The following is a 230,686-nucleotide window of genomic DNA, read 5'->3' as shown; positions in this document are numbered from 1 at the left end:
CCTGGACGCGCTCGCCCAGCACCGTCACGCATCCGGCCTTGCCGCGACCTCGCTCGCGTGGGGCCTGTGGGCCTCGGCCGACGGCATGGCAGGCAGCCTCGACGAGGCCGACGTACAGCGGATGACCCGCAGTGGTGTGATCCCGATCGGGGCAACCGAGGGCCTGGCACTGTTTGACGCGGCGGGTTCCACGGGGCGTGCCGCCCTGGTGCCAATTCCGCTTGACCTGCCGGTGTTGCGTCGGCAGGCGCGTTCTCAGCCTGTGCCGCACCTCATGCGTGGCCTGGTGCGGGGCAGCGCGCGCAGGACCGTCGAGTCCGGCCTCGTTGTCGCCGGGTCGGCGTTGGCGCAGTCGCTGGCGGTGCTGCCCGTCGCGGAGCGGGAGAAGGTGCTGCTGGACCTCGTGCTCGGCCATGTGGCCGTGGTGCTCGGCCACAGCTCGGCGCACGCCGTCGTACCCGACCGTGCGTTCAAGGAGCTCGGCTTTGATTCGCTCAGCTCTGTCGAGCTGCGGAATCGGTTGAATGCGGCGACCGAGTTGGCGTTGCCGGCCACGCTGGTCTTCGATTACCCGACTCCTGCCGCGCTCGCGGCGCATCTGGGCGCCGAGTTGTTGGGTGGTGTGGTCGATGTGGTGACCAACGAGCCCGTTGCGATGGTGGCCGATGAGCCGATCGTGATCGTCGGCATGAGCTGCCGTTTCCCCGGCGGGGTCGAGTCGCCGGAGGACCTGTGGCATCTTGTCGAGTCGGGTTCCGACGCGGTGGCCGGATTCCCCGTCGACCGCGGCTGGGACATCGACTCGCTCTACGACCCCGACCCCGATCAGTCGGGCACCACGTACAGCCGCATGGGCGCCTTCCTGAACGATGTCGCGGACTTCGACCCAGCCTTCTTCGGCATCTCGCCGCGTGAAGCGCTGGCGATGGACCCGCAGCAGCGACTGCTCCTTGAGACGTCCTGGGAGGCCTTCGAGCGGGCCGGTATCGACCCGAACTCGCTCCGCGGAAGCCGCTCCGGCGTCTTCGTGGGCACCAACGGCCAGGACTACGGAACCCTGCTGATGGCCTCGCGGGAGAGCGTGGAGGGCTACGCGGGCACCGGCAATGCGGCAAGCGTCATCTCCGGCCGACTGTCCTACACGTTCGGTCTCGAAGGCCCGGCCGTCACCGTGGACACGGCGTGCTCGTCGTCCCTGGTCGCCCTGCACTGGGCGAGCCAGGCACTGCACAAGGGCGAGTGCGAACTGGCGCTGGTCGGTGGTGTGACGGTGATGTCGACGCCGGGTGCGTTCATCGAGTTCAGCCGTCAGCGCGGGCTGTCCGTGGACGGACGCTGCAAGGCGTTCGCCGATGCCGCCGATGGCACTGGCTGGGGTGAGGGTGTCGGCATGCTGCTCGTGGAGCGGCTTTCGGATGCCCAGCGCAACGGCCATCAGATTCTCGCGGTCGTGCGGGGATCGGCCGTCAATCAGGACGGTGCGTCGAACGGCCTGACCGCCCCGAACGGCCCGTCCCAGCAGCGCGTCATCCGCCAGGCACTCGCCAGCGCGGGTCTGGAGTCGGCCGACGTGGACGCCATGGAGGCGCACGGCACCGGCACCACCCTCGGTGACCCGATCGAGGCCCAGGCGCTCCTCGCGACGTACGGCCAGGACCGCACCGCCGACCGGCCGCTGTGGCTGGGTTCGGTGAAGTCGAACATCGGTCACACGCAGGCCGCCGCTGGCGTCGCGGGTGTGATCAAGATGGTCATGGCGATGCAGCACGGAGTACTTCCGCGCACCCTCCACGTGGACGAGCCGTCGTCACACGTGGACTGGTCCGCAGGCGCTGTCGAGCTGCTGACGGAGGCGCGTCCGTGGCCTGAGACGGGTCAGCCGTGGCGGGCGGGTGTGTCGTCGTTCGGTGTGAGTGGCACGAACGCGCATGTCATCGTCGAGCAGGCTCCGGTGGTCGAGCAGGAGGAGCAGGCGGAGTCGCCGGAGCCGGTGGGTGACGCGGGCTTGGTGCCGTGGTTGCTGTCGGCCAAGAGCCCCGAGGCGCTGCGGGAGCAGGCCGCACGGCTCAAGTCCTTCGCGGACGATGCGTCGGATCTGGCCGTGGCGGATGTGGGCCGTGCGCTGGTGTCCTCGCGTGCGGTGCTTGAGCACCGTGCCGTGGTGATTGGCGCCGATCGGGCGGAGTTCCTGGCTGCTTTGGCGGCCATGACCGAGGGCCAGCCGACCGGTGCCGTGGTCACGGGCGTGGCAGGCGAGCCCGGCCGGGTGGGTTTCTTGTTCTCGGGTCAGGGTTCGCAGCGACTCGGCATGGGCCGTGAACTGGCGGCCCGTTTCCCGGTGTTCGCCGATGCCCTGTACGCCGCGCTGTCGGAGTTCGACCCGCAGGTACGCGAAGTCCTCTTCGGTGAGGACGTCGACGCCCTGAACGAGACAGGCGTGACGCAGCCCGCACTGTTCGCGGTCGAAGTCGCCCTCTTCCGCCTCCTTGAGTCCTGGGGTGTCCGGCCCGACGTACTGGCGGGCCACTCGATCGGTGAGTTGGCCGCCGCGCATGTCTCCGGCATGTGGTCGCTCGCCGACGCCGCCGCGGTGGTGTCGGCGCGTGGTGCGCTGATGCAGGCTCTGCCTTCCGGTGGCGCGATGGTGGCGATCCAGGCGTCCGAGGCCGAGGTCACATCGAATCTGTCGGAGACCGTTGGTATCGCTGCCGTCAACGGCCCCAACTCCGTGGTCATTTCCGGTGCCGCCGCTGATGTCGACGCGGTTGCGGAGGAGTGGCGCGAGGCGGGCCGGAAGGTGACCGGCCTTCGCGTGAGTCACGCGTTCCACTCGCCGCTGATGGACCCGATGCTTGACGACTTCCGTCGAGTGCTTGAAGAGGTGTCGTACGAGGCACCGGCCATCCCCATCGTGTCGACGCTGACCGGCGCCCGCGCCTCCGCCGAGGAGTTGGCCTCGCCCGAATACTGGGTGCGGCATGTGCGCGAGTCGGTGCGATTCGCCGACGCCGTCGGCACGCTCGTGGACGAGGGCGTGGGTACGTTCGTCGAGGTCGGCCCGGGTGGCACGCTGTCGGCGCTGGGACGTGAGTCCGCGCCGGAGGCAATCTTCGTGCCGGTGCTGCGTGGCGAACGACCGGAGGCTGCGGCCGCCACGACCGCCGCGGCCCAGCTGCATGTGCGTGGCGTCCGAGTGGACTGGGATGTGTTCTTCGCCGGTCGCGGTGCGCGGCGGGTGGACCTGCCGACGTACGCCTTCCAGCGCGAGCGCTACTGGCCCGATGTGCTGCCCGCGATGGGCGACGTCTCGGCGGTCGGGCTCGGCGCGGCCGAGCACCCGTTGCTTGGCGCGACCGTCACCCTCGGCGGCACGGACGGCGTGCTGCTGACCGGCCGGTTGTCGCTCCAGACCCACCCGTGGCTGGCCGACTCCCTCGTCCAGGGTTCGGTGCTGCTGCCCGGTGCTGCGTTTGTCGAGCTGGCGGTGCGTGCGGGGGACCAGGTCGGGTGTGACCTGGTCGAGGAGCTGACGCTGGAGGCGCCGCTTGTTCTGCCGGAGCGCGGATCGGTGCGGATTCAGGTGTGGGTCGGGGCCGAGGACTCGTCGGGCCGGCGTGAGCTGAGTTTCCACTCCAGTGTGGGTGACACCGACGACGGTCGGGCGTGGACCCGGCACGCCACCGGCGTACTGCGCGAGGGTGGCCGCTCCGGTGGGGTTTCACTCGTCGAGTGGCCGCCTGCGGGCGCAGAGGCTGTCGACCTGGACGGCTACTACGACCGCATGGTCGCGGGCGGCTTCGGCTACGGGCCGGTGTTCCAGGGGCTGCGGTCGGCCTGGCGCAAGGGCGACGAGGTGTTCGCCGAGGTCGGGCTCCCGGAGGGTGTGGGAGTGGACGGCTTCGGTCTGCACCCCGCGTTGCTCGACGCGGCGCTGCATGCGATCGGCCTGGCAGGTGACAGCAACGGTGACTCCGGCGGCCTGCCGTTCTCGTGGTCGGGTGTGCGGCTGCACGCCTCGGGCGCGACGGCGCTGCGGGTGCGGCTGTCGCCCACCGGCGCGGACGGAGTGGCGCTGACGGTCGCTGACGGCTCCGGTGCACCGGTGGCCACGATCGACTCGCTCGTACTGCGACCCATGGCGGCGAAGCCGTCGCGGCAGAACGGGGAGTCGCTGTTCGGCGTCGACTGGGTGTCGGCTCCTTCGTCCGACGGTGACGTACCGACGATCGAGACGATGGAGTGGACCGACCTGCAGATGCTGGCGGAGGCAGTGGAGCTGCCCGACTACATCGTTCTGTCGTGCCCGGTGTCGTGCCCGGTCACCTCCACGTCCGACCCTGCGACTGGTGCGCGTGAGGCGGCGCACTGGGCACTGAACACAGTCCAATCCTGGCTGGCGGACGGGCGGTTCGACCCGTCGCGTCTGGTCATTGCGACCAACGGCGCGATCGCCGCCACGGCAGATGACGACGTACGAGATGTCGCTCAGGCGGCGGTGTGGGGCTTGGTGCGCTCCGCTCAGTCGGAGAACCCGGACCGGATCGTGCTGGTCGACCTCGATGACGAGGCGTCCTCGCTCGATGTGCTGCCCGCCGCGCTGGCCACCGGTGAGCCGCAGCTGACTGTCCGGTCCGGCGACGTTCGCGTGCCCCGCCTGGCGAGGGTGCGGCAGGCCGCAGCGGAAGACCCCGGCTTTGGCTCCGGTGCGGTGCTGATCACTGGCGCGACCGGCATGCTGGGTGGCCATGTCGCCCGGCATCTGGTCGCCGAGCGGGGCGTGCGCAACCTGCTCCTGGTGAGCAGGCGCGGCGCCGCTGCCGAGGGTGCCGAGGAACTGCGTGGTGAACTCACCGCGCAGGGCGCCGAAGTGACGTACGCGGCCTGCGATGTGGCCGACCGCGAAGCCCTCGCGGCGCTGCTCGCCGAGCACGAGATATCCGCGGTGATCCACACCGCAGGTGTGCCGGACACCGCCACGATCGGATCGATGACCCCGAAGCAGGTCGACGCCGTGTTCCGGCCGAAGGTCGACGGGGCCTGGCATCTGCACGAGCTGACCCGCGACCTGGACCTGTCCGCCTTCGTGCTGTTCTCCTCGGCGGCGGGCGCACTCGGCGACCCCGCCCAGGGCAACTACGCGGCGGCCGGCACCTTCCTGGACGCGCTCGCCCAGCACCGCCGCGCCGCCGGCCTGCCCGCCACATCGTTGGCATGGGGCCTCTGGGCGGATGCGGACGGCACGGCAGACAGCCCCGACGAGCCCGACGCACGGCGGATCACCGGCGGCGGCGCGACACCGATCGGCGTGGCCGAGGGCCTGGCGCTGTTCGACGCGGCGGGTTCCACGGACCGTGCCGCGATCGTGCCGATCCCCCTCGACCTGACCGTGCTGCAGCGGCAGGCGCGTTCCCACCCCGTGCCGCACCTCCTGCGCGGCCTGGTGCGGGGCACCGCACGCAGGACCGCCGATTCCGGGGCCGCCGCGTCCGCGTTGGCGCAGTCCCTCGCCGGGCTGACCGAGGCCGAGCGGGAGAAGGCACTGCTGGACCTCGTGCTCGGCCATGTGGCCGTGGTGCTCGGCCACAGCTCGGCGCACGCCGTCGTACCCGACCGCGCGTTCAAGGAGCTCGGGTTCGACTCGCTGACCGCCGTCGAATTCCGCGACCGGCTCAACGCGGCCACCGAACTGCGCCTGCCCGCCACGCTGGTCTTCGACTACCCGACCCCTGCAGCGCTCGTCGCGCACCTCGTCGCCGAACTGGCGGGCGCGCCCGTCGCTGCGGCACGTACCCGCACGACCGTCGCTGTCGCCGGGGCCGACGAGCCGATCGCGATCGTCGGCATGAGCTGCCGCTATCCGGGCGGGGTCAACTCGCCCGAGGACCTGTGGCGACTCGTCCTCGACGGCGCCGACGCCATCAGCGAGTTCCCCGGAAACCGCGGCTGGGACCTGGACGCGATCTACCACCCGGACCCCGACCACGCGGGCACCACGTACACCCGGCAGGGCGGCTTCCTGCACGACGCCGATCTGTTCGACCCGACGTTCTTCGGGATATCGCCGCGCGAAGCCCTTGCCATGGACCCGCAGCACCGGCTGCTGCTCGAGACCTCCTGGGAGGCGTTCGAGCGGTCCGGCATCGACCCGAACTCGGTACGGGGACGCGACATCGGCGTCTACGCAGGCACCAGCATCCAGGACTACGCGAACCTGCTGGCGGCGGGCGAGGAGAGCGTCGAGGGATACGTCGGTACGGGCAACGCGGCGAGCGTCACGTCCGGTCGGCTCTCCTACACCTTCGGCCTTGAGGGACCCGCGGTCACGGTCGACACGGCGTGCTCCTCGTCCCTCGTGGCCCTGCACCTGGCCGTGCAGGCGGTGCGGTCGGGCGAGTGCTCGATGGCGCTTGCCGGTGGCGTAGCGGTGATGACGACGCCGGGCGCGTTCATGGACTTCAGCCGACAGCGCGGGCTGTCCGTGGACGGCCGGTGCAGGCCGTTCTCGTCGGACGCCGAAGGCACCGGCTGGGGCGAGGGCGTCGGCATGCTCGTACTGGAGCGTCTTTCCGACGCCCGGCGCAACGGGCACCGCGTGCTCGCCGTCGTGCGGGGCACCGCGGTCAACCAGGACGGCGCGTCCAACGGCCTGACCGCCCCGAACGGTCCCTCGCAGCAGCGCGTCATCCGCCAGGCGCTCGCCAGCGCGGGTCTGGAGTCGGCCGACGTGGACGCCATGGAGGCGCACGGCACCGGCACGAAGCTGGGCGACCCGATCGAGGCGCAGGCGCTCCTTGCCACCTACGGCCAGGACCGGCCCGCCGAACAGCCGCTGTGGCTCGGGTCGCTGAAGTCCAACATCGGCCACACCCAGGGCGCGGCCGGAGTCGGCGGCGTCATCAAGATGGTCATGGCGATGCAGCACGGCGTGCTGCCGAAGACGCTGCACGTCGCCGAGCCGACTCCGCAGGTCGACTGGTCGGCAGGTGACATCGAGCTCCTCACCGAGGCCCGCCCCTGGCCGGAGACCGACCGGCCGCGCCGGTTCGGCGTGTCGTCGTTCGGGTTCAGCGGAACCAACGCGCACGCCATCATCGAGCAGGCGCCGGTCACCCAGGTCGCCGTACCGAAGGCCGCTCCGGACCCGTCCGTGCTGCCGCTGCTGGTATCGGCTCGGGGCGACGACGCGCTGCGGGCACAGGCCGGACGGCTGCGCGCCCACCTCGTGGCGCAGCCGGAGCTGAACCTGCTCGACGTCGCCACCACGCTCGCTCGGACACGAGCCGCCCTCGACCACCGGGCGGTCGTCGTCGGGCAGGACCGCGACGGGCTGCTCGCGGCCCTGGACGCGCTCGCCGAGGGGCGGACCGCGAACGGTCTCGTCTCCGGCGTCGCGGCGGGGCACCGGCCGGCGTTCCTCTTCTCCGGCCAGGGCGCACAGCGGCTCGGCATGGGACGCGAACTGTACGACCGCTTCCCGGTGTTCGCCGACGCGCTCGACGAGGTCTGCGCCCACATCGACGCCCACGTCGACGCCCGCACCGATGGCCGGTCCGGCTCCGCCGTACCGCTGCGGGACCTGCTGTTCGGCGATGACGCCGAAGCGCTCAACCAGACCGCGGTGACGCAGCCCGCGCTGTTCGCGGTCGAGGTCGCGCTGTTCCGCCTCGTGGAGTCCTGGGGCATCCGTCCCGAGGTGCTCGCCGGGCACTCCATCGGCGAGCTGGCAGCGGCCCACGTGGCCGGTGTCTGGTCGCTGGCCGACGCCGCCGCGGTGGTGTCGAGCCGGGGCCGCCTCATGCAGGCGCTGCCCGAGGGCGGCGCGATGTTCGCGATCCAGGCCACCGAGGCCGAGATCCTGCCGGACCTGACCGACACCGTGGGCATCGCAGCGGTGAACGGCCCGACCTCGGTGGTGCTCTCGGGCGTCGCCGCCGACGCCGAGGCCATCGCCGAGCGCTGGCGTGGGACCGGGCGGAAGGTGACGCGGCTCCGCGTCAGCCACGCGTTCCACTCACCGCTCATGGAGCCGATGCTCGACGACTTCCGCAGGGTCCTCGAAGAGGTGTCGTACGAGACTCCGGCCATCCCGATCGTGTCCACGCTGACCGGCGCGCGGGCGACCGTCGAAGAACTGACGTCGCCGGAGTACTGGGTGCGGCACGTGCGCGAAGCGGTGCGGTTCGCCGACGCCGTCGGCACGTTGCGGGACCAGGGCGTGGACGCGTTCCTGGAGATCGGCCCCGGCGGGGTGCTCACCGCCCTCGGCCAGGAGACCGCGCCCGACGCCGCGTTCGTGCCCGCGCTGCGCGGCGACCGGTCCGAGACGCTCGAACTGGCGACGGCCGTGGGCAGGCTGCACGTGCTCGGTGTCGCCGTCGACTGGACCGCTCTGACCGCCGGCGGCGCGCACATCGACCTGCCCACCTACGCCTTCCAGCGGCAGAGGTACTGGCCGACCCTGGCCGAGGCCCCGTCGGGCGACGTCTCCGGGGCCGTCGACGCGCGCTTCTGGGCGGCTGTCGCCGAAGGCGACCTCGGCGAGCTCGCGGACGAGCTGGCCGTGTCCCTCGACGACCCGATCAGTGCGGTGCTGCCCCGGCTCTCGTCGTGGCGGCAGGAACAGGCCGAGAACTCCGCGGTCGACGGCCTGCGCTACCGCGTGACCTGGCAGCCGGTGAGCGAGCCCACCGCGGCGCTCACGGGCACCTGGCTCGTGGTCAGCCGGGACGGCGCCGGTGAGGAAGCAGTCACCACCGCGCTGAGCAGGCACGGCGCGCAGGTCGTTCCCGTCCGGACCGGCGACGCGGTGGACCGCGAATCCCTTGCGGCCCGGATGGCGACCGAGGCGCGGACGGCGACCGGCGAGCCCGTCGCGGGCATGCTCTCGCTGCTCGCGCTCGACCCCGAACTGCCGTCCGGCGGCCTGCACGCGACCCTCGCCCTCGTCCAGGCCCTCAGCGACACCGGCATCGCCGCCCCGCTGTGGTGCGCGACGCGGGGCGGTGTCGCCATCGGCGGCTCCGACACACCCGCGGCACCCGACCAGGCGATGGTGTGGGGCTTCGGCCGGGTCGTCGCACTGGAACACCCCGAACGCTGGGGCGGCCTCGTCGACCTGCCCGGCACGCTGGACGAGCGCAGCGGCGCACGCCTCGCGGGCGTCCTGTCAGGAACGCAGGGCGAGGACCAGGTCGCGCTCCGCGCCAGCGGGGTGTACGGCCGACGGCTCCAGCCGGTGACCTCGGCCCGCCTCGGCGACTGGGACCCCACCGGCACGGTCCTCGTCACCGGCGGCACCGGCTCGCTCGGCGGGCACGTCGCCAGGTGGCTGGTGGCGAAGGGCGCCGAACATCTGCTCCTGACCAGCAGGCGCGGCCTGGAGGCCGACGGCGCGAAGGAACTGCACGCGGAACTGACCGCGCTTGGCGCCCGTGTCACGATCGCGGCCTGCGACGTCGCCGACCGGGACGCGCTCGCGGACCTGCTGGCATCCGTTCCCGCCGAGTTCCCGCTCACCGCGGTCGTCCACGCGGCGGGCACCCTGGACGACGGCGTACTGTCCTCGCTCACCCCGGAGCGGCTCGACGCCGTGCTGCGGCCGAAGGCCGGCGCCGCGGCCAACCTGGACGAGCTGACCCGCGACATGGACCTGTCGGCGTTCGTGATGTTCTCCTCGGTGTCGGGCACGTTCGGTGCGGCGGCCCAGGGCAACTACGCGCCCGCCAACGCCTTCCTCGACGCACTCGCGGAACAGCGGGTGGCCGCGGGCCTGCCCGCCACCGCGGTCGCATGGGGGCCCTGGGGCGGCGGCGGAATGGCCGACGGGCAGCTCGGCGAACAGCTGCGCCGCCGCGGCCTGGCCCCGCTGGAGCCCGAGCAGGCCGTCGCCGCACTGGACCGTGCCGTCCGGCAGGGCGATCCGACGGCCCTTGTGGCGGACGTCGACTGGGGTGTGTTCGCCCCGGCCTTCACGTCGGTGCGGCCCAGCCCGCTGCTCCAGGAACTGCCCGGCGTGCACCGCGCCCAGGGCGCCGCCGAGACGACAGCGCCGGTCGACATGGTGGCCAAGCTCACCGCGCTGTCCGGGGCGGAGCGCGAACGCGCCGTCCTCGACCTCGTGCGGGAGGCGGCGGCCGCCGTCCTCGGACACGAGGGAACCAAGCTGGTGGAACCCGGCCGGGCCTTCCAGGAGTTGGGCTTCGACTCGCTCACCGCGGTCGAGTTCCGCAACCTCCTCAACGCCACCACCGGCCTCAGCCTGCCCGCGACGCTCGTCTTCGACTTCCCCACGCCGTCCGCGCTCGCCGCGCACGTGCTCGACGGGTTGCCCGGAGGCGGGACGCCGACCATCGACACCGAACTGGACCGTCTGGAGTCCACGTTGTCCCTCCTCACACCGGACGACGAGCAGAGCGCGGCCGTCGGAGACCGCCTCCGCGCCCTGCTGTCCAAGTGGGACGCAACGCACAACCGCACAGAACCCGCCGAGTCCGGAACGGACGCGCGTACCGCGTCGGCGGATGAGCTGCTCGCGCTGCTCGACGATCAACTTGGCAAGTCCTGAGCACGAGCCGCTCCCGCTGCTCGACGAACAACTCGGTCGGTCCTGAGCCGATGAACTCACCTGAAGGGTCGCAACACATGTCCAACGAGGAGAAGTACCTCGACTACCTCCGCCGAGCCTCCGTGGACCTCCAGGAGGCACGCGGCAAGCTGCGGGAGGCCGAGGAGCGCGAGGCCGAGCCGATCGCGATCGTCGGCATGAGCTGCCGGTTCCCCGGTGGTGTGCGCTCGCCGGAGGACCTGTGGCGACTCCTGCAGGACGGCAAGGACGCCGTCTCCGAGTTCCCCACCAACCGTGGCTGGGACCTGGAGGCACTCTTCGACGACGACCCCGACCGGCAGGGGACCTGCTACACCCGTGAGGGCGCCTTCATCCACGACGTGCCGGACTTCGACCCGGCCTTCTTCGGGATCTCACCGCGCGAGGCCGCGGCGATGGACCCGCAGCAGCGCTTACTCCTCGAGACCTCCTGGGAGGCCTTCGAGCGGGCGGGCATCGACCCGCACACGCTGCGGGGCAGCAGGTCGGGCGTGTTCGTCGGCACCAACGGCCAGGACTACCTGGCCCGCCTGCTCACCGGCGCGCCGGAGGGTTACGAGGGCTACCTCGGCACCGGCAACGCGGCGAGCGTCATCTCCGGCCGGCTGTCCTACACCTTCGGTTTCGAGGGCCCCGCGCTGACCATCGACACCGCCTGCTCGTCGTCCCTGGTCGCGATGCACCTCGCGGTGCACGCGCTGCGGCACGGGGAGTGCCCGATCGCCCTCGCGGGCGGCGTCACCGTGATGTCGACGCCCGGGGTGTTCATCGACTTCAGCCGCCAGCGCGGCCTGGCCACGGACGGCCGTGTCAAGGCGTTCGCCGACGCCGCCGATGGCACCGGCTGGGGCGAGGGCGTGGGTCTGCTGGTCCTCGAGCGTCTCTCGGACGCGGAGCGCAACGGCCACGAGGTCCTCGGAGTGATCCGCGGCTCGGCGGTGAACCAGGACGGCGCGTCGAACGGCCTGACCGCCCCGAACGGCCCTTCCCAGCAGCGGGTCATCCGCCAGGCGCTGGCGAGCGCACAGCTCACCGCGGCGCAGGTGGACGCGGTGGAGGCGCACGGTACGGGTACGAAGCTGGGCGACCCGATCGAGGCGCAGGCACTGCTGACGGCCTACGGCCAGGACCGGCCCGCAGACCGGCCGCTGTGGCTGGGCTCGGTGAAGTCCAACATCGGTCACACGCAGGCGGCTGCGGGTGTGGCCGGTGTGATCAAGATGGTGATGGCGATGCGGCAGGGCGTACTGCCGAAGACGCTGCACGTGGATGAGCCGTCGTCGCATGTGGACTGGTCCGCGGGCGCTGTCGAGTTGTTGACGGAGGCGCGTCCGTGGCCTGAGACGGGTCAGCCGTGGCGGGCGGGTGTGTCGTCGTTCGGCGTGAGTGGCACGAACGCGCATGTCATCGTCGAGCAGGCTCCGGTGGTCGAGCAGGAGGAGCAGGAGCAAGCATCGGAGCCGGTAGGTGACGCGGGTCTGGTGCCGTGGCTGCTGTCGGCCAAGAGCCCCGAGGCGCTGCGGGAGCAGGCCGCACGGCTCAAGTCCTTCGTGGACGAGGCGTCGGATCTGGCCGTGGCGGATGTGGGCCGTGCGCTGGTGTCCTCGCGTGCGGTGCTTGAGCACCGTGCCGTGGTGGTCGCCGGTGAGCGGTCCGAATTCCTGGCGGCCCTGGCGGCCGTGGCCGAGGGGCATCCGACCGGTGCCGTGGTCACGGGCCTTGCCGACGCGCCCGGACGACTGGCCTTCTTGTTCTCGGGTCAGGGTTCGCAGCGGCTCGGTATGGGTCGCGAACTGGCGGCCCGTTTCCCGGCGTTCGCCGAGGCACTGGACGCCGTACTCGCGGAGTTCGGGCCTGAGGTCCGTGACGTCCTGTTCGGCGAGGACGCCGACGCGCTGAACGAGACCGGGGTGACGCAGCCCGCGCTGTTCGCGGTCGAGGTGGCGCTGTTCCGGCTCCTCGACTCCTGGGGCGTGCAGCCCGACGCCCTGGCGGGGCACTCCATCGGTGAGCTGGCCGCCGCCCATGTGGCGGGCGTGTGGTCGCTGTCCGACGCGGTCAAGGTGGTGTCGGCGCGTGGCGCGCTGATGCAGGCGCTGCCGTCCGGTGGCGCGATGGTGGCGATCCAGGCGTCCGAGGCCGAAGTCGCGTCCGGCCTGCCGGAGACCGTTGGTATCGCTGCCGTCAACGGCCCCAACTCCGTGGTCATTTCCGGTGCCGCCGCTGACGTTGAAGCGGTCGCGGAGCGTTGGCGCGAGGCGGGCCGGAAGGTGTCTCGCCTGAAGGTCAGCCACGCGTTCCACTCGCCGCTGATGGACCCGATGCTGGATGACTTCCGCCGGGTGCTTGAGGGCGTGTCGTACGAGGCGCCTTCGATTCCGATCGTGTCGACGCTGACCGGAGTCCGCGCGACCGCCGAGGAGTTGGCCTCGCCCGAATACTGGGTGCGCCACGTGCGCGAGTCGGTGCGGTTCGCCGCTGCCGTCGGCACGCTCGTGGACGACGAGGTGACCACGTTCGTCGAGGTCGGCCCGGGTGGCACGCTGTCGGCGCTGGGTCAGCAGTCCGCACCGGATGCGGCCTTCGTGCCGGTCCTGCGGAATGACCGCCCGGAGGCGGTTGCCGCGACGACGGCCGCGGGACAGCTGCATGTGCGTGGTGTCCGAGTGGACTGGGAGGTGTTCTTCGCCGGGCGCGGTGCGCGGCGGGTGGACCTGCCGACGTACGCGTTCCAGCGCGAGCGCTACTGGCTGGACGCCCCCTCCGCCGATATGGAGGTTGGGCTCCTGTCGCCGGTGGAGGCGCGGTTCTGGGGAGTCGTGGAGGACGGCGACATCGCCGACCTCGCCCGTACGTTGGATGTGTCGTCGGACGCTCCGCTGAGTGCGGTGCTGCCGAGGCTTTCCGCCTGGCGCAAGGAGCAGCAGGGGCGCTCCACCGTGGACGGTTGGCGGTATGGGGTCGAGTGGCGGTCGGTGGCTGCCGGGTCTGGGCGCCTGGATGGTGTCTGGCTGGTTGTCGCGCCGGTTGGTGAGGACCGTGCCGATTGGGTGCGTGAGTCGCTGAGCCGGAACGGTGCGGACGACGTGCACGTCCTGCACGTGGATGTGGACGCGGAAGCGGCCGACTGGGCGGAGCAGTTGACCGGTCTGTCGGCGTTGAATGGTGTGGTCTCGCTGCTGGGTCTCGCCGATGCGGGCGCATCGTCCGTGCCTGCGGGTGTCGCGGCCACGATTGGTCTGCTGCAGGCGCTGGGTGAGGCGGATGCGCCGCTGTGGTGCCTGACGTCGGGCGCGGTGTCGGCGGGTGCGGACGATGTGGTTGCCGGTTTCGAGCAGTCGATGCTGTGGGGTCTTGGCCGGGTGGCCGCTCTGGAGCAGCCCGGCCGCTGGGGCGGCCTGGTCGATCTGCCCGAAGCGCAGGACGAGACGACCGGCGACCTTCTCGCGTCCGTCCTCGCCGAACCGAACGGCGAGGACCAGATCGCCCTGCGTGGCGGCGGGATGCTCGGGCGCAGGCTGGTGCCGGCGCCGATGAGCACGAACACCCTCGGCACCGGCTGGACGCCGAGTGGGACGGTCCTTGTGACCGGTGGCCTCGGTGCCCTGGGCGGTCACGTGTCCCGCTGGTTGGCGGGGAACGGTGCCGAGCACGTCGTGCTGGTGAGCCGTCGCGGACGCGCAGCTGATGGTGCCGCGGAGCTGGAGGCCGAGCTCGTCGAGCTGGGCGCACGCGTCACGTTCGCCGCCTGCGACATGGCGGACAGGGAGTCCGTCGCCGAGCTGCTGGCGGGCATTCCGTCGCTCACTGCGGTAGTGCATGCGGCGGGTGTCGAGCGTTCAGGTGTTCTCGCCGGCCTTGATCCGGCTAATCTGGGTGAGTTCGCTGATGTGATGTCGGCGAAGGTGGACGGTGCGCGCAACCTCCACGAGCTGCTGGGTGACCGGCAGTTGGACGCGTTCGTGCTGTTCTCGTCCATTGCTGGTGTGTGGGGCAGTGGCGGGCAGGGAGCGTATGCGGCTGCCAACGCGTATCTGGATGCCCTTGCCGGGCACCGTCGGGCGGCGGGTTTGCCTGCGACGGCGGTTGCGTGGGGTCCTTGGGGTGGTGGCGGCATGGTCGCCGGTGCCGGTGGCGATGCGGCGGGGCATTTGCGGCGCAGGGGTCTGCCGACGATGTCTCCTGCGGTGGCGATCGCTGGTCTGGCCACGGCTCTGGAGCGCGGTGACGGTAATGTGATCGTTGCTGATGTGGACTGGGAGCGGTTCGCGGGCACGTTCATGGCGCAGCGGCCGAGTCCGTTGCTGGGTGAACTGCCCGAGGTGCGTGCGGCGTTCGAGGCCACTTCGGCGGCCGATGGTATGTCGGAGTTGGCGCTGCGTCTGTCGGGTCTGGACGAGGCTGAGCAGGAGCGGCAGCTCACGGAGTTGGTGCGGTATGAGGCTGCCGCGGTGCTCGGTCATGTGTCGGGTGATGCGTTCTCGGCGTCTCGTGCGTTCAGGGAGTTGGGGTTTGACTCGCTGACGGCGGTGGAGCTGCGCGCCCGGCTGAGTGAGGCCACGGGTGTCGCGCTGCCGGCGACGTTGGTCTACGACTACCCGAACGCGGCGGTCCTTGCCGCGTACCTGCGTACCGAACTGTCCGGCGTTGTCCCCACTGCATCCGCTTCCGTGACCGTGTCGAGCGCGTCCGACGAGCCGATCGCGATCGTGGCGATGTCGTGCCGGTTCCCGGGCGGTGTGTCGAGCCCGGAGGAACTGTGGGACGTGGTCCTCGCGGGTGGGGACGCGGTGTCGGAGTTCCCGACGGATCGTGGTTGGGACTTGGAAGCGCTGTACGACCCCGACCCGGACGGGGTGGGAACCTCGTATTCGCGTTCCGGTGCCTTCCTGTCCGACGTGGGCGCGTTCGACCCGGCGTTCTTCGGGATCTCGCCGCGCGAGGCCCTTGCCATGGACCCGCAGCAGCGACTGCTCCTTGAGACCTCCTGGGAGGCGTTCGAGCGGGCAGGCATCGACCCGGATTCGCTGCGCGGTGAGCGCGTAGGCGTGTTCGTAGGGTCGAACATGCAGGACTACGGATGGGTGCTGGGCGCGGCTGCCGACGACATGGGCGGTTACGTCGCGACCGGCAACGCGGCCAGCGTGGCCTCCGGCCGCCTGTCCTACACGTTCGGCCTTGAGGGCCCGGCCGTCACGGTGGACACGGCGTGCTCGTCGTCGCTGGTGGCCCTGCACCTGGCGGTGCAGGCGCTGCAAAGGGGCGAGTGCGAACTGGCGCTGGCCGGCGGTGTGACGGTGATGTCGACGCCGACCTCGTTCGTCGAGTTCAGCCGCCAGCGTGGTCTCGCCGTGGACGGGCGGTGCAAGGCGTTCGCCGCCGGTGCCGACGGCACGGGCTGGGGCGAGGGCGTCGGCATGCTGTTCGTCGAGCGGCTCTCGGACGCGCAGCGCAACGGCCACCAGGTGCTGGCCGTCGTACGGGGCTCGGCCGTCAATCAGGACGGTGCGTCGAACGGCCTGACCGCCCCGAACGGCCCGTCGCAGCAGCGCGTCATCCGCCAGGCACTGGCAAGCGCGGGCCTGGAGTCGGCCGACGTGGATGTGGTCGAGGCGCACGGTACGGGCACGAAGCTGGGCGACCCGATCGAGGCCCAGGCCGTCCTCGCCACCTACGGCCAGGACCGGCCCGCCGACCGGCCGTTGTGGCTGGGCTCGATCAAGTCGAACCTTGGTCACACGCAGGCCGCGGCCGGTGTGGCGGGCGTGATCAAGATGGTCATGTCGATGCGGCACGGCGTGCTCCCCAAGACCCTGCACGTGGACGAGCCGTCACCCCACGTGGACTGGTCCGCGGGTGCGGTGGAGTTGCTCACTGACGAACGTGAGTGGCCCGCTGTGGACCGGCCGTGGCGAGCAGGCGTGTCGTCGTTCGGGTTCAGCGGTACCAACGCGCACACCATCATCGAGCAGGCCCCCGCCGTCGAGCAGGAGGAGCAGGCCGAGGCACGGGAGCCGGATCGCGACGCAGGACTGGTGCCGTGGCTGCTGTCGGCCAAGAGCCCCGAGGCGTTGCGGGAGCAGGCCGCACGGCTCAAGTCCTTCGCGGACATGACTCCTGAGCTGAGTGTGGGGGACGTGGGCCGTGCGCTGGTTTCCTCACGTGCGGTGCTTGAGCACCGTGCCGTGGTGGTCGGTGCCGACCGGGCGGAACTGCTGGCCGCATTGGCGGCCGTGGCCGAGGGCCGGGCGACCGGTGCCGTGGTCACGGGTGTCGCCGATGAGCCCGGCCGACTGGGCTTTCTGTTCTCGGGGCAGGGTTCGCAGCGGCTCGGTATGGGGCGCGAACTGGCTTCCCGTTTCCCGGTGTTCGCCGAGGCGCTCGACGCCGCGCTGTCGGAGTTCGACCCGCAGGTACGTGAAGTCCTCTTCGGCGAGGACGCCGATGCGCTGAACGAGACGGGTGTCACGCAGCCCGCGCTGTTCGCGGTCGAGGTGGCCCTCTTCCGCCTCCTTGAGTCGTGGGGCGTCCGCCCCGACATGCTGGCGGGGCACTCGATCGGCGAGCTGGCAGCGGCCCACGTGGCCGGTGTGTGGTCGCTGGCTGACGCCGCCGCCGTGGTGTCGGCCCGTGCCGGGCTGATGCAGGCGCTGCCGACGGGCGGCGCGATGGTCGCGGTCCAGGCGTCCGAGGCCGAGGTCGCATCGGAACTCCCGGAGACCGTCGGGATCGCCGCGGTCAACGGCCCGAACTCGGTGGTGATTTCGGGTGTGGCCGCTGACGTTGAAGCAGTCGCGGAGCGTTGGCGCGAGGCGGGCCGGAAGGTGTCTCGCCTGAAGGTGAGCCACGCGTTCCATTCGCCGTTGATGGACCCGATGCTGGATGACTTCCGCCGGGTTCTGGAGGGAGTGTCGTACGAGGCTCCCGCGATCCCGATCGTGTCCACGCTGACCGGCGCCCGCGTCTCCGCCGATGAGTTGGCCTCGCCGGAGTACTGGGTGCGGCATGTGCGTGAGTCGGTGCGGTTCGCCGACGCCGTTCGCACGCTCGTGGACGAGGGCGTGGCGACGTTCGTCGAGGTGGGCCCCGGCGGGACGCTGTCCGCGCTGGGCCAGGAGTCCGCGCCGGACGCCGGGTTCGTCCCGGTGCTGCGGAACGACCGCCCGGAGGCGGTTGCCGCGACGACGGCCGCGGGACAGTTGCACGTACGTGGTGTCCGAGTGGACTGGAATGTGTTCTTCGCCGGTCGCAGTGCGCGGTGGGCTGACCTGCCGACGTACGCGTTCCAGCGTGAGCGCTACTGGCCTGACGTCCAGCCGGTGATCGGAAATGTCGCGGCAGCCGGGCTCGGTGCCGCCGAGCACCCGCTACTCGGCGCGACCGTGACCCTCGGCGGCACGGATGGTGTGCTGCTGACCGGCCGGTTGTCGGTCCAGACCCACCCGTGGCTGGCCGATCACGAGATCATGGGCTCGGTGCTGCTGCCCGGCACGGCGTTCGTCGAGCTGGCGGTGCGCGCCGGTGACCAGGTCGGGTGCGACCTGGTCGAGGAGCTGACCCTGGAAGCGCCCCTCGTTCTGCCCGAGCAGGGTTCGGTGCGGGTTCAGGTGTGGGTCGGTGCGGCGGACGAGTCGGGCCGGCGTGAGCTGAGCTTCCACTCCAGCGTGGGTGACACCGACGACGGCCGTTCATGGACCCGGCACGCCACCGGTGTGCTGGGAGCAGGCGGCCGCTCCGGCGGTGCTTCGCTGGTGGAGTGGCCGCCCGCAGGCGCGGAGACCGTGGACCTGGACGGCTACTACGACCGCATGGTCGCGGGCGGCTTCGGCTACGGCCCGGTGTTCCAGGGACTGCAGTCGGCCTGGCGCAGCGGGAACGAGATGTTCGCCGAGGTCGCGCTCCCGGACGGCGTGAAGGCTGAGGGATTCGGTCTGCACCCGGCGCTGTTGGACGCGACGCTGCAAGCCATCGGGCTGATGGGCGAGGCCGACGCTCCCGGCAAGCTGCCGTTCTCGTGGTCGGGTGTGCGGCTGCACGCCTCGGGTGCGACGGCGCTGCGGGTGCGGCTGTCGCCCACCGGCGCGGACGGAGTGGCGCTGACGGTCGCGGACGGCTCCGGCGCACCGGTGGCCACGATCGACTCGCTGGTGCTGCGCCCGGCCGCACTGGCCCAGGTCGCCGGTGACGACCGCGATGACGCGCTGTTCGGTGTCGACTGGGTGTCGGTGCCCGTGGCCGGGGACGATGTTCCGACGGTCGAGTGGACCGACCTGGAGGCGCTGGCTGGGGCGGCGGAGCTGCCTGAATTCGTCATTCTGTCGTGCCCGGTCACCTCCACGTCCTCCGACTCGGCCACCGGTGCGCATGAGGTGGCGCACTGGGCGCTGAATGCGGTCCAGTCCTGGCTGGCGGACGGGCGGTTCGACGCGTCGCGTCTGGTCATCGTGACCCGTGGCGCGATCGCCGCCACGGCCGATGACGACGTACGAGATGTCGCTCAGGCGGCGGTGTGGGGTCTGGTGCGCTCCGCTCAGTCGGAGAACCCGGACCGGATCGTGCTGGTCGACCTCGACGACGAGGCGTCCTCGCTCGACGTACTGCCGTCCGCGCTGGCCACCGGTGAGCCCCAGCTCGCGTTGCGCTCGGGCGCCGCCACTGCCCCGCGCCTGGCCAGGGCCCGGCAGTCCGTGGTCGAAGACCCCGGCTTCGGTACCGGCGCCGTGATGCTGACCGGTGCCACGGGCACGCTGGGCGGCCTTGTCGCCCGGCATCTGGTCGCCGAGCGGGGCGTGCGCAACCTGCTCCTGGTGAGCAGGCGCGGCTCTGCCGCCGAGGGTGCCGAGGAACTGCGCGATGAACTCAGCGCGCAGGGCGCCGAGGTGACGTACGCGGCCTGCGATGTGGCCGACCGCGAAGCCCTCGCGGCGCTGCTCGCCGAGCACGAGATATCCGCGGTGGTGCACACGGCGGGTGTGCTGGATGACGGCACGATCGGCTCGCTGACGGCGGAGCGGATCGACGCCGTGTTCCGGCCGAAGGTCGACGCGGCCTGGCACCTTCACGAGCTGACCCGCGACCTCGACCTGTCCGCCTTCGTGATGTTCTCGTCCGCCGCCGGTGTCTTCGGTGGCGCCGGCCAGGGCAACTACGCGGCTGCCAACGCGTTCCTGGACGCGCTCGCCCAGCACCGTCACGCATCCGGCCTTGCCGCGACCTCGCTCGCGTGGGGCCTGTGGGCCTCCGGCGGCGGCATGGCAGGCAGCCTCGACGAGGCCGACGTACGACGGATCACCAGCGGCGGCGCGATACCGATCGGCGCGGCCGAGGGCCTTGCGCTGTTCGACGCGGCGGGATCCACGGGCCGCGCGCTGCTGGCGCCCGTTCCCCTCGACCTGACCGTGCTGCAGCGGCAGGCGCGTTCCCACCCCGTGCCGCACCTCTTGCGCGGCCTGGTGCGGGGCACCGCACGCAGGACTGTCGACCCCGCCGCCGCCCGGACCGCACTGGCGCAGTCCCTCGCAGGCATGACCGAGGCCGAGCGGGAGAAGGCACTGCTGGACCTCGTCCGTACCCACGCCGCCGCGGTGCTCGGCCACAGCTCGGCACACGCCGTCGCACCCGACCGCGCCTTCCGCGAACTGGGCTTCGACTCGCTCAGCTCCGTCGAGCTGCGCAACCACCTCAACGCGGCCACCGAGCTGCGCCTGCCCGCCACGCTGGTCTTCGACTACCCGAGCCCCGCGGCACTCGCCGCCTTCATCGGCACGGAGTTCGCGGGCGCGCCCGTCGTCGCGGCGCCCACCCGCACGACCGTCGCCGTGAGCGACGAGCCCATCGCGATCGTCGGCATGAGCTGCCGCTACCCCGGCGGGGTCAACTCGCCCGAGGACCTGTGGCGACTCGTCCTTGACGGCGCCGACGCCATCAGTGAGTTCCCTGTCAACCGTGGCTGGGACCTGGACGCCCTGTACAACCCGGACCCCGAGCACATGGGTACCTCGTACACCCGCGAGGGCGGCTTCCTGCACGACGCCGATCTGTTCGACCCTGCGTTCTTCGGGATCTCGCCCCGCGAGGCCCTTGCCATGGACCCGCAGCAGCGACTGCTCCTTGAGACCTCCTGGGAGGCGTTCGAGCAGGCCGGTATCGCTCCGGAGTCCGCGCGGGGCAGTGCGACCGGGGTGTTCGCGGGCGTGATGTACCACGACTACGTGGCGCGGCTGCGTTCCGTCTCGGAGGACGTCGAGGGCTACCTCGGCACCGGCGGGGCCGGCAGCGTCGCCTCCGGCCGCGTCGCCTACGCCCTGGGCCTGGAGGGCCCCGCCGTCACCGTCGACACCGCGTGCTCCTCGTCCCTCGTGGCCCTGCACTGGGCGATCCAGGCGCTGCGCCAGGGGGAGTGCTCGATGGCGCTCGCCGGTGGTGTCGCCGTGATGGCGAGCCCGGCGACCTTCGTCGACTTCAGCCGTCAGCGCGGCCTGTCCGCCGACGGTCGGTGCAAGTCGTTCTCCGACGACGCCGACGGCACCGGCTGGGGCGAGGGCGTCGGCATGCTCCTCGTGGAGCGCCTCTCGGACGCCCGCCGCAACGGACACCCCGTCCTTGCCGTCATCCGTGGTTCGGCGGTGAACCAGGACGGCGCGTCCAACGGTCTCACCGCGCCGAACGGCCCCTCGCAGCAGCGCGTCATGCGACAGGCCCTCGCGAGCGCGGGCCTGACCCCGTCCGACGTGGACGCGGTCGAGGCGCACGGCACCGGCACGACCCTGGGCGACCCGATCGAGGCCCAGGCCCTCCTTGCCACTTACGGCCAGGACCGTGCCGGTGAGCCCCTGTGGCTCGGCTCGATCAAGTCGAACATCGGTCACACGCAGGCCGCCGCGGGCGTCGCGGGTGTGATCAAGATGGTCATGGCGATGCGCAACGGTGTGCTGCCGCAGTCCCTGCACGTCGGCGAGCCCTCGTCGAACGTGGACTGGACCGCGGGCGCCGTCGAGCTGTTGACCGAGGCACAGCCCTGGCCGGAGACCGGACGCCGGCGTCGCGCCGGTGTGTCGTCGTTCGGCGTGAGCGGCACGAACGCGCACACCATCATCGAGCACGTACCGGACGAGGATCACGCTCCGGCCCCCGTCGACGGCGTACTGCCGTGGGTGCTGTCCGCACGGAGCGCGGAGGCGCTCCGTGACCAGGCGATCCGGCTGCGGGAGCACGTCGCGGGTGAGCCGGAGGCCGGTGCGCCGGACCTCGCCTACTCGTTGGCGACGACGCGATCGGCCTTCGACCACAGGGCCGTTGTCGTGGGCGACGACCGGGCGGCGCTCCTTGACGGGCTCGACGCTCTCGCCGAGGGCCGGCCGTTCCCGGGCCTGGTCACCGGGTCCGTCGCCGTGGGCGGCGTGGGCTTCCTGTTCTCGGGTCAGGGTTCGCAGCGGCTGGGTATGGGGCGTGAACTGGCTTCCCGTTTCCCGGTGTTCGCCGAGGCGCTCGACGCCGTACTGGGTGAATTCGACCCGGCGGTTCGCGAGGTCCTGTTCGGTGAGGATGCCGATGCGCTGAACGAGACCGGGGTGACGCAGCCTGCGTTGTTCGCGGTCGAGGTGGCGCTGTTCCGGCTCCTTGAGTCGTGGGGTGTGCGACCCGACGTCCTTGCCGGGCACTCGATCGGCGAGCTGGCCGCCGCGCACGTGGCCGGTGTCTGGTCGCTGTCCGACGCCGTCAAGGTGGTGTCGGCGCGGAGCGCGCTCATGCAGGCGCTCCCCTCCGGTGGCGCGATGGTCGCGATCCGGGCCACCGAGGCCGAGGTCGCGTCGGACCTGTCGGAGACCGTCGGGATTGCCGCGGTCAACGGCCCGAACTCGGTGGTGATTTCGGGTGTTGCTGCTGACGTTGAAGCAGTCGCTGAGCGGTGGCGCGAGGCGGGCCGGAAGGTGTCTCGCCTGAAGGTCAGCCACGCGTTCCACTCACCGCTGATGGACCCGATGCTCGACGACTTCCGCCGGGTCCTTGAAGAGGTGTCGTACGAGGCACCGGGCATCCCCATCGTGTCGACGCTGACCGGTGTCCGCGCCTCCACCGAGGATCTGGCGTCCCCGGAGTACTGGGTGCGCCACGTGCGCAAGTCGGTGCGGTTCGCCGACGCCGTCGGCACGCTCGTGGCCGAGGGCGTGGCGACGTTCGTCGAGGTCGGTCCGGGCGGCACGCTGTCGGCGCTCGGCCAGGAGTCCGCGCCGGACGCCGGGTTCGTGCCGGTGCTGCGGAACGACCGCCCGGAGGAATCCGCGCTGATCTCCGCCGTGGCCCAGCTCTGCACGTGGGGCACGCGGGTGGACTGGGAAGCCTTCTTCGCCGGTCGTGGCGCACGCCGGGTCGGCCTGCCCACGTACGCGTTCCAGCACCAGAGCTACTGGCTGGACGCCGGTGTGTCGGCAGGCGACCTGGACGCTGCGGGGCTCGGCTCTGCCGGTCACCCGCTGCTCGGTGCGATCGTCGACACGGCCGACTCGGACGGGCAGCTCTTCACCGGCCGCTTGTCGGTGGCGACCCACCCGTGGCTGGCCGATCACGTCATCCAGGGCTCGATCCTGCTGCCCGGTACGGCGTTCCTCGAGCTGGCGGTGCGCGCCGGTGACCAGGTCGGATGCGATCTGGTCGAGGAGTTGACGCTGGAGGCGCCGCTGGTGGTGCCCGAGCGCGGTGGCGTACGGGTGCAGTTGCAGGTCGGTGAGGTGGACGAGTCCGGCCGGCGTTCGGTGACGGTGCACGCGCGGGACGACGACGCTGACCTGTGGGTGCGGCACGCGAGCGGTGTGCTCGTGGCCGGAGCCGAGGTGGCCCCGGCCGATGTCGGCGCCTGGCCGCCGGCCGGTGCGCAGGTCGTGGACCTGGACGGGCTCTACGACCGTATGGCCGACGGCGGATTCGGCTACGGGCCGCTCTTCCAGGGGCTGCGGGCCGCGTGGCGCAAGGGCGACGAGGTGTTCGCCGAGGTCGCGCTGCCGGACGGCGCGGGAGTGGACGGTTTTGGTCTGCACCCGGCGCTGCTCGACGCGGCGCTGCACGGCATCGGGCTGATGGGCGGTCCCGAAGGACCCGGCAAGCTGCCGTTCTCGTGGTCGGGTGTGCGGCTGCACGCCTCGGGCGCGACGGTGCTGCGGGTGCGGCTGTCGCCCGCGGGGTCGGACGGCGTGTCGTTGGCGGTCGCGGACGGCTCCGGTGCTCCGGTGGCCACGATCGAATCGCTGGTCCTCCGGCCGGTGACGGCGACGCTGTCGCGGCAGGGCTGGGAGTCGCTGTTCCGCCTGGACTGGGTGCCCGCGGCCGTGCCGGCCGGGAGCGCCGGTCCGGTGGCGGAGTTCGCGGACTGGGCCGCCGTACGGTCGGCCCTCGACGCGGGCGAGCCGCTGCCGGACCACGTCGTGGTGCGGTGCGCCAGGTCCCGGGACGTGGACGCCGTGCGCCGGGAGACGCTGAACGCCCTGGAACTCGTACAGGGCTGGCTGACCGATGACCGGTGCTCGGCGTCGCGGCTTGTCCTTGTGACGCGTGGCGCTGTCGCGGTGGGCGCCGAGGACGACGTCGCGGACCTCGCGTCGGCCGCGGTGTGGGGTCTGGTGCGGTCCGCACAGCTGGAGGACCCGGATCGCTTCGTCCTGGTGGACGTCGACGACGAGGACGGCTGGCGGCAGGCGCTGACGACCGGGGAATCCCAGGTCGTCGTGCGGGACGGACGGGTGTACGTGGCCCGCCTCGCGCGAGTGCGGCCGGAGACCGGCACCGACCCGGCGTTCGGTCCGGACAGCTCGGTCCTGGTGACCGGCGCGTCGGGTGCCCTGGGCAGTCTCGTCGCCCGGCACCTCGTCGGCGGGCACGGGGTCGGGCGCCTCGTCCTGGCCAGCAGGCGCGGGCAGGCGGCGGAAGGCGCCGAGGAGCTGCGTGCCGAACTGGTCGCGCAGGGCGCCGACGTGACGTTCGCGGTGTGTGACGTCGCGGACCGGGACGCGCTCGCCGCGCTCATCGCCGAGCACCCCGTGACCGCTGTCGTGCACACCGCCGGTGTGCTGGACGACGCCACGATGGGCTCGCTGACCTCGGATCAGGTCGACACCGTGTTCCGGCCGAAGGTCGACGCGGCCTGGAATCTGCACGAGCTGACGCGTGACCTGGACCTGTCCGCGTTCGTGCTGTTCTCCTCGGTGGCGGGCACCCTGGGCGCCACCGGCCAGGGCAACTACTCGGCCGCCAACGCGTTCCTCGACGGCCTGGCCCGGCGCAGGCGCGCCCAGGGCCTGCCCGCGACCTCGCTGGCCTGGGGCCTGTGGGCCGACGGCATGGGCGCCAAGGTGGCACAGTCCGCTGCTACCGGCCTGTCCGCGGAGGAGGGCGTCGCACTGTTCGACGCGGCGGTCTGTGGGACCGACCCGGTCGTCGTGCCGATGCGGCTCGACCTGCGGGCCGTACGGGAACTCCCCGTGATTCCACCGGTGTTCAGCGGTCTCGTGCGGACGACGGCCCGCAGGGCTGCGGAGACCGGGGTCGACCCCGCCGCCGCGCTCCGCGACCGCCTCGCGTCGCTGGCCGAGGACGAACGCGAGCGGGTGCTCCTCGACCTCGTCCGCACCCAGGCCTCCGCGGTGCTCGGCCACGCCGGTCCCGAGGCGGTCTCGCTCGGCCAGGCCTTCACCGAGCTGGGCTTCGACTCGCTGACGGCCGTCGACCTGCGCAACCGGCTCAACCTGGCCACGGGCCTTCGCCTGCCCGCCACGCTGGTCTTCGACTACCCGACCCCCGCGGCACTCGCCGAGTTCATCGGCACGGAGTTCGCGGGCGCGCCCGTCGTCGCGGCACCCACCGCCACGGTCGTGGCCGCGACCGACGAGCCGATCGCCATCGTCGGCATGAGCTGCCGTTACCCCGGCGGCGTACGCACGCCGGAGGACCTGTGGCGACTCGTCCTCGACGGCGCCGACGGCATCACGCCGTTCCCGACCGAGCGCGGCTGGGACGTGGAGGGGCTCTACGACCCGTCGGGCGAACGGGACGGCAGCTCCTACACCCGCGAGGGCGGCTTCCTGCACGACGCCGACCTGTTCGACCCGACGTTCTTCGGGATCTCGCCCCGTGAGGCGCTTGCGATGGACCCGCAGCAGCGACTGCTCCTGGAAACATCCTGGGAGGCATTCGAGCGGGCCGGCATCGACCCCAGGTCGCTGCGCGGCAGCGCGACCGGCGTGTTCGCGGGCGTCATGTATCACGACTACGCCTCCCAGCTGCACGGCGTGTCGAAGAGCAGCGAGGGATTCCTCGGTACGGGCAACGCGGGCAGCGTCGCGTCCGGCCGCGTCTCCTACACGTTCGGCCTCGAAGGCCCCGCGATGACCGTGGACACGGCGTGCTCGTCGTCGCTGGTCGCGCTGCACCTGGCGGCGCAGGCACTGCGGTCGGGGGAGTGCTCGCTCGCGCTCGCGGGTGGCGCCACCGTCATGGCGACGCCCGGCGCGTTCGTCGACTTCAGCCGCCAGCAGGGCCTGTCCGCCGACGGCCGGTGCAAGTCCTTCTCCGCCGACGCCGACGGCACCGGCTGGGGTGAGGGCGTCGGAATGCTCGTACTGGAACGTCTCTCGGACGCCCGCCGCAACGGACACCCCGTACTCGCGGTGGTCAGCGGCTCCGCGGTGAACCAGGACGGTGCGTCGAACGGCCTGACCGCTCCGAACGGCCCGTCGCAGCAGCGGGTCATCCGCCAGGCACTCGCCAGTGCGGGCCTGACCCCGTCCGACGTGGACGCGGTCGAGGCACACGGCACCGGCACCACCCTGGGCGACCCGATCGAGGCCCAGGCGCTGCTCGCCACCTACGGACGCGACCGCGCGGGTGAGCCGCTGTGGCTGGGCTCGTTGAAGTCCAACATCGGCCACACCCAGGCCGCCGCGGGTGTGGGTGGCGTCATCAAGACGGTGATGTCGCTGCGGCACGGCGTGCTGCCGAAGACGCTGCACGTCGGCGAGCCCTCGCCGCACATCGACTGGGCGGCGGGCGCCGTGGAGCTGCTGACCGAGGCACAGCCGTGGCCTCAGGCGGACCGGCCCCGACGGGCGGGAGTCTCGTCCTTCGGCTTCAGCGGCACCAACGCGCACGTCATCATCGAGTCGCCGGAGATCGAGTCCCCGGCGGACGTCGACGCGCCGAAGACCCCCGAGGCACTGGCCGGTCCGTGGCTGCTCTCCGGCCGCACCGACAGCGCGCTGCGCGACCAGGCGGCGCGGCTGCGCGACCACCTGACCGAGCGGCCCGACCTCGACCCCACTGACGTCGCCCGCGCACTCGCGACCTCGCGGGCCGGGTTCGAGCACCGGCTCGCCGTCGTCGGCAGGGACGTGGCCGACCTGACGGCCGGGCTCACCGACGCCGTCGAGGGACGGCCGGGCACCGGAGTCGTGCTGGGTGTCACCGATGAGCACCGGGTCGGCTTCCTGTTCTCGGGTCAGGGTTCGCAGCAGCTGGGGATGGGCCGTGAACTGGCGGACCTTTTCCCGGTGTTCGCCGAGGTGCTGGACGCTGTACTGGGCGAATTCGACCCAACGGTCCGCGAGGTGTTGTTCGGCGAGGACGCTGACGCGCTGAATGAGACGGGGGTGACGCAGCCTGCTCTGTTCGCGGTCGAGGTGGCGTTGTTCCGGCTTCTTGAGTCGTGGGGTGTGCGGCCCGACGTCCTGGCGGGGCATTCGATCGGTGAGTTGGCTGCCGCCCATGTGGCGGGTGTGTGGTCGCTGGCTGATGCCGTGAAGGTGGTGTCGGCGCGTGGCGCGCTGATGCAGGCGCTGCCCGAGGGCGGTGCGATGGTGGCGATCCAGGCGACCGAGGCCGAGGTCGCGTCGGATCTGCCGGACACCGTCGGTGTCGCCGCGGTCAACGGGCCGACGTCGGTGGTCATCTCCGGTGTCGACACCGACGTGGAAGCAGTCGCTGAGCGGTGGCGTGAGGCGGGCCGGAAGGTGTCTCGCCTGAAGGTCAGCCACGCGTTCCACTCGCCGCTGATGGACCCGATGCTTGACGACTTCCGCCGGGTTCTGGAGAGCGTGTCGTACGAGGCTCCCGCGATCCCGATCGTGTCCACGCTGACGGGCTGCCCGGCAACCGCCGAGGAACTCGCTTCCCCGGAGTACTGGGTGCGGCACGTACGCGAGTCCGTGCGGTTCGCCGACGCCGTGGCCGGTATCGACGCGGACGTCCTCGTCGAGATGGGACCCGGTGGCGTCCTGTCGGCCCTTGGCCAGGAGTCGCTGCCGGACGCGGCGTTCGTGCCGGTGCTGCGCGGCGACCGCGCGGAGGACGGTGCCGTCATGACGGCACTCGCCGAACTGCACGTGCGCGGCGTGCACGTCGACTGGGCCGCCTACTTCGAGGGCAGCGGCTACGGAGTCGACCTGCCGACGTACGCCTTCCAGTACCAGCGGTTCTGGCCCGACACGAGCGTGCGGCCCATCACCGACGCGACCGGGCTCGGGCTCGGCTCCGCCGACCACCCGCTGCTCGGCACCGCGGTCGCGCTCGCGGACGAGGACACCGTCCTGTTCACGGGCAGGCTGTCGCTGCGCACGCATCCGTGGCTCGCCGAGCACGAGATCATGGGATCGGTACTGCTGCCCGGAACGGCGTTCGTCGAGCTGGCGGTGCGCGCCGGTGACCAGGTCGGTTGCACCTCGGTGGAGGAGCTGACCCTTGAGACACCGCTGGTGCTTCCCGAGCACGGCGGTGTGCAGGTTCAGGTACGGGTCGGCGCGCCGGACGAGTCCGGCCGACGTCCCATCGCGGTCCACGCGCGGGACGAGAGCGGCGACCTGCCGTGGTCCCGGCACGCCAGCGGAGTCCTCGCCGATGACGGCGGCGCCCCCGCCGACCTCGGCGCGTGGCCGCCGGCGGGCGCGGAGGCCGTCGAACTGGACGGTTTCTACGACGGCATGGCCGACGGCGGGTTCGCCTACGGTCCGGTGTTCCAGGGCCTGCGGTCGGTGTGGCGCAGCGGGGACGAGGTGTTCGCCGAAGTCGCGCTGCCGGAGGAAACCGCCGTCGCCGGGTTCGGCGTACACCCGGCACTCCTCGACGCGGTGCTGCACACGGTGGCGTTCGGCGTACTGCCCCCGGTCGAGCACGGACGGCTGCCGTTCGCGTGGACGGGGGTCCGCCTGCACGCCGAGGGCGCGACGACGCTGCGGGTGCGGCTGACCGCGGTGGGACCTGACGCGGTGGCCCTGGCCGTCGCCGACGGCTCCGGTGCCCCGGTCGCGACCGTGGACTCGCTGGTCCTTCGCGCGGTGTCTCCCGGTTCGCTGGGGACGGCGCGCGGGCACGAGTCGCTGTTCCGCCTCGACTGGGTGGCCGCTTCGGCGGCGGCCGGAAGTGCCGGTTCGGTGGCGGAGTTCGCCGACTGGGCGGCGCTACGGTCGGCGCTCGACGCGGACGAGTCGCTGCCGGAGAACGTCGTGGTGCGGTGCGCACGGCCCGGTGACGTGGACGCGGACGCCGTGCACCGGCAGGTGCACACCGCTCTGGAACTGGTACAGGGCTGGCTGGCCGACGACCGCTGCGCTCAGTCGCGCCTGGTCCTTGTGACCAGTGGCGCGGTGGCGGTGGACGACGGCGACGACGTGGCGGACCTGGCGTCGGCCGCGGTGTGGGGTCTGCTGCGGACGGCACAGGCGGAGAACCCGGACCGCTTCGTCCTGGTGGACGTCGACGACGAGGACGGCTGGAAGCCTGCCGTCGTCAGCGCGGAACCCGAGCTGGCCGTCCGCGCCGGCGAGACGTTCGTGCCGAGGCTGGTGCGGGCCCGCCCCGAGATCGAGGACGGGCGGGACTTTGGTGCCGGTCCGGTTCTTGTGACCGGTGCGAGCGGGATGCTGGGCGGCCTTGTGGCCCGCCATCTGGTCGTACGGCACGGGGTGCGACGTCTGGTGCTTGCGAGCAGGCGCGGTCAAGTCGGCGCTCTGCACGACGAGTTGGTCGGCCTGGGGGCCGAGGTCGCGGCCGTCGCCTGTGATGTGGCGGACCGGGACGCGGTGGCGGCGCTCCTCGCCGAGCACCCCGTGACGGCCGTCGTGCACGTGGCGGGTGTCCTGGACGACGGTGTGATCGGGTCGCAGACGCCGGAGCGGATCGACACCGTGTTCCGGCCGAAGGTCGACGCGGCCTGGAATCTGCACGAGCTGACGCGTGACCTGGACCTGTCCGCATTCGTGCTGTTCTCGTCCGCGGCGGGCACGCTGGGCAACCCCGGCCAGGCCAACTACTCGGCGGCCAACGCGTTCCTGGACGCACTCGCCCGGCACCGGCACGTCCAGGGCCTGCCCGCGACATCGCTCGCGTGGGGCCTGTGGGCCGGAGAGGACGGCATGGGCGCCCGGATGGCGGAGAGCGGAGCCGCGGGCCTGTCCGCCGATGAGGGCATGGAGCTGTTCGACGCGGCGGCGCTCGGGACCGACCCGGTCGTCGTGCCGATGCGGCTCGACCTGCGGGCCGTACGGGAACTCCCCGTGGTTCCGCCGGTGTTCAGCACTCTCGTGCGGACGACGGCCCGCAGGGCGGCGGACACCGGGGTCGACCCCGCCGCCGCACTGCGGGACCGGCTCGCGGCGCTGCCGGCGACCGAGCGGACGTCCGCGCTGATGGACGTGGTGTGCACGCACGTCGCGGCCGTACTGGCGCTGCCCGGCGCCGGAGCGGTCGACGAGCGGCGCGCGTTCACCGAGCTGGGCTTCGACTCGCTGACCGCGGTCGAGCTGCGCAACCGGCTCGGCGCGGCCACGGGCCTGCGCCTGCCCGCCACCGCGATCTTCGACTACCCGACCCCGCTCGACCTGGTCGGTCACATCGAGGACGCGCTCGTCGTCGACGAACCCGACGGGGTGGCGCCGCTGCTCGCCGAGCTGAGCCGCATCGAGGCGGGCCTCGCCTCGGTCAAGCCCGGCGACGACGCGGACGACCGGGTCGGCGCCCGTCTGTCGGCGCTCCTCGCCGTGTGGCGCGACAGCCGTGCCGACGCCGCCGCGCAGGCGTCCGACGACCTCGACGCCGCCACGGACGACGAGGTGTTCGACCTGCTCGGCAAGGAGTTCGGCATCTCCTGACCCGCCCCGCCCTGGCCACTGCACTTGCACGAACGTTCCCTGGAGTTGAGAACGATGGACAACGAGGACAAGCTCCGCTATTTCCTGAAGCGGGTCACCGCGGACCTGCGTGACACCCGCAGGCGCCTGCGCGAGGTCGAGGAGGGCGAGCAGGAGCCGGTGGCGATCATCGGCATGAGCTGCCGCTACCCCGGCGACGTACGCTCCCCCGAGGACCTGTGGGAGCTGGTCGCGAACGGTCGCGACGGCGTGACGGCGTTTCCCGCCGACCGGGGCTGGGGCGAGGTCGAACTGTCCGACCCCGAGGACCCCGACCGCGCGTTCCGCACCGAAGGCGGATTCCTGCACGACGCGGCCGAGTTCGACCCCGGCGTGTTCGGGATATCGCCGCGCGAGGCGCTTGCGATGGACCCGCAGCAGCGGTTGCTCCTCGAGACCTCCTGGGAGGCGTTCGAGCGGGCCGGGATCGACGCGTCGTCGCTGCGCGGCAGCAGGACGGGCGTGTTCGCCGGAGTGATGTACCACGACTACACGTCGCGGCTGCGGTCGGTGCCGGAGGGAGTGGAGGGCTTCCTCGGCACCGGCAGCTTCGGCAGCGTCGCCTCCGGCCGTGTGTCGTACACGTTCGCCCTTGAGGGGCCCGCCGTCACGGTGGACACCGCCTGCTCGTCGTCCCTGGTCACGCTGCACCTGGCGGCCCAGGCGCTGCGGTCGGGTGAGTGCACGCTCGCCCTCGCGGGCGGTGTCACCGTGATGGCGACCCCGGACACGTTCATCGGCTTCAGCAAGCAGCGCGGCCTCGCCGCGGACGGCCGGTGCAAGTCCTTCTCCGAGGACGCCGACGGCACAGGCTGGGGTGAGGGCGCCGGCATGCTGCTCCTGGAGCGTCTCTCCGACGCCCGGCGCAACGGCCACACCGTCCTTGGGGTCGTGCGGGGCTCGGCGGTCAACCAGGACGGCGCTTCCAACGGCCTCACCGCGCCCAACGGTCCGTCGCAGCAGCGCGTGATCCGGCAGGCGCTCGACAGTGCCGGGCTGACCGCAGCCCAGGTCGACGCGGTCGAGGCGCACGGCACCGGCACCACGCTCGGTGACCCGATCGAGGCCCAGGCGCTCCTTGCGACATATGGCCAGGACCGCACTGCCGACCGGCCGTTGTGGCTCGGTTCGGTGAAGTCCAACATCGGGCACACCCAGGCCGCCGCAGGCGTCGCGGGCGTGATCAAGACGGTCATGGCGATGCGGCACGGCGTGCTGCCGCCGACCCTGCACGTCGGCGAGCGCTCCCGGCACGTCGACTGGTCGGCGGGCGCCGTGGAACTGCTGACCGAGGCGCGGCCGTGGCCTGAGACGGGGCAGCCGCGCAGGACAGCGGTGTCGTCCTTCGGCATCAGCGGAACCAACGCCCACGTCGTCCTCGAACAGGCCCCGGCCGAGGACGCCGACGACGAGCCGGGGGAGCCACTCGCCCCCGTCGACCCCGTCCTGGCCGACGCCGTGCCGTGGGTCCTCTCCGGCAACGACCCCGCCGCCCTGCGCGAGCGCGCCGCCGCCCTGGTGTCCCACCTGGACGGCCGGGACGAGACACCGGTGGACGTCGGCTACTCGCTCGCCCTGAGCAGGACCGCGCTCGAGCACCGCGCCGCCGTCGTCGGCGCGGACCGCGCGGAACTGCTGCGCGGCCTTGAGGCCCTGGCCGGAGGTGTCGAGGCACCGAACCTGGTGCGCGGCACGGTCGGTACGCGCGGCAAGCTCGCGTTCCTGTTCAGCGGACAGGGCAGCCAACGCCTCGGCATGGGGCGCGAGTTGTACGGGGAGTTCCCCGTGTTCGCGCAGGCCCTCGACGAGATCTGCGCGGGCCTGGACCCGCACCTGGACCGACCGCTCCGGGACGTGCTCTTCGCCGAGCCCGGCACCGGGACCGCCGCCCTGCTCGACCTGACGACCTACACGCAGCCCGCGCTGTTCGCGATCGAAGTGGCGCTGTTCCGCCTGGTCACCGCGTGGGGTCTCACCCCGCAGTTCCTCGCGGGCCACTCCATCGGCGAGCTGGCGGCCGCCCACGTGTCGGGCGTGTTCTCCCTCGCCGACGCGTGCACGCTCGTCGCCGCCCGCGGCAGGCTGATGGGCGCGCTGCCCGAGGGCGGGGCGATGCTGTCGCTGCGCGCGGACGAGGACACCGTCCGCCGCCTCGTCGCCGAGCACGGCGGCACGGTGGATGTCGCGGCGGTCAACGGCCCCGAGTCCACCGTGATCGCGGGTGACGCCGACGCCGTGGCCGCGATCGACGCCGCATGGCGGGAGCGCGGCGGCAAGACCCGGTACCTGAAGGTCAGTCACGCGTTCCACTCACCGCACGTGGACGCCGTACTCGACGACTTCCGCGCCGTCGCCCGGACCATCACGTACGGGACTCCGGCGATCCCGGTGGTGTCCACCCTGACCGGCGCCGTCCTGACCCCGGCACAGGCACGCGACCCGGAGCACTGGGTGCGCCACGTGCGCGAGGCGGTGCGGTTCCTCGACGGCGTGCGGTGCCTGGGCGAGCAGGGCGTCACCAACTTCCTGGAGCTGGGCCCCGACGCGGTCCTGACCGCGGCGGGCCGCGACTGCGCCGACGAGGGCGCGCTCCTCGTCGCAGGCGCACGCGCGAACCGGCCCGAGGGCGCCACGCTCACCTCCGCGGTCGCGGCACTGCACGTGCGGGGTGTCGCACTCGACTGGCAGGCGGTGTTCGCGGGCCGAGGCGCCCGGCGCACCGACCTGCCCACGTACCCCTTCCAGCGCACCAGGTACTGGCTGGACGTCGGCGCGCACGTGGGAGACATGACCTCGGTGGGCCTGCGGCCCGCCGACCACCCGCTCCTCGGCGCCGCGGTCACCCTCGCCGACGAGGAGGGCGCCCTGCTCACCGGCAGGCTCTCCCTGGCCACGCACCCGTGGCTGGCCGACCACACCGTCGGCGGCGTGGTCCTCGTACCCGGCGCCGCGCTGGTGGAGCTGGCGATCAGGGCCGGCGACCAGGTCGGGCTCGACCAGGTGGAGGAGCTGACGCTGGCGGCGCCGCTGGTCCTGCCCGCGGACGGCGCGGTACGGCTCCAGGTGTCCGTCGGGGCACCGGACGAGTCGGGCCGCCGCGCCCTGAGCGTCTACTCACGGGCCGACGACGCACCCGACGACGAGCCGTGGACGCGGCACGCCTTCGGCACGCTCGCGTCGGGAGCGGCGGCCCCGGCCGCCGACACCGGCGCCTGGCCGCCCGCCGGAGCCGAACGCATCGACATCGAGGGCCGCTACGACGACCTCGCCGCGTCCGGACTCGGCTACGGGCCCGCGTTCCGCGGCCTGCGCGCGGCGTGGCGGCATGGCGACGAGGTGTTCGTGGAGCTGGAGCTGCCCGACCAGGACAGTGCGGGCGCCTTCGGACTGCACCCCGCGCTGCTCGACTCCGCGCTGCACGCCATCGGCCTCGGCGACTTCGTCACCGACACGGAGCGGCTGCACCTGCCGTACTCCTGGCGCGGCGTGCGGCTGCACAGCAGCGGCGCGTCCGCGGTGCGGGGGCGGCTGTCCCCGGCGGGCGCATCGGGCGTCGCGATCGCGCTGACGGACGGCACGGGTGCCCCCGTCGCCTCGGTCGAGGAACTGTCGCTGCGGCCACTGTCGACGGACGGCCTCACCGGCGACCGCCTCGACTCGCTGTTCCGGGTCGACTGGACGCAGGTGAGGCCCGCCGAATCGGCCGCCTCCCGCTGGGCGGTCCTGGGCGACGCGGACCTGGCCGCGCTGGCGGAGGCCGAGGTGCCGGACCTCGTGTTCGCCCCCGTGCCTCCGGCCGCGAACCCCGCGGAGGCGACGCACCGGGCGCTGGCCCTGATACGTGCCTGGCTCGCCGACGACCGGTTCGGCTCGGCGCAACTGGTGTTCGTCACCGGCGGCGCGGTGGCGTCCGGCCACGACGAGGATGTCCTCGACCTGGCCAACGCCCCGGTGTGGGGCCTTGTGCGCGCGGCGCAGTCCGAGCACCCCGGCCGGTTCGTGCTCATCGACACCGACACCGACATCAACACCGACACCGACATCAACACCGACTGGTCGGCGGACGAGGCCCACGCCCTGTTGGGCGCCGTCGCGACAGGTGAGCCTCAACTGGCCCTGCACGCCGGTGAATTGCTGGCGCCGAGGCTCGTGCGGGCCCGTCCCGCAAATGAAGACGGGCCGGACTTCGGTGCCGGTCCGGTTCTTGTGACCGGTGCGAGCGGGACACTGGGCGGCCTTGTGGCCCGCCATCTGGTCGTACGACACGGGGTGCGCCGCCTGGTCCTTGCGAGCAGGCGCGGACAAGTCGGCGACCTGCACGACGAGTTGGTGGCTCTGGGCGCCGACGTCACCGCCGTCGCCTGCGACGTGGCGGATCGCGACGCGGTGGCGGCGCTCCTCGCCGAGCACCCCGTCACGGCCGTCGTTCACGCGGCGGGTGTCCTGGACGACGGCGTGATCGAATCGCTGACCCCGGAACGGATCGACACCGTGTTCCGGCCCAAGGTCGACGCCGCCCGGCACCTGCACGAGCTGACCCGCGACCTGGACCTGTCCGCGTTCGTGCTCTTCTCCTCCGCCGCCGGCACCTTCGGCAACGCGGGCCAGGCCAACTACTCGGCGGCCAACGCGTTCCTGGACGCACTCGCCCAGCACCGGCGAGCGCAGGGCCTGCCCGCGACGTCGATGGCATGGGGCCTGTGGGCGGACGCGAGCGGCATGACCGACGAGCTGGCCGAGACCGACCGCGGCCGCCTCGCACGGGCCGGTGTCGCCGGTCTCTCCGCGGATGAGGGGCTGCGCCTTTTCGACGCCGCCCTCGCGCTGCCGTCCGCCGTGGCCGTACCCATGCGCCTCGACCTGGCCCCGCTGCGGGCCCGCCCCGAGGCCGTACCCTCCCTGCTCCGCGCGCTCGTGCGCACGGCGCGCCCCGAGGCCGCCAAGGCCGACGGTGGCCTGGCGGCGCGGATCTCCGCCCTGCCGGTGGAGGAGCGCCTCCCGGCCGTGCTCGACCTCGTATGCACCTGTGTCGCCGCCGTGCTCGGCCACGCGTCCGCCGCCGCGGTGGAGGCGGAGCGGGCCTTCGACGAGCTCGGGTTCGACTCGCTGACCGCGGTCGAACTGCGCAACCGGCTCGACGCGGCCACCGGCCTGCGCCTGCCCGCCACGCTGGTCTTCGACTACCCGACGCCTCTGGCCCTCGCGAAGCACCTGCGCGCCACGCTGCTCGGCGACGACGAGACGCGGACGGCGACCGTCGCCGCGGCCGCCGCCGACGACGAGCCGATCGCCATCGTTGGAATGAGCTGCCGCTACCCCGGCGGAGTGCGCTCGTCGGAGGACCTGTGGCGGCTTGTCGCCGAGGGCCGCGACGCGGTGTCCGACTTCCCCGACAACCGGGGCTGGGACGTCGAGGCGCTCTACGACCCCGACCCCGAGAACACCGGCACCAGCACCGTCAGGTCGGGCGGCTTCCTGCACGACGCCGCCGAGTTCGACCCCGCGTTCTTCGGCATGTCGCCGCGCGAGGCGCTCGCGGTCGACCCGCAGCAGCGACTGCTCCTCGAGACCTCCTGGGAGGCGTTCGAGCGGGCCGGCATCGACCCCAAGTCGCTGCGGGGCAGCGCGACCGGCGTGTTCGCGGGCGTGATGTACAACGACTACGCCGCCCGGCTCGGCCGCTCTCCGGAAGGCTTCGAGGGCCAGCTCGGCGTCGGCAGCTCCGGCAGCGTGGCGTCCGGCCGCGTGTCCTACGTCTTCGGCCTCGAAGGGCCCGCGGTGACCGTGGACACGGCGTGCTCGTCGTCCCTTGTGGCGATGCACCTGGCGGCCCAGGCGCTGCGCTCCGGTGAGTGCACGCTGGCCCTCGCGGGCGGCGTGACGGTGATGGCGAGCCCGGCGACCTTCGTGGAGTTCAGCAGGCAGCGTGGCCTGGCTCCGGACGGGCGCTGCAAGGCGTTCTCCGAGAGCGCCGACGGCACCGGCTGGGGCGAGGGCATCGGCATGCTCGTACTGGAACGGCTCTCGGACGCCCGGCGCAACGGACACCGCGTCCTCGCGGTCGTGCGGGGCTCGGCGGTGAACCAGGACGGCGCGTCCAACGGTCTCACCGCGCCGAACGGCCCCTCGCAGCAGCGCGTCATCCGCCAGGCCCTGGCGAACGCGGGCCTGACCCCGTCCGACGTGGACGCGGTCGAGGCGCACGGCACCGGCACGACCCTGGGCGACCCGATCGAGGCCCAGGCCCTCCTTGCCACCTACGGCCAGGACCGTGCCGGAGAGCCCCTGTGGCTCGGGTCGCTGAAGTCGAACATCGGCCACACGCAGGCGGCTGCCGGTGTCGGTGGCGTCATCAAGATGGTGATGGCGCTGCGACACGCCGAACTGCCGAAGTCGCTGCACGTCGACGAACGCTCCTCGCACGTGGACTGGTCGGCGGGCGAGGTCGACGTACTGACGGAGACCCGTCCATGGCCGTCCGTCGGCCGACCGCGCAGGGCGGGTGTGTCGTCGTTCGGTGTGAGCGGGACGAACGCACACACCATTCTTGAACAGGCCCCGGAGTACGAGGAGTTGACGCCGGACGCGACGTCGCCCGACGAGACCCCGGCCGCTTCCGCTGCCGCCTCCGCGTCGGTGTCCGTGCCGGTTCCGCTGGTCTTCTCCGCGCGTTCGGAAGCTGCCTTGCGTGCCCATGCCGCCCAACTCGCCACTGCGGTGGAGGGGGCGGCGCTGGTGGATGTGGCGGATGCCTTGCTGTCGCGGTCGGTGTTCGATCACCGGGCTGTGGTGGTTTCGGGTGGTGCCGATGCGTTGGCGGCGGTGGCGGGTGGTGCTGAGTCGGCTCGTGTGGCGGTGGGTGTGGCGCGGGCTGCGGGCAAGGTGGCGTTTGTGTTCCCGGGTCAGGGTTCGCAGTGGCTGGGTATGGGTGCGGAGTTGGCGGAGTCCTCGCCGGTGTTCCGTGCCTCTCTCGATGCCTGTGCTGATGCGCTGGCTCCGTATGTGGACTGGTCGTTGCACGAGGCGCTGGCTGATGGCGCCGCGTTGGAGCGGGTGGATGTCGTGCAGCCCGCTTTGTGGGCGGTGATGGTGTCGCTGGCGGCGTTGTGGCGTTCGTACGGTGTGGAGCCGGACGCGGTGGTGGGCCACAGCCAGGGCGAGATCGCCGCCGCGCATGTGGCGGGGGCGCTGTCGCTGGAGGATGCGGCCAAGGTGGTCGCGCTGCGCAGCAAGGCGATCCTGGCGCTCTCGGGTCAGGGCGGCATGGTGTCCCTCGCGGTCACGGCCGACCAGGCGCGTGAGCGGATCGCGCGGTGGGACGGACGCATATCTGTCGCTGCTGTGAATGGCCCCGGTTCGGTGGTGGTGGCGGGTGATGCCGATGCCCTGGACGAGCTGATGGAGTCCTGTGCCGCCGACGAGGTGCGCGCCCGTCGCGTGCCCGTGGACTACGCGTCGCACTCTCCGCATGTGGAGCGTATCCAGGAGGCGTTGGCGGGCGTGCTGGTCGGGGTCGAGCCGATGGCCGCGAGCGTGCCGATGCTCTCCACGGTGACGGGGGAGTGGCTGACCGGGACCGAGGTCGGTGCCGAGTACTGGTATCAGAACCTGCGGAACACCGTGCGGTTCGAGGACGCGACCCGCGGTCTGCTCGACCACGGGGTCGGCGTGTTCGTCGAGTGCAGCCCGCACCCTGTCCTCACCATCGGCGTGTCCGAGACGGTGGAGGCCACCGGTGGCGATGCCGTCATGGTGGGCACGCTGCGCCGGGACGAGGGCGGCCTCGACCGCTTCCTGCTCTCCGCCGCCGAGGCGTACGTAGGGGGCCTGCCGTTCGACTGGCGTGCCGTGGTGCCCGCGGGGCGGCCCGTCGACCTGCCCACCTACCCCTTCCAGCGCAAGCACTACTGGCTCGACGTCCCCCGTGACCTGCGCTTCGTCGAAGCGGCCGGTGGTCTCGGCCTCGCGGACGCCGACCACCCGCTGCTCGGCGCCGCCGTGGAGCTGGCCGACGAGCAGGGCCTGGTGTGCACCGGCAGGCTGGGCACGGACACTCACCCGTGGCTCGCCGACCACGCCGTCGCACGGACGACGCTCCTGCCCGGCACCGCCTTCGCGGAGATCGCGCTCGCGGCGGGCGGCAGGCTCGGCCTCGACGAGGTGGAAGAGCTGGCCCTTTCCGCACCGCTGGTGCTGCCCGAACGCGGCGGAGTACGCCTGCGGGTGACGGTCGGCGGCGACGACGGCTCCGACCGGCGGGCGCTGAGCATCGACTCCTGCCCGGACGATCCCGCCGCCGGAGCCGACTGGACCCGGCACGCCACCGGCTTCCTCACGACGGGAGCCCCCGTCGAGCCGGCAGCGGTCACGCAGTGGCCGCCCGTCGGAGCCGAGCCCGTCGACATCGACGGCCTCTACGACAGCCTGGAAGGGGCCGGGTTCGCCTACGGGCCCGCCTTCCAGGGCCTCAGAGCGGCATGGCGCGGCGAGGGCGCCGTGTACGCCGAGATAGAGCTTGACGAGGACCAGCACCGGGACGCCGCGTCGTTCGGCCTCCACCCGGCGCTGCTCGACGCCGCGCTGCACGCCTGCATGCTCGGCGGCCTCGTCGAAGACGCCGGTCGTCCCCGGCTCCCGTTCTCCTGGAGCGGGATCCGATGGCACGCGACCGGTGCCACAGCGGCGCGGGTACGGCTCACAACGGCCGGACCCGATGCCGTCTCCCTGGAACTGACCGACGTTCAGGGGAACCCCCTGGCGACGGTCGCATCCCTGGTCCTGCGGCCGATCGCCGCGGACCAATGGGGTGCGCGCCACCGCGATTCACTGTTCCGGCTGGAGTGGGTGGCCGCACCGACCCGTGCGGCCACCCCTGCTCCCGCCCGCGGTTGCGCAGTCGTCGGTCCCGACGACCTGAAGGTCGGCGCGGGCCTCACCGCGGCCGGCATCGCCGTCGAGGAGCACGAAAGCCTCGCGGCCCTCGCCGAGGCCGGTGTGCCGGGCGTCGTCGTCGTCCCGTGCGCCGACGACGACGCGGACCCGGTCGCCGCGGCCCGTACCGCTGCCCTGCGCGCGCTGCGCCTTGCCCAGGAGTGGCTTGCCGACGACCGGTTCCTCGCATCGCGCCTCGTCTTCGTGACCCGCGGGGCCACCGCGACCGGACCCGACGAGGACGTGCCCGACATCGCCGACGCGGCGGTGTGGGGACTGATCCGGTCGGCGCAGTCCGAGAACCCCGACCGGTTCACGCTGGTCGACGTGGACGGGCACGACACCTCCTGGCCTGCGCTGCCCGCAGCTCTCGCCGCTGCCGAGCCGCAACTGGCTCTGCGCACAGGTGACGTGCTGGTGCCGCGGATCGCTCGCGTGAGGCCGTCCGACGCGGAGTCCGGAATCGAGTTCGCACCCGGTGGCACCGTCCTGGTGACCGGCGCCACCGGCATGATCGGCGGCCTCGTCACCCGGCATCTCGTGGCAGAGCACGGCGTCCGGCACCTCGTCCTCGCCAGCCGCAGCGGCGCCGCCGCACCCGGAGCGGAAGACCTCCGCGCCGAACTGACCGACCTCGGCGCGCACGTGACGCTCGCCGCCTGCGACGTCACCGATCCGGGCGCGCTGAAGGAACTCCTTGCCGCGGTGCCCGCGGACCACCCGCTGACCGGCGTGGTGCACTCGGCGGGCGTCCTGGACGACGGCACGATCACCTCGCTGACCCCGGATCAGGTCGACAGGGTGTTCCGGCCCAAGGTCGACGCGGCCTGGAATCTGCACGAGCTGACCCGTGACCTGGACCTGTCCGCGTTCGTGCTGTTCTCCTCGGCTGCGGGCATCCTCGGAGGCCCCGGGCAGGGCAACTACGCGGCGGCCAACGCGTTCGTCGACGCGCTCACCCACCACCGCAGGGCCGCCGGACTCCCTGCGATGTCACTGGCGTGGGGCCTGTGGGAGACGGCGAGCGCGATGACCGGCGACATGGCGGAGGCCGACCTGGCGCGCCTTTCGCGCTCCGGTGTCGGGGGACTGACCGAGGAGCAGGGCCTCGCGCTGTTCGACCTCGGATGCGCGGCGGACGACGCGGTCGTGGTGCCGATGCGGCTCGACCTCGGAGCGCTGCGCGGCGGGCCCGACGAGGTGCCTCCGCTGCTGCGCGGCCTCGTGCGCCCGCGGGCCACCAAGGCGGCCGCGGCGAGCGAGGAGCCGCTGGCGCAGCGGCTGGCCGGTCTCACGGAGGAGGAGCAGGGGAGGGAACTCCTGCTGCTCGTCCGGGACCAGACGGCGGCCGTGCTCGGCTACGCGCCGGAGGAGCTCGATGTCTCCGGCGCCCTGACCCAGCTCGGCCTTGACTCCTTGACCGCGCTCCAACTGCGCAACCGGCTCGCCGGCGCGACCGGGCTCCGGCTGCCCACCACCGTCGTGTTCGACCAGCCGACAGGACCGGCGCTCGCCGGTTACCTCCGGCGCGAACTCGCATCGGGAGCCGGGGCCGATGACGCCCCCGCCTCGACCGCTGCCCTGGCGGTGGAGGACACGCTCACCGGCCTGTACCGGCAGGCCTGCGACCTCGGCCTGTACGAGGAGGGGTGGCAGATGGTGAACGCCGCCGCGCGGGTGCGTCCGGTGTTCGAGACGCCGGACGAGGTGCCCGCACTGCCGCCGGTCACGCTGGCGACCGGGCCCGGAACCCCGCTGCTCTGCCTCCCGCCGACGATGGCGCCGTCCGGCCCGCACTACTTCGGCCGCTTCGCCCCCGTGTTCGCGGGCGAGCGGGACGTGACCGTGCTGCCCAACCCCGGCTTCGCGGCGGGGGAGGCGCTGCCCGCGACCAGGGAAGCGGTCGTGCGTTTCCAGGCCGAGGCCGTCAAGAGGCAGGCAGGCGACGGGCCGTTCGTGCTCGTCGGCTACTCGTCGGGCGGCTGGCTGGCCAACGCGGTCGCCGCGCTGCTCGAACAGGAGGGCATCTCACCGGCGGCGGTGGTGCTCGTCGACACCTATACGGCGACGAACTCGTTCGAGGGCCGGCTCGAGGAGGCGCTGCGGCAGCGCGCGGCCACCAGTGAGGCGTTCGAGCTCATGTCGGGCGCGCAACTGACAGGGCAGGGAGGTTACTTGCGCGTGTTCGGCGACTGGGAGCCCGAGCCGATCGACACCCCGACGCTGTACGTGCACGCCACCTTCCCGCCGGGGGAGTCGCAGGCGCTGGAGACCGAGGACGACTGGCGCCCCCAGTGGCCCCTGCCGCACGAGGACGCCGACGTCCCCGGCGACCACTTCACGATCATGGACGACCACTCGGAGTCGACGGCACTGGCCGTACGGGACTGGCTGGCCGACGACCGGGGCACCGACTCCCGCTGAGCGCAACCAAAGACCCACCCTTCACGGCAGCACGCTGCGTGCGACAAGCACAGCAGAGCCGCGTACGACAACCACAGCAGAACGGACGATCAACATGACTGTTACCGACGGCAGTGACCTCTGGCTCCGCCGGTTCCACCCCGCACCCGAGGCCCCGGTCCGGCTGGTGTGCTTCCCGCACGCGGGCGGATCGGCGACCTTCTACTTCCCCGTCTCGGCCGCGCTGCAGAGCGACTGCGACGTGGTGGCCCTGCAGTACCCCGGCCGTCAGGACCGGCGCTCCGAGCCGAACGTGGACGACATAGGCGTGCTCGCCGACCGGATCGCGCCCGTGCTCGAGCAGCTGTTCGACCGGCCCGTCGTGCTCTTCGGGCACAGCATGGGCGCGATCCTCGCGTTCGAGGTCGCGCGCAGGCTGGAGGAGAAGGGCCACAAGCCCGCGATGCTGTTCGCCTCCGGCAGGCGCGCACCGTCGACGCGACGCGTGGAGAACGTCCACCAGCGGGACGACGACGGCATCGTGGCCGAGATGAAGTCCATGAGCGGCACCGACGCCCAAGTACTCGGTGACGAGGAACTGCTGCGGATGGTGCTGCCCTCGATCCGCAGCGACTACCGCGCCATCGAGACGTACGGCTCCGTGCCCGTGACCGCGACCATCGAATGCCCGATCACCGCCCTGATAGGCGACGCGGACCCGAAGTCGACGGTCCTCGAAGCCGACGCGTGGCGCTCCCACACGAACGCCGCGTTCGCGATCCACACGTTCCGCGGGGGCCACTTCTTCCTCAGCTCGCGAGCGGCGGAAGTGATCTCGCTTACGCGCGAGGGGCTGCGCAGTGCCGTAGCAGTCGGACAGGCGTAAGAGAGGCGGGGGTTGGACGAGGAGTTGGTCCAGCCCCCGTCGCGGCTGTGAGCGGTCGTACGCGGTCGACGCGACCGTGTGCGTGCCTCACGTGCGGACCTCAGATGTAGCCCGCACGCACCGCGTAGGCCACCGCGTGGGTGCGGTTGCGCAGCTGGAGGCGGGAGGTGAGAGTCTGCAGGACGTTCTTCACCGTCCGTTCGGAATACGCGAGCTTCACCGCTATCTGACCGGTGTCAAGGCCCTCCGCCACCAACTGCAGGACTTCGACCTCACGCGGGGTCATGCCCATCGTGGGGAGTCCGGCCGGACCTGGTGTGCTGCTGTTGAGCTGTCCCATGCGAGTGAGGAAGGTGCCCAATAAATCGGCCGGTAAGTCACCCTCACCCCGGTGGGCGGCGAGCACGGCCCGCAGCAGCCGCGCCGGCGTGGCCTCGCGTCGCCACACGATCGAGGTGACGCCGCACCCGGCGACGTCCAACAGATCGGCCTCCCGCATCCGGTCCACCACCAGGACCGCCCGGACGCCCTTGACGCGGACGAGTGTGCGCAGGCTCAGCAGAGTCGTCTCGTCCACGGAGCAGGCGACGAGCAGGGCGACCTGGCCGCAGTCCTGCTGGGTGGTGTCCACCAACTCGATCTCCGCGTACTGACGGAGCTGGCTGCGCACTCCGGCCCGGGAAATGGGGTCCGATGTGTGAACGGACAACAGCACCCGCTCGGTCGTAGGGACAATCTCGACGGTCTGCTGCTGCACGGGCTAGAGCTCCTTCTGCGTCCATGAAGGCCCAGGGGGTTCGAGCGCGGCAGACATGAGCGTGCACCGCTACCCCCTCGTCGACCAGATAATCAGCTACTGCGTGTGTGCCCTAGGAGGCTCAACGTGTTCCTGATCACCAGGTTGGTGCCCGCCGCTCACGTTCTGCTGATGTTCCGCTGACGTTCTGTCCCGTCCCGGCCGCCGCCGCCCCCTCCCTCGTATCGCCCAAGGGTCACCAACTACTGTCGCGAGCATGGCCGAACACGATGCCCTCACCGCAACCCGCGATGCGTACGACGATGCAGCGGACACCTATGCGCACCTGTTCCGCGACTCACTGCGTGACAGCCCGCTGGACCGCGCGATCCTGGGTGCCTTCGCCGAGTCCGTGACGGCGAGCGGGCCCGGCGAGGTCGCGGACCTGGGCTGTGGCCCCGGTCATGTCACGGCCCATCTCGACGAGTTGGGGCTGGCGGCGTTCGGTGTCGATGCCTCTCCCGCGATGATCGAGCTGGCTCGAGGGGCCTATCCGGGCCTGCGGTTCGAGGTGGGCTCGATGGCCGCGTTGAACATCGCCGACGGCGCCCTTGGCGGCGTGCTCTCACGCTGGTCCATCATCCACACGCCGCCGCGGGAAGTCCCCGCCATCCTGGCGGAGTTCCACCGCGTGCTGGCCCCCGGCGGCCACCTTCTGGTCGGCTTCTCGGCGAGCGAGGATCCGACGCACCCGACGCAGGTCTTCGACCACGCGGTCGCACCGGCCTACAGGTGGTGGCCCGATCACCTCGCCGCGATGCTGCGCGAGTTGGGAATGGCGGAGGTGGCCAGGATGGTCCGCGAACCTCAGCCCACCGACCGGCGGCAGTTCAAGGCGATTCAGCTGTTGGCCCGTAAGGACCAGGCGGGGGCTGTCTGACCGAATAGCCGCGCCGACAGGTCAGGCTTCGCCGGGCATCTTCCCCGGCGCCGGTGCCGTTCCGTTGTTGTCGCCCATGCCGTCGCCGCCGCCCGGACGCTCACCCGGCATCAGGCCGGAGGAGCCGCCTTCGCCCGGCATCAGACCCGCACTGGAATCCTCGCCCGGCATCGGACTCGTGGCCGCCTGCACATCGTCCGGAGTAGCGGGCGGCGACGCGGTGCCGCCCTCCTCGGCCGCCTCCTGGATGAGCGAGGTCAGTGACTCGGGAGCATCATCCGGAACAGCGGCCACGGCCACTTTGCGCACACCGGGGTCGGAATCGGCCACCAGTTCGCTGAGAACGCCCGCGGCGGACTCCGACGGCAGGTTCGCCGCGGCGCCGGCCGCCGCCACCCGCAGCGTCGGCACCTCGCTCTGTGCCGCGGTCGCGACGACGTCCTTGCCGGTGTCCCCGTCCAGGAGGCTGGCTGCGTACGCCGCCTTCGCCGCGAGAAGCTCGTCGTCGCCGGTGACGAGCGCACGCAGGTGGGGCAGGCTCTCGGAGCCCAGGCGTGCGGCGGCCGCGTAGTTGGGCTCCTCGGGGTCGAGTGCCCTTCGCACATCGCGCATGGATACGCTCATCGCCGTCTCCTAGATGTCCTGAGTGAGCGGACTGTCGAGCATGGTCTTCACTTCGTCGGAGACCAGGTCGGGAGGCGGGTTGGTGATGTTGGACGTCCCGTTTCCCGTCATGAGCCGGTTGTTGTCGTTGACATGCCTGAGGCCCAGGACATGTCCGACCTCATGGCCCAGAGTCCATTGTGTCGCGCCTTGCGCCACGACGGCGCCGGGACGCCCGGCCGGATGGGCCGCGCACCCGTTGAAGGGCGGAACCGTAGACCGTACGAAGTAGACGACGACGTCGCTCGCGCCCGCGTTGTTGCGGTTGCCGAAGAGCTGGTTCTGCTCGGCTGTCGTCTGCCCCATGACGCACTGGCCCACGTCGACGTCGTTGAGTGCGGGCAGGTTCAGGCTCTCCGTGGACGCCAGCTGGACCGAGATGCCCGCGGTCGCGTAGACCTCCCGCATCCGCTGCACCGCGTCTGCGATGGATACGTTCGGACTGGTGAGGACCTTGGCGTGCAGCCGTACGGTGGGGACCTGTGTCCACCACCGGTGCCACATCGCGCTGTCGGTACCCGCGACGAACGTGTCGATCCGGTTCGGCCCCCAGGACACGGCCGTGGGTGCGCTGGTGAGGACGCCGCCGAGGCTCTCCCAGCCGGACCAGCCGTTCTGGAACCATTTGTGCCACAGGGCCGAGTCCGTGCCCCGCACGAAGACGTCGAGGCGTCCGTTGTTCCAACTGGCCACCGTGGGTGCGCTGGTGAGGACGCCGCCCAGGTTCTCCCAGCCGGACCAGCCGTTCTGGAACCACTTGTGCCACAGGGCGGCATTGGTGCCGGCGCCGAAGACGTCGATGCGGCCGTTGCCCCAGGACACGGCCGTGGGTGCGCTGGTGAGGACGCCGCCGAGGCTCTCCCAGCCGGACCAGCCGTTCTGGAACCACTTGTGCCACAGGGCCGAGTCCGTGCCCCGCACGAAGACGTCGAGGCGTCCGTTGTTCCAACTGGCCACCGTGGGTGCGCTGGTGAGGACGCCGCCCAGGTTCTCCCAGCCGGACCAGCCGTTCTGGAACCACTTGTGCCACAGAGCCGAGTCCGTACCTCGCACGAAGACGTCGATGCGACCATTGCCCCAGGACACGGCGGCCGGCTCCGAGGTGAGGACGCCGCCGAGGCTCTCCCAGCCGGACCAGCCGTTCTGGAACCACTTGTGCCACAGAGCCGAGTCCGTACCCCGCACGAACGTGTCCAGCCGTCCCGAGGTCCACGACGAGACGGCGGGCCCGCTCGTCAGAGTCCCTCCTAAGCTTTCCCACCCCAACCAGGTCACGGCAATCCCCCTTCCACCGCGGAGTACTCCGCGGGAGGAGCCACGACGTTACTCGCCCCATTTGCGACAGAAGCCCATGAAATCTAGCCAGAACCAGGGTGCCCTCAGGTGCCGGTTGTGGGGTGGCGGGGCCACTGCTGCCCGGAGCGGCGGAACGCTCATCGGACGGGCGGAGGTATCGGCGGCCCGACCACGATCTCCCGCTTGAGGATCTTCCCGGTCGCCCCTTTCGGGAGTGCGTCGACGCAGCGCACGATCCGCGGGTACTTGTAGGGGGCCACCCGCTGTCGTACGTAGTCACGCAGCTCGTCCGTCGTGACGCGGGCCCCGGTCCTGAGCACCACGACAGCGGCGACCTCCTCACCGCGCGCCGCGTCGGGCACCCCCACCACCGCGGCCTCGACGACGTCCGGGTGCCCGTACAGAACCTCCTCGATCTCGCGTGGATAGACGTTGTAGCCGCCGCGGATGACGAGGTCCTTCTTGCGGTCGACGACGTAGTAGTAGCCCTGCTCGTCGACCCGCGCGAGATCGCCGCTGTGGAACCAGCCGTCCCGGAAGGCGCCCGCGGTTGCGTCCGGCCGGTTCCAGTACCCCTTCATCACGTTCTCGCCGCGGATCGCCAGCTCGCCGACCTCACCGTGGCCGACCACGGAACCGTCGTCCGCGACGAGCCGCAGCTCGACCCCGCGGACGGGAAGCCCGATGGAACCGGGCCTGCGTGGCCGGTCCGGCGGATTGAAGCAGGCCACCGGCGACGTCTCCGAGAGTCCGTACCCCTCCAGGACGGTGACCCCAAGCTCCCGCTCCACGGCGTGCAGCAGTTCGACGTGCAGTGAGGCGCCGCCGGAGACGGCCAGTCGCAGTCGCGGCAGTTCCCGCTCGATTCCGTGGCGGAGCAGCGCGCCGTACATCGTGGGGACGCCCAGGAAGACGGTCACTTCGTCCTGGCGCAGTGTCGCCAGTGCCTCGGCGGCGTCGAAACGCGGCAGCAGGGACAGGCAGGCGCCCGCCGCGACGGAGGTGTTCAGGGCGCAGGTCTGGCCGAACGCGTGGAACAGGGGCAGACCACCGAAGAGGACGTCGTCCGGGCCCACGCGCAGCAGCGTCCGCGCCGTCGTCAGCGCATTGCTCACGAGGTTGCGGTGCGTCAGCTCCGCGCCCTTCGGTGTCCCCGTCGTGCCGGACGTGTAGAGGATCACCGCGGTGTCGTCGTCGGAGGCATCGGGTGTCCCGGCCAGCGGCGGGACCGTACGGAGCGACGCGGCGAACGTCGCCGGATCCGCGATCAGACACTGCGCTCCGGCCCGGACCGCCGCGGCTTCGGCCTCATCGGAGCAGGAGGGGGAGGTGACGATCAGGCGGGCACCGCAGTCGCGCAGGACGAACTCCATCTCGCCCGACCTCAGCAGGGGGTTCATCGGGACCACCACGCCACCGGCGCGCAGGACGCCGTAGTACACGACGGGAAACTGGGCGACATTGGGCAAGGCCACCGCGACCCGGTCGCCTGTGCGCAGGCCCTTGGAGCGCAGCAGCGTGGCGAACCGGCCGGTCAGGTCGTCCAGCTGGGCGTACGTGAGCCGGGTCGTGCCCTGCCGCACGGCCGTCCGGTCAGCATGGTGTCGGACGGATCGGGCCAGGAGTGCGGACAGGTCGGTCATGCGGATTCACTTCCATGGGCATTGTGGGAGTCGTCGGGGTTGCGGAAGTCGTTCGAACCCGCGGGTGTCGCGGGGGATTGCGGGGTGATCACATCGCGCGGCGCGACCCCGCCGCGAGTGCCGTCGGCGTAGTGTGCGTCGCCCCAGAAGTCCCAGGGCAGGGCGCGGGGTTGGTGCGGAGTGAGCCACAACCGAAGTGCCCGCGCGCCCTGTTCGGCCCCCGTGATGTCAGCGAACCCTGTGTGGGAATGCAGGACCGCGTGATTGTTGACGAGGAGCAGGTCTCCTGCGCAGAGGGCGACGTCCAGACGGAGTTCCGGGCTGGCCGCGGACGTGTCGATGAGGTCGAACAGCTCCACGTCGTCCGGGCTCAGGCGCGGCACTCCGGGCAGGCGCCGGGCCGATTCCAGGCGGCGACGGTCGTAGCGCAGGCTGAGCTTTCCCCCGCCGCGGTGCACGAGGGGCACCGCATGCCAGGGGAGCTGCCCGGGAGACTGTTCTCCGCGGCGGTCGAGGTAATGCGTGCGATAGAGGCCGTCGATCAACTCGGGCCTATGTGCAAGGAGCGTGTCGTGGACCGCCGCCGAACTGGCCAGTCGCAGGCGCCCCGCGGTACGGGACGTGCGCAGGCACAGCAGAGCGAGCGTGTCGGCATCGTCGGTGCGCAGGGGCTGGGCCGCCGAGGCCGTGGGCCCGTCCGTCAGGTGGCCGAGCATGTGCCCCGTCGCGTTCTGCGACACGGGGATGCCGAGGTGTCGGCCCAGACCCCAGAGGAGAACGGCGGCTGCCGCGGGGTCGTAGCGCTCGACCGGCAGCCGACGTACGAGGACGAAACCCCGGCCCGTCTCCAACTCGTCAGCGGCGCGGGCGAGATCGGCCGCCAGCGACGGCAGCGGGAAGCCGTCGGCCGTCACCTTCAACAACGGCGCGCCTCGTGCGCGCAGGGACTCGCCATCTGATCATGGAAAGCGCTCAAATCGGTCGGGTCAGGTCACCGAGATTTGCCACTTGCCGTGTTCGGAAAGGGTGACATATCCATGCTGCGGAAGGCGCAAGGTGCCCTTCTGGTTGGCAGCGGAGGTGAAGCGGATCAGCTGCTTCCCGCCGTCGGCCGGCGTGTAGATGATGGTGCCGGGGGAGTCGATGAAGTCGTAGTGCACAACCGGGGCGTATTCGAAGTACGGCTTGGGGCTGAAATAGCCGAAGGTCTGGGTTCCCTTTCCCCGGGTTGTTTTGGTCGGGAGCTGAGGCAGCGCGTCGCTGTCCACGATGCGCACCTTCCACCGGCCCAGGCCACTGGCGCCCTCGTTGCCCACCGTGATTCGCCAGATGGCGAGGGCATCGCAGTCGGCCGGAAGGACAATGTGCGACGGTCCACTCCGGCCGAGGGTGACGAGCGTGTCATGGGGCCGCTGATGATCGGGACCCTTGCGCACGGTCGACAGGTCGAATCTCGTGGTGAAGCCCGCGCGGAACTCCAAGAGGACCGGTCGTCCGTCCCCTGCGCCCGGTATCTCGACAATCCGGCTGCGCCAGCCGGACCATTTAACGGACGTGGTGCTGCCCACGTTCCCCCCCCTGTGTTGGTTGCGAAGCGCTCGGGAGTCATGGTGACACGCGGGCCCGGGCTCCGGCTCCGCTCCAGCCAGACGGCTGACAGCTGTCGCTCAGGAGAAGAACCTGGCACTGCCGACGCCCGGGCGGACTCCGCGTACGGAAGACCGGCTTCCGTACGCGGAGTCCGCCCGGGCGTGGCGGTGCTGGGTCAGTCTGTGGCTGTGCGTCCACACGGCGAGTGCGCACGTATGTCCGGCTATTAGAAGTAGTGCTTGCGTCCACCGATCGTGCGTCCGGTCGCGCCGAGGACCCACAGAAGCGCTCCGACCACGACGAGTATCCCTCCGACCGTCGTCAGCAACGAGACTCCGACCAGCAGCCCGAGGAGGAGCAGGATGACGCCAAGAATGATCATTACAATTCCGATCTATCAAGTATTTTCGTGCGTGCAGGCTTTTCTTCGTCCGACCTGCAGCACTCCGTCCGCTGCCAGACCTGGGCTGGGTGGAGTCCCGGCAGACCGCGTGTTCGGCGGTTGCTTGACCCTGTCTCGCTGCCACCTTGTGCCCAGCGCTCCACCGGGCATGCACGAGAAACTCATCGGACCTACCCAGATGTGATGACCTCCCTGGCCACTGCGAGCAGCAGCGCGGTGCGCTCGGAATCCATCGGGGCGACCTGCCCGAGTTCCACGAACCGGGCGGGTGCTCCGGTGCGGGCCTCGAAGAACCTTGTGCACTCGGCGAGTTCCACAGGCAATGCGCGCTCGGCCACCTGTTTTATGCGGCCTGTCACTGGATAGGGCTCCAGTGGTTCGAGCCCGGTATCCCAACGATGACCCCAGGCGACCCGACTTCAGGCTCTGGAAGAAGCCAAGCTTCTTGGGGCTGAACCAGGTAAGAATGTTCTTCGTCTGCTGGTGGTACACACCGGAACTCGCTCTTGACCTGCGGCAAAGAGCGGAATCACTTGCTGTGGAGCCGAGTTGGTCCGCGCCCGGCCCGGATCGTGGCGCGCGGCCCGTGCCGCCCGCGAGTGCCACATGCGCCGGACACGCATATGGCAGCCCCACGTGTGCCGGGTCAGTGCCCGGCCGACTCGCCTCTCGGCGTCACACCCTGGGCCTGAGCAGGGTGATCTTCGAAGCGCCCAGTTCCGTGACGTACAGGGTGCCCTTGGCCGTGTCCTCCGTGACGTCCAGCGGCTGCTGGAATCCGGTGAACCCGGTGATGCCCGTCGTGGGCGCCGACAGCTTCCCCTGCGCGTCGACGCCGAACACCTCGATGTCCTGGCCGCTGCTGTAACGGACCACGAGGAGCTTGCCCTTGAGCGTGCCGCCGAAGGCGTTGCCGCGGTACTCGACGACCCCATTGGCGGAGGCGTGCAGCCCGGCGTCGTACATGCCGGCCGCGTCCAGGTTGCGGTCTGGCTGGGTGCCCACGGGGTAGCCGGTGACCTCGAAGGGACTCGTGCCCGACGTGGGATTGCCCCCGGCCAGCACCCACTCGCAGCGCGCCGGGTTCGGGTGCCCGTAGTAGCGGTTCTTCTTCACGTCGAAGACATAGTCGGTCTCCGCCACGGGATTGGACGTGATTCCCGGCACGGTCGGACCCGTGTAGGCCCCGGCCGTCGCCGCGTCGATCCGGCGGGAGCAGGCGGCGGGCAGCGGTGTGGGCGTGGCGGGCGTGTTGCCCCCGGCCGCGGACCCGTTGGTGGGTGTGTAGAGGTGGCCGTTGGTGTGCCAAACCAAGTCGTAGGCGTTGCGTACGCCCGTCGCGTAGAGGGTCAGTGGTGCGTTGGCGGCGAACGGGTCGTATGTTCCCGGGCTCTCGGTCCGCACGTCGACGGCACCGGACGCCGGGAGCTTGGCCGGGTCGAGGCGCAGCACGGCGGCGTTGAGCAGGTGCTCGGGGCGGTTGCCCCACGTCGGGTCGGCGGCGCCCATGGCGTTGTTGGCGCCCTGCGTCACGTAGAGGGCGCCGTCAGGGCCGAAGGCCAGGGAGTTGGTCTCGTGGTCCTTCACGGACCGGGGCAGACGGCTGATCACCTCGGTGTACGTGCCGAGCCCTGGACCGCTCAGCCTGGCGATGCTGCTCGACCAGTCCGGCTCGTTCGGGGTGCCTCCGGCGTACATGGTGTTGGAGGTGATCCACAGGACCGGGGCGGCCGCCGTGGAGGAGGGGTCGAACGCCATCCCGATGACGGAGCGGTTGGGCGCTCCGGGCAGACCGCGGGCCGTCGCGTCCGTGCGCACGGTCGAGATCGTCTCCGCCCCGCTCAGGGTGCCGTCGGCGGCGATGGCGTACCGCACGATGTATCCGTCGAGCGTGGACGCGTACAGCTTGCCGTCCGGGCCCTTCACCACGGAGGCGAAACTTCTACCCGTCGCCGACGTGGCCACCTTGTCGAAGGCGATGGTGCCGGTGCCGGTGCCCGCCCCGGTGGTGAACACCGAGCTCCATGGTGTGAAGGTCCGCCCGTCCAGGTCCCGGGCGCCGCTGGTGACCGTGAAGCGGTAGCGGGTGTTCGCCTTGAGTCCCGTCGTCGGCGACAGGTTGATGACGTCGCCGCCGCCGCTGGTGATCACGTGGGCGGGCACGGTGGTCTCGGTCGCCGACTCCTTGAGGGTGACCGTGCTGGCGGTGAGGGTCGCGGCGTCGACGCCGGGGCCCACCAGGCGGAGGTCCGCCACAACGCTGCCGGTCGGTGCCGCGCCGGTCGCCGTGTTCGCCGGGTTCACCGTCCTGACCTCCGGGTGAACGGCGGAGTCGGCGAGCGGGGCGATGGTCACGTACGCGATCTTCGTGTTGCTGCCCCCGAGCGGACTGATCGTCAATCGGCCGTCCGCCACGGTCGGTTGAACCGTCCTGGTCTGGTACTTGGTGGTGGACGTGGGGACGAACCCGTCGACCGCGTTCTGGTTCTCGACCTGGAGTGCGTGGGAGCTGTCCACGCTCGTGGCGTCGCCCACGGCGACCGTCACCGTGTAGGTGCCGTTGGGCACGGCGATCTCCCACCGGCCCGGGGTCTTCACGCCGGCCGACGAGGCGGGCAGCTGCATGTGCACGAGGGTGGCGAGGAGCCGGTCGGGCTCGGCGGTGCCTCTGTCCCGGCCGTTGCCCGTCAGGTCGAGCGGGGTGGTGTTGGTCAGCCCCACCCAGCCGTAGGTGAGGCCGGTGCCCTGGTTGGCGCCGGAACGGGCGCCGAAAGCCTGCCCGTAGTCGAGTGCGTAGCTGCTCACCGGCACGGTGGTGGCGGTGCCGAAGTCGATCTTCGTTGAGAAGGTGGTGTCCGCCCGCGCCTGTGGGGGAGCCACCAGGACGACACCTATGAGGGACAGGGCCAGCAGGAAGCCTGCCGCGCGGGGCGATGGTCCGCCCCGTGAGTGACTGCGTCTTCGAAGGCGTAATACGGTCACGGTCTTCTCCCGTCGAGAGTCGAGCAGGGAACACGCCCCGTGACGTGGCGACCGGTGCCGGAACAACCGTTGGGTCGGCGCCGGCCGAGAATGCCCGTCACCGCGCTCGGGGCCTTGCCGTGCCCATGACTGCCCTGGTCATGGCGGTCCAAGCGGCGGCCGCGCCGGGCCCGCGATCGGCCTGCGACCCGCCGAGCCGCGTGGACGCCCGCGACCTGCTGGGTTCCGATGAACCTCTGCCTCCACAAGCGCATTTGGAGTGCTGTGGGCACGACACCTATGTGTGTGTCCCCTACTGATGAGGTATCAGTGCGCGTCAGCCTGTGCGCTTCCGTCAGCATGCGCGGCGCCTCGATGGACGGCGGCGCACGACGGTGAATGCGGCGAGGGGTGCACCCGCTCGCCGCGCGGCTGCGGAGATCAGCCGATTGGCGGGAGAACGCCCTTTACATCCCTGCACCCTATTGGCATGGTCATGCCCTCATCTGCGCACCTGTCGCGCATCCCGGGGGGACTTCATGCTGACCCGTCTGTTCACATCCTTTCCGCACGCCAGACTCAGATCCACCGGCCTCATAGCCTTCGCGCTCGCCGCCGTCGTTGCCGCGCTGCTTCCGTTGACCGGCATCAGCCCGGTCGTCGCGGCCGCCGCATCCGGCGCCGCCGGAGCTCCCGATCCCCGGCACCCGATGGCGGCCCCGCACGAGCCCGTGGTGCCGGCCGACGCCATGGAACCCACCGCCCCCGTCCTGCCCAGGGACAGCTGGACCGTGTCCGCGAGTGATGAGGAGACCGCGTCCGAGAACGGACGCGCCGTCAACGTGCTCGATGGCAGCACCGCCACCATCTGGCACAGCAAGTGGAGCGGCACCGCCGCGCCGCTGCCGCACACCCTCACCGTCGACATGCACCGGACGGCTGTCGTATCCGCACTCGTCTACCAGCCGCGCACCAACAGCGCCAACGGCCGGGTGGGTTCGTATGTCATCCACCTGAGCGCCAACGGTACGAGTTGGGGTTCCGCCGTCGCCTCCGGCACCCTCGGCGACGACACGACCGCCAAGACCCTGAGCTTCGCCGCGCAGGGCGCCCGCTACGTGCGACTCACCGCGACGAGCGAGGCCGGCAACCGCGGCCCCTGGTCGTCCGCGGCCGAGATCAACCTCCTCGGCGACCCCGGCTCACCCGCCTCCGTGGTCGACCTGCCGCGGACCGGGTGGACGGCGGCGGCGAGCGACGAGGAGGTGAGCGCCTCGGCGAACGCCGCTGCCAACGTCCTCGACGGCGATCCGGACACCCTCTGGCACAGCCGGTACTCCGGTACCGCCGTACCCCTGCCGCACAGCATCACCATCGACATGAAGAGCACCCGCGACGTCTCGGCTCTCACCTACCAGCCGCGCAGGTCCGGAGCCAACGGCCGGGTCGGCGCCTACACCGTCACGACCAGCACGGACGGCACCACGTTCGGGGCACCCGTCGCGAGCGGCACCTGGAAGGACGACGACACCGTCAAGGGGGCCTCCTTCTCCCGCATGGTCAGCGCGCGTTACGTACGCCTGACGGCCACCACGGAGGCGGGCGGGCGCGGGCCGTGGTCCTCGGCGGCGGAGCTCCGTCTCAGCACTCCGGCGAACCCGGCGACCGCCGGCTCCTGGGGCCGGGTCACCGGATTCCCGCTGGTTCCCGTGGCCACCGCCCTGCTGCCGAACAACAAGCTGCTCGCCTGGTCCGCGTACGGCGTCGACCGCTTCGGGGGAAGCAACGGCTACACCCAGACCGCGATCATGGATCTCGGCACCGGAGCCGTCACCCAACGACGGGTCGACAACACCCGGCACGACATGTTCTGCCCCGGCATCGCGGTCCTGAAGGACGGCCGGGTGCTGGTCACCGGCGGCAGCAACGCCGAACGGGCCAGTATCTACGACCCGGCCACCGACGCCTGGTCGGCGACCAGCGACATGAACATCGCCCGTGGCTACCAGGCCATGACCCTGCTCTCCAACGGCGACGCCTTCGTCCTCGGCGGCTCCTGGAGCGGCGGCCAGGGCGGCAAGAACGGCGAGGTCTGGTCGCCGTCCACCGGCAGCTGGCGGGGGCTGCCCGGCGTGCCGGTGACCAACACCATGACAGCCGACCCGGCGGGCCCCTACCGGGCCGACAACCACCAGTGGCTGCACGCGACTTCGGGCGGCCGGGTCCTCCAGCTGGGGCCGAGCAAGCAGATGAACTGGATCTCCACCCAGGGGGACGGCTCCGTCACCGCCGCCGGAACGCGGGCCGACAGCGCGGACGCGATGAACGGCAACGCCGTCGCGTACGACATCGGCAAACTCCTCACGCTCGGCGGTGCGACCACCTACGAGAACACGACGGCCACCCGACGCGCGTACACCGTCGACCTCAACGGGGGCGGAACCCCGGTGGCCGCGCGTACCGGCGACATGGACTTCGCCCGTTCCTTCAGCAACAGCGTGGTCATGCCGGACGGCAAGGTCGCCGTGTTCGGCGGGCAGTCCTACCCGGTGCCGTTCAGTGACGCGACCTCCTCGCTCACACCGGAGGTATGGGACCCGGCGACGGGGCAGTTCACCCGCATGGCGAGTATGGCCGTGCCGCGCAACTACCACAGCGTGGCCAACCTGCTGCCCGACGGGCGCATCTTCTCCGGGGGCGGCGGCCTGTGCGGCGACTGCGCCACCAACCACGCCGACGGGGCCGTCTTCACGCCGCCCTACCTGCTCAACGCCGACGGCACCGAGCGCACCCGGCCCGTCATCACCGGTACCGTGCCCGCCCACGTGGCCAACGGGGCGACCGTCCCCGTGACCACTGACTCGGCGGTCACCTCGTTCGCCCTGGTACGGGCGGGCGCCGCGACCCACTCCACGGACAACGACCAGCGGCGCGTACCCCTCACCTTCACCCGCAACAGCGCGACGTCGTACACCCTCAACGTCCCCTCCGACCCCGGGGTGGCGCTGCCCGGCAGCTATCTGCTGTTCGCGCTCAACTCGGCCGGGGTGCCGAGCAAGGCCCGGTTGGTCAGCGTGGGCTGACCGCGCGCACGACGAAGCCCCCCCCCCGCCGAGCAGACGGGGGGCTTCGTCGTGCGCGCTGTTCGGCAGCGGGCTGTCGCGTGGACGTCCTCCAAGTCGACCTGGAGGTCACCGACGGCACGGTCTATCCGCTGAAGCGGACCAGCAGTTCGGACCCCACGGTCAACGTCAAGGAGACCTGCACGGTCAACGCCTCGTCCGAGCCGCCAATGGCACCTGGAAGCTGAAGGTGCAGGACAGGACTGCGCAGGGCACGGGCTACATCAAGTGTTGACGGGTGGCTTGCCCCGTAATTCTCACCCCGCACAGAGGCTCCGCCTCACCGAGGTACATCACCGCCGCGGGTAATCAACTCTGCAGCGTGGCTGGCGCGTTGCCGATGCCGACCGCGTTCATGATCTGTTCGCATTGCGTATGTCGACCATCGTTCATCGGACTGTTTCTGGCCAACATCCAGCCAAAAGACTGACATGTACCTGGTTGAAGTGACACGCTCCCCCGCAACACGCTGCACGTACAGCAACACGCTGCACACCCGCATCGCGTCTTTTTCTGCTCCGGGCGGCCCTCCATGCCTCCCGGGCCCCCACAGATGGAGCCCGCGTGATCTCTGATATATCCCGTAAGCGTTCGACGCTCGCGATCGCCACCGCCGTGGCCGCCGGAGCGCTGCTCACCGCCGGACTGACCACCGGCGCCTCCGCCCAGCCGGACAAGGAGACCGGGCCGTCCGGCTCTCCCGTCGCCCTCTCGGTGTCGGCCCGCGCGGACCTCCTCCAGGACGCGAGCGTCGAGAGATCGGCGACCGCCGGGCGGATCGGCCTCGGTGCCAAGGAGAAGCTCGTCGTCCGTGACGTCATCAAGGACGCCGACGGCACCACGCACACCCGCTACGAGCGCACCTACGACGGCCTTCCCGTCCTCGGCGGCGACCTCGTCGTGCACACCGCCAAGAGCGGCGAACTGAAGGGCGTCACCAAGGCGACCGAGGCCACCGTGAAGGTCGCCTCCACCGACGCCGAGCTGGGCAGGTCCTCCGTCGCCAAGTCCGCCGAGTCGACCGCCGCGAAGGCGAAGACCGCCAAGGCCGACGCGCAGGCCCCGCGCAAGGTGATCTGGGCCGCCTCCGGCGAGCCCGTCCTCGCGTACGAGACCGTTGTCACCGGCGTGCAGAAGGACGGCACGCCCAGCAGGCTCCACGTCATCACGGACGCCGCGAGCGGGAAGAAGCTGTACCAGTACCAGGCCATCGAGAACGGCACCGGCAACAGCCAGTACAGCGGCAAGGTTACGGTCGGCTCCAAGAAGGGCACGAGCGGCTACGAGCTGACAGACAAGGCCCGAGGCGGCCACCGCACCTTCGACCTGAAGCACGCGGAGAGCGGCGGCGGCACGCTCTTCAAGGACGCCAACGACGTCTGGGGCAACGGCAAGCCTTCGAGCGCGCAGACCGCCGCCGTCGACGCGGCCTACGGCGCCCAGCTCACCTGGGACTACTACAAGTCCGTGCACGGCCGCAAGGGCATCAACGGCGACGGCAAGGGCGCGACCTCCCGCGTCCACTACGGCAACGGCTACGTGAACGCGTTCTGGGACGACAGCTGCTTCTGCATGACGTACGGCGACGGCGAGGGCGACAAGAAGCCCCTCACCTCGATCGACGTCGCGGCCCACGAGATGACGCACGGTGTCACCTCGGCGACCGGCAACATGGAGTACAGCGGCGAGTCCGGCGGCCTCAACGAGGCCACCTCCGACATCTTCGCCACTGCCGTGGAGTTCAAGGCCAAGAACCCCAAGGACGTCGGCGACTACCTCATCGGCGAGAAGATCGACATCAACGGCGATGGCTCCCCGCTGCGTTACATGGACAAGCCGAGCAAGGACGGCCAGTCCCTGGACAAGTGGAACGCCAACGCGGGCAATGTCGACGTCCACTACTCCTCCGGCATCGCCAACCACTTCTTCTACCTGCTGTCCGAGGGCAGCGGCAAGAAGCGGATCAATGGCGTCCAGTACAACTCGCCGACCGCCGACGGCTCCAAGGTGCTGGGCATCGGACGCGGCAAGGCCGAGAAGATCTGGTTCAAGGCCCTGACGACGTACTTCACGTCGACCACCGACTACAAGGCGGCCCGTAAGGGCACGTTGAGCGCTGCGAAGGACCTGTACGGCGCGAATTCCGCCGAGTACAAGCGCGTGGCCGCTGCCTGGACCGGCGTCAACGTCAAGTAGCCCCCGGTCAGTGACGTAACGGGCGGCGTCCGAAACGGACGCCGCCCGTTGGGCGTTCACCACATCAGTACCCCCGCCCGCTTTCTCGTGCCCTCGAATGCCACCGCCACCAGCCTCAACTCGACTCCGTCGACGAGGAGTCGGTGCGCCGGGAGGATCCGAATGTCGAGGACCGGCTCAACCTGCAGGTGGCGACCCGGGTGGGGAAGACCGTGCTGGGCGGATCCGGCTGATGCCCCGCGGGAACCTGTGCGCGACGGAGCGGCAGGAGTGTCCGATCAACGGCGGACCTGCCGATCCGAGGAGAGACGCCAGATGAGCGAGACGCTTGGGCGCGCGTCCGCCGGGGGAGCGGGCTGGCGGGGGAGCCGTCGGCTGCGTCGAACGCGCAGTTCGTCGCGATGCTGGAGGGCGAGATCGGGGAACCAACCACCGGCCGCACGACTACCGGGCGGCGGCGTCACCCGCCATGGCCTCCTTAAGACTGCGTCTTGTGCAGGGTGGCCGAGGGCGTCACGCCGTAGCGTTGACGGTAGGCGACGGCGAACCTGCTGCGGTGGGTGAAGCCCCAGCGGTAGGCGACATCGGTGATGGTCACCTGACCCGGTTCCTTTGAGCGCAGTTCCTTATGGGCACGGGTCAGCCGTATCCGGCGCAGGTAGTCCATGGGGGGCATCCCCACGTGCTGGCGGGACCCCTGCTGCAGTTGTCGGATGCCCACCCCTGAGATCTCGGCAAGGGCCGTGACGGTGAACGGATGCTCCGGGTGCGCCTCCATGGCGTCGATGGCGCGCTTGACCGGGGCAGGACGGCTGGGCGGGACTGGCCGCGCCAGTTGTTCACGGTAGGGATGATCAGCCGCCAGCAGCAGTCCGATCACCACTGCCTCGTGCAGCCGCTCGGCGACCAGCTCCTGACCGATGAGCCCCTGGGACGTCTGCGCATCTTCCGCCGCCATCCGGACCAGTTGGGCCCAGCTGCGCCCGGGGCCGTGAGAAATGTCCATGGCGGGTTTCAGTCGAAGAGGCAACCGGATCGGGGTGCCGAGGACTCGCTCCAACTGGAGCTCCAGTTCGGGGCGTTCGATCTTGACCGCGAGAAGTCGGCAGTCGCCGCTCCCCTGGTCCAGCACTGTGTTGCGGCCAGGCTGGAAGACGGCGGCTTCGTGCACGGTGGCCAGGATCGGATCGAGGCGTCCCTGGTGCCACGCCATGGACCCGGACAGCGGCAGGTCGACGTGGTAGGCCCCCAGTTCACCGAAGCGCATGCACAGGTCGGCACCGAACTGCAGGGTGCCGAGCGTCATGTGCTCGTGCGGCCCGCGGCCGCACAAGTCGGCCCGCCTCAGTCGGTGGCGGTCCACTGGGGTGCGGGTGTGCGACCGGGGCGGGCGGTGATCGGCTCGCCTTCGGCCCAGTCGCGATACTTCACCTGGAAGGACTCGTCGCCGCTTGCCGTGTCGGCCGCCGAAGGCACCCGGGTCTTCAGGCTCTTGGGCAGGTCGCGCGCGGTGACGACCAGGGTGAAGCGGACGGTGCTGCCGGGGCGGTCGGTCGCGTAGGGGAGGTAGAGGGCGCCGACGGCCGGGTCGGCGGCCAGGGCGCGCAGCGGGGTGCTGCCGGTGAGGGTGCGGGTGCCGCCTTCCTGTTCGGTGCGCACGCCGGTGGCGCCGTCGAGGAGCGCCTCGATGTGGGCGGGCTGGGCCAGCCAGCGGGTCTCCAGGGCGGCGTGGAGGGCGGCGTCGTCCTTGGCTGCCGCGGCCGCGTCGGGCTCGGTGCGGTATTCGCCGTCCGGGCCGGATCCGGGTCCGGCCATCGCCTCGTGGGGCGTGATGGTGGCGCGGTTGCCGATCAGCACCACCTCCGGCGGATACCAGGGGTGGCCCTCGCCCCCGTCGTAGGCGACATGGGTCGCTGCCTTCGCGGTGCCGGCGTCGACCAGGTCGAGGCGGGCCTGGCCGTGGAACGAGTCGGGGGCACCGAGCTCGCGGGCTTGGACGTCGACACCGACCCGCCGCTGGGCCAGCATCGCGGAGCGGACGGGCTCGGCCCGGGAACCGGCCGGTGCGGCGGTGGATGGCTCGGACTCGCCGTTCTCGCCGGGCCACCACAGGTGGGCGGCGAGGCCTCCCACGGCGCCGACCACCAGGCCGACGGCGACCGCCACCGCCATCGGGCGGCGGCGCGGCCGGGCTGACCGCTGCGGGGACTCTTCCTTGGACATGGCCCAGCCCCCTTTGGTACCGCCCCGGCACGAGAAGCGCCGCGTTCTGTACACGGTAGGGCCGCCGGGGTGCAGACCATGGCGCTTCGCCGGATTCTTTGCGGGCCGGGTGAACGGACGCGCCGCGGCGGCCCAGCGTCCCGCGGCTTCGCACCCGGAGCGGGGTGCCAGGAACCGAACTTCCTGGCACCCCCGCTCCGTCTGTCGGGCTGTCAGATCCGCAAAGTCGCTCGGCCGTCTCGCGGTAGTCGCGCAGGGCCAGGCGGAGCTGTTCGGTGTCGCCCCAGCTGGTATGGCCATACAACACCCCCCAGCCTGCTCACCCCTCACGACTAGATTCACTGTCGGAGAACCGAAACGGCTGGGTTCGCTGCCAACCGCCTCGAATGGATGACTGAGCGACTGGCTTCGCCGTCGAAGGGAAGATCCGCCCACGGCAGACGAGAAAGAACCCCAAAGGGCTGGAAGCCCCTCCGAGACCATGTCAACGTACAACGTCCCGGAAAACACCAGGTCAGTGAAGGGGTGTGGGCTTTGGGGCGACCGGCATGCAAGCCGGACGCCTTGGGGGCCCGTACTCCCGCCCTGCTCGGTCTCGCTGCCAAAACCCGTTCTAAGGAGGCCCGTCTGTCGAATCCCGCTCTCCGATGCGCTCGCTTCACTACTCCCATCCTCTCGGTGCTCGGTGCTCGGTGCTCGGTGCTCGGTGCTCGGTGCTCGGTGCTCGGCGTTCTGAAGCGTGGACTGCGGAGGAGACGCGCGACTATGGCGCGCTTTCCATGGCGCTGTGTCTCTGTGTCTGCGCGGTCCGACTGTTCGGGGAGGGACCTGCTGCAAACGGGGCTACCGTCGTGATCGAGCGTTGGCGCCCCGTTGAACGAAGTGCTCAACACCGCAGTGGAGAAAGGTTACTTCGCGGAAAAGCCCCTCAACGGGCTCAGGTGGAACGCTCCGGCGGTCAGCGAGGAGGTCGACCCGGCTGCCGTCCCCAATCCGGCCCAAGTCTCCCGGCTGCTTGCGGCGGTTACTCAGCAGCGCGGGCGCGGCCCTCACCTGAAGGCGTTCTTCGGCTGCATGTACTACGCGGCCATGCGGCCGGCGGAGGTCATTCACCTCCGGCTCGAACAGTGCCACCTGCCCCAGACCAGATGGGGGATGCTCAACCTGTCGGGCGGCGTCATCACCGCGGGCAAGGAGTGGACGGACGACGGCGCGGTGCACGAGGTGCACTCGCTCAAGCGCCGTGCGGCTACCGCGACCCGGCCGGTGCCTATCCCGCCGCAGTTCGTGCTCATCCTGCGCTCGCGTATCAGACGGTTCGGCGTGGCGCCGGACGGTCGGGTGTTCCGGAACCAGGCCGGCAACTACGTGGACGGGTCTGCGTATGGCATTACGTGGGCGCGTGCACGGAAGCATGTCCTGACCCGCACGGAGCTCGCCCCCGGGCTGGCCAAGTGGCCCTAAGATCTCCGACACGCCGGGATCTCGTTCTGGCTGTACTCCGGTGTGGACCCGGCCGAATGCGCTCGCCGCGCGGGCCAGAGCATCGAGGTCCTCTTCCGGCACTACGCCAAGTTCCTGGATGGCATCAGGGAGCAGGCCAACCGGCTGATTGAGCAGTCCATGCAGGAGTGGGACCGCGTCAGCCAGGGCTCGGCGCCTGCGGGGTGAGTCGGGACTTGGACCGGAAATAGACCGGAAGAGCTGGTCAGGAGTGGGATGGCGGTGGGAGAAAATGGGAGTTACGACGTAAATCGGGCCCTCCTCTGAGCGGGCCGAGCGGAAGGCGCCTGACCGGCAAAAGCGCAGGTCAGGCGCCTTTTTTCGCGCCTCTAGAAGAAGCCGAGCTTCTTCGGTGAGTACGACACCAGGAGGTTCTTGGTCTGCTGATAGTGCTCCAGCATCATCTTGTGCGTCTCGCGCCCGATCCCGGACTGCTTGTAGCCGCCGAACGCCGCGTGCGCGGGATACGCGTGGTAGCAGTTCGTCCAGACCCGGCCCGCCTGGATCGCACGGCCCGCCCGGTAGGCGGTGTTCATGTCGCGCGTCCACACTCCGGCGCCCAGGCCGTACAGCGTGTCGTTGGCGGTCTTGATGGCGTCGTCGAAGTCGCTGAACGACGCGACCGAGACGACCGGGCCGAAGATCTCCTCCTGGAAGATCCGCATGCGGTTGTCGCCCTCGAAGATCGTCGGCTGGACGTAGTAGCCACCGGCCATTTCGCCGTCGTACGTGATGCGCTGACCGCCCGTCAGAACCTTGGCGCCCTCCTGCTGGCCGATGTCCAGGTACGAGAGGATCTTCTCCAGCTGGTCGTTGGAGGCCTGGGCGCCGATCATCGTGTCGGTGTCCAGCGGGTGCCCCGCCACGATCTGCTCCGTGCGGGCGACCGCCGCTTCCATGAACTCGCTGTAGTGGCCCCGCTGGACGAGGGCACGCGACGGGCAGGTACAGACCTCGCCGTTGTTGAGGGCGAACATCGTGAAGCCCTCCAGCGCCTTGTCGCGGAAGTCGTCGTTGGCGGCCCACACGTCGTCGAAGAAGATGTTCGGCGACTTCCCGCCCAGCTCCAGCGTCACCGGCTTGATGTTCTCCGAGGCGTACTGCATGATCAGCCGCCCTGTCGTGGTCTCGCCGGTGAAGGCGACCTTCGCGACGCGCGGGCTGGAGGCGAGGGGCTTGCCCGCCTCTACGCCGAAGCCGTTGAGGATGTTGACGACACCCGGCGGCAGCAGGTCGGACACCAGACTCAACCAGTAGTGGATGGAGGCCGGGGTCTGTTCGGCGGGCTTGAGGACGACCGCGTTGCCCGCTGCGAGGGCCGGCGCGAGCTTCCATGTCGCCATCAGGATGGGGAAGTTCCACGGGATGATCTGCGCGACGACGCCCAGCGGCTCGTGGAAGTGGTACGCGATGGTGTCCTCGTCCACCTCGCTCAGCGACCCTTCCTGCGCTCGGATGACCCCCGCGAAGTAGCGGAAGTGGTCGATGGCGAGCGGGATGTCGGCGGCCAGCGTCTCGCGGACCGGCTTGCCGTTCTCCCAGCTCTCGGCCACCGCGAGGCTTTCGAGGTTCGCCTCCATACGGTCGGCGATCTTCCGTAGGACGTCTGCGCGTTCGGTCACGGATGTGCGGCCCCAGGCGGGCGCGGCGGCGTGCGCCGCATCCAGTGCGCGCTCCACGTCCTCGGCCGTGCCGCGGGCGATCTCGGTGAACGGCTGCCCGTCGATCGGGCTCGGGTTCTCGAAGTACTGGCCGCGGGCGGGCGGGACGTACTCGCCGCCGATGAAGTGGTCGTAGCGGGACTGGTAGGAGACAACTGCGCCGTCCGTGCCGGGCGCTGCATAACGGGTCATCTTGGTGGCCTCCCGGGGAAGGCTGCCCGCCGTTGGGCAGCTCTCGCCGGGAGACTAGGAGCGCGGACGTTGCAGGTACGTTGCGGGAGTCGGCCGGTGGCTGGTCGTCTACGTCAGGTCCGCTTCTGTGCGGCTGGTTCGGGCGCCGGTCAGCTCCGCGTCCAGCTCGCGCAGGCGGGCCAGCACCGGCGGGGCCGGGCGCACCTGGGCCAGCGCGCGCCACACCGGCAGATCGTCCTCGCCCCACGGGGCGTGCGCCCAGTCGGCCAGGAGATCGGGATCGCGGCGCGCGATGAGCGCCGCCCGCAGCTGATCGGCGAGCCTGCGCCGCAGCCGCGCCACGGCAGGTGCCTGAGAGGCGGGCAGGAGCGGACCCGCGTACGCGCCTACTGCCGCGGTGACCGCCCCGGAACCGAGCCGTCGCTCGACGGCGTCGACATCCGAATCGACCGGCACCGCGAGCCGATACGGGCGCGACCTCAGCAGCTCCGGACCCAGAAGCCGTCGCAGCCGCGCCAGTTCGGCCCGCAGCGTCACCGGCGTCACCGACTCGTCCTCGTACAGCGCGCACAGCAGCTCGTCGCCGGTCAGCCCCTCCGGGTGGCGGGCGAGCAGGACGATGATCTCGCTGTGCCTGCGGCTCAGCCGCACCTTGCGACCACCGGTCAGCAGCAGTGCCTCGTCGCGGCCGAGCGCGGTGAGAACCACCGTGTCCCCGCTCTCCACCGGCGGCGACAGCAGAGCCAGTTGGGACTCCGCCGCACGGGCGACCGCCTGCACGAAAGCCAGGCTGTGCGGATGCGCGAGACCGTCGCCCCCGGTGATGTCCACCGCCCCGAGCAGCCGCCCCGTCCGCGGATCGTGCACCGGAGCCGCCGCGCACGTCCAGGGCTGGACGCGCCGGATGAAGTGCTCGGCGGCGAACACCTGCACCGGCCGATCCAACGCCACCGCCGTGCCCGGAGCGTTCGTCCCCATCGCGGACTCCGCCCACCGGGCACCCGGCACGAAGTTCATCTGCCCCGCCTTCTGCCGGGTCGCGGAGTGCCCCTCGACCCAGAGCAGCCTGCCGTGCGCGTCGCACACCGCGAGAAGATGCTCACCGTCCATCGCGAACGTGCCCATCAGCTCACGGAACAGCGGCATCACCCCCGCCAGCGGATGCTCGGCCCGATACGCGCCGAGATCCCCGTCGGTGAGCTCCACCGTCGCGCCGGTGTCCTCGGGGCTGACCCTGGCTCGCGCCGAACGCCGCCACGAGTCGGCCACGACGGAACGCACCGGCCGCGTCACGGTCCCGGCCTCGGTGAACCTCTCATGGGCGCGCCGCAGCACCCGCACCCGCTCGGCAGGATCGGCGCCGGAATCCAGGGCCACCCATGGTTCGGTCAACTCGGCCTCCCGGGACGGCGATGCGGTGCTGCCATCGTCGCCCCGCGAGCGTGACCCGACAAGCGCCCCGGCAGGCGCCACAGCATCAGGTGGCTGATGTCAGGCGGAGTTGACCAGGCGGATGTAGCGCGTCCAGTCCCAGTGCGGCCCCGGATCGGTGTGGTCGGTCCCGGGCACTTCGACGTGCCCGATGATGTGTTTGCGGTCCTTGGGAATGCCGTACGTATCGCAGATGGCCGAGGTCAGCAGGGCGGACTGCTCGTACATCGCGTCGGTGAAATATTCGGGCTGATCCACCCATCCTTCGTGCTCGATGCCGATGCTGCGAGTGTTGTAGTTCCAGTTGCCCGCGTGCCAGCCGACGTTGCGTTCGCGGACGCACTGGGCGATGTGGCCGTCATCGGAGCGCACCACGTAGTGGGACGAGACCTTCTTCGCCGAGTTCTGGAAGATGGCCAGGGTGTCGGCGTAGGTCTCCTGGGTGACGTGGACGATCACGTAGTCGACGGGGTACGTGCTGGGGCGGTTGGCGGCGGTGTAGTTGGAGGTGCTTGCCGGAACCCACTCGGCGAGCGGGTAGTCGACCGCCCGAGTGTGAGCCGTGGCGCGGGTGGCGGGGAGGAGCGCGGCAGGGAGGGCGGCCAGAGCCGCTCCTTGCAACAGTCTGCGCCTGCTGGGATGCCGTCTTGCTCGATCCATGGCCGGCCTACCTCTCGGTGGGGGGAACAGCTGGGCTCTTTCAGTGGGGCAGCACCTTGGCCGTCGCGCGCAGCCGCGCGTGCAGCCCCCGGTGAGTTTCACGCGCGGGCAGCCACTCCTTGCGGATCTTTGCCACGCACGTGTAGTTGGTGTCGCAGACATTGGCGAGCGGCGACTCGACGGTCTGCGTCGCGAACTGGTAGGCGTCGAGCTCGCTGAAGCCGTAGTCGCGCACCAGCCATTGCACGAGGTCGAGTTGGGATATTCGGAAGGCGTCCTCAAGGGGGCGCGCCGAGCCGGTGGAGATGATGTGGGTGTCGGACTCCAGTCGCGGCCAGGGCGTGGGGATCCCCTTCAAAAGTTCGACGATCACGACTGTGTTCATGGCGCATTCGACGGCGACTCCGCAGGTCTCTCCCTCGCCCTGCCGTGCGTGTCCGTCGCCCAGACTGAGGAGTGCGCCCTCCACATTCACCCCGAGGTAGCAGGTGACCCCGGCCCGCATCTCGGGAGTGTCCATGTTGCCGCCGTGGGCGTCGGGCACGAGTGCCGAGCGCACCTCCAGATTGGCTGGTGCGACGCCGACCGTGCCGTGCATCGGATCCATCGGCAGCGCGATCTCGAAGTCACCGTCCCGCGCGCTGAATTGCGCGGTGCGCCGGTCCCGGTCGAGCTGCCATATCCACACCGTCTCGGGCAGCGGCGGCTGGAGCGATGCGGTGGTGTGGGTGGAGGTGAGCGCCCCGAAGAGGGGGACTGTGGTGGACGCCGCCCAGTCGCGGGCCGGTTCGATCGACACGAAGTGCACGGCGACGGTGTCGCCCGGCTCAGCGCCCTCGACATGGAAGGGCCCGGTCTGCGGATTCAGGAACGGGAATTGGCAGACCTCGGACACCAGGTCCTTCTCGGAGCGCACGTTCCCCGCGAAACAGTCCTCCGTGTACAGGTCGAGAACCGTGCCCGGAGCGATCCGCGCCACGGGCGGCGCGCCACCGAACGTCCACGCGTACTCGCCCGGTTCGGGCCGGACGGTCAGGATCCGAGGCTGGTTCATGGCAGGACTGCTCCGCTCTTTCGCTCTTACGATCCGTCGCTCTCTGGGGAACAGGGGGCGCCTTTGTGCGGCGCGATGCTTGTGCGGCCCGATGCCCTGCGACGCAGCCCAGGATGGCTTGCCCCCGACACCTGAATCCCCCGATCCACGTGGACACGAAACCGCCGTCAGGGCGATGGTGTCCCGCCTCAATTACGTTACGGCGCAGGCCGGTTGAGCCGGAAGGGGGCGACCTGAATCTGTGTACAGCACCGAGACTGTGGATAACGCGGCCACTCTTGAGGGGGACCGGGGGGTCGGAAGCGGGGCGGAGGGAACGAGGGGAGCGGAGACCGGAGAGGGGAGAGGGGAGAGTGAGCCCAGCGGTACTCAGCCGCCTAGAGCAGCGGCACCCACAGCGGCCTGCCCCTCGGCGCGGTCGCGCGCCGCCGCAGCTTCAGCAGCGTCTCCGAGTTGGTCGGCCAACCGGGCACGGGCCCGCCAGTTGTAGGGGCAGATGGGACGCAGATTGATGCGCTCACTGAGCAAGGTGCGCGCCAGGTCGTGCCGGCCGGAGCGGATGGCCGCCTCCACCAGCGTGCGCTGGATGGCGTCGCGCTGGGCGTGGCTGCCGCCGAAGGAATTGAGGTGGTAGCGGATCGGGGCCAGCAAGTCGACCACGCGGGCGTACTGCCGCTGCCGGTAGGCGATGAGAGCGCGGCACACCGGGATCCCGACCTCGCGCGTCATCGCGTGGTTCGACACCGCGGGGTCGGTCCGGGCGAGCCATTGCTCGCGGTCCTTCACCAGCCGCTCTGCATCGGAGAGGCGCCCGGCCCCCGTGTACGCCATCACGGCATGGACGTCGTTGAAGGCGTAATAGGCGCCGACCTCACGCCCGGCCCACGCCTCGGCGAGCGCCGCCCAACGGGGCTCGACGTCGATGTCGGCGAGGAGCAGCCGCCACAACAGGGCGGAGGCGTCCAAGAGCTCCATGGCGATCGCCTGCGACGCCTCGTTGTGGAGGGTGCCGTCGTAGACGCCGAGGACCCGCTCGATGCTCCCCGCCTCCAGCGCGTACAGGGCGTAGTGCCACGCGTTGTGCACGGAAAGGTAGTTGCCGACGACCCAGTCCTCGGTCCGCGCGTCCAGATAGCGGATCCCTTGGTCGAACAGCCCGCGCATCTCGTACGTGTGGACGACCGCATGGATGCCCCACACATCCCGCGGATGACGCTCGACGGCCCGCAGCCCGATCTCCTCGGCGTGGCCGTAGTGCCCGGCCTCTTCGAGCCCGAAGGCGTACATCCCCAGCAACGGGCCGAAGTGCGGGTCGTCACTGTCCCACGCGGAGAGCGCGCCGCCGACCCGGTCGCGCAGCCGCTGCGCGTCGCCCGTGAAGAAGTCGATCTGGTGACCGACGGCGAGAGCGAGGGCGTCGCGAGGGAACTCGGTGCTGATCTCGCCGAGGATGTCGCCTGCGCGCAGCATGTCCCCGTCCAGCCACGCCTCGGCCGCCGCCGCGTGCATCTTCTCGCGCGGTGAGAGCCCGTCAAGATCGACCGTGCCCCGGAAGGCGCTGAAGGACCGCCGGGCCTCGGCCGCGTCCTTCGCCTCGGTGCCGAGAAGCCCGAGATACGCGCCGAAGACGTGCGCCATCGCGGAATCGGGGGACGCGGCCACCATGGCCTGCGCCTCGTCGGCAACCTCTCCACGGAAGAACAACAACGCGTCCAGCGCCTGCTCGTAGTGGCGCGCGGCTTCGTCGCCGGTGTCACTCAGGACGTGGGCATGCCGGTCCCTCTCCATCGCTGTCCCCTTTCCCGTCTTTCCCGTCGGCTCTGTCCGGTCTGTCCAGTCTCGCGATTCTGCCCGCGCGACACGAGGGCGACGCTCGGTTCACGGGAACGACATTTTGATGCGACGCACTACGCATATTGATGCGGCGCGCTTAGATGGTCATCGGCACGCAGAGCCGTCGCGGTTCCACGCCCGCGTGCTCCAGCCGATCACCGCGGCGAGCAAGGCGACCGCCGGTACCAGCAGCAGAGCCGTCCTGCTCCCCGCGTCCGCCGCGATGGGTGCGAACACTGCCGCACCCATCGCACCGCCGACCATGTCGAGGCTGCTCAGCCACGACATCGTCTCCGTGACGCGCCCGTCAGGGGCTAGGTCGCCGCCGGTGGTGCGCAGCGTCGCGAAGGTGCAGCCGATCACCAGCCCGGCCAGCGGACAGAGCAGAAGGACCGCATGCGGCGACACTCCCGTGGCAGGCGTCAGCGCACCGGTCCCTGCCGCGAACACGCAGAGCAGCAGGGAGATCTTGGGTCCGCGGGACAGAAGATTCGGTACGGCGCCCAGGGCGAGGCTGCCCAGAACGCTGCCGACGGACAGAACCCCCAGGTAAAGGCCGGTCAAGTGGGCCGCGTGGTACTCCCGTGCGTAGATGGGCAGGATCACGTCCACCCCGGTCACCGCCATGACGAAGAGTGCGTCCGCGGCCAGCAGGCGCCGAAGGGGAGCGGATGCCAGCGGGCCGAGCCAGTGCCCGGACCGAGCGGAGCGCGGCGGCGGCCTCGGAGAGTCGACCAGCATGCCGACGGCGGCGGCCATGAGCAGCGCCACGACCACGAACGGCACGACCGGCGAGACCGAGAGGCTCAGCCAACTGGCGAGCACAGGGCCGGTGATCAGCGCGGCACCCATCATCGACGAGTCGAGAGCCATCGCGGTGGCCAGCGTTCCGTTGCCCGAGGGATTGTCGGTGGCATTCTTCGCCGAGCTGTCCGTGGTGCGGTGCCAGACCGAACGCATCATGACGGCGACCGGCGGGGTGCACGCGCCCATGGCCGTGGTGAGCGCCAGGATCGCGGCGACGGGCCCGCCCCCGCGCGCCACCAGAATCAGCGCCAGAGTGGCCGTCAGGTACGGGACAAGACAGCCCAGCAGGACCGGACGGGGCGCATGGCGGTCCATGAGGCGTCCGCGCAGGGGAGCGGTGACACCTTGGCCGACCGCCAAACCGCTCACCGCAAGGCCCGCGGTTCCGTACGAGTGATCCCGGCCGATCAGGAGCAGCACGCTGAGGCCGACCATGCTGGGCGGCAGTTTCGATGCCATGCCGATCGCAGCGAGCCGCCAGAAGCCGGGTACGTCCATCAGCTCCCGGTAGCTGGAGAGGAATCGCCACGGCGCGGCATCGGTCGGTTCGGTGAGGTCGGTGGCGAAGGGGGAGCTGGGCCGGCCCATGCTCGGTCGGCCCACTACCGAGGCATGCGGGCGCGCAGGGCCAGGACGGCCCAGTCGAGCACCGGCGCCAGACTCTCCGGCGCGGGCCAGCCGTTGATCACCGCGAGCAGCGTCAGATAGCGGTCCCTGCGGGGGTCGTCCATGGTCTCCAAGCGGTTCACCAGGCGCCGCCTGAGGTCGGTGTCGTCGGGGAGGCCGAGGATGTGCGCGTAGTGCGCCGCGAGCGCTGTGACGATGGGCCGCTAGAGCCGGTCTGACCTGTGTGTGGACGGCCTCGGCGAGGACGCGGGGCAGACCGGTGCTGTCGTCCGGGGCGCGGTCGGCCGCCAGATCTCTGGCCATCCCTTGCATCGTGGTGCGGAACCCCTGGTCCTGGAAGAGCTCGGCCAGCTCCACCCAGGCCTCGACCTGCTCGGCCTCGGGGTTGTCGGGCAGTTCGGGAGTGAGGGAGCGGGTGACCGCCGCGAAGGCAGGGTGGTCGTACAGGCCGTCGAAAACAGCACCGAGGAAGTCGTCGGTCAGACGCCGGCGTTCGTCCTCGGAAAGTTTGGCGAGCTTGTGCATGAGATCCAACTCCTCAGGGGTGGACCCGCGCTTGGCCACCGCTGTCAGGACCGCGCGTCTCAGGCGCAGCACACGGATCTGCACCTCGAGCGCATCCGCGTGCGCCGCGGCGACCTCGGGGAGCGAGATCTCCCGGTCCACCACCTTCCGGATCGTGGGAAGGTCGAGACCCAGGTCGCGCAGGGTGCGTACGAGATCGAGGCGTGCGACGGCATCGGTGCCGTACAGGCGGTAGCCGGCCGGGCTGCGGTCGGCGGGCGGCACGATCCCGGCGTCGGAGTAGAACCGGACGGTCTTGACCGTCAGCCCGGTCCGCCGCGCCAGATCACCGATCGAGTAGAGCGTGTCGCCGTTCATGTCCCCACCTTCACGTCTCCCCCTACTGGAGACTCAAGCCACGTCACCCACGAGGACGGAGCGCAGTACTTATTGCGCATCCGCGGGCCCCAGGGCGGTGAGCAGGTGCCGGATCGCGGGGGACAACGGCCCCGGCCGCACGGCGAGGCTGACTGCCGAGCGTGCGCCGTGCAGCGGCCGGAAGGCGATACGGCGGGCCGGGGGCAGTTCTCCCACGAGGTCGAAGACAGTCCAGGACTCCGCTCCGCCCGCGGAGTCCGTGGCGATCGCCGTCAGAGTCTCCTGCAAGGTGGTGAAGTGCGGGCCGGCCGGTACATCGGTGCCGGAGGCCCGCAGCAACCCCGTCACCAGGTCGTGAAACGCGGGATTGCGCTCTCGCGGCGCCAACCGCAGCGGCAGACCCGCGAGATCGGCCACATCGAGACGGGGCAGAGCCGCCAGTGGATGCGTCGCGGGCAACGCGACGATCAGCGGATCGTCCCAGACAGGCACCGCCGCCAGACCCGGCAGCGGTCGGTCGCCCCGGACGAGCACGGCATCCAACTGCCCGCTCCGTAGTGCGTCGATACGCCGCTCACGGGACTCCTGGACCAACCGGACCCGAAGCCCCGGGACTCGTTCCGCGAGTATGTCGAGGGCCGGGTGCACGCGCTCGGCGAACGCCCGGGTGGTGCCGAGCCGCAGCACACCCTCCCCACCGGAGACGATCTCCGCCGCCACACGACCCACGCTGGCAGCGGCCGCGAGCGCGGCCCGCGCCTCCGGCAGCAGCCGCTCCCCGGCCGCTGTCAGGCTCACGCGCCGGGTGGTCCGGTCGAAGAGACGTACGCCCAACTCTCGCTCGAGACGGGCGATCTGCTGGCTCACCGAAGCCTGCACGACGTGCAGTCGCACGGCTGCCCGGCCGAATCCGCCCTCGTCCGCGACCGCCACGAAGTAGTCGAGCTGCCGAAGCTCCATGGTCGTCTCCGCCCCTCCCGCATCCGGTCCGCGCCCCGCGCATTCATCAGTGCAAGTGATCACTGCCTTCGTGAACAGCTTCTTGGACGCGCTGTGTTCCCGCGATGGACTGGTCACACCGACCACCACGGCCGCCCTGATCTTCGTGACCATCACGATCTTCACCGCTACCACGGCCTTCACGATCACCACGGCTTTCATGGCATCCGAAGGAGTACGACATGCCTCGCAACCCGCACGCCCTGATCGTCCACGAAGGAGACGCGGAGAAAGTGCCCTTGCCCGGAGGAGGCCAATTCCAGTTGCTCGAGGACAGTCGAGCGACCGACGGGCTCCTGGGGGCCAACCGGCTGGAGCTGCCCGCCGGCGCCGACGGCACGCGCCCGCACCACCACCGGCTGTCCACGGAGCTCTTCTATGTGCTCGGCGGCACCATGGAGTTCCTGCTCGACGGTGCTCCGACCGCCGTCGGCGCGGGTGGTCTGGTCGTGGTGCCACCCGGCGTGGTGCACGCCTTCGGAGCGTCGTCCGACGGCCCGGCGGAGTTCTTCGCCGTTCTCACTCCGGGAATCGAGCGGTTCGGCTATTTCCGTCAGTTGGGGCGCATCGCGCGGGGCGAGGCCGCATGGGACAGCATGGATGAGCTGCACGACAAGTACGACGTGCACTTCGTCGGGGGACCGGAGTGGCGCTGACTCGAGGGACCGCAGGCGCTGACAGGGAGGTGCCGTCAGCGGTCGGTGTCGCGCGCGAGGCCGCCGGGTTGTGGGACGCGGTCAGCATCCCGGTCGGAGGCGAAATTCCCGGCGACGTGGACGGTCGTCCGGGATGGTGGTCGCCCATGGATGAGGTCAAGGTCGTCGTCGCCCATTCCGAGCGCGCGACTCTGCGCGTCGGCGACGTGTTCCTGAAGGTGGACGCCGATCAGGCACGCATCGACGTCGAGGTCGATGCGATGGTCCTGGCGCCGGTCCCGACTCCGGAGGTCCTGTGGCGCAAGCCGCCCGTGCTCGCGATCGCCGCGGTCCCGGGGACGACGCTCGGCCGCCTCGGCGAGCCGTCGACCGCGTCGCCGACGGCGTGGGCCGCGGCGGGCGCCGCCATCCGGAAATTGCACGACGCGCAGTTGCCGCCCAGGCCCGGCCGAGCCGGCCGGGACCTCGACGAGGTGGCGGCGGATCTCGACGGCGAGTGCGAATGGCTCGTGAAGAACGGCGTCCTGCCCGCAGACCTGGTCACCCGCAACCGCGAGGTCGCCGAGGCCGCGTTCCGGCCGTGGACTCCGGCGTTCACGCACGGCGACCTGCAGATCGCTCACGTGTTCGTCGATGACGACGAGGTCACCGGCATCATCGACTGGTCCGAGGCGGGCCAGGGTGACGCCCTGTACGACCTCGCCACCTTCACACTCGGACAGGAGGAGCACATCGGTGACGTCGTCGCCGGCTACGGCACCGACGTCGACCTCGATGTGATCCACGCGTGGTGGTCGTTGCGAAGCCTGCTGGGGGTTCGCTGGCTGGTCGAGCACGGCTTCGACCCGTTCGCGCCGGGTTGTGAGGTCGACGTGCTGAGATCCCGGATGTGAGGCTGCGCGGGACCGAACCGTTACGGGTGTGTTCTGATGCAGCGCCGGGCGATGTGCGGGGTGATCCGGAACCGCCGGACCATGCCCCACCGGACCGTGCCCCATAGGACCATGTACCGGCGAACCATGTCCCTCCCGGTGGAACTCGGCGCGGACGGCCCGAACCAGCGGGATCGGGGTTGGGTGACGTCTTTGCGGTTGCCGACGGCCGGGATCGCGGCGAGCGGGATGCCGTGCGCCTCGACGGTCAGGTGGAGCGTGCTGCCGCCCGTGTCCCGGCCCACCGTGGACGGACCGGTGGCCGGCCCGTCAGGAGCCGAGAGCGGCCGCACCCGCCGGGTCGTCGAGCACCGCCCGTACCGCCGAGTGCGCGGCCCCCAGCAAGGGGCCGTCGGAACCCAGCCCGGAGACAGCGACATCGCATGCCGTACCCGCAGTGCGGCGCCCCAACTCGGCCTCAAGGGACGGCAGCAGCCACGGAGCCAGCCGCGACAGGGCTCCGCCGAGCACCACCGAGCGCGGGTCCAGCAGGTTCACCGCACCGGTGAGCGCGATGCCCAGCGCAGCCCCGGCACCGTGCAGCGCCCTTCGTACGTCCTCGTCGCCCTGCGCGGCGCGCTCCGCGAGGAGCCCGACGCGGTCCGCCCCCGGGGAGAGGCCCGCCGCGCGCAACACCGCTTCCTCGCCCGCGTACTGCTCCAGGCAGCCACGGCCGCCGCAGGGGCAGGCCGGGCCGTCCGGCCACACCGGCACATGCCCCAACTCGCCTGCGAAGCCGCGTGTCCCGCGCAGCAGCCGCCCGTCGACGACCAGCGCGGCGCCGATGCCGATCTCCGCCGAGACGTGCAGGAAGTCCTGCGGCACCTCGTCGCCGAGCCACAGCTCGGCCAGTGCGCCGAAGTTGGCCTCGTTGTCCACTGTCAGCGGCAGCCCGTCGGGCAGCAGCGCGCCCAGGTCGACGTCGTGCCAGTCGAGGTTGGGGGCGCGGACCACCGTCGCCGTGCCGCGGGCGACGAGGCCCGGTACGGCGACGGCCAGTCCCGCCGGGCGCAGTCCGGCGAGGTGGGCTTCGTCGCTCACCTGCCGTACCAGGGAGATGAGTTCCTTCACGACGGGTTGGGGCGCGCGCCCCCGGTTGTCGCCCTGTCGCACGGCACGCGCGCGTACCTCTCCGCGCAGGTCCACCGCACAGACCGAGAGATGGTCGACGCCCACCTCGGCACCGATGCCGGCCGGTCCGCTCCTGCTGACCGCGAGTGCGGAGCCGGGGCGGCCCACCTTGCTGGGGCGCTCGGGGCCCAGCTCGTCCAGGAGCCCGGAGCGGATCAACTCGTCCACCAGGGTGGAGACGGCGGCCCGCGTCAGGCCGATCCGGGTGGCCACGGCGGCACGGGACAGTGGCCCGTGCGCCGCGACGGCGTGCATGACGCGGGAGAGGTTGCGGCGGCGCATCCCCTGCTGGGTGTCGGGCAGCGGGGCTCCGGACGTCCCCTGGCGCGCGTCGTGCGGTGGTGCGGTCATGCCCCCGTCAGTCCCTGTTCTTCCGTCCTCATGGCCGTGTGTCCTCATGGCCCGCGCTGCCGAGCAGCGGCGCCGCGTCGGAGACTACCCCGGCGATCCGGGCGAGCGCCGACTCGTCCCGCTCCACAGGGGGCAGCACGGGCCCCTCGGCCGTACCCCAGCGGCGCGCGACAGCCGCCGGGTCCTCGCCGGTCAGGATGCCGGCGGCCTGTGCGGCGGCGCCGAGCGCGACCAGTTCCCTGGCCTCGGGCACCTGAATGGCACGTCCCGACAGCCGCCGCACGGTGTCCTGCCAGGCCGTGCCACGCGCCCCGCCGCCGATGAGCAGGAGCGGAGCTGAACGGTCCGCATCCGCTTCCAGGACCAGATCAAGGGCGCCGAGCAGCGAGTGCACGGCCCCGTCGTAGGCCGCCTGCAACAGATGTCCGGGAGTCGTGTCGTGCCGCAGCCCGTGCAGCAGCCCCGAGGCGTGCGGCAGGTCAGGGGTGCGCTCGCCGTCCAGATAGGGCAGCAGGGTGACGGCGCCGCCGGCTTCCACGGCCTCACGGTCCAGGCTCAGCAGGGCGGCCACCCGGTCCACGGCCTGGGTGCAGTTGAGGGTGCAGGCCAGCGGCAGCCAGTCGCCGCGCGCGTCGGCGAAGCCGGCCACCGTTCCCGTCGGATCCGCGGGGCGCCGCCTGGAGACCGCGTAGACGGTGCCTGACGTGCCCAGGCTCAGGACCGGGGTGCCGGGGCGCAGGCCGAGTCCGAGTGCCGCTGCCGCGTTGTCGCCGGTCCCGGGGGCGACCAGCGTGCCCTTGGAGAAGGGCAGTTCGCCGCTTCCGCGGACGGTGCCCGCGACCTCGCCGGGCCTGACCACCCGTGGCAGCAGCTCGGGGTCCAGGCCCACGAGTCCCAGGATCTCTTCGTCGTACGCCTCTGTCCCGGATGCCCACCACCCCGTCCCGGAGGCGTCGCCCCGGTCGGTCGTGCCGGATCCCGTGAGTCGTTCGGTGAGGTAGTCGTGGGGGAGTCGCACGGCCGCGGTGGCACGGGCGGCCTCGGGCTCGTGCTCACTGAGCCAGGCCCACTTGGTCACGGTGAAGGAGGGCCCCGGCACGCTGCCGACGCGCTCGGCCCACGCCTTCGGGCCCCCCAGCCGGTCCACCAATGTGCGGGCCTGAGCCGCCGAGCGCACGTCGTTCCACAGCAGCGCGGGCCGCACCGGCCTGGACCGCGCGTCCAGCGTGACGAGCCCGTGCTGCTGGCCGCCGACCGCTACCGCCGCGGCCTCGCGCGCCGCGCTGCCGCACTGGTCGAGCGCCGCGCACAGAGCGTTCCACCACTCCTCGGGGTCGCTCTCGCGGGCGGCCCCCGAGCTGACGCTGTGCGGGGCCTGACCACTGGCCACCACCCTGCCCGTGGCGGCGTCGACGACCAGGACCTTGGTGGACTGCGTGGAGCTGTCCACGCCGACGACGAGGGGCCCGTCGGCTGCTGGCGCTGATGACATCGGGGGTCTCCGTTCCCGCGGCTCTTTCCGGGCTCGCCCGGACTTCTTTCCGTCCGACCTTCCCAGGGATGCCTCCGGATACTAATTTGTTAATCGCCATGACGAAATAGTCGCGGCAGCCGCACATGAGCGGGCATGCAGCCATGCCCGGGGCGGCCACGCAGTCGTGCACCAGTCATCCAGGGAGCCGCACATGACGTACCAGCCCACTCCTGAGGACAAGTTCACCTTCGGCCTGTGGACCGTCGGCTGGCAGGGAAGGGACCCGTTCGGGGACGCGACGAGGGCGGCCATCGACCCGGCCGACTCCGTGCGTCACCTGGCTGAACTGGGTGCCTACGGAGTGACCTTCCACGACGACGACCTGATCCCTTTCGGTGCCTCGGACACCGAGCGCGAGTCGCACATCAAGCGCTTCCGGCAGGCGCTCGACGCGACGGGCCTCGTGGTGCCGATGGCGACCACGAACCTCTTCACGCACCCCGTATTCAAGGACGGGGCGTTCACGGCCAACGACCGGGACGTGCGCCGTTACGCGCTGCGCAAGACGATCCGCAACATCGACCTCGCGGTGGAGCTGGGCGCCCGCACCTACGTCGCCTGGGGCGGCAGGGAAGGCGCGGAGTCCGGTGCGGCGAAGGACGTACGCGTCGCTCTCGACCGCATGAAGGAAGCCTTCGACCTGCTCGGTGACTACGTGACGGAGCAGGGATACGACCTGCGCTTCGCGATCGAGCCCAAGCCGAACGAGCCGCGCGGCGACATCCTGCTGCCCACCGTGGGACACGCCCTCGCCTTCATCGAGCGCCTGGAGCGTTCCGATCTGTTCGGCGTCAACCCCGAAGTGGGCCACGAGCAGATGGCCGGCCTCAACTTCCCGCACTCCATCGCCCAGGCCCTGTGGGCGGGCAAGCTCTTCCACATCGACCTCAACGGCCAGACCGGCATCAAGTACGACCAGGACCTGCGCTTCGGGGCAGGCGATCTGCGGAGCGCCTTCTGGCTGGTGGACCTCCTGGAGAGGGGCGGTTACGAAGGACCGCGGCACTTCGACTTCAAGCCCCCGCGTACGGAGGACTACGCGGGCGTGTGGGCGTCGGCGTCCGGCTGCATGCGCAACTACCTGATCCTCCGGGAGCGTTCGGCCGCCTTCCGCGCCGACCCGGAGGTCCAGGAAGCCCTGCGCGCCTCCCGTCTGGACGAACTGGCCCTGCCGACCGCCGAAGACGGTCTCTCCGGGCTGCTCGCCGACCGCGCCGCCTTCGAGGACTTCGACGTGACGGCCGCCGCGGACCGTGGCATGGCCTTCGAGCACCTCGACCAGCTGGCCATGGATCATCTCCTGGGGGCGCGGGGCTGACCAAAGGCTCAGCTCCGGGGTCATCAACTTCCGCACAGGGGTCGCATCTTGACCCTTTCGAGGCGACTCTTGACGGTATGGCCATGCCACCCGTACCGCCGCAGCCTCCCCCTCCGCCGGGTGACGCACCCCCTCCGGGTGATGGCGGCTTCGGTCCGCCCGGAGGGGGGTACGGTCCGCCTCCGGGCGACGGGTACGGACCGCCGCCGGGCGACGGGGGCTGGCCTCCCGCGGGTGGCGGAGTGCCCCCTGGAGGCAGTGGCGTGCCCCCTGGCGGAGGTGGGTGGCCGCCTCAGCCGCAGCCGGGAGGGCCGTCCGGGCGACGGGGCGGGCTGTTCGTCCTGCTCGCAGTGATCGTCGCGATCGGAGCCGTCGTCGCGGTGGTCCTGGTGGTCACCAGCGGTGACGGCTCCGGCGACAAGAAAGGCCCCTCCGAGACCAGCGAGAGCTCGGACGGCAAGCCCACTCCGTCGCTGAGCATCCCGTCGCAGATCCCCTCCGAGCTGCCGACGGAGGTGCCCTCGAACCTGCCGAGCGGCCTGCCATCAGATCTCCCCAGTGGCCTCCCCAGCGAACTGCCGAGCGACCTGGACCCCCTGGTCCCGTCACGCGCGGACAACGAAGTGCCCTACTACTTCCTGCAGGTGGGCGTCACCAAGCCGCTGCCCTGACCGGCGCGTCGGACGCGGGGACGGCGCGCTCAGAGGCCCTTCGGCAGCCGTACGTACGTCACCGTGGTCTCCACATCGCTGTCCACGAGCCGGCCGTCCTCGTCGAACGCCTCCGCCCCGTCCGTCATCCCGAAGTCGTTGTCGTTGATCAGGGCGAGGGCGTGGCTGTTCACGCGGGCCACGCCTTCGATCTTGTCGGGCACACCGTCGATGGCGCCCAGGTCGACCAGGAGGCGCTTCTTCAGGACAGGCACTCCGGAGCCCGCCGGATCGTCAAGCTCCTCCAAGGAGGGATTCGTGGCGGCGTCGTCCCACCGCTCGCCGAGGATGTCGGAGCGGCGGTCCAGCTTCACCGTCTGCAGCCGCGCGGCCTTGTCGGTGCGCTCCTCGACGAGGAGCCGGTCACGCCCGACGGCCACCACGGAGGAGATCTTCAGCTCGGACGTGTCATCCTCGCCCGGGTCGACGACATCAACCGCGTCGAACCGGTACGCATACTCGGCGGTGACCGCCTGCTTCTTCGGCGAGAAGCGCAGCAGCCGCGTCGTCCGCGAGGCGTCGCCCGCGTCCTCGTCCGGGAGGGAAAGCGGGCTCTGGACCGCCATCACCAGGTCCCCACCGGGGAGTTGAGCGAGCCCCTCGAAGCCGCGATTGCCCTTGCGGTGCAGCAGAACGCCCGGCAGCGCCTCCACGACCGGGTAGTCGGCGCCCGACAGCTTCAGACCCTTGGGGACATAGCGCTTGAGCACCTTGCCGCGCGCCGAGACATGGACGAGCGAGGGCCCGTACTCGTCGACCAGCCAGAAGCTGCCGTCATGCGCCCGCACGATGCCCTCGGTGTCAAGGCCGTTCGGGTCGTAGGCCAGTGAGGTCTTCGCGTCGTAGGTGTACGGCGCCTCATCGCGCCCCTTCTGGTTGGACAAGCCCGTGACGGGCTTCCCGGAGGAGGTCGTCAGCGGGAGCGCGTCGATGACCTTCACGGTGTCACCGGAAACGCGGATCTTCACGATCGCGGGGTCGAATCCGGGAACGGGGAAGGTGCGTCGCTTCTTGCCGTCCACCTTGATCTGGCCGTTGGGCCCCCGGTCGGTGACGGTCCAGAACTCGCCCTTGCGGCCCGCCGGATAGATGTCGCTGCCGATGCCGCCGAGATCCACACCGCGGTCGTCGCTCACCGTCCCGGGCAGCAGGGAGTTGCTGAACGTGCCCAGAGGGACATCGCCGAGCGTTGCCGTCGACGTGATCCGGGGCGCCTTCTCCTTGTGGCCGGTCGGGGCGCCCGTGGCGGTCCCGGTCACCGCGATCGCGGCGAGTGCGACGAAGGGCACACCCACGGCGACGGAACGGCGGACGCGACGCTTACGTGCGGCGTGCGGGGACATGGGTGCCTCCTGGGGCGCGAGTGTTCGGTGACAGCGATCAGACTTCGCCGTCGCCGCGAACACAGGGAGGCAGAGAGGTGAACGGGAGGGGGCGTGCTGACGGCGCCTCCCGCGAGGGGCAGGAGGCGCCGCCGTCACCCGCAGGTCGGTCAGCGGTAGTTGGGCACCTGGCCTTTGTCCTCCCCTTCGCCTGGATCACGCTGACGCACTCACTTCACTCCGGGGACCTGCGGGTCGGGGAGTGCCAGTCGCGGTCGGCACCCCCCTGAACCGGTGTGATCCACACTCGCGTATGACATGCCCGCGCTCAATCGCTGGGCAGGGGGAGTGCGCGCGCCCGTGTTCCCGGCGCGTGCGTGGACGGCGTGGATACGCCGGTGGCCGCCGTGTGCGTTCCGGACAGGAGGCGTGCTTCGGCGGCGTGAACGCGCCGGGTGGCCTGCCTCGGGCGTGAACGCTGCCGGGCGGACACGGAGTCGGATGCGGACAGGGAAGCGGACACGGAAGCGGAAGCGGTCGTGAGCGGGTCGCGCCTCTGGTCCGGTGCGGGCGCGTGGGGATGCCCGCGCCCGCACCAGACCTGGCCGCCCCTATTCGCCGCCGGTCACCACTGCCAGTGCCGTCGCGGGGTCGTGGGCCGCGGGGCCCGCCGGGGTCCAGCGGCCGCGCTCCTTGCGGTAGGGCCACCAGCGGCCGTCGGTCCCGTGCCGCAGCTGGGCGTCGCTGCCGACCACCGTCCAGCGATTGCGGGCGGCGCGCAGCCGTGGCCGTTCACCGTCGTCCCAGGCCGCGTCCAGCGCCGCACGCGCGCGTGCCAGTGCGTCCGCCTCAGGAGTCCACTCCTCCTCCAGGACGGAAAGCGCGGCCGGTCCTCCGTACTCCCAGGCCCGCACGGCCAGCGCCAGCCCGTCCCTGCCGCGGCCGGCCGCGGTCGCGAGGCGGGCGGCCACCGGTGCAGCGGGAGCCGCGGCGGCGAGACGTACGGCATCCTCCTCCAGCGTCAATTCCTGATCGGCCGAATGCCGTTCGTGCCCCGCGGACAGCGCCTCCGCCAGCATCCGGCGCGCCTCCACGGCTGCCTGAGCCGCCAGGAACTCGAGTGCCGCCACATCGAGACCGGGCGCGGGCTCCGCCTCCGTGTCGAGCGAAGGCGGCAGACCCGGCTCAGGCGGCAGCGGAGGGAGCTCGGGCAGCGGGGGCAGGATGGCTCCCTCCGCGTACGCCTCGTCGGCGTCCACGCCCTCCTGGGCCACTTCCTGCTCCTGCGCGGGGGCCTCCTCGGCCTCGGCCCGCGCCACGCTGCGTACTTGCAGCTCGTCAAGGAGTTCGCGCTCGGCTCGGCCACGCATCAGGAACAGGACGAACGGATCCTGGTCGAGCAGCCGGGCCACCTGGTAGCAGAGCGCGGCGGTGTGTCCGCAGTGGTCCCACGCGTCGCAGTCGCACTCCGGCTCCAGGTCGCCGATGCCGGGCAGGAGCTCGACACCCGCCGCCGCCGCGTCCTCCACCAGGTGCGGCGGCATCTCGCGGTCCAGGAGAGCCGCGATGTGTCCGGCCCGCTCGACGGCCATGCCCAGGAAGCGGTCCCACTCGTCCTCGCTGAGCCGCTGCAGCAGTACGTCGGAGCGGCGCGGGGTGCCGTCACGGTCCTTGACGACCGCGGTGATCCGGCCGGGTCGCACCGAGACGGCACCCACGGCTCCCGCGCGCGCCAGTCTGCGACCGGCCTTCAGCTGGGCGAGGTCCAGCGCCGTGTCCTCGAGCGCCTTCAGCCAGGCCTGGCCCCACCAGCTCTGCGCGAACCCCCGCCCGTGCGCGGCCGGCAGCGCGGCGAAGGTGCGCTCGTGCTCGTCCGCGCCCTCCCCGTGACGGCTGTTCTCGTGTGTGTCGCCGTTCGACTCGTCGTACGTGTCGCTCATCGCGTCCCCCCTCGCAGCTCCACCAGATCCGACAGCTCGGCGTCGGTGAGTTCCGTCAGTGCGGCCTCGCCCGAGCCGAGGACCGAATCCGCCAACTCCCGCTTGCGCAGCAGCATCTCGGCGATACGGTCCTCGATCGTCCCCTCCGCGATCAGCCGGTGCACCTGCACCGGCTGCGTCTGCCCGATGCGGTACGCCCGGTCGGTGGCCTGCGCCTCGACGGCGGGGTTCCACCAGCGGTCGTAGTGCACGACGTGCTCGGCCCGCGTCAGATTGAGGCCGGTGCCTGCGGCCTTCAACGACAGCAGGAAGACGGGTACTTCGCCGGCCTGGAAGCGCTCCACCATCGCTTCGCGCGCCGCGATGGGCGTACCGCCGTGCAGGAACTGGGACGGGGTGCCCCGGGCCGCCAGATGCTGCTCGATGAGGCGCGCCATCTGGACGTACTGCGTGAAGATGAGCACGCTCGCGTCTTCGGAGAGGATCGTGTCGAGCAGCTCGTCGAGGAGTTCCAGCTTTCCGGAACGGCCCTCGATCCGCGGCTTGTCCTCCTTGAGGTACTGCGCCGGGTGGTTGCAGATCTGCTTGAGGCCGGTGAGCAGCTTGACGATCAGACCGCGGCGGGCGAAGCCGTCGGCACCGGAGATCTCCGCGAGCGTCTCGCGTACGACTGCTTCGTAGAGGCCTGTCTGCTCCGTGGTGAGGGAGACGGCCCGGTCGGTCTCCGTCTTGGGCGGTAGCTCGGGTGCGATGCCCGGGTCGGACTTGCGCCTGCGCAGCAGGAAGGGGCGTACCAGTTGGCCGAGCCGCTCGGCGGCTGCCGGATCCGTGCCGCTCTCGACGGCCTGCGCGTAGCGGGTGCGAAAGGTGCCGAGCTTGCCGAGCAGGCCCGGTGTCGTCCAGTCGAGGATGGCCCACAGCTCGGAGAGATTGTTCTCCACGGGGGTGCCGGTGAGTGCCACGCGCGCGCGTGCCCCGATGGTGCGCAGCTGTTTGGCGGTGGCCGAGTAGGGGTTCTTGACGTGCTGGGCCTCGTCGGCGACGACCATCCCCCAAGGGGCGTGCGCGAGGCTGTCCGCGTCGAGGCGCATCGTGCCGTACGTGGTGAGGACGAACTCCCCGTCGGCGAGGTCCTCCAGGCTGCGCTGAGCGCCGTGGAAGCGGCGTACGGGGGTGCCGGGGGCGAACTTCTCGATTTCGCGCTGCCAGTTGCCCATGAGGGACGTGGGGCAGACGACGAGGGTGGGTCCTGCGGACTCTCCGTCCGACTGCCGGTGCAGATGCAGGGAGATGAGCGTGATCGTCTTGCCGAGGCCCATGTCGTCCGCGAGGCAGCCGCCCAGGCCCAGGGAGGTCATCCGGGCCAGCCAGTTCAGGCCGCGCAGCTGGTAGTCGCGCAGGTCCGCGGCGAGCGCTTCGGGCTGGCCGACGGGCTCCATGCCCTCGGGGTCCGCGAGGCGTTCGCGCAGCGTGGCGAGCCAGCCCGTCGGCTGGACGTCCACGCGGCGCCCCGCCACTTCGGTGGTGCCCGTCAGAACGGCGCTCAGGGCGTCGATCGGCGTGACCTTGTGGTCCTGGTGTGCGCGAGCGCGCCGCGCCTCTTCGGGGTCGATGAGGACCCACTGGTCGCGCAGGCGCACCACGGGGCGGTTGGCTTCGGCGAGACGGTCGAGCTCCTCGCGGGACAGCGGCTGGTCGCCCAGCGCGAACCGCCAGTTGAAGGTGAGCAGCGCGTCCGCGGAGAGGTAGGACGGCGCATCCGACGACGGCTTGTCCGGCTCCTTCGCCTCTTCGTCGGGCGGGCCGATGACCGCCCGGGCGGTCAGATTGCGTGCCAGCTCCCTGGGCCAGTGCACCTCGACACCCGCGGTGGCGAGCATGCGGGACCCCTCGCCCAGGAGCGAGGTGACCTCTTCGTCGGCGAGCTCGATCGCGTCGGGGACGGTGGCCGAGAGCAGCGGGGCGAGCGGCGGCCACGTGCGCGTGGCGCGACGCAGCGCGAGCAGGGCGTCCATCCGTGACCGCGGTCCGAAGGCCTGCCCCGAGGCGCCGGATCCGGCCCACACCTCGGCCGCGTCCGCGACGAGCGAGGGGTCGCTGACGCTGTGCATCTGCAGCACGGCGCGGAACGGCAGCCGGGTCCCCTCGGGTGTGTCCGACACCAGGCCGGGCACCTCGACGCGCAGCGAGATGCGTACGCCGGCATCGTGCCCGGCGGCGACATCGGTGGCCCACGGGCGCTGCTCAGGGATGTGCTGGGGCTGCGACGAGGCGAAGGCGGGGACGCCCGCGGCCAGCGTCGCGGCGGGGGAGCGCGGCAGCGTGTCGGCCACCGCGTCCAGGAACTGGCGCAGCAGCCGCTCGGGTTCGGGCAGCCGCAGCGGCTCGGAGCCGTCCAGCGGCAGGGCGTGCGCGGCAGGGGGCATCGCGGCGGCGAGGTCGCGCAGGCGGCGCAGGTCGTCGGCGCCCAGCGGGCCCGAGCGCCACGCGTCGTGATCGCTCATCGTCAGTCCGGGCAACAGCAGCCCGCGCGCGGCGAGTTGCAGCGCGAGCACTCCCGCCGCTCCCCAGAACGCGGCCGTCGGGTGAACCCCCGCCGTGGCACGCGCGCGTGTCAGGACCGGCAGTGCCGCGCGCACCGGGAGCACCACCGCCGGCACATTGCTGAGTTGCACTCCGCCGTCGCCGGGCACGGCGACGGTCAGCTCCTCGATGGCGCCGGCGGAGCAGGCGGGCAGTGCCTCACCCTCCGGGTTCCAGAAGGCGACCCGGCCCATGCGTGCCGGGTCGGCGGATACGAACAGCACGGAACAGCGGGACAGTTCAGAGATCTCGGAAGGTGACGCGGCAGGGGGCCTGGGCACGGCGATGGCACATTCCTCAAACTTGACTACTAGGGTCGGAGTCGCCGAGGGTACAGCACGTCTCACGCGAGGCGTGAGTGATCAAGGAGTGATCCCCGTCACGCACGCCCCGTGGTGTACTTAACCCCCCTTCCAGACGGTGTTGGCCCCCTTCCAAGACGGGTGAAGGCGCCATGGATGCCCCAGGTCACCGGCTCATACGTTGTGTCGTGTCAGCCCGATCCAGTCAGAGACCGGAGACCTCACCATGTCCCAGGCCGCCGCCGCAGTCGCGGAGCGTTCCCCAGGCACCACCACGAGGCAGCCCGCCGGGAGCGATTTCGCGCCTCTCCTGCGCACCGTCAAGGAGCAGGGACTTCTGGGCCGCCGCACCGGCTGGTACGCCCGCACCATCGTGGTCAACACCGTGGCACTGGCCGCCGTGGCGACGGGCATGTTCCTCATCGGAGGCTCCTGGTGGGTGCTGCTCCTCGCACCCGTCCTGGCCGCACTGTGTGCCCGTACGGCGTTCATAGGCCACGACGCGGGGCACTCCCAGATCACCGGCGACCGCGGCGTGAGCCGCGCCATCGGTCTCATCCACGGCAATCTCCTCCTCGGCATGAGCTCGGCCTGGTGGAACGACAAGCACAACCGTCACCACGCCAACCCCAACCACCTCGACAAAGACCCCGACGTCGCCGCGAACATCCTCGTCTGGACCAGCAAGCAGGCCAAGGTCCGCCGGGGCTTCCGGCGCTGGCTCACCCGCAACCAGGCCTGGCTGTTCTTCCCGCTGACCCTGCTCCAGGGCATCGCCATGAAGATCTACGGCTTCCAGGACCTGCGCCGCCAGGCCCCGCGCGAACGCGTACTGGAGGGCCTCCTCCTGGTCGCCCACCTCGTCGGATACGTGACGCTCCTGCTCGTCACCATGCCGGTGGGCCACGCCCTTGCCTTCGCCGCCATCCACCAGGCGCTCTTCGGACTGCACCTCGGACTGGCCTTCGCGCCGAACCACAAGGGCATGGAGATGCCCGACCCCGACGGGGAGCGCTGGGGCCACCTCAGCCGCCAGGTCCTCACCTCGCGCAACGTCCGCGGCAGCATGGTGACCGACTGGCTCCTGGGCGGACTCAACTACCAGATCGAGCACCACCTGTTCCCGAGCATGCCCCGCCCCAGCCTGCGACGCGCCCAGCCGCTGGTCCGCGCCCACTGCGCCGAGCTGGGCATGCCGTACACGGAGGCCGGATTCCTCGACTCCTACCGGCAGGTACTGCGCCACATGTACGAGGTCGGCGAGCCGCTGAGGATCGAGTAGCCGCGCGGACACGCGCCGCACCTCAGGGTTGTGTCAGGGTCGCTCCTCAGGGGTCTGTCAGGGGAGCAGACTGGAACCGTGGGCGGCCCGAGCCCGTTTCTCAAGACAGAGAGCGGCAACAGCCGCGAAGGAGGCGACGCACATGTCGAAGAACGCGAAGATCGCCGCAGGAGGTGTGGCGGCCGGCATCATCCTGTTGATCTGGCTGCCCTGGTGGGCCGCCCTCCTGATCGTGCTCGGGGTCCCGGCCGCGGCCTATCTGACCCTCGACCCCGGACAGCGACGCAGGCTGCGCCGGGTCTCACGCAAGGAGATCGGCCACTGACCCGGCACCCTGGAGGGGCACCGAACCTGTGAGCAGGCGCTCGACGCACAGGGGCTGACGGCTGCTCCGCTCGCGGTTCCGCCCAGGGCGGCTCCGCGAGCGGAAAACCCATTGCGCCTCAGCGCTTCGCCGGTGACCATGGCGCACATGACTTCCCGAAAGGAGGCCCAGCGATCCCTCGGTGATCGCTGATGGCCGCATACGAGGCGTCGCAGACGCCGTCCTCCCCGCCTCAGCCCACTCCCGCGCCGCTGACGTCGGCCTGGCTGAAGGCCCATTTCGACCCACTGCCCTTCCCGGCCCGTATGAGCGCCCTGGCCCGTTATGGCCGCGCGCTCACCACCGACGCGTACGGAACACTTCGCGACGCCCTCGCCGCCGGTACCACTGACGAGCGGCACACCGGCCTCTTCCTCGCCGTCACCCGGCGCGACCTCACCACCGTCGCCGAAGCCCTGGCCGACCCCCTCCTGCGCCGCCGCGCCCTCGCGGCCGCCATCCGGCTTCCCGTCCCTGAAGCAGCCCTGGAACAGCTCGCGTTGAGCGACGTCAGAACGGCACGGCACGAGACGTACCGCGTCCTGCGCCTGAGCCGCCGTCACACCCTGGCCGCACGCCTGCTGCCGGAGGTCTACGAACGCTTCGGCGCCCGGGACGCCGCCCAGCTCCTGCCCGCATGCCCCGCCGAGGCGGTTGACGCGTGGCTGCCCCGACTCGACCCACCCGCAGGCGCATTGAGTGCGCTGACCCGCACCGCACCGCTCGCCGTGGCCCACCTGCTGGTCACCCGCGCCGAGAGCCGCGCCAACCGCGACCGCCACCGCTTTTCGGGCCGCCATCGCGTGGTCGCCAGCGTGGCCGCTGAACGTGACCCGGAGGCCGGACTGCTGCTCCTGGCGCGGGCCCCCGATCTCCTGACGCCGCAAGCGGCACGCACACTGCTGCGCCATCCCGCCAGGGTCCTGGAGATCCTGCGCGCGGCCCGACCGGACCAGGACGGTTCTCCCCGTGAACTACGGCTCTCGGCAGGGGCACTGCCGCCCGCCACGCGGCGTGCCCTGCTCGAACTTGCGCCCGCGGACCTGGTGGACCTCGCCCGTCGCTGCCCGGTGACACAGCCGCGGCACCGCGGCCCGGGACGCCACGCCATCGAGCCCGACAGCCTGTTGATGATGCTCCCCGCCCCGGAACGCCTCCGCCTGGTGGAGGGACGCACCGCCCGCCGCCGCTCGGTGCGCAGCCTGCCCATAGCCACACTCACGGCCCTGGCCCCGGCCGACAGAGCGGCGCTCGTCATGCCCTGGGTGGAACGATGGTCACGTCAGGAGTGGACATCCAGCCGCCTGGCCGTCGCCCTCCCGCTCACCCTGGGAGAACCGGTACTGCGCGACATGGCCGGGCAGCACCGCATCCACCAGCGCCTGATGGCCTGGCCCGCTCTGCTCGCCTGCGCGGAAGTCGAAGGCGATCCGCACGAGTTCGCACGCATCGCCGGGGACTGCGAGCGGGCCTGGCACGACCAGGAGGAGGTACGCAGGGCCGCTCTCCAGCAGCTCGCGGGCGCGCCCCCGTATCTGCTCGCGGCGCTGCCCGACCGCGTCCTGCGTGACGCGGCGCTGACCACGGTCCAGTCCCGCGACTCGACCACCCACACGCTCGCCGCGGCGGAGCAGCTGCTCCGCCGCGCAGCCGAGAGCGCGGCGGCGACCGGCGGGATCGACCGTGCCGCCCATGCCACGGAACTGCTCTGCCAGCTGGTGTCCGACCCGCGCTCCCGCCGGCCCGTCGCATCGCTGCGCATCGGCGAGGAAGCGGCGCGTGCCATCTGGTCCGCTACATCGCCGAACACACCAGTGCGCCCCGATCTCCACATCGCCGTCGCGGAACTCCTGGCGCCGCACCTCTCCGCGCTGCCCGAACTCGACGCTCGGGTACGAGCCATGGCGTTGGAGTCCGGCGACCCGGACATCGCTGCCCGCGCGGCGGCCGCCTGGACGGGGCCGGCGGAGCTGCGGGAGCGACGCAGCGCCGAACTGATCGGCCACGACGCATCGTTCGCAGCGGTGCCGATCATCCTGCGCACCGTCGTCACCCGGCGTACGGACCTGCTGGACTCCGTGCTGCTCGCCGCCCAAGAAGGGCTCACGGGCCGCGTACGGCCCCGAGCCACGGCCTGGGCCACAGGACTGCGTCCAGGCGTCACCGGCCGCTGGCTGCCCGAACAGCGCCGCGCGTGGGACGAACACCACGCGCGCGTGGCCGCCGATGAGCTTGCTCCGCTGCGCACTCGTGCCGACGCGGCAGCACAGGTGCGTGAACCGGAGCTGCTCACGACACTCGCGCAGTCGGCGCCACAACCCATCGCCGCCGCGGCACTTGGCGCACTGGGCGACCTCCACGGCACGGCTCACTACGGCGCACCGGTGGCCACCGAGCCACTGCTGGACTTCCTGCTGCGGCACGCCGCGACGGGCGGTGTCCGGGGGCGGGCCGCCATGGCATCCGTGCGCCGGCTCCTGGAGGCGGTACCGGATCCGGAAGCAGTCGCCCTGCTCGCTCCCGTGGCCTGTGCGTCGGATGCCCCCGTCGGCTCGCGAAAGGAGGCTGTCCGAGCCCTTGGCGCGCTCACCGGTGACGCTGCGTTCGACGCGCTGGTGGCGGCCTGGGACGCACCGGGGCAACACCGTGACGTACGCGCCGTCGTGGCGCGCCACCTCCTCGCCGCGATCGCCCGCCCCGCCATCGCCGACCGTCTGGTCCGGGCGGCCGACGAACCCGCCGTACGCGAAGCGGTGGTCCACGCGCGCGTGGGGCCCGTGAGCGAATCCGCGGGGGAGCCCTACGCGAATTTCCTGGCCCGCCTGGTGAGGGAAGGCGACGAAGAGACCGTCGTCGCCGCGTGCCGCGCCCTGCCCGCCTGGTTCACACCGGAATCAGCCGACGCCCTGCGCGCCGTCGCCGAGGTCGCCACGGACCCGGTGCGACGCCGAAGGGAGTGGGACGCGGCCGCACAGCAACTGGCCTGGTTCCCCCTGGGGCCGGTCGGAGGGCCCATCCTGAGGGGCGTCATCCGAAGGCTCCAGGAGCTCGCGGGCACGCCGGATCCGCAGGCGCGAGCTGACGCGCTCCGTCGACTCTCGGGCATCGGAGAGGCCTTGCGCGTCCGGCGAGGCACTGCCCAGACGCTACTCATCGCCGACGCCCTGGCCCTGTCGATGCACGCCGTGGGCCTGTACGCCGACGCGGCGGCCCTGACATGGGACACGTCGCTGGCCGCCGTGCGCCACGGCGAACACCGCGCAGCGCGCTGGGAGCGGCTCCTGGAACTGGTCGAGGAACGCCCCGAACGGCTGCCCCTGGGAAGCGGGTTCCATGTCGAGACCCCTACTCCACGCGCGCGTGGGGCCTTGCTCGCTGCCGCCCGCTTGCTGCGCGAGCGCGGGACCCCGGTGGCCGGAGTGATGGCGCTCGAGCTGGTGCGCGCCGGCGGCCGGGCGACGTCATGGGACGAGACCTGGCGCGCCGAACTGATGGCCCTGCGCGATCATGCGGACCACGACACGGCGACGGCCGCCTTCCTTCTCGACCCCGAGCCGAACCACTGACGGGGCGCGGTGCCAGAAGGGGAGGAGGCACCAGAGAGGGGAGAGGTGCCACGGGGGGATCAGGCGGGGCGTACGGCCATCTTGTCGAGCGCGTCGAGGAGCCAGGGCAGATCGCGTCCGCGACCCACCGGCAACACCTCTCCGGGCTCTTCGTCGAGGAGCACGAACGCGATGTCGTCGGTCCTGGCGACCATGGACCAGCCAGGACCGTCGGCGCGCAGGATGCGGGCCTCCCCGGAAGCGAACGACGACCGTACGCGGCCCAGGGGCGGTGGCGTCTCCACGTACGCCCGTGCTTCCGTCAGGACGCGACGTACGCCGGTGAGCGGAGCCTGATCGGCTGCATCGGCATCGGCAGCAGTGTCGGTGTCGGCGTCGGGCTTGGGGGCGTCGCCGTCCCCCGGGCCGGTGTCCGTGCCCTCCTCGGCGCTGTCGGTCAAGAAGTCTGCGTCGTCGATCTGCTCGCGCCACGTCGCCCACTGGAGCGCGATCTCGTCGGCACCGAGCCGTCGCTGGGCCGGACCCCATGTGTCGGACTGCGGGGGCGAGAGGGGCCTCTGGTCCGCTTCCTCGGGCTCGGGGTCGTGGGGAGCGGGCACGTTGGGCGCCGCGACGGCGACGGCGAGCGGCCAGCCGGGCAGCGCGGCGACCACCGTGCGCTCGTCGGGCGACAGGTCGTACTCCATCCCGCAGTCCCAGGAGGCGATCGCGACGGCCACGAGTGATACGTCGTCGACGACGACGGTCCACCGGGCACCCGCACCGTCCTGACCGAGCACCAGGCCGTACCCGGCGGCGAGCGGTGAGAGCTCCAGAGCCGCGCACGCCTCCGGATAGTCGTCACCGAGCACACTTGGAAACTTCGCGGGTGTCAGCAGCACCGCGGTCAGCACGTACAGCGCGTCGTCCTCGGCGGCGACAGCGTCGTCCGTTCCGGCCATGCCAGCCTCCCCATCGCTTCATCCGTCGGCGCACCCTAACCACAGGTCCGCTTGATCGTCGAGGGGTGCGTGACCAGGAAACTCGCTCTTACGCACCGGAAACTCGCTCGTCGTCCTCCGCGCGGGACGCCTACGCTGCGTGTCATGCCCAGAGCCAGTTCGCACTTCGTCTGTCTGCCGTGCCGTGCTTCTTTCAAGAAGCCGGCCGACTACGGACGTGATCGCGCCGACATCTGCCCACGCTGCGGGGGCCAGATGCTCGACGCGGGCTCCGCGCTCGCCGTGCCGGGCCGTCGCGACACGGCGGCGTGGCGCGCCTTGAGCGCGGTCCTGCTGTCCGGACTCCGATTCCGGCAGGGCTGCTGCGGCGACGGCCCCGGCTACCGTCCACGCACCCCGCGAGAGGTCCGTGAGCGTCTCGCGCACGCGGCCGAGACAGGCGACTCTCTCCAGGAGGCACTGTCCTGTCCCGATCCCACGCACACGGACGTCAGGCGGCAGGCAGGCCGAGGAGCGTACGCGCCACGTCCGACGGCGACTCGTCGCGCTCCCGGGCGAGGGTGATGACCGCCCGGCAGGCGAGTTCGCTGACGCCGAAGGAGAGGGCCTCCGGTGACACCCACCCGGTGGCTTCGTCCTGTCGGTCCTGGTCGTCCTCGGCGCACGCCGCCACGTAGACGGCCGCCGCCTCGAAGAGGTTGTGGGGACGCTCTTCCTTGCTGCGGGCCGCTTCGTCCGTGTGCCACAGCTTGCGGAGCTTGTCGAACATGTGGGCCACCTTCCCCCGGTTGTGGTTGCCGCTGATGATCACTCATCTGTTGTACTCCAACGTAGAGTTGGAGCTCCGACGACAGAAGGGGGGCCGTGCGGTGAAGCGCTATGACCGGCTCAAGGAGATTCGGCGTCTCGACCCGGAGAAGGACGCCCTGGCGATCTACCGGCTCACCGCGACGTACGAGTTCCCCTGGGATTACACCCGAGCTCTTGAACTGGCGCTCTACCGCACGTACGCCGTTCCCAGCATCGGCCGGCTCCTGGCCGAGACGGCGGAACTGACGGACCGTACGCAGAAGCGGTACGACGACACGGCCCTGCTCCTCGACACCGTCGTCGAGCACGGCTTCGGCACGGACGAGGGCCGCACCGCGATCCGCCGCATCAACCAGATGCACCGCAGTTACGACATCAGCAACGAAGACATGCGCTATGTGCTGTGCACGTTCGTGGTGATGCCCAAGCGCTGGATCGACGCCTACGGGTGGCGCAGATTGTCACGCCACGAGACGACCGCGGCCGCCGTCTACTACCGCACCTTGGGGCGGCACATGGGGATCCAGGACATCCCGGACTCCTACGAAGCCTTCGAGAAGTGCCTCGATGCCTACGAAGAGGCGCGCTTCGCGTGGGACGAGGGCGCGCGCAAGGTCTCCGACGCGACCCTCGACCTCATGGCCTCCTGGTATCCGGCCCCTCTGGCGCCCTTGTTGCGTGCCTCGACCCTCGCCCTGCTCGACGAGCCCCTCCTGCGCGCCTTCCGCTACGAACCGCCGGGCCCTGTCGCCCGCACGCTGGTCAGGCGAGCGGTGCGGCTGCGGGGCCGCGCCGTGCGCCTGATGCCGCCCCGTGGCGTGCCGCACTACGCCCGGCAGAACTGGGAGATCAAGGGCTACTCGAAGGGGTATCGGGTCGGCGAGCTCGGCACGTTCCCGGTGCCCGGAGTCCGGGGCTGCCCGGTGGCGCACACCGGCGAGTCGGCTGCCGCCTCGGCGGAGTGAGGCCGGCCGCCTCAGCGGAGTGAGCTCAACGTCGTCCGCAGCCAGGCGAGTTCGGCGCGGCTTGTCGCGCGGGCGATGGTGAGGATGCCGCGCCGGAACGGGTCGTCCAGTTCCTCGGCGCGCAACGGACGCTCGCCGTCGTAGAAGAAGCTGGCGGGCTCCTCGAGAAAGGCCAGGCGGCGCTCGAGGACCGCCGCCTGGGCCGCCGTGTCGTCGACATGGCGCAGAAAGGCGAGGACCGTGAACCAGCGGTTCTCGTCCGTGATGTCCGCCTGCTGGGGTTCCGTCAGCCTGCGACGCAGCTCGCTCCTGCCTTCCGCGGTGAGGTTCAGGACGTGGCGCGGGGCTGCCACGGAGCCGGGCTGTGTCTCGCGGGCCAGCAGGCCGGCCTTCTCCAGCCGTTTGATCGCGGGGTACAGCGTGCTCTCCGCGACCGGTCGTACGTGCCCGGTCAGGGCGGTGATGCGCTTGCGCAGCTCGTAGCCGTGCAGAGGCGCGTCGTAGAGGAATCCGAGGATGGCCAGTTCGAGCATGCCGTGCATTCTGCCGCACCAGCGGTGTACATCTGATCGGGAATACATCGTAACCGATGTATTGTCTCGGAAGCACTGGCAGGCGAGTGAGGGAGCGACGATGCAACAGGCGCGGTTCGACGCACAGGGCAGCTGTGTCCGCTGGACGGAGAGCGAGGGATCCGACCCGGCCCGCGTGTATGTGCACGGGCTCGGCGCGGCGTCGACGGTCTATCACGCGCACATCGCGGCCAGGCCCGAGCTGGCCGGACGTCGATCGCTCTTCGTCGATCTGCCGGGCCACGGCATCAGCGACCGCCCGGCGGATTTCGGCTACTCCCTGGAGGAGCACGCGGACGCCCTGGCCGCGGCGCTGGATGATGCCCAGGTGACGGGGGCGGATATCGTCGCGCACAGCATGGGCGGCTCCGTCGCCATCGTGCTCGCGCACCGCCGCGCCGACCTTGTGTCACGGCTGGTCCTCACCGAGGCCAATCTCGACCCCAACCCGGCCGTGACGAAGGGCAGCAGCGGAATCGCGTCCTACGCAGAGGAGGACTTCGTGGCCGACGGCCACGCGCGCGTGCTCGAAACGGTCGGCCCCATGTGGGCGGCGACCATGCGGCTGGCCGACCCCCGCGCCCTGCACCGCAGTGCGACCGGGCTCGTGAGGGGGACGCTGCCCACGATGCGCGCGATGCTCATGGACCTGTCTGTGGAGCGCGTCTTCTTGCAGGGCGCGCGAAGCGGCGAACTCGCGGGCGCGGAGGAGCTGGTGGCGTCCGGCGTGCGGGTGGTGACCGTGCCGAAGGCGGGGCACAACGTCATGTTCGAGAACCCGGAGGCGTTCGCCGCGGTGGTCGCCGAGCGACAGCAGATCGGCGCGGTCAGGTAGGTGGCGTGATATCTCGGCTGAGCGTCGAACAGCGCGAGACCGGATCAGCGCGAGACTGGATCGGCGCGGAATGCGCTCGTCGTCCCACTGGAGCGCGAACTCGATCGCTTCCTCAGTCAGTCACCACCGGACGAATCCGGCGATGATGCACCACTGTTGACGACCGTCGGCGAGCCGACTGGAAAAGCATGGGCTCGCCGACATTTCGGACGCCTAGTCCTGTCGCACGGCCAGAGCGAGAAAGCGTGCGTCCTCGTCGACGTACGTGGTCAACTGCCAGCCCGAGTCGGCGAGCAGTGGGCGGAGGTTCTCCTCGGCCCGCAGATCGTCCGTGGTGATCTGACGGCCCTGCCGCGCCGCGAGCGCCGCACGGCCGATCGGGTGGAAGAGGGCGAGGGCCCCTCCGGGACGCACCACGCGCCTCAACTCCCGCAGGTTCTCCGCCGGGTCGGGCAGGTGGGAGATCAGGCCCGCCCCGAACACGGCGTCGAGCGACGCGCTCCGCAGCGGGAGCCGGGTCACGTCGGCGAGCAGGAGCCGCCCTTCACGGTTCCTGCCCGCGCGTGTGGCGGCCTCCAGCATGGCGGGAGTCAGATCGACCCCGAGGACGACTCCGGAGGGCCCCACGGCCTCTCTGAGTGCGGGCAGGGCGCGTCCGGTGCCGCACCCGGCGTCGAGGACGTGGCCGCCGGGGCGCAGGCCGAGCTCGGATGCGGCGGCGCGATAGGCGGGCCCGTCGTCGGGGAACCGGGTGTCCCAGTCGGCCGCCCGGGCGGAGAAGAAGTCACGGACACGCGTGTGGTCATCGCTCATGTGGTCATGATTACTCAACGACGCGCATGCGCGTTGGGGGCACACGTTCGAGCGTGATGCGATCGTTCAGGATCCTCTCTCTGTCAGATTCCAACACCTTTCGAACTGCGCCCCTGTTGTGCGCCCCTGTCCGGACTAGCGTCCCGGAGCCATGGGACACCTGGACCACGCCACCTTCGGCTGGCTGACCCCCGTGCTGTCGTACGCGATGGCCTGTATCGGCGCAGCTCTCGGGCTGCGCTGCACCGTCCGTGCGCTCGGCGCCACGGGCACTTCACGCCGCAACTGGCTCATCACCGCGGCTTCCGCCATCGGTACGGGTATCTGGACGATGCACTTCGTGGCCATGCTCGGCTTCGGTGTCACCGGCACCGAGATCCACTACAACGTGCCCCTGACGATCCTGAGCCTGATCGTTGCGATGGCCGTCGTCGGAGCCGGAGTCTTCGCCGTCGGCTACGGCCGTGACCGCGGGCGTGCGCTCGCGCTCGGCGGACTCACCACCGGGCTCGGCGTCGCGAGCATGCACTACCTGGGCATGGCCGCGCTGCGGCTGCACGGCAGCGTGCGCTACGACCCGGTGCTGGTCGGCCTCTCCGTGGTCATCGCCGTTGTCGCCGCGACCGCTGCCCTGTGGGCGGCACTGAACATCAAGTCGCCGCTCGCGGTCGCCGTCGCCTCGCTTGTCATGGGCGGGGCGGTGAGCAGCATGCACTACACCGGAATGCTGGCCGTGAGCGTGCGGGTCACCGAGTCGGGTGCGGCACTGCCCGGGGCCACGACCATGCAGTTCATCTTCCCCCTCGCGGTCGGCCTCGGCTCCTATCTCTTCCTGACCTCGGCGTTTGTCGCGCTCTCCCCGACCTCGGGGGAGCGCGAGGCCTCCGTGGCGGCCCAGCGGCCGGTGGAGCGCGCCGCCGGGTAGCGGCGCCCCGGGCCGGTCGCGGACGGCCGGGAACACGCCCCGAAATCTCTCCGAGCGAGGAGGCCATGCGTACACCCCGTAGGACCCCCGACCCGGCCGACGGCACGGTGCCGTCGAATCCCGGGGCCCCGGCACGTGGTCGCCGCGCACACGCGGGACCGCCCGCCGACGAACGGCCCGACGCGGAATCCCCCTTGGAGCCCGCGCCGCCCAAAACCCCCGCGCGCAAACGCTCATGGTGGCCGCGTCCTCGCACCGTACGAGCCAAGATCGTGTGCCTCCTGATGGTGCCGGTCGTCTCCCTGCTCGCACTGTGGGGGTACGCCACAGTCAGCACGGCTCAGGACGTGGCACACCTGCGGCAGTTGCAGCGCGTCGACGCCCAGGTGCGAGGCCCAGTCGACACAGCCATCGCGGCGCTGCAGGCCGAGCGCGCGGCGGCCGTGCGCTACGCGACCAAGCCGGAGCCCGACCGTGGCAGCGAACTCGAACGGCAAGCGGGACGCACGGACCGCGCGGTGGCGAAGCTGCGCCGTGGAGAGGGCCAGACCGTCGCCGATGGCGCCGGCCTGCCCACTGGTGTGGCGTCCAGGCTCGAAACGTTCGTTTCCGAGGCCGAAGGCCTGAGCACGGTGCGGTCCGATGTGCTCGACCGCCGCACGGCCTGGGACGCGACCTACGGCCAGTACACGAAGACCATTTCGGCAGCCTTCGGAGTCGGCGGCGCACTCAGCGGCATCCAGGAAGCCGAACTGGGCTCCTACGCGCGCGTGCTGCTCGAATTCTCCCGAGCAGCCGAGATGCTGGCGCGCGAGGACGTCGTCCTGTCCAGCGCCCGGCTCGACGGCTCTCTGGAAGGGGAGCGACTGCGTCAGTTCACCGGGGCCGTCGACACCCGGCGGACCCTGACCGACGCGGCGGTGCCGGATCTGCGCGGATCGGAACGAGCAGCCTGGCAGGACCTCGTGGAGGGGAGCGCGTACGCCGACGTGCGCGCCGTCGAGGACAAGGTGCTCGTCGCACCGCCGGGCCGGAAGGCCGCCGCCGCGGCGCCTGCCGCCGAGTGGGACAGCGCCCACGCCGCGGTGCGGGACGAACTCCGCGCGATCGACGTGGGCGCGAGCCGCGACGCCGCCGACCGGGCCGACCCGTTCACCCGCGGATTGCTCACACCGGCAGGCGCCGCCGTACTCCTCGGGCTCCTGGCCGTCGCCGCCTCACTGGTCATCTCCGTACGCATCGGGCGCGGGCTGGTCGTCGAGCTCGTGAGCCTGCGCAACGGCGCGCTGGAGATCGCCCGCCACAAACTCCCGCACGCCATGCGGAAGCTGCGCGCCGGCGAGGAGATCGACATTCACGCCGAAGCTCCACCCGGCCCACCCGTGGAGGACGAGACGGGGCAGGTCTACGAAGCGCTCGGCACGGTGCACCGGGCGGCCCTGCGCGCCGCCGTCGAGCGCGCCGAACTCGCCAGCGGCATCTCAGGCGTCTTCGTCAACCTCGCCCGCAGGAGCCAGGTCCTCGTCCACCGCCAGCTCAGCCTCCTCGACAGCATGGAGCGCAGGTCGGACGACCCGAACGAACTGAGCGATCTCTTCCGGCTCGACCACCTCACCACCAGGATGAGGCGGCACGCCGAGAGCCTGATCATCCTCTCCGGAGCTGCCCCGGGGCGTGCCTGGCGCATGCCCGTCTCCCTGACGAACGTCGTCCGAGCGGCCGTCTCCGAAGTCGAGGACTACGCGCGCGTGGAGGTACGGCAGCTCCCCGCCGCCGCGGTCGTCGGCACGGCCGTCGCCGACCTGACCCACCTCTTGGCCGAGCTGGTCGAGAACGCCGCCCAGTTCTCGCCGCCCCACACCAAGGTGCGGGTCAACGGCGAACCGGTCGGCAACGGCTACGCCCTGGAGATCGAGGACCGCGGCCTCGGCATGGGAGCGGAAACCCTGGCCGATGCCAACCACCGCATCGAGCAGTCCGAAACGCTCGACCTGTTCGACAGCGACCAACTGGGGCTCTTCGTCGTCAGCAGGCTCGCCGCGCGACACGGAGTCAAAGTGCATCTCCGCACGTCCCCGTACGGCGGTACCACCGCGGTCGTCCTCCTGCCCACCGCACTGCTGCAGAGCACCACACCGGAGAGCCCCGGAGCCCACACCATGGAACGTGACCGCACACAGGACGGGCACGTGCGCGTGCCCGATCCCGCACCGATGAACGGCAACTCCGTGCCTGCCCCGGCCGCCCGCCCCGCACTGGCCCCGTCCACGGAGACCCCGGCGACCACGCCCCCAGGTGTCACCGCACTGCGCCTGCACAAGCCGCCGGACACGGAACCCGACAGCGCCCCCGAGCCCTCGGACGACCTCCCGCGCCGCGTGCGCCAGGCCAGCCTGGCCCCCCAACTGCGCGAGCGGCCCCCTGAGGGCGACGGCGGATCCGTGAGCGTCCGCGAAGACACCGAACGCAGCCCCGAACAGGTACGGGACCGCATGGCCGCCTACCGCGACGGTTGGACCCGCGGCGGCGGCCGCCGTCCCGGGATCGTTGGCGCCGTCCCCGACATACCAGGGCCCGCACCGGCCAGTGACAGCACCGAAGGAGACCACGCATGATCCAGGATCAGAGCAGAACCGCCGGCAGGTCCGGCGAACTCGACTGGCTGCTGGATGACTTGGTACTGCGCGTCGGCGAGGTACGGCACGCCGTGGTGCTCTCGAACGACGGGCTCGCCGTCGGCGCCTCGACCGCTCTCAGCCGTGAGGACGCCGAGCACCTCGCCGCGGTCGCCTCCGGATTCCACAGCCTCGCCAAGGGCGCGGGTCGGCACTTCGGGGCCGGGGGAGTGCGCCAGACCATGGTCGAGATGGACGACGCGTTCCTGTTCGTGGCGGCGGCGGGCGACGGCTCCTGCCTCGCCGTACTCAGCTCCGTGACGGCCGACATCGGCCTGGTCGCCTACGAGATGGCACGCCTGGTCAAGCGAGTGGGCGAGCATCTCTACACGCCCCCGCGCTTCGCGGCGCAGCCGCCGGCCGTCGGATGAGACAGGGCGGTCGACGCAGATGACCACCGAGGACAGGAGCGGCGTCCCGCGCGACGCGGGCAGCCAGTGGTACGACCACGAGGCCGGACCACTGGTCCGTCCCTATGCGATGACGGGCGGACGCACCCAACCGGGCCCCGGCAAAGCGCGGTTCGATCTGATCGCACTCGTCACGCTGGATCAGAACGCACCGGGCCCCGGGGACGACACCGCGCTCGGACCGGAACACCGGTCGCTCATCGAACTGTGCCGCACCGAGACCCAGTCGGTCGCCGAACTGGCGGCCGACGCCGATCTGCCCGTGGGCGTGGTCAGGGTGCTGCTCGGCGACCTGCTGGAAATGGGCTGCGTGAAGGTGAGCCGACCCGTGCCACCCGCACAGCTGCCCGACGAGAAGATCCTGCGAGAGGTGATCGATGGGCTCCGAGCGCTCTGACGTCGGCGGCGACGACACGACCGCCATGGCGTTGAAGATTCTGGTCGCGGGCGGCTTCGGGGTGGGCAAGACCACCCTGGTCGGCGCGGTCAGCGAGATCCGCCCGCTACGCACCGAGGAACTGCTCAGTGAGGCGGGCCAGTCGGTGGACGACACCGGTGGTGTCGACCGCAAGACCACGACGACCGTCGCCATGGACTTCGGCCGCATCACCATCAGGTCTGGCCTGTCGCTGTACCTCTTCGGTACACCCGGGCAGGACCGTTTCTGGTTCCTGTGGGACGAGTTGTCCCAGGGCGCGCTCGGTGCCGTCGTCCTCGCGGATACCCGACGGCTCGAGGACTGCTTCCCCGCCGTCGACTACTTCGAGCATCGGCACATCCCGTTCGTGGTCGCGGTCAACTGCTTCGCGACCGCGCGTACGTACGGTGCGCACGAGGTGTCACGGGCCCTGGACCTCGACCGCGGCACCCCCGTGGTGCTGTGCGACGCACGGGACCGCGATTCGGGAAAGGAGGTGCTGATACGCCTGGTCGAGTACGCCGGGCGGATGCATACCGCCCGGCTGCTCGACACGGTGGGCTGAGACGCCGGAGCGTGAGGTCGGGCGTCAGTCGGCGACGCCGCCGCGTGCGACCACCTTGTCGATCTTGACGCGTACGAGGAGTTCACCGGGCACGCCGTTGCGCTCACCGAACTCCTCGGCGCGCCCTTCGCCCATGTAGCGGGCGCCGAGCCGGGCCGCCCAGTGCCGCACCTCGTCGAGATCGTCGATCAGCCGGGCCTGCCCTTGCAGCACCACGAACGCGAAGGGAGGCCTGTCGTCGTCCACACAGAGGGCGACGCGCCCGTCCCGCGCCAGATTCCGCCCCTTGACGGTCTCCGCCCCGGTGTTGAACACCAACTCGTCCCCGTCCAACAGGAACCAGATCGGTGCGATATGCGGGCTGCCGTCCGCCCGGACGGTCGACAGCTTGCCGGTACGGGTGCCCTGCGAGACGAAAGCCCGCCACTGGTCCTCGGTCATCTTCTGTGCCATGTCCCCATCATGCTTGCCGAGGCGACGATGGTGGGGAAGGCTGGCAGGTCAGTTCCTCCGGCCAGGGGGAACAGAAGGCGGGGAGACGGGAACATGGTGCAGAACACGGGGCTCGGTTGGCTGCTCGACGACTTGACCGAGCGCATGGAGCCCGTACGGCACGCGCTGGTGCTGTCCAACGACGGCCTGGTGACCGGAGCGAGCTCCGAACTGAAGCGGGAAGACGCGGAACATCTGGCCGCGGTCTCATCCGGTCTGCACAGCCTGGCCAAGGGCTCAGGGCGGCACTTCCGGGCCGGCAACGTGCGCCAGACGATGATCGAGTTCGACGACGCGGTGCTGTTCGTCACCGCGGCGGGCGACGGCAGTTGCCTGTGCGTCCTCAGCTCCGCAGAGGCGGACATCGGTCAGGTCGCGTACGAGATGACACTCCTCGTCAATCGTGTCGGCGAGCATCTCGGCGTGGGCGCCCGGCAGCCGGAGCGAACGCCCGTAGTAGACCTCTGACCAGCTGAAACGTCGACGCGGCGAGAGTTATCCACAGGCTCGGCGCGGGTCGCGGTGATCGCGCTACGGTTTTCCCGAGAGCAAAGACGCCTCACGGGGGAGAACCACCATGACAGGTCACACGATCGCGCAGGAAGCCGCTGACACGGCAGCGCAGACATCGGTCGCGCAGAGCCGCGCGGCACGGGAACTGGGGCTGAAACGAGGCGAGTTCGAGCTCGCCGTGATGCTGGGGCGCATCCGCACCGTCAGCGACACGGCCGGTGGACGGCGCCGCGTCACACGCGAGGAGATCGAGCGAGTCCGTGCCGGGGATGGCTTTCCCGAGGCATGGGTGGAGCGCATCAGAGCCGTGGGGACCACGGAGGGCGCGGCTCTGATGGACATCTCCACGGCCCGGTTCACTCGGCTCACTCGCGCGGGCTTCGTCACGCCGGTGAAGTTCTATCTCAACAGGTATCGAGCGGTGGTCTGGCTGTATCTGGCCGAGGAACTACGGCAGTTCGCCGAGGCCGAGGTCAACTCCGGCCTCCTCACCGGCCGAGCCCCTGGCACGATCCGCGCCCAACTGGAGGCAGGCGTCGACCTGCGGGCGCGGAACTGGCGGGGCCGCCACGCGGGAGCGCTGCTGAGGCAGTCCGACGATCCCTGGGAGCGCGCCGCGGCCGTGGCCTCGCTGCTCGACCCGGTCCAGATCGCGGAAATCATCAAGGATCCGTACGAACGCGCCTATGTACGCAGGCTCATGCCCGAGCCCTTCAGCGGCGAGGGCGCGCCCGATACACCGGCGGGACGGATCATGCAGAAGATCACGACCGCGGACGACCCGGACGAGATCCGATGGCTGCGGGCGAACCTGACCATCGGCCTCTCCCAGGCCCGAGGGGAGCGCCCTGCACCACGGCCCGAGTCAACGCCTGGTCCGGGGCCGGCACCGGACCAGGAGTCAGCTCCCGGCCCCGAGCCCGCCCCCGGCCTCCGGCCCCGGGCAGAGCTCGATGCTGAGCCGAGCCCTCACCCCGGGCCGGATCACGAGGCTCCATCCACCGCACCGCCCGAGCAGGAGACGAGAGGGCGGGTGCCGGAGCCGCGAGGCCTGCTCAAGTGGATGCGCCGCAGGGGAGCGTAGCCAGACGGGAGCGGGAGCGGGGGCGGTCCGTGGGCGGTGCCGCTACACGGTGGCGTCGAGATCCTTGGCGTAGTGCTCGATCGCGGGCCGGTAGCCGACGATGCCCGGGTCCTGGCTGGTGGCGGCGAGCACGGTCAGAAGGATCTCCATCGCGGCGTGCGCCCGGCCGGTGTTGTAGAGGGCCATGGCCAGGAAGGTCTTGAGGGCGGCGTCGTCGGGGAATTCGGACACCGCGTCACCCAAGGTCACGACGGCTTCGGGATACCGGCCAAGGACGCGGTACGTGCTGCCCAGGCCGAGCAGAGCCCCCCGGCGGTCATCGGGAGAAAGGCCCGGACCCTCGACCGCGCGCACGTAGTGCGGCACCGCCTCGGCCTCAAGACCGAGTGCGTCGTGCACCCACGCGGTCTGGTACGCCACGTCCGGGTCCTGGGGGAACTGCTCGCACAGGGCGAGCAGCCGCTGCCGTGCCTCCTCGCGGCGACCGTCCTCGCGCAGCCGAACGGCCTCGGCGAGCAGGCGGTCGCGGTCCCCCGTCATGTCCTTGTCCCTGGTCAATGCCCCATCCCTTCCTCTGTCTCACCCCGAGCGATCGGAGGCGCTGATGTCCTGTCCGCCCATCGCGTACGTTCCCTGCCGTTGCTGTCAGCAGGCTAATTCCTCTTCGGGACAGTACGGCGCGCGGGAACGTCACCCGTTTCCCCGCCCCTGGGTGCCGAAGGCGCCGCCGTTGCGTTGAATCCGAAGTGACCTATGCCCCCGGGAGCAAGCATGTCTGTGTCACATGGGCCTCGTGAGCGACGGCCGGACGACTCACCGCCACAGCGAGGCCGGCTGCGGCGCATCGGGCAGTGGTGCGCCCATCACTGCGTGATCGTCATCGTGGTGTGGCTGGCCGCTCTGGTCGGGCTGCAGGTTCTGAACCATGCCTACGGCGGTGAGTACTCCGACGACTTCTCCCTGCCCGGCACCCAGTCGCAGGCGGGCCTGGACGTCCTCAAGGCACATGAGCCCGCGGCCGGCGGCTACAGCGCCCAGGTCGTGCTGCACGACTCGGGCAAGCCCCTCAGCGACGAGAGTGACCAGGTCGGCTCGGCCGTCAGCAGCCTGCAGAAGCTTCCTCACGTGCTGTCCGCGCAGAGCCCACTGCCCGCGCAGCAGCAGCCGGCGGGCACACCGAACGTCGGGCCGCTGTCCTCCGACGGAAAGACGGGGTACATCACCGTCCGTTTCGACGTGCAGCCCTCCACCCTCGGCGACGACTATCTGGACGGCGTCGACAAGGCGGTGCAGCCGCTGCGTTCCGCCGGTGTGGAGGTGGAGTACGGAGGTCCGCTGGGCGAGCTGGCCCGGCCGGAGCCGGACGACCGGACGAGCGAGGCCATCGGATTCGGTGTGGCGATCGTGGTGCTCCTCATCGGATTCGGCAGCGTGCTCGCGGCACTGCTGCCTCTGGTGACGGCGCTGGTCAGCGTGCTGTGTGGCCTTGCCTGCCTGGGCCTGCTGGCGGCCGCATTCACCTTCGCCACGGTCTCGCCGACGCTGGCCACGATGATCGGGCTCGGCGTCGGGATCGACTACGCCCTCTTCCTGGTCACCCGCCACCGTCAGAATCTCCTGGGCCAGGATCCGATCACTGCGGCGGGGCATGCGACGGCGACCAGCGGCCGGGCGGTCCTGGTCTCCGGGTGCACAGTGATCATCGCTCTGTCCGGCCTGTGGGTCTCCGGGATCTCGTTCATCGGCAAGCTGGGCCTGGCCGCCGCGGTCACCGTCGTCACGGCGGTGCTCGGCGCGCTGACCCTGGTCCCGGCGCTCCTTGGCCTGATCGGGCGGCGGATCGACAAGCTCCGGGTGCGGGCCCCGATCGCCGAGACGAACACCGCGACAGGTGAGGCATCCCAGGGCAGCTGGCACCGCTACGCGCAGCGCGTGGAGCGACGACCCTGGTGGTTCCTCATCGGCGGCGCCGTCGTGCTCGCCGTCCTGTCGGTCCCCGTATTCTTCATCCAGCTCGGGCACATCGGCGACGGGGCGGACCCGAAGTCCTTCACCGACCGGCGCGCCTTCGACCTGATGTCCTCCGCCTTCGGACCGGGTTCGAACGGCCCGATGACCCTCGTCATCGACCAGACCGACGTGCCCCAGTCGGACAGATCGGCACTGGCGACCCAGGCGCAGAAGGCCCTCACCGGCGTACCCGACGCGGCCGTGATCACCCCGCTCAAGGCCACGTCGGACGGCGACGTCCTGATCTCCACGGCTTACTCCGTGGCCGCCCCGCAGGACGCGCGGACCACCGATCTGCACGAGCACCTGAGCGACGACGTGCTGCCGCAGGCGGTGTCCGGGACGAAGGCGAGTACGTACGTCACGGGGACGACCGCCGCGCAGGCCGATTTCCTGGAGATCGTCTCCAAGAAGCTGCCGCTGATCATCGCGGTGGTCGTGGCCCTGGCCTTCCTCATCATCCTTGTCGTGTTCCGAGGGCTGCTCGTCGCGGTCAAGGCCGCGGTGCTCAACGTCCTGTCGATCGCGGCCTCGTACGGGGTGGTGGTGGCCGTCTTCCAGTGGGGATGGGGCGGGCCGGCGCTCGGGGTCTCGGGGAAGGTCCCGATCGAGAGCTACGTGCCGATGATGATGTTCGCGATCGTCTTCGGACTGAGCATGGACTACGAGATCTTTCTCCTGTCCCGGGTCCACGAGGCGTGGATGCGCACCCGGGACGCGAAGGCGAGCGTCGCCCACGCCCTGGAAATCACTGCACGGGTCATCACCTGTGCCGCGTTGATCATGGTGAGTGTCTTCTCCGCGTTCATCATCAGCGACAACATCGTGGTGAAGATGCTGGGCCTCGGCCTCGCGGCAAGTGTGCTCATCGACGCCACCGTGGTCCGCCTGTTGCTGGTGCCCGCGGTCATGACGCTCCTGGGCAAATCCGCCTGGTGGGCGCCCCGTTGGATGGACCGGCTGCTCCCGCACATCGACGCCGAGGGCGAGAGCCAGACCATGGAAGCGGGCAAGAAGCCGGGCTGACGCGACCGCCTACGAACCCGTCGAGGGGCGGCCGTCCATGTGCCGCTCCCCGTAGGGCCGGAAGAGCCCTTCCTGTACGACCGAGACCAGCAGCCTGCCCTCGATGTCGTAGATACGGCCGCGCGCGAGACCGCGGCCACCCGACGCGATCGGGGACTCCTGGTCGTACAGGAACCACTCGTCCGCGCGGAAGGGGCGGTGGAACCACATGGCGTGGTCCAGCGAGGCCATGTCGAAGCCTCGCGGGCCCCACAGCGGTTCCACCGGGATGCGGACGGCGTCCAGGAGCGTCATGTCGCTCGCGTACGTCAGCGCGCAGGTATGGACGAGGGGATCGTCGCCGAGCGGGCCGACCGCGCGCATCCAGACCGCGCTGCGCGGCTCGGCGTCCTTGATCTCCTCGGGGGTCCAGCGCAGCCGGTCCACGTAGCGGATGTCGAAGGGTTGGCGTCGGGCCATGCGCTCCAGCTGCTCGGGGAGCTCGCCCAAATGCTCGGTGATCTCCTGGGCGACCGTCGGCAGCGACTCGGGGTCGGGAGCCGAGATGCGCGGCGGCAGCTGGTGCTCGAAAGCGCCCTCCTCGGGCTGATGGAAGGAAGCGGTGAGATTGAAGATGGTGCGTCCCTGCTGGACCGCGGTGACGCGGCGCGTGGTGAAGGAGCGCCCGTCCCGCACCCGCTCGACCTGGTACACGATCGGCACGCCCGGACGGCCCGGCCGCAGGAAGTACGCGTGCAGCGAGTGCACCGGGCGCTCGCCCTCGGTGGTGCGACCGGCGGCCACCAGGGCCTGCCCGGCGACCTGCCCGCCGAACACCCGCTGCAGGGACTCCTGCGGGCTGCGGCCACGGAAGATGTTGAGCTCGATCTGCTCCAGGTCCAGCAGATCGACAAGGCGGTCGGCGGGGTTGTTCATGACGGTTCCTCGACTCCTGTCCGGGGGAAGCTCGGTGCGGTCAGAGCTGGCCGACGTCGGTGACCCGGACGACGGCGCGGCCTTCCTCGTCGGAGGCCGCGAGATCGACCTCGGCGCTGATGCCCCAGTCATGGTCGGCGTTCGGGTCGGCGAACGTCTGCCGGACGCGCCACAGACCGTGCTCCGGGTCCTCCTCGATGAGCAACAGCTTGGGGCCGCGGGCGTCGGGACCGGTGCCGAGATCGTCGTACTCGTCCCAGTACTTGTCCATGGCCGCGCCCCAGGCGTCCGCGTCCCAGCCGGAATCGGCGTCCAGTTCGCCCAGCTCCTCGACGTGGTCGAGGGCGGCGAGCTCGACGCGGCGGAAGAGCGCGTTGCGGACCAGGACGCGGAAGGCGCGGGAGTTGGCGGTGACCGGCTTGACCTGGTCGGCGCGCTCCTGTGCCTCCTCGGCGGTCATGACCTCGGGGTTGGCGAGCTGCTCCCACTCGTCGAGGAGGCTGGAGTCGACCTGGCGGACCATCTCGCCGAGCCAGGCGATGAGGTCTTCGAGGTCCTCGGACTTCAGGTCGTCCGGGATGGTGTGCTCGAGAGCCTTGTAGGCGCTGGCGAGGTAGCGCAGCACGATGCCCTCGGTGCGGGCGAGTTCGTAGAAGGAGGTGAACTCCGTGAAGGACAGCGCCCGTTCGTACATGTCACGGATGACGGACTTGGGGGAGAGCGGGTGGTCGCCGACCCACGGGTGGCTCGTCTTGTACGTGTTGTACGCGTGGAAGAGGAGCTCCTCCATGGGCTTCGGGTACGTGATGTCCTGGAGCCGCTCCATGCGGTCCTCGTACTCGACGCCGTCCGCCTTCATCAGGGCCACGGCCTCGCCGCGCGCCTTGTTCTGCTGGGCGGCGAGGATCTGGCGCGGGTCGTCGAGGGTGGACTCGACGACGGACACCATGTCGAGGGCGTACGAAGGGGATTCCGGGTCGAGCAGTTCGAAGGCGGCGAGGGCGAACGTCGACAGCGGCTGGTTCAGCGCGAAGTCCTGCTGCAGGTCGACCGTCAGACGCACGATGCGGCCCGAGGCGTCCGGCTCGTCGAGCTTCTCCACCACGCCGCCGTCGAGCAGCGAACGGTAGATGGCGATGGCGCGGCGGATGTGCCGCAGCTGCTGCTTGCGCGGCTCGTGGTTGTCCTCAAGGAGGTGACGCATCGCTTCGAAGGCGTTGCCCGGACGGGCGATCACCGCGAGGAGCATGGTGTGCGTGACGCGGAAGCGGGAGGTCAGCGGCTCGGGCTCGGACGAGATGAGCTTTTCGAACCCGGACTCGGTCCACCCCACGAAGCCCTCGGGAGCCTTCTTGCGCACCACCTTACGGCGCTTCTTCGGGTCGTCGCCCGCCTTGTTGAGGGCCTTCTCGTTCTCGATGACGTGCTCGGGCGCCTGCGCCACGACGAGGCCCGCCGTGTCGAAGCCGGCCCGGCCCGCGCGGCCCGCGATCTGGTGGAACTCCCGGGCTCGCAGCGTCCGCACGCGCGTGCCGTCGTACTTGGTGAGGGCGGTGAACAGCACCGTACGGATCGGGACGTTGACGCCGACGCCGAGGGTATCGGTGCCGCAGATGACCTTCAGGAGACCGGCCTGCGCCAGCTTCTCGACCAGTCGCCGGTACTTGGGCAGCATGCCCGCGTGGTGTACGCCGATTCCGTGGCGTACGTACCGCGAGAGGTTGCGGCCGAACTTGGTGGTGAAGCGGAAACTGCCGATCAGGTCGGCGATCTTGTCCTTCTCCTCACGGGTGCACATGTTGATGCTCATCAGCGACTGCGCGCGCTCGACGGCCTGTGCCTGCGTGAAGTGGACGATGTAGACCGGAGCCTGCTTGGTCTCAAGGAGCTCGGTGAGGGTCTCCGTGATCGGTGTCAGGCGGTACTCGTAAGAGAGGGGGACCGGGCGTGTCGCGGAGCGGACCACGGAGGTGGGGCGTCCCGTGCGGCGCGTCAGGTCCTTCTCGAACATCGAGACGTCGCCGAGCGTCGCGGACATGAGGATGAACTGCGCCTGCGGCAGTTCGAGGATCGGGATCTGCCAGGCCCAGCCGCGGTCCCCCTCCGCGTAGAAGTGGAACTCGTCCATCACGACCTGGCCGATGTCGGCGTTCTTGCCGTCCCGCAGCGCGATCGACGCGAGGACCTCGGCCGTGCAGCAGATGACGGGGGCGTCGGAGTTCACGGACGCGTCACCGGTCAGCATGCCGACGTTCTCGGTGCCGAAGAGCTTGCACAGGTCGAAGAACTTCTCCGACACCAGCGCCTTGATCGGCGCGGTGTAGAAGGTGACCTTGTCCTGGGCCAGCGCCGTGAAGTGCGCACCCGCCGCGACCAGGCTCTTTCCGGAGCCGGTGGGCGTGGACAAGATCACGTTGGCTCCGGAGACCACCTCGATCAGCGCCTCCTCCTGAGCCGGATAGAGAGTGATCCCCTGGCCCTCGGCCCACGTGGAGAAGGCTTCGAAGAGAGCATCGGGGTCGGCATCCGGCGGCAGCTGATCAATAAGTGTCACACCCCCATCTTGCCTTCCTTCTCACCCGATCAGGGAACCGGCGGTTCGTACGAAGATCACGAACGCTACGCTGTGTCGCCAACGGGGCGTCAGTACAACGGAAATGAGGCGGGGAACAGCCATGATGGGTCCGGCACACTCACTGTCGGGGGCGGCGGCCTGGCTCGGCGTCGGAGCGGCCGCGGCTGCGGCGGGGCACACGATGCCCTGGCCGGTTCTCCTCGCCGGAGCCTTGATCTGCGCCGGGGCGGCGCTCGCACCCGACCTCGACCACAAATCGGCGACCATCTCGCGGGCCTTCGGGCCGGTCTCCCGAGGCCTGTGCGAGATCGTCGACAAGCTCTCGGCGGCCGTCTACAAGGCGACCCGCAAGCAGGGCGACCCGCGTCGTGCGGGCGGGCACCGCACCCTCACGCACACCTGGCTGTGGGCGGTTCTCATCGGGGCGGGGGCCTCGGGCCTGGCCATCTTCGGCGGCCGCTGGGCGGTCCTCGCGCTGCTCTTCGTCCACATGGTGCTGGCCATCGAGGGCCTGCTGTGGCGGGCCGCGCGTGGATCGAGCAGCGATGTGCTGGTGTGGCTGCTCGCCGCGACGAGCGCCTGGATCCTGGCCGGAGTCCTGGACAAGCCCGGGAACGGCGCGGACTGGCTGTTCACCGCGCCGGGCCAGGAGTATCTGTGGCTGGGTCTTCCGATCGTGCTCGGGGCTCTGGTGCACGACATCGGGGACGCGCTCACGGTCTCCGGCTGCCCGATCCTGTGGCCCATCCCCATCGGCCGCAAGCGCTGGTACCCCATCGGGCCGCCCAAGCTGATGCGGTTCCGGGCGGGCAGCTGGATCGAGATGAAGGTGCTGATGCCGGCCTTCATGCTGCTCGGGGGAGTGGGCGGCGCGGCCGCGCTCAACTTCATCTGAGGACGGTTCCCGCCCGCGGGGAGGAGGAGTGCCGGTCCGGCAGGAGTGCGGGACCGGCACTCCCCGTGCGGGGTGAGGCTTCAGCGCCGTGCGTGGCGGATCTTCAGCCGCCCGAACCCCATGACCCCGGAGATCCGGATCCTCGGCCCGTCCGGGCCGACCGGGCGGGACCGGCGCGAGGGCTTGTAGCGCGCGTCCTTCCAGTCCGTGCGCAGCTCCTCGATCTCGACGATCGCGTCGCGAGGAACCGTGATCCTGGCTTTGCCGGAACCGAGTTGCAGCTCGATGTCGACCACTGGATGCTCGAAGACCGCCTGGGACAGGTCCAGGTGCACGCTTCCGAACGCGGACTCGACCTTGAGGGTGCGAGGCACCCGCCAGGCGCCGCGCCGCTGGATCCGTCCGGAGGCGGCGCCGATCGTGGATGTCGTGCCCGGTTTCTCCGCCGGGAGCGAGGCCAAAGCTGCCATGAGCTCGCCGTGGGTCTCGACGGTGAGCACCTGGTGGAGGCGCCCGTCCATCTCCTCGTGCGGGACGTGACCTTCGGCGTACGCCTCCTGCAGGCGCAGCACGGCCTTCTCGCGGTCGTCTTCACTGATACGTGGCGGCGGGTCATCCGGCAGGCGGGTCACCGATTCACTCTAGTGCCGTACAGATCCTGCCTACAGGGTGAGGGCGCTGTGCCTCACACGTACCCGGCAAGACCGTCCGTCAGCTCCTCCTTGTCACCGTCGCGCAGTGCGGCCAGCGCCTGCTGCAAGGGGAAGGTGCCGCGGATCGCGACGGCGCGTGCGGCCACTCCGCCTTCGTCCGTGGGCACCCCGCCTCCGTCTGTGGCGACCCTGACGTGGTCCGTGGCCACCCTGACCTCGTCCGTGGCGACCCCGCCTTCGGGCCTCGGCCAGCCGCCCGGCGCGAGCATCCGTTCCAGCACCCGGTCCAGTACCTCCCCGCCGTAGCTGGCCCCCACCGCCGCGAGGTCCTCCGCCGGATCGCCGAGCGTGACCTCGTCCCAGTCCACGACCCCGCTGAGCCGTGGCCACTCCGCGGCGTCGTCCCACAGCACGTTCTGCCCGCCGAGGTCACCGTGCACCAGCGCCCCGGTGACGTGGGGAAGGCGGCCGAGGGCCGCAAGTTCTCGCTCGGCGCGCAGCCGTCCGGCGTCGGACATGAGGCCGAACAGCTCCGCGCGGACGTCCGCCGCGAACGTCCGCCACTCGTCCACGGGCGCATGCGGCAACGCTGCTCGGACCGCCTCGTCGGAGCCCGCATCAGCGAGGGCGGCCAGCAGCGTCGCGTACTGCGCCGCCACCGAATCGGCCACCTCGGGGCGGTCGAGTACGCCATCGGCCAGTGGCGCTCCCGGGACTCGGCTGAGCACCAGGTACGGCGGCTCGTCCGTGCCGGCAGCGCCGCCTGCCAGCAGCGGCTCTGGTGTGCGGAAGCCGAGGTCGAGCCCGGCGAGCACGCCTAGCGCGGCAGCCACAGTGGCCAGCCGGGCGGCTGCTGCCTCGGTGCGGGCGAAGCGCACCACACGGTCCGAGCCGATCACCACATGGTGGAACTGCCCCTGGAGGGCGGGCAGTTCCACCACCACGTCATCGGGCAGCAGGCGGCTCAGCAGAGCCTGATGCGATACGCCCGGCACAAAGCGAGAGGGGCTCTCGCCTGCCGCCGGTTCGCCTGTAGCGGGCTCTACCGCCGCCGGTTCGCCTGCCGCAGGCTCGACCACCCCCGGTTCGCCAGCTGCAGGCGGCCCGCTCGCCACCCCAGGCGCACTACCCATGCCAGGACCGCCAGAGCGCCGCGTAAGCACCCCCCGCCCCCACCAGCTCGTCATGGCTGCCGAGCTCGCTGATCCGGCCGTTCTCGACCACCGCGATGACATCCGCGTCGTGCGCGGTGTGCAGCCGGTGGGCGATGGCCACGACCGTGCGGCCGTCGAGGACGCGGGCGAGGGAGCGTTCCAAGTGGCGTGCCGCGCGCGGGTCCAGGAGCGAGGTCGCCTCGTCCAGGACCAGGGTGTGCGGGTCGGCGAGGACCAGACGGGCCAGTGCGATCTGCTGGGCCTGCGCCGGGGTGAGGGCGAAGCCGCCCGAGCCCACCTCGGTGTCCAGGCCCTCGCCCAGCGCCTGTGCCCAGCCGTCCGCGTCGACCGCGCCGAGAGCCGCCCACAGTTCCGCGTCCTGCGCCCCGGTCCTGGCCAGGAGGAGGTTGTCGCGCAGGGACCCCACGAAGACGTGGTGCTCCTGGTTGACCAGCGCCACGTGCGAACGGACCTCTTCGGCGGGCATGGCCGACAGCTCGGCTCCGCCCAGCGTCACGTGCCCGTCGCGCGGTGCGTAGATCCCGGCGAGCAGCCTGCCGAGGGTGGACTTGCCCGCGCCGGACGGGCCGACCAGGGCGACGCGCGAACCAGGCTCGACGGCGAGCGACACCTCGCGCAGGACGTCGACGCCCGCGCGGTAGCCGAAGTGCACGTCGTCCGCGAGGACATGGCGTCCGTCGGGGGTGACGGAGCCGTCGCCCGCGTCCGGTTCGATGTCCCGTACGCCCACGAGCCGAGCGAGCGAGACCTGGGCGACCTGCAGCTCGTCGTACCAGCGCAGGATGATCCCCAGCGGGTCGACGAGCATCTGCGCGATCAGCGCCCCCGTCGTCAGCTGGCCGACGCTGATCCAGCCCTGCAGGACGAACACACCGCCGATCATCAGGACGGAGCAGAGTACGAGGGTGTGCGTGAAGGTGATGACCGGGAAGAGGACGGAGCGCAGGTAAAGGGTGTGGCGTTCCCACGCCGTCCATTCCTTGATGCGGCGCTCCGACAGCTGCACGCGGCGCTCTCCGAGCCGGTGCGACTCCACCGTGCGCCCCGCGTCGATGGTCTCGGCGAGGGCTGCCGCGACGGCGGCGTACCCGGCGGCCTCCGAACGGTAGGCGGAGGGCGCCCGCTTGAAGTACCAGCGGCATCCGACGACCAGGAGAGGCACCGCGACGAGGAGGGCGGGCGCCAGCGGCGGCGCGGTCACGGCGAGACCGCCGATCAGGAGCGCGGCCCACACCACGCCGATGGCGAGCTGCGGCACCGCCTCCCGCATGGCGTTCGCGAGCCGGTCGACGTCCGTGGTGATCCGGGAGAGAAGATCTCCCGTCCCGGCCCGTTCGAGCACACCAGGCGGCAGCCCGACCGAACGGACGAGGAAGTCCTCGCGCAGATCGGCCAGCATCCTCTCCCCGAGCATCGCACCGCGCACCCGCACCTGATGGACGAAGACGGCCTGCACGACCAGGGCCACGGTGAAGATCCCGATGGTGCGCCCCAGATGGAGATCGCGGGCGCTGTCCGAGACGTTCTGGACCAGATCGCCCAGCAGGTAGGGACCGGCCATGGAGGCCACCACGGCGCAGGTGTTGACCGTGATGAGCAGGGCGAAGGCCCGGCGGTGCCGCCTGAACAGCTCGCGTACGTAGGCCCCTACCGTCGCGGGCGCGCCCACGGGCAGGGTGTCCGCGGTGGTCGGGGCCGCCGGATCGTACTCCGGTGGCGCCAGGCCGATCATGCCGTCTCCTCGATGTCGATGTCGATGCCGATACGGATGTCGACGCCGGTGTCGCTGTCGCTGTCGGTGTCGGTGTCGGTCTTCGTGTCGGTCCGCGCCTGTGGCGCCCGTTCCTCGTCCGTCTCGCGCGTCACGACCGCCCGGTAGCGCGGCTCGCTGTGCACCAGTTCGCGGTGTTCGCCCACCGCCACGACCTCGCCCTCATGGAGGAAGACCACCCGCTCGGCCCGGTCCAGGAGGAGTGGCGACGACGTGAGGACCACGGTCGTACGTCCCTTGCGCAGCCCCTTGACGCCATCGGCGACCCGCGCCTCGGTGTGCGAGTCGACGGCTGACGTCGGCTCGTCGAGCACGAGGACCTCGGGGTCGGTGACCAACGAACGGGCCAGCGCGAGGCGTTGGCGCTGCCCGCCGGACAGGGAGCGTCCGCGCTCGGTGACATGGGCGTCCATCGGTGTCTCGTCCACCGAGGCCTGCGCCAGGGCGTCCAGGACGTCCGCGCACTGCGCGGCCGTCAGGGCGTCGTCGGCGCTCACCGCTCCCGACGCCGGTACGTCGAGGAGTCCGCGGAGCGTGCCGGAGAGCAGGACCGGGTCCTTGTCCTGCACGAGGACGGCGGTACGGGCGGTGGCCAGCGGCAGCTCGTCGAGCGCCACCCCGCCGAGCAGCACGGAGGGCAGCTCCTCCGCGTCGTCGAACGCCGCGTGCCCGCCGAGACGCTCGGCGAGCAGCCCCGCCTCGTCCGGGTCGCCGCACACGACGGCGGTGAGCCGGCCCGAAGGCGCCAGGAGTCCGGTCGCCGGGTCGTAGAGATCACCCGAGGGCATCTCCACGTCGCCACTCCGGCCGCCTGCGGCAGTGTCCTTGCCGTCCCGCAGCCCGTCACCGGCATGGGTCGTGCGCTGGAGCGAGAGCACCCGGGCAGCTCGCTTGGCCGAGGGGCGCGAGAAGCTGTACGCCATCGCGATCTCCTCGAAGTGCCGCAAGGGGTAGGTCAGGAGCGTGACCGTGCTGTAGACGGTGACGAGCTCGCCGATGGTGATCCGGCCCTCGCGGGCCAGGTTCACGCCGTGCCAGACGACCGCGATCAGGAGCAGCCCCGGCATCAGCACCTGGACCGCGGAGATCGCGGCCCACATCCGGGCGCTGCGCACGGCGGCCGTACGCACTTCCTGCGAGGCACGGCGGTAGCGGTCGAGGAAGAGCTCCTCGCCGCCGATGCCACGCAGCACCCGCAGGCCCGCCACGGTGTCCGAGGCCAGCTCTGTCGCACGCCCGGCCTTCTCGCGCTGATGGTCGGCCCGCCGGGTGGCGCGCGGCAGCAGCGGCAGCACGGCGAGCGCGAGCACCGGGACGCCCACCGCGACGACGACGCCGAGAGCGGGCTGGTACACGACGACGCCCACGCAGACGAAGACGACCGTGAGCGCCGCCGCCGTGAACCGCGAGGCTGCTTCCACGAACCAGCCGATCTTCTCGACGTCGCCGGTGGAGACCGCGACCACCTCACCGGCGGCGACGCGCCGCGTGAGTGCCGAGCCGAGCTGCGCCGTCTTGCGGGCAAGGAGCTGCTGGACGCGGGCGGCCGCGGTGATCCAGTTGGTGACCGCCGTGCGGTGCAGCATGGTGTCGCCCAGGGCGATGGCGAGGCCGCTCAGCGTCATCATCGCGCCCGCCACGGCCAGTCGTTCCCCCGAGCGGTCGACCACGGCCTGGACGGCGAGTCCGACGAGGTAGGGGAGGACCGCGATCGAGCCGAAGTGCAGGAGACCCCAGGCGAGTGATTTCAGCTGGCCGCCGAGCTGGTTGCGCCCGAGCCAGCGCAGGAAGTGAGGGCCCGAGCGGGCATCCGGCATGCCCGGGTCGGTGAACGGTAGATCGCGAATCTGCATGACGTGTGACGTCCCAGGGTCGGAGAGACGGACCGTCGGTTCGGCGGAGCGTGCCGGCGTGAACGGACGGTGATGAGCGTGCGGTCGTGAACGGTCGGAGGAGCTGTCCCACAGATGGAGGCAGCGGACATCGAGCGGCGGTAACAGGCCGTGAAAGGTTCGCCTCGGACGGTGGCGCGAAGCAAACGATTTTCCGTCGGGGAGTAAAGATTCGGCCCCTTCTCCGCCCTGGGCCGGGCGTCGGGACGGCTCGCGTGAACCGGGTGCGACCATGGACGGATGCGTATAGCCGGTGCGGTGCGAGCGGCGGCCGCGGTCGCGGCCTGCGGTGTTCTTCTGACGTCCTGTGGCAGTGGGGACGACGGGGCGAAGGCCGGAGGGAAGAAGGACGACGCGGGCCGGGCGAAGAGAGCCGGGGCGCCGGCGACGACCGCCCTCAAGCGCATCCCCGACGTGGGCGACCGCCTCCAGAACCAGATCCCGAAGAACTCCCGGCAGGTCGTGGCGGTCTACGGCCAGGGCGAGGACTCGGCGAAGTCCACCGTCGTCCTGTACGAGAAGTCCGGCTCGACGTGGGACAAGACCCGCGGCTGGGCCGCGCACAACGGCAAGAAGGGCTGGACCACCGACCATCGCGAGAACGACAAGCGCAGCCCGGTCGGCGTCTACACGCTGACCGACGCGGGCGGCGTCCTCGCCGATCCGGGCGCCGAACTCCCGTACACCCAGAGCACGTCGATGCAGGCCCCGCACTACTGGCCCAGGACGCACTGGCACGATTTCGACTACGTCATCGCCATCGACTACAACCGCGCCAAGGGCACTCCGCCCAACGACCCGACCCGCCCCCAGGGCCAGTCCAAGGGCGGCAGCATCTGGCTGCACATGGACCACGGCAGCGGCACGTCGGGCTGCGTGAGCCTGTCCAAGCCGGGCATGGAGTACCTCCTGAAGAACCTCGACCCGAAGCAGCACCCGGTCGTGGTGATGGGGGACAAGGCGAATTTGAAGGGCTAGCTCCGCCGGGCCCCTCGGGCGTAGAAAGCCCCCATGAGAAGACGCGTCATGTCCATGCTCGCCGGGGTCACCCTCGCGGCGAGCACACTCTTCGGCGCGGGCCCGGCCGCGGCCGACACGCCCCCGCCGGAGTTCGGCAATGACTGGCACGACCCGGTCACGGCCGCTCCGCCCGTCCCGAAGCCGCACACCAAGTCCTGCGAAGTGACCGTGGCCGAGGCGCGGTTCAAGGACTTCACGCCCTACGAAGGCGACTACAGCCCGCCCGGGAAATGCGGCGCGGGCGACTGGGGCAAGGTCGTCCTGCGCCTCGACGGCAAGGTCAAGGGGCGGCAGTACGACCGCCTCGGCTATCTCCGCGTGGGCGGTGTCGAGGTCTTCCGGACGTCCACCCCTGAGCCGTCCGTCGACGGCATCGCCTGGTCCGTGGAGAAGGACGTCACGCGCTACCGCGAGACCCTGACGCGCGACCAGCGGGTCGAGATGCTCATCGGGAACGTCGTCAACGAGACGTACACCGGTGTCATCGACGTCAAGGCGACCCTGACGTTCTACGCGGCGCGGAAGGGCGCCAACCACGCGGTTCAGAGGGGACCCAACCACGCGGCGCAGAAGGGCGCCAAGCACGAGCAGGCGCCCCCGGACCGCGTCCTGCCGCTGGGCGACGGCACCACCCTCACCACCCCGCGCAACAGCGAGCGCATCGTCGCCGAGGTCTACGCGACCGGCTCCGGCGGCGGCTGCGAGGAGTACTGGTATCTGACGGTCCCGGACGCGGCGCCCTATTCCTGCAAGGCCGAGGACGGGCCCTACCGCGAGGTGCAGGTCACGGTCGACGGCCAACTCGCCGGTGTCGCCACGCCGTTCCCGACCGTGTGGACGGGCGGCTGGTCCAACCCCTTTCTGTGGTACGTGATCCCGGGGCCCCGCGCCTTCGACATCAAGCCCATCGAGTACGACCTGACGCCCTTCGCCGGACTGCTCAACGACGGCCGCCCGCACCAGGTGGAGGTGTCCGTGGCGGGCAGGCCGGAGGCGACGACCGGCTGGCACACCCCGACCAACGTCCTCGTCTGGCAGGACGAGAAGAGCGAGCGCGTCACCGGGAAGCTGACCGCGCACAAGGCGGGCGACCTCGCCAACCAGGCCACGTACACGCCTGGTTCGCCGGAGCGTGAGCACCGCCTCGACACCTCGGGCAGCCACCGGCTCAGCGTCTCGGGATACGTCGACACCTCCCACGGCCGCGTCGAGACGACCGTCACCCGTGCGCTCGCCAACACCTCCGTCCACCGCTGGACCGACGGCGAGACCACCGACGCGCTCAAGTCCACCTGGACCGACCGCGAGACGGTCACCCGGGACGGCCGCGCGACCCGCACCGACCGGACGTACACGATGGACGGCACGACGACGCTCGGCGCCGGCGACCGGCTGCGCACCGAGATCGCCCTCGGCGACCGGGCGGAGACCGTCGTCAGGAACGACGGGCGCCGCACCGCTCGTACGGTCACCGACGACCGCTACGAAGGCGACGCGACGTACACCGCCAACGCCCCGCGCGAGGACCGGCACGCCGTCGGCACATCCCGTGAGCGCTATCGCGTGTACGGCGACGGCGGCTGCCACGACCGCACGCTGGCCACCGAGCAGGGCGCTCTCACGGTGAACCGGCTGCGCTGCTGAGCCCCTGCCTCCGCGTCGGCTCTTGGAGCAAGATCCAAGATTTACGCCGATGTGATCTGGAGGTCTTTTGCGGAAGCGGGCACTCCGCCATAGTGGCGCCTCGCGGAAACAAATTTCCGTATGGCAGAAGTCACTTGAAGTCTCACTACAGGAGTGCCCGTGCCGCAGTCCGTACCGTCCCTACCGCGACGCGTAGCACGCACATTGCGAACCTCACTGTTCGCGCAGGTCGCCTGCGCGCTGGTGCTCGGAGTCCTCGTCGGAAGGCTGTGGCCCGACGTGGGCACCGCCGTCCAACCGCTCGGCGACGGCTTCGTGCGTCTCATCAAGGCGATGATCGCCCCGCTCGTGTTCTGCGTGGTCGTCGCCGGAATCACCAAGGCCGGAGATCTCAAGGCCTTCGGGCGCATCGGGATCAAGGCCCTCATCTGGTTCGAGGTCGCGACCACGGTCGCCCTCGTCGTCGGGCTGCTCGCCGGGAACCTCGTGAGTCCCGGCGCCGGAATGAACGTCGACCCCGCCAAGCTCGACGCGTCGGCGGTCGACGCGAAGACCGGCGGTGGTGAGCTGCCCTCCACCAGCGAGTTCATCCTGCACTCGCTGCCCGACAGTGCGATCGGTGCCTTCGCCGAGAACTCGCTGCTCCAAGTCCTCGTCCTGTCCTGCCTGGTGGGCGCGGCGCTGCTGCATCTCGGCAACACGAAGGTTCCCGCGATCCTGCCCGCCATCGAGCAGGGCCAGGAGATCGTCTTCGCGATCGTCGGCTTCATCATGAAGCTGGCACCGCTCGCCGTGTTCGGCGCCACCGCGCACCTGGTGGGGGAGTACGGTCTCGGCGCCCTGTCGACGTACGGCAAGCTCATCGGTGTCTGTTACGCGGTGGCCCTGATCTTCCTCGTCCTGCTCGCCGTCGCCCTGAAGGCGCTGACGGGCCTGAGCCTGTGGAAGTTCGTGCGCTACACCCGCGAGGAGATGCTCCTTGCGCTCGGCACGGCCTCCAGCGAGGCCGTCATGCCGCGCATGATGCAGAAGCTGCGCCAGGCGGGCTGCCGGGACGACGCGGTGGGCCTGGTCCTGCCGACGGGGTACTCCTTCAACCTCGACGGCGCTTCCATCTATCTCTCCGTCGGTACGTTGTTCATCGCGCAGGCCGTGGGCGTGGACCTGAGCCTGGGCCAGCAGATCACGGTCGTCCTCGTCCTGATGCTGACCAGCAAGGGCATGGCGGGCGTGCCCGGTTCGGCGTTCCTCGCGCTGTCCGCGACCGCCTCCGCGCTCGGGGTCATCCCGGCCGGTGCGGTCGCCCTGCTGCTCGGCGTGGACCGCATCATGGACGCCATGCGCGTCGCCACGAACCTGCTCGGCAACTGCGTCGCCGTCTTCGTGGTCTCGCGCTGGGAGGGCGCGCTGGACACGGCGCGGGCCAAGAAGGTCCTCGGCGGCGAGATCGCGTTCGTGCCCGAGCAGGCGGAGGAGCCCGGCAGCGCTGACGTCAGCGCCGCCGGGCCCGATGAGCCCAAGTCCCTTACCCCTGCGGCTTCTCCGAGTCCACTCCCGGACGCTTCTTCTTCCACATCCCGCGAGTGAAGTCGGGGATCGCCTGCGGCGCGCCCTTCGCCTTGATCGACAGATGGCTCAGGGGGACGGGCGACGTCCAGACCGCGGCGTCGTAGACGTCGAAGTCGGGCACGAGGCCGAGCTGCATGGTCTGCATCAGACGGAAGATCATGATGTAGTCCATGCCGCCGTGCCCGCCCGGCGGGTTGGAGTGCTCCTTCCACAGCCAGTGGTCGAAGTCCGCGGCGTACTTGCCGAAGTCGCCCCACTCGTCGTTCGTGTGGTCCGGCTCGATGTAGATGCGCTCGGGGTAGTCCTCGAAGACGCCCTTTGTGCCGCCGAGGCTGTTGATGCGGCTGTAGGGGTGGGGGGTCGAGACGTCGTGCTCCAGACGGATCACCCGCCCCTTCGCCGTCTGCACGAGGCTGATCGTGCGGTCGCTCTCGATGTACGTCTCCTTCCAGCTCGGGTCGCCCGCGGGCATGTGCGCCTTGCGGTACTCGGCCAGGCCGAGGGCGGGCGTGCCGAAGCTGGAGATGTGGGTGACGCGGTCGCCGCGGTTGATGTCCATGTAGTTGGATACCGGGCCGAAGCCGTGGTTGGGGTAGAGGTCACCGCGCAGCCGCGTGTGCCACAGGCGCCGCCACGGACCCTCGTAGTAGTCCGGGTCGAACATCAGGCCGCGCAGGTCGTGGTTGTACGCGCCCGCCCCGTGCAGCAGATCGCCGAACTTGCCCGCGTGGGCCATGCGCAGGACACGCATCTCGTTCTTGCCGTAACAGCAGTTCTCCAACTGCATGCAGTGTCTGCGGGTCCGCTCGGAGAGGTCGACCAGTTCCCAGAGCTGGTCGAGCTGGAGGGCGACCGGACACTCCACGCCGACGTGCTTGCCGTTCAGCATCGCCGTCTTGGCCATGTCGAAGTGCCAGTCCCAGGGCGTCGCCACGTACACGAAGTCGATGTCCCCGCGCTTGCAGAGGTTCTCGAAGTCGTGATCGCCCTTGGTGTACGTCGCCGGTGCGGGCTGGCCCGCGTCGGTGACCTTCTTCGCGGCGGCCGCCGTCTTGTCCTTGACCGGGTCGCAGAGCGCGACGACCTTCACCCCCGGGACCGCCAGGAACAGGTCGATCATGCTGCCGCCGCGATTGCCGAGCCCGACGATGCCGACGCGCACCGTGGAACGCCGCTCGAACGGTACGCCGACCATGGTCTTGCCCTTGCGGGGCGGTGCGTCGGCGGCCGTGGCCGCCTCGGCGGGCGCCGCGGGAGCGCCCTGCGGGGCGTCGGCGTGGGCCGTGCCGCCGGCGAGGGCGCCGAGGCCGAGCCCGGCCCCGGCGAGGCCCGCGGTGCGGAGCACGGCACGGCGGGAGGCGCCGTCGGCGGAGTCGTCAGGGGTCGCGGACTCGTCAGGGTTCGGTAGGGCGTGCTCGTCGTGCATCGGACCTCCGTGGCTTGGATGCCTGCGCTGGAACGGATGCCACCCTGATGCGGGGACGGGCGTGGCGCAAGGGACCGAAGTGGCCAGGGAGTTGGATTTATTTCGCGCCTCGGTTGCGGGGCGGTTGCGGGGCGTCTTGAGCGGGTGTCCTGGCGGGGTGGTGCTCAGGGGCGCGTCGCGCGCTCCAGCTCCAGGAGTACGGAGTAGTAGGCGCGGCCCGTGGCGTGGTCCATGCCCACCTCGCACATGCGGTTCGCCGAGAGGTGCGCGTCGAAGGGACGGGCCGTGACCTCCGCCGCCTCCTTGCGGGTGGCCGACTCCGTCAGCTCCTTGTGCAGCATGCCGCGGTCACCGGCGAAGGCGCAGCAGCCCGCGTCGTCCGGGACGACGACCTCGTCCGCGCAGGCCTCGGCGACGGCGCGCAGCTGGGCCTCGTCGCCCAGATGGCTCATGGAGCAGGTGGGGTGCAGGACGGCGGAGCCGACCGTGCGGTGCACGGTCAGGTGGGGGAGCAGTTCGTCCGCGGCCCAGACGAGGGAGTCGACGATGTTCAGCTCCTGGTGCAACTGCCGGTTGTCGGCGGTGAGATAGGGCACGACCTCGTGCGCGATGCCGAGCGTGCAGGACGAGGCGTCCACCACGAGGGGCAGCCTGCCGCCCGCCGTCCAGCCCCAGGCCGCCTCGACGATGCGATTGGCCATGACCGCATTGCCCTGGTCGTACCCCTTGGAGTGCCAGATCGTCGCGCAGCACGTCCCCGCGACGTCGTCCGGAATCCAGACGGGCCTTCCCGCGCGCGCGGAGACGGCGACCACCGCCTCCGGCAGGGAACGGTCACCCGGGCTCCCGAAGATGCGGTTGACGCACGCAGGGTAGTAGACGGCGCTCGCGCCCACGCGCGAGGTGCGCGGCAGCTTTCGGGCGGCGGCCCCGGGGATGTCCGGCAGCCATTCGGGGACCAGATCGGGGCGGACCGCCTTGCGCGCGGCGCGCGTCACCGTGGTCAGGAGCCGGTCGCTGATCCGGTCGGCGGAGGCGACCGCGAGGCGTGCGGCGGCCTCGACCGCCTTGAAGTTCCTGGCGGCGAGGGCGGCCACCTTCTCCTCGCGCGGCGAGTGCCGTGCGTGCCGGAAGTCCTTCATCAGGGCGCCCGTGTCGATTCCCACCGGGCAGGCCAGTTTGCAGGTCGAGTCGCCGGCGCAGGTGTCCACGGCGTCGTATCCGTACGCCTCCACCAGGCCGTCCTCGACCGGGGAGCCGGGTGCCTGGCGCATCATCTCGCGGCGCAGCACGATCCGCTGGCGCGGAGTCGTCGTCAAGTCCTCGCTGGGGCAGGTCGGTTCGCAGAATCCGCACTCGATGCAGGGGTCCGCGATCAGCTCCACCTTGGGGATCGTCTTCAGGCCGCGGAGGTGGGCCTTCGGGTCGCGGTCCAGGACGATGCGCGGCGCGAGCACACAGTCCGGGTCGATCACCTGCTTGGTGCGCCACATCAACTCCGTGGCCTTCGGGCCCCATTCGAGCTCCAGGAACGGGGCGATGTTGCGTCCCGTCGCGTGCTCGGCCTTGAGCGAGCCGTCGAACCGCTCGACGGTGAGCGCGCAGAACTCGTCCATGAATGTGGCATAGCGCTCCACGTCCGCCGGAAGAGCCGCGTCGAAGGCGAGCAGGAAGTGCAGATTGCCGTGCGCGGCGTGCCCCGCGACGGCCGCGTCGAACCCGTGCCGCGTCTGGAGCCCGAGGAGGGCCTCGCAGGCGTCGGCGAGCCGGGACGGCGGCACCGCGAAGTCCTCGGTGATCAGCGTCGTCCCGGAGGGCCGCGAGCCGCCGACCGCCGTCACGAAGGCCTTGCGGGCCTTCCAATAGCCCCCGATCGTCTTGGGGTCACGGGTGAAGGCGTTGGTCACCGAGGTGACCGGCGCGACGAGTTCGAGCCCTTCGACGACCTTGGCGGCCGCGGCTTCGTACGCTTCCTGGCGAGCCTCGTCCGGCGCGCGGAACTCCACCAGGAGCGCGGCCGTCGACTTCGGGAGCCGCGCCCAGTCGGCGGGCACCCCCGCGACGCTGGTCGAGGCGCGCAGGGTGTTGCCGTCCATCAGCTCCACGGCCAGCGCGCCCGCTGCGTTGAACAGCGGGACGGCCGCCGCGGCGGCCGTCAGCGAGGGGAAGAACAGCAGGCCCGTGGTGATCTGCCGGTCCAGCGGAAGGGTGTCGAAGACGACCTCCGAGATGAACCCGAAGGTGCCCTCGGAGCCGACCATCAGGCCACGCAGGATCTCGACGGGCGTCGCACCGTCCAGGAACGCGTCGAGGCGGTAGCCGTTCGTGTTCTTGATCTCGTACTTGGCGCGGATGCGGGCCGTGAGCTCCTGGTCCGCCTCGATCTCCCGCTTGATCGCCAGCAGGCCCGCGCACAGGGCCGGTTCGGCGTGGGCCAGCTGTTCGTCGGCGTCCGGGTCAGCCGTGTCGACGACCGTGCCCGTCGGCAGGACGAAGGTGAGCGAGGCCACCGTGCGGTACGAGTTGCGCGTGGTGCCCGCCGTCATGCCGGACGCGTTGTTCGCGACAACCCCGCCGATCGTGCAGGCGATGGCGCTCGCCGGGTCGGGGCCGAGCACGCGCCCATGCCGGGCGAGCGTGGCGTTGGCCCGCAGGACCGTCGTGCCGGGGCCGATGCGCGCCTGCTCTCCGTCGCCGATGACCTCGACGCCCGCCCAGTGCTTGCGCACGTCGACCAGGATGTCCTCGCCCTGGGCCTGGCCGTTGAGCGAGGTGCCCGCCGCGCGGAAGACGACCTCGCGGCTCCTGCCGTGCGCGTACGACAGGACGGCGGAGATGTCGTCGATGTCCTCGGCGACGACCACGACCTGCGGCACGAAGCGGTAGGGGCTCGCGTCGGAGGCGTACCGCACGAGGTCGGAGATCTTCGTCAGGACCTTGTCCGCGCCGAGCAGCGCGGTCAGCTCCGAGCGCAGCGGCTCCGGGGTGCCCGTGGCCTGCCGGTCCGGCACCCGGTCGTGGGCCGGGCCCTCCGGGCGCGATGCGGGGCGCAGGGCTTCCGGCGTGGGCTCCAGCAGCGGCATGAGCTCTCCTCGACGGGGTCGGACGGTCGGGCGGCGTCGGACGGTGGGCCGGGGTCAGCAGCGGCGGACGTCCGGCACATCGAGCAGCGCGTTCAACAGGCCGCCCAGCTGCTCGCGCTGCTCGGCGTCCAGTGGAGCCAGGATGTCCTCTGCGGCGGCCCGGCGCGCGCTGCGCAGCTGCCTGAGTGCCTTGCCGCCCGCGTCCGTGAGCTCGATGCGGATCACCCGGCGGTTGGTGGGATCGGGGACGCGACGCACGAGATCACTGGCCTCCAGGCCGTCGACCAGGCTCGTCACCGCGCGCGGGACCACTTCGAGGCGCTGGGCGAGGTCGGCCATGCGGGGCGGCGTGTCGTAGTGCACGAGGGTGCGCAGCAGGCGCGACTGGGCCGGGGTGATGCCGATCGGCACGAGATGGCGCTTCTGGATGCGGTGCAGCCTGCGGGTCAGCCGCAGCAGCTGTTCGGCGAGGAGTCCGTCGGCGTCCGGGGTGTTCATGCGGGAACATTATCAGGACCTTGTGCATTGTGAGTATAGGTAACAGTGAGCTATGCTCCCTCAGTCATAGTCGGCCCGTGTGCCGGCGTGCACGGCCGGCCCGGCGCCGACCGTCATCGCCGGTCCGTGGGCCGGTGGCCGTCTCACCTCCCGTAGGAGCCCATGCGTCCCGACGAACCCACGTGGACACCGCAGCCCCTGGCCCCCGGCCAAGAGGAACAGCCGCGGCAGATCCGCCGCATCCTGCGCCTCTTCCGCCCCTACCGCGCCCGCCTCGCGATCGTCGGCCTGCTGGTCGGCGCCGCCTCCCTGGTCTCGGTCGCCACCCCCTTCCTCCTGAAGGAAATCCTCGACACCGCGATCCCGCAGGGACGGACGGGCCTGCTGAGCCTGCTCGCCCTCGGGATGATCCTCAGCGCGGTCGTCACCAGCGTCTTCGGCGTCCTGCAGACCCTGATCAGTACGACGGTCGGGCAGCGCGTCATGCACGACCTGCGCACCGCGGTCTACGGCCGCCTGCAGAGCATGTCGCTCGCCTTCTTCACCAGGACCCGCACCGGTGAGGTCCAGTCCCGCATCGCCAGCGACATCGGCGGCATGCAGGCGACGGTCACCTCCACCGCCACCTCCCTGGTCTCGAACCTCACCAGCGTGATCGCCACCATCGTCGCGATGCTCGCCCTGGACTGGCGGCTCACGGTCGTCTCGCTGCTCCTGCTGCCCGTCTTCGTGTGGATCAGCCGCCGGGTCGGCCGCGAACGCAAGAAGATAGCCACCCAGCGGCAGAAGCAGATGGCCGCGATGGCCGCGACGGTCACCGAGTCGCTCTCCGTCAGCGGCATCCTGCTCGGCCGCACGATGGGCCGCTCGGACTCGCTCACCAAGTCCTTCGCCGACGAGTCCGAGCAGCTGGTCGACCTCGAGGTCCGCTCGAACATGGCGGGTCGCTGGCGCATGGCCGTCATCTCGATCGTCATGGCCGCCATGCCCGCCGTCATCTACTGGACCGCGGGCCTCGCCTTCCAGATGGGCGGGCCGACGGTCTCGATCGGCACGCTCGTCGCCTTCGTCTCGCTCCAGCAGGGCCTGTTCCGGCCCACCGTGAGCCTGCTCTCCACCGGCGTGCAGATCCAGACCTCGCTCGCGCTCTTCCAGCGCATCTTCGAGTATCTCGACCTGCCGATCGACATCACCGAGCCCGAGAGCCCGGTGCGCCTGGACACCATCAAGGGCGAAGTCCGCTTCGAGGGCGTCGAGTTCCGCTACGACACGGACGACGGCCGGAGCCGCCCGATCCTCGACGGCATCGACATCACCGTCCCCGCGGGCGGCAGCCTCGCGGTCGTCGGCCCCACCGGCTCGGGAAAGTCGACCCTCAGCTATTTGGTCCCCCGGCTGTACGACGTGACGGGCGGCCGCGTGACCATCGATGGCGTCGACGTGCGCGACCTGGACTTCGACACGCTGGCCCGCGCCGTCGGCGTCGTCTCCCAGGAGACGTATCTCTTCCACGCCTCGGTCGCCGAGAACCTCCGCTTCGCCAAGCCCGACGCCACGGACGAGGAGCTGATCGCGGCCGCGAGCGCCGCCCAGATCCACGACCACATCGCGTCCCTGCCCGACGGGTACGACACGGTGGTCGGCGAGCGCGGCCACCGCTTCTCCGGAGGCGAGAAGCAGCGCCTCGCCATCGCCCGTACGATCCTGCGCGATCCGCCCGTACTCATCCTGGACGAGGCGACCAGCGCCCTGGACACGCACACCGAGCACGCCGTACAGGAAGCCATCGACGCCCTGTCCGCCGACCGGACGACGCTCACGATCGCGCACCGGCTCTCCACGGTCCGCGGCGCCGACCAGATCGTGGTCCTTGACGCTGGCCGGAGCACCGAGCGCGGCACCCACGAGGAGCTCCTGGAGAGGGACGGCCGTTACGCCGCCCTGGTTCGGAGAGACGCCCAACTGGAGCCAGCAAGATGAAGATATGCACGGAATGTCGGCATTTGCGGGATAACGTGCCCGCATGCTGCAGACCAAGACTCCGCGCCGGGGCACGATTCGACTGACGCGTCGGGGGCGAATCGCCCTGATCGCGACCGGAGCCGTCGCGGCGGTCACCGCCGTTACGGTGCCGCTGCTGCTCCCGGACGACGAAGGACGCCCCGAGTCGCTGACCATCCCGGAGGGCTGGCGCTCGGGCCAGGTGTACGGGGCCGTCGACAAGGCCCTCGGTGTGCCGGAAGGCACCACGAAGAAGGCCATTCCCAAGGCCGCTCTCAAACTCCCCGGCGACGCGGGCGGCAACCCAGAGGGGTATCTCTTCCCGGCGACGTACCCCATCAGCGACCAGTCGACTCCCGCGTCCGTGCTCTCGTACATGGTGAACACGGCGACCAAGAAGTTCAGCGGCGGCCAGGTCACGGCGGGCGCCGACCGCAACGCGGTGAACGTCTACCAGACCGTCACCATCGCCAGCATGATCGAGGCCGAAGCAGGCTCCAAGGCGGACATGGGCAAGGTGGCCCGGGTCATCTACAACCGCCTCGACCAGGGCATGCCGCTGCAGATGGACTCGACGATCAATTACGCCCTGAACCGCTCGACGCTGAACACGCGCGACCACGACACAAAGATCAACAGCCCCTACAACACCTACACGCGCATGGGTCTGCCGCCCACCCCGATCGGCAACCCCGGCGATGAGGCGATGCGCGCGGCGACCAGCCCGGCGCAGGGCGACTGGCTGTACTTCGTGACGGTGAAGCCGGGAGACACACGCTTCACGTCGAGCTTCGAGGAGCAGCAGAAGAACGTGGCGGAGTTCAACAAGAACCAGAGCAAGAACAAGGAAGAGAAGAAGCAGGACGGCTAGCGGCCCGCGGGTCGGCGCGGGCGCGCGCCCGCGCCGACCGGATCAGACCGACACCGGCACGTCCTCCAGGAGCCGCTGGATGTCCCGCACGGCCGCCCGCCCCGCCCGGTTCGCGCCGATGGTGCTTGCCGATGGCCCGTAGCCCACCAGGTGGACACGGGGGTCGGCGACGGCACGGGTGCCCTCGATCCGGATGCCGCCCCCCGGTTCGCGCAGCCGCAGCGGCGCCAAGTGCTCGATCGCCGCCCGGAATCCGGTGGCCCAGACAATGACGTCGGCCTCGACGTGCCGCCCGTCGTTCCACTCCACGCCGCCCGGCGTGATGCGGTCGAACATCGGGAGGCGGTCGAGCACCCCGTCGGCCCGCGCCTGCCGGATGGCGTCGTTGACGGGCAGACCGGTCACGGACACCACGCTCTGCGGCGCGAGCCCCTGGCGCACCCGCTCCTCGACCATGGCGACGGCCGAGCGCCCCCAGTTCTCGTCGAACGGCCCCTCGCGGAAAACGGGCTCCCGCCGGGTGACCCAGGTGGTCTCGGCGGCATAGGGAGCGATCTCCATCAGATGCTGGGTACCCGAAGCCCCGCCGCCCACGACGATCACCCGCTGCCCCTCGAAGGCCTCGGGCCCCGGATAGACGGCCGTGTGCAACTGCCGCCCGCGGAAGGTGTCCTGCCCCGGATAGCGCGGCCAGAACGGCCGGTCCCACGTACCGGTGGCGTTGATCAGTGTGCGGGTCGCCCAGGCCCCGGCCGACGTCTCGACCAGCAGCCGCCCGCCGTCGCCCTCGCGGACACGGTGTACGTCGACGGGCCGGTGCACCCGCAGGTCGAAGCGCCGCTCGTACTCCTCGAAGTACTCCCGGATGACCTCGGAGGAGGGGCGAGCGGGGTCGGCGCCGGTGAGCTCCATGCCGGGGAGCGAGTGCATCCCATGCACCTTGCCGTAGGTGAGCGAGGGTCAGCGGAACTGCCAGGCACCGCCGGGCCGGGGCGAGTGGTCCAGGACGACGAAGTCCCGGTCCGGCTCGAAGCCGACCCTGCGCAGGTGATGGGCGCTGGACAGACCCGCCTGCCCGGCGCCGATGACGACTGCGTCCACCTCTTGTGCCGCGTCTGCCGCTTCATGTGCGGCCGCGTCCCGTGCCCCGATGTCGTTCACGCTTCTACTAACTCCACCGGGGCCCGAGATCTTCCCGGACAGGGGTCCGGGTCAGCGCCCGCCCGCCACCAGGAGCGGCGCGCCGCCCGGAGCGGAGGCAGGACGCCCGTTCACCGCCGGCACTCCGGCCAGCCGCGACGCCGGAATCCGGGGCAGCAGCCCGCGCGCAGCCAGATCAGGGATCACACCCTCGCCGAACCAGTACGCCTCCTCCAGATGCGGATAGCCCGAAAGGACGAAGTGCTCCACGCCGATCGCGTGGTACTCCTCGATGCGATCGGCGACGTCCGCGTGGCTGCCGACGAGCGCGGTGCCCGCGCCGCCCCGTACGAGACCGACACCCGCCCACAGGTTCGGCGAGATCTCCAGGTCGTCGCGGGAACCGCCGTGCAGCGCCAGCATCCGCTGCTGGCCGACGGACTCGCTGCGGCCGAGCGCCTGCTGGGCGGCGGCGATGGTGTCCGGGTCGAGGTCGTCGAGCAGCCGGTTCGCGGTGGCCCACGCCTCGGCAGCGGAATCACGCGAGATGGTGTGCAGCCGGATCCCGAACCGGACCGTGCGCCCCTGCTCCTCGGCGAGCCCACGAACCCAGTCGATCTTCTGCTTGACATGCTCCGGCGGCTCGCCCCACGTCAGATACACATCCGTGTGCCGCGCGGCCACCGGCCCGGCCGCCGCCGACGAACCGCCGAAGAAGATCTCCGGCAGCGGGTCCGGCGGCAGCGCGGTCAGGCCGCCCTCCACGTCGTAGTGCTCGCCGTGGAAGTCGAAGGGCTTGCCGCCCCACACGCCTCGCACGACCGACAGGAACTCGTCCGTACGGGAGTAACGCCGATCGTGGTCGAGGTGATCGCCGAAGCGCCGCTGCTCCGTCGAGTCGCCGCCCGTGACGACGTTCAGGAGCAGACGCCCGCGCGTGATGCGCTGATACGTGGCCGCCATCTGCGCCGCAAGCACCGGGGAGATGACGCCGGGACGGAACGCCACCAGGAACTTGAGCCGCTCGGTGTGCTGGGCCAGCGCGACCGTCGTCAGCCAGGCGTCCTCGCACCAGGTGCCGGTCGGGGTCAGCACCGCCTCGAAGCCCAACTGCTCGGCCGCCTTGGCGATCTGGATCAGATAGTCGATGTCAGGGGCCCGCACTCCGCTGACGGGAGTGACGCGGGAGCGCGTGATGCCGCCGTCGGTGTAGGCGTGCCGGTCGACGAGGGTGCGGCCGTCGCCGCCGGTCGGCAGGAACCAGTTGAGGTGGACGGTCATCGTCAGGACTCCTTGTCGTACGTGCGCGGCTTGCTGGTCGAGGGCGGCAGGTCGCCGTTGAACCGGGTGTCGACGAAGTCACCGAAGTCGATGCGGCGCGGAATGAGCTTCTGGTCGGTGAAGGTGTCCGCGATCTCCTGCTCGGAGGTGATCACGTTCTTGTCGACGGCCACCGGGACCCGCGTGCCGTTGCTGCGCTTGACGGCCGCGAGCGCGACCTCGTACGGCAGGCCGGTGTCCTTCGCCCAGACCTTCGCCCACGCCTCCGGGTGGTCGTAGACCCAGTCCTGGGCCTTGCGCAGCCGCTTGAGGTAGTCGTCGATGGCCGCGGACTTCTTCTTGTCCTTGAGCGCGCCGGGCGCCGCCACCTGGAAGTTGAGGCCGTTCACCAATCCGTCGCCGTCGGTCAGGACGCGGCCCTGCTTGCCCTCGAGAACCTGCGAGGTGTACGGGTCCCAGACCGACCAGGCGTCCACCTTTCCGCTGGTGAACGCGGCCAGCGCGTCGGCCGGCTGCAGATACTTGACCTTGACGTCCTTGAAGCCGAGCCCGGCTTCCTTCAGGGACGCGATCAGCTGGTAGTGCGCCGACGAACCCTGCGCCACGGCGACGGACTTGCCCTTGAGGTCCTCGGGCCTCTTCAGCGGCGAGTCGTTCGGGACGAGGATGGCCTCGCCCGCGGCGGTGCCGTGGGTCGCGGCCACCACGGAGATCTTCGAGTTCGCTCCCGCGGCGAAGACGGGCGGTGTGTTGCCGACGGCGCCGATGTCCACGGCCTTGGCGTTGACGGCCTCCAGAAGGGGCGGACCGGAGGTGAAGGTGGACCAGCGGATCTTGTACTTCAGGTCGTCGAGCTCCCCGGCCGCGCGCAGCACGGCTTCCGAACCGCCCTTCTGGTCACCGACGTTGAGGGTGAGCGATCCCTTGCCGTCGGTTCCGCCGCCTGATCCGGCGGACGAGGTGCTGGCCGAGGAGGCGCCGGAGCAGGCGGAGGCGAGCAGGGCCAGGGGGAGGAGCAGGGCGGGGGCGGCGAGGTGTCGTCGCATGGTGAGTCCGTTCGGTGTGTTCGTGCTGTTCACGGGGAGGGGGAGTGTGTGCTGTTCACGGAGCGGGGGAGCGGGCGGTTCACGCCGCGGCGACGGGTGCCGCCTCCGCCGCGTCGGGTGCGTCGACGCCCAGGCGCTGCAGAAGCTCGGCACGCAGCTCGGCGAAGCGCGGATCGGAGATGCCGCGCGGCCGGTCCAGATCGATCTCGGTCTCGTACGCGATGACCCCCTCGTCCATGACGAGCACCCGGTCGGCGAGGAGCACGGCCTCCTCGACGTCGTGCGTGACGAGCAGGACGGCGCAGCCGCGCCGCTGCCACAGCTCGTCGACGAGACGCTGGGCCTTGATGCGGGTGAGCGCGTCGAGCGCGCCGAACGGCTCGTCGAGCAGCAGCAGATCGGGCTCGCGCACCAGGGCGCGGGCCAGCGAGGCACGCTGAGCCTCTCCGCCGGAGAGCGTCTTGGGCCAGGCGTTCGTGCGGTGCTTGAGCCCGACCTCCTCCAACGCCCGCTCGGCGACACCGCGTTCAGGTTTCCCCTTCAGGCCGAGCAGGACGTTGCGCCACACGCGCTTCCAGGGCATGAGCCGCGGCGCCTGGAACGCGACGGCCTTGCGGCGCGGCACGAGGACCGTCCCCTCGATGTCGCGGTCGAGCCCGGCGAGGATGCGCAGCAGGGTCGACTTGCCGCAGCCGCTGCGCCCGAGCAGTGCCACGAACTCACCCGGTTTCACGTCGAGGTCGAGCTGATCGATGACGGCGCGCCCGTCGAAGGAACGGGTCAGTCCCTCGACGCGTACGGCCGAAGTGGCCCGCGTGGTCGAGGTGTTGGAGGTCACCGGCCGGTGAACGTCGGTCGCCATTGCAGCAGCAGCCTTTCGAGGGTGCGGACGATGAAGTCGGCGATGAGGCCGAGGAAGGCGTAGACGATCAGGCAGACGACGATCACATCGGTCCGCAGGAAGTCACGCGCCTGCACCATCAGGAAGCCGATCCCGGAGTCCGCGTTGATCTGTTCGGCGAAGACGAGGGCGAGCCAGGCGATGCCGAGGGAGTACCGAAGGCCGGTCATAGCACCGGGCAGCGCGCCCGGCAGGATGACGTGGCGCACGAGCCCCCAGCGTGAGAGTCCGAGGGACTCCCCGGCCTCGATGAGCTGCGAGTCGACCCCGCGGATTCCCGCGTACACGTTCAGATAGAGCGGGAAGGAGACGCCCAGCGTGATGATGGCGACCTTGGGCGCCTCGCCGATGCCGAACCAGATGATGAACAGCGGGATGAGCCCGACGAACGGCACGGTGCGCAGCATCTGCACGCTGGCGTCGACGAGATCCTCGCCGACGCGGAAGAGTCCTGAGACGAGCGCGAGCGCCGTCCCGACGACCGTGCCGAGCAGCAGTCCCACCGCGACCCGCTGCAGGGAGACCCCCATGGCGGAGGTCAGCGAACCGTCGCTGAGGAGGTCACGGGCGACTCCGGCGATGGTCCCCGGCGAGGCGAGGATGTCCTTGGTCAACACCCCTGTGGAGCTGAGGAGTTGCCACAGGGCGAGGAGTGCGAGCGGGCCGGAGGTGCGGCGCAGCCAGCGGGGGACGCGGGTGCGGCGCGTGGATGAGGGGACGATGGGGACGAGCTCGGTCGGCGCCGGCCGGGTGTCTTCGGCGCCCTCGATGTCTCCGGTGTCCTGGGCGGGATCGCCGGACTTGGATATACCCGAAATGTCGGACGAGGAATCCGGCGGGGCATGGCTGATGCTCATGGGGCTCCACGGCAGGAGGGAGGGATGCCCGAAAGGTCTAGGCGCGGGACGGCGAAATCAACCGCGCGAAGGCGTCAGGGCAGAGAAAGGCGCAGGGGGAAAAGCGGGCTGAGGGAACGTCAGCAGCCGCGACGACACGCAGCAGAAGCCACCCGCAGCAGGTCGATGTGACCGCGCGTGGTGAGCAGAGCTGAACGCAACATGCCGCAGAACGTAGCCAGATCGTCTGCGCACGGTCAATGGCGTCTCGAAAGGCGGACACCGCGTATCAGCGAATGGGAGGGCGGTGAGGGACGATGGGCCCATGTCTGATGCTTTCACCACACGTGTCCTGAACGTCACCACCGGCTCGGCCGAGAAGGTCTTCGACCTCACCGACGAGTGCCAGAGCTTCCTGCGCGAGGCGGCGGCAGGCCGCGACGGCCTGCTCAACGTCTTCGTCCCCCACGCGACCGCGGGCATCGCGATCCTGGAGACGGGCGCGGGCAGCGACAACGACCTGCTGGCCGCGCTGCACTCGCTGCTCCCGGCCGACGACCGCTGGCAGCACCGCCACGGCAGCCCGGGACACGGCCGCGACCATGTCCTGCCGGCGCTGGTCCCGCCGCATGCGACGTTGCCCGTGGTGGGAGGGCAACTGGAGTTGGGGACCTGGCAGTCGGTGTGCCTGGTGGACACGAACCGGGACAACCCCGACCGTCAGGTGCGGTTGAGTTTCCTGGGCTGACCGGGAATACGATGAGAATCTTGCCGGAGGCGGAAGGAACGGGCTGTGCCTGATGAGCCGATCGATGTGGTGATCGCCGACGATCAGGAATTGGTCCGGGCCGGCTTCGAGATGATCCTCGACGCCCAGCCGGGCATCCGAGTCGTGGGTGTCGCCCGTGACGGTGTCGAGTGCGTCGAACTGGCCCGACGGCTCCGCCCCGCGGTGGTGCTTGCCGACATCCGCATGCCGCGCATGGACGGTTTGGAGGTCACCCGCATCCTGGCGGGCGAGCCGCCCGGCGCATCCGCGATGAACGTCGTGGTGATCACCACCTTCGACCAGGACGACTACGTACGTGACGCCCTGCGCTTCGGCGCCTGCGGCTTCCTGCTCAAGGACGCTCCGCCCGCGCTGCTCGTGGAGGCGGTGCGGGCGGCCTCCCGCGGCGACGCGCTGGTCTCGCCCGCGGTCACCGTTCGGCTGCTGCGTGGACTGCGGCACAGAGCCGGCGGTGAGGAGCAGCAGGAGGCCGCCGGGCTGAGCAGCCGGGAGACGGAGATCGCTCGCCTCGTGGCCGTGGGACGCACCAACCAGGAGGTCGCCGAGGAGCTGTTCCTGTCGCTGTCGTCGGTGAAGACGTACCTGGCCCGGATCCAGGTCAAGGTCGAGGCCCGCAACCGCGTGGAGATCGCGGCCTGGGCGTGGGAGAACGGTGTGGTCACCTCGCGGGACCAGCGTCCGTGAGGGGGCGAGGCAGTCCGGCCACCACCTCCCACTGACCGGAGCTCGTGACACCGGCCCGGAACGTGCCGTCGAGCGCCTCGACGCGCTCGCGAAGACCGATCAGGCCGAAGCCGCTGCGCCCGCCCGCCGGATGGTCCGCCTGGCGCTGTCCCGCGCTGTTGGTCACCGTCACCCGCACCCACCCCGGGTCGGCGTCCAGACGCACGGTCACCCGCTCGGCCGGGGCATGCCGCAGCACATTGGTGAGGGCCTCCCGGACCACCCGCAGCACCGTCGCCTCGACCTCCGGGCTCAACCGGCTCGTGCGGACCGCGGCGCTCGCCTCCAGCCTGGCCGCCGGGGCGTCGGGCCGGTGCCGGGAGAACTCACCGACGAAGTCCCCGAGTTCGGCAAGGAGATCGCCAGGCCGCAGCGCCTGATGGTCGTCCTCGCGCAGCACCCGCACCAGCCGCCGCATCGACTCCAGGGTCTCCGTACCCGACCGGGCGATCGCATCCAGGGCCGGCTCGACCTTCTCGGGCGCGGTCGCGTGAACGGTCCTGGCCGCGTTGGCCTGCACGATGATGCCCGTCATGTGGTGGGCGATCAGGTCGTGCAGATCACGGGCCAGAGCCAGCCGCTCGGCGTGCCGCACATCCCGTACGGCACGCTGCCGACGGGCCTCCGACGCGCGGACGACGCACCCCATGGCGATGCCGAGCGAGAGCAGGATCGTCACCATGTAGCTGCCCCCGACGAAGCCGTCCAGGGTCCGGGTACGCAGTGTCTGCATCAGCATGCCGACGGCCAGGGCGGCGACCGTCCACGCCATGGCGCGGGTGCTGTGGACCTGGGCGAGTGTCTGAATGATCAGAAACAGCAGCGCGAACATCTCCAGATACCCGAAGTCCGTCCCGCTCACCGGCACGAACAGGCACACGCAGCTGAGCGTGAGGGAGATGGCGGCCGCCCCCAACGCCCGCGCCGGGAGAGGCAGCTGGTGGCGGGCGCCGGGCAGGGCGAGCGCGGCCAAGGGCCCGGTCACGAACACCGGCAGCCAACTGGTGGGCGCGATCGGCGGCTCGGTCACGAGCAGCAGCACCAGGATGTCGGCCGCCCACAGCAGGGCCAGGGACACCACCGCGGCGGCGGAGACGACGCGGCGGATGCCGGGCAAGAACGGAAGCTTCCAGTCCACGCCACCAGCCTAGGGAGCCGGATGGCCCCTGTGGTGTCGGCCGGATGACCGACAAGGAACGCCGCACCCCGTACCCAGGACTGACGCGGCGCCGCCGCGTACTGCCGCAGCATGGTTCGAGGGCACGGGCGTTCCCCCGGCGCCTGTGCCCCGCCCGGCCCGTCGACGACGACGGTTCGCGTCCAGGCCCCTTGGGGCTCCGGGCGTACGGGCCCCCGGGGGGTGCCGCGGTCTGTGGGGACAGCGCCCGGTACGCCCTCCGGTCAGCAGCTCAGGGCCCTGAGCGCTTCCCACCCTCGTCTCGTTCCTGACGTACGGAGACTGTTGTTCTCATGGCTACTTTTCTGCACCGGCTCGGGCTCGGCGCGTTCAGGCGTCGCTGGCTGACCCTGTTGTTCTGGGCGGTCGTACTGGGCGTCGCGGGCGCCGCTTCGGCGGGCAGCAGCGGCAGCGGCGACTCGAACATCACGCTGCCCGGCATCGAGGCGCAGAAGGCGTACGACGTGCTCGGTGAGAAGTACCCCGCGGCCAACGCCGACGGGGCGAGCGCCCGCGTCGTCGTCCGGGCACCCGACGGGGAGAAGCTGGCCGCCGACGAGCCACGGGCCGAAGTCTCCGCACTGCTCGCGGACTTGCGGGGCTCCTCGCCCCGAGTCGCCTCGGTCGCCGACCCGTTCAAGGCCAAGACCATCAGCGCCGACGGCACCACCGGCTACGCCCAGGTCACGTACAAGGCCAAGCCCGCCGAACTGACGGACGCGGACCACGGCCACCTCGACGACGCCCTCGACGGGGCACGCGGCCAGGGCCTGACCGTGGAGGCGTCCGGCAGCGCGCTGGCACCCGCCGAGGAGAGCAGCTCCTCCGAAGCGATCGGATTCGTGCTCGGCGCGTTGATCCTGGTCGTCACCTTCGGCTCGTTCATCGCGGCCGGCATGCCTCTGCTGACCGCCCTGCTGGGGGTCGGCATCACCGTCAGCGCCATCACCGCGCTCACCACGGCCCTGGATCTCAACAGCAGCACCTCGTCCCTCGCGACCATGCTGGGCATCGCGGTGGGCATCGACTACTCCCTGTTCATCGTCTCCCGCTACCGGTCCGAGCGGGCCGTGGGCCACGACGCCCGCGAGGCGGCCGGCCGGGCGAACGGCACCGCGGGTTCCGCGGTGGTCTTCGCCGGGCTGACCGTCGTCATCGCCCTGGTCGGCCTTGCCGTGGTGAACCTGCCCATCCTCACGGCCATGGGCATGGCCGCCGCCGGCGCCGTCGTCATTGCCGTCCTGGTCTCCGTCACGCTGGTCCCGGCCCTGCTCGCCTTCGCCCCCGAGCGCGTGCTCGGCCGCTCTTCCCGCAAGAAGTCCGCCGGTTCGAAGCCCGCCGGCACGAAGCCGCCCCTGGCGGAGCGCTGGGCGGGCTTCGTCCTGCGCCGCCCCTGGAAGATCCTGCTCTTTGCGGTCCTCGGCCTCGGTGTGATCGCGCTGCCCGCGACCAGGCTCGAACTGAGTCTGCCCGACGACAGCACCAAGCCCACCTCCACCACCGAGCGCAAGGCCTACGACATGCTCGCCGAGTCGTTCGGCCCCGGCTTCAACGGCGCGCTGACGCTCGTCGTCAGCGACAGCGATCCGGTCGTCACGAAGAACGCCGTCGGTCAACTCGACGACAGGGTCAGGGACATGAAGGATGTGGCCACCGTCGCCCCGGCCACGTACAACCCGGCCCGTGACACCGCGATGGTCACCCTGGTCCCCAAGAGCCCGCCGGCGAGCGAGGAGACCAAAGACCTCGTCCACACCATCCGCGACCAGGCCAGGAGTGTCCGGACCGACACCGGTGCACTGGCCATGGTCACCGGCACCACCGCGATGAACATCGACGTCGCCGCGAAGTTCGCCGACGCGATCATCCCCTACCTGGCGCTCGTCGTCGGCCTGGCCTTCCTGGTCCTGATCCTTGTCTTCCGCTCGATCCTGGTACCGCTCAAGGCGGCGCTCGGCTTCCTGCTGTCCGTCCTGGCCTCTCTCGGCGCAGTGGTCGCGGTCTTCCAATGGGGCTGGCTCAAGGACCTGCTCGGCCTGGAGGCCACCGGCCCGATCATGAGCCTCATGCCGATCCTCCTGGTCGGGATCGTCTTCGGCCTTGCCATGGACTATCAGGTCTTCCTGGTCACCCGGATCCGGGAGGCGTACGTCCACGGCGCCGACCCGCGCCAGGCGATCACGGAGGGCTTCCGACACAGCGGCAAGGTCGTCATCGCGGCCGCGCTGATCATGACGGGTGTCTTCGCCGGGTTCATCGGCGGCGACGACGCCATGATCAAGTCGCTCGGCTTCGGTCTGGCCATCGGGGTCGTCTTCGACGCGTTCGTGGTCCGCATGACCATCGTGCCCGCCGTCCTGGCCCTGCTCGGCGGGCGGGCCTGGGCGCTGCCCGGCTGGCTCGACCGACGTCTGCCGCACGTCGACGTCGAAGGCGAGAAGCTCGGCAGCGAGGCCCCCGCAGACCGCGAACCCGCCCCCAGGGAAGCCGACATCGCCCCGACCCGCTGAGCTGACCGCGGCCGGCCGCGCGAACGCCCCTGCGGGAAGTCGGCGGTCAGCGGCGGCCGGCCGCCAGGATGACGAGGTACTGGCCGCCGCCCGGCTCGATGTCGGCGGTCACCGGCAACCCCGGTACCAGTCGGGAGAACCGGTCCACCAGCCAATCCGCCGCCTCCTGGGCGTCCCGCCTGGTCGGACAGCGCCCCACCATCTCGCGGCCCCCCTTGCGCTCCAGCCTCCCGGCAACGGTGATCAGCGGCGCGGGTTCGACCACGTACAGGCGGTCCGGCCAGGCGATGGCCACCTTGACCGCGCCCTTGCGGGTGTTGCATCCGCGGTGCGCGAGCCGCTCGGTGACCTTGGCCTTCCGGTCGGCGGTCCGGCTGTCGACGCTGGGGCCCCGCGGGTCGTTCACCGACTCGTCGGGATCGACCGCTTCGTCGCACACCCAGCAGCGCCAGCCGTCGCGCTCGGCCACATCATCAAGAAGACTCATCCGAGCAAACTAGCCTGCCCCGGCCCTCACCCCGCGCACCAGGTCCCCAGCGGGAGGTCCGGCGGTTTCCGGTCGGATCATGGCCGAGACGCGAGCCGTCCGTTGACAGGTGTCCGGTGTATTCGTAGCTTCTCGAATCGTTGGAAATATCGATGATTTGAGTACTCGATCATTCTGGATTCGGGGGAACGATGTCCGGACGAACGACTTCGGTGGGCGGGCGGGGGTGGACCCTGGCCGTGGTGTGTGTGGCCACGTTCATGCTGCTGCTCGATCTGACCGTGGTGAATGTGGCGCTGCCTGACATCAGGGACGCCTTCGACGCGAGCTTCACCTCGCTGCAGTGGGTGCTCGACGCGTACGCCCTCGGTCTCGCCGCCGTTCTGCTGACGGCCGGATCGCTTGCGGACCGCCTGGGGCGCAAGCGGGTCTTCAACATCGGCTTCGTCGTGTTCCTGGCGGCTTCTCTCGCCTGCGGCCTCGCGAACGATGCCGCTGTCCTGTCCGTGGCCCGGGGGGTTCAAGGGCTTGGGGGAGCGGTCCTGTTCGCCGTCGGGCCCGCGCTGATCGGGCAGGAGTACCAGGGCAAGGACCGGGGCAAGGCCTTCGGCATCTTCGGTGGCGTGGTCGGGCTCTCCATCGCCTTCGGTCCGCTCATCGGGGGCGCGCTCACCGATGGGCTGAGCTGGCGCTGGATCTTCCTGGTGAACGTTCCGGTCGGGCTGCTCGCCATGGTGGTGAGTGCGCTGAAGATGCGCGAGTCCCGCGTGGAGTCGGCCCCCGCCGTGGACTGGTGGGGTCTGGTGCTCTTCACCGGCGCGCTGACCCTGCTCGTCCTCGCGCTGCTGCGGGGAGAGGCCGAGGGGTGGGGCAGCGCGCCCATCGTCGGCATGTTCGTGGCCTCTGTGGTGCTCCTCGGTGCGTTCGGCGTCGTGGAGAGGCGTCGCCGCGAACGGGCCATGTTCCAGCTGTCGTTGTTCAGGAACAGGACGTTCAACGGGGTGTCGGTGGTGACGCTGCTGTGCGCCGCCGCGACAATGTCCGCGATCTTCCTCCTGGTGTCGTACGTGCAGAACGTCCTCGCGTACTCGCCCTGGGAGACCGGCCTGCGGTTCCTTCCGCTGACCGCGACGCTGTTCGTCGCGGCCGCGGTCTCCGGATCGCTGACCACGCGGGTGCCGCAGCGGCTGCTGATGGGGACATCGCTCGCGCTCATCGCGATCGGCCTCTTCCTCGTCGCGCTCACCGGCCCGGACACGTCCTGGACCGCGCTGCTGCCGAGCATGTTCGGGATCGGCCTGGGGATGGGGCTGTTCAATCCGCCGCGCGCGTCCTTGTCCATCGCCGTCGTGGAACCGTCCAAGGCGGGCATGGCGTCGGGGATCAACGAGACGTTCCAGCAGGTGGGCGTCGCCATCGGCATCGCGGGATTCGGTGCGGCCTTCCAGGGCAGGGTGAGTGACCTCTTCGCGCAGTCCGCGGCGGGGCGGCAACTGGGCCCGGAAGCACACGAGTTCGGGGAGGCAGTGGCGGCGGGCGGCGGCGCGGAAGCGGTCGGCCGTGCTCCGTCGGGACTCGCTCCCGCCCTCGAAACGGCGGCACGCACCGCCTTCGTGGACGGGCTGACCGACGTGATGTTCGTGTGTGCGGCCGTCGCCGCCGTCGGCGCGGTGGTCGGATTCGTCTTCATCCGTACGCGCGACCTGCACGAGAGCGCCCGGGGCGAGACCGTGGAGGTGGAGAGCCGGGCTGTGGTGAACGGCGCCGACGCGCAAGGGCTCTTGGAGGGCGAGAGCTCCGGAGTGCCGGCCGTGGCCCAGCCCGTACGTGCCGGGGGAGATGGGTAACCCGGTCGGAGACGGCCGGGCTACCCGCCCCGATCGGACGCGACACCGTGAGTGGCACCGGCCTTGGAGGCCGGTGCCACCGCCAGTACCCTTGACGCCATCGACGATCGGCGCAGGGGATGTTCGGCATCACCGAAAAACGACATCCCCTGATCCGGTCGCTCCACTGATCCGGTCGCTCCGCCGAGATCTCAGCAGCACATCAGCAGTGAAGGGGGAACGGCCCGGATGACTGAGGCGACGCCCGCTCCGACGCAACCCGCCGCGCTCGACTTCCCCCTCGTCCGCAGGACCGGCTATCTGCTGAACAAGGCCGGGTCGATCCTGATGGAGGACGCGGAACGGGTGCTCATGGCGCAGGGCATGCGCCTGCGCTATTTCTACGTCCTGGCCGCGCTGGAGAGTGATCTGAGCCTGTCTCAGCAGGATCTGAGCAGACTTCTCCACCTCGACCCGACGACCATGGTGGCTCTGATCGACGAGATGGAGCGGGCCGGCCATGTGGAGCGGCGGCGCAACCCGTCGGACCGCAGGCGCTACATCCTGAGCCTCACCGACGGCGGGCGCGAGGCACTCGCGCGCGCCGGGCGGGCCGTCGACGCCGTGGAGCAGGATTTCCTCTCCGCCGTGCCCGCCGACGACCGTGACCGGCTGCGGTCGCTGCTCGGCGATCTGCTCGCCGACCGCTGGCCGCGCGTGGTCGCCTGCGAGTGATGTCCGACCCTTTTCCGGAATTGCTCCGGCCCAACTGGAGTTAAAGGATCCCTTTTTGAGGTTTCCTTTGGGTGGATCTGTGCAGGCCGTCACAGATTCCCTTGAATAATTGCTTTCCCCTTTGACCGCTGGATAGTCTTTTTTCTGTCCGGGCCGCATGGCTCGCGACACGGGGGAAGGTAAACGGGGAATGAGCAACAAGGAATTAATATACGGATCTCTGGACAGCTGCCTCGGGCCCGGCAGCTCCCGCTTTTTCGGAAGCGGATACAAACGCGTCACCCAAGGCCTCAAGAACATCGCCACCGACGGCTCCGCGGAACCGGGTGCACGCGTCACCGCGCGCGGCACGCTCACCTATCCACGCGACTGGTCGCGCAAATCGGGCGCCGGCGAGCTGCGACCGCATCTGAGCAGCATCGACGCGCTGGTGCTTGCCGCGAACCTGGCGGAGACGCACATCGGCCGGGCCTTCGGGCTCGGCGCCGCCGAGCGGCGCAGGATATGGCTGCGCAGTGCCGATGTACGGGCAGGCAGCACGCCTCACGAAGACCTCGCGGACTTTCCTGTCCAGGGCAGGCTGGTCGCCGTCGAGGGTCCGACCGGGGAACGCGGTCTGCTGGCCAGTACGTTCGACTGCCGGGTCGGGAGCCTGAAAGTACGGTGCACGCTGGTGCACGAGCAGGGCGGCGGCGCGAGGACACCGGCCACGTACGCGGATGAGGCGCAGGCACTCGGACCGGCGCGGGCCCGTCACTACGGCGTGGGCTACAAGCAGCGCGAACAGCACGCCGAGCAGGTCCGCGTCGACCTCGAGCGGCAGGAGATCCGAGGACTCCAGCGGGTCGTCGCCACGGACGAGGACGCGCACACCTGCGGGGCGGAAGCGGCTTACGGTCCTTCGGTCTCCCTGGTCGACGCGCTTGTGGGAGTGGCCCAGCTGGCCCAGATCCTGCTCTACGCACAGGACGGTCTCTCCCGCGGCAGCAGCGACACGCTCTGGATGAGGCGCTTCGTCATCAGCGCGGGCACACCGGTGCGACCACTGGGGCACAGCTTCACCCCGACCGTGCGCACCGCGAGCTCCCGGCTCCTGTCCATGGGCGACGCCCGATGGCGCACCGCGGAATTGGCGGTCGACGACTTCGCGGGGATCGACGGCCGTTGCTGGCTGGCGCACCGTCTGCCCGCCGCCGCATAACCGCACGACCACTGAATCACCGGCGTACTCCTGTTCCGCATCCATGACCGCCGAATTTCTCCGGCCCTCGTATGTGTTCCGGCGTGCCGGAATTATGGACAGGGTGAATTGACGGTTCGGCGTGCCCGGCGCAACAACCGCACGCTCAATTCGCACCAGAGTCACCTGCAAGAAACGCAACGGGGGAAATAGATCATGCGCTTTACGCCCACGCTCCGATTAGGAGACGTGCTCGTCGTACTCGAAGGGCCGGCCCGCATGCTCTGGGAAGAGCACGCTTCCGGACCGGAAACAAGGCACTGGACACCGACGGGACTGTGGCCGGACGAAGCGCAGCGTGCCGAGGTGCGCGAGCACCTGGACGGGGAACGGCCGCTGCTCGTCCTGCTCGACGAGGCCCGCTGCCGCGTACCGATGCTGCGCGAGGAGTGGCAGGCCGCGCCCTGCCTGCTGCCGCGCGACCCGGCGGGCTCCGGCTCCCCGGACTCCTCGGACTCCGTGGACTCCCCGGACTCCTCGGACTCCGTGGACTCCCCGGGCTCCCCGGGCTCCCCGGACGACGAGGTCGTCGAAGTCAGTCTGCCGTTTCTCGACTGGCTGCCCGAGGCACACAGGGAGCGCGCCGCGCGCTTCCTGGCGGAGAGCGACGCGGCGCTGTCCCGGACGCCGATGGCGTTCCTGCCGCCGCTGCTGGCCGAGGAACGGCGGGACGGAGTGCCGCTGAGCCCGCGCTTCGCCCGGCGGCTGCTGCCGAACGCGCTGACCGCGGACCGCCTCGCCGCAGCCGTCGAGCATCTGTTCGCCGATGCGTCGCATTCCTGCGCGGCGGCGACCGGCTCGGCGAGGTGATCCGATGAACCACGTAGGGCACGCCGACAGCGGACGGCTCGGTGTGCGGGCAGCAGATCCGCACACCGACGCCGCGGACGGATGCGATCCCTTCCCCAGCCTGGGGGAGATCGGCCTCCTGATCGTCGCGACAGCCACGCAGAACCTGGCGCTCACCGGTCGACGGGCGGCGGACGGCCGCAGTCGGCAGGCGAAGCACGCCGCCGCCCCGAGGAGTCACTGATGGGTCGTTCAGTCATGGTCACCGGTGGCAACCGCGGTATCGGATTCGCCGTGGCGACCGCCCTGGCGGACGACGGCAATCATGTCGCTGTCACCCACAGGGGCACCGCACCGCCCGACGGACTGCTCGGCGTCCGCGCCGAGATGACGGACAGTCAGAGCATCGACGCCGCCTTCGAGAAGGCGGAGGCCGCACACGGGCCGGTCGAAGTGCTCGTCGTCAACGCGGGCATCACACGGGACACGCTGTTCCTGCGCATGGACGAGCAGGACTTCACGGACGTCGTCGACGTCAACCTGCACGGCGCCTTCCGCACCATGCGTCGCGCCGTGCGCGGCATGGTGCGGGCGCGCTGGGGCCGGATCGTCCTGATCTCCTCCATGACCTACGCGTACGGAGCGCCGGGGCAGGTCAACTACGGGGCCGCCAAGGCCGGGATGCTCGGCATGGCCCGCTCCCTCGCCTGGGAACTCGGGCCCCGGAACATCACGGTCAACATCGTCGCGCCAGGCCTGATCGACACGGACATGAGCCGCGGGATCACCGAACGCCGGCGCGAACATCTGCTGGCCATCACCCCGCTCGGCCGCGCCGGAGAAGCGGCTGACGTCGCTGCCGCCGTGCGCTACCTCGCCGGTGAATCGGGGCGCTTCGTCACCGGAGCGGTCCTGCCGGTCAGCGGCGGCCTCGGCCTGGGCGGCTGACCGCATCACCCCATACCCGGCTTCGGCCGGCCACTCACGACGGGAAGAGAAGACACCATGGGGAACACCACCACCCCCACACCCGACAGCGGACCACAGCGGCTGACGCCTCACGCCGGTGCCACGCCCGCCACCCCGCAGCGCGGTCTGCACCTGGCGATCTCCGGAACGTACTCCAGCGGCAAGAGCACCACGACCGAGACACTGTCGATGGCGACGGGCATCCCCCGCACGCACGCGATGACGTCCCGGGAGATCCTCCTGGACCTCGTGCCGGGCAAGCAGGTCCAGGAACTCAGCGCGATGGAACTGACGATGCTCGGGTTGCGCCGACTCGAGGAGCGGATCCACAACGAGGCGGGGCAGGGTCCGTTCATCTCGGACGGCTCCGTGATCCACGAGTGGATCTACGGCGAGGCACGCATGCGGGTCGGCATCAACCCAGGGGCCAACCTGTTCCTGCGGACGGTGAAGAACGTCGCCGGGCTCCCGGTGAAACGGTTCTACCGCCAGTACATGGACGCCTACGGAGCCGTCGCCAAGTCCCGCGCCAAGCGGATCTACGACGCCTATGTGCACCTGCCGGTCGAGTTCGAGATGAAGGCCGACGGGCATCGGCCGGTCTCCGAGGACTTCCGGAAGATGTCCGACGACCTGTTGATCGAGACCCTGGAGGAGTTGCGGATTCCGTACCACGTGGTGGGCGGCAGCGTCCGTGAACGCGTGGAGCGGATCGTCGATATCTTCGGCCTGCCCCTGGTGATGCCGCTCGACGAGGCGATCGAACGGGCGGGCACGAAGGTGCGCCGGGCCACGGAGGTCCTGGAAGAGGACTCCCGCTTCCACGAGGCCCAGCGGACCAAGTCCCTGCGGCGGCGCGTCTCGTATGCGGTGCGCTTCTGACCGCAGCGGGGTCCCAGGTCCGGCGGACCGGCCGGTGAGCGGCTCTCGCCGCTCACCGGCCGGGCTTCGGCGCCCTCACACGTCGAGCTGCCGCAGGACCGCCTGGGCCGCCGCGCGATGCTCGGCCGCCGTCGTCGGGTCCGACTCGTCGAGGACGACCGCGATTCCCTCGTGGGCCAGCGCCTCCTCGTGTCGGTACCCCAGCTGCGGGGCCAGCTCCAGAGCCTCTCGGTGCAGGCGCAGGGCCTCGTCGGGGAGGCCCGCGAGGCGGCAGGTCTCCGCGTAGCCGTTGAGGAAGCGGATCTTCCAGTGTTCCTCGAACAGGTCGTCAAGGAGCGCGAACGCCTGCCGGTGGGCGGTCAGCGCGTCCTCGTGGCGGCCCATGTGCCGGAGCGCGACACCCAGGCAGTTCAGGCACCAGGCCTCGTTGTGCAGGTGCCCGTCCTCGCGGGCCAGCGCCAGCGCCTGCCGCAGGTGTTCCGCCGCCTCGTCGGGTTCCTCGTGGGCTATGGCCACGCCGAGGGTGATCCGGGCCGTCAGCGTGGGCGGCCACGCGGGGTCGGCGTGGGGGATGGCGAGCACCTCACGCGCCCGCTGTGCCGCCTCCTCGCGGTGTCCCAGCTGCAGCATCGCCCAGGCCTCGGACGCGGCGGCACTGGCCGTGCCCGTGGGGGAACCGGCCTGGTCGTACAACTTGCCCGCCATCCGGAAGAGTTCGAGCGGCTCCTCGACATGTCCCTCGTCCCACTTCAGATAGCCGCGGCGCAGCGTCAGTTCGGCCTCCGACCCGAAGTCCCCCACCTGGGACAGCCGCGTCCGTGCCGCCTCGTACGCGGCGTCGGCCTCCGCCATGCGGCCCGCGTTGTAGCGCGCGAACCCCAAATCGCTATGGGCGTCGGCCAGTTGAAGGGGATCCCCCAGGCGTTCGGCGGCGGACAGGGAGCGTTCGAAGAGTACGTTCAGGTGCGTCGTGCCGCAGCGGCGCGCGAAGTACGCCCGCAGGAAGCGCGGCAACTCGCACACGTGCGTATCGGCCCCGACGGCGTCCGCCGTCTCGAAGGCGGCCACGAGGTTCTCGTACTCCGCGACGAGCCAGGCGAACGCCGCGTTCTTGTCGGTGAAGTGGGGGAGGGCTGCCGGGGGCCTGCCCGCCGAGGCCGGCCGGCCCGGGGACAGGAACGGCATCGCGGCGTCCGCGGCGGCCGCCGCGTGCACGTAGTAGTCGAGGAAGCGGCCAAGGGCCCGCTCCCGCTCGGCCGGCGAGTCCTGCTCCGCGCCCGCCCGGCGCGCGTGCTGGTGCACCAGGTCGTGCAGGCGGTAGCGCCCGGCCGCCGACTCCTGCACGAGGTGCGCGTCGACCAGGTCCTCCAATATGGCCCGCGCGGCGCGCAGCGGTACGTCCGCCAGGGCCGCCGCCAGGTAAGCGTCGAAGGAACCGCCCGGCAGCAGGCCGAGGAGCCGGAACAGGCGGGCCTGGGAGCGGTCCAACTGCCGTACGGACATGGCGAACACGGTGTCGAACTCGCTCGGGCCCTCGGCCAGCCGCTCGACGAGGATCCCCACGGTCCAGCCCGGACGGTGCCGCAGCCGGGCCGCGGCGAGGCGCAGGGCAAGCGGCAGATGGCCGCACAGCCGCAGGACCTCGGCGGCGGACTCCGGGTCGCGTGCCAGGCGGCCGTCGAGGCCGCTCGGGTCGCCGCTGGCGCGGGCGAGGAGCTCCGCGCTCTCCTGCGGGCTCAGCACGTCAAGGGAGACCGGGGGCACCTCGTCCAGGCCGAGGAGCCGGTTGCGGCTGGTGATCAGGGCGACGGACGGACCGGCGCCGGGCAGCAGCGGCCGGACCTGGTCGGCGTCGGCGGCGTTGTCGATCACCACGACGACCCGGCGGCCGGCCAGCTCCGACCGCCAGCAGGCGGCCAGTTGCTCGACGCCCTCCCGCGGGACCTTCTCGGACGGGACATCGAGCGCCCCGAGCAGCATCCGCAGCGCGGAGTCGGGGTCGAGCGGTTCGCGGCCCTCGGTGAACCCGTGCAGGTCCACATAGAGCTGGGCGTCGGGGCAGTCGGCGGCGAGCCGGTGCGCGGCGTGTATCGCCAGGCAGGTCTTGCCCACACCGGCCATGCCGTCGACGGCGACCACCTGGTGGCTGTCCACCGCGGCGAGCACGGCGCTGAGTTCGGCCTCGCGCCCGGTGAAGTCGGTGACGTCACGCGGCAGGTCGTTGCGCGGCCTCGGCCTGCCCTGACGGCTGGACTTCGGGGGCGCGGGCAGGGGGTTGGAGGACCGTTCCCACAAGGGGCGCAGCGGACGGGGGTCGCGCTTGACGAGGCGACAGAGCGCGATCACCGCGGGCCAGGGCGGCACGGTCTGGCCGCTGAGGTAGCGCGACAGTGACGAGGAGCTGAGACCGGCGTCCCGCGCCAGCGCCCGTACGCCGAGTCCGGACAGTTCTTGGATCAGGCGCAGCCGGGCCGCGAGGTCGTTCTGCGGGTCCGCCGTCGCGGTCCTCCGTGGTTCATCCACCAGGTACCCCCCATGTCCCGTGTCGCCAGAAACCTACCGGGCCAAGTCTTCGCTGCTCAAGGCTGTTTCAGCTGTCCCACGGTGTCCCATCGCCGTGGTCGTGGCGGGCGGATCGGGCTGATATGGAGTCACGCCCCGAGGGAACGGGGGAGCGAACCGGAAGAAGGAGCACACCGAGATGCAGTCCCGTATGCAGAACCCCGCAGTCGTCCTGTCCGACGCCATGCCGGCCATCCAGACCCTCTTCAAGGCCGTGCACTCCGGCGGGGTGGAGGGGCAGACCCTGGAGCTCGTGCACCTGCGGGTCAGCCAGATCAACGGCTGCAGCGCCTGCGTCGACGGCGGCGCGAAGTCCTCCCGCAAGGCGGGCGTCAGCGACGAGCGGCTCGCCACGGTCGCCGCCTGGCGCGAGGCCCCGTACTTCACCGAGGCCGAGCGGGCCGCGCTCGAACTCGCCGAGGCCGCGACACGCCTCGCCGACCGTTCCGACGCGGTGAGTGACGAGGTGTGGGACGCCGCGGCCACCCACTTCGACGAGAAGCAGCTGGCGGCGATCGTCCTCATGATCGGCGTGACCAACCTGTTCAACCGGCTCAACGCCACGACCCGCCAGATCGCCGGTGCGTGGGGCTGACCTCCCGGGCACGACGCCGACGCCGCATCCCACCGAGCCACGGACAGACAGAAGGAAGCCCGCCATGACGACGACCACGCACAAGCGCGCGCCCAAGGCGACCGGGAGCACCACCGCCACCGCCGAGAAGGCCGAGAAGTTCGACGGATTCACGGATGAGGAACGCGGCGCGATGAAGGCGCGCGCACAGGAACTCAAGGCGTCCTCGCGTCGCGGATCGCGCGCCGACAAGGCGGCGGAGGAAGAGGCCGCCGTGCTCGCGAAGATCGCCGAGATGCAGGAATCGGACCGCGTGATGGCCGAACGGATCCACGCCGTGATCAAGGAGAGCGTTCCGGAGCTCGCGCCGAAGCTCTGGTACGGGATGCCCGCGTACGCCAAGGACGGCAAGGTCGTCTGCTTCTTCCAGAGCGCGCAGAAGTTCAGCGCCAGGTATGCGACGTTCGGCTTCAGCGACAAGGCGAACCTCGACGACGGCACCCTGTGGCCGGCTTCGTACGCCCTGAAGGAGCTGACCGCCGAGGGCGCGGCGAAGATCGGGGCGCTCGTGGAGAAGGCGGTGCACTGAGCGGCGCGGCGGGTCCGCCTCGGGTGGCGAGGTGGGTGGTGCGGCCGGTCTCAGGGGCCGGGTCGGCGTGTCCTTTGCTGGAACGCGGCCCGGCCCTCGCCGCATGTCTCGGCCACGAGGAGCCAGAGGCCACGCAGACTGTCCACCAGGACTTGAGCCGGCCGGGAGCCGTCGGGGTGGACCTGGCGGGCACTGATCCATTCCACGAGCATGCGGCCCGCATCGCGGGCCGTCGAAGCCGATGCGATGGCGTAATGGCGGCTGCGTCCTTCGGTCGCCATGAACCACATGGCGTCGAGCGATTCGGCCACCTGCTCGCGCAGGCTCTCCAGATCGTCGTCGGTCACGGAAAGCAGCGTGGCGAGTCGCTCCTCGCCGCAGGTCTCGCGGCGCTCCGCCCGCTGTTCGCCGTGGCACAGGGCGGCCAGCAGCCAGGCGGCCCGGGAGCGTTCAGGGGCGGCGTCGAACGCCATCGCGCTGCGCAGATCGGCCATGAAGACGGGGTCGTGGGTCGGCAGCGCGGGAGCGTTGAGCCAGATCAGAACGCCGCGGACACGTTCGTCGAGCTCCGCGCGTGAGGCCGTGGCGAGGTCGCGGCGCCGCTTGAGGTTGGCCCTCATCTGCCGTACGGCGTGCCGGTGCTGGGTCAGGTCCAACTCGGCTGCCGCCTCCGCCCAGTTGTATTCGGGCGGGTCCGCGTCGCGGTGCTCCGCCGGCACGCTGTCCAGGACCGCCCGCTCGTCTTCCCGCCGTTGCAGGTAGGTCCCGAAGTAGGCCCTGGCGAGGGCGGTCCGTACCGGATCGGTGGGCACGGGAACGCCGTTGAAGAACGCGAGGAGCACCAGGTCGTCGACCGTGCGACAGTGCTTGGCGCACTCCAGGAGGCCCAGCACGAGCACTGCGGTCTCCACGGGATGGACCCGGGAGCCGCCGACCTGGATCAAGGTGTCCGGCCCGGGGCGGGGGACGAGTCCGGCCGCTCGCCAGCGTTCCAGGCGGGCCGCGCTCAACTCCAGCCCGGAGCCCGCTGCGATACGGATCAGATGACGGTCGGCCGCGTTGGGTGTGTTCCTCACCATGGCCGTCACGCTACGGAGGTCGACTCCGCGTTCTGGGCGGGTGAGCGCGGGGAGAGCCGCGCTTCCTGCAGCTCTCATCGGCCCTGCGCTACTCGGTCGAGCTGACCCGCAAGGGCGCCGACCGGCTGCTCACGGACACCGTCAGGGTGAAGGGCAAGGCGGTGGGACCCGCCGACACGTACCGCGTGACCGTCGACGACTTCCTGGCCAACGGCGGAAACGGCTTCACGGAGTTCACGAAGGGCACCCACCGCGACGGCGGCGACGTGACCGACCTCGAGGCGCTGGTGGAGTACCTGGACAAGAACTCCACACCGGAAGCCCCGATCGGCCCTCCGGCTCCAGGGCGCATCACGTTCGTCGGGGCGAAGTAGACCCAGGACATCAGGGGCCGACGACGGAGGCGGCACGTCCCCGTGCCCACACGGCGACGGCCCCGGTGGCCAGGGCCGCGCCCAGTGCGCAGACTCCGGGCCAGCCCGCGGCCGCCCAGACGACGGAGGCGAGCGCGGAGCCCAGGGCTCCGCCGAGGAAGAGACTCGTCGCGAACGCCGAGTTGATGCGGTTGCGGGCCTTGGCATCGAGCGCGAACAGGAGGGTCTGGCTGCTGTTGAGGACCGCCTGCTGGCCGATGTTCAGGGCCACCACACCGACCGCGAGCCAGGCCAGGGAGTGTTCTCCCGCCAGCAGGATCAGCCAGCCCGTGAGCAGCAGGGCGGTGGCGACGCCGGTCACCCGCTGGACATGGCCGCGGTCGCTGAGCCGCGCCGCGAACGTCATCGCCAGCACACCCACGGCACCGAACAGGCCGAACAGGCCGATCGCGGGCGCGGACCAGTGGAAGGGAGGACCGGCCAACAGGAAGGTGAGTGCGGTGAGTTGGACGCTGTACGAGGCGAAGGACAAGGCGCCGAGCAGGGCGCGGCGGCGCAGCACCGGCTCCTCCCGAAGCAGGGAGAGGGTGGAGCGCAGCAGGGCCGGGTAGCGCAGGTCGGCGGTGACCGCCAGGTGCGGCAGGCGGCGGTGGAGCGTGAGGGCCGCGCCCGTCATCAGGACGGCGAGGACCCAGTACGCGGTGCGCCAGCCGCCCAGTTCGGACAGACCGCCCGCAGCGGTCCGGGCCAGCAGGCCGCCGAGCAGAACGCCCGACATGACGGTGGCGACGGCACGACCCCGGGTCTCGGCGGTGGCCAGGGCGGCGGCGTGGGCGACCACGACCTGGGCGCCGACCGAGGTGAGGGCCGCCAGGATGGTGCCGGCGAGAAGGACCGGGCCGCTGGGTGCGAGGGCGGAGACGGTGAGGAACAGGGCGGTGGCCAGGAACAGGGTCACCGCGAGCCGGCGCCGGTCGATGACGTCGCCGAGGGGGACGATCAGCAGCAGCCCGAGCGCGTACCCCGCCTGCGAGGCGGTGACCACGAGCCCCGCAAGGACGCTGCCCAGCTGGAGGTCCTGGGAGATGAGGTCGAGCAGCGGCTGGGCGATGTAGTTGCCCGCGGCGGACAGGCCGGTGGCGACGGCCATGAGGAGCAGCAGGCCGCGGCGCGGGGTGCCGTGCTCCTCCGGATCCGCGACGCGGTGGTGGTGAAGTCCCGTCTGTGTCATGGCAGTCAGCCTGCGGCCGTCCCCATTGATGAGTCCAACACATTCTTGTCATCCGAACGATCGCTCAGCACGATGGATCGTATGGAGCTGCAGCAGTTGCGCTATGTCGTCGCCGTCGCCGAGACGGGTGGGTTCACGCGTGCCGCCGAGCGGTGTCTGGTGGTGCAGTCCGCGCTCAGCCATCAGATCGGGAAGCTGGAGAAGGAGCTCGGGGCGCGGCTGTTCGAGCGGACCAGCAGAAGGGTGGCGCTCACACCGGCGGGCGAGGCGTTCCTGCCCGCCGCGCGGCAGGCACTGGAGGCCGCGGAGCGTGCGCGGGCCGAGGTGGCCGCGGCGACGGGGGAGATCCGGGGGCGCCTTGCCATCGGGGCGATCTCGACGGTGACGGCGGTCGACGTGCCGGGGCTGATGCGTGCCTATCACACCACGTATCCGCAGGTCACGATGCGGCTGATCGACGGCATGAGCGAGGCTCTGGTGCGCGGGGTGCGGGAAGGGGCCCTCGATCTGGCGTTCCTGGGTGTGCCGCCTTCGTTCCGTACGGACGATCCCGGCCTGGGCACTCGGACGCTCGTGGTCGACCGCCATGTGGTGGTCGTGGCCCCCGACCACCCGCTGGCGGACGAGGCGTCGGGTGACCCGGTGTCGCTCGCGCGGTTGGCGGACGAGGTGTTCGTGGACTTTCCCGCGGGCATCGCCGCGCGGGCGCAGACGGACGAGGCGTTCCAGGCCGCGGGGCTGCGGCGCGAGGTGGCGTTCGAGGCCAAGGGCCTGGAGTTCTTCGCCGACTTGGTGCGCGGCGGGCTCGGCATCGCGCTGCTGCCGTCGCGCCTGGTGCCGAGGCTTTCCCGGCTGACGGTGGTGCCGGTGAAGGACGGGCCGGTCCGCGAGGAGCGGCTGGTGTGGAGCCGGACGCGGACCTCACCGGCGGCGGCCGCGTTCCTGGAGTCGATGCCGGGTCGACCGGCGGCGGGGGAGCGAGAGCAACCGGCACCAGGATGGCACCCGATCGGTACCCGATCACCCGGGTGAGCCGTGTCTCACCAGGGCGGCTCCCCTTGTCTATGCAACGAGTTGCATAGCAGGATCGGGGCATGGCGCTAGAGCACGCGATCCTCGTCTCGCTCCTTGAGAAACCGGGCTCCGGCTATGAGCTGGCCCGGCGGTTCGAGCGGTCCATCGGATACTTCTGGACCGCCACCCACCAGCAGATCTACCGCGTCCTCAAGCGCATGGAGAGCGACGGCTGGATCGATGTCCGCGAGGTTCCGCAGCAGGCACGGCCGGACAAGAAGGAGTACTCCGTCGCCGCCCTCGGGCGGTCCGCGCTCTCCCAGTGGCTGCACGAGCCCATCGAACCCGAGAGCGTGCGGCACGAGCTGGCCGTGAAGATCCGCGGCGCGGCCTTCGACGACCCGGTCGCCCTGATCCGTGAGGTCGAGCGGCACCGCCAGGCGCACACCGAGCGGCTCGCGCGCTATCTCGCGGGGGAGCGGCGTGACTTCACCGGACCGGAAGCGCCCGCGACGCCCGATGCCGGTCAGGAGCTCCAGCATGTCGTGCTGCGCGGAGGCATCGCGTACGAACGCATGACGCTCGCCTGGCTCGACGACGTGCTCGACACCCTGCACCGGCTCGGTCCCGAGGACTGAACCGGCACAGCGCGCCACACCGCCCCTTCACCTCACCCCACCGTTCCCACCATCACCCCTCACCTCCCGAGCCGGAAAGGCGAACAACCATGGCCGACCCGCTGCTGTTCAACCCGCGCACCTATGACCCGACGCATTTCGACCCCGAGACCCGCAGGCTGCTGCGCGCGACCGTCGACTGGTTCGAGGCCCGTGGCAAGCGCCGGCTGATCGAGGACTACCGCACCCGCGCCTGGCTTGCGGACTTCATCGAGTTCTCCGCCAAGGAAGACCTCTTCGCGACCTTCCTCACCCCGGCCTCCGCGGCCGAGGGGAAGCAGGACGCGCGCTGGGACACCGCCCGGATCGCCGCCCTCAACGAGATCTTCGGCTTCTACGGGCTCGACTACTGGTACGCGTGGCAGGTCACCATCCTCGGCCTCGGCCCGGTCTGGCAGAGCGAGAACGCGGCCGCCCGTACCCGCGCGGCGGAACTCCTCTCCCAGGGCGAGGTGTTCGCGTTCGGCCTTTCGGAGAAGACCCACGGCGCCGACATCTACTCCACCGACATGCTGCTCGAGCCCGACGGCAACGGCGGCTTCCGGGCCAGCGGTTCCAAGTACTACATCGGCAACGGCAACGAGGCCGGGCTCGTCTCCGTCTTCGGCCGCCGCACCGACGTCGAGGGCCCCGACGGCTATGTCTTCTTCGCCGCCGACAGCCGCCACGAGGCGTACCACCTCGTCAAGAACGTCGTCGACTCCTCGAAGTACGTCAGCGAATTCCGTCTGGAGAACTACCCGGTCGGCCCCGACGACGTACTGCACACCGGTCGCGCCGCCTTCGACGCCGCCCTCAACACCGTCAACGTCGGCAAGTTCAACCTCTGCACCGCCTCGATCGGCATCTGCGAGCACGCGATGTACGAGGCCGTCACCCACGCGCACAACCGCATCCTCTACGGCCGCCCCGTCACCGCCTTCCCGCACGTGCGCCGCGAGCTGGCCGACGCGTACGTCCGCCTCGTCGGGATGAAGCTGTTCAGCGACCGCGCCGTCGACTACTTCCGCTCCGCGGGCCCCGACGACCGCCGCTACCTCCTCTTCAACCCCATGACGAAGATGAAGGTGACCACGGAGGGCGAGAAGGTCATCGACCTGATGTGGGACGTCATCGCGGCCAAGGGCTTCGAGAAGGACACCTACTTCGCCCAGGCCGCCGTCGAGATCCGCGGCCTGCCGAAGCTGGAGGGCACGGTCCATGTCAACCTCGCCCTGATCCTCAAGTTCATGGGCAACCACCTCCTGAACCCGGCCGAGTACGAGCCCGTGCCGACCCGCCTGGACGCGGCCGACGACGACTTCCTCTTCCGGCAGGGGCCGGCCCGCGGCCTGGGTGCCATCCGCTTCCACGACTGGCGCACCGCCTACGACGCGTACGCCGATGTGCCCAACGTCGCCCGCTTCCGCGAGCAGGCGGACGCCCTGTGCGAGTTCGTCAAGACGGCCGCCCCGGACAAGGAGCAGAGCAGCGACCTCGACCTCCTCCTCGCCGTCGGCCAGCTGTTCGCCCTTGTCGTGCACGGCCAGCTGATCCTGGAGCAGGCGCGCCTGACGGGCCTCGATCAGGACGTGCTCGACGAACTGTTCTCCGTTCTCGTACGCGACTTCTCCACGCACGCGGTCGAACTGCACGGCAAGGACTCCGCCACCGCACAGCAGCAGAGCTGGGCGCTGGGCGCGGTGCGCCGCCCGGTCGTCGACGAGGCCCGCTCGGCGCGGGTGTGGGAGCGGGTGGAGGCACTGGCCGGGGAGTACGAGATGGCGCCGTAGCCCTCCCTGTTCAAAAGCCCCCGGTCCGCATGTCGGGCCGGGGGCTTCTGACGTGCCGGCTCACCCCCGAGCGACGCAGTCCGGGCACAGCCCCCGATAGGTCACCTCGGCCTCGGAGACCGTGAAGCCGAAGCGTTCGGAGGCCGGTAGTGCGGCCAGGGGGTCGCCGCCGGGGTGTACGTCGCGGATGGCGCCGCAGCCCGAGCAGACCAGGTGCTGGTGGGGGTGGTGGGCGTTCGGGTCGTACCGCTTCGCGCGGCCGGTGGACACCTCGATCACCTCGCCGAGGGAGACCAGCTCACCGAGGGTGTTGTAGACGGTCGCGCGAGAGATCTCCGGCAGCCGGGCGGTGGCGCGTGCGAGCACCTCGTCCGCGGTGAGGTGGACGTGTTCGCCGTCGAGTACCTCGGCGACCACTCGGCGCTGGGCGGTCATCCTCCAGCCACGTCCGCGGAGCCGTTCCAGGAGATCGCTCATGCTTACCAGCCTAACTGTGCGTCGTCTGACGACTGAATTCGTACGGACCCGTCTGTCGTATTGACTTGGACTTCGTCCATCGTAGGATCAGTTCCGGCCGACGGCCAAGGGACAGGGCAACAGCAGGGAACAGCACGTGACTTCAGGAGACGGGTCCGTTCGCCCCGGCATCCGGTGCGTTCGCCCCGACATCCACTGCCCCGCTCGCGGAGAAACAGTCCGGCGAGCGGGCGGTGGTCCTCGGCCTGGAACCGATCCAGCTCTGCCTGGAACCGGTCCAGGACCCGGCTCTCCTGGAGAAGCCTGCCCACGTCAACCGCGGGCGCACCGTTCACGCCCGCGCCGGCCCTTGGACGGTGACCACCGCGGCGTCGGCTTCTCGGCCGACGATGCCCGTGCCGTCCCTGGGCGCCCCCGACCGACCCGCCGTTCGCAGTTCCTGAGCACCGTGATCCGCCCCGTCCGGAAGGATTCCCATGACTGACAACCATGACGCGATCGTCACCGACCCCGAGCCGGAAGAGACCGGTGGCTGCCCCGTCGCGCACGGTCGCGCCCCGCACCCGACCCAGGGCGGTGGAAACCGCCAGTGGTGGCCGGAGCGGCTCAACCTGAAGATCCTGGCCAAGAACCCCGCCGTGGCCAACCCCCTCGGCGAGGACTTCGACTACGCCGAGGCCTTCAAGACCCTCGACCTCCCGGCAGTGAAACGGGACATCGCCGAGGTCCTCACCACCTCGCAGGACTGGTGGCCCGCCGACTTCGGCAACTACGGCCCGCTCATGATCCGCATGGCGTGGCACAGCGCGGGCACGTACCGCATCAGTGACGGCCGCGGCGGCGCCGGTGCCGGGCAGCAGCGCTTCGCCCCGCTCAACAGCTGGCCTGACAACGTCAGCCTCGACAAGGCCCGCCGACTCCTTTGGCCCGTGAAGCAGAAGTACGGCCAGAACATCTCCTGGGCCGACCTCATGGTCCTCACCGGCAATGTCGCCCTGGAGACGATGGGCTTCAAGACCTTCGGCTTCGCCGGTGGCCGCGCGGACGTGTGGGAGCCCGACGAGGACGTCTACTGGGGTCCCGAGACCACCTGGCTCGACGACGAGCGCTACACCGGCGACCGCGAGCTGGAGAACCCCCTCGGCGCCGTCCAGATGGGTCTCATCTACGTCAACCCCGAGGGCCCCAACGGCAACCCGGACCCGGTCGCCGCGGCCCGCGACATCCGCGAGACGTTCCGCCGCATGGCGATGAACGACGAGGAGACCGTCGCGCTCATCGCCGGTGGCCACACCTTCGGCAAGACCCACGGCGCAGGACCGAGCGAGGCCGTCGGCGACGACCCCGAGGCCGCGCTCATGGAGCAGCAGGGCTTCGGCTGGAAGAACACCCACGGCACCGGCGTGGGCAAGGACGCGATCACCAGCGGCCTTGAGGTCATCTGGACCACCACGCCCACGAAGTGGGGCCACGACTTCTTCAAGCACCTCTTCGAGTACGACTACGAGCTCACCCAGAGCCCGGCGGGTGCCAACCAGTGGGTGGCGACGAACGCCGAGGCGATCATCCCCGACGCCTTCGACGCCTCGAAGAAGCACCGCCCGCAGATGCTCACCACCGACCTGTCGCTGCGCTTCGACCCGGTCTACGAGCAGATCTCGCGCCGCTTCTACGAGAACCCGGACCAGTTCGCGGACGCGTTCGCCCGCGCCTGGTACAAGCTGACGCACCGTGACATGGGCCCGATCGTGCGCTACCTCGGCCCGGAGGTGCCCTCCGAGGTGCTGCTGTGGCAGGACCCGCTGCCGGCGGCCGAGGGCCAGCAGATCGACGCCGCGGACATCGCATCCCTCAAGGAGCAGATCCTCGGCTCGGACCTCACCACCGCGCAGCTGGTCTCCGCGGCCTGGGCCGCGGCGTCCTCCTTCCGCGGCAGCGACAAGCGCGGCGGCGCCAACGGCGGCCGTATCCGCCTGGAGCCGCAGCGCAGCTGGGAGGTCAACAACCCGGACGGCCTCGCGCAGGTTCTGCGCACCCTCGAAGGCATCCAGTCGTCCTTCAACTCCGGTGCCAAGAAGGTCTCGCTGGCCGACCTGGTCGTCCTCGGCGGGTCCGCGGCGGTCGAGAAGGCGGCCAAGGACGGAGGCGTCCAGGTCGAGGTGCCGTTCACGCCGGGCCGTGTCGACGCCACGCAGGAGCAGACGGACGTCGAGTCGTTCGCCGCGCTCGAGCCGACCAACGACGGCTTCCGCAACTTCGCCGGCAAGGGCAACCGCCTGCCGGCCGAGTTCCTGCTGATCGACAAGGCGAACCTGCTGACCCTGAGCGCGCCCGAGCTGACGGTCCTCGTCGGCGGCCTGCGCGTCCTGGGCACCAACCACGCGGGTTCGAAGCACGGCGTGTTCACCGACAAGCCGGGCACCCTGTCGAACGACTTCTTCGTCAACCTCCTCGACATGGGCACGACCTGGAAGTCGACGTCCGCGGCGCAGGACGAGTTCGAGGGCCGTGACGCGAGCGGCGCGGTCAAGTGGACCGGCACCCGCGCCGACCTCGTCTTCGGCTCGAACTCCGAGCTGCGCGCGCTCGCCGAGGTCTACGCGAGCGATGACGCCAAGGAGAAGTTCGTGAAGGACTTCGTCGCGGCCTGGGACAAGGTCATGAACCTCGACCGGTTCGACCTGGTCTGAGTTCTCCGGTCATGACGTCAGGGTCGGCCCGCGCGGGCCGACCCTGACGGCGTTCAGCTCTCCAACAGGCCCTGGGCGTCGACCGGGAGCCCGGTCACGAAGGACTGGTTCGCTGCCAGGCCCGTGGCCAGCGAGCGCGCTCCGTCGCCCGCGTCCGCCGCGCGGCCCAGGGAGTCCGCATCGCCGGGGGCCCGCTCGCCGAAGAGGTCGGCCAGCATGCGCACGTCGCCGCCGCCATGCCCGCCCTCGCCCGTGGGCACCTTCACTTCCCGGGGTTCCTCCCAGGCGCGGCGTACCAGGAGCTGGGTGCGCCCTGCCTCGTCCCCGACCGCCGCGCCGTGCAGGACGGCGCTCGCCCCGTCGGTCCGGACATCGGGCCGTGTCCAGGTGGACTCCTCCACGAGGAGTTCGACACGTCCCTCGCTGCCGTTGAAGGCGATCCGACAGCCCTCCCAGGGCGCGTACGCGGTGAGGTGGTACGAGAGGGTCGCGCCGGAGGAGTAGCGCACGAGGACCGCCATGTCGTCCTCGATGTCCACCCCGGGCCCGAACACGTTCTGGTCGCGGTGGTAGCCGTCCTCGCTCTCCGCCTCCAGGTACAGGGCGCTGAGCACCGAGGAGTCGGCCAGGCGGATGGCGAAGGGGTCGCCCTCGGCGGCGGCGGAGCCGTGGGCGCGGGTGTAGTCGCGGGCCAGGCCGCGCCGGTTGCCCGCCTCGTCGCCGTAGAAGAAGAGCCGGCCCTGGGCGTAGACGGTCTCCGGCTCCGCGCCCAGCCACCAGTTGACCAGGTCGAAGTGGTGGGTGGCCTTGTGCACCATCAGGCCGCCGGAGTTCGCCTTGTCGCGGTGCCAGCGGCGGAAGTAGTCGGCGCCGTGCCGCAGATCGAGCAGCCACTCGAAGTGCACCGAGCCGACCTCGCCGATCTCGCCGTCCGCGAGGAGCTCGCGCACGGCCGAGTGCACCGGGTTGTAGCGGTAGTTGAAGGCGACGCGGACCTCGCGGCCCGTGCGGCGCTGGGCGTCGAGGATGCGCCGGGCGCGCTCGGTGGTCGTGGTCATCGGCTTCTCGGTGACCACGTCGCAGCCCGCTTCGAGCGCCCGCACGATGTAGTGGTCGTGCAGGTGGTCGACCGTGCACACCACCACGAGATCGATGCGCTCGCGGCGCAGCATCTCCTCGAAGTCGTCCGCCGAGTAGGCGGGTACGGGCGGTCGGCCGGGGTGGGCGGACGCGATCCAGTCGTTGTGGACGGCCATGCGGTGCGCGTTGACGTCGCAGAAGCCGGCCAGCTCGATCCGGTCCGCGTGGGGACCGGCGAGCGCCTCGGTGAAGAGCTGGGTGCGGGCGCCGAGTCCCACCACGGCACAGCGGCGACGGCGCGGGGCGTCGAAGGGCATGCGGGATTCCGTTCGGGGAGGTGGAGGGTGCGGGATGTCCGGATGCGGGCGTCACGGGGGAGGCGGTGATCGGGCGGCAACGGTTGCAGGTGCGACCGCGCCGGGCAAGAGGGCCCGAACGAACGGGACGCGTCGCCGACTTGGGGGATCTCCACCGGCGCGGATGAAGATCCTGGTCGGCGCGGGGGTGGTGGGAAGCGGCCGGGCAACGTTCGCTGTCCACATATTGAGTCGATTCAGTTTTCGGCTCCGAGGTCTTGTCCTGACATTCCCGCGGTGCCTAGGGTCGGCCCCGGTGCAAGCGCTTTCTAGGCTCGTTCGAGGAGACCGTATGTCCTCCACCCCCACCCGTCTACGTGCTGCCGTCGTCGGCACGGGCGGCATTGTGACCGGCAGCCATCTGCCCGCCCTGCGGGCCCATTCCGACCGGATCGAGCTGAGAGCCGCCGTCGACGTCGACCCGGCCAGGCTCGCTGCCTTCCGTGCGGAGGCCAGGACGGCGGGCATGGAGGTCGAGGGCTACGCGGACTTCGACGCGATGCTCGACGCGGTCCACCCCGACCTGGTGTTGATCGGCACGCCGCCGTCGCTGCACCGGGAGCAGACCGTGGCCGCGCTGAAGGCGGGCGCGTGGGTGCTGTGCGAGAAGCCGTTGTGCCTCTCGCTCGCCGAGTACGACGAGATCGCCGCCGCCGAGCAGGCATCAGGAACGTACGCCTCCGTGGTCTTCCAGCACCGCTACGGCTCGGGCGCCGTCCACGCCCGCGAGCTGATCGCGGGCGGCGAGCTCGGCGCACCCCGGGTCGCGCACTGCCAGACCACCTGGCACCGGGACAGCGCCTACTACGCGGTGCCGTGGCGCGGCCGGTGGGAGAGCGAGGGCGGCGGCCCCACCATGGGGCACGGCATCCACCAGTTCGACCTGCTCCTGCACCTGCTGGGCGACTGGACCGAGGTGCGCGCCATGGCGGCCCGCCTCGTCCACGACACCGAGAGCGAGGACGTCTCGACCGCCCTGGTGCGGTTCGCGAACGGCGCGCTCGCCACCGTCGTCAACAGTGTCCTGTCCCCGGACGAGGTCAGCCGCATCCGCGTCGACTGCGCCGACGCGACCGTCGAACTCACGCACCTGTACGGGCACTCCAACGACGACTGGGTCTACACCCCGGCCCCGCACACCGACGCCGGGCGCACGGCAGCCTGGCGCACCCCCGCCGCCGACGTGCCCAGCTCGCACGCCGCCCAGCTCGGCGCGCTCCTCGACGCCTACGACCAGGGCGTACGGCCGCCGGGTAGCGGCACCGACGCCCGGCGCACCCTCGAATTCGCCGCCGCGCTCTACAAGTCGGCGTTCACCGGACAGCCGGTGCTCGCGGGCGAGATCGCCGCGGGTGACCCCTACTACCCGGCCATGCACGGCAGCCACCCCGACTGGAGTCCCCAGCGATGACGATTCAGGTCACCCACACCCACGGCGAGCGGATCACGGTCCGGTCGGGCGACGTCGAGCTGCTCAGCTACGTCTACGCGCCGGACCCGGACCCCTTCGAGGCCCGCAAGCCCTACATCCATCCGCTGCGCACCCTGGCCGGACACCAGGTCTCGGGGTACCGCCCGAACGACCACCGCTGGCACAAGGGCCTCCAGATGACCGCCAGCCATCTGTCGGGTCAGAACTTCTGGGGCGGCAACTGCTATGTCCACGGCGAGGGTTATCTGCGTCTGCCGGAGCGGGTCGGATCCATGCGCCACGACGGGTTCGCCGTCCTGGACGTCGAGGACGACCGCCTCAGCCTCGTCGAAGAGCTCACCTGGATCGAGAACGGCGGCCAGGAATGGGCCAGGGAGGAGCGCGGCATCACCGTCCACTCCGTCGACGAGCAGGCCGGATCCTGGGCCCTGGACTGGTCGATCCGCCTGACCAACATCCGTGACGAACCCCTGCGCTTCGGCTCGCCGACCACCGCGGGACGCGACATGGCCGGATACACGGGCCTGCAGTGGCGCGGGCCGCGCGACTTCACCGGCGGCGCCGCCTTCGGCCCCGACGACGAGAAGGACGCGGCCCAGCTCATGGGCACCCAGGGTCCCTGGCTCGCCTTCACCGCCGAGCACGACGACGTCGACGCGCACTCCACGCTCGTCTTCGCACATGCCCCCGAGAACCTGGACACAGCGAGCGCGATCCATGACTCGCACTGGTTCGTGCGCTCCGAACCCATCCCCACCGTCGCCTTCTCCTGGGCGTTCTTCGACGAGTTCGCGCTGCCGCCCGGCGCCTCCTTCACCTACCGCTACCGCGTCGTGGTCGCCGACGGCGCCTGGGACCGCGACCGCGTCGCCACCCACCTGAAGGGCCTGACATGGTGAGCCTTCCGCACCCGCTGCCCGGAGCCATCGGCCTCTCGCACCTGAGCGCCTACGACTGGGAGGCCGCCGACGGAGTGTGCGGCGGCAGCCCGCACCTGCACCTCGTGTGCACCGAGGCGTACGTCGTCACCGGCGGCCGCGGCGCCGTCCAGACGCTCAGCCCCGACGGCTACCGCGAGGTCCCCCTGGAGGCGGGCTCGGTCGCGTGGTTCACCCCCGGCACCGTGCACCGCATGGTCCAGGGCGGTGACCTGCGGATCACGGTCCTGATGCAGAACAGCGGCCTGCCCGAGGCCGGGGACGCCGTCTTCACCTTCCCGCCCGACGTGCTCGCCGACCCCGAGCGGTACGCGGCAGCGGCGAAACTCCCCGCGAAGGAAGGGCCGGAGGCCGAAGCCGCCGCACGCAAGCGCCGCGACCTGGCCGTCGAGGGCTATCTGCCGCTGCGCGAGGCGCTCGAAGCCGGGGACAACGGCCCCTACCTGGAGTTCCAGCAGGCCGCGGCCCGGCTCGTGCGGGACAAGATCCCCACCTGGCGCGAACTGTGGCGGGCCGGCGCCCTCGCCACCGCCGAGCGCACCGGCGCGCAGCTCGACGCGCTGGAGTCCGGCAGCCCCGACCACCTCGCGGGATCGGGCTCGTACGACAGCCGTCCCTCTCGCATCGGCGGCTACGGCATGTGTGGGCGCCGCGACGAGTACGAACTGCCGGGCACCACGCTCCCGTACCACGGCGAATAGCCGCCGCCTTCACCAGACAAGTCCGTCAAGGAACCAGAGAGGAGAGGTGTCTTCGGCATGCCCGGAAACAGGACAAAGTGGTCCTGCGCGACGGTCGCGGTGCTCACGCTCAGTGTGCTGCTCACCGGCTGCGGCGGCTCGGACGAATCGAGCGGCGGCGGCAGGACCGTCCTGCGCTACACCTGGTGGGGCAACCCCGACCGGGCGGCCCGTACCCAGGAAGCTGTCGCGCTGTTCGAGAAGGAGCACCCCGGGGTCACGGTGCAGACCTCGTTCGCCGGCTACGAGGCGTACAAGCAGAAGCTCGCCACCCAGGCCGCGGGCGGCGACGCGCCCGACGTGATGCAGCTCGACTACCGGCAGATCGACCAGTACGCGTCCGGCGGGATCCTGCTCGACCTGGGAAAGCAGAAGAAGGCCCTGCGCACCGAAGCGATCGACCCCGGCCTCCTCGCCACCGGCGTCGTGGACGGCACCCAGTACGCGATCCCGCAGGGGCGCGGCACCGAGGCCGTCGTGTACGACGCCGAACAGTGGAAGGCGGCAGGGGTGACACTCCCGCGCAAGGGCTGGACCTGGGACGAATGGGCCGACGCCATGCGGGAGTTGGCGAAGAAGGCAGGGAAGCCGGGCTCCATCGACCCCGGGCAGAGCGAGGACTGCTTCGAGGTGTGGCTGCGCGGCCAGGGCAAGTCGCTGTACACGAAGGATCGCGGCCTCGGCTTCACGGCCGATGACCTCACCCGCTGGTGGACCTTCACCGACAAGCTGCGGCGCGAGGGGGCGGTGTCGTCCGCCGAGCAGACCACGCAGCTCGACGGGTCGGTGGAGAACCAGCCGCTGGCCCGCGGCAAGGCGGTCGCCGACTTCAACTGGGACGCGCCCTCCAGCGGTTTCACGGCGATCGTGGGCGAAGGCCTGACCCTCGCCCCGATGCCCTCGGGTTCGGACGGCACGCCCGGCCAGTACTTCAAGCCCTCGATGTTCATGGGCGCGGCGGCCACCACCGAACATCCCGAGGAATCCGCCGAGTTCATCGACTTCATGATCAATGACGGGAAGGCGGCGGCGATCCTCGGCGCCTCCCGGGGCATCCCCGTCAACGAGCCGATCCGTGACGACATCGGCCCCGGGCTCAAGGACTTCGACAAGGTCGTCGCCGACTACCAGGACTCCGTCGACGGCAGTCTCAGGACACCGCCGAAGGCCCCGCCCACCGGCGACAACTCCCTCCAGACCACCTTCCAGCGCGACTACGACCAGGTGTCGTTCGAGCAGATGACACCCCGTGAGGCCGCGGAGGACTTCATCACCGAGGCGAAGGCGGAGCTGAGGTCATGACCACCACCGACGTGGCCGCGAAGCCCGTGCGCGCCAAGAGCCCCGCGCCACCGAGGCAGCAGCGCGGCAGGATCCGACGGGAGGGCGCGGCCTGGGTGTTCCTCTCGCCCTGGGTGCTCGGCGCCGTCGTCCTGACGCTGCTCCCGATGGCCGTCTCGCTGTATCTGTCCTTCACCGACTACGACCTGTTCAACGCCCCGCGCTGGGTGGGACTGCGCAACTACGTCCAGATGTTCACCGAGGACCCGCGCTACTGGCGCTCGGTCGGCGCGACCCTGATGTACGTCGTCATCGCCGTGCCGCTGCAACTGGCGCTCGCCCTCGCCGTCGCACTCGCCCTGAAGTCCATGAAGCGCGGCAAGTCCTTCTACCGGTCCGCCTTCTACGCCCCTTCGCTGCTCGGCGCGTCCATGTCGATCGCCCTGGTGTGGCGGGCGGTCTTCAACGACGGCGGCACCGTCGACAACCTCCTGTCCGACATCGGCATCCACACCGGCGGCTGGGTCAACAAGCCCGGCTGGGCGCTGCTGGCCGTGGCGCTCCTGACGGTCTGGCAGTTCGGCGCCCCCATGGTGATCTTCCTTGCGGGTCTCCAGCAGATCCCCGTCGAACTCTACGAAGCGGCGTCGGTGGACGGAGCGAGCCGCAAGCGGCAGTTCGTCTCCATCACGCTGCCGATGCTGTCGCCGGTGCTCTTCTTCAACCTGGTGCTCCAGACCATCCAGGCCTTCCAGGTCTTCACCCCCGCCTTCGCGGTCAGCGGTGGCAAGGGCGGCCCCGCCGACTCCACCCTCTTCTACACGCTCTACCTCTACGACCGCGGCTTCGTCGCATCGCACATGGGCTACGCATCCGCCATGGCCTGGGTCCTGCTGCTCGCCATCGGAGCCGTGACCGCGGTGCTCTTCCGCACCTCGCGCTCCTGGGTCTTCTACGCGAACGAGGGGGAGCGATGACCACCACCGCAACCACCGTGGGCCGTCGGTCCTTGCCCTGGCGCCGGGTCGCGCTGCACGCCGGATGTCTGGCCGCACTCCTGGTGATGCTGTATCCGCTGGCCTGGCTCGTCGCCACGTCGCTCAAGCCCGCCGACGAGGTGATCGCGAGCCTGAACCTGCTGCCGGGCAAGCTGGAGTGGTCGAACTACTCGACCGCCCTCGACGGTGTGGACGACGTGTCCGTCGGGCGACTGCTCTCCAACTCCCTGCTGATCGCGGGCGGCGCCGTCATCGGCAACGTACTGAGCTGTTCCCTCGCGGCATACGCCTTCGCCCGGCTTCGGTTCCGCTTGCGCGGCCCGCTGTTCGCCTTCATGATCGCGACGATCATGCTGCCGCACCACGCCGTCCTGATCCCGCAGTACATCATCTTCAACCAGCTCGGCATGGTGAACACCTACTGGCCGCTGATCCTGCCGAAGTTCCTCGCCACCGAGGCCTTCTTCGTCTTCCTCATCGTGCAGTTCATGCGCGGCCTGCCGCGCGAGCTGGAGGAAGCGGCCAGGATCGACGGCTGCGGCCCGTTCCGGAGCTTCTTCCTGGTCGTCCTGCCGCTCACCAGGCCCGCGCTGATCACCACCGCGATCTTCACCTTCATCTGGACCTGGAACGACTTCTTCACCCAGCTGATCTATCTCTTCTCGCCGGAGAAGTTCACCCTGACACTGGCGCTGCGGTCGTTCGTGGACGCCTCCAGCCAGTCGGCGTTCGGCCCGATGTTCGCCATGTCGGTGATCGCGCTGCTGCCGATCGTGCTGTTCTTCCTCGCTTTCCAGCGCTTCCTGGTCGAGGGCATGGCCAACTCCGGGGTCAAGGAATGAGCGCGCGGACCCGCGAGCCGGGCGAGATGTTCGGGCCCCGGATGACCTTGTTCGCCGATGTGCTGGCCCTGGGCGTGGTCACGGCGCTGGCCTGTCTGCCGCTGATCACCGCTCCTGCGGCGCTCTCCACCGCCTGCGCGGTCGTGCGCGGCACGGGGGAGGACCAACCCGCCACGGCGCGGCGTTACGTGGCGCTGCTGCGTCAGCGGTTCCGTGCCGGTGACCTCGCCGCGGGCGCGGTCGCGCTCGCCGGGGTGCTGCTGTTCGCCGCCGATCTGGCTCTGGCCGGGGTGGGGCTGCCGGGTGCCCGTGTCTTCGCCGTGACGGCCGCGGCGATCGGGGCGTGCGCCGTGATCGTGGGGCTGCGCGCCTGCGCCCGCCCCGAAGCGCTCGGCGACTGGCGCGCCGCGGTGCGCGGCGCCGCCGGTGACTCGGCGCGGGACGTGGGCGGCAGCCTCCTGGTCCTGCTCGCCCTCGCGGCCGCCGTGCTGTGCGCATGGATGATGCTGCCGCTCGCGTTCCTCGTGCCGGGGCCGCTGGCCCTGGCGCTCACCGCCATCGACGTACGCAACCACGTACGCGTGCCCCAGAGGGAGACAGCGTGATCGCCCGCAGGACCTTCCTCGCCACCTCCGCCACGGTCACCGCCGCGGGAATCTCCGGCCGCACGGCTGCGGCGGCGGACGGCGGCCGACCCGAACAACCCGCGCAGGACACGGACTTCGTCGCCCTCCTCACCGCCGCCGCCGACGAGCGCGTCGACGCAGTCCTCGACACCTACGACGGCAACATCACCGAGCTGCGCGACCTGGGCAAGGCCCGCGCCGCCGCCCGCAGCCTGCGCACCCTCACCTCCGTCCACGTGCACACCGCGTCGGCGCACCATCACGACGGTGCGCTCCTGGGCCCGATGGGAGAACTCGCCGACGCCCTCGCCGACGAACAGTTCGACGACGGGCTGTGGGACCAGGGCGCCGTCCACTCGCCGCCCGACACCGCCTTCTCGATCGTCGACCTGAACATCGTCCACGCCTTGCTCGACAAGGACGGCGAGCGGTCCACCGAGAAGGTGCGGGCCACGGTCGAGCGGATTCTGCGCAAGGCGGGCCCCGGCCTCGCGCACGGCGGCGTGCACACCGCGAATCACCGCTGGCTGGTGTGCTCCGCGCTCTCCCGCATCCACCGGCGCTGGCCCGACGCCTCCTATCCCAGGCGCATCGACGCCTGGCTCGCGGAGGGCATCGACCAACTGCCGGGCGGCGAGTACAGCGAGCGCAGCCCCACGTACTCGGCGGTGGTCACCAACCCGGCCCTGCTGACCATCGCCCGCTTCCACGACCGCCGCGACCTGTACGCACACGTACGGGACAACCTCACCGCCTCGCTCTACGTAACCGAGCCCAACGGCGAGGTGGAGTCCGTCCATTCGCGCCGCCAGGACCAGGCGGCGCTGCGCCAGTTGCCCGAGTTCTGGCTCCAGTACCGGGAGTTGGCGATCCGTGACGGCAACGGAACGTTCGCCGCGGTCGCCGAACTCCTTCGGGAGCGCGGCACCGGGCAGACCTTCGGCGAGACCCCGCTGGGCGACCGGCTCGCCGAGGTCCTCGACCGCCCCGAGCTCGCCCGTGAGCTTCCGGCGGCGAAGGAGATTCCGGCCGACTTCGAGCACCACGACGCCGACTGCCGCCTGGTGCGCGTGCGCCGCGGTGAGCGCACGGCGAGCATCTTCGGCGGCACGGACCTGCCCGAGGTGCACGTCATCTCCTCGGGCCTTTCCACCAACCCCACGTTCTTCAAGATGCGCAAGGGCGCCGCGATCCTCGACTCACTGCGTCTTGCCCCGCAGTTCTTCTCGCTCGGCCCCTTCCGGTCCGAGGGTCTTGAGCGCCGGGGCGACGCGTGGCGGCTGCACGCGGAGGTCCGTGCGGCGTTCCACCAACCGCTGCCGCGCCGCCACCGGCGCAAGGACGGGCTCTACCCGCTCACCGACGACGGCCGATTCTGGTCGGCGATGGACTTCCCGCACCGGCCGGGGGAGTACCGGTCCCTGCGCACCGAGATCCTGGTGCGCGAGACGGACGACGGCGGCTGGGACCTGTCCTTCGACGTGTCGGAGTCGGCGGTGCCGCTGGCCCTTGAGCTGTGCTTCCGGCGGGGCGGGGAGCTGTCGGGGGACGGCCTGGAGCCGGTCGCCGGAGCGGACGACACCTACCAGCTCGTCAGCGGCGATGCGACCTACGCGGTCGGCGACGACCGGATCACGTTCGGCCCCGGCAACGGAAAGGGCGGCAAACAGCCGCCCGTGGTCGAGCCGGGGGAGCGCTACACCTGGATGAACGGCTCCCTCACCCCGGACGGCATCCGGGTCCTGATCACCGGGCGTTCGCCGCTGACGTATCGGATGACGCTGCGCTGACCTCGCCCTCGTGGACCTCCGGGCGGCGGGCGAAGAAGACGAACTCCCTGCCCGGCCGGTCCGGGGCGTCACGGACCTCGTCCACCACGTAGCCGTGCGCGGTCAGCGAGCCGGTCACCTCGTCGCGTTCGCGGAAGCGCAGGGTCGAGTCGGAGGTGAGGGTCTCGCCGGTCGTGGTCAGGACGACCGTGCTGCGGAAGGTCACCAGCGGCCAGGTGACGTCGGTGACGTCCAGCCAGGTCTCGACGTCGCCGACGCCCTCGACGGCGACCGTGCGGTGGGTCGCGGCGCGGTTCCACTCCTCCCACGCCCGCCTGGCCGGGTCGCGGGTCTCGAAGACGAGGTGGCCGCCGGGCCGCAGCGCGGCGTGAATTCCGCGCAGGGTGCCCTCCCACACCTCCGGGTCCGTGATCGCCTGGGCCACGTTGGCGGTCATGGTGGCAAGGTCCACCCGCATCGCGGGGAGCGCGGTCGCGTCGCCGTGGATCCACCGCACGCGCTCGCTGCCGGGCTTGGACCGCGCGACGTCGAGCGAGGCGGCGGCCGGTTCGACGCCGGTCACCCGCACTCCGCGGCCGGACAAAATCAGCGCGAACGTACCCGTGCCGCATCCCACGTCCAGCACGTGATGTGCCGTCAGTTCCGCTGCCACGGCGGCGTACACGTCCAGGTCGCCGCGGTCCGCTTCGAGCGGATCGTAGAGCGCCGCCAGCCTCGGGTTCTCGTACGCCTCGTCTACCACGCCTGCGAGGCTAACAACGGGAGCGGCGGTGGCGGCACTCCTTTTGTGCCTCCACCGCCGCTCCCGCCGTCACTTATCGGCGGCGGACGGTCAACTCCTGGATGCCCGCGGGCTTCTTCGCGTCCTTGGAGGTGAACGTCACTCGGATGTAGCGGGCGGTCTCTCCGTCCGGTGAGGCGGTCTTCCAGTGCTTTCCGTCGAGTGAGGTCTGCACGGTGTGCTGCGTCGGCTTCACGTCCGTCCAGTGCGGGGTGATCTTCGAGATCGGGGAGACCTTGCCGAGGTCCGCGGTGAGTCCCGCGCGGGCGGTGTCGGGAACCCAGGCGGTGGCGGTGTTGCCGTCGAGTGCGGCGTTCGCGTACTGGCCGGGCTGCTCCGAAGTCGCCTTCGCCGTACGGCACCTGGCGACGTTGTCGGTGGGCTCGAGGTCAGGGCGGCGGGTCTTGACGTGCGCGGGCGCGCCCTGGCTGACGATCTGCTTGCCCTGCGGTGTCTCGATCTCGAAGGGCTTGCCGTGGGTGAGGCGCACGGTGGTGTCGTGGGCGCCGATGGCGATGTCGTACGTACGGCCCTGCCAGCGCAGGCCGTCGAGCTTCACGCCCTGGGACAGCTGCGGCGGCAGCATCGGGTCGAGCTGCACGCTGTTCTCGCGCATCCGCTGCCCGGTCAGGCCGTTGGTGAAGACCTGGAGGAAACCGCCCTGGCCGGTCGTGAAGTTCTGGGCCGGGGAGCCCGACAGCGGGTCGGAGGCGCCCGCCTTGTCACCGCGCGCCTCGGAGAACAGGTCGAACGGGCCACGTACAAAGGGCCGGATGGAACGCTCCAGGTAGGTGTACGCGGAGCAGCCCGGCTCGCCGATGGCGGCGGCGTCGATGGCGTGCACCGAGTCGGTCATCGCGGGGCCGTCGGGGTCGGTGCGGGCCGCGTAGTAGTCGAGGGTGTTGGTGGCGGCCTGCTTCGACATCGGCCACTCCAGCGGGTACATCAGGAGCACGGTGTCTGCCTGCTTGATCACCGAGCCCTTGTAGCCGTCGTACTGCTGGAAGACCTGCTTCTTCTTGTCGTAGGGGATGCGCAGCTTGTCGGCGACGGTGTGCCAGCTCGCGGGGGCGTCCTTGCCGAGGATCTTCGCGGTGCGGGCGGCGGTGCGCAGGGTGGTCGCGGCGCCCGCGTTGGTGAAGACGCCGTCGTCGACGCCGTTGCTGTACTCGTCGGGCCCCGCGACGTCCTTGATGGAGTAACTGCCGTCGGCGTTGCGGGTCGCGCGGTCGGCCCAGAACTCGGCGATGCCCTTGATCACCGGCCAGCCGCGGGTGCGCAGCCAGTGGGTGTCCTTGGTCGCGAGGTAGTACTGCCAGGCCGCCAGGGCGACATCGCTCTGCAGGTGGTTCTGGGTGCGGCAGTGCGGCGGATCCACGCTGTGGCACTCGGACTGGAGGTCGCCCTCGCTCGCGCTGGTCCAGGGGTAGAAGAGGCCGCGGTGGCCGAGCTTCTCCGCGTTGGCGCGGGCGCCGGCCCGGGTGCGGTAGCGGTAGTCCACGACGGACCTGGCGAGGTCGGGGTGGGCGGCGAGCAGCGCCGGGTACATCCAGGTCTCCGCGTCCCAGAAGACGAGGCCCGCGTAGTTGTCGCTGCTCAGGCCGGTGGGGGAGATGCTGTTGGCCGCGCCGGTGCGGCTGCTGGAGAGCAGCCCGTACTGGGCGGACCGCACCCACGACTGGAGCTCGCCCTGTCCCCGCAGTTCGATGTCGCTGCGCCACAGCTTGCGCCAGGCGGCGGTGTGGCCGCTGAACAACGCGTCCCAGCCACGTCCTGCCGCACGCTGCGAGGCCGTGACGGCGTCGCGCTCGGGGGCGCGGGAGGTCAGTGCGGTGTCGACGCCCACGTACTTGGTGAGTTCGTAGGTCCGGCCGGAGTGGACCGGGACACCGACGGACTGTTGGGCGCTCAACTTGCGGGCAGTGGCTGAGTTTTGTTCATTTCCTGTACGCACACCCTGCCCCGCGCGCAGGGTCGACGCGACCGTCCCTTCGGTCTTCGTGCCGTCCGTGCGGAACCCCACGGCCATGGTCCGCCCTCCGGAGCGGGCGCCGCCGCCGGTGGGTGTCATGCGCCGGGCGCCGCGGCCGTCGATGCGGTCGGTGACCTTCGCGCTGCCGTTCCAGTGCGGGGTCATGCGCAGGCGTACGGCGCCGACGTGGGGGTTGTCGCGGTCCGCGAGGACGTCGTAGGCGAGGTCGGTGGCCCGGCCGTCGGCGGCCGTCCAGGTGAGCTCGGTCCGCACCAGGCCGCGGCGCAGGTCGAGGCTCTGCCGGTAGTGCGAGATCCGGGAGGCCGGCGTCGCGGAGGTGAACGTCTCGGACGTGGGTCCGCCGGTGGACACCGTGAGCGGGGTCCACGTGGGGATGGCCGCGGCGACCTGGCGGTTCTCGGTGGTGTCCTTGTTGTGGCCGTAGAGCCCGGAGACGAAGGAACCGTCGTAGCGGGGGGTGAACAGCGGCCACCCGGTCTTGGCGTCGGACGCCGCGTAGCCGGTTCCGCTGGGCGGGACGCGCTGGCCGAGATAGCCGTTGCCGACGAAGGCGTGGTACGTGTCCTTCGCGTCGATGCGGGTCGACGTCAGCGTCCAGTCGTCGTGGGGGGATGGCGCGGGCGTCGTCGGCTCTTCGGTTCTCGGGGTCGCGATGTCGGCCGCCGCTGTGGGGGGAACGGCCGCGGCGAGCACACCCACGAGGAAGGGTGCGATGAACCGGGCCGTGCGGGGGAGGGACCTCATTGTGCTCCGTTGCGGGGTCGCCGGGGAAGGTCAGGCGACCATAAAGATGTGAACGGTCCGCGTCAACGAATCGCGCAATGTGTTGAAGAAACAAACGAACCAGCGAGTAGGCCCCCCCGTCTACTCCTTGGCGCCCCGCGCCCACAATGAGCGCACATGCCCGAGATGGCGGGTCATGCACTGCTCCGCGCCCTCGGCGTCGCCCGCCACCATCAGGTCCAGGAGCTCGATGTGCTCCTGGGCCGACGGGATCAGACGGCCGCGCTCGTCCAGTGCCGTCAGTCCGTACAGGCGGGAGCGCTTGCGCAGGTCACCGACGGTCTCGACGAGCCGGTCGTTGCCGCCGAGTGCGAGCAGGGAGAGGTGGAACTGCCGGTCCGCCTCGAGATAGCCGATGAGGTCGTGGTCGCGGGCCGCGCGCACGATCTCATCGGCGACGGGGCGCAGCCGCTCAAGATCCGCGCGCGACGCGGAGCGGGTGATGCGGCCGATCATGGGGACCTCGATGAGCGTGCGGATCTCGGTGTACTGGTCGAGATCGCGTTCATTGACCTCGGTGACCCGGAAGCCCTTGTTGCGGACCGGCTCCACCAGGCCCTCGCGGGCCAGGTCGAGCATCGCCTCGCGCACCGGCGTCGCGGAGATCCCGAAGTCCTCGGCGAGAACGGGCGCCGAGTAGACCTCGCCGGGCCTGAGTTCACCGGATATCAGCGCGGCCCGCAGATGGTGGGCGACCTGATCACGCAGCCGCTCCCGGGGAGTGACGAGGGTGCGCTGTGGGAGGTGGCCCATGGTGGTGATCCCTTCGTGGCCCCGCAGGTCGTGGCCCGCGCGCCCGCCCCGAGTGGTGCACCAGCGTACAAGGTCACATTGTTCTCTCCCCGGCTTCCGGTGCGCCGGTAGAGCGCACGAGCAGGGTGAAGGACCCGGTGCCGCAGGGGACTTGGGAGACCTCCCGGCGTCTGAGGGGTTGTCAGTACCATTTCACATTACTACGTTACGCATCACATGGCGCAGGCCCGCTCTCCTCAAGTGCCTCTGCACATCTGGCAGTTGATGCAGGGAAGTCCCGGAAGGGTCTTCGCGCCACCCGCACGCACTGCTTGCCCCACCTCCCACACACCAGGAGCCTGTCGTGCACCAACCCCGAACCCTGCGCAGATCCGTGGTCGCCGCGGCGATATCCGTGACGCTGTGCGCCACTGCCGCGCCGATCGCCGGCGCGGACGCCCCCACTCCCGACCGGCGGCCTGCCGCCACCTCGCCCGCCGCGCCGGGAGCCGAGGCGCCGAGCCCGTTCGACCGGGTCGACCGCCGGGCCAACGAGCCGAAGTCCGCCACCTGGAAGCTTCCGGCGCCGGGCGAGCTCGCCGACGGCCGCGTGCCCGGCCCCCGCACGAAGAAGGCGAAGGGCACGGCCACCGTGCCCCGCGCCACCGTCGGCAAGATGTCGGTCCCGTGCACCCTCGACGGCGTCACCGGCCTCTCGCCCGCGCAGTTCGTCGACTTCCTCGCCGACCCGGCCGTGACCGCCGACGGCTGTCTGCGCGGACTCATCTGGACCTGGGACCAGCGCCTCGCCCCGGTCATGTCGCGCGCACACATCCAGGCCGTCTCCCAGCGCGCCACCCGGCTCTCCGCATCTCACGACGGCACCAACGGCAGCCACCTCCTTGAGATGTTCACGTACCTGCACGCCGTCTCCTACCAGGCTTTCTCGCACGAAGAGGTCGACATCGGTGACCCGTCGACCCTGGCCGCCATACGCGGGGCCGTGGACGCCTTCGGGGCGGCCGCCCGCGCCTTCGACGTCACGCGCTCCAACGCCGAGACCCTCCGTGAGGCGCTGACGGCGGCCAGCGCGACAGGGCTGCGCCAGCATCAACTCCCGCTCGTCAAGCGGGTCCTGGCGACGATGGACGCCGCCCACCCCGACACCGCCCAGGACGCCTCCTGGGCCGGCGCCGCCCTCTCCGCGCTCAGCCTGAACTACCTCGGCGTCTACCCCGGCAACCAGGACACCGCCTTCCGCACCGCGGTGACCGCCGACGCCTCCTACCGCGCCGCCTTCAAGGCCTTCGGCGGGTACGTCCACCTCAAGGGCAAGCCCAACGCCTGGGTGGTGCGCGACGCGGTGAGCGAGTACGGCCGGTTCGGCCAGATCGACGCCCTGCGCACCGAGACCCTCGCCGGGCTCGGCCCGCTCCTCGACACCGTCGCCCGCACCTTCGGTGACGGCAGCGCGCCGTGGGCGAAGGTCGTCACCTGGCTCATCGAGTTCGACGCCTGCAAGCCGTACAAGGTGTGCAGGGACGACATCGAGCGCCGCCTCTTCCCGCAGACCTACGCCTACGACGCGGGCGGGATGAAGGTCCGCACCGCCCTCGACCGCGACACCGTCGACCAGCTCTACTACGCGAGCAAGCAGGTCAAGGCCCAGTTCCACCGCGTCGTCGGCACCCAGGAGCCACTCGGCGGCGACCCCAACGCCACCCTGAACACCGTCCTGTACGCCTCGCGCGCCGACTACGAGAACTTCCACCCGCTCCTGACCGGCATGGGTACCGACAACGGCGGGGTCTACATCGAGAGGGGCGCGACCTTCTACACCTACCAGCGGCGCGTGCCCCAGGACTCCTCGCTGACCCTGGAGGAGCTGTTCCGGCACGAGTACACGCACTACCTCAACGGCCGCTGGGCGGTGCCGGGCTTCTTCGGTGAGGGGCCGTGGTACGAGGGTGACCGGACGACCGCGATGGACGAGGGCACCGCGGAGTTCTTCGACGGCGCCACGCGCGACGACGGCATCAAGGTCCGCAAGTCGCTGATCCAGGGCATCATCGACGACACCGCGAACGGCGCCCCGCGCATGAGCGTGGACCAGCTGCTGCACGCCACGTACGACGGGGACGGCTTCCGCTTCTACGACTACGCGGGCGCCTTCTTCGAGTTCCTGTGGACCGAACGCCCCGCGCTGATCAAGGAGATGTACCGCCACCTGCGCTCCGACGACCCGGGCGCCTTCGACGCCTGGCGCGACCGCCTCGGCCGTGACAGCGGGCTGCAGAGCGCCTACGACGCCTTCCTCGACAAGCAGATCGCGCACGTCGACGACCTGTTCGTCCCCGACACGAAGTACGTCCCCGTCGGGCAGCTGCGCGACAGCACGGCCGACCAGGTCCGCACCTCGTTCACCGCGACGACCGGCATCACGCCCGACTGCCGTTCCACCGGTGCCCCGGAGCGCCCGCGGTTCGTGTGCACCGGACGGATCACCGCGAACCTCGGCGACTCGGCCGATCCGGACCTCGTCTTCAAGGACATGTCCGAGACCGTGGACACCTTCATCCTCGACCGGGCGGCGGGCGGCGACAACAACCTCACGGACATGAACTGCGCCTTCGGCGAGGTGGACATCTGGACCGACGGACGCGCCGGAACATCGGACTACTCCTGCGAGGGTCCCCTGCGCGGCTGACGCTGCCCACGTTCCCGCGACACCGGTGATTTCGCCGATGTCGACACCCTGTCAGTACCGCCACGGTGGGGACCGCCAACGAACACGGCGGTCTCCACCGGGGCGTATCTCCCTCCTCCCGCGTGGTCCGCCACGATCGAGAGGACCCCTCCGTGCGCCTGCACGTCTTCTCCCGCCCTGTGGTGCGGGCCGCTCTGGCCGCCGCTGTCGCCACCGCAGGACTGCTCGGCACCGGCCTCGCGCCCGGCGCCCAGGCCGCCGCCGACAATCCGTACGAACGCGGCCCCGAACCGACCGTCTCCAGCATCGAGGCCTCGCGCGGCTCCTACGCCGTCTCGCAGACCAACGTCTCGTCGCTGAGCGTGTCCGGCTTCGGCGGCGGCACCGTCTACTACCCGACGTCCACCGCCGACGGCACCTTCGGCGCGGTCGTCATCTCCCCGGGCTTCACCGCCTACCAGTCGAGCATCGCCTGGCTGGGCCCGCGGCTCGCCTCCCAGGGCTTCGTGGTCTTCACCATCGACACCCTCACCACGCTCGACCAGCCCGCCAGCCGGGGACGCCAACTCCTCTCCGCCCTCGATTACTTGACCAAGACGAGCTCGGTGCGGGGTCGGATCGACGCCTCCCGGCTCGGCGTGATGGGGCACTCGATGGGCGGCGGAGGAACCCTGGAGGCCGCCAAGAGCCGCACATCGCTGAAGGCGGCGATCCCGCTGACCGGCTGGAACACCGACACGACCTGGCCCGAGCTGCGGACGCCGACGCTCGTCGTCGGCGCCGACGGTGACACCGTAGCCCCCGTCGCGAGCCACTCCGAGCCGTTCTACCGGTCATTGCCCAGCTCCCTGGACAAGGCGTACCTGGAGCTCAACGGCGCCACCCACTTCACGCCGAACTCGTCCAACACGACGATCGCGAAGTACAGCATTTCCTGGCTGAAGCGGTTCATCGACAACGACACCCGCTTCGAGCAGTTCCTCTGCCCGCTGCCGCAGCCGAGCCTGACGATCGAGGAGTACCGGGGCAACTGCCCTCACACCTCCTGATCCTGATGACCCGTCATGGGGGCCCGTCGTCCGTCGCCGGTCAGCCGGCGGCGGACGACGCGTGTCGTCCCAAGGCCCCGGGACTGTGCCCGCGCACACCCGGACGCGGCGACCGTTGGGGGCGTGCCCAGCCGTGCGGACGCGGGGCTTCCGGGCCGTGTTACGCGAACGTAACGTGCGGGCGTGACCCCTTCGACGACCGTTCCCGGCACGCTCAGGCCCCCCGAGCTCCACGGCCGCCGCGAGGAAATCGCCGCCGTGGAATCCCTGGTGGGGCGATTACGGACCGGGCGGGGCGGCGTGCTCGTCCTGACCGCGCCGCCCGGCCTCGGCCGCACCGCGCTCGTGGAGCACGCGCGGGACATCTGCGCCCCGGCCGTCCCGTCGGTTCAGCTGACCGTGTCGGCGTCGCTGCCGCGGCAGGGCCCGCTGCTCGTCTGTGTCGACGACGCGCACACCTGGCCGTCCGCGGCCCGGTCCGCCCTCCTGGCGGAACTGCGCCTCCTGCCCGCCGAGAGCCCCGTGGCCGTCCTGCTCACCCTCGCCGAACAGCGTGCGGGATCAAGCGAGTTGGGGGGACTGGACACATTGCGCCTGGGGCCGGTCGACGACAGTGCGGCGGCCGCCCTGCTCGACCGGCTCACCCAGGGCTCCGCGGACCCGGTCGTCGCCGCCTGGCTGATCCGCGAGGCCGTGGGCAACCCGCGCCTGCTCCGCGCGCTCGTCGCGGCCCTCACCCCCGGCCAACTGGCCGGACGTACCCCGCTGCCCGACTCCCTGCCCGGCGGGGAAGACCTCCTCGACGACTACGCCGCCCGCATCGACGAACTGCCCGCCGATGCCCGCGCCCTGCTGCTGCTCGCCGCCGCGGCCGGGGAGCACGAGCCCGACGGCGCCGGCGCGGACCTCGCCCTGCTGGTGCGGGCCGGCGCCGACCTCTCGGGACTCGCACCCGCCGAAGCGGCCGGCGCGGTCGTCGGAGCGGGCGGGCGCATCCACTTCACCCACGCGCTCCTGCGCCGAGCCGTGCTGCGCCGAGCCCCGCTCGCCCGCCGCAGAGCCGCTCACGCCCGCCTCGCCGCGGCCTGCCGTGACCCCCTCTCCAGCCTGGTCCAACTGGCCTGCGCGGCAGGGGATCACGACGCCCGGCTCGCCGGAGCCCTCGCCGAGGCGGCTACCGGACCCCGCCCGCACGCCGAGCGTTCCGCGGCCCTGGCCCGCTCCGCCGCGCTCACCGCCGACACGACCCTGCGCACCGACCGGCTCGCCGCCGCGGCGGAAGCGTCCCGGCTCGCAGGCGACCCCGTCCGGGCCCGCGCCCTGCTGGCCCGCACCGCAGGAACCCCCGCCCACGGCGGCGTCCACCGGGTGCGCGGACTGCTGTCCCTCACCGACGGCCCCGCCGCCGACGCCAGGGAGGACCTGTTGACCGCCGCCCTGCTGCTCCCGCCGGAACCGGCCCGACACGCGCTGATCGGCGCTGCGGAGGCGGCCTGGGCGATGGGCGACGCGGCGGCCTACCGGGAGGCGATGACGCGCGTCCCCGTCTGCGCGGACGACCCGCCCCTGGAGGCATACCGCGCCGGGATGTGCGCGGTCCTCACGGGCCGCACCGCCGAGGGTCACGCCCTGCTGCGCCGTTGCCTGGACGACGTACCAGGGGCGAGCGACCCCGCAGGACTGCTGCGGGCCGGAGCCGCCGCCCTGGTCGTCGGCGAGGTCGAGACCGCCTGCGGGGCGGGTGCCCGAGCGCTCGCGGCCGTACGCGCCTATGGCCCCGAGGTCCTGCTGCCGCGTGCCCTGGAGCACCTGGCCTACGGAGAGCTGCGCGCGGGCCGCCACACCAGGGCGCGGGCGCACGCCCTCGAAGGACTCAGGGCCGCGCACCGCATCGGGCAGCCCAACGTCGCGGTCTCGCTGCACGCCGTCCTCGCCCTCGCGGCATCCGTGGAGGGCGACGCGGACGCCTGCGCGGCTCATGCGTCAGCCGCGGCGGCGGGCGCGGGACCGCACGGTCTGACCCAGGCCGCCACGCTCGCCGTCTGGGCGGTCGCCCGAGCGGACCTCGCCGCGGGGCGCCCCGGGGACGCGGCGGCGCGGCTCGCCCCCCTGGTCGCTCCGGGACCGCGGCGCGGGCACTTCGCCGTACGGATGCTGGCCGTCCCCTGCTTCGTGGAAGCGGCTGTCCAGGCGGGGCGCACGGCGGAGGCCCGCAGCGCCACGGCGGAGTTCGCCCACTGGGCCGGGGCCACGGCCGACGGTCTTGCCCCGGCCCAACTGGCGCGCTGCCGAGCCCTGTTGGCCCCACCTCAGCAGACCGCCGCAGCGTACGAGAGCGCGCTGGCGCACCACGACCGCTCGCCGGGCGAGTTCGAACGGGCCCGTACGCAGCTCCTGTTCGGCCAGTGGCTGCGCCGCAGGCGCCGTACCCGCGAGGCGCGCGATCCGCTGCGGGACGCCCTCGTCGGCTTCGAGCGGTGCGGTGCGCGCGCCTGGGCGGACCGCTGTCGCGGTGAACTGCGTGCCGCGGGTGAGGCGGTGGCGGGGGAGCGGGGGCCGGGGCCGCTCGCGGAACTGACCCCGCAGCAGCAGCGCATCGCCCGGCACGTGGCGGAGGGGGCCACCAACCGGGAGGTGGCGGTGCGCCTTTCGGTGAGCCACCGCACGGTCGACCACCACCTGCGCAATGTCTTCGCCGCGCTGGGCATACGCTCCCGCGTCGAGCTCTCACGGTTGCTCGCGGGCGACGGCGGGTTGCCGGACCGTGATGAGGAGATTGCCGCACACCTCTAGGTACCGACTGGGCGGTATGCCATTCTTCGGGCGTCAGGAAGATCCGGCAGTGCGCACACTCCCGTGGAGGCCCCATGCCACACGTCCTGCGGTCACGGGTCGGGCCCCTGCACGAAGTGCCCGCCATCACGCCGCTCGCACCCGGAGCGCGCTCCCTCCTCGACGCCGATGCCGTCGCCGTGCTGCACCGGGCCGCCCGCGCCCTGCTGAGGGACCTGGCCGCGATGACCGACCGGCTCGTCGCCGAGCTGGGCGAGCAGGAGCCCGTCTACCGTGCGGACATCGAGACCCGCCCCACCGAGGTGTGGCAGGAGGTGCACCGTTCGCTGCGGCACAGCGTCACCTCGCTCCTCCAGCCGGGGGAGACCAGGGAGGCGGCCCACCGCACGTCCATGCAGATCGCCGGGGTGCGCGCCGAACGGGGCCTGCCGCTCGACGCGCTGCTGCACGCCTTCCGGCTCGGCGGGGCGATGGTGTGGCAGGGCCTGGTCGACGAGGTGTCGCGCGGCAACCCCGACGACATGCGGCTGCTCATCCATGTCGCCACGGACGTATGGAACTTCGTCGACGAGCACTGCGGTGTCGTCGCCGACGCCTACCGCCGCACCGAGCGCCGTATGGCCTGGCAGCACGAGAACCGGCTGCGGCTGCTCACCGCGGGCCTCCTCGACGGAAGCGCCCGCCTCACCGACCTGCCCACCGCCGCCGATGTCCTGGGGCTGCCCGAGGACGGGTGGTACGCCGTGATCGCCCTGGCGGGCGATGACACCCCCCTCACCCTGCCGACCGCGACACGGACACTGCGCCACTGCGCTCCCGGAGTCCAGTACGCCCTGGTCCTGCTCGGCGACGCCGAAGGCGACCCGGCGGCCGAGGTGTCCGCGCTCGGCGCCTCTCTCTCCCTGCCGCCCGGAGCCCGCGCGGGGATCGGCTCACCCGTGGAGGGCCTTGCCGCCGTCCCCTACGCCCGCCGCCTCGCCGACACGGCACTGCGCGCCTGCCCCCGCAGCGGCGGCACCGTGCTCCTGGACGAACGTCTGCCCGACGCCCTGGTCGTCTCGTCGCCCGAGCTGGCCGAGGCGCTCGCCGAGCGGGTCCTTGGCCCGCTGCGCTCCCTCGACCCCGCCGACCGGGACCTCCTGCTCGACACGCTCGTCGTCTGGCTGGAGAGCGACGGCTCCGCGCAGCGCGCCGGCGCCCGCCTCTACTGCCATCGCAACACGGTCCTCAACCGGCTGCGACGCGTCGAGCAGCTGACAGGGCGCAGCCTCACCCGGGTCGGCGACCTCGTGGAGATCTCGCTCGCCCTGGGGGCCCGCAGGCTGCTCGGCGGTTGACCGTGGAACGCCGGTGGGGCGGCAAGGGAATCCCTTGCCGCCCCACCGCGGGGTCGTACCGCCGTATCAGGCCACCGGCACCGGGTAGGTCGGGTACTCCACCCCGGAGACGTGCTGGACGACGCGGATCACCTGGCACGAGTAGCCGAACTCGTTGTCGTACCAGAGGTAGAGGATCGCGTTGTCGCCGTCGACCTTGGTCGCGCCCGCGTCGACGATCGACGCGTGACGCGAGCCGACGAAGTCCATGGAGACGGCGTCGGGGGCGGTCGTGAAGTCGATCTGTCGCTTCAGCGGCGAGTGCAGCGAGATGTCGCGGAGGTGGTCGAGAACCTCCTCGCGGGTGGTCTCGCGGCCCAGGCGCAGGCTCAGGATGGCGATCGAGACGTCCGGGACGGGGACGCGGATCGAGCTGCCGGTGATCGGCGCCTTCAGGTCGGGCAGCGCCTTGGCGACGGCCGAGGCCGCGCCGGTCTCGGTGATCACCATGTTGAGCGGCGCGGAGCGGCCACGGCGGTCGGCCTTGTGGAAGTTGTCCAGGAGGTTCTGGTCGTTCGTGAACGAGTGGACCGTCTCCACGTGGCCGCGCAGCACGCCGTACTCGTCGTCCATCGCCTTCAGGGGCGGGACGATCGCGTTCGTGGTGCAGGAGGCGCAGGACAGGATCTGCTCGTCCGGCTTGATCGTGTCGTGGTTGACGCCGTGCACGATGTTCGGGACGTCGCCCTTGCCCGGAGCGGTCAGGACGACCTTGTCGACACCGGGGCGCAGGTGCTTGGAGAGCCCCTCGCGGTCGCGCCACTTGCCGGTGTTGTCGATGAGGATGGCGTCCTTGATGCCGTACGCCGTGTAGTCGACCTCGGAGGGGTCGTTGGCGTAGATCACCTTGATCGCGTTGCCGTTGGCGATGATCGTGCTGGTCGCCTCGTCGACGGTGATCGTGCCCTGGAACTGGCCGTGGATGGAGTCACGGCGCAGCAGCGATGCGCGCTTGACGATGTCCTGCTCGCCGCCCTGGCGGACGACGACGGCGCGCAGGCGCAGTCCGTTGCCCGAACCGGCCTTCTCGATGAGCAGGCGGGCGACGAGGCGGCCGATGCGGCCGAAGCCGTAGAGGACGACGTCGCGTCCCTCGCGGCTCTCGATCTTGTTCTCGCCCGTGGCGCCGGCGACGGCCTCGGCGGTGAACTCCGCGACCGACAGACCGCGGTCGTCGGTCCTGTACGTCTCGGCGAGCAGGCCGACGTCGATCTGCGAAGGGCCGAGATCGAGCGTGGTGAGGGCCTGCAGGATCGGCAGCGTGTCGGTGACGGAGAGTTCCTCACCGGCTATCTGCCGGGCGAATCGGTGGGTCTTGAGGAGGCTGACCACCGACTTGTTCACCAAGGAGCGGCTGTGGAGCAGGACGGTGACGTCCCGCTCCCGGTGCAGCTTCCCGATGATCGGGATCATCGACTCCGCGATCTCCTCGCGGTTCTTCCAGTTGGTGAACGAGTCGTCATTGACAGTCACAGGCTTATCTTTCGAGCTAGGCGGCGCTCATATGCTAACCCGGTGCCACTTTTGATCTTGCAATGGGTGCCGCCTGGCCTCGCTCCGGAGAGGATTCATCGCTCCAGAGGGGATTTCAGAGGGGGACGGCGACGGCGTTGAAGGTCGTGCCGGGCTCCTGTGGGCTGGTGAAGCGGGCGTTCACGAGGTAGAGGCGATCGCGCCAGCGGGCCGCTGTGGTGGGGATGTCGAAGCGGGGGTCGGTGATCGTGCGGCGCAGGGTGGCGGTGCCGGCCCCGGCGTCGAGGTCGAACACGCTGATCAGGTTCAGGCGGTTCTGTACGACGTAGAGGGTGCGGCCGATGCGCAGGAGGCCGTCGCCGTTGACCACGCCGTCCGCTCCGACCAGGGTGATCTCTGTGGCGTGCCCGGTCTTGAGGTGCACGCGGTAGAGCTTGCCGGGGCCGCTGCTGACGACGATCAGCCCCCGGCCGTCGGGGGTGCCGACGATGCCGTTGGCGTTGATCACGTCCGGTGTCTGCACCCAGTCGCCGCCGAGCGGCAGCGCGCGCACCCTGCCCTTGCGGCCGCGCGGCACTCCGTGGAGCACGCCGTCGCGCGAGTCGGTGAACCAGGCGCGGTCGCCGAGCAGGGTGACGTCGTTGATGAAGTGGCCTGCCGCCTCGGTCAGTTGATACGTGGCCACCAGCTTGCCGCTGCGGGTGTCCAGGACCCGCGCGACTCCGGTGTTCCCCGCGATGTAGAGCAGGCCGTCGTCGTCCAGTTTCAGGCCGACCGCCACCGTGCCCGCGGCGCCCTCGAAGAAGACCTCGCCCCGGCCGGTGCGCAGGTCGGTGCGGTGGACGGCGCCGTTGGCGCGCGAGCCCATGTACGCGTACGGCTTGCTGCCGATGGCGATTCCCTCGGGGAGGAAGCCGTCGGGGAGCGGGAACTCGGTCGGCCATCTCGCGCCCTGCGCGGCGGTGGCGGCGCCTGCCGTTCCGGTGCCGGTCGCCACCGCGAGGGCCGCGACGGTGGCGCCGCCGAGGACGGTGCGACGGGACGGATGGGGGTGATTTCGGTTACTGGGGGTCATCGTTCCGGGCCTCCGTGAAGAGCGGGGATGGGAGTCTGCGAACTCGGCGACGCAACAACTCGACACAACTCGACAACGCGACGGACTCGGTGCACCGAGCGAGCTTTGCTCCAACTCGGGCGCGGGCTCGGTGAGTTGACAACGCGGCGTCGCCTGCGGGAGTTCCCTCGCGCCCCGCTCGTATCTCCATACGCCCCGAAGGGCGGTGGCCCCTTGCCGGGCCGCGCGCCCGCACGGCGCAAGTCAAACCCTGTCTACGGGACCCCATAAGCTGGCCTTATGGGGTCATAGATCCGGCCCGCGTACTAACTTAGGATTGCCTTAGTTTAGGCTTCCCCACGAGCCCCATGTCTTCGCTCGAAGGGAAACCTGATCATGTCTCGCCCTCTGCGGGTAGCCGTTGTCGGAGCCGGTCCGGCCGGCATCTACGCCGCCGACGCGCTGCTGAAATCCGCAGTGGCGGTCGAGCCCGGTGTGTCGATCGACCTCTTCGAGCGGATGCCCGCGCCCTTCGGCCTCATCCGCTACGGCGTCGCCCCCGACCACCCCCGGATCAAGGGCATCGTCACGGCCCTGCATCAGGTCCTCGACAAGCCTCAGATCCGCTTCTTCGGCAATGTCGACTACCCGAACGACATCGACCTGGACGACCTGCGCAGCTTCTACGACGCGGTGATCTTCTCCACCGGCGCCACGGCCGACCGGGCCCTCGACATCCCCGGCATCGAGCTCGACGGCTCGTTCGGCGCCGCGGACTTCGTCTCCTGGTACGACGGGCACCCGGACGTGCCGCGCACCTGGCCGCTCGACGCGGAGAAGGTCGCGGTCCTCGGCGTCGGCAACGTGGCGCTCGACGTGGCGCGCATCCTGGCCAAGACCGCGGAAGAGCTCCTGTCGACCGAGATCCCGCCGAACGTCCACGAGGGCCTCAAGGTCAACAAGGCGCGCGAGGTCCACGTCTTCGGCCGCCGCGGCCCCGCGCAGGCCAAGTTCAGCCCCATGGAGCTGCGGGAGCTCGACCACTCCCCGAACATCGAGGTCATCGTCGACCCCGAGGACATCGACTACGACGACGGCTCGATCGCGACCCGGCGCGGCAACAAGCAGGCCGACATGGTCGCCAAGACCCTCGAGAACTGGGCGATCCGCGACGCGGGCGACCGCCCGCACAAGCTGTTCCTGCACTTCTTCGAGTCGCCGACCGAGATCCTCGGCGAGGACGGCCAGGTCGTCGGCCTGCGCACCGAGCGCACCGCCCTCGACGGCACCGGCAACGTCAAGGGAACCGGCGAGTTCAAGGACTGGGACCTCGGCGCCGTCTACCGCGCCGTGGGCTACCTCTCCGACGAGCTGCCCAAGCTGCCCTGGGACGTCGCGTCGGGCACGGTGCCGGACAAGGGCGGCCGGGTCATCGAGGAGACCGGCGAGCACCTGCAGTCGACGTACGTCACCGGCTGGATCCGCCGCGGCCCGGTCGGCCTGATCGGGCACACCAAGGGCGACGCGAACGAGACGGTGGCCAGCCTCCTGGACGACCACGCGAACGCCCGCCTGCACACGCCGACCGCCCCCGACCCCTCGGCGGTGGAAGCCTTCCTCGGTGAGCGGAACATCCGCTTCACCACGTGGGAGGGCTGGTACCGCCTCGACGCCGCGGAGAAGGCCCTCGGCGAGGCGGAGGACCGTGAGCGCGTGAAGATCGTCGAGCGCGAGGCCATGCTCAAGGCGAGCGGCGCCTAGGCGGGCCGGGCTCTCCCGCGCCTGACCGGTACGGCACCCGGTCAGGCGTTGAAGGCCAGGAGCTTGGCGATGCCGTTGCGCTGGATCTCGGATGTTCCGGTCAGGACGCGGAACATCCGGATCTTGCGGAACAGGAACTCGATCTCGTTGCCCTGGGTGAGACCTTCCTTGCCGTGGATCTGGACGGCCTCGTCGAGGATCCGGAAGGCGGACTCGGCGACGAAGAGCTTGCACATGAAGGCCTCGGCGTGTGCGTCGTCACCCCGGTCCAGTGCCGCCAGCGCCGCGTACGTCATGGAGCGGGCCGCGTAGAACTCCGTGGCCATGTCGGCGACCTTGTGCTGGATGGCCTGCAGCGTGAGGAGGGGCATGCCTCCCGCGACTTTGCGGTGCCGCGTGCGGTCCAGGGTCAGGCCGATGGCGCGGCGCGTGGCGCCGATGACGGTGGGGCAGTGCAGCAGCCGGTTGGTGGTGACGCGGCCGAGCGCGATCCGCATGCCCCTGCCCTCCTCGCCCAGGAGGTTGGCGGCGGGGACGTGACAGTCGTCCAGGACGATGTCGCTCTCGATGTGCTCGCCCGACATCGGGGTCGCGCCGTCCTCGACGCGGCACCCGGGGCTGTCCAGGTCGACGAGGAAGGCGGAGAACCGCGGCTTGTCGCCCTCCTGTTCACCGGTGCCTGCCATGCGGGCCACCACGATGGCGAAGTCGGCGAAGGGCCCGGCGGACGAGAAGACCTTGTGGCCGGTCAGGCGGTAGCCGTCGCCGTCGCGGACGGCGGTGGTGCGCATGGAGCGCACGTCGGAGCCGGCGTCGGTCTCCGTGAGGGAGAAGCAGCAGGCGCGCTCGCCGCGGACCAGGGGCATGAGGTACTTGGCGAGCTGGTGGTCGGTGGCGTGCTTGAGGATGTCGCCGGCACGCAGTGGGCCGCCCATGTCGCCCAGGACGCTGTGGGCGAGGACGCGGCCACTGGCCCCGATCTCCTCCTTGAGCGCGGCGAGCTGCGTGTACGTCAGGTTCCGGCCGCCGTACTCCTCGGGCAGATGGATGCCGTAGAAGCCGAGTTCGCGGCTGCGGCGCCAGATGGGTTCGAGGTCGGCACGGGTGAGGCGGCTCTCGTGGGTGAGGCCGCGATCGCGTTCGTGGTCGGCCAGTTCGCCGTCCAGGTAGTGGCGCAGCCGGTCGACGAGGTCGGCCAGCTGCGGGTCGTCGTAGGTGGGGCGCAGTGTGAAGGTCATGTCGGGTCGTTCCTCATTCCTGGACGGCGGATGCGGGGGAGGGTGCGGGCGGATCAGTTCACGCGTCGCACGGCATCGGCCCAGAACGGTTCGCGCACGGCCTTGCGGTCGAGCTTTCCGTTGCGGTTGTGGGGAAGCTCGGTGACGAAGTCGACGGAGCGGGGCTTCTTGAGGCGGTCGAGGCGCTCGGCGCAGAAGGCGATGAGCTGGTCCGCGGTGACGGCGGCGCCGGACTCCGCCACGACGACGGCCTTGACGGCCTCGCCCCACGTCTCGTCCGGCACGCCGACCACGCAGGCTTCGCGCACGGCAGGGTGTTCGTAGAGGGCGGACTCGACCTCGGTGCAGTAGATGTTGAACCCGCCGGAAATGATCATGTCCTTCTTGCGGTCGACGAGGAAGAGGTAGCCGTCCTCGCGCATCCACGCCAGGTCGCCGGTGTGCACCCAGCCGTCGCGGAAGGTCTCGGCGGACAGCTGCGGCTCCTGCCAGTACTCCCGTACGCAGTCGGGCCCGCGCACGATGACCTCGCCGACCTCGCGCGGCGCGCGCTCACGGCCGCTCTCGTCGACGACGCGGATCTCGGTGTCGTACGAGGCGCGACCGCAGGACTGCAGGAGTTCGGGGTCATCCTTGACCGCGTGGGCGATCTCCTCGCTGGTCAGTCCGGCGACCACACTGGTCGTCTCGCCCAGGCCGTACCCCTGGGCGACGACAGGACCGAAGAACTCCACGGCGTCGCGCAGCCGCTGGGGTGAGATGGGGGCGCCGCCGATCCGCACGCTGGTCAGCGACGACACGTCCCGTGCGGCGGCGCCGGGGTGGCCGAGCACCATGTTCAGCATGGCGGGCACGAGGAACGTCGCGGTGATGCGCTCCTTCTCCACTGTCTCCACGAAGGCCTCGGGGCTCCAGGCGGGCAGGACGTGCGTCGTCGAGCCGCCGAACACCCCGGCGAGCAGACCCATGCCGGTGGCGTGGGTGATGGGGCCGCAGGCGAGGTAGCGGGTGCCGGGCCGGGGCCGGGACTCGTCGCTCATCAGCAGCTTGCGCATGTTCGCGAGCCGGTTGCCGACCGTCTGTACCGCGGCCTTCAGTGCGCCGGTGGAGCCGGAGGTGAAGTTCAGGACGCAGGGAGCGTGTTCGTCGACCTCGACGGCGACCTGCGCCTCGCTGCCTTCGGCGAGCAGCGTCTCGTAGGCAACGGCCCGCGTGTCGGCCTCGGGGGTGCCTTCGATGGGGCCGTCGAGCGGCACCGGTAGACAGTCGGTGCCGGCCGCGGCGATCGCGGCGAGCGCGTCCTCGCGATGCGCCGCGTCGAAGACGAGGGCACGTACGGGGGCGTAGCGCAGGATGTGGGCGATCTCCCCGCGGCCCAGGCGGGCGTTGACCGGGGCGCGCATCAACCCCGCCTTGTAGAGGGCGAATTCGACCTCCACCAGCTCGCCCCGGTTCCAGGCGAGCGAGGCCACGGCGTCGCCGGGACGCAGCCCGCGGGCGAGCAGTGCGGAGGCCAGCCGGTTGGTGGTGGCGTCAAGCCGGTCGAAGGTCCACGAGCGGTTGCCGCAGACGAGGGCCGTCGCCTGCGGCCAGTAGCGGGCGCTGCGGGTGAGATAGGTGCCGAGGTTCATCACGGTTCTCCGGAACAGGGCAGAGCAGGGGAGTGGCAGCACGAAGCAGGTAAGTAAACATGCTGCTCAATAACAGACAGCTTGTTCAGTAACCTCTGAACTGTCAAGAGTCTTCTAGACTGAGGCCGCGATCACGACTGCGGGCGAGGAGGGCCACGATGGCCGAGGACAGGCGGACACGAAGGTCACGGCGGGCTCTCGGCTCGGCGTTGGTGGAACTGGTCCTCGAGCGCGGCTTCACCGCGCTGACCGTGGAGGACGTCACCGAGCGCGCCGACGTGGCCCGCGCGACCTTCTACGCGCACTTCAAGGACAAGGAGGGCCTGTTCGCGCGCGTGACGTCCGACCTGCTCGACGAACTCGGGGAGCGGTTGCGCCCGACCGTCGCCGACAGTGCCGTCGGCTTCACCGGCAAGCCCGTCCTGGAGATGCTGCGGCACGCCCGCGAGGAGCGTGACCTGTACCGGATCGTGCTGCGCGGCGAAGGCGACGGCAAGCCGCTGCAGATGTTCGTGGACACCTGCGCGCGGGCCACCGCCGAGGAGTTCCGTGCCCGTGCCGAGCGCAACGGCGTCGAGCCGCGCATCGAGGCCGACCTCCTCGCCCGGGTCTGGGTGGGGGAGCAGATCGCGGTGCTGCGCTGGTGGGCCGAGCAGGAGACGCCGCCGATGCCTCCCGAGGAGGTCGTGCGCCAGCTGCTCGACCTGGCCCTGCGCGGTCGTTACTGGGCCAGTGGTTTCGACGCCCCGGCCTGAGCGGGCTCGTCGGGGGCGAGGCCGAGCCGCCGTGCGTCCCGCTCCGGCCGTATGTACGCCAGTGCCACGAGGCCGGACAGCAGCATGACCGCCGCGGAGAGCAGGAACGAGGTGGTGTAGCCCGCGCCCTGCGAGTCCGCGGTGTCGAGCAGGTGGCCGGTCAGGTAGGGGGCGACGAGTCCGGGCAGGGTCCCCGTCGCGGCGACGACGCCGAAGAGCGCCCCGCGCTGGTGGGCGGGGACGACGGCGGCCGTGGTCATGTAGTGCAACGGGAAGACGATGGCGTTGCCGCCGAACGCCACGGCGATCAGCAGGACTTGGAGCCATCCTTCCCCCACGAAGGAGAAGCTCGCCATGGCGAGCCCGGCGACGACGACCGCGATCCCCTGCGGCGCGCCGTTCGCCCACCGCCTGGACACGCCCCGCCGGTTCAGTGCGTCGGCGAACGGAGAGACCGCGAGGAGCAGGACAAAGCTGAAGGCGGAGATGCCGCTGATGAGCGTCGCCGCGGCGCTCGGCGTCATGTCGAGCTGGGTCCTGAAGTAGGCCGGCAGCCAGGCGTGGCTGAGGGCCAGCGCCCACGAGGCGCCGAACGCTCCGGCGATGCTCCCCAGAACCGTGCCGTTCAGCAGGAGCTTCCGGTAGGGGAGCCGGGGTTCGCTCGGCTGCGGCGAGCCCGCGCCGGAGCTGGGGCGCGGGTGCCCGTACGGACCGTCGTGGCCGACCCGCCACCAGATGAGACTCCACGCCAGGCTGGTCACCGCGAGCGCCGCGAAGGCCGAGCGCCAGCCGAAAGCCGTGATGAGCCAGGTGACGACGGGTGCCGCGATGAGGGTGCCCAGGGCGGCACCGCTGATCTGCAGCGCCGACGGCAGGCCGCGCCGGTCGATCGGGAACCACTTGTAGAGCGCGTGCATCGACATTGATGCGGCGGGCCCCTCGGCCGCTCCGAGGAGTACACGCCCCGCGATCAGCGTCGGCACCGCCGCCACGATCAGCACGGGCAGTTGGGCCACCGCCCACAGCAGGGACATGGTGAACAGCAGTGCCCGGCTGGAGATGCGCGACGAGATGAATCCGACGACCAGCCCGGAGAGGCTGAACAGGATCGAGAACGAGCTGGAGATCATGCCGTACGTGCTGTTGCTGATGTCGAGCTCATCCATGATCGGGACGGCCGCGAGCCCCAGAACGGACTTGTCGGCGTAGTTGATCAGCATGAACAGGACGATCATCGCGGTGATCAGCCAGGCGCGGCGGCGGTCGAACTCGGGTGGCGGCGGGGCGTCTTCCAGGGGCAAGGACGTGGTGCGCGGGGTGGCCATGGGGACTCCTGCGGTCGGGGGAGCAGGGGCGGGTGCGGCGAGAGGGCATGCGGAGGCGATGGCATGCGGAGGCCCGGGAACCGGGGTCGCGACGGTGTCGCGGTACTGAACAGTCTGTATGTTAACGATTAGAGTGAAGTGAATCCATGGCTTGATGATGCCTACCTGAAGCTGTTGATGGGAGCGATCCATGACCGAGACTGCGCCGCTGAGTGACCTCAGATGGGCCCGCGGATACACGGACCCCGCCTGGGTCCGGCGCTACACGGCCGCGGGCCGCGAGATCTCACCCAGCCGTCGGGTGTGGCGGGGCCGGGCGCCCGCCCGCGACCTGCCCGTCAGGCCGCACGACTTGGACTCCCTGGAGATCTCCGCTCCTGACGGCTCCACGCTCAAGCTTCCGGAGCTCTTCGCAGCCGCCCAGACCGACGCCTTCGTAGTCCTGCACCGCGGATCCGTCGTCCATGAGCGCTACTTCCACGGCGCCGAACCGCACACCCCCCACTTCAACGCCTCGGCGGCCAAGTCCTACATAGGCCTCATGGCGGCGATGCTCGCGCACGAAGGGGCCTTGGACCGCACGGCCCTGGCATCGCACTACGTCCCCGAACTGGCGGGCACGGCGTTCGGCGAGGCCCAGGTCGACGACCTGCTCCACATGGGCACGCAGATGAGCTACGCGGGCCGCAGCTACGACAAGGCCATCGAGGCGCAGCGCTACTTCGCCGTCGTGGGGCCCCAGCTGAGGCCCTACGGCTACAGCGGCCCCGGCAGCATCCGCGAACACCTCGCCACCGCACGGGCCACCGGGGCGCCGGGCATCGAGTTCCGCTACGAGAACGGCAACGTCGAAGCACTCGCCGAGGTCCTTCGCAAGGTCACCGGGGTCACCACCTCCGCCCTGCTCGGCGAACTGATCTGGTCCCACCTGGGCGCGGAGGAGGACGCCTATTACGTCCTCGACAGCGAAGGCGTCGAAGCCGCTTGCGGCGGATTCAGCGCCACGGCCCGCGACGTGGCCAGGCTCGGGGAGATGCTCCGGTGCGGTGGGGCGGTCGGTGAGCGGCAGGTCGTGCCGGAGGCCGTCGCCACCACCATCACCAGGGGTGTGCCCGACGGTTACCCCCGGCGCGTCCGTTTCCCGGGCGCGCCCGCCAACTCGCCCGCCACGCTCTCGTACCACGACCTGTGGTGGATCCTGAACGACCCCTACGACTCGTACATGGCCAGCGGAATCCACGGCCAGCGGCTGTTCGTCTCACCCCGACTGGAGCTCGTCATCGCCCACTTCGCCTCCCAGGTCATGTCGCCCGCGGTGCCGGCTGCCCCGCTCGTCCCCGCCTTCCTCCGGATCGGCACCCACCTCGACACCCGGGGCTGACCGGGAACCAGAAGCGACCCGCGCCCGACCACTGGTGAGCAAGGACCGGACAGCCCACTGGATCGAGGTCGCGGCAGCATGCACTGGTACGAGGACGACGGATTCTGGTCCGACTTCTCCGAGACGATGTTCTCCGAGCGGCGGCGTGCGGAGACGGCGGAGATCGTCGCGCACTCGCCGCTGCTCGGGTTCCCGGCGGGCAGCCGCGTCCTCGACCTGTGCTGCGGGCCCGGTCTGTACCTGGTGCCGCTGGCCCGCCGCGGCTACACGGTCACGGGCGTGGACCTCAGCGCGGAGCTCCTGAAGCGGGCCCGCGTCGTGTGCGAGGACGCCGCGGCCGATGTCCGCCTGCTCCGGGCGGACATGCTCACCCACGTCGAGCCGGAGTCGTACGACGCCGTGCTCAACGTCTTCACCTCCTTCGGCTACTTCGACGACCCGCACGACAACTTCCGCGTGCTGCGCAACGCCCATGACTCACTGGCGCCCGGCGGACAGCTGCTGATCGACGTCATGGGTAAAGAGGTGCTCGCGGGCTGGATCGGCCGCCCCCAGATCGTCGAACTCGACGGCGCCTACGTGGTGCAGCGCGACACCGTCCTGGACAGCTGGACCCGGCTGCGGACCGACTGGACGCTCGTCCGCGACGGGGTCGCGCGCGAAGCCTCGATCACCTCCTTCCTCTACAGCGCGGCCGAGCTGCGCGCCCTCTTCGAAGACGCCGGCTTCACCGAGGTGGAGTGCTTCGGCGGCTTCGACGGCGCGCCCTACGACCACCACTCGCGTCGTCTGATCGTGCGAGGAACCAAGCCCGTGCAGTGACCGGGCAGTTCGTGAATCCCCGGGAACTCGGCGGCGACGCCCGCCGACTACTGGATCGTGCCGCACCCCGCCGGGGCCGCCGCACCGCTCCGAACTGTCCGATGGGTGAAGGGACTTCATGACCGAGGCCACAACCGGGACCGCCTCCCCACAGGCAGCCCCCTACGAGCCGACGGCGCGCAAGGCGGGCCGCGGACGGCTCGTGACCACCTTGACGGTGCTCTCCGTGACACTGGTGATCTCCGTGCTCGCCGGAATCGCGCTCGGCCCGACCGTCGTGCCGCTCGGGGACGTCGTGCGATTCCTGACCGCCGCTCTCACCGGCGGCAGCATCAGCGCGGACGAGGTGAGCGGCTACTCCATCGTCTGGCATGTGCGCACCCCACGGGTGCTGCTCGCCGCCGTGGTCGGGGCGGGGCTCGCGGTCGTCGGCGTCGCCATCCAGGCGCTGGTGCGCAACGCCCTCGCCGACCCGTTCGTCCTCGGCATCTCCTCCGGCGCGTCGGTCGGCGCCACCGCGGTCGTGGTGTTCGGGGTCTTCGCCGGACTGGGTGTCTTCGCGCTGTCCGCCGCCGCGTTCCTCGGGGCGCTGGCCGCCACCGTCCTGGTGTACCTGGCGGCGCGCGGACCGCTCGGTCTGACGCCGTTGCGTCTCGTCCTCACCGGAGTGGCGCTGGCGTACGGATTCCAGGCACTGATGAGCGTCCTCGTCTTCCTCTCCCCGAACGGCCAGGCCGCCCGCACGGTGCTTTTCTGGCTCCTCGGCAGTCTCGGCTCGGCGTCCTGGGAGTCGCTGCCGCTTGCGGCGGGCGCCGTCCTGGTGACGGTCGTGGTGCTGCTGCGCCAGAGCCGGTCCCTGGACGTGCTGTCGCTGGGGGACGAGACCGCGGCCAGCCTGGGCGTGGACGCGGAGGCGCTGCGGCGCAGGCTGTTCCTCCTCACGGCGGCGGTCACCGGCCTGATCGTCGCGGTCAGTGGCGCGATCGGCTTCGTCGGGCTCGTCCTGCCGCACGTCGTGCGCATCCTGGTGGGCTCGACGCACCGCAGGGTCCTTGCCGTCGCGCCGCTCGCCGGGGCCTGCTTCCTGGTCTGGGTCGACCTCGTGGCCCGTACCGCGTTCGCCCCCGAGGAACTGCCGCTCGGGGTCATCACCGCGCTCATCGGCGTACCGGTGTTCATCGTGCTGATGCGCCGCCGCGGCTATCTGTTCGGAGGGCGCTAGATGACCCTCGTACTGCGGGAGCTCTCGGTCGAGGCCGCGGGGCGCGCCCTGGTCGACCGGCTGAACATCGAGGTGGAGGCAGGGCGCATCGTCGGGGTCGTCGGCCCGAACGGCAGTGGCAAGTCCACCGCCCTGCGCTGTGTCTACCGGGCGCTGAAGCCCACGTCGGGAGCCGTGCTCCTGGACGGCGCCGACCTCGCCTCGCTCAAACTGCGCGACAGCGCCCGGTCGATCGCCGCCCTCACCCAGGAGAGCCACACCGAACTCGACTTCACGGTCGACGAAGTCGTGGCCCTCGGCCGCGCACCGCACGCAAGCGGCAACCACCCCCTCACCGCACGCGAACGCGCCCTGTGCCGGGACGCGATGGACCGCCTCGACGTCACCCATCTCGCGGACCGCAGCGTGCTCACCCTCTCCGGCGGCGAGCGGCAGCGTGTGCTCGTGGCGCGCGCCCTCGTCCAGGAACCCCGCGTCCTGGTCCTCGACGAGCCCACCAACCACCTGGACATCCGCCACCAGGTGGAGCTCCTCTCCTTCCTGCGCGGATCGGGCCTCACCGTGCTCACGGCCCTGCACGACCTCAATCTGGCGGCCGCCGCCTGCGACAGCATCGCCGTCCTGAGCTCCGGCTCCCTGGTCACCACGGGCAGCCCGGCACACGTCCTCAACCCCGAACTGATCCGCAAGGTGTTCGGCGTCGACGCCACCGTCGTGCACCACCCGCGCACCGGGACGCCCCAACTCGTCTACGACCTCGCCCCGACCGGCAATCCGGCACCCGCCGACGCCCTGGCAGAAGGACCGCACTCATGAACCGACCACCGCTGCCCCGCACCCTGGCAGCCGCCGTGCTCCTGACGACCGGGCTCCTGGCCACCGGCTGCGGCGCCGAGGTCGAGCCGACAGCGAAGAGCAAGGCGAAGACGGTCACCGTCTCCAACTGCGGCAAGGACGTCACGTACACCCGCCCCGAGCGTCCGGTGGCCTACGACGTCAGCGGCGCCGAGAAGATGTTCTCCCTCGGTCTCGCCGACCGGATGCGCGGCTACGTCATGAACAAGCTCGGCGACCCCTCCATCAAGGGCTCGCCCTGGCGTAAGGACTACGCCGACGTGGAGCGCCTCGGCACCGAGCGCATCACCCGGGAGATCGTGGTCGACGCCAAGGCCGACTTCGTCCTCGCCGGGTGGAACTCCGGCTTCAGCGAGGAGCGCGGCATCACGCCCGCCCTCCTGGAGAAGGTCGGGTCCGCCAGCTATCTGCACACCGAGACATGCTGGGACTACGGCGACAAGAGCGTCGACGTCACCCCCCTGGAGGCGCTCTACACGGACCTGGACAACCTGGGCGGGATCTTCGGCGTGGAGAAGCGGGCCGAGAAGGTCGTCACCGACCTCAAGGGGCGCGTCGCCGCACTGAAGAAGACCTGGCCCGAGAAGGGCGACCCGGCCAAGGTCTTCGTCTACGACTCGGGGACCGACCAGCCCTTCACCGCGGGGCGCCATGCCGCACCGAACGACATCATCGAGGCCGCGGGCGGGACGAACGTCTTCGACGGCCTCGACAAGGGCTGGACCACGGTGGGCTGGGAACCGGTCATCAAGGCGAAGCCCGAGGTCATCGTCATCATCGACTACGCGGACCAGCCCGCCAAGGAGAAGATCGCCTACCTGAAGTCGCTTCCCGGCCTGAAGTCCGTACCAGCCGTGAAGGAGGGCCGCTTCTTCGTCATGTCCTACGGCGACGCCGTCAGTGGCCCGCGCAACGTCAAGGGCGCCGAGGACCTGGGCGGCTACCTCCGGTCGGTCGGGCGGTGACCCCCTTGCGTACGGCAACGGCCCCCGCGGCCACCGTCCACGGGCACATCACCGACGCGATGAAAGCCCCCGACCTGCTGCGGCTCTCCGACAACGTCGTCCTCGCGCGCTTCGAGACGATGAAGGTGTATGCGGCGCTCGGCGCGGTCCGCACCCTCCTCGAACGCGGCACCGTACGGCCCGGCCAGACCCTCGTCGACAGCTCCAGCGGCATCTACGCACTTGCCCTCGCCATGGCCTGTCACCGCTACGGCCTCGGCTGCCACATCGTCGCCTCCACCACCGTCGACGCCGCGATGCGCGCCCAGTTGGAGATCCTCGGCGCCACCGTGGACCAGATGCCGCCCTCGGACAGCCTGCGGCTCGACCAGGAGCGGCGGGTGCGGAAGGTGCGGCAACTGCTGCTCGAGCGTGCCGACATGCACTGGATGCGGCAGTACCACGACGGCGTCCACTACGCCGGCTACGAGGAGTTCGCGGACCTGGTCGACGCCGCGCTGCCCGGCGCGCCGCTGACCGTGGTCGGCGCCGTCGGCACCGGCGCCTCCACCGGCGGTCTCGTCCAGCCGCTGCGCGAACGCGGCCGTGAGGTAAGGCTGCTGGGGCTCCAGCCCTTCGGCAGCGTCACCTTCGGCAGCGAGGACTTCAGCGACCCCGAGGCGATCATCGCCGGGATCGGCAGCTCGATCCCCTTCGACAACGTCCGCCACGACCTGTACGACACCCTCCACTGGGTCGACTTCCGGCACGCCATGGCGGGAGCCGTCGACCTGCTGCGCGCCCACGCGGTGTTCGCGGGCCTCTCCACCGGGGCGGCCCACCTCGTCACGGCCTGGGAGGCGGCCCGCAACCCGGACCGCATGCACCTGGTGATCGGCGCCGACACGGGGCACCGCTACACCGAAAGGGTCTTCTCCCGCCACCAGGAGGCCCTCGACCCGCGCACCCTCAAGCCGCACCAGATCACGGACCTGGCCGACCTCGCCCTGCCGTGGTCGGCGATGGAGTGGAACCGGCGCAGCTACGACGTACGTACGAAGAAGCACGAGGACGCACGCACCAAGAAGCACGAGGACACACGTACCAAGAAGCACCAGAAGGAGGGGAAGGCATCGTGACGATCGCCGCCCTGGAAGCACTCACCTTCGGCCTCGGACGCCTGGTGGAGGCGGCCGGTGCCGCCGGACACCGGCTCTGCCTGCTCACGGGCGACCGAGCTGTCTACCGGCATGAACTGGACCGCCTGGAGCCAGGAGCACTCGACATCGTCGACGTCGACACCCGTGACACGGCCGCGTCCGCCGCGGCCCTTGCCGTGGTGCCCGGCCTCAAGGGGCTCATCAACTCGACCGACACCTGGAGCGTGCCGGGCGCCGATCTCGCCGCCGAACTCGGCCTGCCGGGGCCCGACCCGGCCGCGGTCCGCCTCCTGCGGGACAAGTCCCGGGTGCGCAACCTCCTCCACGAGCAGAACCTGAGCAGCGGCCCCGGCCTCGCGATCCCGGCCGACCCCGCGGCGGCCGACGAGGTGCTTCAGCGCATCGGTCTGCCGGTGGTCCTCAAGGACTCCGCGGGCACCTCGTCGCGCAACGTCTGGCTGGTCCGCGACGAGCGGCAGTTGCACACCGCTCTCCGTGAAGCTGCCCAACGTCCCTTCACAGGACGGCTGTTCGCGGAGCCCTTCTTCGCCGGGCCCGTCTACAGCGCGGAGACGCTCAGCTGGGCGGGCGAGACGAAGCTCCTGGGTGTGCTCAGCCGGCAGATGTCCCCCGAACCCTCCGTCCGCGAGGAGGCCGCGGCCTTCCCCGTCGCCCTGCCGGAACCGGAGTTCGCCCTGATTCAGGACTGGGTGGGGCGCGTCCTGAGGACGGCGGGCCACGACGCGGACTTCGCACACGTCGAGTTCGTCCTCACCACCGACGGTCCTCAGCTCGTGGAGATCAACCGTCGTATCGGCGGCGCACTCGTCGGCGAGGCACTGTGCCGCGCCCTGCGCACCAACGTGTACGACGCGACGGTCGCCGTGGCCCTGGGCCTGCGCCCCGCCCTGCTCGACGCACCGGCGGCCACGGGCCCCGCCACGGGATTCGTCCTCGTCTACCCCGACCGGCCGGGCACCCTCACCGGATGGACCGGCCTTGACGGCCTCGCCGCCTTCCCCGGTTCGCCCGAGTGGTATCCCACCGCGGCCCCCGGCGACCGCCTGGAGCACGTGAACGACCAGCGCGGCTGCACCGGGATCGTCCTCGCCGAGGGCGTGACCGCGGAACTCGCCCTGCACCGTGCGCTCAGCGCGGCCGGGAGCATACGGCCGCTCGTCGCCGCCCACACCCCGAAGTGACGCTTCTCGGGAAGCCGCGCGGACGCCTGCGATCCGGCTTCGCGCGGCTGACCGGGCCGCAACGGTTCCTGCTCGCCGGGTCGTTCCTGATCCCGCTCGGCAGCTTCGCCGTGCTGCCCTTCATGTCGGTGCTGCTCCACGAGCGGCTCGGCATGGGGCTCGGCACGGTCGGCGTCGTGCTCGCCGGCGCCTCGCTGGTGCAGTTCTCGGGCGGTGCGGTGGGTGGCGCGATCGCCGAGCGCATCGGGCTGCGGCGCACGATGCTGCTCGCCCTGGTGATCCGCACGGCGGGGTTCGGCTGCTTCCTGCCCGGCCTGCGCCACCCGGCCGCCGCCGTCTTCGCCCTCTTCCTGGTGTCCGTCGGCGCCGCGCTCTATCTGCCCGCGAACAAGGCGTACTTGATACACGAGGTCGATGAGGAGCAGCGCCCTCTGCTGCTGTCCGCGAGCGGCTCGGCGCTGAACGCGGGCATCGCCCTGGGGCCGCTGGCGGCGGCCCCCTTCGTCCTCAGCGCATCGGCAGGACTCTTCACCGCGGTGACCGTACTGTTCGCGGGGATCACGGCGGGCCATGCCCTGCTGCCCACGGAGAGCCCCGAGCACGGTCGGATCAATGGTGCGGGACAGCGACAACCTGCCCACCGGGAAGGGGCGTTCGCCGGTCTTGCCGTGCTGCCCTTCGCGACCACCGTCCTGAGCCTGTACGTCTTCATGTTCTTCCAGCACTACCTCGCGCTGTACGCGGTGCCCCGCACCTCGACGACGTACTACGGCCTTGTCCTTGCGCTCTACGCGTTCCTGCTCGTCGTCGCGCAGCCTCTCCTCTCGGACCGGATCGCGCGCCTGCCCTACGCCCGCGCCCTGTGGCTCGGCTTCGGCGCGATGGCCGCAGGCATGGCCATGCTCGCCGTCGGCAGCCATGCCGCGATCCTCGCCGGGGCCCTGCTCGTCTGCGTCGGCGAGATCGTCCTGTTCTTCAAGAACGACCTCGAAGCCCTGGCCCGGTCGCCCCGCGCACCCGCCGTCGTGTTCGGTCACCAGCGGCTCGCGGCCGGGATCGGGGCCTTCGTCAGCGGGGTCGCCGGAGGCGAGGGCTACCAGCTGGCCGAACGCGCGAGCGGTGCGGGCCTGTTCTGGATCGCGGTCGCCGCGCAGTGCGTGCTGCTTCCCCTGCTCCTGAGGTGCTGGTTTCGCCGGTCCGTCGTCACAGGCCGAGATCGCTGAGCCCGGGGTGGTCGTCGGGGCGGCGGCCGAGCGGCCAGTGGTACGTGCGGTCGGACTCCTGGATGGGCAGGTCGTTGATGCAGGCGTGCCGGACGCGCATCAGGCCGTCGTCGTCGAACTCCCAGTTCTCATTGCCGTACGAGCGGTACCACTGGCCGGAGTCGTCGTGCCATTCGTAGGCGAAGCGCACCGCGATGCGGTTTCCGTCGTGCGCCCACAACTCCTTGATGAGGCGGTAGTCGAGCTCGCGGTCCCACTTGCGGGACAGGAAGGCGACGATCGCGTCGCGCCCCGTGACGAACTCCGCGCGGTTCCGCCAGCGGGAGTCCTTGGTGTAGGCGAGGGCGACCTTCTCGGGATCGCGGGAGTTCCAGCCGTCCTCGGCGAGGCGGACCTTCTTTGCCGCGGTCTCCCGGGTGAAGGGCGGGACGGGGGGTCGTGTGGTCATGGCTCTCTCCTGAACGTCGCACACCACGAGAACGATCGTTCTCCGGCGAGGGTGTCCACGATAGGAGAACGCACGTTCTCGCGCAATGATGCGGGCGCGCTCACGGGCGTAGTAGGGTCAGAGAACGAGCGTTCTCACCCCCCGTCCTCGACCCTTGGAGCCCTCATGGATCGCGCTGAAGCGGAAGTCAGGCTCCTCGACGCCGCCGACGGGCTCTTCTACGAGCGCGGGATCCAGGCCGTGGGCATGGACCAGGTGCGTGCGGCCTCGGGTGTCTCGCTCAAGCGGCTGTATCAGGTCTACCCCTCGAAATCGGAGCTCGTCCTCGCCTGCCTCGAGCGCCGCGACCGCCGCTGGCGGACCCGGCTCGCCGAGTACGCGGAGCGCGTGCCGGACGGGGTGGAGCGAGTCCTCGCGGTCTACGACTGGCTCTACGAGTGGTTCTCCGAGCCGGACTTCCGGGGCTGCGCCTTCATCAACTCCTTCGGTGAACTCGGGGCCGCCGACCCGGCGGTGGCCGACACCGTCCGGGCCCACAAGAGCGCCTTCCACGACTACATGGCGGGACTTGTGGCCGCGGCGGGCGAATCGGGGCAGACTGTCGGCCCGTTGGTCCTGCTCGCGGAGGGGGCCATGACCACGGCCGCGATCACAGGTTCACCCGAACCGGCGCGCCAAGCACGCCTGGGCGCAGCCCAGTTGCTGGCCGCGCGGCGACCGCCGGTCACCCGACAGGAAGAAGGCTGATGGCCAAGACGTATCGCATCGGTTTCGGCACGCGCCTGATCAACGGCGTTTTCCGGACGATGACCCGGTTCGGCGTGGGCAAGGGCTACCGCTACATCCTGACCGTGCGCGGCAGGAAGTCAGGCCGCCTGTTCTCCACCCCGGTCGACGTGATGTCGGCCGGGGGCGAGCGCTGGCTCGTCGGCGCCTACGGGGTGAGCAACTGGGTGCGCAACGCCCGCGTGGCCGGGCAGGTCGACCTGGCCAGGGGTGGCAAGTCGGAGACCGTGCGGGTGGTCGAGCTCGGACCCGAGGCGAGCGTCCCCGTGCTGCGCCAGTACTGGCGCGAAGTTCCCGTCACCCGCCCCTACTTCGACGTGACGGGCGACTCGACGGACGAGGAGTTCGCCGCCGAGTCGGTACGTCATCCGGTGTTCCGCCTGGTCTAGGTCAGCCGGTCTTCGAGCCGCTGTGCAGCGCCAGGGCACTGTGCGCGGGCAGGGTGGTCTCGATCTTCCCGTCGTCCCCGACGGTGACCGTGTTGCCGTCACAGCTGTCCGGGGACGCCTTGGCGACATTGCAGTACGTGCCGCCGGGCAGGGACGTCGCGAACGTCTGCGTCAGCTCGCCGTCGCCATTGTTCAGGGCGACGAACCCCTTGTCCCCGCGGCCGAACGCGAGGGCGCTGCCGCCGTTGTCCCACCAGTCGGTCAACTCGGCGGCGCCCACCGCGTTGCGGAACCCGACCATGCCGGTGACCGCCTGCTGGGTGTGCGTGTCCGTCCAGCCGTCCGCGCCGCTGGGCGGGCCCGCGTCCTTGTCGGACCACTCGTAGCCGGAGTACACGTTCGGTGAGCCGTAGGGGGACGCCAGCATGAAGACGTTGGCCAGGGCGTAGGCCGCGCCGTCCTTGTAGGTGAGCGTCGAGCCGTTGCGCTCGGTGTCCCAGTTGTCGACGAACGTACGGGCCGAGCCGCTGCCCAGTTTGCCGTCGGCGACCGACTTCAGCTGTGCGATGTTCCCGCCCTGGAAGGCACTCTTGAGGTGCCCGCCGTAGCGGAACTCGTCCACGTCCCCGACGCCGGTGTACTCGTCGGGCTGGACGGCCTCGCCGCCTCCGTGGATGACCTCCGAGACCCAGAAGCCGGGGTCGCTCATCTTGCCCTTGATGGCGGCGACGTCGTCGGCGGCCATGTGCTTGGCGGCATCGATGCGGAAGCCGTCCACGCCCAGGGACCGCAGGTCGTCGAGGTACGCGGCGATGGTGCCGCGCACCGCGTCGCTGCCCGTGTCGAGGTCGGCAAGGCCCACCAGTTCGCAGTTCTGGACGTTGTCACGGTTGGTGTAGTCGTTGATGCTCGTGCGGCAGGTGTGGAAGTCCGCGTCCCGGAAGTAGCCGGGATACTCGTACTTGCCGTACTGCGTGCCGCCGGTGCCCGTTCCCGCGCCGGCCGCCATGTGGTTGATGACGGCGTCCGCGATCACCTTCACGCCCGCCTCATGGCAGGCGTCGACCATGCTCTTGAAGGAGGCGCGGTCGCCCAGACGGCCCGCGAGCCGGTAACTGACGGGCTGGTACGAGGTCCACCACTGGTCGCCCTGTATGTGCTCGGTGGCGGGTGACACCTGGACGTAGCCGTAGCCCGCGGGGCCGAGCTGGTCGGCGCAGGCCTTGCCCACGTCCGCGTACTGCCGCTCGAACATGGTGGCGGTGACGGTCTTGTCGCCGGGCGGTGTCGCCTGCGACTGCGAGGGCGCGAACGTGGCGAGGCCGGCCGCGGCCAGGATCCCGGCCGATGTGGCTCCCAGCAGGCGGGAACGGTGCTGCATGGTGCGGCTCCTTCGAGACCGGGCACAGCAGTGCCCGAAGAAGGGCAGCTGCTCGTGGGGGAGGCTGCCGTGGGGGGATTCCGAAGGGGAGCCTGCCGTCCACGCATGTACGCGTCAATGCTTTCTGCAAGATATTTCAACTAACGGTGCTCAATGCGGCTTTGGCGTCCGGTGTTGCAGGTGAGTGGCGTGGCATCGGTGCCCGAATGGGGCACCGAGGGGGCCTGACCTGCGCAGGGTTCTTGCCGCAAGAACTTGCGTGGATTCAGTTCTTACTCGGGGGTAGGCTGCCCGACCCGCTTGTTATACGGTCTGTCTAACAAGCGGGCCGCCGCGCGTCGCGGGACGACGCCCCGGTCCGTTGCCTGAGCGAACAAGAGAACGTACGCATCAGAGTCAAGGAGCCGCAGCATGGCAAGCAGCACTGTTCGGCCGATAGCGCAGGACCGTCCCGAAGAGGACGACGTGGCCCGGCGACTGCTCGATTCGGCCGCCGTGTTGGCGTACGACCCGGCCACCGAAGTGGACTGGGAGACCCCCCTCGACCGCGACTTCCATGGCGCGAGCCCGGAATGGTGCTCCCTGTACGGCACGCCGTACTGGCAGGAGCTCACCGACGCGCAGCGCAAGGAACTGACGCGGCAGGAAGCCGCATCGGTGGCCAGCACGGGCATCTGGTTCGAGATGATCCTCCAGCAAATGGTGCTCCGCGACGTCTACATGAAGAACCCGGCCAGCGCCGAAGTGCAGTGGGCGCTCACCGAGATCGCCGAGGAGTGCCGGCACTCGATCATGTTCGCCCGCGGCGCCGAGAAGCTGGGCGCGCCCGCCTACCGGCCCAAGCGGTTCGCGATGGAACTCGGCCGCGTGTTCAAGACGGTGGCCTTCGGCGAGGCGGCCTACGCCGCGATCCTCGTGGCCGAGGAAGTGCTCGACGTCATGCAGCGCGACTGGATGCGGGACGAGCGCGTCGTGCCGTTCGTCCGCACGATCAACAACATCCACGTCGTCGAGGAATCGCGGCACATGAAGTTCGCCCGCGACCAGACGAGCAAGCGCCTCTCCGGAGCGGGCCGACTGCGCCGCCAGATCAACGCGTTCGTCGTCGCGATCGCGTCGTACTACATCGTCACCAGCATGGTGAACCCCAAGGTGTACGCCAATGCCGGGCTCGACGAGAAGCGTGCCCTCGCCGAGGCGAAGGCCAACGAACACCACAAGTCCATGATGCGGTCCAGCTGTTCGGGACTGATGGAGTTCCTGGCCTCCTCCCGGCTGCTCACCAAGCCGGCGCTGGCCTTCTACAAGCGCGCCCACCTCATCTGAGCGATCCGAGCCGAGCGAGTCGAGCCGACGACATGACCTACGCCATCACCCAGACCTGCTGCAGCGATGCCACATGCGTCGCCGTGTGTCCGGTCAACTGCATCCACCCGACGCCCCAGGAGCGGGCGTTCGGCAGCACGGAGATGCTGCACATCGACCCGAAGACCTGCATCGACTGCGGCGCCTGTGCCGACGCCTGCCCGGTCGACGCGATCTTCCCGGTGGACAGCCTGCCCGTCGCACAGCAGGAGTACGCGACGATCAACGCGGCGTACTACGCGGACCGGGAGCCCGAACCGGCCCCGGACGGACCGAACTTCCACGCCTGGGACGAGCCGTCCTTCCCGCGCGTCCTGCCGTCGGACTTCGCGCCGCTCAAGGTCGCCGTCGTCGGCACAGGACCGGCCGGGATGTACGCGGTCCAGGACCTGCTCCTGCACACCAGCGCCGAAGTCACGCTCATCGACCGGCTGCCGGAGACCGGCGGCCTCGTCCGCTTCGGCGTGGCACCGGACCATCCCGCGACCAGGAAGGTCGGCGACACCTTCGCGCGGTTCCACACGCATCCGCGGGTGCGGATGCACCTCGGGCTCGACGTGGGCGCCGACGTCACCGCGCAGGAGCTGGCCGCACACCATGACGCGGTCATCTACGCCGTGGGCGCGTCGGCCGACCGCACCCTGGCCGTCCCGGGCGAGGAACTGTCCGGCAGCATCTCCGCGAGGGCCTTCGTCGCCTGGTACAACGGCCACCCGGACGCGGCGCCGGACGCGATCGACCTGTCCGCCGAGCGCGTGGTCGTCGTCGGCAACGGCAACGTCGCGCTCGACGTCGCCCGGATCCTGCTCGCCGACCCCGACAGCCTCGCCCGCACCGACATCGCCGACCACGCGCTGGCGGCGCTGCGCGCAGGCAAGGTGCGCGAGGTGGTCCTGCTCGGGAGGCGGGGGCCCCAGGACGCCGCGTACACCAGGTCCGAACTGCTCGCGCTCAAGCACGTTCAGGGCGTCGACCTGGTCGTCGACGACCACGATCCCCGGACCGGGACGGCCATCGACGAAGCGGGCCCGGGGACCGATGCGCAGGGCAAGGCGGCCCTCCTGCGAGGCGTCACGCGCGACCGCGTCGACTGGGCCCAGCCGCCCGCTCCGGGGCGCCGCATAGTGCTCCGCTTCCATTCCGCTCCGGTGGAGATGCTCGGCGAGGAAGCCGTCCAGGGCCTGCGCGTCGTGGAGTCGTCGGGGGAGCGGACGATACGTACGGACATGGTGCTGCGGGCGATCGGTTACCGCGGGGTGCCGGTCGACGGACTGCCCTTCGACGAGACCACCGGCACCGTGCCGCACGAGGGTGGCCGGGTGGCCGGAAAGCCGGGGACCTACGTCGTGGGCTGGATCAAGCGGGGCCCCAGCGGCGGCATCGGCGCCAATCGCACCTGCGCCGCCGAGACGGTCACCACGCTCCTTGCCGACGCGGTCGCCGGCGCCCTGCCCGCACCGCGGTCCGCGCCGAAGGCCTTCCACCGGCTCGCGCGGCGCCGCAACCGCGGGGGGAGCCCCGCTCTGAGCCGGTAGGGCCGACGGCGGGGGCTCACGTGGTGCGGGTCTCGGCCAGGGTGTGCGCGACCAGGGCGTTGGCGTGTCCGTGACCCAGGCCGTGCTCGGTCTTGAGCCAGCCGACGAGTTCCATGTGCTTGGTCAGCGGAGAGGAGCGGATGAGGTCTTTCCACTCCGCGACCGGGCGCCCGTACTTCTTCTCGATCGAGGGGAAGTAACTGGCAGGGCCCTTGGTGGCTTCGGTCATGGTGATGCCGTCCCGTCTTCCGGAGTGTTGTCGCCAGTAGGACGGGCGGGGCCCGATCAAGTCATCGGCCGGCCGAGGTGTCGTGGGTCACACCACGCACCCCGGCCGGGGTGCGCCGCGACGGCTCTCACCCCGACCGTGAAGGGCCGAAGCCGTGCCCCGCGAACGAATGGCGGGGCCGGGCGGACGGGCTTAGCCTGAGACCAGTGAACGCCTCCGTTCGCTGCTCGCACGACACACCGGCAATCCCATGACGGGCTCTCGGACGACACCCTCAGAGCCTGCCGCCTCCCCGAAGCGGGGCAGCGGCAGCGGTATCGCACTCCTCGTCATCGCCTCGTGCCAGCTGATGGTGGTCCTCGACATCACCATCGTGAACATCGCTCTTCCGCACATCCAGACCTCGCTCGGCTTCTCCACCGAGACCCTGTCCTGGGTGATCAACGCCTACACGCTGACCTTCGGCGGTCTGCTCCTCCTGGGCGGGCGCCTCGGCGACATTCTCGGGCGCCGTAGAGTCTTCATGTTCGGTGTCCTGCTCTTCGTGTTCGCCTCGCTGCTCGGCGGACTCTCCCAGGAATCCTGGCAGTTGCTCGCCGCACGCTCGCTGCAGGGCGTCGGCGGAGCCATCGCATCGCCCACCGCCCTCTCGCTGATCACCACGACCTTCCGCGAAGGACCCGAGCGGAACCGGGCGTTCGGCGTGTTCGCCGCCGTCTCGGCGGGCGGCAGCGCGATCGGACTGCTCGCGGGCGGGCTGCTCGTGGAGTGGCTCGACTGGCGCTGGGTCCTCTTCGTGAACATCCCCATCGGCCTGCTCATCGCCGTGGCGACACCCCGCTACATCCGGGAGTCCGAGCGCCACCCGGGACACTTCGACCTCCTCGGCGCACTCACCTCCACCGTGGGCATGGTGCTGCTCGTCTACGGCTTCATCCGCGCCTCCGAGGACGGCTGGAGCGACAGCCTGACCATCGCGTCCTTCGTGGCGGCCGTCGTGCTCCTCGGCCTGTTCCTCGCCGTCGAGCGCCGCTCGAAGCAGCCCATCACCCCGCTGTGGATGTTCCGCGACCGCAATCGCGCCGGTGTCTACGGGATGATGCTGTGCCTGGCCGCGGCCATGTTCGGGATGTTCTTCTTCCTGACGCTCTTCGTGCAGAACATCCTGAACTTCAGCCCGCTGCGGGCCGGTCTCGCCTTCCTGCCGGTGAGCGCGATCATCGCGGTCGGCGCGGGACTCGCCTCCCAGCTGCTGCCCAAGTGGGGGCCCAAGCCCTTCATGGTGGTGGGCGCGACGCTGGCCGCCGTGGGGCTCGGCTGGCTGACGCTGACCGATGTCGACAGCACGTACACGGGAAGCCTGCTCGGGCCCGTGCTCGTCTTCGGCTTCGGCATGGGCATGCAGTTCGTGTCGCTGACGCTGATGGCGGTATCGGGCGTGGAGCCACAGAACGCCGGAGCGGCCTCCGGGATCCTCAACGCGACCCAGCAGGTGGGCGGTTCACTGGGCCTGTCCGTCCTCGTCACCGTCTTCGGCACGGCCAGCCGCAACGAAGCCACCGACCAGGTCCCCCGATTCCTGGCGGAGGCGACCCCGGCCCAGCTGGTGGAGTTCCGCAGGACGGGCGAGCTGCCGGGGCGCTGGGGCGACCAGGTCCTTGCCTCGGGCATTTCGAGTTCCTTCATAGCCGCTGCCGTCTTCGCCGTCGTCGCCGCCCTGATCGCCCTGATCGTCATCCAGGTGCGGCCGGCCGACCTGGAGCGCCTCCAGGGCGGTGGCGCCGTGCCGCTCGCGCCGGCCGCCGACGAGCCGGTGTCGAGCACGGACGCGCCGGCTCCGGGCACGGGCGAGGCTCCGCCTCCCCGCGACGGCCCTCCCCGTGACGACCCTCCTCGCGGCTGAATCCGCCCCCTTTGGAGCCACCATCCGGTGCTGCCCGGTGCCCGGACGACGGATGGCCTGATTCCCTTGGTGTGCACGCGAGTCGGGAACGGGCAGACGTACTATGACCAGCCGATCGGGGCTGGGGAGCTCAGAGGCGGTGGGGGCGGCGCGGGGCAAGGACCCATGGAGACGGGCGTGAACACGGACACCGACTACCGCTTGCTGGGCCCGGTCGAAGCATGGCGCGCGGGCCGCCGGCTCGCCCTGGGCGGACCCAAGCCCCGGGCGCTCCTCGCGGCGCTGCTCCTGGAGCCGGGGCGCGTGGTGTCCGTCGACGCGCTGATCGACGCCATCTGGGGCGAGAGGCCGCCGGACACGGCACGTTCGCTGATCCAGTCGTACGTCTCCGCGCTGCGCCGCGCGCTGTCCGCCGACGCCATCGAGACCCGGCCGCCGGGCTATCTCATCCACGCGGACGCCACCCTCGTCGACCGTGTCGAGTTCGAGCGCCTCTCCGTGCGGGGCAGGCAGGCCGCGGCGGACGGCGATCACGCCGCGGCCGCCCGGCTGTTGGGGGACGCCCTCGCCCTGTGGCGCGGCCCCGCGCTCGGCGGGATCGGCGAGACGCTGCGGGCCATGGCCGACCAGCTGGAAGAGGCGCGGCAGGCGGCCCTGGAGGAGCGCATTGCCGCGGATCTCGCGCAGACCGGCCGCGAGACGGAACTGGTGGCCGAGCTCACCGCGTTGGTCGCCACGCACCCCACCCGCGAGCGGCTGCGCGGCCAACTGATGCTCGCCCTCTACCGGTTGGGGCGCCAGGCCGACGCGCTCGCCGTGTACGTGGACGGGCGCGACGTACTGGCCGAGCAGCTCGGCATCGATCCAGGGCCCGATCTCAGACGGATGCACGAGGCGATCCTGCGGGCGGACGACGCGCTGCTGCCCGCCGCGGCAGATGCCCCCGACCCCACCGTCCCCAGGGACACCGTCGCCGTCCCGGTGGCGGCCCTCCTGCCGCCCACCATCGGTGACTTCACCGGGCGCGACCTGCAACTCGCCGATGTACGGGCCGCGCTGTCGGGGACCCGCGAGGCCATGCCGGTCGTCGTGCTGTCCGGGCCCGGCGGCGTCGGCAAGTCCACCCTGGGCGTCAGGGCGGCGCACCAAGTGGCCGACGCGTACCCGGACGGGCAGTTGTACGCCGAGCTGCGGGGCGTCACCGATCCCGTGGCACCCGGCGAGGTGCTCGGGCGGCTCCTGTACGCCTTGGGGGCGGACCCGCCCGACGGGGACGCCGAGCGGCGCGACCTCTTCCGCAGCCTGGTCGCGGGGCGCCGCATCCTTCTCGTGCTCGACGACGCGGCCAGCGAGTCCCAGGTGCGCCCGCTGCTCCCGGGGAGCGCCACCTGCGGGGTCCTGATCACCGCACGGGCCCGGCTCGGCGCCCTGCCCTGCACCCACCGCGCCGATCTCGACGTGCTCGACACGGAGCCGGGGACCGAACTCCTCGGCCGCGTCGCGGGGGAGCGACGCGTCACGGACGAGCCGGACGCCGCCCGGCGCATCGTCGAGCTGTGCGGCGGGCTCCCGCTCGCCATCCGGATCGCCGGTGCCCGCCTCGCGACCCGCAGACACTGGACCGCGCGCATGCTCGCCGACCGGCTCGCGGACGAACGCCACCGCCTGGACGAACTCGCCGTCGGCGACCTGGAGGTGCGCGCCGGCCTCGGCATGAGCTACCGGGCACTGGACGCCCCCGCCCGCACCGCCCTGCGCCGCCTCGGCCTGCTCGCCGCGCCCGACGTGGCCGCGTGGGTGGTGACCGCGCTGCTCGACGTTCCGGAGGCCGAGGCCGACCGCGTCGTGGAACAGCTCATCGACGCCCAGCTCCTGCACTGCACCGGCGTCGACCGCGCGGGCCAGCCCCGCTACCGTCCCCACGACCTGGTGCGCGTGTACGCCGCCGAACGCGCCGACGCCGAGGACCCGCCCGCAGAACGGGCCGCCGCCGTGGGACGCGCACTGGGCGCCTGGCTCTGGCTGACCGGCCGTGCCGCGTCCGCGACGCCGTCCGGCGCCGTCGAACTGCACCGCGGACTCCTGGACGCGAGCGGCCCGGGGGGAGCCGCCGCCGAAGCACTGCGGGGGCTCGTCCGCCCCGTGGGGCCGGAAGCCACCCAGCGAGCCCTCGCCGACCCGGCCGCCTGGTTCGAGGCCGAGGCCGACGCGATCGCCGCCGCCGTCGAGCGCGCCGCGGCCCTCGACCTGCACACTCTCTCCTGCGAGGCCGCGGCCGCCCTGTGCTCCTCCGCGTACACCGTCGGCAACCGCTTCGAAGCCTGGTGGCGCACCCACGACGCGGCCCTGGCCGCCGCCCGCCGCGCCGAGGACAGAGCGGGCGAGGCCCTGTTGCTGATCGGCCTCGGCCAACTCCGCTACGAACAGGACCGGTTCCCCGAATCGCAGGGCTACTTCAAGCAGGCGGCCGGGCTCTGTGCCGAACTCGGCGACATACGCGGCCGGGCCGCCGCCTTCGCCGGGCTCGGCAGCGCGCTGCGGGAAGCGGGGCGGCTGCGCGCCGCGCAGGAGACCCTCGTCCGCGCCGTCGACGGCTTCCGTCGGCTCAGCGACGACCCGGGCATCGGACTCTCCTGCCGGTACGCCGGATCCGTCCAGCTCGAACTCGGCGACTTCGAGGCCTCGCGCGCCTTCCTCGACGAGTCGCTGCGGGCCTACCGAAGACTCGGCAGCCGTCGCGGCGAGTCCCTCACACTGCGCTCGCTCGGCCTGGTGCACCGCGCGCTCGGCGAGTACGGGGCCGCGGAGGACCTCTCCGGCCGTGCGGTGGACCTCCTGCGCACGCTGGGGGACCCGCTCATGCTCGCGTACGCCATGCAGGCAAGGGCCAAGTCCCGCATCAGGCTGGGCCGTTCGTCCGAAGCGGCGACAGAGATCCGCACGGTCCTCGATGTCTGCCGGGGCCACCGCGACCGCTTCGGCGAGGCACTGGGCCTGCGCACCCTGGGCGAGTGCGAGCTCGCCGCGGGCCGCCTCGACGCCGCGGAACAGCACCTGACCGCGGCCGCCGGCCTCTGGGACGACCTGGGGCTGCCGCTGCCCCGCGCCCGCACCCTGCGCGATCTCGCCGCGGCGCGGGAGGCCGCGGGGGACCGGGTGGCGGCAGGCGCGCTGCGCGCCGAGGCGCGGGAGGTCTTCACGGCGTACGAGGCGCGCGAACGGAACGAGCCGGGACTCTGACCCGGTCCCGGTCCCCGTTCCGGTCCGGGCGTGCGACGTGCGGCGCCCTGCAGTCCGCTTGCCGCGTACTTGCAGAGAATTTGCAGCGGGCTGCGTCACTCTGTGGATGTCGGCGGGTGAACACGCCGACGGCAACGGGGGATCGCAGTAAACAACGGGGGACTCAGCGGAATTCATCGGGGGAAGCACGGGGGAAGGCCACTGATGCCTCGTACGGCCCACACCACCGACACCGTCGGTCGTGTGGGCCGCTCGTCGCGTAGAGCCCCTGCCAGGGCACGGAGGGGACTCCGGGGGCGGGCGGCAGCCCGTCCCCGGAGCTGTGCCCGCCACCGTCGCCACGAAGGGGCAAGCATGTCGCCGATCATCCTCATGAACGACCCCAGAGTCGTCGGCATTCAGGTCGACGAATGCGGCGAAGCCCTCGTCGACCTGCGCCAACTGCCCTTCCTTGACGTCGACGACCGCCTCGCCGACCCGGCAGGGGCCTATGCCCAGCTACGGGAGGGCGTCGCCTGGCGCCTGGCCCGCGCCGCCCGGCTGCTGCCCGAGGGCCTGCGCTTCCTGGTCACCGAGGGGTATCGTCCGCTCGCCCTGCAGATCCAGTATTTCGACGACTACGCGGCCGAGCTCAGGAAGGCCAACCCCGACTGGTCGGACGCCTACCTCCACCGGCAGACGAGCCGCTCCCTCTCGCCGCCCGAAGTGGGCCCGCACGTCGCGGGCGCCGCGGTCGACCTCACCCTGTGCACCACGTCCGGCAGCGAACTCGACCTCGGCACCCCGGTGAACGCGAGCCCCGAGGAGAGCGAGGGCGCCTGTTACATGGACAGCGACCGCATCACCCCGGCCGCCCGCCGCAACCGCCGCACCCTCACCGCCGCCCTCGTCACGGCGGGCCTGGTCAACTACCCCACGGAGTGGTGGCACTGGTCCTACGGCGACCGCTACTGGGCCCTGGCGACCGAGGCACCCACCGCGCGGTACGGCCCGATGACGCTCGAGGCCTCGGCGACCTGAAGGCCGAGCCCTTGGCCGGGAATCCGAACGGTCAAAGATGCGCCGATGAGTTAAGGGCGTCCGTCTGGTCTGTCCGTGTAGCCGGCGCTCTCGCGCCGACACCACGAGCGACGGAGCCCCAGATGTCCGACATCGAACCGCAGCAGGCAGCAGGCAAGGTACTCCTTCACTTCAGCATGTCGCTGGACGGGTTCGTGGCGGGCCCGAACCACGCCATGGACTGGCTGACCGGCGTCACCGGCCGCGACGGCGTGGAAGAGGAGTACATCGAGACCACCGGCGCGGTCCTCGGTGGGCGGAACGGCTGGGACCGCGCCCCGGGCGCCCGGCCCTACAGCGAGGACTGGAAGGGCCAGATCTTCGTCCTCACCCACCACCCCGAAGACGCCACACCCGCCGAAGGCGTCACGTTCCTGAACTGCGACGTGGCCGAGGCGGTACGCATCGGCCTGGAGGCCGCCGACGGCAAGAACCTCGAGGTCCTCTCCCCGACGATCGGCCGCCAACTGCTCGAACGCGGCCTGATCGACGAGATCGACCTGCACATCGCCCCCATCCTGCTCGGTGACGGCATCCGGCTCTTCGACAATCCCGGCGGACGACCGGTCCGCCTGCGACATGCCCACGGCTCACAGCCCTTCGCCGAGGTCGACGTCCGCTACCGCCCCGCCGCAGGATGAACCAGGGATCTCGGCCGGGAGGCTACGAGGCGAACGGCACCGCCGCCGGTGTCCCGTCGAGTGATGCCGCCGCGGGGTGGCGCCAGAGCCCCCGCGCGGCCAGCTGCGGCAGCACGCCCTCGCCGAACCAGTACGCCTCCTCCACGTGCGGGTAGCCGGAGAGCACGAACTCGTCGATGCCCAGGGCGTGGTACTCCGCGATGCGGTCGGCGATCTCCGTGTGCGAGCCGACCAGGGCCGTGCCCGCGCCGCCCCGCAGGAGGCCTATGCCTGCCCACAGGTTCGGGTAGATCTCCAGGCGGTCGGTGTTGCCGCCGTGCAGGGCCAGCATGCGCTTCTGGCCCTCGGAGCCGGACCGGGCCAGGCCCTGCTGCACCTCGCTGATCACGGACGGGTCGGCGCCTGACAGGAGGCGGTTCGCCTGGGTCCAGGCTTCCTCGGCCGTGTCGCGGGCGATGACATGCAGGCGGATGCCGAAGCGGACCTCGCGGCCCTCGGCCCTGGCCAGCGTACGGATCCAGGCGATCTTTTCGGCCACCTGGGCGGGCGGTTCGCCCCAGGTGAGGTACACGTCGCTGTGGCGGGCCGCCACCGGTCCCGCGGCCTTTGAGGAGCCGCCGAAATAGACCGGTGGCACCGGGGCGGGGAGGCGGGTGAGGCGGGCCTGTTCGACGCGTTCGTGTGCGCCCCGGAAGTCGACGGTCTCGCCGCGCCACAGGGAGCGGACGATGTGCAGGAACTCGTCGCAGCGGGCGTAGCGCTCGTCCTTGCCGAGGAAGTCCCCGTAGGCGCGCTGCTCGTGGTCCTCGCCGCCCGTGACGACGTTCAGGAGCAGACGTCCGCCGGAGTGCCGCTGGTAGGTCGCCGCCATCTGCGCGGCGAGGGTCGGCGTGACGAGACCGGGGCGGAAGGCCACCAGGAACTTCAGGCGTTCGGTCGACTCGACCAGCATCGCCGTGGTGAGCCAGGCGTCCTCGCACCAGGCGCCGGTGGGGGTGAGCGCTCCCTCGAAGCCCAACTGCTCAGCCGTACGCGCCACTTGGGTGAGGTAGGCGAGCGTGGCGGGGCGGTCGCCCCCGGCGGCGCCGGTGGGCACGCCGTGGCCGCCGCCGACGATGTGGCGGCTGTCGCCGTTGGTGGGCAGGAACCAGTGGAAGGTCAGGGGCATGGGTGGGGGTGTCCTCTGCGAGCCGTGTGTGCTGCGTGAGTCGTGTGGTCGGTGATGTTTGATGTGGCCGTGAAGTCGGGCCTGTCTAACAACAGGCCGTCGTGGGGCGGCGGGGTGTCGTTTGCCGGGGGCGGGAGGACGTGGGGAGGGGCGCTTCGTGCGGAAGGGAAAGCCGATTGCCCCCCTCACGCCACCGCGAGCCGCGTCGGCTCCGCGAGCACCTCGCGGAAGCGGTCGACGACGGGGGCAAGGCCGGCGTCCGCGTCGGGCGTGAGACTGACCGTCCCGTCATCGGCGGCCGTGATGTGGCGGTCCAGGACGAACCACCCCTGGGCGACCTCGGCACCGAGCGACGTGAGGACGGGCCGCAGCGCGTAGTCGACGGCGAGGACATGGGCGGGGGAGCCGCCGGTGGCCAGCGGCAGGACGGGCTTGCCGCGCAGCGCGTACTGCGGAAGGAGGTCGAGGAAGGTCTTGAGGACGCCTGAGTACGCCGCCTTGTAGACGGGGGTGCCGACCACGAGCGCGTCGGCGTTCTCGACGAGGGCGACCGCGTCGGCGACGGCGGGGTGCGAGGTGTCCGCGGACAGGAGCGCTTCGGCGGGCAGCGCGCGTACGTCCAGGGACTGGACCCGGTGCCCCTGCGCGGCAAGGCCGCGGCCCAGGTGCTTGACGAGACGCGCGGTGCGGGACGAGCCGGGGGCGGAGGCGCTGCCGGTGAGCGTGAGAACGGTGGCCATGGCGGAAGTCCTTCGGGTACGCGGCCACGTGGGCCGGTGGTGCGAGGCAGGGGGAGGCGGGCAGGCGGCAGGCCTGCGGGGATGCGCGCAGTCGCGAAGGGCGCGACGCTGCTCGGTGCGTACGCGGGGACCCGTCAGACCCGTCGGATCCGGCAGGGAATCGCGCGGTCCTTCAACGGGCCCGGCGGGGCGCGGAGTTCACGTGCACGAGAGGCGGTGGAGTGCCCGGCGGATGCTCAGCGGCCGTGGCGACAGCAGGCGCTGCACACCCGCGCGAGGTCGACGTACCGTCGCCGCGTGAGGTGGGGTCGCACTGCATTCATGTGCTCGATTCAAGCACCTGTCCCCACGGGGCGTCGAGTCGGTAATCACTAAGCCCTGATAGGGTTTCCCTCCCACATCGGGGTTCGGTGAGAGGCGCGCGGGATGCGGACAGAGCAGCTCGAGTACATCGAGGCTGTCACCCGGCTCGGCTCACTGCGCCGCGCCGCGGGCGAACTCCACCTCTCCCAGCCCGCGTTGAGCGAGACCGTGCGGAACCTCGAGCGGGAGCTCGGCGTCTCGCTCCTGGACCGGCACCGCTCAGGGGCGAAGGTCAGCGACGAGGGCCGTGAGCTCCTGCCGCACATCATCGGCGTACTGGAGTCGGTGGACCGGCTGCGCAGGGCCGCGCACGATCAGCACCAGTCCAGCCGTGTGGTGCGCGTCGGCACGGTGAACGCGGCGACGGCCCCGCTCCTGGTCCCGGCCGTGCGCGCATTCCGGGAGACCCACCCGGCGACGCAGGTGGAGATGGTCGGCTCGCAGCAGGACGACATCCACCGCGGCCTGCGCGAGGGACGCTTCGACCTGGGCCTGGTCAACTACCTGGACGGCGACGACACCCCACCGGACTTCGACACCACGGAGCTGCTGCGCGGCAGGCCCGTCGTCTGCCTGCACCCGGAAAGCCCGCTGGCCCGTCTGAAGGCGGTCTCGCCCGCCGACCTGGAGACCGAACCGTTCATCGCGATGCGCGCCGGCTACGTGATGCACCGCTACGCCCACCGTCTCCTCCGCGGCTCCCCGCCGTCCTTCGCGTACTCCACGGACGGCGCGGAACTGGGCAAGCTGATGGTGGCCGAAGGCCTCGGGGCCGCGCTCCTGCCCGACTTCAGTGTCATCGGCGACCCACTGGAGCGGGCCGGAATGATCACGCACCGCCCGCTCACCGACGAGACCACCCGCGTCCTCGTGGTCCTTCAGCGCCGCCGCAGCGAGTCCTTCCCGCGAGCCGTGAGGGAGTTGCACGTGGCCTTCGTGACCAGGGCGGCGGGGCTCAGGGAACGTCCGTGAGCCCGGTCTCGCCGCTCCTGCCTCACTGCCCCTGACCGCCGCGCACGGCCCCGCGTGCCACGGCTGACAGAAGCGAACCGACGGCGACGCCGATGGCCAGGTAGACGGCCGCCGTGCCGATCTGGGCTTCGAGTGACGCGTAGAAGGTGAAGGGCAGCAGCACCATGACGACGGTGGCCAGGGAGACGATCCAGACGAAGAAGCGGCCTGCCTGGGGCGTGCCGAGCAGCAGCAGATGCAGCAGGAGCGTCGCCGTCAGGGCGGCCAGCGCGGCACCGCCGGCCAGCAGCCCGGTCGAGGCATCGCCCATCGCGCCGTCACCTTCGGGCGCGAAGACCGGGATGCCGAGGATGCCCCGGACGAGCAGCAGCCCGACGACGGCGGTGAGGGCGGCGACCAGCGCGGTGACCAGGCCGCCGATCCACAGCCGCCCGGCGTCGACGCGGGAGTGCGAGGGCGGCGCCTGGTTCCCGTACTGGGCGGGCTGTCCGTAGCCGGTAGGCCCGCTGTAGACCTGTGGCGATCCGTTGTCGTACCCCGGCTCGTAGCCGTAGGGATGACGTGGTGGCTCCATGTGGCCTTACCCCTCCTCGCGGGACCCGTTCCTACCGATCGTCCCGGCGTGTGGCCACACCACCAGTGGACAGCCGCCACACGAGTGCGGGCCTTCCGGGCGACCGGCGGGCAGGGGAGGGCGGTCAGCCGGCTTCCGCATCGGGCTGATCGAGGGCGTCCGCGAGGCAGGGAACGGGGTCGAAGACCGGGAGGAGGCCGGTCACCCGGAGTATGTGCAGGGTCAGCGGGTGGGCGCAGACCAGTTGCAGCTGTCCGCCGTGTTCCAGGATGCGCCGTCGGGCCCGGCACAGCAGGCGCAGGCCCGAGCAGTCGAAGAAGTCGACAGGGCTGAGGTCGATGATCGCCGTGAGGCCGGGCCGTTCCGTGTGCGCGTCCAGGGCGGCGGCCATGTCGATGGCGGCGCTGATGTCGATCGCGCCATGGAACTCCAGGACCAGATGGCCTTGCGTGCGGTAGGTGTTCAGATGCCCGCTGCTGGCGGGCGGAGCGCCGTTGATCATGGTGGCATCCTCGGTGTGGACGAGGCCTGACATGTGCCAAGGAGGGGAGGGGGGCGGACTCACCGGGGGCCAGGGTGATCGTGCGCGGCGAACCGAGGGGCAGGTTGCGGCAAGGCGTCTTGCCGGGCCGTGGCTGCGGTCCGCGTATCTCTCATCCGCCCTGGTGAGGCAGGGAGGTGAGAGGTTTCCATCATGACCCCATCGGGTCGCGTTTGGCACATGTCCGGGGCAACTAACTGCCATTGCTGCGAAGTTGGCAGGCTGCCGCCTCGGTGCGCGGTGCTTTCGGGGGGCGTCTCACACGGTCGCCTGCGTACGTCACCCGGAGCGGGCGACGTGCGGCGGGGCGTCGAACCGGAAGGTGTCCGGCAGGAGTTGGCTCCTGCTACGAGAGGACACCGCCATGCCGATCGCCGGTGCGGCCCGGCCGCTGGCGGGGCGCGTCGTCCAGCAGCTCGTGCGCGTCACCATCCTCGACATGTCGACGCGTCTCGCGGCGCAGGCGTTCCTGGCCGCGCTGCCGATGCTCATCGCGGTGGCCTCGTTCAGTCCGGAGGCCGTGCGGAGTGAACTGCTGAGCTCGCTGCGCACCCTGATGGGTTCGGGCGGGCCCGTGGTGGCGCAGGCCGAGGGTGTGGCCGGCGGCGGTGACACCGAGATGCACAGCTGGGGTGCGGCGGGCGTGCTGGTCGCGTTGCTGTCCGCCACCGCCTTCACCCGGGCCCTGCAACGCATGTGCGAACGCTCCTGGGACCTGCCCCGCTCCGGTGTGCGGCTCGTCGCCTGGCGCTGGGCCGTGTGGCTTCTCGTGTGGATCGCGATGCTCATCGTGCAGGGCATGCTGCACCGGGCGTTCGGAGCGGGCCCCGTCCTGGGCGTGCCCCTGCAGCTGGGGGCGTCGGTCCTGATGTGGTGGTGGACCCAGCACCTGCTGCTCGCCGGACGGGTGCCCTGGCTGCCCCTGCTGCCGGGCGCCGTCCTGACGGGCACGGGAGTGGTCTCGTTCTGTGCGCTGTCGGGGCTGTGGCTGCCCCGTGCGCTACGGATGAGCGAAGGTCGCTACGGCGCGCTCGGCTCGGTGTTCACCGTGCTGTCCTGGCTGATCCTGTTCTTCACCGTCGTCGTGTTCGGCGTCGCCGTCGGCCGGTTGCTCGCCCAGGAGGAGTTCCTGGGCCGGCGGCTGAGGCTCGGCGGGCTGACCGAGCCTCACCCCGACGGATCCGGCGCCGCGGTCACCCGGCCGTCCCGCACCGCGGCGGCCAGCGCCCGGTGGTCGCGTTCGTTCTGGTCGGCGTACGACTCCGCGAATCGGGCCAGGGCCCGGTCGAAGGAATCGGAGCCGCCCAGATAGGAGCCGATGGCGATCCGGTCACCGGAGCGGGCATGCGCGCGGGCGAGGGTCGCGCCGCACATCCGGCCGAAGAGCCGCATGACGCCCGGGGTCATCAGCTCGGCCTGGGGGATGGCCTTCCAGTCCCGCAACTGCCGTATGTAGAAATCGCGTTCACGGCCGTCGAGCCCCTCGACCCGCTCCCAGCCCAGGAACATGTCGCTGGTCGCCTGCATCAGACGCTGTCCGGCGACGACCCGTTCGCCCTGGTTGAGGTGGCTGCTCGCGCCCGCGAACTGCGCGAGCACCGACGCCGGTGCTTCCTTCGCCTGGAGCAGCAACGGGTCGTTGTCGTCCCGGCCGAGCAGCAGGATGATCCAGCAGCGCGTCCCCACGCTGCCCACCCCGACGACTTTCCGCGCCATGTCGACCACCCGGTACTGGGCCAGCAGGGCCCGGCGGTCGGCGGGGAGCGTGGTTGCGTACCGGTCGATCAGGTCCCGCAGCTGATGTTCGAGCTCCTTGCGCTCGACCCCCGGCATGAGGTCGTCGAGAGGAGTGATCAGGGGCGGGTCGGGGGCGATCCGCAGCTGGCCGTCGACCACCCGGGCCAGTTTCTCCAGGGCCTGGAGATGGTCGCGGGTGCGGGCCTTGCTGATCGTGCGGGACACCCTCCGCCGCGCTCGCGAGTCCAGCTTGGCGGACAGCGTGGCGTGCAGATCCTCCACGTCGATGCGCGAGTACCACACGTCGAGGGTCCGCATCCGGGCGAATCCCCGCATCGCCTCCCGGTACGAGCGGACCGTCGCTCGCACCACGCGGGCCCGCTGCGACGGGCTGAAGCCGTTCTCGCGCCCGGCGATGACGAGGCTCACCGCGAGGCGTTTGACGTCCCACTCCCACGGTCCGGGAAGCGTCTCGTCGAAGTCGTTGACGTCGAACATCAGATGCCGCTCCGGCGAGGCGAGCAGCCGGAAGTTCAACATGTGCGCGTCCCCGCACAGCTGGGCCCACAGACCGCTGTCCGGGGTGGTGGCCAGATCGGTGGCCATGATGGCGGCCGCCCCGCGGAAGAAGCGGAACGGCGATTCCAGCATGCGGCCGTAGCGGATCGGCACCAGTTCGGGGAGCCTGCTCGCCGACTGCCGCTCGATCACGTCGATGGGGTCGGGCCGGTCCGGCGCGGGCGCGAACTCGGCGTGGCTCGACCGCCGGGCACGGGACCGGCCCGCCCTTCCCAGGGCCGCCCGTTGCTTCGGGGTGAGGTGATGGTGCGTGGTCTCGGTCATGGTGTGCTCCCTCCAGGCGCTGAGGACTCTGGGCGCGGCGCGGCCGCTCGGCGTCACCCCGATGGTGTGAAGTCGCCTTCCAGGGGTGAGGCCCGGGGTGCCGCGAGGCCACAGACTGAGAGGCATGGAACCGACGATGCGAGGACAGCGATGGCTGGCCCGTGCGTCCCTGGCATCCGCCGCTGCCGCGGTGCTGGTGCTCGGAGTGTTCGCGGGATTGAAGACCTTCGCGCTGCTCGGCGTGGGGCTCGCGGGCCTGGCGATCACGGCCGCCGCGGTGTGGTGGATCCTCAGCAGGCGTGGCCTGCCGCGGATCCTGGCGGCGCTGCTTGCGCTCATCACGCCGATCTGGGTGCTGGTGGAGTTCACCCAGGCCCGGCTCACCTGGGTGGTCCTGGCCTCCGGTGGTCTGTGGCTCCTGGCGGCGGGCACGGGCCGAGCGGCCCTCACCCGGCACGCTGCACCGGACGAGATGCCGGAGCAGCCGGCCGCGGAGTTCCGGCACCCGGTCCTGATCATGAATCCACGTTCGGGCGGCGGCAAGGTGCACCGGTTCGCCCTGGACGAGCGGGCCGGCGCGCTGGGCGCCGACGTGATGCTCCTCGAAGGGCCCGGCGAGACCGATGTGGCGGCCCTCGCCCGCAAGTGCGCGGCCGAGGGCGCCGATCTGCTCGGCGTCGCCGGCGGCGACGGCACCCAGGCCCTGGTCGCCGAGGTCGCCGCCGCTCTCGACCTGCCCTTCCTGGTGATCCCGGCGGGCACCCGCAACCACTTCGCCCTCGATCTGGGCCTGGACCGCGAGGACCCGGCGAAGGCCCTCGGCGCGTTGCGCGACGGGGTGGAACTGCGGGTGGATCTCGGCAGGGCCGGAGGGCGGCCCTTCGTCAACAACGTGTCGTTCGGCGCGTACGCCGAGGTGGTGCAGAGCCCGGCCTACCGGGACGGCAAGACGCGCACCACCCTGGGGCTCCTGCCGGATCTCCTCGTGGGCCACCGGGGCGCGCGGCTGACGGCGCGGGCCGGGGAGCACGACTTCACGGATCCGCAGGCCCTGCTGGTGAGCAACAACCCCTACGGTACGAACGACATCGCGGGCCTCGGCCGCCGCACGCGCCTGGACGGCGGGACCCTCGGCTGCGTCGGTGTGCACGTCACGAGTGCCGCACAGGCCGCGGGGCTGCTGCGCGGAGCGCAGTCCACCGGGCTGACCCGGGCGACCGCGGCCTTGGTGGTCGTCGACGCCGACCAGGAGGAGATCCCGGTCGGCATCGACGGCGAGGCGGTGCGTCTGCGTGTCCCCGTGCACTGCGAGGTGCGGCCCGGTGCCCTGCGGGTGGTCGTGCCCCGGCTGCGGCCGGGGACGTACCGGGAGCGGCCGCGGCTCGACTGGCGTCTGATCAGCAGGCTCGCGCTGACCTCCCGGTACCGACGGCCAGGAACAGCCGGCTACACCGGAGCTCCGTAGACCTTGTGAGCCTGACGGTGCCCGTACATGGTCAGCGACCAGATCACCAGGACGTCGAGGGCGATGATGATGGCCGACCACACCGGGTAGTACGGGGTGAAGAAGAAGTTCTCCAACGCGCTGAACCCCGCGATGGCGATCCCGACGGCACGGGCCCACGTACGGCCGCTGAAGATGTTGAGCGCCGCCGCGAGGACCACGACGCCGGTGAGCATCTGGACCCAGCCGCGGACGTTGACGTCGAAGTCGAACGGGTAGTCGTTCTGCGATTGGTAGAAGTTGTCGTCGAGGATCGCGGTGAGTCCCGCGATCGCGTGGAACGAGCCGATGATGCCCAGTACGCATACGGCGAAGACGACTCCGCCGACGGCGACCGGACTGACGTGGGGCTGCGGTTCGGGCGCGCCGGAACGCGTCTGGTCCGGCGAGATCTGATCTGCCATGTCGAACCTCCTCCTCGGTGGACCCGGAGCATCCCGCCCGTCGCCGCCCGGCCGGTTCACCCGCAGCGGATGAGCCCGCAGGCCCAGGTGGCGCCGCCGTCACCCGCACAAGGTGATGCCGTCGGCCGTGCCGCCACGACAATGGCGGCTGATGGCAGGGCCGTCGCACTGGAGGTGGCGCCATGGGCGGGGCACAGGAGAGCTCGGGGCCCGAACCGGCCGCGACACCACCCGGCGGCGCCGACTTCGAGATCCGCGTCCGGGGCAGGATCGGCGAGGCCTTCCGGTCGGCGTTCGGGGAGTTGACGGTCGTGCTGCGCCCCGCCGAAACGGTGCTCTTCGGCGCGGGACTCGACCAGGCCGCCCTGTACGGGATCCTCGACCGCATCCAGGCGCTGGGGCTCGAACTCCTCGAGGTGCGCCGGGTACCGGGCACCAGTACCTAGACAGTTCCCGTACCTGGACGCTTCCCGCCACCGGCACCGCGCGCCTGGGCGGCGGCGCGGACTCAGCGGGCAGTAAGGATCGAGCCTCCGTTCGAAAAGGGCCGACCGGCCTCTTCCGAAGTCGCGGTGGACGCCCCACGGTGTAGGAGTAATGCCCTCCACATGGGGAGGTGAGGGGCATGTCCGCAGCGCTGCGCACGGAGCCAGGAGGTGGCTCGAGGGGGACGGCGGGCGAAGTGTCCGTCCTGCACGGGCGGTTGCATGAGCTGCGCGGGGAGGACCAGGCGGCCGATCCGAGCGTGACGGCCTGTCTGGTGTGGGTCGCCGGCACCCTCGTACGCATCGCGGGGGACGTACGTGATCTCCGCAGCGCGGGTGTGCTGGTGGGCGAGGCGGCGGCTGTGCTGGCCCTGGTGCCCGCGCAGCCGGGGCGGCCCGAGTGCGTGCCACCGCCTCCGCAGCCGTTGACGAGCTGTCAGCTGGTGGTGCTGTGCCGGTTGCAGCAGGAGGTGCCCCTGCGGGAGATCGCCGAGGATCTGTACGTCTCGGTGAACACGGTCAAGAGCCATGTCCGCGCCGTCTACCGGAAGCTGGGCGTGGCCTCCCGGGCCGAAGCGGTGCGGCGTGCCCGCGTGCTGGGGCTCGTGTAAGGCGGAAAGCCAAGGCCTGAGCCACAGCGGCAGCCATCGCCCCAGCCACCGTCACAGGAGCTGGAGTTCGCGAGCCCGCCGGACAGCGGCCGAGCGCCGGGTCACGGCGAGCTTGCGGTAGACGCTCTTGAGGTGTGTCTTCACCGTGTTCACCGAGAGGTACAACTCTTCGGCGATCTCCTCGGTGGTCATCATCTGCGCCAGCCGGTTCAGGACGTCGCGTTCCCGCGCGCTGAGCCGCTCGGCGGGAGCCGCTGGGGCGGCCACGACGGTGAGGGCCTGCCGGGCGGCCGTGTGCTGCGGCGCGGCGGTGACGGGTGTCCTGTGACGGGCGGAGTCGAGCAGGGAGACGCAGGCGGGCACCAGGGCCCGCAGCACGGTGCGCGGCAGCCGGGACGCGGCCACCACATCGGCGATCGGAGCGGGTGCCGAACCGCACTGCTCCACCACCGTGGCGAGCCCCGCCACCAGGGAAGCGATCTCGGAGAGGAAGTCGTCAGGGGATCCGCCCAGCACGGCCCCGGCCCTGGTGAGTTCCTGCCGGGCCCGGCGGGGTTCCGCGCGTGCCAGTTCGACCCAGGCGCGCACGAGATGCAGGCACGCCTGCGAGCGCTCCGCCACGGTCCAGGCGGGCAGGGGCGGCTGGGTGGCCTGGGCGGCGAGTTCGTCGGCGGCACGGAAGCGGCCGCGCAGCGCCTCGAGGAGCGCGAGTTCGATGAGGCAGTCCCGGCGCAGTGCGCCGTTCCCGGCGGCGCCGGCGGCCTTGAGCCCGCCGGTGAGAGAGGCTTCCGCGGGCTTGAGGCCGCCGGTCCGCAACTCGCCGCTGCCGCGGGTGGCCAGGGTGAGGGCGAGGATCTCGGGGCGCTGCGCGAGCGCCGCGTGCGGCAGGCGTGAGAGGGCCGACTCCGCGTCGGCCGCGGCGGCGCGTGCCTCGTCAGGGTTCCGGGAGCGCAGCTGGTCCATGCGGATCACGGCACGGGCCAGGCGGCACCGGGCCACGCGGTCCTCCTCCGCCGGCAGCTCCGAAAGGAGCCGGTCGGCGAGGGCGAGGTGGCGCGTGCACGCCTGGTCGTCGTCGCGGACCCGGGCGACCGCCGCGGCGAGCAGCGCCGGTTCGGGGTTCTCCGTCGGCAGCTGTTCGGGCAGCCGCCGGGTCAGCTCGTTCGGCAGCCGCAGTTTGGTGAGGCCGAGCACCTGGCCGATCGCGAGGCGGTCCACGATGAGCCGTCCTGCCGTGCCCCAGTCGCCCGCGGCGAGCAAGTGCCGCACGGCGTCGGCCAGCAGACCGTGCTCGCCGAGCCAGGCCGCCGCGCGGCGGTGCAGCGGGGCGACGAGGCCGGGCTTCTCGTGACGCAGGCACATCCGCAGCACGTCGGCGAACATCTGGTGGCAGCGGTACCAGCCCTGGCCGACGGGTTGCAGGAACGAGTTCTCGCGGACGAGGGCGGCGAAGTGCCGGCCCGCGTCCTCGCCGGAGAGCTCGACGGCCAGCTCGGCGTTCACGCGATCCAGCACACTGGTCGTGAGCAGCAGCCGGCGCATGCCGTCGGGCTGTACGTCGAGCACTTCCTCGACGAGGTAGCTGGCGACGGCCTCGTCGTCGCCGGCGAACTGGGTGACGAACCGCTCGGGGTCACTTCGCTTCTCCATGGACATCGCGGCAAGGCGCAGCCCCGCCGCCCAGCCGTCCGTGCGCCGTCGCAGCGTGGCCACCGTCTGCTTCGGCACGTCGATCCCGTGCTGGGCGAGGAGCGCCGCCGTCTCCCGGTCGTCGAAGGCCAGGTCGCCGGTCCGCAGCTCGGTGACCTCGCTGGTGAGCCGGCCGCGGTGCAGATGCAGGGGAGGGTCCCGGCGGGCGAGCGCCACCAGGCGCAGCACCCCCGGCAGGTGCCGCAGGAGGCTGTTGACCCCTTCCGCGATGGGGGAGCCGGGAGTGGGCTGGAAGTCGTCAAGGACCAGCACCACCGGCTCACCGCGCTGGTTGAGATCGGCGGCGAGCGCCGCCACGAGCAGCGGCTCCGGCTCCGATGCGACGGGTTCGGCCACGTCCACGCCGGCCTCGCGCAGCGCGCCGATCACGCGCGGCCAGAAGACGCTGGACTGCTCGGCCGGGCCGTCGCAGCTGACCCAGGCGAGCGGGCCCGGCAGGCGCCGGGTGTGCGCCCACTCCAGGGCCAGAGCGGTCTTGCCGGCGCCCACAGGCCCCACGATCACGGTCAGTGGTCCGAGGGCGCCTCTCACAAGACGGTCCGTCAGGCGGGGTCTGGGCACCAGCCAAGGGGGCAGCGAGGGTGCCGTGCCGGCGGAGGCCCGGTCCGGGTCGGTGTCCCGTGCGGGGCGTGAGCACTCGGCCATGGGCGGCACCTCGCTCTCGGAGCCATGTGGTGCGGCTGCGGCAAGTATGGGGTCGACAGGACAGCGCGAACGCGCGGCAGGCGCCATCTCACCCGGGTGAAATTCCCGTGGGGACGGCGCCTGCCGCAGCGGCCTGGCCCGGGGAGCCGGGCCGCCTGCGGTCACTGCTCCTGAAGAGCCTTGACCAGTTCCTCCTCCCGGTCCTTGGTGAGCGACGTACGGATCACGGTGGGGTTGAAGGGGCGTACCGCGTCACGTACGCGGTCGGGTGTCGAGCGCCGGACGAGGGCGAAGACGGCGGCGCGGCCCGGTTCGAGGGCGCTCGCGGTCTCCTTCACGAAGGCGTCGTTGATGCCGATGTCGGTGAGCTTTCCGGCGACGGCTCCGGTGGCGGCTCCCACCGCGGCACCGAACACCGGCATCAGGAAGAGCAGCCCGAACAGTGAGCCCCACAGGGCACCGCCGGCCGCGCCGGTCGACGTGGTGCTGAACGTCTGACGCACATGGATCTTGCCGTCCATGGTCCGCCAGGCGAGTGCCGCGTCCTCCAGGTCGAGCAGCTCCTGGCGGTGAAGTTCCTTGGAAAGCCGCAGAACCCCTTCCGCCTTCTCCTTGTCCGAGAATCCGAGCACGACGAGATCGGCCATCAGGCCCTCCTCCGGTGGTTGCGGGTCGTCGGGTCCGGCCCCGCTTCAGGCGTGACCGGGTCGCCCAACTTCTGTGCCATTGCCGTCAGTTCGGCGAGTACGGGGGCCAGCGCCTCTGCGGTGAGGAAGCCCTCGGCGACCGGCACCGCGCCGGCGTCGCGGAGGGCTTTGCGCAGGTACTTGGCCCAGATGTGTTCCAGCAGGATGAACGCCGCGGCGGCCCCCGGGTCGAGGGACTCGGCCATCTCCCTGATCTCTGGGAGGGTCAGGCCGAAGGCATTGCCCTCGGCCAGGCTCGGGTAGGTCTCCTCCGCGGCACGGACCTGCTCCTCGGAGATGCCGAGAAGCGAGGCGACCGTCTCTCCCATGCCCTCCGCCTGGAAGTCCAGGGCGAACAGATTCCCGCCGGGCTCCTTGCGGACGAAGAGCATGTCCAGGACGCGGATCTGTCCGTTCGCCTCAAGGATCGCCAGTTCCTCGATGATCCGTCCTTCGAACTTGGCGTCAGGTCCGAACTCGACCGTCAGGAGTTGTACCGGTCCGATCCCAGCCATCGTGTCTCCTCTCGCGGATGTGCCGCCGTCACGTCCCCCGTCACGGCCGTCATCACAGCGTCGGCACCGGGTACGGCGCGTCACCCGCCGCAGGTGAGCAAGGCGGGCACGGGCGCGGTGACGGTGGGAGGCGGAGGTACGACGCCCATGACTCATCACGAGACACCGGACCCCGGCGACGACGGGCCCACCCGGGACAGCACCACCGAGTCCGAACTGGAGCGCCTGCGGGCGGAGGTCACCGCACTGCGCGACCGGGCCGGCACCGAACGGCGGCGCAAGGTCCGCCTGCTGTCCGTCCGGCGCACCGTGGCGGCCGTGCTGATCGCGCTGGTCGCCGTCCTCGCCGTCACCTCGATCGTGGGTGTGTGGGGTGCGCGGACCACGCTCGATACGGACCGCTGGATCGCCACGGTGGGGCCGCTGCCCGACGACCCCGACGTGAACGCCGCCGTCTCGACCTATCTGACGCGCGAGATCTTCGACCAACTGGACGTCGAGCAGCGGCTGTCCGAGACGCTGCCGCCGCGCGCGTCCTTCCTCGCGGCACCGGTCACCGGAGCCGTCCACGACTACCTGCGGGACTCGATCTCCCAACTCATCGCCACGGACCGCTTCCAGGAGCTGTGGCGTGCGACGAACCGTCTCGCCCACGAGCGGATCGTCGAGGTGCTGGAGAAACGCAACGAGAACGTGCGGGTGAGCGGCGACACGGTCACCCTGAACCTGCTGCCGATGGTCAACAACGCGCTGCGCTCCCTGGAGCAGCAACTGCCCACCCTGTTCGGCAAGAAGCTGGACCTGCCCGCCCTCTCCTCCGGTGAGATACCGCCGGGCCTGCACGAGCGCATCGAGAGCGCGCTCGGCGTCTCGCTGCCCGAGGACTTCGCGCAGATCCGGCTCTACAACCGCAACGAGCTGGGCCAACTGCAGGAGTCCGTACTGCTGTTCAAGCGCGCGGTGGTGGGCCTGGTGATCGGTGTGCCGGTCCTGCTCGGGCTCGCCCTGTGGATCTCGCCCCAGCGGCGGCGCACCCTCCTCCAGCTCGGTCTGTGGCTGGTGGTCACCGTCACGGCCTTGTCGACCGTGCTGCGCGCGGTCCGGGACCAACTGCTCGACCAGGTGCCGTCCGGCGTCTACCGCGACGGCGTACAGGCCGCGCTGTGGACCGTGTTCACGACCCTGCGCGAACGGGGCGACCAGCTGCTGTGGCTGGGGATCGCCATCGCCGTACTGGCGTATCTGGTGGGACGCGGACGCCTGCCCGTGGCGCTGCGCCGGCACACGGCGCAGGGAGTGCGGGCCACGGGGCACTTCGTGGCCAAGGCCGGCGAACGGCTCCCCGAAGGTGCGCGGGTGCGGCCGTGGCTGGCCCGGCACGCCGATGTGCTGCGGGTGTCGGGAGCCGTGGTCGCGGCCCTGATCGCGCTGCTCCTGTCGTCGTGGACCGCGCTGCTCGTGGTCGGCGCGCTGCTGGCCGCGTACGAGATCGCGCTCACCCTCGTCGCCCGCTCGGCAGGACCGCCCCCGGACGGCTCACCCCCGAAAGGTGAGGCGGGCCGTGGGACCCCCGCGAAGACTGGCGCATCCGTTTGACCGAGGCAGGGAGACGCGCATGAAGACGCGGACGCACGCCGGGCGGATCGGACCGAACGGCGACGGGAGCGGTCGCTCACGCCTGTGGGGCCCATACCTGAGCGAACGGCAGTGGGGCACGGTCCGCGAGGACTACAGCCCTGGCGGCGACGCATGGTCCTACTTCCCGCACGATCACGCGCGTTCACGTGCCTACCGGTGGGGCGAGGACGGGCTCGGCGGCATCTGCGACGACAAGCAGCGCCTGTGCCTGGCCCTCGGCCTGTGGAACGGCCGCGACCCGATCCTCAAGGAGCGCGCCTTCGGCCTCACGAACGGTGAGGGCAACCACGGTGAGGACGTCAAGGAGTACTACTTCTACCTCGACAGCACCCCCAGCCACTCCTACCTGCGGTACCTGTACAAGTACCCCCAGGCCGCGTTCCCGTACAACGACCTCGTGACCGTCAACCGGGACCGCACACGCCAGGAGTTCGAGTACGAACTCATGGACACCGGCGTGTTCGACGACGACCGGTACTTCGACGTGACGGTGGAGTACGCCAAGGCGGACCACGACGACATCCTGATGCGGATCACCGTCGACAACCGGGGGCCCGACGAGGCGACCCTGCACGTGCTGCCGACCCTGTGGTTCCGCAACACCTGGTCGTGGGGCGAGCACCACGAGGGGGAGGCCAGGCCGCGGATGCGGGCGGTCGACGGGCCGCGCTCGACCGTCACGGTCCGGGCCGACCACCCTCAGCTCGGCAGCTACGACCTGCGGTGCGGTGACGGGGTCCCGCTGCTGTTCACGGAGAACGAGACCGACAACGAGCGGCTTTTCGGCGCACCCAATGCCGGTCCCTACGTCAAGAACGCCATCGGCCGGTACGTCGTGGAGGGGGACGAGAACGCGGTCAACCCGGCGCAGGAGGGCACCAAGGCGGCCGCCCACCACACGCTGAGCGTTCCCGGCGGAGGATCGCAGACGCTGCGGCTGCGGATGGGCCCCGCCGGCGCACAGCTCTCCCTCACCCGGGGCTTCGACACGGTGTTCAAGGACCGCATCGCCGAAGCCGACGCCTTCTACCGGGAGTTGACGCCCGATGGGGCGAGCGAGGACGAGGCGCGAGTCATGCGCCAGGCGCTCTCCGGGATGCTCTGGTCCAAGCAGTACTACGGCTTCGACCTGGAGATGTGGCTGGCCGAGCACGACCTGACCCCATGGAGCCCGCCGCGTCCCGGCATACGCAACGGCGAGTGGTTCCACATGGTCAGCGACGACATCGTCTCGATGCCGGACAAGTGGGAGTACCCCTGGTTCGCCGCCTGGGACCTGGCGTTCCACGCCGTGGGCCTGTCGGTCGTCGACATCGGCTTCGCCAAGGAGCAGCTCGAACTGCTGCTGCGGGACGCCTACTTGCACCCCAACGGCCAGATACCGGCCTACGAGTGGAACTTCGGCGACGTCAACCCGCCCGTGCACGCCTGGGCCGCGTACTTCGTGTACACGATGGAGAAGGGCACGACCGGCCACGCCGACCACGCGTTCCTCGAGCGCACCTTCCAGAAACTGCTCACCAACTTCACCTGGTGGGTCAACCGCAAGGACCCGAACGGCCGCAACATCTTCCAGGGCGGCTTCCTCGGCCTCGACAACATCGGCGTCTTCGACCGCAGTGCCCCCCTGCCCACCGGCGGCTCCCTGGAACAGGCGGACGGCACCGCCTGGATGGCGCTGTACTGCCAGTCGATGCTGCAGATCGCGATGGAACTCGTCGAGCACAACCCGGCGTACGAGGACCTGGTCCTGAAGTTCGTCGAGCACTACCTGTGGATCGCGGCCTCGATGGACCGTGTCGGGGACCTCCACGACGAGCTGTGGGACGAGGAGGACGGGTTCTTCTACGACGTGCTGCGGCTGCCCGACGGACAGGCGGTCCGGCTGAAGGTCCGCTCCATGGTGGGGCTGCTTCCGCTGTGCGCCTCGACCGTCTTCCAGCCGGACCAGCTGGCCCGGCTCTCCGGTCTGAGCGATCGGCTGCGGCGGTTCGCCGCGCGCCACCCCTCGCTGTCCGTGACGCTGACCTCGGCGCAGGCCGGCACGGCGGGCGGTCCGCGGCTCCTGTCCGTCCTGGACGAGAAGAAGCTGGTGCGCGTGCTGGCCCGGCTCCTGTCGGAGGACGAGTTCCTGAGCCCCTACGGGATCAGGGCGCTCTCCCGCCACCACGCCGAGCACCCGTACACGTTCTGGGTGCACGGCGAGGAGTACAAGGTCGGCTATCTGCCCGCCGAGTCGGACACCGGCATGTTCGGCGGCAACTCCAACTGGCGCGGCCCGGTCTGGCTGCCGATGAACGCCCTCGTCATCCGCGGACTGCTCAACCTGTACGGCTTCTACGGCGACGACCTCACCGTCGAGTGCCCGACCGGCTCGGGGGTACGCAAGAACCTGTACGAGGTCGCCGAGGACATCAGCGGCCGCCTCGCCCGGATCTTCCTGCGCGGCGACGACGGACGGCGGCCCGTGTACGGCGGCCAGGCGAAGTTCACGGACGACCCGCACTGGCGCGATCTGATCAGCTTCTACGAGTACTTCCACGGCGACAACGGCGCGGGAGTCGGCGCGTCGCACCAGACGGGCTGGACCGGCCTGGTCGCGGCCCTGATGAAGATCTTCGGCACGCTCGGCCCCGACGACTTCCGCTCCGGGTCCGCGAGGAGGCAGAAGTGATGACCCAGTTGCCCGCGCAACCCGTCGTGCACGAGGTCAACACCCGCGTCTGGCTGAGGGAGACCGGGCTCCGCGCAGGCCGTCCCGTCGGCCTCGCGGACGTACCCAAGGACGTGTGGGACGAGATCACGCCCGCCGGGATCGACGCCGTCTGGCTGATGGGGGTGTGGGAGCGCAGCCCGGGGGGACGGGCCATCGCGCTGGACAACCCGGCGCTGCGCGGCGCGTTCGCCGAGGCCGTCCCGGACATCGGCGATGAGGACATCGCCGGATCGCCGTACTGCATCCGCCGCTACGAGGTCGACGCGGCGCTCGGCGGTCCCGCCGGCCTTGCGGCCGCCCGGGGCGAACTCGACCGCAGGGGAGTGGGGCTGCTGCTCGACTACGTACCCAACCACGTGGCCCCCGACAGCCCTTGGGTGGACGCGCACCCCGAGTACCTCGTGCAGGGCGACGCCGAGGACGCCCGGCGTGATCCGGCCGGATTCCTCGACACCGGGCGCGCGGTGCTCGCGCGGGGCCGCGACCCGTTCTTCCCGCCCTGGCCGGACGTGGTGCAGCTGAACGCCTTCGCCCCGGCCCTGCGGCGGGCCACCGCGGAGGTGCTCGGCGACATCGGCCGGGTCTGCGACGGGGTGCGCTGCGACATGGCGATGCTCCTGATGAACGACGTCTTCGCGCGGACGTGGGGCGAGCGGGCCGGGACCCAGCCGCAGCAGGAGTTCTGGCCCGAGGTCGTGACCGCCGTCCGCCGGCAGCATCCCCATATGGTCTTCGCGGCCGAGGCGTACTGGGACCTCGAATGGGCCCTGCAGGAGCAGGGGTTCGACTTCTGCTACGACAAACGCCTCTACGACCGGGTGCTGAACGAGAGCGCCGATTCGGTCCGGGCGCATCTGCGGGCCGACGAGCAGTACCAGCGCCGGCTCGTGCGCTTCCTGGAGAACCACGACGAGCCGCGGGCCGCGCGGACGCTGCCCCCGGCCAAGGAGCGGGCGGCGGCCGTCCTGATCGCCACACTGCCCGGCGCCACCCTGTGGCACGAGGGCCAGTTCAGCGGGCGCCGCGTCCACTTGCCGGTCTTCCTCGACCGCCGTCCGGACGAGCCGCCGGATCCTTCCCTGCGGGCGTTCCACGAGCGTCTCCTGTCGGCCGTGCACCGCAGCGCCATGCGTACGGGGCGATGGCAGCTCCTGGACAGTGACGGCTGGCCCGACAACGACTCCGGCCGCGCCCTGGTCGCCTCGTGCTGGTCCGGTGAGGCGGGACGGTTCCTGACGGTGGTGAACCTCTCGGAGCATCGGGCACAGGCATGCGTGAGGCTGCCCTGGAGCGAACTGAGCCAGGGCACGTGGGAGTTGACCGGGCTCCTCGACACCGAGCGGTACGAGCGACCGGGCGTGGAGCTGGCGGCGGACGGGCTCTACGTCGATCTGCCGCCGTGGGGCACGCACCTGCTCTCGGTCACCGCGAGCGGATCCTCCCGGCCCTAGGGGCTCTCGCCCCAGTCCACGCCGTTGCCCGAACGGAACGCCTCTATGGCGCCCTCCACGGTGGGGTAGAAGCGGCGCGCGTCGAAGGTACGGGTCAGGCCGTAGCGCTCGATCTTGCTCCGTACCGGATCCTTGAGCTCGGCGAAGACCAGGCTGACGCCGAGCTCGAGGAGCGTCGCGTCCAGCTCCTCCAGGATGTCCGCCGCGGTCGTGTCGACGTCGGTCACCGGTTCGGCCGCGATCAGCACGC

At 70.9% G+C, this 230,686-nt stretch carries 158 protein-coding genes and 5 pseudogenes (2 of these 163 running past the window's edge); 89 read left to right on the top strand and 74 right to left on the bottom strand.

Annotation, left to right across the window (positions count from 1 at the left end; translation table 11 throughout):
• The 5 genes and pseudogenes from AC07AG_RS27945 to AC07AG_RS27925 all read left to right on the top strand — a co-directional run.
• Positions 1-10,564 carry the 3' portion of a type I polyketide synthase gene (locus tag AC07AG_RS27945; protein WP_478758707.1) on the top strand. The gene continues 14,240 nt to the left of window position 1, outside the view, so the window shows 10,564 of its 24,804 coding nt (coding positions 14,241-24,804); the start codon falls outside the window, past its left edge; the stop codon is at positions 10,562-10,564.
• 77 nt (positions 10,565-10,641) lie between these two features.
• A complete protein-coding gene (locus AC07AG_RS27940; protein ID WP_478758705.1) occupies positions 10,642-30,729 on the top strand; it encodes a type I polyketide synthase in 20,088 nt (6,695 codons plus the stop codon).
• A gap of 84 nt (positions 30,730-30,813) precedes the next feature.
• A pseudogene (locus AC07AG_RS27935) lies at positions 30,814-41,247 on the top strand (type I polyketide synthase); the annotation flags it as partial.
• A 108-nt stretch (positions 41,248-41,355) separates the two neighbouring features.
• On the top strand, positions 41,356-42,123 hold the full coding sequence (locus tag AC07AG_RS27930; protein WP_478758794.1) for an alpha/beta fold hydrolase: 768 nt from the start codon (positions 41,356-41,358) through the stop codon (positions 42,121-42,123).
• A gap of 94 nt (positions 42,124-42,217) precedes the next feature.
• On the top strand, positions 42,218-42,988 hold the full coding sequence (locus AC07AG_RS27925) for a thioesterase II family protein (protein WP_478758704.1): 771 nt from the start codon (positions 42,218-42,220) through the stop codon (positions 42,986-42,988).
• 100 nt (positions 42,989-43,088) lie between these two features.
• Here the strand turns inward: AC07AG_RS27925 and AC07AG_RS27920 are convergent, their stop codons facing one another.
• Positions 43,089-43,745: a helix-turn-helix transcriptional regulator gene (locus AC07AG_RS27920; protein WP_478758702.1), complete on the bottom strand. Its 657-nt coding sequence runs from the start codon at positions 43,743-43,745 to the stop codon at positions 43,089-43,091.
• A gap of 256 nt (positions 43,746-44,001) precedes the next feature.
• Here AC07AG_RS27920 and AC07AG_RS27915 point away from each other — a divergent pair, with 256 nt between their 5' ends.
• Positions 44,002-44,664, top strand: coding sequence for a class I SAM-dependent methyltransferase (locus AC07AG_RS27915; protein WP_478758700.1), 663 nt, complete (start codon positions 44,002-44,004; stop codon positions 44,662-44,664).
• A 21-nt stretch (positions 44,665-44,685) separates the two neighbouring features.
• Here AC07AG_RS27915 and AC07AG_RS27910 read toward each other — a convergent pair whose 3' ends face one another.
• The 8 genes from AC07AG_RS27910 to AC07AG_RS27875 all read right to left on the bottom strand — a co-directional run bounded on the left by AC07AG_RS27910 (position 44,686) and on the right by AC07AG_RS27875 (position 53,241).
• On the bottom strand, positions 44,686-45,288 hold the full coding sequence (locus tag AC07AG_RS27910) for a hypothetical protein (protein WP_478758698.1): 603 nt from the start codon (positions 45,286-45,288) through the stop codon (positions 44,686-44,688).
• A gap of 9 nt (positions 45,289-45,297) precedes the next feature.
• The gene (locus AC07AG_RS27905) at positions 45,298-46,602 is read right to left on the bottom strand and encodes a DUF8189 domain-containing protein (RefSeq protein ID WP_478758696.1); all 1,305 of its coding nucleotides are present in this window, start codon (positions 46,600-46,602) and stop codon (positions 45,298-45,300) included.
• Between the two features lie 158 nt (positions 46,603-46,760).
• Positions 46,761-48,266 carry a long-chain-fatty-acid--CoA ligase gene (locus tag AC07AG_RS27900; RefSeq protein ID WP_478758694.1) on the bottom strand — a complete coding sequence of 502 codons (1,506 nt, stop codon included), beginning with the start codon at positions 48,264-48,266 and terminating at the stop codon, positions 46,761-46,763.
• Positions 48,263-49,180, bottom strand: a complete 918-nt coding sequence (locus AC07AG_RS27895; RefSeq protein ID WP_478758793.1) for a TauD/TfdA family dioxygenase — start codon at positions 49,178-49,180, stop codon at positions 48,263-48,265. Before AC07AG_RS27895 ends, AC07AG_RS27900 begins: the two co-directional genes overlap by 4 nt.
• Positions 49,181-49,252: 72 nt before the next feature.
• Positions 49,253-49,834, bottom strand: a complete 582-nt coding sequence (locus AC07AG_RS27890) for a hypothetical protein (protein WP_478758692.1) — start codon at positions 49,832-49,834, stop codon at positions 49,253-49,255.
• 248 nt (positions 49,835-50,082) lie between these two features.
• Positions 50,083-50,238, bottom strand: coding sequence for a hypothetical protein (locus tag AC07AG_RS27885; protein ID WP_478758691.1), 156 nt, complete (start codon positions 50,236-50,238; stop codon positions 50,083-50,085).
• A gap of 191 nt (positions 50,239-50,429) precedes the next feature.
• Entirely contained in the window at positions 50,430-50,618 is a 189-nt protein-coding gene (locus AC07AG_RS27880; RefSeq protein WP_478758689.1) for a hypothetical protein, read from the bottom strand.
• A gap of 316 nt (positions 50,619-50,934) precedes the next feature.
• Positions 50,935-53,241: a PQQ-dependent sugar dehydrogenase gene (locus AC07AG_RS27875; protein WP_478758687.1), complete on the bottom strand. Its 2,307-nt coding sequence runs from the start codon at positions 53,239-53,241 to the stop codon at positions 50,935-50,937.
• A gap of 518 nt (positions 53,242-53,759) precedes the next feature.
• Here AC07AG_RS27875 and AC07AG_RS27870 point away from each other — a divergent pair.
• The 3 genes from AC07AG_RS27870 to AC07AG_RS27860 all read left to right on the top strand — a co-directional run bounded on the left by AC07AG_RS27870 (position 53,760) and on the right by AC07AG_RS27860 (position 58,538).
• Positions 53,760-56,303: a discoidin domain-containing protein gene (locus tag AC07AG_RS27870; RefSeq protein ID WP_478758685.1), complete on the top strand. Its 2,544-nt coding sequence runs from the start codon at positions 53,760-53,762 to the stop codon at positions 56,301-56,303.
• Positions 56,304-56,383: 80 nt separating this feature from the next.
• Positions 56,384-56,530 carry a hypothetical protein gene (locus AC07AG_RS27865; protein ID WP_478758683.1) on the top strand — a complete coding sequence of 49 codons (147 nt, stop codon included), beginning with the start codon at positions 56,384-56,386 and terminating at the stop codon, positions 56,528-56,530.
• Positions 56,531-56,906: 376 nt separating this feature from the next.
• On the top strand, positions 56,907-58,538 hold the full coding sequence (locus AC07AG_RS27860) for a M4 family metallopeptidase (protein WP_478758681.1): 1,632 nt from the start codon (positions 56,907-56,909) through the stop codon (positions 58,536-58,538).
• 478 nt (positions 58,539-59,016) lie between these two features.
• On the opposite strand, the gene AC07AG_RS27855 is transcribed toward AC07AG_RS27860, so the two are convergent.
• Both AC07AG_RS27855 and AC07AG_RS27850 read right to left on the bottom strand, forming a co-directional pair.
• A complete protein-coding gene (locus AC07AG_RS27855) occupies positions 59,017-59,844 on the bottom strand; it encodes a helix-turn-helix transcriptional regulator (RefSeq protein WP_478758679.1) in 828 nt (275 codons plus the stop codon).
• A gap of 38 nt (positions 59,845-59,882) precedes the next feature.
• Complete coding sequence (locus tag AC07AG_RS27850) at positions 59,883-60,761, bottom strand: hypothetical protein (protein ID WP_478758678.1); 879 nt, start codon at positions 60,759-60,761, stop codon at positions 59,883-59,885.
• An 873-nt stretch (positions 60,762-61,634) separates the two neighbouring features.
• Here AC07AG_RS27850 and AC07AG_RS27845 point away from each other — a divergent pair.
• Both AC07AG_RS27845 and AC07AG_RS27840 read left to right on the top strand, forming a co-directional pair.
• Positions 61,635-62,225, top strand: a complete 591-nt coding sequence (locus AC07AG_RS27845) for a hypothetical protein (RefSeq protein WP_478758676.1) — start codon at positions 61,635-61,637, stop codon at positions 62,223-62,225.
• A 42-nt stretch (positions 62,226-62,267) separates the two neighbouring features.
• Complete coding sequence (locus AC07AG_RS27840) at positions 62,268-62,432, top strand: integrase (protein ID WP_478758675.1); 165 nt, start codon at positions 62,268-62,270, stop codon at positions 62,430-62,432.
• Positions 62,433-62,593: 161 nt separating this feature from the next.
• Here the strand turns inward: AC07AG_RS27840 and exaC are convergent, their stop codons facing one another.
• From exaC to AC07AG_RS27800, 8 genes and pseudogenes are all read right to left on the bottom strand, one after another.
• A complete protein-coding gene (gene exaC, locus AC07AG_RS27835) occupies positions 62,594-64,117 on the bottom strand; it encodes an acetaldehyde dehydrogenase ExaC (protein ID WP_478758673.1) in 1,524 nt (507 codons plus the stop codon).
• 108 nt (positions 64,118-64,225) lie between these two features.
• Positions 64,226-65,509 carry a GAF domain-containing protein gene (locus AC07AG_RS27830; RefSeq protein ID WP_478758672.1) on the bottom strand — a complete coding sequence of 428 codons (1,284 nt, stop codon included), beginning with the start codon at positions 65,507-65,509 and terminating at the stop codon, positions 64,226-64,228.
• A 99-nt stretch (positions 65,510-65,608) separates the two neighbouring features.
• Positions 65,609-66,208, bottom strand: coding sequence for an N-acetylmuramoyl-L-alanine amidase (locus tag AC07AG_RS27825; RefSeq protein WP_478758670.1), 600 nt, complete (start codon positions 66,206-66,208; stop codon positions 65,609-65,611).
• Positions 66,209-66,248: 40 nt separating this feature from the next.
• Positions 66,249-67,262, bottom strand: coding sequence for an acetamidase/formamidase family protein (locus AC07AG_RS27820; RefSeq protein ID WP_478758668.1), 1,014 nt, complete (start codon positions 67,260-67,262; stop codon positions 66,249-66,251).
• 369 nt (positions 67,263-67,631) lie between these two features.
• A complete protein-coding gene (locus AC07AG_RS27815) occupies positions 67,632-69,050 on the bottom strand; it encodes a tetratricopeptide repeat protein (protein WP_478758666.1) in 1,419 nt (472 codons plus the stop codon).
• 150 nt (positions 69,051-69,200) lie between these two features.
• Positions 69,201-70,319: pseudogene (locus tag AC07AG_RS27810) on the bottom strand (MFS transporter); the annotation flags it as partial.
• Positions 70,320-70,504: 185 nt separating this feature from the next.
• Positions 70,505-71,411 (bottom strand): annotated as a pseudogene (locus AC07AG_RS27805) (MerR family transcriptional regulator).
• Positions 71,412-71,480: 69 nt separating this feature from the next.
• Complete coding sequence (locus AC07AG_RS27800) at positions 71,481-72,563, bottom strand: LysR family transcriptional regulator (protein ID WP_478758664.1); 1,083 nt, start codon at positions 72,561-72,563, stop codon at positions 71,481-71,483.
• A 29-nt stretch (positions 72,564-72,592) separates the two neighbouring features.
• On the opposite strand from AC07AG_RS27800, the gene AC07AG_RS27795 reads away from it, so the two are divergent.
• Positions 72,593-73,066 (top strand): cupin domain-containing protein, encoded by a 474-nt coding sequence (locus AC07AG_RS27795; protein WP_478758662.1) that lies wholly within the window; start codon positions 72,593-72,595, stop codon positions 73,064-73,066.
• A 146-nt stretch (positions 73,067-73,212) separates the two neighbouring features.
• Complete coding sequence (locus AC07AG_RS27790; RefSeq protein ID WP_478758660.1) at positions 73,213-73,959, top strand: phosphotransferase family protein; 747 nt, start codon at positions 73,213-73,215, stop codon at positions 73,957-73,959.
• A gap of 309 nt (positions 73,960-74,268) precedes the next feature.
• On the opposite strand, the gene AC07AG_RS27785 is transcribed toward AC07AG_RS27790, so the two are convergent.
• Entirely contained in the window at positions 74,269-75,480 is a 1,212-nt protein-coding gene (locus AC07AG_RS27785; RefSeq protein ID WP_478758658.1) for an ROK family protein, read from the bottom strand.
• 28 nt (positions 75,481-75,508) lie between these two features.
• Complete coding sequence (gene xylB, locus AC07AG_RS27780; protein WP_478758656.1) at positions 75,509-76,972, bottom strand: xylulokinase; 1,464 nt, start codon at positions 76,970-76,972, stop codon at positions 75,509-75,511.
• Positions 76,973-77,165: 193 nt separating this feature from the next.
• On the opposite strand from xylB, the gene xylA reads away from it, so the two are divergent.
• The gene (gene xylA, locus AC07AG_RS27775; protein ID WP_478758654.1) at positions 77,166-78,332 is read left to right on the top strand and encodes a xylose isomerase; all 1,167 of its coding nucleotides are present in this window, start codon (positions 77,166-77,168) and stop codon (positions 78,330-78,332) included.
• A 350-nt stretch (positions 78,333-78,682) separates the two neighbouring features.
• Complete coding sequence (locus AC07AG_RS27770; RefSeq protein ID WP_478758652.1) at positions 78,683-79,003, top strand: hypothetical protein; 321 nt, start codon at positions 78,683-78,685, stop codon at positions 79,001-79,003.
• 29 nt (positions 79,004-79,032) lie between these two features.
• Here AC07AG_RS27770 and AC07AG_RS27765 read toward each other — a convergent pair whose 3' ends face one another.
• The 3 genes from AC07AG_RS27765 to AC07AG_RS27755 form a co-directional block, all read right to left on the bottom strand.
• On the bottom strand, positions 79,033-80,385 hold the full coding sequence (locus AC07AG_RS27765; protein WP_478758650.1) for an esterase-like activity of phytase family protein: 1,353 nt from the start codon (positions 80,383-80,385) through the stop codon (positions 79,033-79,035).
• Between the two features lie 590 nt (positions 80,386-80,975).
• Positions 80,976-82,304 (bottom strand): SWIM zinc finger family protein, encoded by a 1,329-nt coding sequence (locus AC07AG_RS27760; RefSeq protein WP_478758648.1) that lies wholly within the window; start codon positions 82,302-82,304, stop codon positions 80,976-80,978.
• Entirely contained in the window at positions 82,301-85,168 is a 2,868-nt protein-coding gene (locus AC07AG_RS27755) for a DEAD/DEAH box helicase (RefSeq protein WP_478758646.1), read from the bottom strand. The genes AC07AG_RS27760 and AC07AG_RS27755 overlap by 4 nt, the downstream gene beginning before the upstream one ends.
• A gap of 247 nt (positions 85,169-85,415) precedes the next feature.
• Between AC07AG_RS27755 and AC07AG_RS27750 the strand changes: the two genes are divergently transcribed.
• The 3 genes from AC07AG_RS27750 (at position 85,416) to AC07AG_RS27740 (ending at position 90,401) form a co-directional block, all read left to right on the top strand.
• Complete coding sequence (locus AC07AG_RS27750; RefSeq protein ID WP_478758644.1) at positions 85,416-86,471, top strand: fatty acid desaturase family protein; 1,056 nt, start codon at positions 85,416-85,418, stop codon at positions 86,469-86,471.
• 142 nt (positions 86,472-86,613) lie between these two features.
• Positions 86,614-86,796, top strand: coding sequence for a hypothetical protein (locus AC07AG_RS27745; protein ID WP_160502917.1), 183 nt, complete (start codon positions 86,614-86,616; stop codon positions 86,794-86,796).
• A gap of 191 nt (positions 86,797-86,987) precedes the next feature.
• A complete protein-coding gene (locus AC07AG_RS27740; RefSeq protein WP_478758642.1) occupies positions 86,988-90,401 on the top strand; it encodes a hypothetical protein in 3,414 nt (1,137 codons plus the stop codon).
• 59 nt (positions 90,402-90,460) lie between these two features.
• On the opposite strand, the gene AC07AG_RS27735 is transcribed toward AC07AG_RS27740, so the two are convergent.
• Together AC07AG_RS27735 and AC07AG_RS27730 are read right to left on the bottom strand one after the other, a co-directional pair.
• Positions 90,461-91,342, bottom strand: coding sequence for a hypothetical protein (locus tag AC07AG_RS27735; protein ID WP_478758640.1), 882 nt, complete (start codon positions 91,340-91,342; stop codon positions 90,461-90,463).
• A gap of 490 nt (positions 91,343-91,832) precedes the next feature.
• On the bottom strand, positions 91,833-92,111 hold the full coding sequence (locus AC07AG_RS27730) for a hypothetical protein (RefSeq protein WP_478758638.1): 279 nt from the start codon (positions 92,109-92,111) through the stop codon (positions 91,833-91,835).
• A 100-nt stretch (positions 92,112-92,211) separates the two neighbouring features.
• Between AC07AG_RS27730 and AC07AG_RS27725 the strand changes: the two genes are divergently transcribed.
• Positions 92,212-93,117 (top strand): oxygenase MpaB family protein, encoded by a 906-nt coding sequence (locus AC07AG_RS27725; protein ID WP_478758636.1) that lies wholly within the window; start codon positions 92,212-92,214, stop codon positions 93,115-93,117.
• Positions 93,118-93,128: 11 nt separating this feature from the next.
• Here AC07AG_RS27725 and AC07AG_RS27720 read toward each other — a convergent pair whose 3' ends face one another.
• On the bottom strand, positions 93,129-93,650 hold the full coding sequence (locus tag AC07AG_RS27720; protein ID WP_478758634.1) for a PadR family transcriptional regulator: 522 nt from the start codon (positions 93,648-93,650) through the stop codon (positions 93,129-93,131).
• A 100-nt stretch (positions 93,651-93,750) separates the two neighbouring features.
• Here AC07AG_RS27720 and AC07AG_RS27715 point away from each other — a divergent pair, with 100 nt between their 5' ends.
• Entirely contained in the window at positions 93,751-94,524 is a 774-nt protein-coding gene (locus tag AC07AG_RS27715; RefSeq protein ID WP_478758632.1) for an alpha/beta fold hydrolase, read from the top strand.
• 213 nt (positions 94,525-94,737) lie between these two features.
• On the opposite strand, the gene AC07AG_RS27710 is transcribed toward AC07AG_RS27715, so the two are convergent.
• A complete protein-coding gene (locus AC07AG_RS27710; protein WP_478758630.1) occupies positions 94,738-95,337 on the bottom strand; it encodes a class I SAM-dependent methyltransferase in 600 nt (199 codons plus the stop codon).
• A gap of 151 nt (positions 95,338-95,488) precedes the next feature.
• On the opposite strand from AC07AG_RS27710, the gene AC07AG_RS27705 reads away from it, so the two are divergent.
• The 5 genes from AC07AG_RS27705 (at position 95,489) to AC07AG_RS27685 (ending at position 100,330) form a co-directional block, all read left to right on the top strand.
• Positions 95,489-96,262, top strand: a complete 774-nt coding sequence (locus AC07AG_RS27705) for an MHYT domain-containing protein (RefSeq protein WP_361042476.1) — start codon at positions 95,489-95,491, stop codon at positions 96,260-96,262.
• A gap of 65 nt (positions 96,263-96,327) precedes the next feature.
• The gene (locus AC07AG_RS27700; RefSeq protein WP_478758627.1) at positions 96,328-98,877 is read left to right on the top strand and encodes a sensor histidine kinase; all 2,550 of its coding nucleotides are present in this window, start codon (positions 96,328-96,330) and stop codon (positions 98,875-98,877) included.
• A complete protein-coding gene (locus AC07AG_RS27695) occupies positions 98,874-99,308 on the top strand; it encodes a roadblock/LC7 domain-containing protein (protein WP_478758625.1) in 435 nt (144 codons plus the stop codon). The genes AC07AG_RS27700 and AC07AG_RS27695 overlap by 4 nt, the downstream gene beginning before the upstream one ends.
• Positions 99,309-99,327: 19 nt before the next feature.
• Complete coding sequence (locus tag AC07AG_RS27690) at positions 99,328-99,744, top strand: DUF742 domain-containing protein (RefSeq protein ID WP_478758624.1); 417 nt, start codon at positions 99,328-99,330, stop codon at positions 99,742-99,744.
• Positions 99,725-100,330: a GTP-binding protein gene (locus tag AC07AG_RS27685; protein WP_478758622.1), complete on the top strand. Its 606-nt coding sequence runs from the start codon at positions 99,725-99,727 to the stop codon at positions 100,328-100,330. The genes AC07AG_RS27690 and AC07AG_RS27685 overlap by 20 nt, the downstream gene beginning before the upstream one ends.
• 24 nt (positions 100,331-100,354) lie before the next feature.
• Here the strand turns inward: AC07AG_RS27685 and AC07AG_RS27680 are convergent, their stop codons facing one another.
• The gene (locus AC07AG_RS27680) at positions 100,355-100,783 is read right to left on the bottom strand and encodes a PPOX class F420-dependent oxidoreductase (protein ID WP_478758620.1); all 429 of its coding nucleotides are present in this window, start codon (positions 100,781-100,783) and stop codon (positions 100,355-100,357) included.
• Between the two features lie 93 nt (positions 100,784-100,876).
• Between AC07AG_RS27680 and AC07AG_RS27675 the strand changes: the two genes are divergently transcribed.
• Together AC07AG_RS27675 and AC07AG_RS27670 are read left to right on the top strand one after the other, a co-directional pair.
• Positions 100,877-101,290, top strand: coding sequence for a roadblock/LC7 domain-containing protein (locus AC07AG_RS27675; RefSeq protein WP_249592161.1), 414 nt, complete (start codon positions 100,877-100,879; stop codon positions 101,288-101,290).
• Positions 101,291-101,399: 109 nt separating this feature from the next.
• On the top strand, positions 101,400-102,419 hold the full coding sequence (locus AC07AG_RS27670) for a DUF6397 family protein (protein WP_478758617.1): 1,020 nt from the start codon (positions 101,400-101,402) through the stop codon (positions 102,417-102,419).
• 42 nt (positions 102,420-102,461) lie between these two features.
• Here AC07AG_RS27670 and AC07AG_RS27665 read toward each other — a convergent pair whose 3' ends face one another.
• On the bottom strand, positions 102,462-102,959 hold the full coding sequence (locus AC07AG_RS27665; RefSeq protein ID WP_478758791.1) for a tetratricopeptide repeat protein: 498 nt from the start codon (positions 102,957-102,959) through the stop codon (positions 102,462-102,464).
• Between the two features lie 231 nt (positions 102,960-103,190).
• Between AC07AG_RS27665 and AC07AG_RS27660 the strand changes: the two genes are divergently transcribed.
• Positions 103,191-105,455 carry an MMPL family transporter gene (locus AC07AG_RS27660; RefSeq protein WP_478758615.1) on the top strand — a complete coding sequence of 755 codons (2,265 nt, stop codon included), beginning with the start codon at positions 103,191-103,193 and terminating at the stop codon, positions 105,453-105,455.
• Between the two features lie 9 nt (positions 105,456-105,464).
• On the opposite strand, the gene AC07AG_RS27655 is transcribed toward AC07AG_RS27660, so the two are convergent.
• Together AC07AG_RS27655 and AC07AG_RS27650 are read right to left on the bottom strand one after the other, a co-directional pair.
• Entirely contained in the window at positions 105,465-106,370 is a 906-nt protein-coding gene (locus AC07AG_RS27655; RefSeq protein ID WP_478758613.1) for an acyl-CoA thioesterase, read from the bottom strand.
• Between the two features lie 40 nt (positions 106,371-106,410).
• Positions 106,411-108,924: a DEAD/DEAH box helicase gene (locus AC07AG_RS27650; RefSeq protein WP_478758611.1), complete on the bottom strand. Its 2,514-nt coding sequence runs from the start codon at positions 108,922-108,924 to the stop codon at positions 106,411-106,413.
• Positions 108,925-109,045: 121 nt separating this feature from the next.
• On the opposite strand from AC07AG_RS27650, the gene AC07AG_RS27645 reads away from it, so the two are divergent.
• Positions 109,046-109,840 carry a metal-dependent hydrolase gene (locus tag AC07AG_RS27645; RefSeq protein WP_478758609.1) on the top strand — a complete coding sequence of 265 codons (795 nt, stop codon included), beginning with the start codon at positions 109,046-109,048 and terminating at the stop codon, positions 109,838-109,840.
• Between the two features lie 80 nt (positions 109,841-109,920).
• On the opposite strand, the gene AC07AG_RS27640 is transcribed toward AC07AG_RS27645, so the two are convergent.
• From AC07AG_RS27640 to AC07AG_RS27625, 4 genes are all read right to left on the bottom strand, one after another.
• Positions 109,921-110,472 (bottom strand): DUF1707 SHOCT-like domain-containing protein, encoded by a 552-nt coding sequence (locus AC07AG_RS27640; RefSeq protein ID WP_478758607.1) that lies wholly within the window; start codon positions 110,470-110,472, stop codon positions 109,921-109,923.
• Positions 110,473-110,525: 53 nt separating this feature from the next.
• Positions 110,526-111,488 carry a phosphotransferase family protein gene (locus AC07AG_RS27635; protein WP_478758606.1) on the bottom strand — a complete coding sequence of 321 codons (963 nt, stop codon included), beginning with the start codon at positions 111,486-111,488 and terminating at the stop codon, positions 110,526-110,528.
• A gap of 130 nt (positions 111,489-111,618) precedes the next feature.
• A complete protein-coding gene (locus AC07AG_RS27630; RefSeq protein ID WP_478758604.1) occupies positions 111,619-113,400 on the bottom strand; it encodes an ABC transporter ATP-binding protein in 1,782 nt (593 codons plus the stop codon).
• Positions 113,397-115,292, bottom strand: coding sequence for an ABC transporter transmembrane domain-containing protein (locus AC07AG_RS27625; RefSeq protein WP_478758602.1), 1,896 nt, complete (start codon positions 115,290-115,292; stop codon positions 113,397-113,399). Before AC07AG_RS27625 ends, AC07AG_RS27630 begins: the two co-directional genes overlap by 4 nt.
• Positions 115,293-115,571: 279 nt before the next feature.
• On the opposite strand from AC07AG_RS27625, the gene AC07AG_RS27620 reads away from it, so the two are divergent.
• From AC07AG_RS27620 to AC07AG_RS27610, 3 genes are all read left to right on the top strand, one after another.
• Positions 115,572-116,309, top strand: coding sequence for a L,D-transpeptidase family protein (locus AC07AG_RS27620; RefSeq protein WP_478758600.1), 738 nt, complete (start codon positions 115,572-115,574; stop codon positions 116,307-116,309).
• A gap of 33 nt (positions 116,310-116,342) precedes the next feature.
• Positions 116,343-117,995, top strand: coding sequence for a peptide-N4-asparagine amidase (locus AC07AG_RS27615; RefSeq protein WP_478758598.1), 1,653 nt, complete (start codon positions 116,343-116,345; stop codon positions 117,993-117,995).
• Positions 117,996-118,154: 159 nt separating this feature from the next.
• Positions 118,155-119,582: a cation:dicarboxylate symporter family transporter gene (locus AC07AG_RS27610; protein WP_478758596.1), complete on the top strand. Its 1,428-nt coding sequence runs from the start codon at positions 118,155-118,157 to the stop codon at positions 119,580-119,582.
• On the opposite strand, the gene AC07AG_RS27605 is transcribed toward AC07AG_RS27610, so the two are convergent.
• The 3 genes from AC07AG_RS27605 to AC07AG_RS27595 all read right to left on the bottom strand — a co-directional run bounded on the left by AC07AG_RS27605 (position 119,521) and on the right by AC07AG_RS27595 (position 124,571).
• Positions 119,521-120,990 carry a Gfo/Idh/MocA family protein gene (locus AC07AG_RS27605; protein ID WP_478758594.1) on the bottom strand — a complete coding sequence of 490 codons (1,470 nt, stop codon included), beginning with the start codon at positions 120,988-120,990 and terminating at the stop codon, positions 119,521-119,523. The two genes, AC07AG_RS27610 and AC07AG_RS27605, sit on opposite strands and share 62 nt — an antisense overlap.
• Before the next feature lie 164 nt (positions 120,991-121,154).
• Positions 121,155-124,073 (bottom strand): FAD-binding and (Fe-S)-binding domain-containing protein, encoded by a 2,919-nt coding sequence (locus AC07AG_RS27600; protein ID WP_478758592.1) that lies wholly within the window; start codon positions 124,071-124,073, stop codon positions 121,155-121,157.
• A 54-nt stretch (positions 124,074-124,127) separates the two neighbouring features.
• Positions 124,128-124,571, bottom strand: coding sequence for a MarR family winged helix-turn-helix transcriptional regulator (locus tag AC07AG_RS27595; protein WP_249592175.1), 444 nt, complete (start codon positions 124,569-124,571; stop codon positions 124,128-124,130).
• Between the two features lie 162 nt (positions 124,572-124,733).
• Here AC07AG_RS27595 and AC07AG_RS27590 point away from each other — a divergent pair, with 162 nt between their 5' ends.
• Positions 124,734-126,551: an ABC transporter ATP-binding protein gene (locus tag AC07AG_RS27590; RefSeq protein WP_478758590.1), complete on the top strand. Its 1,818-nt coding sequence runs from the start codon at positions 124,734-124,736 to the stop codon at positions 126,549-126,551.
• Positions 126,552-126,597: 46 nt separating this feature from the next.
• On the top strand, positions 126,598-127,443 hold the full coding sequence (gene mltG, locus AC07AG_RS27585) for an endolytic transglycosylase MltG (protein WP_478758790.1): 846 nt from the start codon (positions 126,598-126,600) through the stop codon (positions 127,441-127,443).
• Between the two features lie 42 nt (positions 127,444-127,485).
• Here mltG and AC07AG_RS27580 read toward each other — a convergent pair.
• The 6 genes and pseudogenes from AC07AG_RS27580 to AC07AG_RS27555 all read right to left on the bottom strand — a co-directional run bounded on the left by AC07AG_RS27580 (position 127,486) and on the right by AC07AG_RS27555 (position 132,871).
• Positions 127,486-128,595, bottom strand: a pseudogene (locus AC07AG_RS27580) (NAD(P)-binding domain-containing protein).
• A gap of 60 nt (positions 128,596-128,655) precedes the next feature.
• Complete coding sequence (locus AC07AG_RS27575) at positions 128,656-129,864, bottom strand: LLM class flavin-dependent oxidoreductase (protein WP_478758589.1); 1,209 nt, start codon at positions 129,862-129,864, stop codon at positions 128,656-128,658.
• 2 nt (positions 129,865-129,866) lie between these two features.
• The gene (locus AC07AG_RS27570) at positions 129,867-130,910 is read right to left on the bottom strand and encodes an ABC transporter substrate-binding protein (protein ID WP_478758788.1); all 1,044 of its coding nucleotides are present in this window, start codon (positions 130,908-130,910) and stop codon (positions 129,867-129,869) included.
• Positions 130,911-130,989: 79 nt separating this feature from the next.
• Positions 130,990-131,772 carry an ABC transporter ATP-binding protein gene (locus tag AC07AG_RS27565; protein WP_478758588.1) on the bottom strand — a complete coding sequence of 261 codons (783 nt, stop codon included), beginning with the start codon at positions 131,770-131,772 and terminating at the stop codon, positions 130,990-130,992.
• Entirely contained in the window at positions 131,745-132,668 is a 924-nt protein-coding gene (locus AC07AG_RS27560) for an ABC transporter permease (RefSeq protein WP_478758586.1), read from the bottom strand. The genes AC07AG_RS27565 and AC07AG_RS27560 overlap by 28 nt, the downstream gene beginning before the upstream one ends.
• Before the next feature lie 119 nt (positions 132,669-132,787).
• The gene (locus AC07AG_RS27555; RefSeq protein WP_349817350.1) at positions 132,788-132,871 is read right to left on the bottom strand and encodes a putative leader peptide; all 84 of its coding nucleotides are present in this window, start codon (positions 132,869-132,871) and stop codon (positions 132,788-132,790) included.
• Between the two features lie 101 nt (positions 132,872-132,972).
• Here AC07AG_RS27555 and AC07AG_RS27550 point away from each other — a divergent pair, with 101 nt between their 5' ends.
• Complete coding sequence (locus AC07AG_RS27550) at positions 132,973-133,395, top strand: secondary thiamine-phosphate synthase enzyme YjbQ (protein ID WP_478758585.1); 423 nt, start codon at positions 132,973-132,975, stop codon at positions 133,393-133,395.
• 45 nt (positions 133,396-133,440) lie between these two features.
• Entirely contained in the window at positions 133,441-134,121 is a 681-nt protein-coding gene (locus tag AC07AG_RS27545) for a response regulator (protein WP_478758583.1), read from the top strand.
• On the opposite strand, the gene AC07AG_RS27540 is transcribed toward AC07AG_RS27545, so the two are convergent.
• Positions 134,096-135,298, bottom strand: a complete 1,203-nt coding sequence (locus AC07AG_RS27540) for a sensor histidine kinase (RefSeq protein WP_478758581.1) — start codon at positions 135,296-135,298, stop codon at positions 134,096-134,098. The two genes, AC07AG_RS27545 and AC07AG_RS27540, sit on opposite strands and share 26 nt — an antisense overlap.
• Positions 135,299-135,630: 332 nt before the next feature.
• On the opposite strand from AC07AG_RS27540, the gene AC07AG_RS27535 reads away from it, so the two are divergent.
• Complete coding sequence (locus AC07AG_RS27535) at positions 135,631-137,847, top strand: MMPL family transporter (protein WP_478758579.1); 2,217 nt, start codon at positions 135,631-135,633, stop codon at positions 137,845-137,847.
• A 46-nt stretch (positions 137,848-137,893) separates the two neighbouring features.
• Here the strand turns inward: AC07AG_RS27535 and AC07AG_RS27530 are convergent, their stop codons facing one another.
• Entirely contained in the window at positions 137,894-138,334 is a 441-nt protein-coding gene (locus AC07AG_RS27530) for a hypothetical protein (protein ID WP_478758577.1), read from the bottom strand.
• A 191-nt stretch (positions 138,335-138,525) separates the two neighbouring features.
• Here AC07AG_RS27530 and AC07AG_RS27525 point away from each other — a divergent pair, with 191 nt between their 5' ends.
• From AC07AG_RS27525 to AC07AG_RS27495, 7 genes are all read left to right on the top strand, one after another.
• The gene (locus tag AC07AG_RS27525) at positions 138,526-140,181 is read left to right on the top strand and encodes an MFS transporter (RefSeq protein ID WP_478758575.1); all 1,656 of its coding nucleotides are present in this window, start codon (positions 138,526-138,528) and stop codon (positions 140,179-140,181) included.
• Positions 140,182-140,409: 228 nt separating this feature from the next.
• Positions 140,410-140,895 (top strand): MarR family winged helix-turn-helix transcriptional regulator, encoded by a 486-nt coding sequence (locus AC07AG_RS27520; RefSeq protein ID WP_478758572.1) that lies wholly within the window; start codon positions 140,410-140,412, stop codon positions 140,893-140,895.
• A 190-nt stretch (positions 140,896-141,085) separates the two neighbouring features.
• Positions 141,086-142,096, top strand: a complete 1,011-nt coding sequence (locus tag AC07AG_RS27515) for an AvrD family protein (protein ID WP_478758570.1) — start codon at positions 141,086-141,088, stop codon at positions 142,094-142,096.
• 195 nt (positions 142,097-142,291) lie between these two features.
• Positions 142,292-142,945 (top strand): hypothetical protein, encoded by a 654-nt coding sequence (locus AC07AG_RS27510; protein ID WP_478758568.1) that lies wholly within the window; start codon positions 142,292-142,294, stop codon positions 142,943-142,945.
• A gap of 4 nt (positions 142,946-142,949) precedes the next feature.
• The gene (locus tag AC07AG_RS27505) at positions 142,950-143,168 is read left to right on the top strand and encodes a hypothetical protein (protein WP_478758567.1); all 219 of its coding nucleotides are present in this window, start codon (positions 142,950-142,952) and stop codon (positions 143,166-143,168) included.
• Positions 143,168-143,872, top strand: a complete 705-nt coding sequence (gene fabG, locus AC07AG_RS27500; RefSeq protein WP_478758566.1) for a 3-oxoacyl-ACP reductase FabG — start codon at positions 143,168-143,170, stop codon at positions 143,870-143,872. The genes AC07AG_RS27505 and fabG overlap by 1 nt, the downstream gene beginning before the upstream one ends.
• A 57-nt stretch (positions 143,873-143,929) precedes the next feature.
• Entirely contained in the window at positions 143,930-144,775 is an 846-nt protein-coding gene (locus AC07AG_RS27495) for an ATP/GTP-binding protein (protein ID WP_478758564.1), read from the top strand.
• Between the two features lie 75 nt (positions 144,776-144,850).
• On the opposite strand, the gene AC07AG_RS27490 is transcribed toward AC07AG_RS27495, so the two are convergent.
• Positions 144,851-147,298 carry a tetratricopeptide repeat protein gene (locus AC07AG_RS27490; RefSeq protein WP_478758563.1) on the bottom strand — a complete coding sequence of 816 codons (2,448 nt, stop codon included), beginning with the start codon at positions 147,296-147,298 and terminating at the stop codon, positions 144,851-144,853.
• 178 nt (positions 147,299-147,476) lie between these two features.
• Here AC07AG_RS27490 and AC07AG_RS27485 point away from each other — a divergent pair, with 178 nt between their 5' ends.
• A complete protein-coding gene (locus AC07AG_RS27485; protein ID WP_478758561.1) occupies positions 147,477-147,932 on the top strand; it encodes a carboxymuconolactone decarboxylase family protein in 456 nt (151 codons plus the stop codon).
• A gap of 172 nt (positions 147,933-148,104) precedes the next feature.
• Positions 148,105-148,500, top strand: coding sequence for an iron chaperone (locus AC07AG_RS27480; RefSeq protein WP_478758786.1), 396 nt, complete (start codon positions 148,105-148,107; stop codon positions 148,498-148,500).
• Positions 148,501-148,550: 50 nt separating this feature from the next.
• Here AC07AG_RS27480 and AC07AG_RS27475 read toward each other — a convergent pair whose 3' ends face one another.
• Complete coding sequence (locus AC07AG_RS27475) at positions 148,551-149,579, bottom strand: hypothetical protein (RefSeq protein ID WP_478758560.1); 1,029 nt, start codon at positions 149,577-149,579, stop codon at positions 148,551-148,553.
• A gap of 65 nt (positions 149,580-149,644) precedes the next feature.
• On the opposite strand from AC07AG_RS27475, the gene AC07AG_RS27470 reads away from it, so the two are divergent.
• The gene (locus tag AC07AG_RS27470; protein ID WP_478758785.1) at positions 149,645-149,953 is read left to right on the top strand and encodes a 5'-nucleotidase C-terminal domain-containing protein; all 309 of its coding nucleotides are present in this window, start codon (positions 149,645-149,647) and stop codon (positions 149,951-149,953) included.
• Between the two features lie 10 nt (positions 149,954-149,963).
• Here the strand turns inward: AC07AG_RS27470 and AC07AG_RS27465 are convergent, their stop codons facing one another.
• Entirely contained in the window at positions 149,964-151,184 is a 1,221-nt protein-coding gene (locus AC07AG_RS27465; protein WP_478758558.1) for an MFS transporter, read from the bottom strand.
• A gap of 81 nt (positions 151,185-151,265) precedes the next feature.
• On the opposite strand from AC07AG_RS27465, the gene AC07AG_RS27460 reads away from it, so the two are divergent.
• The 3 genes from AC07AG_RS27460 (at position 151,266) to AC07AG_RS27450 (ending at position 154,647) form a co-directional block, all read left to right on the top strand.
• Positions 151,266-152,216 (top strand): LysR family transcriptional regulator, encoded by a 951-nt coding sequence (locus AC07AG_RS27460; protein ID WP_478758556.1) that lies wholly within the window; start codon positions 151,266-151,268, stop codon positions 152,214-152,216.
• A gap of 62 nt (positions 152,217-152,278) precedes the next feature.
• Positions 152,279-152,836: a PadR family transcriptional regulator gene (locus AC07AG_RS27455; RefSeq protein WP_478758555.1), complete on the top strand. Its 558-nt coding sequence runs from the start codon at positions 152,279-152,281 to the stop codon at positions 152,834-152,836.
• Positions 152,837-152,925: 89 nt separating this feature from the next.
• Positions 152,926-154,647 (top strand): acyl-CoA dehydrogenase family protein, encoded by a 1,722-nt coding sequence (locus AC07AG_RS27450; protein WP_478758553.1) that lies wholly within the window; start codon positions 152,926-152,928, stop codon positions 154,645-154,647.
• 60 nt (positions 154,648-154,707) lie between these two features.
• Here the strand turns inward: AC07AG_RS27450 and AC07AG_RS27445 are convergent, their stop codons facing one another.
• Complete coding sequence (locus AC07AG_RS27445; protein WP_478758551.1) at positions 154,708-155,124, bottom strand: Fur family transcriptional regulator; 417 nt, start codon at positions 155,122-155,124, stop codon at positions 154,708-154,710.
• A 476-nt stretch (positions 155,125-155,600) separates the two neighbouring features.
• Here AC07AG_RS27445 and katG point away from each other — a divergent pair, with 476 nt between their 5' ends.
• Positions 155,601-157,814, top strand: a complete 2,214-nt coding sequence (katG, locus tag AC07AG_RS27440; protein ID WP_478758549.1) for a catalase/peroxidase HPI — start codon at positions 155,601-155,603, stop codon at positions 157,812-157,814.
• Between the two features lie 53 nt (positions 157,815-157,867).
• Here katG and AC07AG_RS27435 read toward each other — a convergent pair whose 3' ends face one another.
• Complete coding sequence (locus AC07AG_RS27435) at positions 157,868-159,211, bottom strand: Gfo/Idh/MocA family protein (protein ID WP_478758547.1); 1,344 nt, start codon at positions 159,209-159,211, stop codon at positions 157,868-157,870.
• A 331-nt stretch (positions 159,212-159,542) separates the two neighbouring features.
• On the opposite strand from AC07AG_RS27435, the gene AC07AG_RS27430 reads away from it, so the two are divergent.
• From AC07AG_RS27430 to AC07AG_RS27395, 8 genes are read left to right on the top strand one after another with little or no spacing between them, the layout of a single operon-like run.
• The gene (locus AC07AG_RS27430) at positions 159,543-160,661 is read left to right on the top strand and encodes a Gfo/Idh/MocA family protein (RefSeq protein WP_478758545.1); all 1,119 of its coding nucleotides are present in this window, start codon (positions 159,543-159,545) and stop codon (positions 160,659-160,661) included.
• A complete protein-coding gene (locus AC07AG_RS27425; RefSeq protein ID WP_478758544.1) occupies positions 160,658-161,581 on the top strand; it encodes a DUF6807 domain-containing protein in 924 nt (307 codons plus the stop codon). Before AC07AG_RS27430 ends, AC07AG_RS27425 begins: the two co-directional genes overlap by 4 nt.
• Positions 161,575-162,321, top strand: a complete 747-nt coding sequence (locus AC07AG_RS27420; RefSeq protein ID WP_478758542.1) for a cupin domain-containing protein — start codon at positions 161,575-161,577, stop codon at positions 162,319-162,321. The genes AC07AG_RS27425 and AC07AG_RS27420 overlap by 7 nt, the downstream gene beginning before the upstream one ends.
• A 57-nt stretch (positions 162,322-162,378) precedes the next feature.
• Complete coding sequence (locus tag AC07AG_RS27415; protein WP_478758540.1) at positions 162,379-163,662, top strand: ABC transporter substrate-binding protein; 1,284 nt, start codon at positions 162,379-162,381, stop codon at positions 163,660-163,662.
• Positions 163,659-164,618 (top strand): carbohydrate ABC transporter permease, encoded by a 960-nt coding sequence (locus AC07AG_RS27410; RefSeq protein ID WP_478758538.1) that lies wholly within the window; start codon positions 163,659-163,661, stop codon positions 164,616-164,618. The genes AC07AG_RS27415 and AC07AG_RS27410 overlap by 4 nt, the downstream gene beginning before the upstream one ends.
• Positions 164,615-165,481 carry a carbohydrate ABC transporter permease gene (locus AC07AG_RS27405; RefSeq protein WP_478758536.1) on the top strand — a complete coding sequence of 289 codons (867 nt, stop codon included), beginning with the start codon at positions 164,615-164,617 and terminating at the stop codon, positions 165,479-165,481. The genes AC07AG_RS27410 and AC07AG_RS27405 overlap by 4 nt, the downstream gene beginning before the upstream one ends.
• A complete protein-coding gene (locus AC07AG_RS27400) occupies positions 165,478-166,086 on the top strand; it encodes a hypothetical protein (RefSeq protein ID WP_478758534.1) in 609 nt (202 codons plus the stop codon). The genes AC07AG_RS27405 and AC07AG_RS27400 overlap by 4 nt, the downstream gene beginning before the upstream one ends.
• On the top strand, positions 166,083-167,897 hold the full coding sequence (locus tag AC07AG_RS27395) for a hypothetical protein (RefSeq protein ID WP_478758532.1): 1,815 nt from the start codon (positions 166,083-166,085) through the stop codon (positions 167,895-167,897). Before AC07AG_RS27400 ends, AC07AG_RS27395 begins: the two co-directional genes overlap by 4 nt.
• Here the strand turns inward: AC07AG_RS27395 and AC07AG_RS27390 are convergent.
• From AC07AG_RS27390 to AC07AG_RS27380, 3 genes are all read right to left on the bottom strand, one after another.
• Complete coding sequence (locus tag AC07AG_RS27390; RefSeq protein WP_478758531.1) at positions 167,854-168,639, bottom strand: class I SAM-dependent methyltransferase; 786 nt, start codon at positions 168,637-168,639, stop codon at positions 167,854-167,856. The two genes, AC07AG_RS27395 and AC07AG_RS27390, sit on opposite strands and share 44 nt — an antisense overlap.
• A gap of 73 nt (positions 168,640-168,712) precedes the next feature.
• Entirely contained in the window at positions 168,713-171,415 is a 2,703-nt protein-coding gene (locus AC07AG_RS27385) for a discoidin domain-containing protein (protein ID WP_478758529.1), read from the bottom strand.
• 120 nt (positions 171,416-171,535) lie between these two features.
• Complete coding sequence (locus tag AC07AG_RS27380; RefSeq protein ID WP_478758527.1) at positions 171,536-172,207, bottom strand: GntR family transcriptional regulator; 672 nt, start codon at positions 172,205-172,207, stop codon at positions 171,536-171,538.
• A gap of 343 nt (positions 172,208-172,550) precedes the next feature.
• Between AC07AG_RS27380 and AC07AG_RS27375 the strand changes: the two genes are divergently transcribed.
• The 4 genes from AC07AG_RS27375 to AC07AG_RS27360 all read left to right on the top strand — a co-directional run bounded on the left by AC07AG_RS27375 (position 172,551) and on the right by AC07AG_RS27360 (position 180,072).
• Positions 172,551-174,893, top strand: coding sequence for a collagenase (locus tag AC07AG_RS27375; RefSeq protein ID WP_478758525.1), 2,343 nt, complete (start codon positions 172,551-172,553; stop codon positions 174,891-174,893).
• A 152-nt stretch (positions 174,894-175,045) separates the two neighbouring features.
• Positions 175,046-175,942 carry a bis(hydroxyethyl) terephthalate hydrolase gene (gene bdeA / locus AC07AG_RS27370; RefSeq protein ID WP_478758523.1) on the top strand — a complete coding sequence of 299 codons (897 nt, stop codon included), beginning with the start codon at positions 175,046-175,048 and terminating at the stop codon, positions 175,940-175,942.
• Positions 175,943-176,125: 183 nt separating this feature from the next.
• Entirely contained in the window at positions 176,126-178,735 is a 2,610-nt protein-coding gene (locus AC07AG_RS27365) for a helix-turn-helix transcriptional regulator (protein WP_478758521.1), read from the top strand.
• A 74-nt stretch (positions 178,736-178,809) separates the two neighbouring features.
• Positions 178,810-180,072 carry a PucR family transcriptional regulator gene (locus AC07AG_RS27360; protein ID WP_478758519.1) on the top strand — a complete coding sequence of 421 codons (1,263 nt, stop codon included), beginning with the start codon at positions 178,810-178,812 and terminating at the stop codon, positions 180,070-180,072.
• Between the two features lie 66 nt (positions 180,073-180,138).
• Here AC07AG_RS27360 and AC07AG_RS27355 read toward each other — a convergent pair whose 3' ends face one another.
• Positions 180,139-181,584, bottom strand: a complete 1,446-nt coding sequence (locus tag AC07AG_RS27355; RefSeq protein ID WP_361042635.1) for a glyceraldehyde-3-phosphate dehydrogenase — start codon at positions 181,582-181,584, stop codon at positions 180,139-180,141.
• 115 nt (positions 181,585-181,699) lie between these two features.
• Complete coding sequence (locus AC07AG_RS27350; RefSeq protein WP_478758516.1) at positions 181,700-182,659, bottom strand: SMP-30/gluconolactonase/LRE family protein; 960 nt, start codon at positions 182,657-182,659, stop codon at positions 181,700-181,702.
• Positions 182,660-183,034: 375 nt separating this feature from the next.
• Here AC07AG_RS27350 and AC07AG_RS27345 point away from each other — a divergent pair, with 375 nt between their 5' ends.
• A complete protein-coding gene (locus AC07AG_RS27345; protein ID WP_478758514.1) occupies positions 183,035-184,399 on the top strand; it encodes an FAD-dependent oxidoreductase in 1,365 nt (454 codons plus the stop codon).
• Between the two features lie 41 nt (positions 184,400-184,440).
• Here AC07AG_RS27345 and AC07AG_RS27340 read toward each other — a convergent pair whose 3' ends face one another.
• Entirely contained in the window at positions 184,441-185,637 is a 1,197-nt protein-coding gene (locus AC07AG_RS27340; protein ID WP_478758512.1) for an acyl-CoA dehydrogenase family protein, read from the bottom strand.
• Between the two features lie 53 nt (positions 185,638-185,690).
• A complete protein-coding gene (locus tag AC07AG_RS27335; protein ID WP_478758510.1) occupies positions 185,691-187,268 on the bottom strand; it encodes an AMP-binding protein in 1,578 nt (525 codons plus the stop codon).
• Between the two features lie 158 nt (positions 187,269-187,426).
• Between AC07AG_RS27335 and AC07AG_RS27330 the strand changes: the two genes are divergently transcribed.
• Positions 187,427-188,023, top strand: coding sequence for a TetR/AcrR family transcriptional regulator (locus AC07AG_RS27330; protein ID WP_478758508.1), 597 nt, complete (start codon positions 187,427-187,429; stop codon positions 188,021-188,023).
• On the opposite strand, the gene AC07AG_RS27325 is transcribed toward AC07AG_RS27330, so the two are convergent.
• Entirely contained in the window at positions 187,990-189,348 is a 1,359-nt protein-coding gene (locus AC07AG_RS27325) for an MFS transporter (RefSeq protein WP_478758507.1), read from the bottom strand. The genes AC07AG_RS27330 and AC07AG_RS27325 overlap by 34 nt on opposite strands.
• A 190-nt stretch (positions 189,349-189,538) precedes the next feature.
• On the opposite strand from AC07AG_RS27325, the gene AC07AG_RS27320 reads away from it, so the two are divergent.
• From AC07AG_RS27320 to AC07AG_RS27285, 8 genes are all read left to right on the top strand, one after another.
• Positions 189,539-190,729, top strand: a complete 1,191-nt coding sequence (locus AC07AG_RS27320) for a serine hydrolase domain-containing protein (protein ID WP_478758506.1) — start codon at positions 189,539-189,541, stop codon at positions 190,727-190,729.
• Between the two features lie 78 nt (positions 190,730-190,807).
• On the top strand, positions 190,808-191,551 hold the full coding sequence (locus AC07AG_RS27315) for a class I SAM-dependent methyltransferase (RefSeq protein ID WP_478758504.1): 744 nt from the start codon (positions 190,808-190,810) through the stop codon (positions 191,549-191,551).
• A 118-nt stretch (positions 191,552-191,669) separates the two neighbouring features.
• Positions 191,670-192,773, top strand: coding sequence for a FecCD family ABC transporter permease (locus AC07AG_RS27310; RefSeq protein ID WP_478758502.1), 1,104 nt, complete (start codon positions 191,670-191,672; stop codon positions 192,771-192,773).
• On the top strand, positions 192,774-193,589 hold the full coding sequence (locus AC07AG_RS27305) for an ABC transporter ATP-binding protein (RefSeq protein WP_478758500.1): 816 nt from the start codon (positions 192,774-192,776) through the stop codon (positions 193,587-193,589). It abuts the gene before it with no gap.
• Entirely contained in the window at positions 193,586-194,593 is a 1,008-nt protein-coding gene (locus AC07AG_RS27300) for an ABC transporter substrate-binding protein (protein ID WP_478758498.1), read from the top strand. The genes AC07AG_RS27305 and AC07AG_RS27300 overlap by 4 nt, the downstream gene beginning before the upstream one ends.
• 59 nt (positions 194,594-194,652) lie before the next feature.
• Positions 194,653-195,711: a pyridoxal-phosphate dependent enzyme gene (locus AC07AG_RS27295; protein ID WP_478758783.1), complete on the top strand. Its 1,059-nt coding sequence runs from the start codon at positions 194,653-194,655 to the stop codon at positions 195,709-195,711.
• Positions 195,708-196,934, top strand: coding sequence for an ATP-grasp domain-containing protein (locus AC07AG_RS27290; protein WP_478758497.1), 1,227 nt, complete (start codon positions 195,708-195,710; stop codon positions 196,932-196,934). The genes AC07AG_RS27295 and AC07AG_RS27290 overlap by 4 nt, the downstream gene beginning before the upstream one ends.
• Positions 196,931-198,157 (top strand): MFS transporter, encoded by a 1,227-nt coding sequence (locus AC07AG_RS27285; protein WP_478758495.1) that lies wholly within the window; start codon positions 196,931-196,933, stop codon positions 198,155-198,157. The genes AC07AG_RS27290 and AC07AG_RS27285 overlap by 4 nt, the downstream gene beginning before the upstream one ends.
• Here the strand turns inward: AC07AG_RS27285 and AC07AG_RS27280 are convergent.
• On the bottom strand, positions 198,138-198,605 hold the full coding sequence (locus AC07AG_RS27280) for a nuclear transport factor 2 family protein (RefSeq protein ID WP_478758493.1): 468 nt from the start codon (positions 198,603-198,605) through the stop codon (positions 198,138-198,140). The two genes, AC07AG_RS27285 and AC07AG_RS27280, sit on opposite strands and share 20 nt — an antisense overlap.
• Before the next feature lie 165 nt (positions 198,606-198,770).
• Here AC07AG_RS27280 and AC07AG_RS27275 point away from each other — a divergent pair, with 165 nt between their 5' ends.
• Both AC07AG_RS27275 and AC07AG_RS27270 read left to right on the top strand, forming a co-directional pair.
• Positions 198,771-199,352 (top strand): TetR/AcrR family transcriptional regulator, encoded by a 582-nt coding sequence (locus tag AC07AG_RS27275; protein ID WP_478758492.1) that lies wholly within the window; start codon positions 198,771-198,773, stop codon positions 199,350-199,352.
• Entirely contained in the window at positions 199,352-199,780 is a 429-nt protein-coding gene (locus tag AC07AG_RS27270) for a nitroreductase/quinone reductase family protein (protein ID WP_478758490.1), read from the top strand. Before AC07AG_RS27275 ends, AC07AG_RS27270 begins: the two co-directional genes overlap by 1 nt.
• Position 199,781: 1 nt before the next feature.
• Here AC07AG_RS27270 and AC07AG_RS27265 read toward each other — a convergent pair whose 3' ends face one another.
• Complete coding sequence (locus AC07AG_RS27265) at positions 199,782-201,161, bottom strand: alpha-amylase (RefSeq protein WP_478758488.1); 1,380 nt, start codon at positions 201,159-201,161, stop codon at positions 199,782-199,784.
• Between the two features lie 411 nt (positions 201,162-201,572).
• Between AC07AG_RS27265 and AC07AG_RS27260 the strand changes: the two genes are divergently transcribed.
• On the top strand, positions 201,573-202,487 hold the full coding sequence (locus AC07AG_RS27260; protein ID WP_478758487.1) for an AurF N-oxygenase family protein: 915 nt from the start codon (positions 201,573-201,575) through the stop codon (positions 202,485-202,487).
• 32 nt (positions 202,488-202,519) lie between these two features.
• Complete coding sequence (locus tag AC07AG_RS27255) at positions 202,520-204,061, top strand: FAD-dependent oxidoreductase (RefSeq protein WP_478758485.1); 1,542 nt, start codon at positions 202,520-202,522, stop codon at positions 204,059-204,061.
• Positions 204,062-204,077: 16 nt separating this feature from the next.
• Here AC07AG_RS27255 and AC07AG_RS27250 read toward each other — a convergent pair whose 3' ends face one another.
• Positions 204,078-204,290: a DUF4287 domain-containing protein gene (locus tag AC07AG_RS27250; RefSeq protein ID WP_478758484.1), complete on the bottom strand. Its 213-nt coding sequence runs from the start codon at positions 204,288-204,290 to the stop codon at positions 204,078-204,080.
• A 250-nt stretch (positions 204,291-204,540) separates the two neighbouring features.
• On the opposite strand from AC07AG_RS27250, the gene AC07AG_RS27245 reads away from it, so the two are divergent.
• The 4 genes from AC07AG_RS27245 to AC07AG_RS27230 all read left to right on the top strand — a co-directional run bounded on the left by AC07AG_RS27245 (position 204,541) and on the right by AC07AG_RS27230 (position 211,133).
• Complete coding sequence (locus AC07AG_RS27245) at positions 204,541-206,193, top strand: MFS transporter (RefSeq protein ID WP_478758482.1); 1,653 nt, start codon at positions 204,541-204,543, stop codon at positions 206,191-206,193.
• A 177-nt stretch (positions 206,194-206,370) separates the two neighbouring features.
• A complete protein-coding gene (locus AC07AG_RS27240) occupies positions 206,371-209,433 on the top strand; it encodes an AfsR/SARP family transcriptional regulator (protein ID WP_478758480.1) in 3,063 nt (1,020 codons plus the stop codon).
• A 354-nt stretch (positions 209,434-209,787) separates the two neighbouring features.
• Positions 209,788-210,453, top strand: coding sequence for a M15 family metallopeptidase (locus AC07AG_RS27235; RefSeq protein WP_478758478.1), 666 nt, complete (start codon positions 209,788-209,790; stop codon positions 210,451-210,453).
• A gap of 122 nt (positions 210,454-210,575) precedes the next feature.
• Entirely contained in the window at positions 210,576-211,133 is a 558-nt protein-coding gene (locus AC07AG_RS27230) for a dihydrofolate reductase family protein (RefSeq protein WP_478758476.1), read from the top strand.
• A 22-nt stretch (positions 211,134-211,155) separates the two neighbouring features.
• On the opposite strand, the gene AC07AG_RS27225 is transcribed toward AC07AG_RS27230, so the two are convergent.
• The 3 genes from AC07AG_RS27225 to AC07AG_RS27215 form a co-directional block, all read right to left on the bottom strand.
• Complete coding sequence (locus AC07AG_RS27225) at positions 211,156-212,301, bottom strand: LLM class flavin-dependent oxidoreductase (protein WP_478758474.1); 1,146 nt, start codon at positions 212,299-212,301, stop codon at positions 211,156-211,158.
• A gap of 185 nt (positions 212,302-212,486) precedes the next feature.
• Positions 212,487-213,041, bottom strand: a complete 555-nt coding sequence (gene ssuE, locus AC07AG_RS27220; RefSeq protein WP_478758472.1) for an NADPH-dependent FMN reductase — start codon at positions 213,039-213,041, stop codon at positions 212,487-212,489.
• 236 nt (positions 213,042-213,277) lie between these two features.
• Entirely contained in the window at positions 213,278-213,364 is an 87-nt protein-coding gene (locus AC07AG_RS27215) for a putative leader peptide (protein WP_478758781.1), read from the bottom strand.
• Between the two features lie 103 nt (positions 213,365-213,467).
• Between AC07AG_RS27215 and AC07AG_RS27210 the strand changes: the two genes are divergently transcribed.
• Entirely contained in the window at positions 213,468-214,376 is a 909-nt protein-coding gene (locus AC07AG_RS27210; protein ID WP_478758471.1) for a LysR family transcriptional regulator, read from the top strand.
• Between the two features lie 22 nt (positions 214,377-214,398).
• Here the strand turns inward: AC07AG_RS27210 and AC07AG_RS27205 are convergent, their stop codons facing one another.
• Positions 214,399-214,950: a DUF6069 family protein gene (locus AC07AG_RS27205; RefSeq protein ID WP_478758469.1), complete on the bottom strand. Its 552-nt coding sequence runs from the start codon at positions 214,948-214,950 to the stop codon at positions 214,399-214,401.
• A 124-nt stretch (positions 214,951-215,074) separates the two neighbouring features.
• Positions 215,075-215,485, bottom strand: coding sequence for an STAS domain-containing protein (locus AC07AG_RS27200; protein WP_478758467.1), 411 nt, complete (start codon positions 215,483-215,485; stop codon positions 215,075-215,077).
• 370 nt (positions 215,486-215,855) lie between these two features.
• On the opposite strand from AC07AG_RS27200, the pseudogene AC07AG_RS27195 reads away from it, so the two are divergent.
• Positions 215,856-216,599 (top strand): annotated as a pseudogene (locus AC07AG_RS27195) (YhjD/YihY/BrkB family envelope integrity protein); the annotation flags it as partial.
• A gap of 59 nt (positions 216,600-216,658) precedes the next feature.
• Here AC07AG_RS27195 and AC07AG_RS27190 read toward each other — a convergent pair.
• Positions 216,659-218,071: a DUF2252 domain-containing protein gene (locus tag AC07AG_RS27190; RefSeq protein WP_478758465.1), complete on the bottom strand. Its 1,413-nt coding sequence runs from the start codon at positions 218,069-218,071 to the stop codon at positions 216,659-216,661.
• A gap of 124 nt (positions 218,072-218,195) precedes the next feature.
• Here AC07AG_RS27190 and AC07AG_RS27185 point away from each other — a divergent pair, with 124 nt between their 5' ends.
• A complete protein-coding gene (locus tag AC07AG_RS27185; RefSeq protein ID WP_478758464.1) occupies positions 218,196-219,536 on the top strand; it encodes a diacylglycerol/lipid kinase family protein in 1,341 nt (446 codons plus the stop codon).
• On the opposite strand, the gene AC07AG_RS27180 is transcribed toward AC07AG_RS27185, so the two are convergent.
• Positions 219,518-219,979, bottom strand: a complete 462-nt coding sequence (locus AC07AG_RS27180) for a DUF7144 family membrane protein (protein ID WP_478758462.1) — start codon at positions 219,977-219,979, stop codon at positions 219,518-219,520. The genes AC07AG_RS27185 and AC07AG_RS27180 overlap by 19 nt on opposite strands.
• 182 nt (positions 219,980-220,161) lie before the next feature.
• Here AC07AG_RS27180 and AC07AG_RS27175 point away from each other — a divergent pair, with 182 nt between their 5' ends.
• A complete protein-coding gene (locus tag AC07AG_RS27175; protein WP_478758461.1) occupies positions 220,162-220,425 on the top strand; it encodes a hypothetical protein in 264 nt (87 codons plus the stop codon).
• Between the two features lie 179 nt (positions 220,426-220,604).
• Positions 220,605-221,075 carry a LuxR C-terminal-related transcriptional regulator gene (locus AC07AG_RS27170; RefSeq protein WP_478758459.1) on the top strand — a complete coding sequence of 157 codons (471 nt, stop codon included), beginning with the start codon at positions 220,605-220,607 and terminating at the stop codon, positions 221,073-221,075.
• Positions 221,076-221,126: 51 nt separating this feature from the next.
• On the opposite strand, the gene AC07AG_RS27165 is transcribed toward AC07AG_RS27170, so the two are convergent.
• The 3 genes from AC07AG_RS27165 to AC07AG_RS27155 all read right to left on the bottom strand — a co-directional run bounded on the left by AC07AG_RS27165 (position 221,127) and on the right by AC07AG_RS27155 (position 224,631).
• Positions 221,127-223,430, bottom strand: coding sequence for a winged helix-turn-helix domain-containing protein (locus tag AC07AG_RS27165; protein ID WP_478758457.1), 2,304 nt, complete (start codon positions 223,428-223,430; stop codon positions 221,127-221,129).
• A gap of 161 nt (positions 223,431-223,591) precedes the next feature.
• Positions 223,592-224,077 (bottom strand): DUF1269 domain-containing protein, encoded by a 486-nt coding sequence (locus AC07AG_RS27160; RefSeq protein WP_478758455.1) that lies wholly within the window; start codon positions 224,075-224,077, stop codon positions 223,592-223,594.
• Positions 224,077-224,631, bottom strand: coding sequence for a DUF1269 domain-containing protein (locus tag AC07AG_RS27155; protein WP_478758454.1), 555 nt, complete (start codon positions 224,629-224,631; stop codon positions 224,077-224,079). Before AC07AG_RS27155 ends, AC07AG_RS27160 begins: the two co-directional genes overlap by 1 nt.
• A 147-nt stretch (positions 224,632-224,778) precedes the next feature.
• Between AC07AG_RS27155 and AC07AG_RS27150 the strand changes: the two genes are divergently transcribed.
• The 3 genes from AC07AG_RS27150 to AC07AG_RS27140 are packed head-to-tail and all read left to right on the top strand — an operon-like array spanning position 224,779 to position 230,436.
• Entirely contained in the window at positions 224,779-226,227 is a 1,449-nt protein-coding gene (locus tag AC07AG_RS27150; RefSeq protein ID WP_478758452.1) for a hypothetical protein, read from the top strand.
• A gap of 19 nt (positions 226,228-226,246) precedes the next feature.
• Positions 226,247-228,943, top strand: coding sequence for an MGH1-like glycoside hydrolase domain-containing protein (locus AC07AG_RS27145; protein WP_478758451.1), 2,697 nt, complete (start codon positions 226,247-226,249; stop codon positions 228,941-228,943).
• On the top strand, positions 228,943-230,436 hold the full coding sequence (locus AC07AG_RS27140; RefSeq protein ID WP_478758449.1) for an alpha-amylase: 1,494 nt from the start codon (positions 228,943-228,945) through the stop codon (positions 230,434-230,436). Before AC07AG_RS27145 ends, AC07AG_RS27140 begins: the two co-directional genes overlap by 1 nt.
• Here AC07AG_RS27140 and AC07AG_RS27135 read toward each other — a convergent pair.
• On the bottom strand, positions 230,433-230,686 hold the 3' end of the coding sequence (locus AC07AG_RS27135) for a SulP family inorganic anion transporter (protein WP_478758447.1). 1,447 nt of this gene lie beyond the right edge of the window; only the last 254 of its 1,701 coding nucleotides appear in the window; the start codon falls outside the window, past its right edge — the gene reads right to left on this strand; its stop codon occupies positions 230,433-230,435. The two genes, AC07AG_RS27140 and AC07AG_RS27135, sit on opposite strands and share 4 nt — an antisense overlap.

The organism is Streptomyces sp. NPDC044044 (assembly GCF_056434405.1).
The sequence above is the reverse complement of the archived record's forward strand: the minus strand, read 5'-3'. Positions and strand labels throughout refer to the sequence as shown.

What these genes read in the sequence shown, in the direction of transcription:
- AC07AG_RS27250 (WP_478758484.1), bottom strand. Translation starts at nt 204,290, where the DNA reads ATGACCGAAGCCACCAAGGGCCCTGCCAGTTACTTCCCCTCGATCGAG.
- AC07AG_RS27280 (WP_478758493.1), bottom strand. Translation starts at nt 198,605, where the DNA reads ATGACCACACGACCCCCCGTCCCGCCCTTCACCCGGGAGACCGCGGCA.
- AC07AG_RS27715 (WP_478758632.1), top strand. Translation starts at nt 93,751, where the DNA reads ATGCAACAGGCGCGGTTCGACGCACAGGGCAGCTGTGTCCGCTGGACG.
- AC07AG_RS27595 (WP_249592175.1), bottom strand. Translation starts at nt 124,571, where the DNA reads ATGAACACCCCGGACGCCGACGGACTCCTCGCCGAACAGCTGCTGCGG.
- AC07AG_RS27235 (WP_478758478.1), top strand. Translation starts at nt 209,788, where the DNA reads ATGTCGCCGATCATCCTCATGAACGACCCCAGAGTCGTCGGCATTCAG.
- AC07AG_RS27900 (WP_478758694.1), bottom strand. Translation starts at nt 48,266, where the DNA reads ATGACCGACCTGTCCGCACTCCTGGCCCGATCCGTCCGACACCATGCT.
- AC07AG_RS27760 (WP_478758648.1), bottom strand. Translation starts at nt 82,304, where the DNA reads ATGAGCGACACGTACGACGAGTCGAACGGCGACACACACGAGAACAGC.
- AC07AG_RS27910 (WP_478758698.1), bottom strand. Translation starts at nt 45,288, where the DNA reads ATGAGCGTATCCATGCGCGATGTGCGAAGGGCACTCGACCCCGAGGAG.
- AC07AG_RS27565 (WP_478758588.1), bottom strand. Translation starts at nt 131,772, where the DNA reads ATGGCGACCGACGTTCACCGGCCGGTGACCTCCAACACCTCGACCACG.
- fabG (WP_478758566.1), top strand. Translation starts at nt 143,168, where the DNA reads ATGGGTCGTTCAGTCATGGTCACCGGTGGCAACCGCGGTATCGGATTC.
- AC07AG_RS27615 (WP_478758598.1), top strand. Translation starts at nt 116,343, where the DNA reads ATGAGAAGACGCGTCATGTCCATGCTCGCCGGGGTCACCCTCGCGGCG.
- AC07AG_RS27625 (WP_478758602.1), bottom strand. Translation starts at nt 115,292, where the DNA reads ATGCAGATTCGCGATCTACCGTTCACCGACCCGGGCATGCCGGATGCC.
- AC07AG_RS27340 (WP_478758512.1), bottom strand. Translation starts at nt 185,637, where the DNA reads ATGACCTTCACACTGCGCCCCACCTACGACGACCCGCAGCTGGCCGAC.
- AC07AG_RS27425 (WP_478758544.1), top strand. Translation starts at nt 160,658, where the DNA reads ATGACGATTCAGGTCACCCACACCCACGGCGAGCGGATCACGGTCCGG.
- AC07AG_RS27165 (WP_478758457.1), bottom strand. Translation starts at nt 223,430, where the DNA reads ATGGCCGAGTGCTCACGCCCCGCACGGGACACCGACCCGGACCGGGCC.
- AC07AG_RS27245 (WP_478758482.1), top strand. Translation starts at nt 204,541, where the DNA reads ATGACGGGCTCTCGGACGACACCCTCAGAGCCTGCCGCCTCCCCGAAG.
- AC07AG_RS27450 (WP_478758553.1), top strand. Translation starts at nt 152,926, where the DNA reads ATGGCCGACCCGCTGCTGTTCAACCCGCGCACCTATGACCCGACGCAT.
- AC07AG_RS27940 (WP_478758705.1), top strand. Translation starts at nt 10,642, where the DNA reads ATGTCCAACGAGGAGAAGTACCTCGACTACCTCCGCCGAGCCTCCGTG.
- AC07AG_RS27420 (WP_478758542.1), top strand. Translation starts at nt 161,575, where the DNA reads ATGGTGAGCCTTCCGCACCCGCTGCCCGGAGCCATCGGCCTCTCGCAC.
- AC07AG_RS27690 (WP_478758624.1), top strand. Translation starts at nt 99,328, where the DNA reads ATGACCACCGAGGACAGGAGCGGCGTCCCGCGCGACGCGGGCAGCCAG.
- AC07AG_RS27735 (WP_478758640.1), bottom strand. Translation starts at nt 91,342, where the DNA reads ATGGCCGGAACGGACGACGCTGTCGCCGCCGAGGACGACGCGCTGTAC.
- AC07AG_RS27520 (WP_478758572.1), top strand. Translation starts at nt 140,410, where the DNA reads ATGACTGAGGCGACGCCCGCTCCGACGCAACCCGCCGCGCTCGACTTC.
- AC07AG_RS27600 (WP_478758592.1), bottom strand. Translation starts at nt 124,073, where the DNA reads ATGCCGCTGCTGGAGCCCACGCCGGAAGCCCTGCGCCCCGCATCGCGC.
- AC07AG_RS27270 (WP_478758490.1), top strand. Translation starts at nt 199,352, where the DNA reads ATGGCCAAGACGTATCGCATCGGTTTCGGCACGCGCCTGATCAACGGC.
- AC07AG_RS27740 (WP_478758642.1), top strand. Translation starts at nt 86,988, where the DNA reads ATGGCCGCATACGAGGCGTCGCAGACGCCGTCCTCCCCGCCTCAGCCC.
- AC07AG_RS27150 (WP_478758452.1), top strand. Translation starts at nt 224,779, where the DNA reads ATGACTCATCACGAGACACCGGACCCCGGCGACGACGGGCCCACCCGG.
- AC07AG_RS27925 (WP_478758704.1), top strand. Translation starts at nt 42,218, where the DNA reads ATGACTGTTACCGACGGCAGTGACCTCTGGCTCCGCCGGTTCCACCCC.
- AC07AG_RS27215 (WP_478758781.1), bottom strand. Translation starts at nt 213,364, where the DNA reads ATGAATGCAGTGCGACCCCACCTCACGCGGCGACGGTACGTCGACCTC.
- AC07AG_RS27265 (WP_478758488.1), bottom strand. Translation starts at nt 201,161, where the DNA reads ATGCAGCACCGTTCCCGCCTGCTGGGAGCCACATCGGCCGGGATCCTG.
- AC07AG_RS27260 (WP_478758487.1), top strand. Translation starts at nt 201,573, where the DNA reads ATGGCAAGCAGCACTGTTCGGCCGATAGCGCAGGACCGTCCCGAAGAG.
- AC07AG_RS27230 (WP_478758476.1), top strand. Translation starts at nt 210,576, where the DNA reads ATGTCCGACATCGAACCGCAGCAGGCAGCAGGCAAGGTACTCCTTCAC.
- AC07AG_RS27730 (WP_478758638.1), bottom strand. Translation starts at nt 92,111, where the DNA reads ATGTTCGACAAGCTCCGCAAGCTGTGGCACACGGACGAAGCGGCCCGC.
- AC07AG_RS27360 (WP_478758519.1), top strand. Translation starts at nt 178,810, where the DNA reads ATGCCACACGTCCTGCGGTCACGGGTCGGGCCCCTGCACGAAGTGCCC.
- AC07AG_RS27305 (WP_478758500.1), top strand. Translation starts at nt 192,774, where the DNA reads ATGACCCTCGTACTGCGGGAGCTCTCGGTCGAGGCCGCGGGGCGCGCC.
- AC07AG_RS27850 (WP_478758678.1), bottom strand. Translation starts at nt 60,761, where the DNA reads ATGTCCAAGGAAGAGTCCCCGCAGCGGTCAGCCCGGCCGCGCCGCCGC.
- AC07AG_RS27885 (WP_478758691.1), bottom strand. Translation starts at nt 50,238, where the DNA reads ATGATCATTCTTGGCGTCATCCTGCTCCTCCTCGGGCTGCTGGTCGGA.
- AC07AG_RS27325 (WP_478758507.1), bottom strand. Translation starts at nt 189,348, where the DNA reads ATGGCCACCCCGCGCACCACGTCCTTGCCCCTGGAAGACGCCCCGCCG.
- AC07AG_RS27475 (WP_478758560.1), bottom strand. Translation starts at nt 149,579, where the DNA reads ATGGTGAGGAACACACCCAACGCGGCCGACCGTCATCTGATCCGTATC.
- xylB (WP_478758656.1), bottom strand. Translation starts at nt 76,972, where the DNA reads ATGTCATCAGCGCCAGCAGCCGACGGGCCCCTCGTCGTCGGCGTGGAC.
- AC07AG_RS27670 (WP_478758617.1), top strand. Translation starts at nt 101,400, where the DNA reads ATGACAGGTCACACGATCGCGCAGGAAGCCGCTGACACGGCAGCGCAG.
- AC07AG_RS27795 (WP_478758662.1), top strand. Translation starts at nt 72,593, where the DNA reads ATGCCTCGCAACCCGCACGCCCTGATCGTCCACGAAGGAGACGCGGAG.
- AC07AG_RS27435 (WP_478758547.1), bottom strand. Translation starts at nt 159,211, where the DNA reads ATGCCCTTCGACGCCCCGCGCCGTCGCCGCTGTGCCGTGGTGGGACTC.
- AC07AG_RS27665 (WP_478758791.1), bottom strand. Translation starts at nt 102,959, where the DNA reads ATGACGGGGGACCGCGACCGCCTGCTCGCCGAGGCCGTTCGGCTGCGC.
- AC07AG_RS27170 (WP_478758459.1), top strand. Translation starts at nt 220,605, where the DNA reads ATGTCCGCAGCGCTGCGCACGGAGCCAGGAGGTGGCTCGAGGGGGACG.
- exaC (WP_478758673.1), bottom strand. Translation starts at nt 64,117, where the DNA reads ATGACCCGTTATGCAGCGCCCGGCACGGACGGCGCAGTTGTCTCCTAC.
- AC07AG_RS27455 (WP_478758555.1), top strand. Translation starts at nt 152,279, where the DNA reads ATGGCGCTAGAGCACGCGATCCTCGTCTCGCTCCTTGAGAAACCGGGC.
- AC07AG_RS27750 (WP_478758644.1), top strand. Translation starts at nt 85,416, where the DNA reads ATGTCCCAGGCCGCCGCCGCAGTCGCGGAGCGTTCCCCAGGCACCACC.
- AC07AG_RS27820 (WP_478758668.1), bottom strand. Translation starts at nt 67,262, where the DNA reads ATGAACCAGCCTCGGATCCTGACCGTCCGGCCCGAACCGGGCGAGTAC.
- AC07AG_RS27720 (WP_478758634.1), bottom strand. Translation starts at nt 93,650, where the DNA reads ATGCTCGAACTGGCCATCCTCGGATTCCTCTACGACGCGCCTCTGCAC.
- AC07AG_RS27620 (WP_478758600.1), top strand. Translation starts at nt 115,572, where the DNA reads ATGCGTATAGCCGGTGCGGTGCGAGCGGCGGCCGCGGTCGCGGCCTGC.
- AC07AG_RS27380 (WP_478758527.1), bottom strand. Translation starts at nt 172,207, where the DNA reads ATGGGCCACCTCCCACAGCGCACCCTCGTCACTCCCCGGGAGCGGCTG.
- AC07AG_RS27790 (WP_478758660.1), top strand. Translation starts at nt 73,213, where the DNA reads ATGGATGAGGTCAAGGTCGTCGTCGCCCATTCCGAGCGCGCGACTCTG.
- AC07AG_RS27350 (WP_478758516.1), bottom strand. Translation starts at nt 182,659, where the DNA reads ATGACCCCCAGTAACCGAAATCACCCCCATCCGTCCCGTCGCACCGTC.
- AC07AG_RS27345 (WP_478758514.1), top strand. Translation starts at nt 183,035, where the DNA reads ATGTCTCGCCCTCTGCGGGTAGCCGTTGTCGGAGCCGGTCCGGCCGGC.
- ssuE (WP_478758472.1), bottom strand. Translation starts at nt 213,041, where the DNA reads ATGGCCACCGTTCTCACGCTCACCGGCAGCGCCTCCGCCCCCGGCTCG.
- AC07AG_RS27140 (WP_478758449.1), top strand. Translation starts at nt 228,943, where the DNA reads ATGACCCAGTTGCCCGCGCAACCCGTCGTGCACGAGGTCAACACCCGC.
- AC07AG_RS27535 (WP_478758579.1), top strand. Translation starts at nt 135,631, where the DNA reads ATGGCTACTTTTCTGCACCGGCTCGGGCTCGGCGCGTTCAGGCGTCGC.
- AC07AG_RS27175 (WP_478758461.1), top strand. Translation starts at nt 220,162, where the DNA reads ATGGGCGGGGCACAGGAGAGCTCGGGGCCCGAACCGGCCGCGACACCA.
- AC07AG_RS27550 (WP_478758585.1), top strand. Translation starts at nt 132,973, where the DNA reads ATGTCTGATGCTTTCACCACACGTGTCCTGAACGTCACCACCGGCTCG.
- AC07AG_RS27400 (WP_478758534.1), top strand. Translation starts at nt 165,478, where the DNA reads ATGAGCGCGCGGACCCGCGAGCCGGGCGAGATGTTCGGGCCCCGGATG.
- AC07AG_RS27510 (WP_478758568.1), top strand. Translation starts at nt 142,292, where the DNA reads ATGCGCTTTACGCCCACGCTCCGATTAGGAGACGTGCTCGTCGTACTC.
- AC07AG_RS27560 (WP_478758586.1), bottom strand. Translation starts at nt 132,668, where the DNA reads ATGAGCATCAGCCATGCCCCGCCGGATTCCTCGTCCGACATTTCGGGT.
- AC07AG_RS27160 (WP_478758455.1), bottom strand. Translation starts at nt 224,077, where the DNA reads ATGGCCGATCTCGTCGTGCTCGGATTCTCGGACAAGGAGAAGGCGGAA.
- AC07AG_RS27310 (WP_478758502.1), top strand. Translation starts at nt 191,670, where the DNA reads ATGACCGAGGCCACAACCGGGACCGCCTCCCCACAGGCAGCCCCCTAC.
- AC07AG_RS27485 (WP_478758561.1), top strand. Translation starts at nt 147,477, where the DNA reads ATGCAGTCCCGTATGCAGAACCCCGCAGTCGTCCTGTCCGACGCCATG.
- AC07AG_RS27145 (WP_478758451.1), top strand. Translation starts at nt 226,247, where the DNA reads ATGAAGACGCGGACGCACGCCGGGCGGATCGGACCGAACGGCGACGGG.
- AC07AG_RS27660 (WP_478758615.1), top strand. Translation starts at nt 103,191, where the DNA reads ATGTCTGTGTCACATGGGCCTCGTGAGCGACGGCCGGACGACTCACCG.
- AC07AG_RS27675 (WP_249592161.1), top strand. Translation starts at nt 100,877, where the DNA reads ATGGTGCAGAACACGGGGCTCGGTTGGCTGCTCGACGACTTGACCGAG.
- AC07AG_RS27765 (WP_478758650.1), bottom strand. Translation starts at nt 80,385, where the DNA reads ATGTCCCCGCACGCCGCACGTAAGCGTCGCGTCCGCCGTTCCGTCGCC.
- AC07AG_RS27415 (WP_478758540.1), top strand. Translation starts at nt 162,379, where the DNA reads ATGCCCGGAAACAGGACAAAGTGGTCCTGCGCGACGGTCGCGGTGCTC.
- AC07AG_RS27915 (WP_478758700.1), top strand. Translation starts at nt 44,002, where the DNA reads ATGGCCGAACACGATGCCCTCACCGCAACCCGCGATGCGTACGACGAT.
- AC07AG_RS27430 (WP_478758545.1), top strand. Translation starts at nt 159,543, where the DNA reads ATGTCCTCCACCCCCACCCGTCTACGTGCTGCCGTCGTCGGCACGGGC.
- AC07AG_RS27445 (WP_478758551.1), bottom strand. Translation starts at nt 155,124, where the DNA reads ATGAGCGATCTCCTGGAACGGCTCCGCGGACGTGGCTGGAGGATGACC.
- AC07AG_RS27190 (WP_478758465.1), bottom strand. Translation starts at nt 218,071, where the DNA reads ATGACCGAGACCACGCACCATCACCTCACCCCGAAGCAACGGGCGGCC.
- AC07AG_RS27505 (WP_478758567.1), top strand. Translation starts at nt 142,950, where the DNA reads ATGAACCACGTAGGGCACGCCGACAGCGGACGGCTCGGTGTGCGGGCA.
- xylA (WP_478758654.1), top strand. Translation starts at nt 77,166, where the DNA reads ATGACGTACCAGCCCACTCCTGAGGACAAGTTCACCTTCGGCCTGTGG.
- AC07AG_RS27385 (WP_478758529.1), bottom strand. Translation starts at nt 171,415, where the DNA reads ATGAGGTCCCTCCCCCGCACGGCCCGGTTCATCGCACCCTTCCTCGTG.
- AC07AG_RS27460 (WP_478758556.1), top strand. Translation starts at nt 151,266, where the DNA reads ATGGAGCTGCAGCAGTTGCGCTATGTCGTCGCCGTCGCCGAGACGGGT.
- AC07AG_RS27700 (WP_478758627.1), top strand. Translation starts at nt 96,328, where the DNA reads ATGCGTACACCCCGTAGGACCCCCGACCCGGCCGACGGCACGGTGCCG.
- AC07AG_RS27495 (WP_478758564.1), top strand. Translation starts at nt 143,930, where the DNA reads ATGGGGAACACCACCACCCCCACACCCGACAGCGGACCACAGCGGCTG.
- AC07AG_RS27630 (WP_478758604.1), bottom strand. Translation starts at nt 113,400, where the DNA reads ATGATCGGCCTGGCGCCACCGGAGTACGATCCGGCGGCCCCGACCACC.
- AC07AG_RS27300 (WP_478758498.1), top strand. Translation starts at nt 193,586, where the DNA reads ATGAACCGACCACCGCTGCCCCGCACCCTGGCAGCCGCCGTGCTCCTG.
- AC07AG_RS27710 (WP_478758630.1), bottom strand. Translation starts at nt 95,337, where the DNA reads ATGAGCGATGACCACACGCGTGTCCGTGACTTCTTCTCCGCCCGGGCG.
- AC07AG_RS27185 (WP_478758464.1), top strand. Translation starts at nt 218,196, where the DNA reads ATGGAACCGACGATGCGAGGACAGCGATGGCTGGCCCGTGCGTCCCTG.
- AC07AG_RS27855 (WP_478758679.1), bottom strand. Translation starts at nt 59,844, where the DNA reads ATGACGCTCGGCACCCTGCAGTTCGGTGCCGACCTGTGCATGCGCTTC.
- AC07AG_RS27465 (WP_478758558.1), bottom strand. Translation starts at nt 151,184, where the DNA reads ATGACACAGACGGGACTTCACCACCACCGCGTCGCGGATCCGGAGGAG.
- AC07AG_RS27525 (WP_478758575.1), top strand. Translation starts at nt 138,526, where the DNA reads ATGTCCGGACGAACGACTTCGGTGGGCGGGCGGGGGTGGACCCTGGCC.
- AC07AG_RS27695 (WP_478758625.1), top strand. Translation starts at nt 98,874, where the DNA reads ATGATCCAGGATCAGAGCAGAACCGCCGGCAGGTCCGGCGAACTCGAC.
- AC07AG_RS27255 (WP_478758485.1), top strand. Translation starts at nt 202,520, where the DNA reads ATGACCTACGCCATCACCCAGACCTGCTGCAGCGATGCCACATGCGTC.
- AC07AG_RS27705 (WP_361042476.1), top strand. Translation starts at nt 95,489, where the DNA reads ATGGGACACCTGGACCACGCCACCTTCGGCTGGCTGACCCCCGTGCTG.
- AC07AG_RS27335 (WP_478758510.1), bottom strand. Translation starts at nt 187,268, where the DNA reads ATGAACCTCGGCACCTATCTCACCCGCAGCGCCCGCTACTGGCCGCAG.
- AC07AG_RS27515 (WP_478758570.1), top strand. Translation starts at nt 141,086, where the DNA reads ATGAGCAACAAGGAATTAATATACGGATCTCTGGACAGCTGCCTCGGG.
- AC07AG_RS27870 (WP_478758685.1), top strand. Translation starts at nt 53,760, where the DNA reads ATGCTGACCCGTCTGTTCACATCCTTTCCGCACGCCAGACTCAGATCC.
- AC07AG_RS27405 (WP_478758536.1), top strand. Translation starts at nt 164,615, where the DNA reads ATGACCACCACCGCAACCACCGTGGGCCGTCGGTCCTTGCCCTGGCGC.
- AC07AG_RS27590 (WP_478758590.1), top strand. Translation starts at nt 124,734, where the DNA reads ATGCGTCCCGACGAACCCACGTGGACACCGCAGCCCCTGGCCCCCGGC.
- AC07AG_RS27530 (WP_478758577.1), bottom strand. Translation starts at nt 138,334, where the DNA reads ATGAGTCTTCTTGATGATGTGGCCGAGCGCGACGGCTGGCGCTGCTGG.
- AC07AG_RS27315 (WP_478758504.1), top strand. Translation starts at nt 190,808, where the DNA reads ATGCACTGGTACGAGGACGACGGATTCTGGTCCGACTTCTCCGAGACG.
- AC07AG_RS27815 (WP_478758666.1), bottom strand. Translation starts at nt 69,050, where the DNA reads ATGGAGAGGGACCGGCATGCCCACGTCCTGAGTGACACCGGCGACGAA.
- AC07AG_RS27645 (WP_478758609.1), top strand. Translation starts at nt 109,046, where the DNA reads ATGATGGGTCCGGCACACTCACTGTCGGGGGCGGCGGCCTGGCTCGGC.
- AC07AG_RS27480 (WP_478758786.1), top strand. Translation starts at nt 148,105, where the DNA reads ATGAAGGCGCGCGCACAGGAACTCAAGGCGTCCTCGCGTCGCGGATCG.
- AC07AG_RS27930 (WP_478758794.1), top strand. Translation starts at nt 41,356, where the DNA reads ATGGTGAACGCCGCCGCGCGGGTGCGTCCGGTGTTCGAGACGCCGGAC.
- AC07AG_RS27575 (WP_478758589.1), bottom strand. Translation starts at nt 129,864, where the DNA reads ATGACCGTCCACCTCAACTGGTTCCTGCCGACCGGCGGCGACGGCCGC.
- AC07AG_RS27295 (WP_478758783.1), top strand. Translation starts at nt 194,653, where the DNA reads ATGAAAGCCCCCGACCTGCTGCGGCTCTCCGACAACGTCGTCCTCGCG.
- AC07AG_RS27785 (WP_478758658.1), bottom strand. Translation starts at nt 75,480, where the DNA reads ATGACCGCACCACCGCACGACGCGCGCCAGGGGACGTCCGGAGCCCCG.
- AC07AG_RS27180 (WP_478758462.1), bottom strand. Translation starts at nt 219,979, where the DNA reads ATGGCAGATCAGATCTCGCCGGACCAGACGCGTTCCGGCGCGCCCGAA.
- AC07AG_RS27225 (WP_478758474.1), bottom strand. Translation starts at nt 212,301, where the DNA reads ATGCCCCTGACCTTCCACTGGTTCCTGCCCACCAACGGCGACAGCCGC.
- AC07AG_RS27825 (WP_478758670.1), bottom strand. Translation starts at nt 66,208, where the DNA reads ATGGATCGAGCAAGACGGCATCCCAGCAGGCGCAGACTGTTGCAAGGA.
- AC07AG_RS27570 (WP_478758788.1), bottom strand. Translation starts at nt 130,910, where the DNA reads ATGCGACGACACCTCGCCGCCCCCGCCCTGCTCCTCCCCCTGGCCCTG.
- AC07AG_RS27330 (WP_478758508.1), top strand. Translation starts at nt 187,427, where the DNA reads ATGGCCGAGGACAGGCGGACACGAAGGTCACGGCGGGCTCTCGGCTCG.
- AC07AG_RS27320 (WP_478758506.1), top strand. Translation starts at nt 189,539, where the DNA reads ATGACCGAGACTGCGCCGCTGAGTGACCTCAGATGGGCCCGCGGATAC.
- AC07AG_RS27410 (WP_478758538.1), top strand. Translation starts at nt 163,659, where the DNA reads ATGACCACCACCGACGTGGCCGCGAAGCCCGTGCGCGCCAAGAGCCCC.
- AC07AG_RS27555 (WP_349817350.1), bottom strand. Translation starts at nt 132,871, where the DNA reads ATGTTGCGTTCAGCTCTGCTCACCACGCGCGGTCACATCGACCTGCTG.
- AC07AG_RS27200 (WP_478758467.1), bottom strand. Translation starts at nt 215,485, where the DNA reads ATGTCAGGCCTCGTCCACACCGAGGATGCCACCATGATCAACGGCGCT.
- AC07AG_RS27685 (WP_478758622.1), top strand. Translation starts at nt 99,725, where the DNA reads ATGGGCTCCGAGCGCTCTGACGTCGGCGGCGACGACACGACCGCCATG.
- AC07AG_RS27655 (WP_478758613.1), bottom strand. Translation starts at nt 106,370, where the DNA reads ATGAACAACCCCGCCGACCGCCTTGTCGATCTGCTGGACCTGGAGCAG.
- AC07AG_RS27745 (WP_160502917.1), top strand. Translation starts at nt 86,614, where the DNA reads ATGTCGAAGAACGCGAAGATCGCCGCAGGAGGTGTGGCGGCCGGCATC.
- AC07AG_RS27155 (WP_478758454.1), bottom strand. Translation starts at nt 224,631, where the DNA reads ATGGCTGGGATCGGACCGGTACAACTCCTGACGGTCGAGTTCGGACCT.
- AC07AG_RS27680 (WP_478758620.1), bottom strand. Translation starts at nt 100,783, where the DNA reads ATGGCACAGAAGATGACCGAGGACCAGTGGCGGGCTTTCGTCTCGCAG.
- AC07AG_RS27205 (WP_478758469.1), bottom strand. Translation starts at nt 214,950, where the DNA reads ATGGAGCCACCACGTCATCCCTACGGCTACGAGCCGGGGTACGACAAC.
- AC07AG_RS27605 (WP_478758594.1), bottom strand. Translation starts at nt 120,990, where the DNA reads ATGCACGACGAGCACGCCCTACCGAACCCTGACGAGTCCGCGACCCCT.
- AC07AG_RS27275 (WP_478758492.1), top strand. Translation starts at nt 198,771, where the DNA reads ATGGATCGCGCTGAAGCGGAAGTCAGGCTCCTCGACGCCGCCGACGGG.
- katG (WP_478758549.1), top strand. Translation starts at nt 155,601, where the DNA reads ATGACTGACAACCATGACGCGATCGTCACCGACCCCGAGCCGGAAGAG.
- AC07AG_RS27210 (WP_478758471.1), top strand. Translation starts at nt 213,468, where the DNA reads ATGCGGACAGAGCAGCTCGAGTACATCGAGGCTGTCACCCGGCTCGGC.